General features: G+C 41.3%; 205 protein-coding genes and 1 tRNA gene (2 of these 206 running past the window's edge). 97 read left to right on the top strand and 109 right to left on the bottom strand.

Annotated features, from left to right (window positions below; genetic code table 11):
• Positions 1 to 1,009, bottom strand: the beginning of a protein-coding gene (locus PY091_RS07120) for a SusC/RagA family TonB-linked outer membrane protein (protein ID WP_275649017.1). 2,021 nt of this gene lie to the left of the window's left edge; only the first 1,009 of its 3,030 coding nucleotides appear in the window; its start codon is at positions 1,007 to 1,009; its stop codon lies off the left edge, out of view.
• Between the two features lie 766 nt (positions 1,010 to 1,775).
• Between PY091_RS07120 and PY091_RS07125 the strand changes: the two genes are divergently transcribed.
• The 6 genes from PY091_RS07125 to PY091_RS18705 all read left to right on the top strand — a co-directional run bounded on the left by PY091_RS07125 (position 1,776) and on the right by PY091_RS18705 (position 8,240).
• Positions 1,776 to 2,027, top strand: coding sequence for a helix-turn-helix domain-containing protein (locus tag PY091_RS07125; protein WP_275649018.1), 252 nt, complete (start codon positions 1,776 to 1,778; stop codon positions 2,025 to 2,027).
• Between the two features lie 221 nt (positions 2,028 to 2,248).
• A complete protein-coding gene (locus PY091_RS07130; RefSeq protein ID WP_275649019.1) occupies positions 2,249 to 2,965 on the top strand; it encodes a hypothetical protein in 717 nt (238 codons plus the stop codon).
• A gap of 2 nt (positions 2,966 to 2,967) precedes the next feature.
• Entirely contained in the window at positions 2,968 to 4,470 is a 1,503-nt protein-coding gene (locus tag PY091_RS07135; protein WP_275649020.1) for a hypothetical protein, read from the top strand.
• 802 nt (positions 4,471 to 5,272) lie between these two features.
• The gene (locus tag PY091_RS07140) at positions 5,273 to 6,568 is read left to right on the top strand and encodes a reverse transcriptase domain-containing protein (RefSeq protein WP_275649021.1); all 1,296 of its coding nucleotides are present in this window, start codon (positions 5,273 to 5,275) and stop codon (positions 6,566 to 6,568) included.
• A 287-nt stretch (positions 6,569 to 6,855) separates the two neighbouring features.
• Positions 6,856 to 7,116 carry a helicase HerA-like domain-containing protein gene (locus PY091_RS07145; RefSeq protein WP_275649022.1) on the top strand — a complete coding sequence of 87 codons (261 nt, stop codon included), beginning with the start codon at positions 6,856 to 6,858 and terminating at the stop codon, positions 7,114 to 7,116.
• An 893-nt stretch (positions 7,117 to 8,009) separates the two neighbouring features.
• Positions 8,010 to 8,240 (top strand): DUF6088 family protein, encoded by a 231-nt coding sequence (locus PY091_RS18705; protein WP_417956809.1) that lies wholly within the window; start codon positions 8,010 to 8,012, stop codon positions 8,238 to 8,240.
• A gap of 79 nt (positions 8,241 to 8,319) precedes the next feature.
• Here PY091_RS18705 and PY091_RS07150 read toward each other — a convergent pair whose 3' ends face one another.
• Positions 8,320 to 9,531 carry a site-specific integrase gene (locus tag PY091_RS07150; RefSeq protein ID WP_275649023.1) on the bottom strand — a complete coding sequence of 404 codons (1,212 nt, stop codon included), beginning with the start codon at positions 9,529 to 9,531 and terminating at the stop codon, positions 8,320 to 8,322.
• 321 nt (positions 9,532 to 9,852) lie between these two features.
• Between PY091_RS07150 and PY091_RS07155 the strand changes: the two genes are divergently transcribed.
• The 7 genes from PY091_RS07155 to PY091_RS07185 all read left to right on the top strand — a co-directional run bounded on the left by PY091_RS07155 (position 9,853) and on the right by PY091_RS07185 (position 16,306).
• The gene (locus PY091_RS07155; RefSeq protein WP_275649024.1) at positions 9,853 to 10,647 is read left to right on the top strand and encodes an N-formylglutamate amidohydrolase; all 795 of its coding nucleotides are present in this window, start codon (positions 9,853 to 9,855) and stop codon (positions 10,645 to 10,647) included.
• Positions 10,644 to 12,023: a formimidoylglutamate deiminase gene (gene hutF, locus PY091_RS07160; protein WP_275649025.1), complete on the top strand. Its 1,380-nt coding sequence runs from the start codon at positions 10,644 to 10,646 to the stop codon at positions 12,021 to 12,023. Before PY091_RS07155 ends, hutF begins: the two co-directional genes overlap by 4 nt.
• 80 nt (positions 12,024 to 12,103) lie before the next feature.
• Positions 12,104 to 13,195, top strand: coding sequence for a sensor histidine kinase (locus PY091_RS07165; RefSeq protein ID WP_275649026.1), 1,092 nt, complete (start codon positions 12,104 to 12,106; stop codon positions 13,193 to 13,195).
• Between the two features lie 5 nt (positions 13,196 to 13,200).
• Positions 13,201 to 14,526 (top strand): sigma-54-dependent transcriptional regulator, encoded by a 1,326-nt coding sequence (locus tag PY091_RS07170; RefSeq protein ID WP_275649027.1) that lies wholly within the window; start codon positions 13,201 to 13,203, stop codon positions 14,524 to 14,526.
• 205 nt (positions 14,527 to 14,731) lie between these two features.
• Positions 14,732 to 15,148, top strand: coding sequence for a GreA/GreB family elongation factor (locus PY091_RS07175; protein WP_275649028.1), 417 nt, complete (start codon positions 14,732 to 14,734; stop codon positions 15,146 to 15,148).
• Between the two features lie 43 nt (positions 15,149 to 15,191).
• Positions 15,192 to 15,551: a hypothetical protein gene (locus tag PY091_RS07180; protein WP_275649029.1), complete on the top strand. Its 360-nt coding sequence runs from the start codon at positions 15,192 to 15,194 to the stop codon at positions 15,549 to 15,551.
• A 143-nt stretch (positions 15,552 to 15,694) separates the two neighbouring features.
• Complete coding sequence (locus PY091_RS07185) at positions 15,695 to 16,306, top strand: MCP four helix bundle domain-containing protein (protein WP_275649030.1); 612 nt, start codon at positions 15,695 to 15,697, stop codon at positions 16,304 to 16,306.
• 5 nt (positions 16,307 to 16,311) lie between these two features.
• Here PY091_RS07185 and PY091_RS07190 read toward each other — a convergent pair whose 3' ends face one another.
• The 3 genes from PY091_RS07190 to PY091_RS07200 are packed head-to-tail and all read right to left on the bottom strand — an operon-like array spanning position 16,312 to position 19,477.
• Positions 16,312 to 16,755: a 3-oxoacyl-ACP synthase gene (locus PY091_RS07190; RefSeq protein ID WP_275649031.1), complete on the bottom strand. Its 444-nt coding sequence runs from the start codon at positions 16,753 to 16,755 to the stop codon at positions 16,312 to 16,314.
• An 8-nt stretch (positions 16,756 to 16,763) separates the two neighbouring features.
• On the bottom strand, positions 16,764 to 18,116 hold the full coding sequence (locus tag PY091_RS07195) for a sensor histidine kinase (protein ID WP_275649032.1): 1,353 nt from the start codon (positions 18,114 to 18,116) through the stop codon (positions 16,764 to 16,766).
• Positions 18,116 to 19,477, bottom strand: a complete 1,362-nt coding sequence (locus PY091_RS07200; RefSeq protein WP_275649033.1) for a sigma-54-dependent transcriptional regulator — start codon at positions 19,475 to 19,477, stop codon at positions 18,116 to 18,118. Before PY091_RS07200 ends, PY091_RS07195 begins: the two co-directional genes overlap by 1 nt.
• Before the next feature lie 202 nt (positions 19,478 to 19,679).
• Here PY091_RS07200 and PY091_RS07205 point away from each other — a divergent pair, with 202 nt between their 5' ends.
• The 10 genes from PY091_RS07205 to PY091_RS07250 all read left to right on the top strand — a co-directional run bounded on the left by PY091_RS07205 (position 19,680) and on the right by PY091_RS07250 (position 37,467).
• Entirely contained in the window at positions 19,680 to 21,014 is a 1,335-nt protein-coding gene (locus PY091_RS07205; protein ID WP_275649034.1) for a TolC family protein, read from the top strand.
• Positions 21,015 to 21,022: 8 nt separating this feature from the next.
• Positions 21,023 to 22,273: an efflux RND transporter periplasmic adaptor subunit gene (locus PY091_RS07210; RefSeq protein ID WP_275649035.1), complete on the top strand. Its 1,251-nt coding sequence runs from the start codon at positions 21,023 to 21,025 to the stop codon at positions 22,271 to 22,273.
• 64 nt (positions 22,274 to 22,337) lie between these two features.
• Entirely contained in the window at positions 22,338 to 23,033 is a 696-nt protein-coding gene (locus PY091_RS07215) for an ABC transporter ATP-binding protein (protein WP_127136420.1), read from the top strand.
• A 41-nt stretch (positions 23,034 to 23,074) separates the two neighbouring features.
• Positions 23,075 to 25,492, top strand: coding sequence for an ABC transporter permease (locus PY091_RS07220; RefSeq protein WP_275649036.1), 2,418 nt, complete (start codon positions 23,075 to 23,077; stop codon positions 25,490 to 25,492).
• A 21-nt stretch (positions 25,493 to 25,513) separates the two neighbouring features.
• Positions 25,514 to 27,913: an ABC transporter permease gene (locus tag PY091_RS07225; RefSeq protein WP_275649037.1), complete on the top strand. Its 2,400-nt coding sequence runs from the start codon at positions 25,514 to 25,516 to the stop codon at positions 27,911 to 27,913.
• Between the two features lie 49 nt (positions 27,914 to 27,962).
• Positions 27,963 to 30,398, top strand: a complete 2,436-nt coding sequence (locus PY091_RS07230) for an ABC transporter permease (RefSeq protein WP_275649038.1) — start codon at positions 27,963 to 27,965, stop codon at positions 30,396 to 30,398.
• 10 nt (positions 30,399 to 30,408) lie between these two features.
• Positions 30,409 to 32,811, top strand: a complete 2,403-nt coding sequence (locus PY091_RS07235) for an ABC transporter permease (RefSeq protein WP_275649039.1) — start codon at positions 30,409 to 30,411, stop codon at positions 32,809 to 32,811.
• 32 nt (positions 32,812 to 32,843) lie between these two features.
• A complete protein-coding gene (locus tag PY091_RS07240) occupies positions 32,844 to 35,255 on the top strand; it encodes an ABC transporter permease (protein ID WP_275649040.1) in 2,412 nt (803 codons plus the stop codon).
• Between the two features lie 10 nt (positions 35,256 to 35,265).
• Positions 35,266 to 36,780: a serine hydrolase gene (locus PY091_RS07245; protein ID WP_275649041.1), complete on the top strand. Its 1,515-nt coding sequence runs from the start codon at positions 35,266 to 35,268 to the stop codon at positions 36,778 to 36,780.
• Positions 36,781 to 36,804: 24 nt separating this feature from the next.
• The gene (locus PY091_RS07250; RefSeq protein WP_275649042.1) at positions 36,805 to 37,467 is read left to right on the top strand and encodes an ABC transporter ATP-binding protein; all 663 of its coding nucleotides are present in this window, start codon (positions 36,805 to 36,807) and stop codon (positions 37,465 to 37,467) included.
• Here the strand turns inward: PY091_RS07250 and PY091_RS07255 are convergent.
• The 7 genes from PY091_RS07255 to pdxA all read right to left on the bottom strand — a co-directional run bounded on the left by PY091_RS07255 (position 37,464) and on the right by pdxA (position 43,665).
• A complete protein-coding gene (locus tag PY091_RS07255) occupies positions 37,464 to 38,582 on the bottom strand; it encodes an NAD(P)/FAD-dependent oxidoreductase (RefSeq protein WP_275649043.1) in 1,119 nt (372 codons plus the stop codon). The two genes, PY091_RS07250 and PY091_RS07255, sit on opposite strands and share 4 nt — an antisense overlap.
• Positions 38,583 to 38,617: 35 nt before the next feature.
• Positions 38,618 to 39,976, bottom strand: a complete 1,359-nt coding sequence (gene accC, locus PY091_RS07260; protein ID WP_275649044.1) for an acetyl-CoA carboxylase biotin carboxylase subunit — start codon at positions 39,974 to 39,976, stop codon at positions 38,618 to 38,620.
• 86 nt (positions 39,977 to 40,062) lie between these two features.
• The gene (gene accB / locus PY091_RS07265; protein WP_275649045.1) at positions 40,063 to 40,563 is read right to left on the bottom strand and encodes an acetyl-CoA carboxylase biotin carboxyl carrier protein; all 501 of its coding nucleotides are present in this window, start codon (positions 40,561 to 40,563) and stop codon (positions 40,063 to 40,065) included.
• Between the two features lie 26 nt (positions 40,564 to 40,589).
• Positions 40,590 to 41,585, bottom strand: a complete 996-nt coding sequence (locus PY091_RS07270) for a beta-ketoacyl-ACP synthase III (RefSeq protein WP_275649046.1) — start codon at positions 41,583 to 41,585, stop codon at positions 40,590 to 40,592.
• Positions 41,586 to 41,760: 175 nt separating this feature from the next.
• On the bottom strand, positions 41,761 to 41,961 hold the full coding sequence (gene rpmF / locus PY091_RS07275; protein WP_100816683.1) for a 50S ribosomal protein L32: 201 nt from the start codon (positions 41,959 to 41,961) through the stop codon (positions 41,761 to 41,763).
• Between the two features lie 7 nt (positions 41,962 to 41,968).
• Positions 41,969 to 42,502 carry a YceD family protein gene (locus tag PY091_RS07280; RefSeq protein ID WP_275649047.1) on the bottom strand — a complete coding sequence of 178 codons (534 nt, stop codon included), beginning with the start codon at positions 42,500 to 42,502 and terminating at the stop codon, positions 41,969 to 41,971.
• 110 nt (positions 42,503 to 42,612) lie between these two features.
• Positions 42,613 to 43,665 (bottom strand): 4-hydroxythreonine-4-phosphate dehydrogenase PdxA, encoded by a 1,053-nt coding sequence (gene pdxA / locus PY091_RS07285; RefSeq protein WP_275649048.1) that lies wholly within the window; start codon positions 43,663 to 43,665, stop codon positions 42,613 to 42,615.
• 58 nt (positions 43,666 to 43,723) lie between these two features.
• On the opposite strand from pdxA, the gene PY091_RS07290 reads away from it, so the two are divergent.
• Positions 43,724 to 44,314: a riboflavin synthase gene (locus tag PY091_RS07290; protein ID WP_275649049.1), complete on the top strand. Its 591-nt coding sequence runs from the start codon at positions 43,724 to 43,726 to the stop codon at positions 44,312 to 44,314.
• Positions 44,315 to 44,317: 3 nt separating this feature from the next.
• Here PY091_RS07290 and PY091_RS07295 read toward each other — a convergent pair whose 3' ends face one another.
• A complete protein-coding gene (locus tag PY091_RS07295; RefSeq protein WP_275649050.1) occupies positions 44,318 to 46,126 on the bottom strand; it encodes a sodium:solute symporter family protein in 1,809 nt (602 codons plus the stop codon).
• Positions 46,127 to 46,195: 69 nt separating this feature from the next.
• Between PY091_RS07295 and PY091_RS07300 the strand changes: the two genes are divergently transcribed.
• Positions 46,196 to 46,951: a sulfite exporter TauE/SafE family protein gene (locus tag PY091_RS07300; protein ID WP_275649051.1), complete on the top strand. Its 756-nt coding sequence runs from the start codon at positions 46,196 to 46,198 to the stop codon at positions 46,949 to 46,951.
• Between the two features lie 68 nt (positions 46,952 to 47,019).
• Here the strand turns inward: PY091_RS07300 and PY091_RS07305 are convergent, their stop codons facing one another.
• From PY091_RS07305 to PY091_RS07320, 4 genes are all read right to left on the bottom strand, one after another.
• Positions 47,020 to 49,635, bottom strand: coding sequence for a M14 family metallopeptidase (locus tag PY091_RS07305; RefSeq protein ID WP_275649052.1), 2,616 nt, complete (start codon positions 49,633 to 49,635; stop codon positions 47,020 to 47,022).
• A gap of 136 nt (positions 49,636 to 49,771) precedes the next feature.
• Positions 49,772 to 50,179: an alternative ribosome rescue aminoacyl-tRNA hydrolase ArfB gene (gene arfB, locus PY091_RS07310; RefSeq protein WP_275649053.1), complete on the bottom strand. Its 408-nt coding sequence runs from the start codon at positions 50,177 to 50,179 to the stop codon at positions 49,772 to 49,774.
• Positions 50,157 to 51,152: a sulfate/molybdate ABC transporter ATP-binding protein gene (locus tag PY091_RS07315; RefSeq protein WP_275649054.1), complete on the bottom strand. Its 996-nt coding sequence runs from the start codon at positions 51,150 to 51,152 to the stop codon at positions 50,157 to 50,159. Before PY091_RS07315 ends, arfB begins: the two co-directional genes overlap by 23 nt.
• A 41-nt stretch (positions 51,153 to 51,193) precedes the next feature.
• On the bottom strand, positions 51,194 to 53,350 hold the full coding sequence (locus tag PY091_RS07320) for a prolyl oligopeptidase family serine peptidase (protein WP_275649055.1): 2,157 nt from the start codon (positions 53,348 to 53,350) through the stop codon (positions 51,194 to 51,196).
• A 278-nt stretch (positions 53,351 to 53,628) separates the two neighbouring features.
• Between PY091_RS07320 and PY091_RS07325 the strand changes: the two genes are divergently transcribed.
• The gene (locus PY091_RS07325; RefSeq protein WP_275649056.1) at positions 53,629 to 54,879 is read left to right on the top strand and encodes a S8 family serine peptidase; all 1,251 of its coding nucleotides are present in this window, start codon (positions 53,629 to 53,631) and stop codon (positions 54,877 to 54,879) included.
• Positions 54,880 to 54,934: 55 nt separating this feature from the next.
• Here the strand turns inward: PY091_RS07325 and PY091_RS07330 are convergent, their stop codons facing one another.
• The 4 genes from PY091_RS07330 to PY091_RS07345 form a co-directional block, all read right to left on the bottom strand.
• The gene (locus tag PY091_RS07330) at positions 54,935 to 55,948 is read right to left on the bottom strand and encodes an aspartate-semialdehyde dehydrogenase (RefSeq protein ID WP_275649057.1); all 1,014 of its coding nucleotides are present in this window, start codon (positions 55,946 to 55,948) and stop codon (positions 54,935 to 54,937) included.
• 187 nt (positions 55,949 to 56,135) lie between these two features.
• The gene (gene mscL, locus PY091_RS07335; protein WP_275649058.1) at positions 56,136 to 56,543 is read right to left on the bottom strand and encodes a large-conductance mechanosensitive channel protein MscL; all 408 of its coding nucleotides are present in this window, start codon (positions 56,541 to 56,543) and stop codon (positions 56,136 to 56,138) included.
• Between the two features lie 74 nt (positions 56,544 to 56,617).
• On the bottom strand, positions 56,618 to 57,727 hold the full coding sequence (gene alr / locus PY091_RS07340; protein WP_275649059.1) for an alanine racemase: 1,110 nt from the start codon (positions 57,725 to 57,727) through the stop codon (positions 56,618 to 56,620).
• Positions 57,720 to 58,364 carry a thymidine kinase gene (locus tag PY091_RS07345; protein WP_275649060.1) on the bottom strand — a complete coding sequence of 215 codons (645 nt, stop codon included), beginning with the start codon at positions 58,362 to 58,364 and terminating at the stop codon, positions 57,720 to 57,722. The genes alr and PY091_RS07345 overlap by 8 nt, the downstream gene beginning before the upstream one ends.
• Positions 58,365 to 58,520: 156 nt before the next feature.
• Between PY091_RS07345 and PY091_RS07350 the strand changes: the two genes are divergently transcribed.
• Genes PY091_RS07350 through PY091_RS07365 form a run of 4 tightly spaced genes read left to right on the top strand, consistent with a single transcriptional unit; the run spans position 58,521 to position 62,130 of the window.
• On the top strand, positions 58,521 to 59,210 hold the full coding sequence (locus PY091_RS07350; RefSeq protein WP_275649061.1) for a hypothetical protein: 690 nt from the start codon (positions 58,521 to 58,523) through the stop codon (positions 59,208 to 59,210).
• 48 nt (positions 59,211 to 59,258) lie between these two features.
• The gene (gene rsmI / locus PY091_RS07355; RefSeq protein WP_275649062.1) at positions 59,259 to 59,930 is read left to right on the top strand and encodes a 16S rRNA (cytidine(1402)-2'-O)-methyltransferase; all 672 of its coding nucleotides are present in this window, start codon (positions 59,259 to 59,261) and stop codon (positions 59,928 to 59,930) included.
• 30 nt (positions 59,931 to 59,960) lie between these two features.
• Positions 59,961 to 60,995: a succinylglutamate desuccinylase/aspartoacylase family protein gene (locus tag PY091_RS07360; protein ID WP_275649063.1), complete on the top strand. Its 1,035-nt coding sequence runs from the start codon at positions 59,961 to 59,963 to the stop codon at positions 60,993 to 60,995.
• A 4-nt stretch (positions 60,996 to 60,999) separates the two neighbouring features.
• Entirely contained in the window at positions 61,000 to 62,130 is a 1,131-nt protein-coding gene (locus PY091_RS07365) for a DUF819 family protein (protein ID WP_275649064.1), read from the top strand.
• On the opposite strand, the gene PY091_RS07370 is transcribed toward PY091_RS07365, so the two are convergent.
• Positions 62,131 to 62,733, bottom strand: a complete 603-nt coding sequence (locus PY091_RS07370) for a carboxymuconolactone decarboxylase family protein (RefSeq protein WP_275649065.1) — start codon at positions 62,731 to 62,733, stop codon at positions 62,131 to 62,133.
• Between the two features lie 55 nt (positions 62,734 to 62,788).
• Here PY091_RS07370 and PY091_RS07375 point away from each other — a divergent pair, with 55 nt between their 5' ends.
• From PY091_RS07375 to PY091_RS07390, 4 genes are all read left to right on the top strand, one after another.
• Entirely contained in the window at positions 62,789 to 63,211 is a 423-nt protein-coding gene (locus PY091_RS07375; RefSeq protein ID WP_275649066.1) for an OsmC family protein, read from the top strand.
• 96 nt (positions 63,212 to 63,307) lie between these two features.
• The gene (locus PY091_RS07380; protein ID WP_275649067.1) at positions 63,308 to 63,982 is read left to right on the top strand and encodes a lysoplasmalogenase; all 675 of its coding nucleotides are present in this window, start codon (positions 63,308 to 63,310) and stop codon (positions 63,980 to 63,982) included.
• 8 nt (positions 63,983 to 63,990) lie between these two features.
• On the top strand, positions 63,991 to 65,679 hold the full coding sequence (recJ, locus tag PY091_RS07385; RefSeq protein WP_275649068.1) for a single-stranded-DNA-specific exonuclease RecJ: 1,689 nt from the start codon (positions 63,991 to 63,993) through the stop codon (positions 65,677 to 65,679).
• Between the two features lie 6 nt (positions 65,680 to 65,685).
• Positions 65,686 to 66,945 carry an MFS transporter gene (locus PY091_RS07390; protein ID WP_275649069.1) on the top strand — a complete coding sequence of 420 codons (1,260 nt, stop codon included), beginning with the start codon at positions 65,686 to 65,688 and terminating at the stop codon, positions 66,943 to 66,945.
• Here PY091_RS07390 and PY091_RS07395 read toward each other — a convergent pair.
• The 4 genes from PY091_RS07395 to PY091_RS07410 form a co-directional block, all read right to left on the bottom strand.
• Complete coding sequence (locus PY091_RS07395) at positions 66,942 to 67,709, bottom strand: UDP-2,3-diacylglucosamine diphosphatase (protein ID WP_275649070.1); 768 nt, start codon at positions 67,707 to 67,709, stop codon at positions 66,942 to 66,944. The genes PY091_RS07390 and PY091_RS07395 overlap by 4 nt on opposite strands.
• A gap of 231 nt (positions 67,710 to 67,940) precedes the next feature.
• Positions 67,941 to 68,708 (bottom strand): enoyl-CoA hydratase/isomerase family protein, encoded by a 768-nt coding sequence (locus PY091_RS07400; protein WP_275649071.1) that lies wholly within the window; start codon positions 68,706 to 68,708, stop codon positions 67,941 to 67,943.
• A 34-nt stretch (positions 68,709 to 68,742) separates the two neighbouring features.
• Positions 68,743 to 70,077: an MATE family efflux transporter gene (locus PY091_RS07405; RefSeq protein WP_275649072.1), complete on the bottom strand. Its 1,335-nt coding sequence runs from the start codon at positions 70,075 to 70,077 to the stop codon at positions 68,743 to 68,745.
• Between the two features lie 12 nt (positions 70,078 to 70,089).
• Complete coding sequence (locus PY091_RS07410) at positions 70,090 to 70,590, bottom strand: GNAT family N-acetyltransferase (RefSeq protein WP_275649073.1); 501 nt, start codon at positions 70,588 to 70,590, stop codon at positions 70,090 to 70,092.
• 53 nt (positions 70,591 to 70,643) lie between these two features.
• On the opposite strand from PY091_RS07410, the gene PY091_RS07415 reads away from it, so the two are divergent.
• The 3 genes from PY091_RS07415 to PY091_RS07425 all read left to right on the top strand — a co-directional run bounded on the left by PY091_RS07415 (position 70,644) and on the right by PY091_RS07425 (position 71,868).
• Complete coding sequence (locus PY091_RS07415; protein WP_275649074.1) at positions 70,644 to 71,441, top strand: universal stress protein; 798 nt, start codon at positions 70,644 to 70,646, stop codon at positions 71,439 to 71,441.
• Between the two features lie 57 nt (positions 71,442 to 71,498).
• A tRNA-Ala gene (locus tag PY091_RS07420) sits at positions 71,499 to 71,572 on the top strand.
• Between the two features lie 41 nt (positions 71,573 to 71,613).
• Positions 71,614 to 71,868, top strand: coding sequence for a GIY-YIG nuclease family protein (locus PY091_RS07425; protein WP_275649075.1), 255 nt, complete (start codon positions 71,614 to 71,616; stop codon positions 71,866 to 71,868).
• Positions 71,869 to 71,977: 109 nt separating this feature from the next.
• Here PY091_RS07425 and PY091_RS07430 read toward each other — a convergent pair whose 3' ends face one another.
• Together PY091_RS07430 and PY091_RS07435 are read right to left on the bottom strand one after the other, a co-directional pair.
• Positions 71,978 to 72,292: a hypothetical protein gene (locus PY091_RS07430; protein WP_275649076.1), complete on the bottom strand. Its 315-nt coding sequence runs from the start codon at positions 72,290 to 72,292 to the stop codon at positions 71,978 to 71,980.
• Between the two features lie 259 nt (positions 72,293 to 72,551).
• Positions 72,552 to 73,409, bottom strand: a complete 858-nt coding sequence (locus tag PY091_RS07435) for an RluA family pseudouridine synthase (protein ID WP_275649436.1) — start codon at positions 73,407 to 73,409, stop codon at positions 72,552 to 72,554.
• A 138-nt stretch (positions 73,410 to 73,547) separates the two neighbouring features.
• Between PY091_RS07435 and PY091_RS07440 the strand changes: the two genes are divergently transcribed.
• Complete coding sequence (locus tag PY091_RS07440) at positions 73,548 to 73,730, top strand: hypothetical protein (protein WP_275649077.1); 183 nt, start codon at positions 73,548 to 73,550, stop codon at positions 73,728 to 73,730.
• 138 nt (positions 73,731 to 73,868) lie between these two features.
• Positions 73,869 to 74,579, top strand: a complete 711-nt coding sequence (locus tag PY091_RS07445) for an SDR family oxidoreductase (protein WP_275649078.1) — start codon at positions 73,869 to 73,871, stop codon at positions 74,577 to 74,579.
• On the opposite strand, the gene PY091_RS07450 is transcribed toward PY091_RS07445, so the two are convergent.
• From PY091_RS07450 to PY091_RS07465, 4 genes are all read right to left on the bottom strand, one after another.
• On the bottom strand, positions 74,580 to 77,312 hold the full coding sequence (locus PY091_RS07450) for a PD-(D/E)XK nuclease family protein (protein WP_275649079.1): 2,733 nt from the start codon (positions 77,310 to 77,312) through the stop codon (positions 74,580 to 74,582).
• Positions 77,313 to 77,374: 62 nt separating this feature from the next.
• Positions 77,375 to 78,733 (bottom strand): OmpA family protein, encoded by a 1,359-nt coding sequence (locus tag PY091_RS07455; protein WP_275649080.1) that lies wholly within the window; start codon positions 78,731 to 78,733, stop codon positions 77,375 to 77,377.
• Positions 78,734 to 78,856: 123 nt separating this feature from the next.
• Positions 78,857 to 80,050 (bottom strand): glycine C-acetyltransferase, encoded by a 1,194-nt coding sequence (kbl, locus tag PY091_RS07460; protein WP_275649081.1) that lies wholly within the window; start codon positions 80,048 to 80,050, stop codon positions 78,857 to 78,859.
• 14 nt (positions 80,051 to 80,064) lie between these two features.
• On the bottom strand, positions 80,065 to 83,190 hold the full coding sequence (locus PY091_RS07465; protein ID WP_275649082.1) for a UvrD-helicase domain-containing protein: 3,126 nt from the start codon (positions 83,188 to 83,190) through the stop codon (positions 80,065 to 80,067).
• Positions 83,191 to 83,310: 120 nt separating this feature from the next.
• Between PY091_RS07465 and PY091_RS07470 the strand changes: the two genes are divergently transcribed.
• Positions 83,311 to 83,919: a superoxide dismutase gene (locus PY091_RS07470; RefSeq protein ID WP_275649083.1), complete on the top strand. Its 609-nt coding sequence runs from the start codon at positions 83,311 to 83,313 to the stop codon at positions 83,917 to 83,919.
• Positions 83,920 to 84,582: 663 nt separating this feature from the next.
• On the opposite strand, the gene PY091_RS07475 is transcribed toward PY091_RS07470, so the two are convergent.
• From PY091_RS07475 to purN, 4 genes are all read right to left on the bottom strand, one after another.
• Positions 84,583 to 86,481: an amidophosphoribosyltransferase gene (locus tag PY091_RS07475; protein WP_275649084.1), complete on the bottom strand. Its 1,899-nt coding sequence runs from the start codon at positions 86,479 to 86,481 to the stop codon at positions 84,583 to 84,585.
• A 43-nt stretch (positions 86,482 to 86,524) separates the two neighbouring features.
• On the bottom strand, positions 86,525 to 87,451 hold the full coding sequence (locus tag PY091_RS07480) for a PfkB family carbohydrate kinase (RefSeq protein WP_275649085.1): 927 nt from the start codon (positions 87,449 to 87,451) through the stop codon (positions 86,525 to 86,527).
• Positions 87,452 to 87,527: 76 nt separating this feature from the next.
• A complete protein-coding gene (locus PY091_RS07485) occupies positions 87,528 to 88,163 on the bottom strand; it encodes a ribonuclease H family protein (protein WP_275649086.1) in 636 nt (211 codons plus the stop codon).
• On the bottom strand, positions 88,163 to 88,726 hold the full coding sequence (gene purN, locus PY091_RS07490) for a phosphoribosylglycinamide formyltransferase (RefSeq protein WP_275649087.1): 564 nt from the start codon (positions 88,724 to 88,726) through the stop codon (positions 88,163 to 88,165). Before purN ends, PY091_RS07485 begins: the two co-directional genes overlap by 1 nt.
• Before the next feature lie 162 nt (positions 88,727 to 88,888).
• Between purN and PY091_RS07495 the strand changes: the two genes are divergently transcribed.
• From PY091_RS07495 to PY091_RS07530, 8 genes are all read left to right on the top strand, one after another.
• Positions 88,889 to 89,122, top strand: coding sequence for an acyl carrier protein (locus tag PY091_RS07495; protein ID WP_009778413.1), 234 nt, complete (start codon positions 88,889 to 88,891; stop codon positions 89,120 to 89,122).
• Between the two features lie 101 nt (positions 89,123 to 89,223).
• On the top strand, positions 89,224 to 90,474 hold the full coding sequence (gene fabF / locus PY091_RS07500) for a beta-ketoacyl-ACP synthase II (RefSeq protein WP_275649088.1): 1,251 nt from the start codon (positions 89,224 to 89,226) through the stop codon (positions 90,472 to 90,474).
• Between the two features lie 9 nt (positions 90,475 to 90,483).
• Complete coding sequence (rnc, locus tag PY091_RS07505; RefSeq protein WP_275649089.1) at positions 90,484 to 91,221, top strand: ribonuclease III; 738 nt, start codon at positions 90,484 to 90,486, stop codon at positions 91,219 to 91,221.
• Between the two features lie 105 nt (positions 91,222 to 91,326).
• On the top strand, positions 91,327 to 91,797 hold the full coding sequence (locus tag PY091_RS07510) for an IPExxxVDY family protein (protein ID WP_275649090.1): 471 nt from the start codon (positions 91,327 to 91,329) through the stop codon (positions 91,795 to 91,797).
• 2 nt (positions 91,798 to 91,799) lie between these two features.
• Positions 91,800 to 93,242: a pyruvate kinase gene (pyk, locus tag PY091_RS07515; RefSeq protein ID WP_275649091.1), complete on the top strand. Its 1,443-nt coding sequence runs from the start codon at positions 91,800 to 91,802 to the stop codon at positions 93,240 to 93,242.
• 161 nt (positions 93,243 to 93,403) lie between these two features.
• On the top strand, positions 93,404 to 94,252 hold the full coding sequence (locus tag PY091_RS07520; protein WP_275649092.1) for a helix-turn-helix domain-containing protein: 849 nt from the start codon (positions 93,404 to 93,406) through the stop codon (positions 94,250 to 94,252).
• A 92-nt stretch (positions 94,253 to 94,344) separates the two neighbouring features.
• Positions 94,345 to 94,503: a hypothetical protein gene (locus PY091_RS07525; protein ID WP_275649093.1), complete on the top strand. Its 159-nt coding sequence runs from the start codon at positions 94,345 to 94,347 to the stop codon at positions 94,501 to 94,503.
• Positions 94,504 to 94,534: 31 nt separating this feature from the next.
• Positions 94,535 to 95,083: a carboxymuconolactone decarboxylase family protein gene (locus tag PY091_RS07530; protein WP_275649094.1), complete on the top strand. Its 549-nt coding sequence runs from the start codon at positions 94,535 to 94,537 to the stop codon at positions 95,081 to 95,083.
• A 49-nt stretch (positions 95,084 to 95,132) separates the two neighbouring features.
• Here the strand turns inward: PY091_RS07530 and PY091_RS07535 are convergent, their stop codons facing one another.
• Positions 95,133 to 95,711 (bottom strand): TetR/AcrR family transcriptional regulator, encoded by a 579-nt coding sequence (locus PY091_RS07535; RefSeq protein WP_275649095.1) that lies wholly within the window; start codon positions 95,709 to 95,711, stop codon positions 95,133 to 95,135.
• A gap of 247 nt (positions 95,712 to 95,958) precedes the next feature.
• On the opposite strand from PY091_RS07535, the gene PY091_RS07540 reads away from it, so the two are divergent.
• Entirely contained in the window at positions 95,959 to 98,739 is a 2,781-nt protein-coding gene (locus PY091_RS07540) for a M16 family metallopeptidase (protein ID WP_275649096.1), read from the top strand.
• 34 nt (positions 98,740 to 98,773) lie between these two features.
• Here the strand turns inward: PY091_RS07540 and dinB are convergent, their stop codons facing one another.
• The gene (dinB, locus tag PY091_RS07545; protein WP_275649097.1) at positions 98,774 to 99,874 is read right to left on the bottom strand and encodes a DNA polymerase IV; all 1,101 of its coding nucleotides are present in this window, start codon (positions 99,872 to 99,874) and stop codon (positions 98,774 to 98,776) included.
• Positions 99,875 to 99,901: 27 nt separating this feature from the next.
• On the opposite strand from dinB, the gene PY091_RS07550 reads away from it, so the two are divergent.
• Complete coding sequence (locus tag PY091_RS07550) at positions 99,902 to 100,375, top strand: CYTH domain-containing protein (protein ID WP_275649098.1); 474 nt, start codon at positions 99,902 to 99,904, stop codon at positions 100,373 to 100,375.
• Positions 100,369 to 101,034, top strand: a complete 666-nt coding sequence (locus PY091_RS07555) for a lysoplasmalogenase (RefSeq protein WP_275649099.1) — start codon at positions 100,369 to 100,371, stop codon at positions 101,032 to 101,034. The genes PY091_RS07550 and PY091_RS07555 overlap by 7 nt, the downstream gene beginning before the upstream one ends.
• A 10-nt stretch (positions 101,035 to 101,044) precedes the next feature.
• Here the strand turns inward: PY091_RS07555 and PY091_RS07560 are convergent, their stop codons facing one another.
• The 22 genes from PY091_RS07560 to PY091_RS07665 all read right to left on the bottom strand — a co-directional run bounded on the left by PY091_RS07560 (position 101,045) and on the right by PY091_RS07665 (position 125,760).
• Entirely contained in the window at positions 101,045 to 102,340 is a 1,296-nt protein-coding gene (locus PY091_RS07560; protein WP_275649100.1) for a Zn-dependent hydrolase, read from the bottom strand.
• A gap of 53 nt (positions 102,341 to 102,393) precedes the next feature.
• Positions 102,394 to 103,533 carry an AEC family transporter gene (locus tag PY091_RS07565; RefSeq protein WP_275649101.1) on the bottom strand — a complete coding sequence of 380 codons (1,140 nt, stop codon included), beginning with the start codon at positions 103,531 to 103,533 and terminating at the stop codon, positions 102,394 to 102,396.
• Complete coding sequence (locus tag PY091_RS07570) at positions 103,533 to 104,732, bottom strand: pyridoxal phosphate-dependent aminotransferase (RefSeq protein WP_275649102.1); 1,200 nt, start codon at positions 104,730 to 104,732, stop codon at positions 103,533 to 103,535. Before PY091_RS07570 ends, PY091_RS07565 begins: the two co-directional genes overlap by 1 nt.
• Positions 104,733 to 104,872: 140 nt before the next feature.
• Positions 104,873 to 105,478 (bottom strand): TetR/AcrR family transcriptional regulator, encoded by a 606-nt coding sequence (locus PY091_RS07575; RefSeq protein ID WP_275649103.1) that lies wholly within the window; start codon positions 105,476 to 105,478, stop codon positions 104,873 to 104,875.
• A 4-nt stretch (positions 105,479 to 105,482) separates the two neighbouring features.
• The gene (locus PY091_RS07580) at positions 105,483 to 106,883 is read right to left on the bottom strand and encodes an efflux transporter outer membrane subunit (protein WP_275649104.1); all 1,401 of its coding nucleotides are present in this window, start codon (positions 106,881 to 106,883) and stop codon (positions 105,483 to 105,485) included.
• A 31-nt stretch (positions 106,884 to 106,914) separates the two neighbouring features.
• A complete protein-coding gene (locus tag PY091_RS07585; protein ID WP_275649105.1) occupies positions 106,915 to 110,061 on the bottom strand; it encodes an efflux RND transporter permease subunit in 3,147 nt (1,048 codons plus the stop codon).
• A gap of 32 nt (positions 110,062 to 110,093) precedes the next feature.
• The gene (locus tag PY091_RS07590) at positions 110,094 to 111,170 is read right to left on the bottom strand and encodes an efflux RND transporter periplasmic adaptor subunit (RefSeq protein ID WP_275649106.1); all 1,077 of its coding nucleotides are present in this window, start codon (positions 111,168 to 111,170) and stop codon (positions 110,094 to 110,096) included.
• A gap of 40 nt (positions 111,171 to 111,210) precedes the next feature.
• A complete protein-coding gene (locus PY091_RS07595; RefSeq protein WP_275649107.1) occupies positions 111,211 to 111,690 on the bottom strand; it encodes a GbsR/MarR family transcriptional regulator in 480 nt (159 codons plus the stop codon).
• A gap of 95 nt (positions 111,691 to 111,785) precedes the next feature.
• Positions 111,786 to 112,184, bottom strand: a complete 399-nt coding sequence (locus tag PY091_RS07600) for a hypothetical protein (protein WP_275649108.1) — start codon at positions 112,182 to 112,184, stop codon at positions 111,786 to 111,788.
• 11 nt (positions 112,185 to 112,195) lie between these two features.
• Positions 112,196 to 113,215: a phenylalanine--tRNA ligase subunit alpha gene (gene pheS, locus PY091_RS07605; protein WP_275649109.1), complete on the bottom strand. Its 1,020-nt coding sequence runs from the start codon at positions 113,213 to 113,215 to the stop codon at positions 112,196 to 112,198.
• Positions 113,208 to 113,900 (bottom strand): hypothetical protein, encoded by a 693-nt coding sequence (locus PY091_RS07610; protein WP_275649110.1) that lies wholly within the window; start codon positions 113,898 to 113,900, stop codon positions 113,208 to 113,210. Before PY091_RS07610 ends, pheS begins: the two co-directional genes overlap by 8 nt.
• A 109-nt stretch (positions 113,901 to 114,009) precedes the next feature.
• Entirely contained in the window at positions 114,010 to 114,636 is a 627-nt protein-coding gene (locus tag PY091_RS07615) for a carbonic anhydrase family protein (protein ID WP_275649111.1), read from the bottom strand.
• 9 nt (positions 114,637 to 114,645) lie between these two features.
• Positions 114,646 to 116,226, bottom strand: coding sequence for a SulP family inorganic anion transporter (locus PY091_RS07620; RefSeq protein ID WP_275649112.1), 1,581 nt, complete (start codon positions 116,224 to 116,226; stop codon positions 114,646 to 114,648).
• A gap of 83 nt (positions 116,227 to 116,309) precedes the next feature.
• Positions 116,310 to 116,618: a hypothetical protein gene (locus PY091_RS07625; RefSeq protein WP_275649113.1), complete on the bottom strand. Its 309-nt coding sequence runs from the start codon at positions 116,616 to 116,618 to the stop codon at positions 116,310 to 116,312.
• A 57-nt stretch (positions 116,619 to 116,675) separates the two neighbouring features.
• Positions 116,676 to 117,434: an SH3 domain-containing protein gene (locus PY091_RS07630; protein ID WP_313790375.1), complete on the bottom strand. Its 759-nt coding sequence runs from the start codon at positions 117,432 to 117,434 to the stop codon at positions 116,676 to 116,678.
• A 2-nt stretch (positions 117,435 to 117,436) separates the two neighbouring features.
• Positions 117,437 to 119,227: a BatD family protein gene (locus tag PY091_RS07635; RefSeq protein ID WP_275649115.1), complete on the bottom strand. Its 1,791-nt coding sequence runs from the start codon at positions 119,225 to 119,227 to the stop codon at positions 117,437 to 117,439.
• Positions 119,227 to 120,132: a tetratricopeptide repeat protein gene (locus tag PY091_RS07640; protein WP_275649116.1), complete on the bottom strand. Its 906-nt coding sequence runs from the start codon at positions 120,130 to 120,132 to the stop codon at positions 119,227 to 119,229. Before PY091_RS07640 ends, PY091_RS07635 begins: the two co-directional genes overlap by 1 nt.
• Positions 120,113 to 121,159, bottom strand: coding sequence for a VWA domain-containing protein (locus PY091_RS07645; protein WP_275649117.1), 1,047 nt, complete (start codon positions 121,157 to 121,159; stop codon positions 120,113 to 120,115). Before PY091_RS07645 ends, PY091_RS07640 begins: the two co-directional genes overlap by 20 nt.
• 3 nt (positions 121,160 to 121,162) lie before the next feature.
• Entirely contained in the window at positions 121,163 to 122,161 is a 999-nt protein-coding gene (locus PY091_RS07650) for a vWA domain-containing protein (RefSeq protein WP_275649118.1), read from the bottom strand.
• Complete coding sequence (locus PY091_RS07655; protein WP_313790376.1) at positions 122,162 to 123,823, bottom strand: BatD family protein; 1,662 nt, start codon at positions 123,821 to 123,823, stop codon at positions 122,162 to 122,164. It lies immediately after the preceding gene.
• On the bottom strand, positions 123,823 to 124,689 hold the full coding sequence (locus PY091_RS07660) for a DUF58 domain-containing protein (RefSeq protein WP_275649119.1): 867 nt from the start codon (positions 124,687 to 124,689) through the stop codon (positions 123,823 to 123,825). The genes PY091_RS07655 and PY091_RS07660 overlap by 1 nt, the downstream gene beginning before the upstream one ends.
• Before the next feature lie 69 nt (positions 124,690 to 124,758).
• Entirely contained in the window at positions 124,759 to 125,760 is a 1,002-nt protein-coding gene (locus PY091_RS07665; RefSeq protein ID WP_127136332.1) for an AAA family ATPase, read from the bottom strand.
• A 159-nt stretch (positions 125,761 to 125,919) separates the two neighbouring features.
• Here PY091_RS07665 and PY091_RS07670 point away from each other — a divergent pair, with 159 nt between their 5' ends.
• Genes PY091_RS07670 through PY091_RS07680 form a run of 3 tightly spaced genes read left to right on the top strand, consistent with a single transcriptional unit; the run spans position 125,920 to position 128,694 of the window.
• Positions 125,920 to 126,792: an aldo/keto reductase gene (locus tag PY091_RS07670; protein ID WP_275649120.1), complete on the top strand. Its 873-nt coding sequence runs from the start codon at positions 125,920 to 125,922 to the stop codon at positions 126,790 to 126,792.
• A 13-nt stretch (positions 126,793 to 126,805) separates the two neighbouring features.
• Positions 126,806 to 127,561, top strand: a complete 756-nt coding sequence (locus tag PY091_RS07675) for an SDR family NAD(P)-dependent oxidoreductase (protein ID WP_275649121.1) — start codon at positions 126,806 to 126,808, stop codon at positions 127,559 to 127,561.
• The gene (locus tag PY091_RS07680; RefSeq protein ID WP_275649122.1) at positions 127,558 to 128,694 is read left to right on the top strand and encodes an ATP-binding protein; all 1,137 of its coding nucleotides are present in this window, start codon (positions 127,558 to 127,560) and stop codon (positions 128,692 to 128,694) included. The genes PY091_RS07675 and PY091_RS07680 overlap by 4 nt, the downstream gene beginning before the upstream one ends.
• Here PY091_RS07680 and PY091_RS07685 read toward each other — a convergent pair.
• Entirely contained in the window at positions 128,691 to 130,610 is a 1,920-nt protein-coding gene (locus tag PY091_RS07685) for an amylosucrase (RefSeq protein ID WP_275649123.1), read from the bottom strand. The two genes, PY091_RS07680 and PY091_RS07685, sit on opposite strands and share 4 nt — an antisense overlap.
• A complete protein-coding gene (locus tag PY091_RS07690) occupies positions 130,611 to 131,555 on the bottom strand; it encodes a carbohydrate kinase family protein (RefSeq protein ID WP_275649124.1) in 945 nt (314 codons plus the stop codon).
• 152 nt (positions 131,556 to 131,707) lie between these two features.
• Here PY091_RS07690 and PY091_RS07695 point away from each other — a divergent pair, with 152 nt between their 5' ends.
• Entirely contained in the window at positions 131,708 to 132,433 is a 726-nt protein-coding gene (locus PY091_RS07695) for a metallophosphoesterase family protein (RefSeq protein ID WP_275649125.1), read from the top strand.
• 44 nt (positions 132,434 to 132,477) lie between these two features.
• Entirely contained in the window at positions 132,478 to 133,473 is a 996-nt protein-coding gene (locus PY091_RS07700; protein ID WP_275649126.1) for an acyl-ACP desaturase, read from the top strand.
• A 27-nt stretch (positions 133,474 to 133,500) separates the two neighbouring features.
• On the opposite strand, the gene PY091_RS07705 is transcribed toward PY091_RS07700, so the two are convergent.
• The 6 genes from PY091_RS07705 to PY091_RS07730 all read right to left on the bottom strand — a co-directional run bounded on the left by PY091_RS07705 (position 133,501) and on the right by PY091_RS07730 (position 138,313).
• The gene (locus PY091_RS07705) at positions 133,501 to 134,067 is read right to left on the bottom strand and encodes a hypothetical protein (protein ID WP_275649127.1); all 567 of its coding nucleotides are present in this window, start codon (positions 134,065 to 134,067) and stop codon (positions 133,501 to 133,503) included.
• A gap of 364 nt (positions 134,068 to 134,431) precedes the next feature.
• Positions 134,432 to 135,985 (bottom strand): L-piperidine-6-carboxylate dehydrogenase, encoded by a 1,554-nt coding sequence (gene amaB, locus PY091_RS07710; RefSeq protein ID WP_275649128.1) that lies wholly within the window; start codon positions 135,983 to 135,985, stop codon positions 134,432 to 134,434.
• A gap of 70 nt (positions 135,986 to 136,055) precedes the next feature.
• Positions 136,056 to 136,430 (bottom strand): DUF1304 domain-containing protein, encoded by a 375-nt coding sequence (locus PY091_RS07715; RefSeq protein ID WP_275649129.1) that lies wholly within the window; start codon positions 136,428 to 136,430, stop codon positions 136,056 to 136,058.
• The gene (locus PY091_RS07720) at positions 136,427 to 136,969 is read right to left on the bottom strand and encodes a 3-hydroxyanthranilate 3,4-dioxygenase (protein WP_275649130.1); all 543 of its coding nucleotides are present in this window, start codon (positions 136,967 to 136,969) and stop codon (positions 136,427 to 136,429) included. Before PY091_RS07720 ends, PY091_RS07715 begins: the two co-directional genes overlap by 4 nt.
• Positions 136,970 to 137,081: 112 nt before the next feature.
• A complete protein-coding gene (locus PY091_RS07725) occupies positions 137,082 to 137,594 on the bottom strand; it encodes a CAP domain-containing protein (RefSeq protein WP_275649131.1) in 513 nt (170 codons plus the stop codon).
• Between the two features lie 188 nt (positions 137,595 to 137,782).
• Positions 137,783 to 138,313 (bottom strand): CvpA family protein, encoded by a 531-nt coding sequence (locus PY091_RS07730; protein ID WP_275649132.1) that lies wholly within the window; start codon positions 138,311 to 138,313, stop codon positions 137,783 to 137,785.
• Positions 138,314 to 138,373: 60 nt separating this feature from the next.
• Between PY091_RS07730 and PY091_RS07735 the strand changes: the two genes are divergently transcribed.
• Genes PY091_RS07735 through PY091_RS07745 form a run of 3 tightly spaced genes read left to right on the top strand, consistent with a single transcriptional unit; the run spans position 138,374 to position 140,711 of the window.
• A complete protein-coding gene (locus tag PY091_RS07735) occupies positions 138,374 to 138,730 on the top strand; it encodes a hypothetical protein (protein ID WP_275649133.1) in 357 nt (118 codons plus the stop codon).
• On the top strand, positions 138,731 to 139,039 hold the full coding sequence (locus PY091_RS07740; RefSeq protein ID WP_275649134.1) for an antibiotic biosynthesis monooxygenase family protein: 309 nt from the start codon (positions 138,731 to 138,733) through the stop codon (positions 139,037 to 139,039).
• A 4-nt stretch (positions 139,040 to 139,043) separates the two neighbouring features.
• Complete coding sequence (locus tag PY091_RS07745) at positions 139,044 to 140,711, top strand: glycerol-3-phosphate dehydrogenase/oxidase (protein ID WP_275649135.1); 1,668 nt, start codon at positions 139,044 to 139,046, stop codon at positions 140,709 to 140,711.
• On the opposite strand, the gene PY091_RS07750 is transcribed toward PY091_RS07745, so the two are convergent.
• On the bottom strand, positions 140,708 to 141,709 hold the full coding sequence (locus tag PY091_RS07750; RefSeq protein WP_275649136.1) for an NAD(P)H-dependent glycerol-3-phosphate dehydrogenase: 1,002 nt from the start codon (positions 141,707 to 141,709) through the stop codon (positions 140,708 to 140,710). The two genes, PY091_RS07745 and PY091_RS07750, sit on opposite strands and share 4 nt — an antisense overlap.
• Positions 141,710 to 141,833: 124 nt before the next feature.
• Here PY091_RS07750 and PY091_RS07755 point away from each other — a divergent pair, with 124 nt between their 5' ends.
• Positions 141,834 to 142,754 carry a nicotinic acid mononucleotide adenyltransferase gene (locus PY091_RS07755; protein WP_275649137.1) on the top strand — a complete coding sequence of 307 codons (921 nt, stop codon included), beginning with the start codon at positions 141,834 to 141,836 and terminating at the stop codon, positions 142,752 to 142,754.
• A 95-nt stretch (positions 142,755 to 142,849) separates the two neighbouring features.
• Here PY091_RS07755 and PY091_RS07760 read toward each other — a convergent pair whose 3' ends face one another.
• The gene (locus PY091_RS07760; protein WP_275649138.1) at positions 142,850 to 143,692 is read right to left on the bottom strand and encodes an AraC family transcriptional regulator; all 843 of its coding nucleotides are present in this window, start codon (positions 143,690 to 143,692) and stop codon (positions 142,850 to 142,852) included.
• Positions 143,693 to 143,830: 138 nt separating this feature from the next.
• Between PY091_RS07760 and PY091_RS07765 the strand changes: the two genes are divergently transcribed.
• Both PY091_RS07765 and PY091_RS07770 read left to right on the top strand, forming a co-directional pair.
• Positions 143,831 to 144,796: a phytanoyl-CoA dioxygenase family protein gene (locus PY091_RS07765; protein ID WP_275649139.1), complete on the top strand. Its 966-nt coding sequence runs from the start codon at positions 143,831 to 143,833 to the stop codon at positions 144,794 to 144,796.
• An 82-nt stretch (positions 144,797 to 144,878) separates the two neighbouring features.
• Positions 144,879 to 146,402, top strand: a complete 1,524-nt coding sequence (locus tag PY091_RS07770; RefSeq protein WP_275649140.1) for a SulP family inorganic anion transporter — start codon at positions 144,879 to 144,881, stop codon at positions 146,400 to 146,402.
• A 9-nt stretch (positions 146,403 to 146,411) separates the two neighbouring features.
• On the opposite strand, the gene PY091_RS07775 is transcribed toward PY091_RS07770, so the two are convergent.
• The 7 genes from PY091_RS07775 to PY091_RS07805 all read right to left on the bottom strand — a co-directional run bounded on the left by PY091_RS07775 (position 146,412) and on the right by PY091_RS07805 (position 151,693).
• A complete protein-coding gene (locus PY091_RS07775; protein WP_275649141.1) occupies positions 146,412 to 147,008 on the bottom strand; it encodes a DinB family protein in 597 nt (198 codons plus the stop codon).
• A 2-nt stretch (positions 147,009 to 147,010) separates the two neighbouring features.
• A complete protein-coding gene (locus tag PY091_RS07780) occupies positions 147,011 to 147,853 on the bottom strand; it encodes an META domain-containing protein (protein ID WP_275649142.1) in 843 nt (280 codons plus the stop codon).
• On the bottom strand, positions 147,850 to 148,269 hold the full coding sequence (locus PY091_RS07785) for an META domain-containing protein (protein ID WP_275649143.1): 420 nt from the start codon (positions 148,267 to 148,269) through the stop codon (positions 147,850 to 147,852). Before PY091_RS07785 ends, PY091_RS07780 begins: the two co-directional genes overlap by 4 nt.
• Positions 148,270 to 148,366: 97 nt before the next feature.
• Positions 148,367 to 149,074 (bottom strand): membrane or secreted protein, encoded by a 708-nt coding sequence (locus tag PY091_RS07790; RefSeq protein WP_275649144.1) that lies wholly within the window; start codon positions 149,072 to 149,074, stop codon positions 148,367 to 148,369.
• A gap of 82 nt (positions 149,075 to 149,156) precedes the next feature.
• A complete protein-coding gene (locus tag PY091_RS07795) occupies positions 149,157 to 149,636 on the bottom strand; it encodes a c-type cytochrome (protein ID WP_275649145.1) in 480 nt (159 codons plus the stop codon).
• Between the two features lie 116 nt (positions 149,637 to 149,752).
• Positions 149,753 to 150,712, bottom strand: coding sequence for a YheT family hydrolase (locus PY091_RS07800; RefSeq protein WP_275649146.1), 960 nt, complete (start codon positions 150,710 to 150,712; stop codon positions 149,753 to 149,755).
• Between the two features lie 6 nt (positions 150,713 to 150,718).
• Entirely contained in the window at positions 150,719 to 151,693 is a 975-nt protein-coding gene (locus PY091_RS07805) for an NAD(P)H-dependent flavin oxidoreductase (protein ID WP_275649147.1), read from the bottom strand.
• A 117-nt stretch (positions 151,694 to 151,810) separates the two neighbouring features.
• On the opposite strand from PY091_RS07805, the gene PY091_RS07810 reads away from it, so the two are divergent.
• A complete protein-coding gene (locus tag PY091_RS07810) occupies positions 151,811 to 152,293 on the top strand; it encodes an acyl-CoA thioesterase (RefSeq protein WP_275649148.1) in 483 nt (160 codons plus the stop codon).
• 38 nt (positions 152,294 to 152,331) lie between these two features.
• Here PY091_RS07810 and PY091_RS07815 read toward each other — a convergent pair whose 3' ends face one another.
• From PY091_RS07815 to PY091_RS07830, 4 genes are all read right to left on the bottom strand, one after another.
• Positions 152,332 to 152,949 (bottom strand): SMI1/KNR4 family protein, encoded by a 618-nt coding sequence (locus tag PY091_RS07815; RefSeq protein WP_275649149.1) that lies wholly within the window; start codon positions 152,947 to 152,949, stop codon positions 152,332 to 152,334.
• A 33-nt stretch (positions 152,950 to 152,982) separates the two neighbouring features.
• Positions 152,983 to 153,351: a hypothetical protein gene (locus PY091_RS07820; RefSeq protein ID WP_275649150.1), complete on the bottom strand. Its 369-nt coding sequence runs from the start codon at positions 153,349 to 153,351 to the stop codon at positions 152,983 to 152,985.
• A gap of 111 nt (positions 153,352 to 153,462) precedes the next feature.
• A complete protein-coding gene (locus tag PY091_RS07825) occupies positions 153,463 to 154,353 on the bottom strand; it encodes a DMT family transporter (protein WP_275649151.1) in 891 nt (296 codons plus the stop codon).
• Entirely contained in the window at positions 154,353 to 154,703 is a 351-nt protein-coding gene (locus PY091_RS07830) for an arsenate reductase family protein (RefSeq protein WP_275649152.1), read from the bottom strand. Before PY091_RS07830 ends, PY091_RS07825 begins: the two co-directional genes overlap by 1 nt.
• Positions 154,704 to 154,879: 176 nt before the next feature.
• On the opposite strand from PY091_RS07830, the gene PY091_RS07835 reads away from it, so the two are divergent.
• The gene (locus PY091_RS07835) at positions 154,880 to 155,344 is read left to right on the top strand and encodes a DinB family protein (RefSeq protein WP_275649153.1); all 465 of its coding nucleotides are present in this window, start codon (positions 154,880 to 154,882) and stop codon (positions 155,342 to 155,344) included.
• Positions 155,345 to 155,462: 118 nt separating this feature from the next.
• Positions 155,463 to 156,014 carry a conjugal transfer protein TraO gene (locus tag PY091_RS07840; RefSeq protein ID WP_275649154.1) on the top strand — a complete coding sequence of 184 codons (552 nt, stop codon included), beginning with the start codon at positions 155,463 to 155,465 and terminating at the stop codon, positions 156,012 to 156,014.
• Between the two features lie 9 nt (positions 156,015 to 156,023).
• Here the strand turns inward: PY091_RS07840 and PY091_RS07845 are convergent, their stop codons facing one another.
• Entirely contained in the window at positions 156,024 to 156,764 is a 741-nt protein-coding gene (locus tag PY091_RS07845) for a DUF3298 and DUF4163 domain-containing protein (RefSeq protein ID WP_275649155.1), read from the bottom strand.
• Between the two features lie 74 nt (positions 156,765 to 156,838).
• On the opposite strand from PY091_RS07845, the gene PY091_RS07850 reads away from it, so the two are divergent.
• From PY091_RS07850 to PY091_RS07865, 4 genes are all read left to right on the top strand, one after another.
• On the top strand, positions 156,839 to 157,993 hold the full coding sequence (locus PY091_RS07850) for a cystathionine gamma-synthase (protein WP_275649156.1): 1,155 nt from the start codon (positions 156,839 to 156,841) through the stop codon (positions 157,991 to 157,993).
• 130 nt (positions 157,994 to 158,123) lie between these two features.
• Positions 158,124 to 159,467, top strand: coding sequence for an NADP-specific glutamate dehydrogenase (gene gdhA, locus PY091_RS07855; RefSeq protein ID WP_275649157.1), 1,344 nt, complete (start codon positions 158,124 to 158,126; stop codon positions 159,465 to 159,467).
• A 90-nt stretch (positions 159,468 to 159,557) separates the two neighbouring features.
• A complete protein-coding gene (recO, locus tag PY091_RS07860) occupies positions 159,558 to 160,277 on the top strand; it encodes a DNA repair protein RecO (RefSeq protein WP_275649158.1) in 720 nt (239 codons plus the stop codon).
• Between the two features lies 1 nt (position 160,278).
• Positions 160,279 to 162,699, top strand: coding sequence for a TonB-dependent receptor (locus PY091_RS07865; RefSeq protein ID WP_275649159.1), 2,421 nt, complete (start codon positions 160,279 to 160,281; stop codon positions 162,697 to 162,699).
• 53 nt (positions 162,700 to 162,752) lie between these two features.
• Here the strand turns inward: PY091_RS07865 and PY091_RS07870 are convergent, their stop codons facing one another.
• The gene (locus tag PY091_RS07870) at positions 162,753 to 163,055 is read right to left on the bottom strand and encodes a hypothetical protein (protein ID WP_275649160.1); all 303 of its coding nucleotides are present in this window, start codon (positions 163,053 to 163,055) and stop codon (positions 162,753 to 162,755) included.
• A gap of 180 nt (positions 163,056 to 163,235) precedes the next feature.
• Here PY091_RS07870 and ileS point away from each other — a divergent pair, with 180 nt between their 5' ends.
• From ileS to PY091_RS07890, 4 genes are all read left to right on the top strand, one after another.
• Positions 163,236 to 166,637: an isoleucine--tRNA ligase gene (gene ileS / locus PY091_RS07875; RefSeq protein WP_275649161.1), complete on the top strand. Its 3,402-nt coding sequence runs from the start codon at positions 163,236 to 163,238 to the stop codon at positions 166,635 to 166,637.
• Positions 166,638 to 166,641: 4 nt separating this feature from the next.
• Positions 166,642 to 167,025 carry a TraR/DksA family transcriptional regulator gene (locus PY091_RS07880; RefSeq protein WP_275649162.1) on the top strand — a complete coding sequence of 128 codons (384 nt, stop codon included), beginning with the start codon at positions 166,642 to 166,644 and terminating at the stop codon, positions 167,023 to 167,025.
• Positions 167,026 to 167,087: 62 nt separating this feature from the next.
• Entirely contained in the window at positions 167,088 to 167,675 is a 588-nt protein-coding gene (locus tag PY091_RS07885; protein WP_275649163.1) for a DUF4097 family beta strand repeat-containing protein, read from the top strand.
• A 33-nt stretch (positions 167,676 to 167,708) separates the two neighbouring features.
• Positions 167,709 to 168,347, top strand: a complete 639-nt coding sequence (locus PY091_RS07890) for a lipoprotein signal peptidase (RefSeq protein WP_275649164.1) — start codon at positions 167,709 to 167,711, stop codon at positions 168,345 to 168,347.
• Here PY091_RS07890 and PY091_RS07895 read toward each other — a convergent pair.
• Positions 168,335 to 168,898 carry a 5-formyltetrahydrofolate cyclo-ligase gene (locus tag PY091_RS07895; RefSeq protein ID WP_275649165.1) on the bottom strand — a complete coding sequence of 188 codons (564 nt, stop codon included), beginning with the start codon at positions 168,896 to 168,898 and terminating at the stop codon, positions 168,335 to 168,337. The two genes, PY091_RS07890 and PY091_RS07895, sit on opposite strands and share 13 nt — an antisense overlap.
• A gap of 480 nt (positions 168,899 to 169,378) precedes the next feature.
• Here PY091_RS07895 and uvrC point away from each other — a divergent pair, with 480 nt between their 5' ends.
• The 8 genes from uvrC (at position 169,379) to PY091_RS07935 (ending at position 181,967) form a co-directional block, all read left to right on the top strand.
• Entirely contained in the window at positions 169,379 to 171,172 is a 1,794-nt protein-coding gene (gene uvrC, locus PY091_RS07900) for an excinuclease ABC subunit UvrC (protein ID WP_275649166.1), read from the top strand.
• A gap of 3 nt (positions 171,173 to 171,175) precedes the next feature.
• Positions 171,176 to 173,443 carry a patatin-like phospholipase family protein gene (locus PY091_RS07905; RefSeq protein WP_275649167.1) on the top strand — a complete coding sequence of 756 codons (2,268 nt, stop codon included), beginning with the start codon at positions 171,176 to 171,178 and terminating at the stop codon, positions 173,441 to 173,443.
• Positions 173,444 to 173,778: 335 nt separating this feature from the next.
• Complete coding sequence (locus PY091_RS07910; protein ID WP_275649168.1) at positions 173,779 to 174,561, top strand: DUF3108 domain-containing protein; 783 nt, start codon at positions 173,779 to 173,781, stop codon at positions 174,559 to 174,561.
• Between the two features lie 10 nt (positions 174,562 to 174,571).
• On the top strand, positions 174,572 to 175,546 hold the full coding sequence (locus PY091_RS07915) for a tryptophan 2,3-dioxygenase family protein (protein WP_275649169.1): 975 nt from the start codon (positions 174,572 to 174,574) through the stop codon (positions 175,544 to 175,546).
• A 7-nt stretch (positions 175,547 to 175,553) separates the two neighbouring features.
• Complete coding sequence (locus PY091_RS07920) at positions 175,554 to 176,831, top strand: peptidoglycan DD-metalloendopeptidase family protein (protein WP_275649170.1); 1,278 nt, start codon at positions 175,554 to 175,556, stop codon at positions 176,829 to 176,831.
• Entirely contained in the window at positions 176,831 to 178,468 is a 1,638-nt protein-coding gene (pgi, locus tag PY091_RS07925) for a glucose-6-phosphate isomerase (RefSeq protein ID WP_275649171.1), read from the top strand. The genes PY091_RS07920 and pgi overlap by 1 nt, the downstream gene beginning before the upstream one ends.
• Before the next feature lie 171 nt (positions 178,469 to 178,639).
• Entirely contained in the window at positions 178,640 to 181,435 is a 2,796-nt protein-coding gene (locus tag PY091_RS07930) for a TonB-dependent receptor (RefSeq protein WP_275649172.1), read from the top strand.
• A gap of 94 nt (positions 181,436 to 181,529) precedes the next feature.
• On the top strand, positions 181,530 to 181,967 hold the full coding sequence (locus PY091_RS07935) for a hypothetical protein (protein WP_275649173.1): 438 nt from the start codon (positions 181,530 to 181,532) through the stop codon (positions 181,965 to 181,967).
• 318 nt (positions 181,968 to 182,285) lie between these two features.
• Here the strand turns inward: PY091_RS07935 and PY091_RS07940 are convergent, their stop codons facing one another.
• Positions 182,286 to 182,816 (bottom strand): lipid-binding SYLF domain-containing protein, encoded by a 531-nt coding sequence (locus tag PY091_RS07940; protein WP_275649174.1) that lies wholly within the window; start codon positions 182,814 to 182,816, stop codon positions 182,286 to 182,288.
• Between the two features lie 235 nt (positions 182,817 to 183,051).
• Here PY091_RS07940 and katG point away from each other — a divergent pair, with 235 nt between their 5' ends.
• The 3 genes from katG (at position 183,052) to PY091_RS07955 (ending at position 186,619) form a co-directional block, all read left to right on the top strand.
• The gene (katG, locus tag PY091_RS07945; RefSeq protein ID WP_417956865.1) at positions 183,052 to 185,271 is read left to right on the top strand and encodes a catalase/peroxidase HPI; all 2,220 of its coding nucleotides are present in this window, start codon (positions 183,052 to 183,054) and stop codon (positions 185,269 to 185,271) included.
• Positions 185,272 to 185,365: 94 nt separating this feature from the next.
• Positions 185,366 to 185,842 (top strand): ankyrin repeat domain-containing protein, encoded by a 477-nt coding sequence (locus PY091_RS07950; RefSeq protein WP_275649175.1) that lies wholly within the window; start codon positions 185,366 to 185,368, stop codon positions 185,840 to 185,842.
• Complete coding sequence (locus PY091_RS07955; RefSeq protein WP_275649176.1) at positions 185,843 to 186,619, top strand: nitrilase family protein; 777 nt, start codon at positions 185,843 to 185,845, stop codon at positions 186,617 to 186,619. It begins immediately after the preceding gene.
• Here PY091_RS07955 and PY091_RS07960 read toward each other — a convergent pair.
• Entirely contained in the window at positions 186,603 to 188,222 is a 1,620-nt protein-coding gene (locus PY091_RS07960; protein ID WP_275649177.1) for an Ig-like domain-containing protein, read from the bottom strand. The genes PY091_RS07955 and PY091_RS07960 overlap by 17 nt on opposite strands.
• A gap of 65 nt (positions 188,223 to 188,287) precedes the next feature.
• Complete coding sequence (locus tag PY091_RS07965; RefSeq protein WP_275649178.1) at positions 188,288 to 188,983, bottom strand: ComF family protein; 696 nt, start codon at positions 188,981 to 188,983, stop codon at positions 188,288 to 188,290.
• Positions 188,984 to 189,031: 48 nt separating this feature from the next.
• On the opposite strand from PY091_RS07965, the gene PY091_RS07970 reads away from it, so the two are divergent.
• Positions 189,032 to 189,928 (top strand): coiled-coil domain-containing protein, encoded by an 897-nt coding sequence (locus PY091_RS07970; RefSeq protein WP_275649179.1) that lies wholly within the window; start codon positions 189,032 to 189,034, stop codon positions 189,926 to 189,928.
• Between the two features lie 36 nt (positions 189,929 to 189,964).
• Positions 189,965 to 191,506: a glycine--tRNA ligase gene (locus PY091_RS07975; RefSeq protein ID WP_275649180.1), complete on the top strand. Its 1,542-nt coding sequence runs from the start codon at positions 189,965 to 189,967 to the stop codon at positions 191,504 to 191,506.
• Positions 191,507 to 191,610: 104 nt separating this feature from the next.
• On the opposite strand, the gene PY091_RS07980 is transcribed toward PY091_RS07975, so the two are convergent.
• The 11 genes from PY091_RS07980 to PY091_RS08030 all read right to left on the bottom strand — a co-directional run bounded on the left by PY091_RS07980 (position 191,611) and on the right by PY091_RS08030 (position 202,612).
• On the bottom strand, positions 191,611 to 193,278 hold the full coding sequence (locus tag PY091_RS07980; protein ID WP_275649181.1) for a formate--tetrahydrofolate ligase: 1,668 nt from the start codon (positions 193,276 to 193,278) through the stop codon (positions 191,611 to 191,613).
• A 101-nt stretch (positions 193,279 to 193,379) separates the two neighbouring features.
• A complete protein-coding gene (locus PY091_RS07985) occupies positions 193,380 to 193,892 on the bottom strand; it encodes a DUF3124 domain-containing protein (protein WP_275649182.1) in 513 nt (170 codons plus the stop codon).
• A 69-nt stretch (positions 193,893 to 193,961) separates the two neighbouring features.
• Positions 193,962 to 194,603: an SdpI family protein gene (locus PY091_RS07990; RefSeq protein WP_275649183.1), complete on the bottom strand. Its 642-nt coding sequence runs from the start codon at positions 194,601 to 194,603 to the stop codon at positions 193,962 to 193,964.
• 2 nt (positions 194,604 to 194,605) lie between these two features.
• Positions 194,606 to 194,860: an autorepressor SdpR family transcription factor gene (locus tag PY091_RS07995; RefSeq protein ID WP_127018811.1), complete on the bottom strand. Its 255-nt coding sequence runs from the start codon at positions 194,858 to 194,860 to the stop codon at positions 194,606 to 194,608.
• 149 nt (positions 194,861 to 195,009) lie between these two features.
• Positions 195,010 to 196,485 carry a M28 family peptidase gene (locus tag PY091_RS08000; RefSeq protein WP_275649184.1) on the bottom strand — a complete coding sequence of 492 codons (1,476 nt, stop codon included), beginning with the start codon at positions 196,483 to 196,485 and terminating at the stop codon, positions 195,010 to 195,012.
• 70 nt (positions 196,486 to 196,555) lie between these two features.
• Entirely contained in the window at positions 196,556 to 197,545 is a 990-nt protein-coding gene (locus PY091_RS08005) for a metallophosphoesterase family protein (RefSeq protein ID WP_275649185.1), read from the bottom strand.
• A gap of 3 nt (positions 197,546 to 197,548) precedes the next feature.
• Complete coding sequence (locus tag PY091_RS08010) at positions 197,549 to 198,976, bottom strand: amidohydrolase (protein WP_275649186.1); 1,428 nt, start codon at positions 198,974 to 198,976, stop codon at positions 197,549 to 197,551.
• 116 nt (positions 198,977 to 199,092) lie between these two features.
• Entirely contained in the window at positions 199,093 to 199,575 is a 483-nt protein-coding gene (locus PY091_RS08015; RefSeq protein ID WP_275649187.1) for a GyrI-like domain-containing protein, read from the bottom strand.
• A gap of 15 nt (positions 199,576 to 199,590) precedes the next feature.
• Positions 199,591 to 199,929 (bottom strand): iron chaperone, encoded by a 339-nt coding sequence (locus PY091_RS08020; RefSeq protein WP_275649188.1) that lies wholly within the window; start codon positions 199,927 to 199,929, stop codon positions 199,591 to 199,593.
• A gap of 50 nt (positions 199,930 to 199,979) precedes the next feature.
• Positions 199,980 to 202,052 (bottom strand): TonB-dependent receptor family protein, encoded by a 2,073-nt coding sequence (locus PY091_RS08025; RefSeq protein WP_275649189.1) that lies wholly within the window; start codon positions 202,050 to 202,052, stop codon positions 199,980 to 199,982.
• Complete coding sequence (locus PY091_RS08030) at positions 202,049 to 202,612, bottom strand: cysteine hydrolase family protein (protein ID WP_275649190.1); 564 nt, start codon at positions 202,610 to 202,612, stop codon at positions 202,049 to 202,051. Before PY091_RS08030 ends, PY091_RS08025 begins: the two co-directional genes overlap by 4 nt.
• A gap of 135 nt (positions 202,613 to 202,747) precedes the next feature.
• Between PY091_RS08030 and PY091_RS08035 the strand changes: the two genes are divergently transcribed.
• Positions 202,748 to 203,512 (top strand): exodeoxyribonuclease III, encoded by a 765-nt coding sequence (locus tag PY091_RS08035; RefSeq protein WP_275649191.1) that lies wholly within the window; start codon positions 202,748 to 202,750, stop codon positions 203,510 to 203,512.
• A 60-nt stretch (positions 203,513 to 203,572) separates the two neighbouring features.
• Positions 203,573 to 204,613 (top strand): NADP(H)-dependent aldo-keto reductase, encoded by a 1,041-nt coding sequence (locus tag PY091_RS08040; RefSeq protein WP_275649192.1) that lies wholly within the window; start codon positions 203,573 to 203,575, stop codon positions 204,611 to 204,613.
• On the opposite strand, the gene PY091_RS08045 is transcribed toward PY091_RS08040, so the two are convergent.
• The 6 genes from PY091_RS08045 to panC form a co-directional block, all read right to left on the bottom strand.
• The gene (locus tag PY091_RS08045; RefSeq protein WP_275649193.1) at positions 204,614 to 206,770 is read right to left on the bottom strand and encodes an outer membrane protein assembly factor BamB family protein; all 2,157 of its coding nucleotides are present in this window, start codon (positions 206,768 to 206,770) and stop codon (positions 204,614 to 204,616) included.
• 187 nt (positions 206,771 to 206,957) lie between these two features.
• Positions 206,958 to 208,316, bottom strand: coding sequence for a DNA repair protein RadA (gene radA / locus PY091_RS08050; protein ID WP_275649194.1), 1,359 nt, complete (start codon positions 208,314 to 208,316; stop codon positions 206,958 to 206,960).
• 124 nt (positions 208,317 to 208,440) lie between these two features.
• On the bottom strand, positions 208,441 to 209,583 hold the full coding sequence (locus PY091_RS08055) for an alpha/beta hydrolase (RefSeq protein ID WP_275649195.1): 1,143 nt from the start codon (positions 209,581 to 209,583) through the stop codon (positions 208,441 to 208,443).
• Positions 209,584 to 209,608: 25 nt separating this feature from the next.
• Entirely contained in the window at positions 209,609 to 210,574 is a 966-nt protein-coding gene (locus PY091_RS08060) for a lysylphosphatidylglycerol synthase transmembrane domain-containing protein (protein WP_275649196.1), read from the bottom strand.
• 3 nt (positions 210,575 to 210,577) lie between these two features.
• Entirely contained in the window at positions 210,578 to 210,928 is a 351-nt protein-coding gene (gene panD / locus PY091_RS08065) for an aspartate 1-decarboxylase (RefSeq protein WP_119606997.1), read from the bottom strand.
• Positions 210,929 to 210,940: 12 nt separating this feature from the next.
• Positions 210,941 to 211,789, bottom strand: a complete 849-nt coding sequence (panC, locus tag PY091_RS08070; protein ID WP_275649197.1) for a pantoate--beta-alanine ligase — start codon at positions 211,787 to 211,789, stop codon at positions 210,941 to 210,943.
• A 102-nt stretch (positions 211,790 to 211,891) separates the two neighbouring features.
• Here panC and PY091_RS08075 point away from each other — a divergent pair, with 102 nt between their 5' ends.
• From PY091_RS08075 to PY091_RS08100, 6 genes are all read left to right on the top strand, one after another.
• Entirely contained in the window at positions 211,892 to 212,701 is an 810-nt protein-coding gene (locus PY091_RS08075; RefSeq protein WP_275649198.1) for a glycogen/starch synthase, read from the top strand.
• A gap of 5 nt (positions 212,702 to 212,706) precedes the next feature.
• Complete coding sequence (locus tag PY091_RS08080) at positions 212,707 to 214,512, top strand: DUF4270 domain-containing protein (RefSeq protein ID WP_275649199.1); 1,806 nt, start codon at positions 212,707 to 212,709, stop codon at positions 214,510 to 214,512.
• Positions 214,513 to 214,641: 129 nt separating this feature from the next.
• Positions 214,642 to 216,489: a glutamine--fructose-6-phosphate transaminase (isomerizing) gene (glmS, locus tag PY091_RS08085; protein WP_275649200.1), complete on the top strand. Its 1,848-nt coding sequence runs from the start codon at positions 214,642 to 214,644 to the stop codon at positions 216,487 to 216,489.
• Positions 216,490 to 216,697: 208 nt separating this feature from the next.
• Positions 216,698 to 219,457, top strand: coding sequence for a TonB-dependent receptor (locus PY091_RS08090; protein ID WP_275649201.1), 2,760 nt, complete (start codon positions 216,698 to 216,700; stop codon positions 219,455 to 219,457).
• Positions 219,458 to 219,619: 162 nt separating this feature from the next.
• Positions 219,620 to 221,128 (top strand): F0F1 ATP synthase subunit beta, encoded by a 1,509-nt coding sequence (gene atpD / locus PY091_RS08095; RefSeq protein WP_207028196.1) that lies wholly within the window; start codon positions 219,620 to 219,622, stop codon positions 221,126 to 221,128.
• Between the two features lie 85 nt (positions 221,129 to 221,213).
• Positions 221,214 to 221,492, top strand: coding sequence for a F0F1 ATP synthase subunit delta/epsilon (locus PY091_RS08100; RefSeq protein ID WP_275649202.1), 279 nt, complete (start codon positions 221,214 to 221,216; stop codon positions 221,490 to 221,492).
• 48 nt (positions 221,493 to 221,540) lie between these two features.
• On the opposite strand, the gene PY091_RS08105 is transcribed toward PY091_RS08100, so the two are convergent.
• Both PY091_RS08105 and PY091_RS08110 read right to left on the bottom strand, forming a co-directional pair.
• Positions 221,541 to 222,071 (bottom strand): GNAT family N-acetyltransferase, encoded by a 531-nt coding sequence (locus PY091_RS08105; protein ID WP_275649203.1) that lies wholly within the window; start codon positions 222,069 to 222,071, stop codon positions 221,541 to 221,543.
• On the bottom strand, positions 222,072 to 223,868 hold the full coding sequence (locus PY091_RS08110; RefSeq protein ID WP_275649204.1) for a M61 family metallopeptidase: 1,797 nt from the start codon (positions 223,866 to 223,868) through the stop codon (positions 222,072 to 222,074).
• 166 nt (positions 223,869 to 224,034) lie between these two features.
• Between PY091_RS08110 and PY091_RS08115 the strand changes: the two genes are divergently transcribed.
• Positions 224,035 to 224,421, top strand: coding sequence for a putative signal transducing protein (locus PY091_RS08115; protein ID WP_275649205.1), 387 nt, complete (start codon positions 224,035 to 224,037; stop codon positions 224,419 to 224,421).
• Between the two features lie 21 nt (positions 224,422 to 224,442).
• Here the strand turns inward: PY091_RS08115 and PY091_RS08120 are convergent, their stop codons facing one another.
• Together PY091_RS08120 and PY091_RS08125 are read right to left on the bottom strand one after the other, a co-directional pair.
• Positions 224,443 to 225,915, bottom strand: a complete 1,473-nt coding sequence (locus PY091_RS08120; RefSeq protein ID WP_275649206.1) for an ArnT family glycosyltransferase — start codon at positions 225,913 to 225,915, stop codon at positions 224,443 to 224,445.
• 61 nt (positions 225,916 to 225,976) lie between these two features.
• A complete protein-coding gene (locus tag PY091_RS08125; protein ID WP_275649207.1) occupies positions 225,977 to 227,473 on the bottom strand; it encodes an aminotransferase-like domain-containing protein in 1,497 nt (498 codons plus the stop codon).
• A 95-nt stretch (positions 227,474 to 227,568) separates the two neighbouring features.
• Between PY091_RS08125 and PY091_RS08130 the strand changes: the two genes are divergently transcribed.
• Complete coding sequence (locus PY091_RS08130; protein WP_275649208.1) at positions 227,569 to 229,401, top strand: TonB-dependent receptor plug domain-containing protein; 1,833 nt, start codon at positions 227,569 to 227,571, stop codon at positions 229,399 to 229,401.
• Positions 229,402 to 229,499: 98 nt separating this feature from the next.
• Entirely contained in the window at positions 229,500 to 230,369 is an 870-nt protein-coding gene (locus PY091_RS08135) for a cupin-like domain-containing protein (protein ID WP_275649209.1), read from the top strand.
• 2 nt (positions 230,370 to 230,371) lie between these two features.
• On the opposite strand, the gene PY091_RS08140 is transcribed toward PY091_RS08135, so the two are convergent.
• Positions 230,372 to 230,686, bottom strand: partial view of a regulatory protein RecX gene (locus PY091_RS08140; protein WP_275649210.1) — the 3' portion only. The gene runs 159 nt beyond the window's last position; the window shows 315 of its 474 coding nt (coding positions 160-474); its start codon lies off the right edge, out of view; it ends in the stop codon at positions 230,372 to 230,374.

Genomic DNA, 230,686 nt, shown 5'->3' on the forward strand with positions numbered 1-230,686 from the left:
ATTCCTCTTGCCAATCCGTATAACGATTGTTGTCCCATACCGTAATATCCGGCCAAAAACCGTCAAGGGCGGGATTTTCCAATAGCGGGGTAAGCCCATCATTGTCAATGCCTTCCCTACGGATTTCCAAATATTGTTGGCTGTTCATCAAGTCCAAGAAATTGGAAACCCCGCTCAGCGTAGTACTCAAATGGGCATCAAAGCGGGTTTTACCTGCCTTTCCTTTTTTGGTGGTGATCAATACCACTCCATTTGCTCCGCGGGAGCCATAAATGGCGGTGGCATCGGCATCCTTCAATACTTCAATGCTTTCGATGTCATTGGGATTGATGGCGTTGAGGGGACTGATGTCCCCGATGATTTCAGTGGAGACACGAGGGGCCGCCAAAGACTGGGAACCATAGGGTACCCCATCCACAATGTAGAGGGGGTCGGTAACTCCGTTAAGGAAGTTTCGGCCACGGACCTCTACAGAGAAACTACCTCCAGGGACTCCTGTGTTCTGCACAATGTTGACGCCCGATAGATGTCCCTGCATGGCTGCCAAAGGATTGGCCACAGGTTGCTTCTCCATGATTTCTGATTTGATGGTGGCGATACTTCCTGTCCGTTCCTTTTCGGAAACCGTGTAATAGCCTGCATTAAGGACCACTTCGCCCAACTGAGTGACATCCTCTTCCATTTGGACATTGATGGTATTTCTTCCATCGATGGGGATTTTCAAGGTTTTAAGGCCTACTATGGAAAAGACCAATAGGTCATTAGAGCTTGCTTGAATATTATAGGTGCCGTCCAAGTCGGAAATGGTTCCTTGGTCGGTAGATTCCACTACAATATTGACCCCGCCCAAAGGCAGCCCTTCCCTATCGGTAACAGTGCCCGAGATGGTGGTCTGTGGTGGATGAATTGTTTTGCCCGCCACCAGTTTTTGGGGGAGTAGAGGAGATAATAGGATATATAAGAACAGGAACAGGTATGTCCTGCCTAAGCGTTTTGGTGATTTCTTCATTATGTTGAGTTCGTTTGATTAAAGAGTTCGTTAGTATTACATTACCCACAGGACATTTGCTTATCTGCCCATAGGTTTTTAGCCACACTGCCCGAAAAGTCATGATAAAGCTGTAACTTCCCTAAGGGCATTAAGTTTCGAACATAGGCCACCCTGTCCAAGCAGTAATGGTGCCTGGAAATAGGATTCCTAAATGAATAAGACTATGAAAATGTATTTGGGCCGGATACCCTAAAATGGATGTAGTAAACTATGGGACAAAAGATATCGTAAACCGGAAAAATGTCGCGTATATCCCATAGTTATAGTCTTAGGGTTAGACGGGATTCTTTGGCTTTTTCTTAAAGAGAATCTCAAATAGGGTCAGGCCCGCTCCAGAACTGGAACCGACCGATGATGAATTCACTACTAAAAAAACAAGCCTTTTGTTTCCCATAACCCATTGGTTGGGCGATGCCCCGAAAGGACCAAAGAAACCAAACGCTATGAAAAAGTTGGGCGTGAAACTCAACTTATCGCTTTTGAGGTACTGGTATACCCGTGTACGATAAGCCAGCTCACGCCCGGGTCGTGAGCAAACTGCTTATTGTCTCGTACACATAAAAATTACCAGTTTTCAAAAGCGAGACTCAAAGCGAATGCTTCAAATATGTTCTAAACGAAGAATCGCAAATGTATGTATTCAAATTCAAATATAAACATTTTCTCAGAAACGGTAACCTATACGTTACCAAAATATTTCTTTTTAACCAAGAATTTTAATCCTATGGATTTAAACGATTTTATAGAGGAGAAAAGAAAGTTGGGAGAAAACGTTATTAAGCTGAGAGAAAGGATGAAAAGTTCTGAGTATAAAAACAGGTCTATTTCTCAACAAGAACTAAGCGATAAAGGTGGTTATTTTTCAAAAAAGACCCTTGGGGAAATTGAAAGAGGAGATGGAAATCCAACATTAGAAACTATTCTTGCCTTAGCATATGTATTAGAAGTTCATCCAAAAGAATTATTTGATTTCTAATGCTTTTATCGCTTCATTTAGCTTCAATTTATACCATTCCTGATATAGTTGTTCTGGAAATTTCTTACATTTAGTTCCTATACTCCCCCCATAGATTTATTGAATTTTAAGAAAACTATGCTTTGCATTTAATTGCAAAAGTTGTGCATAGCTAACCAAATTGGCGGTATATCCTAAATAAAGTTGGGTATATAAGCTAGTTGGGCACAATTTAAAACGACATGAATAATTCTAATGAACTTAATAGCAATAAATCAGATTTAATAGCATCAATTGCTAAATCTGCAGTTGGAGCAGTTCCATTTGCCGGATCTCTTCTATCAGAATTAGTCAGTTCAGTAATTCCGAATCAAAGGATTGACAGGCTAACTAAGTACGTGAAAATTTTAGAACAGAAATTGTCCCAAATACCTGCACAAGATATAGAGGAATTAAAATCAAAGGAAGAATTTATTGACCTTGTCGAGGAGAGTTTTGTTCAGGCTTCTCGGTCCATTTCAGATGAAAGAAGAGGCTATATCGCTTCCATTTTGGCAAATGGGATAACGAATGATTCAATTGATTTGGAAGATTCAAAGTTTCTTCTCAAGTTATTGCAAGAACTAAATGATGTAGAAATTATTTGGCTTAGATTCTTCCAAGTACCGACAATAGGTGGAGATGAGGAGTTTAGAAAGAAGCATGAAAACGTATTATCAGCAATTCGAGCATATGTAGGCTCAGACAAAGAAACCCTTCAAAAAGTTGCAGTTCAAAGTAATTATAAAAAGCATCTTGAGAGACTTGGGTTAATTAAGAATCATATTCGCTTAGATAATGAAACAAATATGCCCAAGTTCGACAAGATTTCAGGACAGCCAGAAATTTCCTATTCTGACACAACACAACTTGGAACAATGCTTCTTGAACAAATAGGCATGAAAGAAGAAAAATTGTAAGAATGGCCACTATAGCTTCCATATGGGCAATTGCTGAACCGCTTCTTTTTCTATTTCAATTATTTGTTGGACTAAGATTTAAGTACCACACAAAAGTCTCAGAACGACAATTTGACGCCCTTTCAAAAGAAGCGTTTAAGGAGCTGCAAATACATTTAACTCACTTTGGTGCAAATGATTCTATAATAGCAGCGGAAGAGATGTACTGTAGACATCTTAAAAACGATATCAAACAACGTGACGGAAAGTTTGTCTTCCTTGAAGGGGAACTTCATTTAAAACTGCTGAAAAAGTTTCATTTGCCAAGCAAAAACAAGGTTGACGGTTTTTTAATAAAATCCTTCTTTTTTATCCATGGATATAGCCACACCTTCAATTACCTGCTTTTTGTGGATCGAGTAAAAAGAAGGTTTGGTGTTAAAAACACCATTCTTCATTATTTGTCTATTCCTAATTGGAGAAAAATGAAATTTGGTGAACTGTCACGAGCGGTTTCGGAAGTAAAAAAGATTACTGATAAACATTGGAATGACAGGTATCTAATCCCTAAAAACCAAGATATATCTGAATCTAAGCCTTCTATAGCAAGGGCAATAGACAAAGTGCTTGCTAACGGAGTAATTTCAGAGAAATCCGTTTTCAACCTCGCTTCAAGTGAAAAGTTAGTTTTTGTGCATAAGTATGCGGAAGGGTGGGATTTTTACAATAGGTACATCGAAGATCTAAATGCAGCAAAGGCGGTTGTAAAAAAATGGAAAGAATCAAAAGCTCAGAATGCCAATACTAAACTTAAAAAAGCAAAAGACGAACTCAAAAGGGTTGAAAGCAATTGGCTTCAAGCTCCTATTGCCCATTCATTAGAAAAGTACGGGTTTCAGAAGTTATTCAACAGAATGGATGGAGTATATGTGTTGCCCCTTTCTATGATACCGGAAAAATATCATAACCAAATTGATTCATTTTTTAGAGAAATCATCGACTCCGCAAAAGAATATACCAATACCTCTATTCAAAATGGAAATCCTTATATAACTGAGGAGAACCGAAATCTAAAATATCTGATACTGAATCATGTAATTCCTGTCAATGAAATACTGATTCTTTCTGAGGAACGAACGATTGAAATTTCATCACCTGCGCTATCACGAATGCTTTTTACCAGCTATCTATCAAAAGATGAAACAAACGTTTCCAACATGTATATCAATGATGTTGTAAGAAACGTTGATTTTCTATCACTGTTAGGCACTACAAAGTCAGATAATCTAATCAGACAACATTTTGAGGATTTGAAGAGAATACTTTGGGAACTATATAACATAGACATACTGAAGCCAGTAATGCTTTCAATGCTTGACGACAACAAATTAGATGTGGTTATTGAAAGACTTCAAGCTGTAAACAATGAATTCGACAGATTAAGTCGGTTCGTAAAGAGAAGACTTACAGAACTAAACGAATTTTATTCTGATCTGAATAAGGAATTAAATGAAATAAAAAAATAACTGTGCCCAACATAGATGCTATAAGCAACAGCGCCCTGCGGGACGCTACTGCTCATAGCCAGGGCCGTCAGACTGTCTCAAAACCCCCATTTTTGAGTTTCCTACACGGGTAGGGACCTTTAAAAAATTCTAAATACGGCAATCTCATGGGTTCAAAATGAGTTTTGAGACAGACTGCCGTTATGTGTCATTTGAGAATTGACACTTTGTCACAGTGTTAAATAACACTCTAAACGGCATAATTTTTGCTAAAAGATTCATAGCTTGGACCTTAGGTTCCCATTCGAATCGATGGTCAGGATTGCCCAAGGACTACTTAGGCAAATGAGACTTCAGATTTATCTGAGCTTGTTTATACTTCTAAGTGGAACTGTGCAGTTCCCGTTTGATGCCATTGTATATAGCAGTACAATAATCGTGGATATAGTGGCAGCAAGCTCTTTTGAGAGTAGGGAGTGCAGGCACTCCGTCGAATTCCGCAAAAAACTTGCAAAAGTCGTCAAAAAACTTAAATTGCAATGAAATGTGTAGATACGTGAATTTAGAACACGGCGAATCTCGACCAGCTAAAAGTTCAGTCGATGCCGCCCAGAATTTAGAACTTGGATTGCAAGTCCAAGTCGCGGTTGACCTTAGGTTCCCATTCGAATCGATGGTCAGGATTGCCCAAGGACTACTTAGGCAAATGAGACTTCAGATTTATCTGAGCTTGTTTATACTTCTAAGTGGAACTGCTCCCTTAACTGTAAAGTACTGCTATAATCAATATTGATTTCCACGACCTTTGCATAACAAGTAATGGATGTCAAGTGCAAGTTTATTAGAAAAAATCTCTTCCGAAAAATCATTAATCAAAGCTTGGAGAAAGCTTGATAAATCCAATCCTGATTCTCACGGAATTTCCGGCGTAACGATAGAACAGTTCAAAAAAAATTACGAAGAACGTATCGCGTCTTTAAGTCAGGAATTATTAGGTGGAAATTTTCAATTTTCACCTACTCGGGCAGTTGCAATTTTAAAGAAAAAAGATAAATACAGACCTCTTCAAATACCTGAAATTAAAGATAGAATTGTTCTAAAATCTATAGCCTTAGAATTAGAAACTCATTTCAAAAAGAAGCTTTCCAAAAGTAAAGGTGTTAGTTTTGCTTATCAGAAAGGGCTTGGAGTAAAAGATGCTATAAAGAAAATGGGATTGCTGTACAATAACGGAAATCCGATAATTCTTGAAGCTGATATAAAGAACTTTTTCGGTAAGGTCGATAAAAACACTTTATTAACCAAAGATATTTTTCCAAATCTGCCTGACACGTCACTAAATGAGTTAATATCAGAAGGATTAAGCCAGCCATTAAATGGGGTTTCATCATTGACTGAATCAGAGGCAAAAGCTTTTGAAAATATAAATAGTGGAATTCCACAAGGTAATGCACTGTCTCCATTACTTTCAAATATTTTCCTGTCTCCCTTTGACATATACTTAAAGCAAAATAATTTCCAACTTATTAGATATGCAGATGATTTTGTAGTGCTGTGTAAAAACGAAAAACAGGCACTGGATTGTTTTAATAAAGCTTCTACCTTTTTAAAAAAAGAACTTGGACTAGAATTATACGAGCTCTCATCGGAGAAATCTGCCATAATTGACCCCAAAAAAGACCGTTTTGTTTTTCTGTCTGTCGAATTCGATGGCAACGCTTTTTTTCCAAGCGCTGAGAGCTTTGAGAAATTGAAGAATAAATTGAGAAGTGTATGCGCATTACCGAAAAACCGTATTAACCTTCTTGAATTGTTGACTAAAGTTAAAAATCGAGTTGAAGGATGGGTTTCTGCATTCTATTATACAGATATGGATAGATATGTCGAGGAGTTGGATTATTTTGTGGATAGGCAAGTTCTTCTGGGGGCTAGAAAATTTGAATGGAGAATGACATCAGAATCGAAAGGTGAATTACCCGAAAAATATAGAAATGGCAAGAGGTTTAAAGATTGTCTTTCTAGAGAACAAAGGGCAGGTAGCGGAATTCCATTGGCCGTAGACATCTTGAAAAGAATGAGAGACAAGGAAGAAAAAAAATTGAAGAAAAACGCCACATAACAACGGTAACCGTTGCACAAGTCCCTGAGCAGCGGAAAAGAAACCTGTTTTAGCCCTTTTTGGGGGCTTTTTTATTTTCCCATCAACATTGAAGATTAGGTTTTAGGTCTTTTTCAGGAGCTCCAAAGAGCAAAACAAGGGCGCTTTTCAGCAGAATGGACAAAGTAAGTTGCCCCGCCACACTTTACATCCGTTTCTCTTCGAATTTCAGGTACATTTTCAGGTTGTATGCGATTGTCTACAATATATGGACTTGCAAAAGGATTAGAAGTTCATCCGCTACACAAATGCCAAGAGATATTCCTAAAGGTACTTTAAGTCAAATGGGAGCTTTTATAGCTCATAGTCTAATTAATTTTAACGACAAAGAAGCAATAGGTAGTGCTTGTAGTACAGTTAATAAAAATACATTGGACTTCTTACCTATTCTTGGAGAAGGAGAAGCAGTTGTAACTGGTGTTGATTTTCCGATGCCAATTATTATGAAATTTGAAAAACCAATTGAGCAACCGAATTCAGGTACGCCAAAATTGAATATAATCGAATAATTAAAATGCCAACGCTTAAAGCCGTACACATTTGCAATACGCATCCGCAAACAAAATGCCAAAATTGCAAAAAAGTATGTCTTTGTCAATGTAGCCTTCCCTAAAAATGGAGCTGCCCAAGAATTATGTCAAATTGACTTCGCAAACTCTAATAGAGTAGGGTCATTTTTCAATTTTTCCATATCATCTGAAATTTTGCTATCCAATACCTTTGTAGGTACCCCGATCTTTAGGACAAGAGTTGTAAAAATACCTGAAAATGAATTTTAACTATAATTTTTGCTTTAGAAATGTCTAAAAGTGTCTAGTTTGTAGCAGAAGCTGGTTTATCAATGTAGTTGATCAACTCGTCCCAAGTAAATGAGTATACTTCTCTTGTTGACAATTTTTTATATGTTCAGATAAATCCAGTTTTAGTATTTTTTCGAGGAATTCACCAATTTTTGGGGATAGACTCGAATTTTAACTAAGAAAATTATTATGAATGAATGAAAAACTTTTATAGAGTGGAATTATATGGTTTTGATACATTAAAATCTCATACGGTGTCTTTCCCTTGAATGTTCCATGGGGTCTGTAAAAGTTATAACCCCTATTGTTTTGCAGCCTTACCTTTAATGCTTTGTGATCACCAATTTCAACAGATAGAGCATCAACGCAAAATTCATATTTAGAAATGTCTAATAAAATGTCTAAAAATGTCTAGGTAATAGGGTTAGACATTTTTCATATTTTTCCATGGGGCTCGATTTTTCCTTGCTTCCTAAATTGCAAAAAACGAAAATCAAATCAATCAATTCTGTAATGCGGTTAAAATTGTTTTTGTAGTGTTTTTAAGTATCGTTGTAATGAAAAAGAACCACGTTACATTACAAAAGATATGAAATAAATAGATGGCGAGTATAGAAGAACAAATACTAGCTCAAATTAAAAATAATGAAGAGGGCACAATATTCCTTACAGAAGATTTTGCCCAAATAGCAATTGCCAATGAACTACGTGTAGCTTTATATCGTTTGGTAAAAAGGGGTGTTTTGTGTAGGTTGGCCAGTGGTATCTATGTAAAACCTATATGGAATTTGACTAAGTGCCTTGTACCCTGGCCAACTGAACCCAAAGAATGATATACCCCGTAGTTATTCCTTCACCCATTCTTTTGTTTCGAAAAAACACTTTGGAAAATATTCAGGATATTCAAATACTTTATAATAGAATTTCAACTGCCTTATCAACCAATGATGTATCCAGTTCTTTCAAATAGGCCTGAGTAATTGCCATGTTTTGATGCCCCAATGATTCGCTGATTACATCCGTTGCAACTCCTTTTTGCTTAAGGCAATTGGCAAAACTGTGGCGTGCCACATAACTGGTCACGGATTTTTCAATTTCGGCCAATTCCGCGATAGCCTTTAAATCCTTGTTATAGTTTTTGAGCACTTTGGTCTTGCGGTTTTCAATCTGGTTCGGGGTAAGCTCGTCATGGAGCAAAATGGGAAAGACATATTTTGTGCCCAATGAATTTTTACGATAATAATCCAAGATTTCCTGAACCGGAGGGAGGATTTTAATGGTAAAGTTCCCCTTGGTCTTAGAGCGGGTATAATAAATGTTCCCACCTTTGATGTCCTTCCATTTCAATTTCATCATATCGGCAAAGTTCATTCCACGAGTATAAAAGCTAAAAACAAAATAGTTCTTGCTGTTCAGAAGCTCTGGATTTTCTGAAAGGTCAACATTGATTATTTGTTTTACCTCTTCAAAGGTAAGGGCCCTTTTGGCGCTCCTTCCTTTCAATCTGGATACTTTGTATGCACGAAAGGGATAAAGGGATTCCTTTACGATGTTTCTTCTGATGGCATGGTTGTACAACGCCCTTATGGAGCGCATCCTCACGCCAATACCGCCATCTGTGCCACCTCGTGAACGCAGATAGGCCTCATATTTTTCAAGAAAGGCCGGGGTAATGTCCGTAAAAGAAAGGTCTTTGTCAAACTTTAAATATCTCTGGACGGATTTACTGGTATCGTTGTGGAAACGGGCATTGCCCATTCTACCAGCTAGCTTCAACTCCTCCACTATTTCATCCCAAAAGTCAAAAACGTTTCTTCTGACTGGATTGAATGCCAGCCTAAAATTATGTTCAAATTCCCTCAAAGAGAAATCGTCTTTCTCCATTTCCAACTCTGCAATCACTTTTAAGGCCCTGTCCCGAAATTTTAACAATAACCGATTGTCCTGAATAAAATTGCTGTGGTTTTTATTGAAGGAACCGGTACGTTCATCCCACTCTTTTGGAAAGGCATTGTAAATGGTCTTGAAGTATTTAGATCGCCTATCTTTGGTCACACGAAGGCATACCGGATAACTTCCATCGGAAAGCTGTTTTTTTCTTAAAACCGTTCGTACATTAATCATTTTCAGCGGTGTTTTGGGTACAACATAGGTACAACAAATGGTCATTTAAAGGTAGTATTGATGCATCTAAATGAAAAGAAAAAATTCATAAAACATTGAAAATCAATACATAAGAAACCAAATGAAAATTTATGACAGCTAATAAAAGCTGCTCATAATCAGGGGGTCCCTGGTTCGAGCCCAGGTGGGACCACATAAAACCCTTTCAAGTCACTGATTTGGAAGGGTTTTTTTATACCTAGAATTACTTCCCGATTAAATCTTAGGAAAAAACTATTACTTGTAAGTTTGTAGGGATTGAATCCCGAAATCAATAACTGTATGAAGCTTTTTACAATTACGGAACCTAAGGTGGCGAAAGTTCCTATCATTATCAGTTCTCCGCATTCCGGCACTTATTTTCCAGAAATGATTGCCGATAAGTTTCGCCCAGAAATGATTGAGAAGCCAGACGACACGGATTGGTTTATTGACAAATTGTACGACTTTGCTCCAGATTTGGGCATTACCATGATCACAGCCAATTACAGCCGTTGGGTCATCGATTTAAATCGCGACCCGGACAGCAAACCATTGTATGATGATGGGAGGGTGATTACTGGGTTGACCCCAACGACCAATTTTAATGGAGAAGCCCTGTATCAAGGTGAAGCTCTAGACTCCGGGGACATTGATTTAAGAATTGAAAACTACTATAGACCCTATCATGATAAGATCATGGAATTGCTGGATCAAACAAAACAACAATTTGGAAAAGCATTATTGTTCGACGCGCATTCCATCAGAAAAGTGGTGCCAGGCATCCAAAAAGAACCATTTCCAGATTTGATTTTAGGCGATAATGATGGCGCAACGGCATCGGAAGCCCTTATAAACTCGGCTTTAAACGTGCTAAAAACATCGGGTAAAACAGTTGAGCATAATCACCCTTTTAAAGGCGGATACATTACCAGGTCGTTCGGAAAGCCTTCCGAAAATATTCATGCATTACAGCTCGAGATGGCCAAAACCAATTACATGGACGATTCCGAAACAAAATACCACTATGAGAGGGCCGAGGTAACGAGGGAGAATTTAAAAGAGATATTTAAAGAGTTGATAAATGTTTTAAAATGAACAGTAAATTTAAATTCCGAGGAATACTCACTGCCAATGGATGGCTGGAGAATGCAATAGTTGAGATAGATAAATCGGGACAGTTGGTTTCCATTGAACAAGACCAGTCTGTTTCTGCTGAGATTATTGATGGTTATGCGCTACCGGGGTTTCAAAATGCTCACTCTCACGCTTTTCAGTATGCGATGGCGGGTTTGGCCGAGCTGCACGAAGGCACGGGAACACCTGATGATTTTTGGAGCTGGCGAAACACCATGTACAATCTGGCACTAACGGTATCTCCTCAACATTTGGAAGACATTGCGACTATGTTATATGCGGAAATGGCAAGGCATGGATATACGGCGGTGGCAGAGTTTCACTATCTACATCACGATGTTGATGGCAATCCCTATAATAATTTGGCCGAGCATGGTGAACGATTGATTGCAGCAGCAAGCAGGGCGGGAATTCATATCACTTTAGTGCCCATGTTCTATCAACAAGGAGGGTTTGGCCTCCCTGCAGAAAGCAAACAGAGACGGTTCATTTCCCCAACGGTGGAAGATTATTATCAATTGTTGGAAAGTACGGCCCAAGCTACAAAGCAGTACAATAATGCAAATTATGGCATGGGAATTCACTCCCTGAGAGCTGTAAAAGAGGAAGATATCCTTTCCGTCTGCAAGGATTTTAAAAATGACATTCCTTTTCATATTCATATTTCTGAACAAAAAAAGGAAGTAGAAGATTGCTTGGCATTTTATGGGAAAAGACCCGTGGAATGGCTTCTCGATAATTGTCAAATATCCGAGAGCTTCCACTTGGTGCATGCAACGCATTTAAGTGAAGATGAGATCAAGGGAATAGCCCAAACCAAGGCGAATGTTGTCTTGTGTCCTTCCACCGAAGGAAATTTGGGTGATGGTATTTTCGCTTTTGAATCCTTTAAAAATCAGAATGGAAATTGGAGTATCGGGACCGATAGCCATGTTGGGCTCAACCCTTTTGAAGAACTTCGAATTTTGGATTACGGCCAACGACTCACAACGCACAAGCGCAATACTTTTTACAAACCTTTAAAAGGGAATAGTGGGTTCAATGCGATTGAAATGGCATGGAAAACCGGCAAAAAAGCCATGGGGGAGCATCGTGATGATTTTTTCGAAGTTGGTCAACCTTTCGATGCCGTGGTCATGGATGCAAAAGTACCCTTGTTGTCCAATACGGCCACCGAACATTTGTGCAACACCTTTGTGTATTCCAGCGATGCTTCAAATATTCTGGGAACCATGGTGCAAGGCAAATGGGTTTCCCAAAGAGGAAGACACAAAGATTATGACCATATTTATGGAAACTTCCAAAAGACAATGAAGGACCTTGGTTGCAGGATGTAATAATCCTGACCGAAGCAACTCCTTTCACTTGGTAATCACGTAATCGCAAGAATTCACTAATTTGCTAAAAAGGAGAAAAAATGCTCACCGCCGAACAAAAACTCAAGGAACGTATCAAGGAACTTACCTGTTTATATGAGGTAACGTCCCTAATTGTCAATTGCGACTATGATGATATGGAAACCGCATTGCTCGGCATTGTACAATGTTTGGAGCGTGCTTGGCAGTTCGATGAGGAGACCTATGTGGTACTGTCCACCCCAGACTACTTTATAAAGACCGAGGAGAAAGGAGAGGCCTATGTTTTTTTGGAATCGGCCATTACCGTGTTTAATAAGCCGCGGGGTGAGATAAAAATCGGATATCCTTCGCCAAAATATCAACTCAAGGATTTTTTGGAGGAGGAACAACAATTGTTGGACAATGTTTGTCTTAAAGTAGGCAACTTGTTGGAGCGTAAGGAGATAAAAGAAAAAGAGGAGCATATCCGCCGGCAAGTGGAGCAATCCGATAGGCTCCGAATCCTGGGAGAGATTACTGCGGGAATCGCTCACGAGCTGAATACTCCGTTGGCCAACATTCTTGGTTTTACAGAGCTGCTGAAGGAACACATAAGTGATGATCCCCAAGCCCTAAAGGATTTGGACAAGATAATTACCAACACCATATTTTCCCGTGAAGTGGTCAAAAAACTGATGTTCTTTGCCTGCGAAATGCCTGAAACCCGGGAGGTCATCAATGTGGTTGAGGTGATAGAGGAAGCCATTAATATGTTGCGCACCACCTTGCGACAAAACGATGTTTCTTGTGCATTTGAACATTCCGAGAACACCATTGAGCTTCGTATCGATAAAATCCAGTTGACCCAAGTGGTGTTCAACCTAATTGTAAATGCCATTTATTTTGCACCGCCCAAAAGTACTATTTCGGTTTCCCTTAGGACTGAAAAGGAAAATGTCATTCTAAAAATTGCCGATCAGGGCCCTGGAATTCCAGAGGAGTCCATACCCCATATTTTCGACCCATTTTTTACCACTAAACCTGTTGGTGAAGGGTCAGGGTTGGGACTTAGTGTGGTGCATGGCATTGTACAGAGTCACCAAGGAAGCATCGAGGTTACCCCAAATACGCCAACAGGCACTATCTTTACATTGCAATTTCCTAAAATATAGGCGCTTTGTTAAAAAAGGAGAACATACTGCTCGTTGATGATGACATCGATATTCTTGAGCTACTGCAGCGACATTTAAAGTCGATGGATTACCATACCTATAAAGCGGTTTCTGTAAAGGAGGCCTTATATATTTTAAAAGATACAGAAATAGACCTGTTGGTGACGGACATCAATATGCCAGAGATAGATGGCCTTGAGTTGGTAAAATATGTGGCCGAACATTACCCTAATATGCCCAAACTAGTTGTTACCGGATTTCCCTCTGTCGAAGATGCATCCAGTGTGATCAAACATGGGGCTACGGATTATTTGACCAAACCTTTTACCAAAGTTGAGCTGGAGGTAGCTGTAAAAAAGGCACTGGCCAGCAATCAAGTCAAAGACACCTTTAAAACACCGCCAGTAAAACCGGTTGCCACTAACGGTTATGCCGATATGATCGGAAACTCCGAAGCGTTTCAAAAGGTAACGGAGATTATAGACCGAGTTAAGGATAACCGTGCCACCGTTTTGGTGCGAGGGGAAAGTGGAACGGGAAAAGAACTGGTAGCAAGGGCCATCCATTATTCCGGCAAATTTGCACGGGCGCCTTTTATTGCTGTTAACTGTGGCGCCATCCCGGAAAACCTATTGGAGGCCGAACTTTTTGGATATACCAAAGGTGCTTTTACAGGCGCAAACGAAAATCGTGATGGATTTTTCCAAGCTGCGGACAAGGGCACTATTTTTTTAGATGAAATAGGAAATGCCACGCTAGCAGTACAAAACAGGTTGTTACGAGTGCTCCAAGAAAAGGAAGTCACGAAAATTGGTTCTCAAAAGGCAGAAAAATTGGATGTTCGGGTCATAGCTGCAACGAATAGCGACTTAGGTGAACTTATTCAAAAGAACTCCTTTAGAGAAGACCTTTTCTATCGTCTTTCCGTGGTAACCATAGAGGTCCCTCCCTTAAGGGAGCGCAATTTGGACATCCCCTTGTTGGTGGACAAGTTCATGCAGAAATATGGAATTGAGTACAAAGATCGTTTTGTTCGGATTGCGGAAGATGCACTCGAAGTTTTGAAGCGATATTCCTGGCCCGGCAATATCCGGGAACTGGAAAACATGGTACAGCGCGCCGTAATTATGTGTGATGGAACTATTAGATTGGAACATCTTCCCGATGAATTAAAGTACAAAATCGACTTCCCTAAAAAAGGATTTAAAACACTTCAGGAAAAAGAAAAAGAGTACATCCAGGAAGTACTCTTATCTACCCAAGGGAACAAAACCAAAGCAGCTGAAATTTTGGGAATCAACCGTAAAACCCTTCGCGAAAAACTAAAATAACTTCTGGGGCGTTTTGCCCCGACCGGGTAAAATTTACCCAACTTCATTTTTATTTTCTAAAATCGAAATTAGTTATAGTGTACTGAAAAACAGCATGATACGGGTTTTTTGTTCCTGGTGCTTAACTAAATGGCATAGGTATTGCCTTTTTATGGACAAAATGCCGGGATGCCATTTATGGTTTCCCCTCCGTTAAGAACTGGAAATGAAATACGGAAGCCTAATTATGGAAAAAAAGGATTATCTAACGTTGAAACGCATACTGAACTTCCATAGATATTATGAGGATTATGCCCATAAGGATGCTTTGGAACAGTTGGGTGAAAGAATCCATCAGGCATTGGTGGAGGACGAGATGGATATGCCCGATGATGTGGTTCGGTTAAACTCCAAGGTATCCGTGGAATTTGCTCAAGGCGCACTTCAAACATTTCAATTGGTTCCATCAACACGTGGGGATTTTCCAAAGAATATGATTTCGGTTGTAAGTACCCTTGGCGCTAGTTTAATAGGCCTTGCGGTCGGTGATAACATCAAGCTTGGATTTCCATCGGACGTACAATCTTTTAGAATTATAGGCGTGGAACATTCGCACCAATTATCATCCAGTTTTGATCTATAAAAAGAAGCATGAAAATTAATTGTAAACCCTAATATATATAGTTATGAGATTAATAGTTTTAGCAATTCTGTTCGTGGTAGCTACCACAAATATCAATGCGCAAAGCACGACCCCACAGAACATAAAAGTCGGTGATGTCATGGAAATCGGTAAACCGGACACCCCTCAATTTAAGCACATCGATTTCCCTAGGGCCAATTTTATTATTAAAAAAGGAGGCATTGCCAACTATAAAAGAGTTGTGGGCCGCAAGGTTGTGGTTACCGATATCCAAGAAAAGAAAGATGGAACGGTTGTGGTAAAAATCAAAAAAACCGACGGTAAAAGATTCTTCAATAGCCACCCTGTGGTAAAGGCGGATTTAAAAAATGCACTTGAGTCTGGCGAGTTAAGTGTACTGTAGTTGATTGATGATTTCCGCTCAGCTTACGGCATTAGGTTTGCTCAATTAGAATGGTTAGCTAATGGCTGGGCGGATTTGTTTCCCTCTAAAATTTTTAATATCATCGAGTTATATTTAAGACTGTTCATGTAAAACTCAAAAGGATGTCAAGAAAAAGAACGATAAAGCAACGAATTAATGCAGGTTTTGTGCTTGCGGCAGCATTTTTATTGGTTCTAGCATCCAATCGATTGAACAACCGAAATTTTAGTGCCGTGGAGCATGGGGTAGACTCGGTTTTTGAAGACCGTTTAGTGGTTCAAGAATATATCTATAGGTTGAACAACCTTTTTCATAAAAAGGAATTGTTCTTGGCCAAAAACATATCGAATCAGGAAAATATACCCCAATACCCGGAGATAAAAACTATACTGGCAGATTTTGAAAAAACCGACCTTACACGTGAAGAATCCCAATTTTTAACAAGTTTAAAGGACAATTATACACGACTTAAAACCTTGGAAGGACAACGTATGAACAGCGAAGCTTCCGGAAAAGAAATCGTTTCCGTATTGGGCAATATCAGCAGGGATTTGGATGAGCTTGCAGAAGTTCAACTTTCCGAAGGAAGACAAATGACCCAACGCTCCAAAAGGTCTTTGGGAATGAATCAAATGTTGTCCAGAATAGAAATTGTTTTTCTGATCATTATTGGGATACTTTTCCTTGTCATCGTTTTTCATCGAGACAAATCAAAGGTGGAACTTGTGGAATAGAAAGCCTATTCCAGTTCCAAAACAGAATGCTCTTTTCCATTAAAAATGTAGTGTTCTCCCTTTTCTTTGCCAAGTAACAATCTCGCTATCGGGGCATTGACAGAAATACAATGGACAATGGCACCGTTAAGGTTGAATGTTCCCGCGGAGATCGCAATAAAATAATCGGCCATACTGGTTTTGACCAAGCAACCTAAGCGAACTTTATTGGCACGTTCATCTATATTAATTTTGTTGAGAATGCTTCTGGTGGCATCGAGTTCCTGTAATTGTTGACCCAACTTTTCCTGTTCCAATTGTACCATGGCCCTGCCGGTCTCGTGTTTGTCGCCTGCAGAACTTTTGGTTTCTGAACCCAGTGATTCTTGGAGTTCATCACTTTGTTTTTTAAGACGGGCCGTTTTATCGTTTACATATGCCCAACAAAATTCCATTAATGCTTGTTTCATAATCGATCTTAGGCAAAAGTGAGCCGAAAAACGGTTTCAGTATTGGGCAGGGAACGTACTTGTATGGTTCCCCCATGTAGTTGCATCACCCGTTTGGATAGACTTAGGCCAATTCCGGTACCTTCACTTTTCGTGGTAAAAAAGGGCACAAAAATTTCATCCATAACCTCGGGCGGAATCCCTGGTCCGTTATCCCTAATATCAATAAACTTAGAGCCATTTTCGTCAATTCCTGCCTGAATTAGGACCTTGCCCCCATTGATGGACTCTACGGATTGCAAGGCATTTTTGGCCAGGTTGATCAATACTTGCGAAATCTGTTTCTCATCTATGTAGAATTCCAGCTCCTCTGGCCTACAAATGGTAGAGAACTCACTCTCTCCCTCAATGAGCCTTGAGGACATGAGCACATCTATTTTTTCTAGAAGCTCCTTTCCTTTCACCAAGCTTTTATTGGGTTCTGGCACGTGCAACAGACTTCGGTACGATTGCACAAAATCCATAAGGTCACCACCTTGCTCTTTGATGACCTCAAGTCCTTTTAGGGTGTTTTTTATCTGGCTTTCCTCCAGTTCCTCCATTGGGGTGATTTTGTCCCCTTTGCGGTAATATTTAATAATGGAATCCGAAATGGAGGCGATGGGGGTAATGGTGTTCATAATCTCATGGGTCAGCACACGGATAAGCCTCACCCAAGATTCAGTTTCTTTTTCGTCCAACTCTTTATGGATATCCTGTACCACCACCAATTGCAACGACTGACCATCCAGTGTCAGCGGTGTAGATTTGATGGCCAACTGTGTTTGTTCGCGCTCGTTGGACAATTGGAACAACTTTCGTTCAAAAGGTTTAAAGTTCTTGAACAGAATGTAAAGTTCCTCATCTACCTGCCTTAACTGTTTAATATGATTAAGGGGTGTGTAGTCGAGTAACTGTTCCAAGGTTGGGTTCGCAAAAAGAATATGGCCTTTCTCGTTATAGGTCATTATGCCGATGCTCGCCTGTTTTAATATTTCCTGATAATATTGCTCCCTGATCTGTAGTTGAAGATGGACCTCTTGTATAAGACCGTTGACCCTGTTAAGACTCCTGTTTAGTTCTTTGAACGATTCAATGGTGACACCTTCTGGAAAACGGAGTGTAAAATCTTCATTTTTGATGGCATCAAAAAAATAGGAGATCTTTCTATTGGTTCGGTTGATATAGGTAATCAGTGAAAATACCTGTGCTACCAAAACCATGATACAGAGCCCCAATGTAAAAAACCACTTATTGGACACCGAAAATGCCAAAACAACCGAGGTCAGCGTTATAAAAATAACTCTGATTATCAGCTGGATGTAAAAATTTCTACTGGCCATCAATTGTTCTTTTTCAACTTATTGTAAAGTGTTTGGCGGGATATGCCCAATTGTTCTGCTGCGGCACTGTAGTTTCCTTCGTTCTGTTCCAAGGCCCTATTGATCATCTGTTGTTCCATTTCGTTCAGGGTCATGGGTTCGCTGTCGAAGGATTGCATGGGCTTTGCGTGCAATAGAAAGTCCGAGGGTTTAAGCACATTGCCATCGGAGAGGATCACTGCCCTTTCCATGGTGTGCTGTAACTCCCTAATGTTTCCGGGCCAAGGATATTCCATCAATTTTTCCTGGGCTGTTTGATTGATGCGAAGTCCCGATTTATCATATTTATGAGCGAACTTTTTGAGGAAAAAATCAGCTAGGACCAAAATATCATCATCGCGCTCCCTCAGTGGGGGCACCTCTATATGGATCGTGTTGATACGATACAACAAATCTTCCCGGAACAGACCATCAGCGACCATTTGCTCCAAATTACAATTGGTGGCACAGATCAACCGAATGTCCACACCAATGGGTTTATTGGAGCCTACCCGAACCACCGTTTTGTTTTGGATGGACGATAACAACTTGGCCTGCATTTGTAACGAAAGGTTGCCGATTTCATCCAGGAACAAACTGCCTTGGTGTGCGGCCTCAAACTTACCTGCACGGTCTTCTTTGGCATCGGTAAAAGAGCCTTTGGTATGCCCGAACAGTTCACTTTCGAATAGGTTTTCAGCAATGGATCCCATATCCACACCTATAAAAACTTCATTTTTTCGGTTAGAGAGCCGGTGCAGTTCACGTGCGATCAACTCTTTTCCCGTACCATTTTCACCGGTGATCAAAACGTTGACATCGGTCTTGGCTACCTTGGCCACGAGGTTCAATACAGAGGTCAGTGCTTTGGATTGCCCAATAATATAATTCCGACCCTCATTGATGACCTGCTTTAAATTGTTCTCCTTTTTCTTGAGGTTGTGTATTTCCTGTTTGGATTTTCTAAGCTCGTATGCGGATTTTACAGTGGTCATCAACCGCTCGTTGTTCCAAGGCTTTAATACAAAGTCAGACGCCCCTTGTTTCAGTGCCCTTACGGCCAAGTCCACGGCGCCGTAGGCTGTCATCATAATCACGGAGGTATTGGGGGACCTTTTTTTGATCTCATTGAGCCAATACAATCCTTCGTTACCGGTATTTACCCCGGCGGAAAAGTTCATGTCCAGGAGAACAATATCGATGTCCTCCAGATTTGGAAAAGAAGAAATCTGATTAGGATTGAACAAGGTCTGGACGCTTTTGTACTCAAATTGCAAAAGAATTTCCAAAGCACTCAAAACGCTCTTGTTATCATCAACCACTAAAATTTTGGCATCGACCATCCTGCTAACTGTTCAATTGATACCTAAAACTACTAATTGCACTTAAATGATTTGTACAAGTGTAAAATAATTGGACGTTTTTTGTATAAATATTTTACACTAGAATTAAGGTTATTGTACGTTTAATGGTGTAACTAACTGATAGTCAATATTAAAATATTTTGGCACAAGAATAGAAAGTAGTTTGGCACAGGATAAAACTATGAATCTAAAAATATACATAACTACCTTATTAGTATTGAGTTCCTTCGTTGGGATTTCCCAAGAGGTTTGGACACTCGAGGAGTGTGTGGATTATGCCATTGAGCACAACCTTCAAGTAAAAAACACATCATATAACAATGAGTCCAGCAGGGAATCATATCGTCAATCTATAAGAGACCTTTTGCCATCCGTTAACGGGTCAACCGATTATACGATCAGATACGGTAGGTCCGCTGACCCTCAGACCAACGATTATGTGAACACGGAATTCTTTAGTAACAACTATTCCCTCAATGCCAGCTTGGATGTGTTCCGTGGTTTTCAAAAACTGAACACCATTAGGGCCTCCAAATTTATCTACAAGGCAACCCAAGAGGATATATTACAGCAAAAGTTTTTATTGGCCTTTAGGGTGATGAGTGCCTTTTACGACATTAAGTTTTATGAAGGATTGGTGGACAACACTTTGGAGCAATTGGAAATTTCGCAGGCAAATTATGATTTGGTCGAAAAGCAAGTGGAACTGGGGCTTATGGCCGGCGCCGATCTTTACGAGGCCGAATCCAATTTGTTGGGTGACAAGTTCTTGTTGACCCAGAACCGAAACCAATTGGCCAACGCCAAATTGGTGCTTTTACAAGAAATGAATTTAACAGATGTGGCAGACATCAAGATACAAGAAGCCTTGGAAGCGGCTTCCGTGAATGAAGGGATTACCTTGGATACTCTTTATCAAAAAGCAAGGGGATTTGTGCCCTTGGTGAAATCACAAGAGTACCGGGTAACCGCCGCTAAAAAGCAGTTACAGGCCACAAGGGGAGGTTTGTTGCCATCTTTGGCCCTGTTTGCAGGTTACGGAACCAGTTATTTTGAGACCAATGTAGATGAGAATGGGAAAGTTATACCTTTTAGGACCCAGTTCAACGATAACCAATCCAAATTTGTGGGCGCCCAATTGAATATCCCCATAAGCAACGGATGGGCAAATCATTCAAGGGTAAAGCAACAAAAGATTGCATACATGCAGGCAAAAAACAATCTGGAGATTCAGGAGCAGGAACTTTTTCAGTTGTTGCAACAGTTGGTCCAGGACAATCAGGCGTTAATTGCGGAATATGAACAGAGTACAAAACAGGTGGAATCGCAGCAGTTGGCCTTTACCATTGCTCAAAAGCGGTACGAAAAAGGATTGATCAATGCTTTGGAGCTGTTTCAGGCCAAGAACCTTTATGGAGTAGCACAGAACCAGAATTTACAGGTAGGATTAAGGTTAAAAGTCAATCAGAGTACCATAGACTTTTATAGTGGACTGCCCATTTTTAATATCAACTAAAACATACCATGGATATACAATTAGAAAAAAAGAAAGGACTTAAACTCAAACACTACGGCTATATCGCACTGGGCATATTGCTTTTGTTTGTGGGCTATAAATTGATTTTTGCCAGTTCCATGTCCACATTTAGAACGGAAAAGGAACGTTTGTCCATTGCCTCGGTGACCGATGGCAAGTTTGATGACTACATTACCATAAATGGTAATGTTGCTCCGATTGCAACCATTTATATGGATGCCTACGAAGGCGGTCGTGTGGCCGAAAAACTGATTGAAGAAGGTTCCATGGTTAAAAAGGGGGACATTATCCTTAAGTTGGAAAACATGGCCCTTTACGAGCAGATTTTGGCCAGTGAAAGCAACTTGGCACTTAAGCAGAACGACTTGCGTTCCACAAAACTTACTTTTGATTCCAGACAGGTGGAAGGCAGAAAATCCTTGGCCACCGCACAGTACGATGTACAGCGCTTAAAGCGTGCTTATGAACAGAACCAAGAGCTTTTCCAAGAAGAATTGATATCCAAGGAAACCTACTTAAAATCCAAGGAAGATTATCAATTGGCAGAAAAGCAATTGGAAATTGTGAAGCTACAGACCGAACAGGATGATGAGCTCAGGGAAACTTCGTTAAAAGGATTGGACACCGATTTGGAACGCATGCAAAAAACATTGTCCATGGTCTATGAACGATTGGACCACCTAAATGTTAGAGCTCCCGCGGATGGCCAATTAGGATTTTTGGATGCAGAAATCGGTCAGAATATTTCACAAGGGCAACGTATTGGACAGATTAATGTACTTACCGATTTTAAAATTGAGGCCGATATCGACGAGCATTATATCGATAGGGTGAAACGCGATCTTTCCGCCACTTTGGAACGGAACGGAAACGAGTACAGCTTGCGTTTGCGCAAGGTCTACCCTGAGGTAAGGAACGGAAGGTTCCGTGTAGACCTCGTTTTTGTGGATGAAAAACCGGAGACCATTCGTGCAGGACAGAGCTACAACATCCGATTGCAATTGGGCGAATCCAACGATGCGCTTTTGTTGCCCAAGGGAGGCTTCTTCCAGAGTACGGGGGGTCAATGGGTATTCGTGGTAAGTCCGGATGGCAACGAGGCCATAAAACGCAATGTGCGATTGGGCAAACAGAATTCAAGATATTATGAGGTCCTTGAAGGGCTTCAACCCGGAGATCAAGTGATTACCAGTAACTATGATAGTTTTGGCGATGCGGAACGGATCGTATTAAAATAGTCCGTAGAAATGTAACATCAATCAAAATAGAAGAGTCTTTTTATAAAAAAACAACCATCAAAAAATGATACAGATAACAGATCTTAAAAAGAGTTTCCGAACAGAAGAGGTGGAGACCTTGGCGTTGAACGGAGTAAACCTAAAAGTGGAAGAAGGCGAATTTGTCGCGATTATGGGTCCATCTGGATGTGGAAAATCCACCTTGTTGAACATTATCGGAATGCTTGACAACCCAACCGAGGGCAGCTATAATTTTGCAGGGCATGAAGTGGGCGGATTAAAAGAAAGCCAAAGAACCCAACTTAGAAAAGGAAACCTCGGGTTTGTATTCCAAAGTTTCAACCTGATAGATGAGCTCACGGTTTTTGAAAACGTGGAACTTCCTTTGATCTACCTTAAAATGAACAAGGCCGAGCGCAGGGAAAAAGTGCAAAAAGTCTTGGAGCGCATGAAGATCGCGCACAGGGAAAAACACTTTCCGCAGCAATTATCCGGTGGTCAGCAACAAAGGGTGGCTATTGCTCGGGCCGTGGTCACCAATCCAAAATTGATCTTGGCGGATGAGCCAACGGGTAACTTGGACTCCAAAAATGGTATCGAGGTAATGAACCTGTTGACGGAACTTAACCAAGAAGGCACAACCATTGTTATGGTAACGCACTCCGATCGTGATTCACACTATGCCCACAGGGTCATTAATTTATTTGACGGTCAAATTGTGACCGAAAGCCAGAATAAGCCAATGAAAAGCATGGTATAGGAGTTTAATTCATCAATCAAAAAAACAATCAAATCAATCACATGTTCAAAAACCACCTAAATATCGCTTGGAGGACAATCAAAAAAGACAAGCTCTTCACCATTATAAAAGTAGGGGGGTTTGCCGTGGGTATTGCCGCTTGCCTTTTAATTGCCCTATTTATTCGTAACGAGGTTAGCTACGATCAGCATTATGCCCAGAAGAATCAAATTTATAGAGTGGTTTTTCAGGGGGTGCTCCAGGGAGAGGTAATGAAGAGCACGCATTTTCAATTACCATTTGCCGAGGCGCTGCAATCTGATTTTCCAGAAATAGCGAAGGCGGGAAAGGTCAATACGATTGAAATTTTTGGAGCGGGCAAAAGAGGTTTTCGAATCAGCGGGGCACAAGAGAATACCTTTGAGGAGAACTTTATTCTAGCAGACCAAGAGGCTTTTGATATTTTGGAAATCAACTTGGAGCAAGGAGATGCATCAACGGCTTTGACCAATCCCAAGAGCATTGTGATTTCCCAATCCAAGGCAGAGAAATATTTTCCCAACGGAAATGCCTTGCAACGGACTATATTTTTGGACAACGATACCTCCAATCCCTACACGGTAACGGGTGTGATGAAAGATGTACCAAAAAACTCACATCTGGATTTTGATTTTATGCTTCCTGTAGAGGATACCAATGGGAGCTGGACCAATCAAAACTACTTTACCTATGTGTTGGTCAATCCCAATACCAACATTCAGGAATTGGAACAAAAAATGACTTCGATTGTTGAAAAATACATCATCCCGGCACAGATAAAACGTGGTCGCTCCGAAGCTTTTCTGGATGTTTTGAGAACAGCTGAATACAAACTGCAACCTGTTACAGACATTTATCTAAAGTCCGATCTTAAAATGCAGGACGGACTTAAACATGGTGATGTCAAGTTTGTGTGGCTATTTGCCGCCATTGCGGTTTTTGTTTTGGTTCTGGCCATAATCAACTTTATCAATCTTTCCACGGCTAAATCTGCCAACAGGGCCAAAGAGGTAGGTTTAAGAAAAACAATTGGGGCTTTTAGGAACAACTTGGTCAATCAATTTCTTACGGAGTCTGTGCTTTTCAGTATTATTTCTTTTGTAATGGGAGTATTGCTCGCATGGGTTTTGCTTCCAACTTTTAATGGTATTGCAGCCAAAAGTATGGTGCTACCCTGGTCCGAATGGTGGTTTGCTCCTTTATTGTTTGTCTCTGCGTTGGTCATAGGTGTTTTGGCTGGCCTGTACCCTGCATTTTATTTATCCGCATTTAGACCAGCAAGTGTTTTAAAGGGCAAATTGAGTGTTGGTAGCAAGAGTGGAAAGTTAAGGAGTGGTTTGGTGGTTTTCCAGTTTACCACGTCAGTAATCTTAATTATAGGAACGCTTATTATTTACCGACAGATGGATTTTATCGTCAGCAAAGAATTGGGGTACGATAAAGAACAGGTATTTGTACTTGAAGGCACCAAAATTCTTGGTGAAAAGATGGAATCCTTTAAAGAGCAACTATCATCATTGTCACAGGTAAAGAGCGTAACATCCACTAATTATTTGCCTATTGAGGGCGCCAGTAGAAATGGAAATACCTTTATGGTAGAAGGCCAGGACGATGGTGGGCGGGGAATTCCGGCCCAAATTTGGAAAGTGGATTACGATTATATCGAAACCTTGGGCATTCAGTTGGATAAGGGAAGAAGTTTCTCCAAGGAATTTGCTTACGACTCTGTCAACTCCATTGTCATCAACACCAAAATGGCTTCGGAATTGGGCTTAAAAGACCCAATTGGAAAGAAGCTGGATAACAACAGTCAGGTTTTCATCATTATCGGAGTTATCGAAGACTTCCATTTTAAATCCTTGAAAGAGGACATCTCCGCTCTATCGTTGGTTATAGGCAAAGATGTTGGGGCCGTTTCCGTAAAATTGGAAAAAGGAAATCCAACCGAAGCCTTGGCTTCCATAGAAAAAGTTTGGAATAGAAACATACCCAATCAAGCGCTCAACTATACCTTTTTGGAACAAAGGTTTACCCAGATGCACGCGGATGTGCAGCGCATGGGCAAAATATTCAACAGTTTTGCGCTTTTTGCCATTCTTGTGGCCTGCTTGGGATTATTTGCACTCTCTGCCTTTATGGTGGAGCAGCGAAGAAAGGAAATAAGCATTCGAAGGGTTTTGGGTGCTCCTTTCAAGAACATCTATCAATTACTTACCATCGATTTTTTAAAACTGATAGTCATCTCTATTTGCATCGCAATTCCAATTGGTTGGTATTTAATGAATCGATGGCTGGAAGATTTTGCACACCGTATTACCATAGGTTGGGAAACGTTTTTAACCGCTGGGCTTATAGCGCTTGGCATTGCGGTTCTTACTATCAGTTATCACTCTATTGGGGCAGCATTGTTACAACCAACCAAAGGCTTACGTTCCGAATAAATCAATCAAAAACCATCGATCATGTTAAAAAATTATCTAAAAATAGCCTGGAGGAACCTCACAAAGAACAAGGGGTATACCATCATAAATGTTGGTGGATTGGCTTTGGGAATGGCCGTTACCTTGATTATTGGCCTTTGGATCAATGATGAGCTGAGCCACAACAACTATTTTACCCATAAAGATAAAATTGCCCAAGTCTTTCAATCGCAAAGTACAAATGGACAAACCTTTACTGGAAATGCCATTCCGAGACCACTGGAAGTTGCCATGCGGGAAGATTATATGGATAATTTTAAGTATGTGGTAATGTCTTCGTGGACCACGCCCCAATATTTAAAATATGGAGAGACCAGTCTTTCTCGTAATGGGGAGTTTATGCAGCGAGATGCTCCCAACATGCTCGATCTTAAAATAATAAAAGGAGAAAAGGACGGTCTTCGGGAAATCAATTCCATAATGTTATCCGAGTCCACTGCCACAGCCCTTTTTGGCGACGAAGACCCCATAGGCAAAACCGTTGAGGCGAACAGCCAGTACAATATGATGGTAACTGCCGTATACGAGGACATTCCCTTTAACACTTCTTTTCATGACACCGAGTATCTCATGCCTTGGGAGAAATATGTTTCCATTTGGGAATGGGTACAACGCTCCGCAGATTATTGGGACAACAACTCTTTTCAAATGTTTGTGCAGATTGCCGATAACACTACAATGGAGTCCGTGAGCGAAAAGATTAAAAAGGTCAAACAAATAAATGACCCCGAATTGGTAGAGTATAATCCGGAAATGTTCCTTTTGCCCATGGAAGATTGGTATTTACGTTCCCGATTCGAGAATGGAAAACAATCTGGTGGTCGCATCAAATATGTTTGGCTGTTCGGGATCATAGGTGTATTTGTTTTGTTGTTGGCCTGTATCAATTTTATGAACCTTAGTACTGCCCGTTCGGAAAAAAGGGCCAAAGAGGTAGGGATCAGAAAATCCATTGGGTCGCAACGTGGCCAACTCATCAACCAATTTTTGGGAGAATCGTTTTTGGTGGTCCTATTCGCTTTTGTCATTGCCGTTTTTATAGTGGTTTTGTCCCTAAATGGATTTAATGAATTGGCCAGAAAAGAAATGGAGTTTCCATGGACCTCACCGGGATTCTGGATATCCTCTTTGCTATTTATATTATTCACCGCACTTTTAGCTGGTAGTTACCCGGCCTTATACCTGTCCTCTTTCCGACCAGTGGATGTATTGAAAGGAACCTTTAAAACAGGCAAACACTCCGGTCTTCCCCGAAAAATATTGGTGGTGGTACAGTTTACCGTTTCGGTCGCCTTTATTATTGGAACGGTTATCGTAATGCAACAGATCAACTATGCCAAAAACCGACCAGTGGGATACGATAAGGAGGGATTGGTCCAGATTCCGACCATGAGCCAAGATTTCACTGGAAAGTTTCAATTGATGCGGGAAGAGTTTATCAATTCCGGCGCCATTACCGAAATGTCCACTTCCAGTGCACCGACCACAAGAATTTGGTCCAACCGAAGTGGTTTTAATTGGGAAGGAAAGCCAGAAGGATTCCAAGAAGACTTGGCCTGGACAGAGGTGTCGCCTGAATACGCAAAAAGCCTTGGGCTTAAAATTGTTGCAGGGAGGGATTTTTCCAGAGATTTTGCCTCGGATTCAACAGGAGTACTGCTCAATGAGACTGCCGTAAAATATATGGGACTAGAAAATCCAGTGGGCAAGTTCATCACAGATTCGGATGTGGAGGACCCCTTTGAGCCAATGAAAATCATTGGGGTGGTCGAGGACATGATTGCACAATCTCCATACGAACCGGTAAAACAGGGCATGTATGTATTCGACCGAGATGAAAATGGATCTTTTTACAACTTAAGATTGAACCCTAACCAAAGTGCCAATCAAAATTTGGCCATAATTGAAAGAGTGTTCAAGGAGCATTTTCCCAAGATTCCATTTCAGTATGATTTTGTGGATGAGGAGTATGGAGAAAAGTTTGCGTCGGAAGAACGTATAGGCCGACTCTCTGGCATATTCACCACATTGGCCATTCTGATCAGTTGTTTGGGTCTTTTTGGATTAACATCCTTTGTCGCAGAACAACGCACCAAGGAAATTGGAGTACGAAAAGTACTCGGGGCATCCATATTCAATGTTTGGAATATGTTGTCCAAGGACTTTTTAAAGCTAGTGGTCATTTCATGTTTTATAGCCGTGCCCATAGCGTATTATGTAATGAACGGATGGTTACAAGAGTACCCATACCGTGTGATCTTGAAATGGTGGATTTTCGCGCTTGCAGTCCTTGGGGCATTGGCCGTCACCATTCTTACAGTTAGTTTTCAGGCGATTAGGGCTGCTAAATCCAATCCTGCCCGAAGCTTGAGAACAGAGTAAAAACGAATTTGTGCCGAAGAGGTTTTGGCACCATCAAAAAACGAGAATCATGTTTAAGAACAATATTAAAATTGCATGGAGGAGCCTTAAAAAGCAGCCATTCTTCACTTTCCTCAACATATTTGGATTAGCTATAGGAATGGCTGGTGGGCTTTTGCTCGGTCTCTATATTTACGATGACTTGAGCCACGACAAAATGTTCGTGGATGCAGACAGGATCTATAGGGTCAATGCCGATATGAAATTTGGTGGGGCCGCCGAAAGTATGTCCGAAGTGTCCGCGCCAATGGCACAGGCCTTGTTGAATGATATTCCAGAGGTGGAAATGGTGACACGATTCCGGAACATAGGAAGCATTTTCATTCGTTCGCAAGATGTAACAGACAATGTACGGGAGAACCATATAGCTTATGCGGATTCAACTTTTTTTAAAATGTTCGGGGTTGAACTGTTATATGGTGATGAGCGAACAGCATTGGTAGAACCCAACACCATGGTAATGACCCGAACGGCCGCCGAAAAACATTTTCCCATAGACCAAGCTGTAGGTAAAACTTTAATGATCGACGATCAACAAGTTTACAGGGTCACTGGAGTTATGGAAGACCTTCCCAAAAACTCTATTTTTAATGAAAAACCTCTCTTTTTATCCATGGCCGGCTATGAAGATGCGCAACAGGCCGAGTGGGGAAACCACAATTATTATACGTTTGTAAAACTGGTACCAGGGGCCACTGGTTCTGATATTCAGGATGAGATGCAGGCCATGGTGGGCAAATATCTAATACCATATGCGCAACGATTTTTTCCGGGGATCACGGAGCAGCAATTCTTGGATTCCGGAAACTATATGCACTATTCTACCATTCCATTGACAGAAATACACTTGTATTCAAAAAGGAGCCCGGAGTTTAGTACCGTAAGTGATATTAAGAATGTTTACATTCTTGGAGCCATAGCTCTTATATTGTTGGTGCTGGCAAGTGTAAACTTTATGAACCTGTCCACTGCCCATTCGCTAAAACGATCAAAAGAAGTTGGAATCCGCAAAACTTTGGGTTCTCAACGCAGTGGGTTGATCGGTCAGTTTTTAACGGAATCGGGGATCATTGCTTTGTTTTCATTGGTTTTTGCCATTATAATTGCCAGTATAGCCATGCCATTTTATAATGATCTTGCTGGCAAGGAACTCTCCATTCCTTTTAGCAATCCGTTCTTTTGGTTGATTTTGTTTGTAGCCGCCTTGTTTCTTGGTCTGTTTTCTGGAAGCTACCCTGCCTTTTTTATGTCGCGTTTTGTGGCCGCCAAGGTTTTAAAGGGTCAGGGAGATCAATCCATAGGTGGAGGAAGGGTAAGAAATGTACTGGTAATACTTCAATTCAGCATTTCGGTATTCTTGATCATGGGTACCCTTACCGTTTTTCAACAATTAAGGTTTATCCAAGGAAAAGATCTTGGGTACGGAAAAAACCAAGTGCTGATCATTGGAGGGATAAATGCCCTTGAAGGTAAAAAAGAGTCCTTTAAAGATGCTGTATTGAGAATAAGTCAAGTCAACAGCGCAACATTGAGCAGCTATCTGCCTACACCATCATCACGTAGTAGCGGCACATATTTATTGGCAGAAGACCGTAGTCAAGATAAATCCATCAATATGCAACAGTGGGCTGTGGACGAAGACTACCTTTCCACTATTGGTCTTACTATGGTTTCGGGCAGGGCTTTCGATACAGATCGATTTGCCACCGATTCTTCAGCGGTTATTTTAAATGAAAAAGCAGTGGCCATTCTTGGAAAAACACCGGAAAATGTCATTGGAACTCGATTTGTTGGTCACTTAGACCAAGAAGACAGCTTTTTTACGGTTATCGGTGTCTTGAAAAACTTCCATTTTGAGACGTTAAGGGATGAGGTAGGGGCATTGGCACTCTTTTACGGAGGAGAGTATGCCAGTAACTTGGCCATTAAGCTAAACGGGGGCGATGTCTCCAGAACTGTGGCCGAAGTAGAAAATATTTGGCGCGAAATGGCACCTACTCAACCCTTCGAACACTATTTTATGGACGACTCCTTTAATTCGAGTTACGAGGCTGAACAACGATTGGGAGAGATTTTTATGATCTTCACCATGTTGTCCATTGTCATAGCTTGCCTGGGCCTTCTTGGCTTAGCTACCTTCAATGCTCAGAAGAGAGTCAAAGAAATTGGGGTGCGAAAAGTATTGGGTGCTGGCGTTGGTCAGATTGTCTATAGATTATCCGTGGACTTTTTAAAACTGGTTGGCCTAGCTGTGATCATTGCCCTGCCATTGGGCTGGTACGCTATGGACCGATGGTTACAGGATTTCTCCTATCGAATAGATATTCCGTGGTGGATCTTTGCCTTATCCGCCCTGTTGGCCGTAGGTGTCGCAATAATTACGGTGAGTTATCAAAGTATCAAAGCCGCGATTGTAAATCCTGTAAAAAGCCTACGAACAGAATAAACGATAAGCCATGATGAACTTTTTAAAATTGGCATTTCGAAGATTGTTCCGAAAAGGGGAACATTCCCTCACCAGAATTGTATCCTTAACGGCCGGATTGGCTTTTGGGATTTTGCTTCTGTCCGAAGTACTGTACTATTCTAGTTACGATAGTTTTTATCCGGAGGCCGACAGGGTTTATCTGGTTCATGAAAACTTTAATATGGACAAATCTTCCAATGAGCTGGAGAGTTATCCCAGGGTCAGTGGGGCCATTGCTCCAGGACTTAAAGCAGAGGTGCCGGGCATTGAGGCAGCTACCCGTCTCAACTCTTTGGGAGATCATATGATCTATACCGATGACTTCAACAGTTATGATGCGAAGGTTTCATTGGCCGATGAACATTTATTCGATGTTCTTCCAGTCCCCATGATCAGCGGAAACCCCGAAGAAGTTTTAAAAAGCCCCATGACCTGTATGGTATCTCAAGAAATTGCTGAAAACATAGGGGGCAACGTTATAGGAAAGGTCATCGGCATCAAGGCATATCCAGGTAAAAAACTCACCATTGCAGGCGTATTCGAAACCTTGCCCGAGAATACCAATTATGAATACGATGTGTTGATATCCATGGTATCCACTGATCAGTTTACATGGGACGGCACCGAAAATTGGATGGGAAACGATAGGTATTATTCTTGTGTAAAATTAAGCCCAGGGGTAACTCCGTCAGATTTGGCTCCTGCCGTTCGTGCCATGCAAGTAAAGCATCAGGACATCGAAAAACTGGAAGAAGAAAATCAAGGAGTCGTACTTCAGTATTCGTTCATGCCCATCAAACAAATAAAAGTGGACAATGTAAGGGACATGGTTCTGATTTTGTCAACTATAGCCCTATCGGTCTTGTTTGTTTCATTGATGAACTACATTTTGTTGACCATGGGCACCTTGATTGCCCGTGCAAAGAGTTCTGCCATTCATAAAACCTGTGGAGCGGACACCAAAAATCTTCAACGAATGATTCTTTCGGAGACCGTAGTGGTTTTTGCAATATCAATTGTAGGGGCACTTTTATTGATATGGGGATTAAAACCATTGGCAGAGGCCCAATGGGGGCATGACCTAACCTCAGTTTTAAACCCGTACGTGATTGTACCCCTAGTTTTGTTGATACTTTTTCTTGTGTTTGTTACAAGTTATTTTCCTGGGCGATTCTTTTCGCGAATCCCCGTGGCCACTGCTTTTAGGAGCTATCAACAGAAAAAAAGCAAATGGAAATTGGTTCTTTTGTCTTTTCAGTTTGTAGGGGCCACTTTTATACTTACCGTTTTGGTATTTGTAACGCTTCAGTATAACAATATGAAGAATGCCGATCATGGATATTCAGCCGAAGGGGTGTATTATGTATCCGTTGAGGGAATGGACGGCAATAGAATAGGAATGGTGTTGAACGAGCTTCGGGAGATGCCGGGAATTGAAAAAGTAGGTCTAGGGCACAACGACCCCATAAGTGGTGCTTCGGGAAACAATGTGCGCTCACAAGATGGAAAAAGGGAGTTGTTCAATGTTGCTGATTTTTATAAAGTGGACAGTAATTATTTATCCATTTTGGGAATCCATGTGGACGAGGGAGAAAGTTTTTCTAGCAAACAAGTGGTTGCCAATGATATGCTTATCAGCAAAAGAGGGGCTGAGTTGCTCAAACTGAACAATCGATGGACCGATGGTGTGGTAGGAAAACAGATCACTGTTTCCGAACATGGGAGCACAACCATCCGTGGTGTGTTTCCGGACTTTGTGATTCAATCGATCTCCAATCCTGATTTGAGACCCTCCGTATTTTTTTATCAACCCGAGGAAAAGTTTGAAGAGCTCAAAATCCAATACCCTTCCGAACAATTCAATATTATGATAAAGGCGCGTGATGGGGCTCAAGAAGGCATCATGGACAGGATAAGGGAGGTGGTCAATTTGGGTTTCCCTCATGAGGATGCCGTGGTCCAGAGCCTTAAGACGGAACAATTGAATGCCTATCAAGGACAAAAGGGTTTCCGGAACGCAATGATCATTGGTAACGCCATTATTTTGCTGGTAACCATTATCGGTTTGCTTGGTTATACGTTCAACGAATCAACACGTCGTAGAAAGGAACTGGCCATTAGAAGAATCAGTGGAGCCACACTATCGGACATATTAAAATCATTCATCTCTGATTTGGAATACGTGGCAATTCCGGCAGTATTGTTGGGGCTATTGGGTGCATGGGTTACATTGGACAAATGGATGCAGAACTTTGCCTTTAAAATGAATTTGCACTGGGGCATTTTTGCGATATGTAGTCTATTCATATTGTTGATGATAGCCATAATTGCGACCATAAACTATACCCGAACCGCAAACCGCAATCCCGTGGATGCACTAAGACAAGAATAACAAGAAATACATCAATCAAAAAACAACTAACTATGCTCAAAAACTATCTAAAAATTGCATGGCGGAACCTAATCAAGAACAAGGTTTTTAGTATTGCCAACATTGTTGGGCTTACCTGTGCTTTTGCAGTGGCCATTTTATTATCTATGACGGCTTTGTTCGAACTATCTTTTGATCAATTCCATGAGAATAAGGATAGTGCGTACCAACTTTATCTTACCAACCAAACCCCAAGGGGAACGGAGTCAAGCACTTCCAGTCCTGTGCCTTTGGCAGGGGCCCTAAAAGAAGAAGTGCCTGGAATAAAAAGAACAACGCGAACCTTGAGCGAGGATGCTTTGGTATCCTATAAAGAGAAGGATTTTAGTTTGGATGGCGAATATGTGGATCCGGACTTCTTTAATATTTTCACATTTCCCGTGATTGCTGGCAACTCTGAAAACCCTTTTTCTTCAAAAAGTTCTGTTTCCATTACCCAGGAAACGGCCTTAAAAATATTTGGAACTACAGATGTGGTCGGTGAGGTTATTCAGATCAGAACCGGAGCTGTGGAACATCCCTTTACAATTGCATCCATATTGGAAAATATACCCTCTAACAGTAGTATGGATTTTGATATTGCCATACCATTTGAAAATCATCCGGAATACGCGAACAACATGGACCGGTGGGATTCACAATTTCATTTGGTCTACCTTGAGTTGGAAGATGGTGTAACCCCAGAGCAATTTGAAAAAAACACTCGGGAGTTCACAAGTATCCACTACAAAGGCAGTATCGAAAATGCCATAAGGGATGGGGCGGTTGCCAATGCCGATGGATTGTACAAACAATTCCATTTACAGCCAATAGCCGATATACATTTCACCTCTTTTGCCACCGGTACGGCCGAAGTTAAGCGTACTTTTCCATACATGATTTTAGGAATTGCCTTTGTTATTTTGTTTATCGTGTGCGCCAATTTCATAAATATGAATATTGCCTTAAACGAAAAGCGCTTAAAAGAAATAGGAATGCGCAAGACACTTGGGGCCGTTAAACAACAATTGTTCTTTCAATTTTGGATGGAGAGCCTTTTGGTTTTTATGATTTCAATCTTTTTAGGATTGGTTTTGGGAAACCTATTGTTGGAACCGTTTAAATCTCTTTTCAATACAAGGGCGACTCTAGATTATGTTACCCAACCTGGAATCTTGCTCATTTTTGCACTTTCCATTTTTTGTATCACACTGATTGCCGGTGGATATCCAGCACTTTTAATGAGTAGATTGGGAACTCTACGTGCTTTGAAAGGAAAGTTGGATTTAGGAAAAAATCGCTTGAGAAATAGTTTGATTGTACTGCAATTTGCCATAGCCATTTTGCTTATAAGTGGCACCTTGGTGCTCCACGGTCAAATAGAGTTTATGCGCAATAAAGATCTGGGATATAATAAAGAGCAGGTCATTTCCATACCCTTGAACGGAAAAAAAGATAGTTATCGTGCCATAGAATTGTTGAGAGACGAGCTCAAGAGCAACACCCAGATACTAAACATTTCTGGAGCGGACAACAATTTGGGATTGGGCAGGGACGGAAGCGCCATGAGCAGCATGATGGGGTTCGATTACCAAGGAAGGGGAGTAGTCACTAATGCCATAACAGTGGACTATGACTATGCAAAAACTCTAGATTTGGAACTGGTTGCGGGTAGAATGTTCAGTAGAGATTTTGCCGCAGATAGTTTAAGTTTGGTCATAAATGAGACCATGGCCAAGCAGTTGGGCCAAGACGACCCGCTTTCTGTTCGTATTCCTATGGATGAATCTATTACTTATTCTGTTGTTGGAGTGGTTAAAGATTATAATTTTCAGGACATAAGCAAACAAGTAAGCCCATTGACCCTCTTTATGAATCAGGACTGGGACTTGTATTATGCCTATGTGAAAATTGCCCCCGAAAATATTGCAGAATCTTTTGATGCCGTTGAAAGGGCTTGGAAAAAAATTGAGCCTCAGGCCGAATTTTTGGGTTCCTTTTTGGATGAGAATGTAGACCGCACCTTTAAAAGGGAAAAAACAATGGCCACCATTATTACAAGTGGCAGTATCTTGGGAATCCTTTTGAGCTGCATAGGATTATTTGCCATTTCCATGTTGGTAGTGGCCCAGCGAACCAAGGAGATAGGGGTTAGAAAGGTAATTGGGGCGAGTGTTGCTTCCGTAGCGCTGCTTCTTACCAAGGATTTCTTAAAACTGGTGGGGCTTGCTTTTATTATTGCAACACCCATTTCGTGGTATTTTTTAAATGACTGGTTACAGAACTATGCCTCTCATGTTAGTCTGAGTCCTTGGTTCTTTTTAGGGGCAGGGCTTACGGCTACTTTTATAGCTTTTCTTACCGTAGGCTCCCGGACGGTCAGGGCTGCATCCGCCAATCCTGTAAAAAGTTTGAGGAACGAATAACCACTTAAAAATGAACTATTTAATTAAGTTTAGAAATAATCTGTTCATTCTGTTATTGTTGTCTTTGATGTTCAATGCCGTGATTATCGGACAAGAGACATCGGAAGAAAATCTGAAAATCAGGATAGATGATTTTATAAGTCAAAGTGTGGACAATGGATATTCTGGGAGCATACTTGTTGCCAAGCAAGGAGATGTCATTTTATCCAAAGGCTATGGTTGGGCGGATCGGGCCAAAAAGATTCCCAACGGACCATCTACAATATTCAATATTGGTTCGGTCACCAAACAATTCACTGCAATCGCCATTTTAAAACTTCAGGAAGAGGGAAAACTCCATGTACAGGACAAGGTTTCAAAATATTTTCCCGAAGTACCATTCGATAAAAGTGAAATCACCATACATCAACTGCTGACTCATACATCCGGAATATCGCCGCAAACAGGTGGCTTTAGGTACGATGAGGCCAGTAGGGAAACTTTTTTGAATGATTTTTTCCAGTCTGAATTGATGTATGGGCCCGGCACAAAACACACCTATGCGAATGCAAACTATATTTTATTGACCGCCATTATAGAAATGGTTTCCGAAAAAGATTATGAGTCCTTTTTAAAAGAGAACTTTTGGGAGCCTTTGCAAATGGAGCATACAGGTTATAAAGGCATCAGTGTCAATAGTGAGCAGTTTGCCCACGGATACTACTTCCATTATACCTCAGGAGAATGGAGGGATTGGGGAACAACACAGGAACATCTCCCGTATAATAAAAACCACTGGTACAGTATTGGGAAGGGAGATATCTATTCCACAGTGGAAGATTTGTACAAGTGGCACATTGCACTAGAAGAAAATTCAGTATTGCTCCCCGAATCAAAACAGTTGATGGAAAATGCATTTACCCCAGAAAATGAAGATGAAACATCTTTCTATGGTTATGGTTGGGCCATATTCAATTCAAAAAGCAATAAAAAAATTGTGGCACATAATGGAAGTAACGGGATATTCTTTGCAGATTTTCTAAGGTTTGTAGAAGATGATATGGTAGTAATAGCACTATCAAATATTATTTTAAACCAACAATCGGAAAGTGTGGCGTGGGAGCTTGCCAAGATGGCTATGGACCCAGCATACCGACCCGAGGCCATTCCAAAAAACAAGTATGAACTGGTTTTTGACTTTATCAGGTCCAATAACCCGGAGAAGGTAAATGAGTTGCCTCAATTTCTAGAAGACGCAAAAGGAAGCCCTTTGACCGATAAGGCACTGTTGAACCGGATTGGTTTTAAGCAAGTGTCGGAAAACAAGAATATCGAATGGGGCATAGCGCTCCTAAAGTTGAACACGGAGATGTTCACAGATGATGGAAACCTGTGGGACTCTCTTGGCGAAGGGTACTATTTAATAAATGACAGGGACAATGCGATAAAAAGTTTTGAAAAAGCCCTTGAATTAAAGCCTGGTACCAATTGTTATTGGTGCGAAAACGCCTCAAAACGATTGGAAAGTCTGAAGGAATCAGAATAAAGAACACACTATAAATAAAAAAATATGCTACTACAACTCAATAATATATTCAAATGGGTCAACTCGGGAGGCCAGCGATTCTTTTTACTAAAGGATATAAACCTCGAAGTCGAGGAAGGTGAGTTCATATCTGTAATGGGACCTTCCGGTTCCGGCAAATCCACTTTGCTCAATGTCATCGGCATGTTGGATACTTTCGATGAGGGGGAGTACAATTTTTTAGACGAATCAGTACACTCCTTAAAGGAAAAACACCGGGCCAATCTTTACAAACAATATATTGGGTTTGTGTTCCAATCCTATCATCTGCTCGACGAACTTACAGTGAAGGAAAATCTGGAAATGCCCTTGATTTATAAAAAAATCAAAGGATCTGAACGAAAGGCTATGGTGGCAGATATGTTGGACAGGTTCAATATTGTTGGAAAAAAGGATCTGTTTCCCTCCCAGCTTAGTGGAGGCCAGCAGCAATTGGTAGGAGTGGCCAGAGCATTGATCGCCAATCCAAAACTAATTTTGGCGGATGAGCCTACAGGCAACTTGAATTCCAAACAAGGGGAGGAGATAATGGAACTCTTTAAACAACTAAATGAAGAAGGTGTCACCATTATTCAAGTAACACATTCCGAGAAAAATGCTGAGTATGGTTCCAGAATCATAAATTTATTGGACGGCAGAATGGTCTAATCGGCCAAATCTGCCAGTTCTTGCCCAACAAGGCTGCCCAAAGCAACGCCCATGCCGCCCAAGCGAACACCGCAGAAGACGGAATTTGAAACTTGCTTAATGATCGGCGATTTTTGATTGCCCACACCCATGATGCCACTCCATCTACGTTCAATTTTTACGGGTTGATTTGGCAGGATCATTTCTTGCAGCAATGTCTCTAATTTGTCTTGAATTATGCGGGTTTCTCCAAATTCTGTTGTTTCCTCGGTCGAAAAATCAAGGTTCCTTCCACCACCGAACAGGATTCTGTCATCAATGTTTCTGAAATAATAATATCCTTCATCAAAATGGAATGTACCCTTGATGTGCAAATTTTTGATGGGTTCCGTTACAATGACCTGTGCCCTCGCCGGCTTAACACTTTCTGAATCGATCATGCGGGAAGCAAAACCGTTTGTTGCTACAAGGACTCTTTTGGAATTAAATTCAAAGTTCTCTGTTAAAACGGTGGCTCCATTGTTAGATTCCACTACATCTTTAACCGTTACCCCATTGATGATGGGAATGTTCAGTGACAGGCATTTATTGATCAAAGAACGCATCATTTTTCCCGTATCCAGTTGTCCTTCCAACTTGTGGGTGATGTATTTTTCCCGAACATTGCGAAACTGAAAATGATTGTCGCTTTCCACAAAAACAGGTTGGCCAAAAATTGGTTTCAATAAATCGTTGAGGTAGGTAATGGATTCTAAGCACGTATCGTACAACTCTGGCTTTTCCAAGGGGAAAAGTTCATGGCTACCATGTAACTCAAAGCCGATGGCCTTATCTCCCAATAGTTGACGCATTCGCTGAATACCATCCCAGCGTTTCTGCACCAAACTTACCACTTCTTCCTCTGTATGATGCTTTAAGTCCGATAAAATCTCGGAAACGCTCCCAAAACAGGCAAAACCTGCATTTTTAGTACTGGCCCCTTGTGGCAAACTGCCTTTTTCAAGTATCAAGATATTGCAATTGGGGTGTTTTTCTTTAAGGCTGATGGCACAGTTAATGCCAACAATACCACTGCCCACAATGGTATAGTCTACATTGGAGAACCAGGTCTTATTTTCCCAATAGCTTAGTTGCATAAAAAGAAAGCCCCGAAAATTCGGGGCTGTATTTATTAGTGATGTTCGTTATATTTTGGATCCATTTTAAAATCCTCCATGAATTTGGTGGTGTAATTACCGGCCAAATAATCGGGATGGTCCATCAATTGGCGATGGAATGGAATGGTAGTTTTCACTCCTTCAATCACGAATTCATCCAAGGCTCTTCTCATTTTGTTGATGGCTTCTTCCCTTGTTTGCGCTGTTGTGATCAACTTGGCGATCATAGAATCGTAGTTCGGCGGAATCATATAACCACTGTATACGTGTGTGTCCAATCTAACGCCGTGTCCACCTGGGGTATGCAAGGTGGTGATTTTCCCCGGAGATGGCCTAAAGTCGTTATAAGGATCCTCCGCGTTGATTCTACACTCAATGGAGTGCAGTTTTGGAAAATAGTTTTTACCGGAAATAGGGACACCGCCGGCCACCAAGATTTGCTCGCGAATCAAGTCATAATCCACTACTTGTTCGGTGATGGGGTGCTCTACCTGTATACGGGTATTCATTTCCATAAAATAGAAGTTACGGTGTTTGTCCACCAAAAACTCGATGGTTCCCGCTCCTTCATATTTAATGTATTCCGCGGCCTTAACAGCTGCTTTCCCCATATCCTCACGGAGTTTGTCCGTCATAAAAGGGGAAGGGGTCTCCTCAGTAAGTTTTTGGTGCCTACGTTGTACGGAACAATCCCTTTCTGATAAGTGACAGGCTTTACCGTATTGGTCGCCCACAATTTGTATTTCGATATGTCGAGGTTCTTCAATCAGCTTTTCCATGTACATTCCACCATTTCCGAAAGCAGCAGTAGCTTCATTAACGGCGCTGTTGAAGTTTTTCTCCATTTCTTCTTCCGACCAAATGGCACGCATCCCTTTACCACCACCACCGGCGGTAGCTTTGATCATTACGGGATAACCCATTTTTTTGGCCTCTTTTCTGGCATGGTCCACGTCTTTCAATAGACCTTCCGAACCTGGCACTGTTGGTACACCGGCTTTTTTCATGGTTTCCTTGGCGGTGGCCTTATCCCCCATTTTTTCGATCTGTTCACCGGAAGCCCCGATAAATTTGATATCGTGCTCGGCACAGATCTTGGAGAATTTTGCGTTTTCGGAAAGGAATCCATAACCAGGGTGAATGGCATCGGCATTGGTGATTTCCGCAGCAGCAATAATATTAGGAATCTTTAGGTAAGATTCACTACTCGGTGCAGGGCCAATACATACTGCTTCATCCGCAAAACGGACATGCAGACTTTCTTCGTCGGCCTTGGAGTAAACAGCTACGGTTTTAATGCCCATTTCCTTGCAGGTTCTTATGATCCTCAAGGCTATCTCACCCCTATTTGCAATCAATACTTTTTTAAACATAGAACACAATCTTAAATTAGGAATTCTAAATCTTAAATGGTTCAGGAGAAATTTTGATTACTCCAAAACATATCATTTAAAATTCACTACGACGGATCTACCAAGAACAAAGGTTGATCAAACTCAACTGGTGAGGAATCATCAACCAATATCTTAACAATCTTTCCAGAAACCTCCGATTCAATATCGTTGAAGAGTTTCATTGCCTCGATCACGCAAAGAACATCTCCTTTTCCAATGGAGCTGCCAACCTCAACAAATGGTGGTTTATCCGGAGAAGGTTTTCTATAAAATGTTCCTATGATAGGAGATTTGATGGTAATATATTTTGAATCTTCATCTGCTTTTTTGGAATCAGATGGAGCGGGGGCAGCGGCTTCCTGTGATGCTGGCGCTGCTGGTGCGGCAGCTGCAGCGGCAGGAGCTTGTGCCATTGGTATTTGTTGAACAATTGTTGTCTCGGGCGTGCTGGAGCTGGTGCTTCCAGTTCGAATGGTGATTTTAATATCCTCCATTTCCAACTTCACCTCGCTGGCACCTGATTTGGCGACAAACTTGATTAAACTTTGAATTTCCTTAATGTCCATGGAATATAATTTAGTTAGTTGTGTGATTAAGAATTATAGGCCCATTTTAAATAAATGGCACCCCATGTAAAACCACCTCCAAAGGCGGCGAAAATTATATTGTCTCCCTTTTTCAACTGCTTTTCGTAATCCCATAGCAGTAAGGGTAATGTTGCGGAAGTGGTATTTCCGTATCTATCAATGTTGACCAGTACTTTTTCTGCATCAAGGCCCATACGGTTTGCAGTGGCATCAATAATACGTTTGTTGGCCTGATGCGGTGCTAACCATTGCACATCATCCTTTGTCAAATTGTTGCGCTCCATGATCAATGCGGAAACATCGGCCATATTGGATACGGCAAATTTAAATACGGATTTTCCATCCTGAAAAACATAATGCTGTTTGTTCTTGACGGTCTCTTCGGATGCTGGTAAAATGGAACCGCCTGCATCGATTTTCAGAAATTGTCTGCCAATACCATCGGAACGAAGATATTCGTCTTGTAATCCAAGACCTTCTTCGTTGGGTTCAAACAGTACCGCTCCTGCACCATCTCCAAAAATTATGCATGTGGTCCTATCTGTATAGTCGATTATGGATGACATTTTATCGGCCCCTATGACCAATACTTTTTTATATCTGCCGGATTCTATGTAGCTGGCCGCTGTGGACATACCGTACAAAAAGCTAGAACAAGCTGCTTGTAAATCGTATGCAAATGCGTTTACCGCACCAATTTCAGAAGCTACATATGCAGCTGTTGAAGCGACGGGCATATCGGGGGTAGCTGTAGCGACAAGGATAAAATCTATTTCAGAAGCCTCGATGCCTCTTTTTTGAAGCAAATCTTCCGCGGCTTTGATGGCCATGAAAGATGTTCCAGCGTTCTCTTCTTTTAAGATTCTTCGTTCCTTGATTCCTGTTCGTGTGGTGATCCATTCATCGTTGGTATCTACCATGGTTTCCAATACTTTATTGGAAAGTACAAATTCAGGAACGTAACCTCCTACAGCTGTTATTGCTGCCGTTGTTTTTTTCATTTTTAGCCTCTCTTTATTGTCAAAAAGATTGAAATTTGACCCAAAAGCGGTGAAAATTAGTCATTTTATATGACTTTATGGTCAAAATTGAGTCGATTTTGGGTGTTAACGTGGGCCCATAAAAAAACTCCCGTTAAAATTGAACGGGAGTTGCTTTATTTTAAGGGATTTGCGTTTATGCCGCAGTTTCCTCTTCGGTTTTGTCTATCAATACCTGACCTCTGTAGTACAATTTGCCTTCGTGCCAGTGTGCTCTGTGGAACAAGTGCATCTCACCTGTAGTTGAGTCCTTGGCAATTGTTGGCGCAACTGCTTTGTAGTGGGTTCTTCTTTTATCCCTTCTGGTTTTTGATATTTTTCTTTTAGGATGTGCCATTATAAACCTATTTATCCGTTAGTAACTTTTTTAAATCGTCCCATCTGGGATCTGTTTCTTCTGATGACTTTGTATTTTCTTTTGGCTGAAGCTCTTCGAGCTTGTCCAAGATATCCGATTGTAGCGTTCCATCTTCCACGCCGGGATGAACCCTTTTCTGTGGAACGGCCAGTACCAACATTTCGTATATGTACTGTGCAATATTAAATTGATGCTCTCCATGCGGGATGATCAGTATCTCATCGTCCTCATCGTTGTACTCCTCACCAAATTTGATGACAAGTTTTAAGTTCGAATCGATATGCTGGTCGAATGGTTCGCCAGTCAGATCACAATCCACATTTACGCTTCCCTCGGCTTCAATCTGAAGTTCCATCATGGTGCTCATTTTTTCCAAAACGGCATTTACATGAACGGAAGCTCCGTTAAATTCTTGGTAGTCAAAAGATTCAAAGAACGTTTCATCAATATCGTACACAAATTTATGTTTTCCCAACTTCAGACCTGAAAAAGGGATAAAATACTCTTTCAGCTTCATCATTTCTACACTTAAGGTTTGTGTACCAGCCTTTAAAGGCGGGTGCAAAGATACTACTAATTTACAAAACTGCAATTCTTGTTACAACAAATATCCAAATTGAGGCAAACTTTTTAGTTACCTCTCTTGATTTTTTGTTTTTGCAGCGGGTTTTTTGTGAGTTCCTGATACTCACATCTATTTCTAAACACTTGTATTGCAGTGAATACGGCTTCTTTAAACGAACTTTCATCAGCCTTGCCTTTTCCTGCGATTTCATAGGCGGTTCCATGGTCGGGGGAGGTTCTTACTTTATCCAGCCCAGCGGTATAGTTGACGCCTTTACCAAAGGAAAGTGTTTTAAATGGAATAAGTCCTTGGTCATGGTATGCGGCCAATATGGCATCAAAATTATGATGGCTGTTGGAGCCAAAGAAACTGTCTGCCGAGTAAGGGCCGTATACCAAAGTACCTTTATTGAATAGTTCTTTGATCGTTGGTTTTAGGATTTTATCATCCTCTTCACCAATGGTGCCATTATCTCCGCTATGGGGGTTTATGCCCAATAAAGCAATTTTGGGACGGCGAATGTTAAAATCCATTTTTAGGGAATTCTCCATGGTTAACACCTTATTGCGAATAAGCTTTGGCGTAATGGCCTTGGCCACATCTTTTACCGCAATATGATCGGTAAGCAACCCCACACGCAACCCATCGGTTACCATAAACATTAGGCTCTCACCCTTTAGTTCCTGTGCCAAGAAATCGGTATGGCCGGGAAACTTAAAATCTTCGGATTGAATATTGTTTTTATTGATGGGAGCCGTGACCAGTACATCTATCTTATCTTCTTTTAAGGCGTTTACGGCCGCTTTTAAAGATCTTATGGCAAAATCACCGCCCTCTTTGGTGGCCTGGCCGTACTCAATATTGGGGACTTCTTTCCATACATTAACAATGTTGATCTTACCGTCCAAAGCCTGATCGGCCTCCCTTACGCCATTGAATTTAATATCCAATCCCAAATCTTTGATCTGCTGCGACATGGTTTTGTTAGATGCAAATATGACGGGAGTGCAAAAGTCCAACATTCTTGCATCTTCAAAAGTTTTGAGCGCTACCTCGCACCCAATACCGTTTATATCCCCGATGGAGATCCCTAATCTTATTTTTTCTTCTTCCTTCATAAAATGAATGCCGTTATGGCTACTTTTGCACTACAAAACTAGTCAATTAATAAGACACATGTTCACAGGGATCATAGAGACTTTAGGGAAAGTTGAAAAGCTGGAAAAAGACGGGGGAAATCTTCATATTTCCGTTTCGTCCGGAATTACTTCGGAATTAAAGATAGACCAAAGTGTATCGCACAATGGTGTATGCTTGACCGTTGTTTCGATTGATGGGGACAACTATACCGTTACTGCGATCGAAGAAACATTGAACAAAACCAACCTTGGTGAATTAAAGTTGGGCGATGTTGTAAATCTAGAGCGTGCCATGTTGCTGGGGGCCCGATTGGATGGACATATAGTTCAGGGACATGTGGACCAAACTGCTAATTGTACCTCCGTTGATCAAAAAGACGGAAGCTGGGTGTATACCTTTGAATATGACCCCGAGCTCAATAACATAACTATTGAGAAAGGTTCCATCACTGTGGATGGCGTTAGTTTAACCGTAGTGGATTCTCAAAAAAATAGATTTAGTGTGGCCATTATCCCCTACACACATGAGCACACCCGTTTCCATACATACAAGGTTGGTGACACGGTTAATTTGGAGTTCGATGTAGTCGGAAAATATGTTTCCAGATTATTGGAATTAAGGGATTAAGCCTTACAATACATTTTTCATTCCACGCCACAATCTTAAAAGAACAAAAGCGGATAGGGCTACGATCAAGGTGAGAATGCCTGCTAATTGATATTCCCCGTAGATCCAATAACCCGTGGCAAACATAATGGAGTAAATCAACACAACACCGGCAAGCATTGCCTTAATTCCAGATGGTACGCTCCATTTTTCATTGGTCTTAACGATTTCCACATTATCCGCTTCGGCTTCATCCACAATTTTGGACCAACCCGGGCCTCCCGGCTGTATCTTTAAATAGAAGCTTCGAAGCACTTCCTTACTTTCAGGTTGGGTAACAAAGGTCGCTGTTAACCATATAATAGTGGTCACGATCATTATGAATGGTAAATCGGCCCATTCTGGAAAAATTCCTGTTTCCGGCGCGAACAAGTATGCGCGCAAGGGTGTAGTTTCCAAAAGCACGGCCAAAATCCCGGAGGAAAACATCGCGGTTATTTCACTCCAAGCATTGATTCTCCACCAGAACCATCTTAAAATAAATATAAGGCCTGTTCCGGCCCCGAAGGACAATAACAAATTGAAAACCCCCATGGCGTTTTGTAGGGCCAAGGCCAAAAATGCACTCAATACCATTAATAATACCGTGGAAACCCTTCCGACATTTACCATTTGCTTTTCTGTTGCCTTTGGATTTATCTGTTGTTTGTAAAAGTCGTACACGATGTAGGAAGAGCCCCAATTCAATTGGGTGGATATTGTTGACATGTATGCCGCGACAAGCGAGGCCAAAACAACCCCCAAAAGACCGGTTGGCAATTTGGTCATCATGGCGGAATAAGCCAAATCGTGACCCAATTTATCTTCGGTTACATTTGGAAAAGCTTCGTGGATACTGGCAATGTCCGGATATACCACCAGAGAGGCCAAGGCCACCAAAATCCAAGGCCAAGGTCTAAGTGCATAATGCATAATATTGAAGAAGAAAGTGGCTCCTATGGCATGGTTCTCATTTTTTGCGGCCAACATACGCTGGGCGATATAGCCTCCACCCCCAGGTTCCCCACCTGGGTACCAAGAACTCCACCATTGCACTGCCAAGGGTATGATCAATGCGGTAATCAAAGCTTTTTTGTCATCAAAATCCGGCAGTATGCTTAATTTATCTTTTACGTTTTCATTTTCCAAAACGGCCTGTAACCCTCCAACTTCAGGTAGGTTTACCAAATAAATAGCAGCTCCGATGGCTCCCGCCATGGCCATAAAAAAGAGGAAGAAATCACTGTACACTACCCCTTTGAATCCACCAAGTGCACTAAAAACTACGGTAATCAAGCCGGCGCTCACAACGGTGACCCAAGGGTCCAAGCCTAACATAACGCCACCAATTTTTATGGCGGCCAAGGTTACGGAGGCCATGGTGATCACATTGAACAACACTCCCAAATAAACAGCCCTGAACTTTCTTAAAAAGCTTGCTGCTTTTCCCCCATATCTTAATTCATAAAACTCCAAATCGGTTTTTACATTGGACTTTCTCCAAAGCTTTGCATAGACAAAAACTGTCAACATTCCCGTAAGCAAAAAACACCACCATCCCCAGTTTCCAGATACCCCATTAGATCTTACCAAATCGGTAACCAAATTGGGAGTGTCGGTAGAAAATGTTGTGGCTACCATGGATAATCCCAAAAGCCACCAAGGCATGCTGCGACCAGATAAAAAATACTCGGTTGAACTTTGTCCGGATTTTTTGGAAACATAAATTCCAATAAAAAGGACAAGGGCAAAGAACCCAAATATGATGAGGTAATCTAAAAGTTCTAGTTTCATTTGTTTAGTTTGGCTGGAGTTAAAGATAGTTTTTTTGGGTTACTTTTGTGAACCTTCTAAAATCTCCTCATGTTTCTTTCCACTTTCACTGATATTTCTGTCGCTGCATGGACCATGGCCGCTACCGCCGCTTTTTTAATGGGGGTTTCCAAAGCTGGGTTGAAAGGAATGTCCATTTTTAATGTGACCTTGATGGCCTTGGCATTTGGCTCTCGCGCTTCCACTGGGTTGTTTATTCCATTACTAATCGTTGGTGATATTTTTGCGGTCGTTTATTATAATCGACATACCCAATGGAAGTACATCATCAAATTTATTCCATGGATGATCTTGGGTATTTTGGTTGGTGTGGTGATCGGAAAGGACCTTCCCGAAAGAGAATTTAAGTGGGGAATGGTCGTGGTCATATTTATTAGTCTGGGAATGCTGGTCTGGTGGGACCGAAGAAAATCCAAAAAGGTACCCACGCACTGGTTGTTTTCCGGGTCAATGGGAATTTTGGCAGGGATTTGTACCATGATCGGTAATTTGGCGGGTGCGTTTACCAATATTTTCTTTTTGGCCATGCGTTTGCCCAAAAATGAATTTGTTGGGACTGCGGCTTGGCTGTTCTTTATCACCAACTTGTTTAAATTACCATTCCATGTTTTTGTCTGGAAAACCATTTCTGTAGAGAGCCTTTTGATCAACTTGCGTTTATTGCCAGCAATTGGGGCTGGGTTGATTTTGGGCGTTTTTTTGGTTAGGAAAATCAACGAGAAAAATTACAAGCGCTTTATATTGATTGTGACCGCGATTGGTGCGGTTGCGATTCTTTTTAGGTAGTGTACATATTCCAATAAAAAAGCCCGCCAATTTTGGCGGGCTTTCTTTACACTAATATATTCTAAACACTATTCCGAAGCTCCTTCGTAAATCGCGTTAAAGATTAATTTATAAGTTCCACGTGGCTGTGCCCTAAACTGTGGACGGAACGCAAACAAGATTGCCGAACCTTTTCCGTATTTAGCCTTTACCATCGCAGGTTTTTTAGCAATATAGCGGTCTTCGCCCATGGCCCATCCGCTCATTAAAAGATCTTTTGCGGCGTATGTGGCAATTACTTCCACTTCGGGTGCTGGTGCATCTTTGATATCCTCTTTTCCTCCTTCTCCGGATTTTCTTTGTTTATCAATTATGAAGGCCCTACTTCTGTTAAAGGAAACGGCAACGGTATCCTTCATTCCAAATGCAAGGTGATGGGATGTGTCCACACCGGCCTTGATCAAAGATCCAGGGATAAAGAAGTCCTTGCTGTCCGCTCCTTCCACAGCATCGCGCAACGGCAATCCGAATTGCTCGATTACGTAATCACTGGCTTCATCAAAAGCAATAAGAGTTCCCCCGGCATCAACATAGTCGCTCAATGCCATAGAACCTTTAAGTCCGATTCCTCCAGTAAATTTTTCAGGCATGCTCAAATTGCTGTGTCCATGTAAAATGGAACTTGGTCTTTGTGAAGGAATAATAATGGCATCGTACTTGGACAAATCCTTGGTTTTGATGTCGGCATCGTGCAAGGTATCCATGTCAAACTCATATTCGTCCATTACAAATCGGGTCCACCCTTCATCCATATTGGCTACCCAAGACTTGTACAGTCCTACTTTTGGCAAATGGATTTTTTTCAACTGTACTTCTGGTTTGGCGGATAACCCCGTGAATTCAAGACCATACTCGTCGGCCAAAGACTCCATCATTTCCTTATCTCCGGAAACAATGAAAGATCCAGCGGGCAAGGTTACTTTACCTGCCTTGAATTCGGCCATGCTCTTGTAAGCGGTTCCACCTGCTTTTAGAATTTTATTGGTAGCTGCTACTGAAGCATTGGTGTTCGCACTAAGTGCATAACCAAAGGAACCGTTTCTGTTTACTTCTCCCTCATAGTATTTTACAAGTCCCGATACTTTCTCGGTAGGAGCTTTGAAGGACTCTGCGATTTTATCCACATCGATTCCCATTTGCATTGGCAATGTCCACCCTGCCAAATCGTATGGGGTGTCTGGAGGACCACCTGGGTATTGGAAACGTGTAGGATAGTTTTGCTTTTCCATAAGGTCCATAAGGTAAGGTCTAAAAGCCTGGGCCGTATAGATCACATAAGAACCTTCTTCATATTCTTTTCCGTTCACGGTAAAATCTTTGGTAGCTCTTTCAATCTCGATACCTCCTTGCAATAGAACATTGATTAGGTTAACAGCTTCAAAAGAATCCCACTGCTCTTTGCTGATGATATAAGCGAACAAGTCTTCGGATGTCCCCTTTTCAACAGCGGATTTTCCCATTTTGTATATGTTGTACAAGTAGTTGCTCTTACGGTCCGCTGCTAGGTCCAAAGTGGCCCAAGTAGCTGTTAGCATATAATCCACAGCATCCCTAAAATGAGATTCACCGCCTTTCCATGGATCTGGGTACATAATGTCCGTGCCATCTGTTGGTGTAGTTCCCGCCACCAGTTTAGGCAGTTTTTCTGGATCGTAGAACCTTGGGGTCGGAGTTGTATGTCCTGTTTCAGTTAAAATACCGATCATGTTGTGATAGTAAGGCACGGTTCTTCCACCACCGTTCCAGAACATGGTGTAAAAGTTATCTGCAATGGCGCCGGGCATATTTTCAAGAGAAAAACGTTTGGACATGGCAGAACCAACTTCACTTACTCCTGCGGTAATAGCAGGGTGAATTTTTGGGTTCACCGGGTCTGCATATGGTGGAATGGAAATTTTGGTCCATGCAGGGGAAGACTGGTGATGATTGTACACAATCTGTGGGTACCACTCGTTGTACAAAATTTTGGTAACATTATAAGTTTCCGGCATAATGTTCATGAACCAGTCCCTGTTGTTATCGTGTCCCATGTAGTAATGGTAAAGAATCGGAGGGCGAGAAGTCTCATAGGGAGTCCCCATGTTCTTGCGATACCAATCCACAACAATGTCCAAGCCATCAGGGTTCATAACTGGCATAAGAAGGGTAATCACATTTTCCCTGATTTTTTGCATTTCAGCAGTTTCGGAAGTAGCCAATGTATAGGCCAATTCAGAGGTCATTTGTCCGTGTGCAAGTTCAGTGGAGTGCATACCACCATCCACCCAAACAATGGCCTTACCTTCTTGAGAAAGTTTCATGGCCTCATCATCATCAACCTGCACCCTGGCAAGTTTGGTGCTGATGTCTTTCCACTTGTCCAATTGGGCAAGGTTTTCTTCGGTAGAAATGAACATTAGGTACATTTTACGACCCAATACTGTTTCTCCGATCTCAATTTTTTTCACTCTATTGGAGGCCGCGTCCAATTTGGAAAGGTAATCTTCAATTTGTGAGTAGTCGGCCAATTTGTAATCGTCTCCTACCCTAAATCCATATACGTCCTTGGGGGAGGGGACAGTTTGTGCCACGGCGAGCGCAGCGCAAGACAAAGACATCACTGCGGAGAGCAGCAATGTTTTGAGGTTTGCAGTTTTAGAAATCATTTTTTTGAATTAGTTATAATTTGACTGAAAATTAAGCAATTGAAGCGAGGATATTAAATCCATGGGATGGGAATTGTCGTGAATGTTGCTTTTTTTGACGGGTCGATAATCTAAAAGGAAGAAAATCGATAAATTCTTATCGGCCCAGGTCTGGTTTTTTGCGCGATGCTTTTTTTTCGGCCGTAATCTTTTTCGATTTTAGTCGCTTTTCCTTCGACGATTTTGTGGGTCGGGTCGGCCTCCGCTTTTTTGGGACCAACAGTGCATTTTTCAAGATTTCGAAAAACCGTTTTACCACTAGGTCCTTATTTCTATGTTGGCTACGCGCTTCATCGCAATGCAGAACCAAGGCTCCATCATTGGTCAATCGGGATTGAAGTTTGAGTAGAATTCTTTGTTTTTCCCTATCTGAAAGACCAGCCGATTCCTGGATATTGAAAGTGAGCTCAACTTTGGATGAAACTTTGTTCACATGCTGACCGCCGGCACCACTGCTTCGCATAGCTTTGAATTGAAGCTCCCTATGTATCTGTTTTTTGTCCAACTTGAAGTCTCTTGTTGATGGTATTCAAAGATACATTAAGAAAAATGGTTGTTCCTTTTTCCTGTTTTTTGTCGGAATTGAAAAAAATCATTGTTCCATCTTCGGCAATCCCTTCGTTTAGATGATGGCTTCCTTTAAAAAAAGAGTGTTTTACTTCAACTCTGAGACCTGACGAATCAGAAAATTTGAATTCGTGGGGATAGACCAAAACTGACCTTTCGATTTCGGAATAAGATTTTAACAGTTTCATGGGGACGTCATTAACCTGACCGAAAAGGGAAGCCGTGTAATAATTCGGAGGGTTATTATAGAGTTCTTGGGTGTTCTGATTCGCGATCACACTTCCTTCTTCCAAAATCAATGTGCGTTCTGCAAAAGGAAGCACATCGCTGGGATCGTGACTTGCGGTGAGAACGGTGATTCCCTGTTTTTTCAGGTATAAAAATAAATTCCTGCGAAGGGAGTTGCGTTTAAAATTGTCGATGTGGCCAAAGGGTTCGTCCAACAGTAAAATTTCCGGTTCTTGAGCCAGAACTCTAGCTAGTGCCACACGTTGTTGTTGTCCACCACTGAGGTATTTCACCTTGGTTTGTGCATAGGGCTTCATCTCTATCAACTCCAGTAGTTCGTTGATTCGACTCTCATGTGTTTCCCGTTCGAACACGGATAAATACTGACCTATGTTTTCTTCCACGGTAATGAACGGCATCAAATCAAAATCCTGCGCCAAATATTTCATATAAGGCTCACCGGGGACCAAATTAAAATTGGGTCCAAGAGCTTCCGTGTCGCCCCAAAAAACGGAACCTTCCTCTACATGGAGCAAGCCGTAGATAATTTTGAGCAATGTACTTTTTCCAGAACCACTTTCACCCATTAGGGCCACATGCTCACCGGGAGCAACCGTAAAAGAAACGTTTCTTAAAATGGTTTGGTTATGGTAACCGAAAGAATCAACTTGAACTTTTAGCATAGAAAGTAAGGGCTGCCAAAAATGGGCAGCCCTTTATATTGTTAATCTTTAAACTCCTTCAACACGGCTTGGTTGGGCAATTCGTCATAACCCATATTGAAAAAGGTAAACCCAAAAATATCGGCATATTGTTCAATAGTCTTGCTTACTGGAGTACCTGCACCATGTCCTGCATTGGTCTCGATTCGGATAAGTGTGGGTTGGTCCCCTGCTTGTTTTTCTTGTAACTCCGCAGCAAACTTAAAGCTGTGCGCAGGAACCACACGGTCGTCGTGATCACCGGTGGTAACCAATGTGGCGGGATATTCCGTGCCTTCTTTTACATTGTGTACCGGGGAGTACCCTTTAATGTAATTGAACATTTCCTCACTGTCCTCGGAAGTTCCATAGTCGTAGGCCCATCCTGCTCCCGCGGTGAATGTGTGGTAGCGAAGCATGTCCATTACGCCCACGGCAGGCAATGCAACTTGCATAAGGTCGGGACGCTGGGTCATAGTGGCACCGACCAACAAGCCTCCATTGGAGCCACCACGGATGGCCAAATATTCTTTAGAGGTGTAATTGTTGTCGATCAGGTATTCGGCAGCTGCGATAAAGTCATCGAACACATTCTGTTTGTTGAGCTTTGTTCCCGCTATGTGCCATTTTTTACCGTATTCACCACCTCCTCTAAGGTTGGGAACGGCATATACGCCACCTTGCTCCATCCAAACGGCATTTACGATGCTAAAAGATGGGGTTAAGCTTACATTAAAACCTCCGTAACCATAAAGGATGGTCGGGTTTTTCCCGTTCAGTTCCGTTCCTTTTTTATAGGTGATGATCATGGGTACTTTTGTCCCGTCTTTTGAATTATAGAAGACCTGCTTGGATTCATAATCATCGGGATTAAAATCGATTTGAGGCTTCCAATATTGCTCATACTCACCTGTTTCCACATTGTATTTGTACAAAGATCCGGGCGTATTGTAATTGGTGAAGGAAAAGTAGAATTCTTTGTCCTCTTTTTTGCCGCCAAATCCTCCTGCGCTTCCTACACCTGGCAGCTCTACTTCACGGACCAAATTCCCATCATAATCGTATTGCAGTACTTTGGAAATGGCATCCACCATATATTCTGTAAAGAAATATCCTCCACCGGTTCCTGCGGTCAATACATTTTCAGTTTCAGGAATAAGGTCTTCCCAATTTTCGGGAGATGGACTGGACGCATCCACGACCACTACTTTTTTGTTGGGAGCCTCGCGATTGGTTACCAAAAATAGTTTGGAACCCTCGTTGTCGATAACATAGGTGTCAGAATCGGTATCGTCCAAAATTGTGATCAGTTCTGGATTGTCTTGAGAAAGGTCCATCATGAACAATTTGTTGCCCGAAGTTGAAATCGATGCTGTTATGAATAAATAGTTTTCATCTTCGGAAACATATCCACCAACGTATCTATGCTTTTCTTCCGGAGTGCCTCCAAAAACGATTTTATCTTCGGATTGAGGAGTGCCCAATTTGTGAAAGTAAAGTTTGTGCTGGTCCGTCTTTGCAGAAAGTTCGCTTCCTTCGGGTTTATCATAGCTGGAATAGTAGAATCCGTCATTTCCTTTCCAAGAAATGCCACTGAATTTAATATCCACCAAGGTGTCTTCCACGATTTCCTTGGATTCGGCATCGATTATGATACCTTTTCTCCAGTCGCTCCCTCCTTCGGAAATTAGATAAGCGGCTTTAGACCCGTCTTTGGTAAAACTAAGCCCCATTAGGGAAGTGGTGCCGTCCTCGGAAAAAGTGTTGGGATCCAAAAACACCTCTTCTTCTCCTCCTTCTTTTTTGCGATAAACCACATATTGGTTTTGTAAGCCGTTGTTTTTGTAGTAATAAGTATAGTTGCCCTCTTTGAACGGAGAGCCAACTTTTTCGTAATTCCAGAGTTTTTCCAATCGGTTTTTTAGATCCTCGCGAAAAGGAATCTTGTCCAAATACCCAAAAGTAGTGGCGTTTTGTGTTTTAACCCAAGCCTCGGTCTCCTCGCTTCTGTCGTCCTCCAACCATCTGTAGGGGTCGGGCACATCTGTTCCAAAATAATTATCTACGGTGTCAACTTTTTTGGTAGTGGGGTAGTTCACGGTTATGGGTTCTCTTGTTTTAGATTCTTCTTTGCAGGCCGCCACCAAAATCAAAGCAGCCAGCAGACTTATTTTTTTCATGTTTTCTTGGATTGATTCGGATAAAAGTACCATAAAACAGAAGAAATCAATGATTGTGATATCGGCTTTAACTAAATTTTTGAAAATGCCTGTCTTGGATTAAAAAAGAGACGTTGTGAAAAATTGCTTGAGCGCCTTTTTAAATCGGGTTTTTGGGATATAAATAGAGTATTAACCCATCGATAAGTTAAGGAAGTGTTAATAAAATATTATTAAATAACATTTATTTATGACGAAAATTACTACATTCAACCAGATTAATTAAAACTAACAATATTATGAAAAAACCTCTTTTAAAAAGTATGGCCATTGTAGCCAGTACTGGGTTGATTTTGTTCTCTTGTTCCGATGAGGGCAAAACAGAAATGGAAAACCTTGAAAACTCAATTACAGAACCTGAAATTGAAGAGTCTGTAATTTTTAATCAGGGCAGCTATGTAATTGATGGGTCTTACATTATAGTATTCGACCAAAAAGTTACAGGTGATGTTGGTGCTAAATTTGGTGCTGATTATAAATCTGCAAAAGGTGCTGTTAAGGAATTGGCAAGAGAAGTCTTAGGTGGAATACAAATGAAGGGAGAAGTTATTGAGCATGTTTACAGTAAAACTATGACGGGTGTCTCTGCAAGAATCAGTGCGGAAGATGCTGCAAAACTTGCTGGAGACAATCGCATAGCATACATAGAAAAAGACCAAATGTTCACCTTGGCACCCCCTCCTGGAAAAGGTCCAGGTGGCGGTGGCGGTGGTGGAGGTTCCACGGCACAAGAAACCCCTTGGGGAATCGCCAGGGTAAATGGGGGAGCCACCTATACCGGAAATAATGTAGCATGGATCATAGATTCAGGGATTGAGTCTACCCATGAAGATTTGAATGTGGATGTTAGTAGAGGTTACAATGCCTTTACCAACGGGCCCGATTCTGATCTTTCTGTGGATAAAAACGGACATGGTACCCACGTTGCAGGAACCGTTGCAGCAATTGATAACGAACTTGGTGTTATTGGAGTGGCAGCTGGTGCTACCGTAATCCCTGTAAAAGTGTTGGATCGTCGAGGTAGTGGGTCGTATTCCGGTGTTATTGCCGGTATCGATTTCGTTGCTGCCAATGCTTCCAATGGAGATGTGGCCAACATGAGTTTGGGCGGTGGATTCTCACAAGCCGTTAATGATGCCGTAATCAATGCTTCTTCCACTGTAAAGTTTGCTATTGCTGCGGGTAACGAAGGCTCGGATGCCAATGGTTCGTCACCGGCTTCTGCTAATGGAAACAACATTTATACTATTTCTGCAATGTCGGAAGGCGATGTTTGGGCTTCGTTCTCCAATTACGGAAACCCTCCAGTTGATTATTGTGAGCCCGGTGTAGCGATTAAATCTACATGGCCTGGAGGTTATAACACTATTAGTGGAACTTCTATGGCGTCTCCACACGCTTGTGGTCTATTGCTCTTGGGCAATATAGGTAACGGCGGAACTGTTAGTGGTGACCCTGATGGAAATGCAGATACCATAGGTATAAACTAACCTTATCACTATAAAAAGAAAAGGGGCCATTTGGCCCCTTTTTTATCTAAATCCCTTAAGAAACTGCTTCAGAAGTATTCGAAACCAATTTGTTTTCTACCAAATATTCTGCAATTTGAACGGCGTTGGTAGCGGCTCCTTTTCTTAGGTTGTCCGCCACGATCCACATATTTAATGTGTTTGGCTGTGTTTCATCCCTACGGATTCTTCCAACAAACACATCGTCCTTGCCATTGGCAAAAGCTGGCATAGGGTAGGTATTGGTATCTGGATTGTCCTGTACCACAATTCCGGGAGTTTCACTAAGGAGTTGTCTTACTTCGGCCAGATCAAAATCATTGTGAAACTCTACATTCACCGATTCCGAATGTCCACCAGCAGTAGGAATTCTAACTGCAGTTGCGGTTACGGAAAATGTACGGTCGTCCAATATTTTTTGAGGCTCACGGGCCAACTTCATTTCTTCTTTGGTATATCCGTTTTCCAAGAATACATCGCAGTGTGGCAATGCATTTCGGTTGATAGGGTAAGGATAGGCCATTTCCCCTTCAATGCCTGCAGCTTCGTTCTCCATTTGTTGAACGGCTTTAACACCGGTTCCAGAAACGGATTGGTAGGTTGAAACCACTACACGTTTCATCTGATATTTTTTGTGCAAGGGGTCCAAGGCCAATACCATTTGAATGGTAGAGCAGTTGGGGTTGGCTATAATTTTATCATCGACCGTCAATTCTTTTGCGTTGATTTCTGGAACCACCAATTTTTTGGACGGGTCCATACGCCATGCGGAGGAGTTATCGATTACCGTAGTGCCCACCTCGGCAAATTTTGGGGCCCACTCCAAGGAAGTATCGCCACCAGCTGAAAAAATAGCGATATCCGGCTGTGCGGTTACGGCATCATCCAAACCAATTACCGTGTATTCTGTGTTTTTGTAGGAGAGTTTTTTACCCACGGAACGCTCCGAGGCAACCAACAACAATTCTGAAATTGGGAAGTTGCGTTCTTCCAACACTTTCAACATAACTTCGCCTACCATTCCGGTGGCTCCAACAACTGCTACTTTCATTATAAAATAATTTCTTGTCGCAAAGGTACTTCAGTCAACGAGTTAAACAAGCTTTTTTACTATCAATCAATAAAAAATAACAAAATGTTATAAATAAAACAACCATCAACATGTTAGCGAAACACATTGATGGTTTTTATTGATTATTGTGATGTAGCGGTAGCACTAATTATAGTGCCTACGATTTTTATTTTTTCAATAAATCACGAATCTCTGCTAGCAGCTCTTCCTGGGTAGGACCCTTTGGAGCTTCTGGTGCAGGCTCTTCTTTTTTCTTGAGCTTGTTAACTCCTTTTACAATAAGGAACATAACAAAGGCCACAATAATAAAGTCGATTACATTGGTAAGGAAAGATCCGTACAAAACAGCTATTTCCCCAACAATTTCTCCGGCATCGTTCGGTGTTCCCTCTGTAATCACGTACTTTAAATCGTTGAAGTCCGATTTGAACAAAAGTCCAATCAAGGGGGAAACAATACCTCCGGTAAACGAAGAAACCACTTCTTTAAAAGCGGCACCCATGACGAAACCTACGGCGATATCCACCAGGTTACCTTTCATGGCAAACTCTTTAAATTCTTTTAAAAATCCCATTTTATAGTTGAGTATTGGTTAATCAGAGACAAATTAAGCAAAAAAGCGGTTTGCTCACTTATTTAATGTTGAAATCATTTGTTTTTGACCTCTCTTTTTACACGCTGTGAAATGGCTGTGAGGATTTCATAGGAAATGGTGTTAGCGGTGGCCGCTAAATTTTCTGCTGATTTTTGAGGGCCAAATACGATAGCTTCATCGCCTTCAGTACATTCGATATCGGTAACATCCACCATGATCATATCCATACAAACATTGCCCAGAATCGGTGCTTTTTTATTGTTGATGGTCACAAATCCTTTGCCCTTTCCATATTGTCTTCCTATGCCATCGGCATGTCCGATGGGCAGCGTAGCACTTTTTATGGGCTTGTTGGATTTAAAAGCACGATTATATCCGATGGACTCGTTCGCATCGATTAGATGGATTTGTGAAATAATGGTCTTCAGGGTGGCAACGGGTTGTAATTGGGCATCTATTTCTGCTTGGTTCCCATAACCATAAAGTCCTATTCCGCTCCTCACCATTTCAAATTGAGCTTCTGGGTAGTTGATGATACCAGAAGTGTTCAACATGTGACGCATGGTAGTATGACCCAACTTTTCCATGAGTGTACTGCTCAAATTTTGGAAGGAGTTTATTTGATTTAGGCTAAAATTCCGCTCGTTTTTATCTTCGGATGCCGCCAAATGAGAAAAACAGGAAACAATTTTAATGCCATTGGTTTTCTTGGCTTCTTTGGCAATAAAATCCACATCGGTGTCATCAAAGCCCAAACGGTTCAAACCTGTATTGAACTTAATATGGATAGGATAGTCCTTTTGATTTTTGGCATTTGCCGTTTCAATAAATTGGTTCAGGATATTTCTGGAGTATAAACTGGGTTCCAAATGGTTCTCGATCAAATCATCAAAATTGGAAGCCAATGGATGTAACACCAAAATAGGAAGACCTACACCTACTTTTCTTAACAAAACTCCTTCACTTACATAGGCGACAGCTAAATAATCTGCACCCATTTGCTCGAGTTTTTGGGCAATGGCAATCATGTCGCTGCCATAGGCAAATGCCTTTACCACACCTAAAAACTTTGTTTTTGGTTTTACCTTGGACCTTAAGTAGTTGTAATTGTGTTCCAAGGCTGTTAGGTCCAGAATCAATGTTGTTTCCCCGACCTTATCCATTGGGTTTTTCTTTTTTGGAGGACACTTCTTCGGATTCTACATCCATATCCTTGATCTTTTCTCGTAACATGGCCTTGTAAAAAGCAGCTCTACTCAATGGTTCGTATTCTTCGGTTTCACCGAGCAATACCAAATTGTCGTTGAGTGATTTTCTAAAACTGTAATTGGCCAAATTTCCTGTTCTGGTGCAAACCGCATGTACCTTGGTCACATATTCCGCCGTGGCCATAAGTGCGGGCATGGGACCAAAAGGGTTGCCTTTAAAATCCATGTCCAAACCTGCCACAACAACCCGGACGCCCCTATTGGCCAGATCGTTGCATACCGTTACGATCTCATCATCAAAAAATTGCGCTTCGTCAATACCGATTACATCACAATCATCTGCCAGCAATCTAATATTTGCTGCTGCAGGAACCGGTGTGGACCTAATTTCATTGGAATCGTGGGAGACCACCATTTCTTCATGGTAGCGGGTATCCACAATGGGCTTGAATATTTCCACCTTTTGCTTGGCAAACTGGGCACGCTTTAGCCTTCGGATAAGCTCTTCGGTCTTTCCGGAAAACATGGAGCCGCAAATCACCTCAATCCATCCAAACTGTTCTTTAGGGTTGACTGTGTTTTCGAGAAACATACCGTATTTTTGAAAGAAATTGTTTGTTTTCCCGTTATATGGGAACAAGCACAAAGCTACTAAAAAATTGCACCCCTGTTTTCAATAAGATTTTAACCTTTTGTTTGATGGGGTATTCGTAAAATGATTATATTTTTATAGTAAAGAAGAAAAGCTATGATACGGAAATTGAGGGAAGAGTTGATAAAGTTGTCTACGGAAATTATAACTGCACGTGAGGATACCGATCTTGCTGCGCTTTATGAAAAGTCCAAAGAGATTTATGAGAAATTGGCCGTATTAAAGTTCATAGACGAAAAATTGAGCGATGTTGAGGTCGATGTTTCCCAAAACCTCATTGCTTCAAGATTCGAGAAAATGGCCAATGCCGTACTTAGCGGAAATTTGGCAGTACCGGAAAGCAATCCCCACCAAGAGGATATTATGACACCGGGAATGGATACCATAAAGGATATGGTTTCCGAAATGCCGAGCAACGCCGATTTGGAAAGAGTATTTGCGGAATTTGTGGCCAAACCCGATTTTATGAAGAATGACAAAGAAATTTTGGCCCCAAAGGAAGAAAAAAATACCCCTGCGCAAGCGAGTAAGCCCAAATCCTTGAACGATAGGTTGGCCAAAGATTTTCAGGTTGGACTTAATGATAAGCTTGCTTTTGTAAAGCATTTGTTCAACGATAGTATGGAGGACTACACTCGTGTGCTGTCCCAGCTCACTACCATAGACTCGGAAGAACGCTCTGTTGCCTTTATTAAGAACATGGTAAAACCTGAGTACAATAACTGGGAGGGCAAGGAAGAGTACGAAGTACGTTTTATGGCCCTTATCCAGCGAAGATTCGCATAAATCCATTTTTACAATTTTAATTTAACCGTAAGGCCGTAACTTTGGTTTATGGGAAAACTATATCTGGTTCCGACACCGATAGGAAATTTGGAGGACATGACTCTTCGAGCCATCAAGGTGCTCAAGGAAGTGGATGTAGTATTGGCAGAGGATACACGGACAAGTGGCAAATTGCTCAAGCATTTTGAAATTGACACCCCTTTACAGAGTCACCACATGCACAACGAGCACAAACAGGTGGAGGGACTGGTGCAAAAATTGAAAGACGGAAATACTTTTGCACTAATTTCCGATGCTGGAACCCCAGCCATTTCCGACCCAGGATTTTTATTGACCCGGGCCTGTGTGGAAAACGATATTGAAGTGGAGTGTTTGCCGGGAGCTACAGCTTTTGTTCCTGCTTTGGTGAACAGCGGACTGCCCAACGACAGATTTGTTTTTGAGGGCTTTTTGCCGGTAAAAAAAGGCCGCCAGACACGACTTTTGGAACTTGCCGAAGAAACCCGGACCATGGTTTTTTACGAATCTCCCCATAAACTGCTCAAGACCTTGGCAAATTTCGCCGAGTATTTTGGGGAGGACCGACCTGTTTCAGTATCCAGGGAACTGACCAAATTATACGAAGAGACCATTCGTGGAACCGTAACGGAAGTATTGGAACACTTCAACAACAAGGCACCCAAAGGAGAATTTGTGATTGTGGTCGGCGGGAAGAAATAAAGACTATATTTAGTTTTAAATTCTTTTCATATGAAGGCCTCTGTTTTCTGCTGCCTGCTCTTTTTTAGCACATTGCTTTCTGGACAATCCAAAGAGATTCCAGTTGTGAATCAAATTATTTTGGATGATTATGAAACAGGGATACTCCATAAGGTCTGGCTTGCTTTAGGAGAGGACGGGTTTAATCAACCCATAAAAATCCCGGTGATCATTGCAAAGGGAAACGATAATGGCAAAGTACTTGGGCTTACAGCGGCCATTCATGGCAACGAGCTCAATGGAATAAGGATTGTGCAACAAGTGATGAATTCCCTAAATGTATCAGAGTTAATAGGGACTGTAATCGCCATACCAGGATTAAACCCCCTTGCCATTGCCAGCAATCAGCGAGAGTTTTTAGACCTTCAAGATTTGAATCGATTATTTCCGGGAAAGGAAAACGGAAATCGCTCACAACAAATGGCATTTCAAATTGCCGAAAAGGTGATACCCCTTTTCGACTATCATGTGGATTTGCACACAGCCAGTTTTGGTAGGGTCAACAGTTTGTACGGTCGGGGGAACATGGAAGACGAGGTGCTGGCAAACATGCTTCGTGCACTAGAACCGGATATCATCGTTTCCAATAAGGGCAAGGCCAGTTTTGGGGAAGCAAGTGGTTTAACCATGCGTGCCTTTGCCATTGGTAAAGGTGTTAAGAGCATTACCGTGGAGTTTGGAGATCCCCAAGTGTATCAAGAAGAAATGATTAATCGCGGTATTGTTGGAATTGGGAACCTTTTAAAATGGCTTCAATTTATACCCGGTGCAATAGATTTGGCCGAACCTCAAAATGTTTGCTCCAAATCCTATTGGCTTTTCACCAAAAAGGGAGGGTATTTGGAAGTTTTTGTAGAGTTAAAGGAAAAGGTGGTCAAAGGTCAATCCATTGGGGTGCTCCGAGATTCCTTCGGCCAAATCGTTGAGGAGTATGTTGCTCCGGAAGATGGTATTGTTATAGGAAAAAGTACCAATCCGGTAAATATTTCAGGAGGTCGCATTATTCATCTGGGAATATTGGAGTAGGTATATGGAATGGACTCCTTGGCTTATTACTTGTTTCACTGTGGTCTGTGTGTACTTTTTGGACCGCTGGGAACAGAAATGGGTAAAATCTATTTTTGATTGGGTTCCAGCCATATTGTTTTCTTACATATTCCCTGCCATCATAAGCTATATCTTCGGGTTTGATTTTTCCCAATCCTATATTCATGCATTAAGCAGGGACTTTTTTATTCCATTGACCATAGTGGCCGTAATGGCGAGTTTGTCGCTGCACCAACTTAAATCGATAGGATACAAACCAATCGTGGTTTTTTTGGCGGGGTCATTTTTTATTGCCCTTTTTCCAGTGGTTTTTATCACTTTTTTTGATGGCACCGAGCTGGTATCGGATACTTTATCGTCGAATGGATATTGGATGGGAATCCCACCAATTGTGGGCAGTTGGATTGGGGGTAGTACCAGTCAGTTGGTCTTGAAGGAACTGGTCAATTGCCCTGAAAATATTTTTCTTTCCGTATTGATCATGGACAACATTTTGGTCAATATTTGGACAATTCTCATGTTTCAGACCATAAAAAGGAGCAATCTCCTGAATAAATCTTTGAGGATTTCCGATCAAGAGATTCCGGAACGGATCATTACCCAAAAGGGTAAATTGCTATCACCATGGGTAACCTTGATAGCTATGCTCCTTATAGTATTTATCGCAGAATCATTATTGGATGCTTTTGTGGTAAAAGTGGTGGTCCTGTCATTCGTCGGCTTGGCTTTTGGAAATTTTATTCCAAGATGGAACTTTCGATTTACCCTAAAGCTTGGAGGTATTTTGATTTTGGTGGTCATGTCGATTTTGGGACTAAAATTACAGTTTGACATGTTTGGTTTTGATGCCGGATTTTTTGGTTTTTTGTTGATATGGCTGGGTGGCCATTTTGTTTTTATGCTTCTTATTGCCAAGCTTTTGAACGTAAACATGGCGTGGGTGCCCATTGCGAGTATGGCCAATGTAGGGGGTATTGCCACAGCACCCGCTGTTACTGCTGCCTATCGCGGAAGTTGGATGCCCCACGCTATAATCCTTGCCATTTTAAGTATGGCCACAGGCACGTTTTGGGGCATGTTGACCATTTATTTGTTGGAAAGATTAATGTTATGATCAATATCGGGAGCCGTCATGCTTTCCCTTTTCCCAACCAACTTCACCCAGATATTTCTCTGCACTTTCCACAGCCCCATCTTCAATATGGGTCCCCATGGAGTCGTTCCATCGGTTCAAATAACCAAAAAGGGAAATAACACCCATCATTTCTACGATTTCCCCATTGTCCCAATATTTGTGCAACTCTTTTTTAATATCAGAGTTAACGGTATTGGGAACTTGGGAAGCAGCTAAGGCAAAGTCCAGCGCAGCCCTTTCAGCATCGGAAAATGCACTGTGGGTTCTATATTCCCATATGTTGTCCAATTGTTCCTGTTCAGCGCCATACCGTTCAGCGGCCCTAATGGCATGTGCTTGGCAGTATCTGCAGCCAGTGGCGTTGCTGCTTACCCAGGCTATCATTCTTTTTAATGCCGAGGTAACTTTGCCCTCATTGGCCATTACAGCCACGTTAAGGTTAATAAATGCCTTGGATATGGACGGTCTATGTTGCATCGTGAGCACAGAGTTAGGACAAAACCCAAGTGTTTCGTTAAAGAATTCAGCTAGTTCTTTGGTTTCCAGGTCGTGATCGGGGGATAGGGGGTTTACTAAAGCCATGGATGATATTTAATATTGTATTTTTGGACTCTACAAGTAACAAAAATTATACTTCATGACAAATCACGTAACTACCAAATGGCTTGGTGAAATGGCTTTTGAGAGCAATAACCCTTCTGGGCATACCGTAAGAATAGATGCTGGTGAAGAAAGCGGAGGTTCTGGGGCCGGACTTCGGCCAAAAGCCCTAATGTTATCTAGTTTGGCAGGTTGCTCAGGTCTAGATGTTGTGTCGCTTATCAAAAAAATGAAGTTGGAAGTGGAGGATTTTAAAATTGATACCATCGCCAATCTTACCGATGAGCATCCTAAATATTATGATTCCGTTGTAATCCAATATCATTTCACGGGTGCCAACTTAAATGAGGATAAACTGAAGAAAGCCGTAGACCTTTCTGTAGAAAAATATTGTGGTGTAATGGAAATGTTCAGAAAATTTGCCAAATTGGACATTAAGATTTTATATCACCACAAATAGGTGAGTATTTAGGACAATAACCCCTAGTTCCTTTTTTTAGTGGCACAGTTGTCATACAAACGGTGTACTACAACATAATCAACATAAAATTAAAATATGATGTGGTTAAAAAAGAATGGGTTATATGCACTGCTGGCAATATCTGTCGTCCTTGCGATTTTAGGGGTAAGTACAGCAAACTTTATTTTTAAATCGGGTACTGCCGGCATGGGGATACTTGTTATCCTATTGCTTAACACGGGATTAAAAAAGAGTGCAAAGGACACATGGTGGATTCTTGCAGCATTCTTATTCTCTATAATCGGAGATTGGTTCTTGTCCAACATGGACGGGGATAGCCTTATGTTCGTAAAAGGTATTGCGTTGTTCTTTTTGGCCCACGTCGGATATTTGATCTATGCTATATTGAACGGTCGAATAAAAGGGACGTTTACCTCCATTTTATTGGCAGCTTATCTGGCTTTTTTCTTTTTAGTATTGTACCCCACCTTTACCGATGTTCCATTAATGGTAGCGTCTTTGGTGTATCTTCTCATTTCTTGCTTTTCTTTGGGAGCGGCCGTTGGGATGAAAGGCGACCTAACGGCAAAGCGAAGTTTTATTTTGGGCATAGTACTCATTATTTTTTCCGATACCATCATCGCTTTTAAAGAATTCGTGGATTATCATACGTTCGATTTTCTCATCACTCCCACCTACTATCTTGCCCATATTTTTATCACTTTTTCGCTCATCAAAAGATTTGAAAATAAAGTCCCGATAACAAAATAACACCTACTATGCGCTGGACCATTAAACCTAAACCTAATCAAGAAGACATAGATCAACTTTCCAAAGCTTTGGGGGTAGATGATTTGGTAGCCCAATTGTTGATACAACGGGGAATTACGAATTATGAGGAAGCCAAAACATTCTTCCGTCCAGAGTTTAAGCATCTGCACGACCCTTTCCTAATGAAAGACATGTACAAGGCCGTTGAGCGTATTGAACAAGCCATTACCAACCAAGAAAACATATTGGTTTATGGAGATTACGATGTGGATGGTACTACTTCCGTTGCTTTGATGAGTTCCTATTTATTGGAAACTTACCCGAATGTAGCGACCTATATTCCCGATCGCTACTTGGAGGGTTACGGAGTTTCGTTCCAAGGAATCGATTTTGCCGCTGATAACAATGTCAGCCTTATGATTGCCTTGGATTGCGGCATCAAAGCCATTGACCAAATAAAATATGCCAAGGAAAAGGGAATAGATGTAATCGTTTGCGACCACCACCGGCCGGGGAAAGACTTACCGGAAGCAGTGGCGATTTTGGACCCCAAACAAGAGGATTGTGCATACCCATACAAAGAGCTTTGCGGATGTGGAGTTGGTTTTAAACTGATTCAGGCCCTTGCTTCAAAACGAGGTAAAACCATAGATGATTTGATTCTTTATTTGGATTTAGTGGCCACGGCTATTGCGGCTGACATAGTTCCGATTACGGGAGAAAACCGTGTACTTGCTTATTATGGCTTGATGGTCATCAATGAAAATTCAAGAACAGGAATCAAAGCATTGATTGATCAGACTAAGAAAAGAGAACTCACCATCACGGATGTGGTTTTTATTATCGCACCGCGAATCAATGCTGCTGGGCGAATGAAACATGGGCAGCATGCTGTCACATTGCTCACTGAAACCAATTTTGACCAAGCGAAACAATTTGCTGCAGAAATTGAATTGTTCAATACCGAGCGAAGAAGTTTGGATCAAGAAATCACGCAAGAAGCTTTGGTGCAAATCCAAGAAAACCAAGAAGAGGAAAATTTCACCTCGGTGGTCTACAACGAAAATTGGCACAAGGGAGTTATTGGTATTGTGGCATCACGATTAACCGAAACCTACTATCGCCCTACCTTGGTCTTCACCAAAAGCGGGAATAAATTGGCAGCTTCGGCCCGATCCGTAAAAGGGTTTGATATCTACAATGCCCTTGAAGGCTGTTCCGATTGTTTAGAGCAGTTTGGAGGGCACATGTACGCGGCAGGCCTTACGTTGTTGGAAGATCAGTACCAAGCCTTTAAACACCAGTTTGAGAAAGTAGTGTCGGAAACTATCGACCCCAAATTATTGCAGCCCGAAATTTCTGTGGACACCAAAATCTCTATGCATCAGATTACTCCAAAACTAATGCGGATTTTGAAGCAATTTGCACCTTTTGGTCCTGGCAACATGACCCCGGTTTTTATGGCAGAAGGATTAAAGGATACAGGGTATGCCCGAGGTGTTGGCGAGGGTGAAAAACATTTAAAATGTAGTTTGTATCAACCAGGGTCCAATCCCATCGGAGGCATTGGGTTTAATTTAGGGGACAAATTGGATATAGTTAAGGGCATAAAACCTTTCGATGCCGTATTTTCGTTGGACGAAAATGAATGGAACGGAACCGTTAGCCTTCAACTAAAACTAAGAGATATTCGCTAGCTATTTATGGACCCCTACGCAGCACTTCGCTATAAAGAATTCAATATATTTTTATTGGTGCGTTTTGCCATGGTTTTTGCATGGTCCATGCAATTTATTGTGATTGAATGGCAAGTATATTCCTTGACCAAAGACCCGCTTTCGCTAGGTATTATTGGATTGATGGAGGTGATTCCTGCGGTGAGTATGGCCCTTTTTGCCGGACATATTGTTGATCAACGGGAAAAGCGAAACCTTTTGATTACCTGTATTGCGGGGTTCTCCGTGATCAGTCTTGGGTTGTTCTTGCTGAGCTGGCCCGGGCTTGAAGAATCATGGGAGTCCAAAACCATACTTTATTCCATTTATGCTTTGGTGTTTTTAGGTGGTTTTGTACGTTCCTTTTTAGGGCCTACCATATTCTCATTGATTGCTTTGATCGTTCCCAAAAAGATATATCCGAATGCCGCTACGTGGAGCAGTTCCACTTGGCAATTGGCATCGGTTTTGGGTCCAGCGTTGGCAGGATTCTCCATTAGTTGGATTGGAGTCCATTGGAGTATGTGCGTTATTTTCGGTTTCTCTTTGTTCGCCCTGATTTTCCTGTTCCAGATTCCTAGAAAACCCATTATGAACCCAAAAATTGGTGAGCCCGTTTTTCAAAGTTTGAAGGATGGACTCAAATTTGTTTTTGGTAACAAGGCTATTTTTGGAGCCTTGACTTTGGATATGATTGCTGTGCTATTTGGTGGTGCCGTGGCACTTTTGCCCGTGTATGCCCAGGACATTTTACATGTGGGTTCCGAAGGTTTCGGGATTTTACGGGCGGCCCCTGCAGTTGGGGCTTCCATTACCATGTTGGGATCTACAAGATTTCCCTTGCATAAAAATGCGGGTAAAAAATTATTGATGGCAGTGTTCGCCTTCGGCGTATGTATTATCGTGTTTGGATTGTCGGAACTGTTCTGGCTATCCGTAATAGCCTTGTTCTTGAGTGGGGCGGTCGATGGGGTTTCCATGATCATACGCCAGACCATCTTGCAATTGAAAACACCGGATAATATGCGCGGAAGGGTAGCATCAGTGAACTCTATGTTTGTAGGATCGTCCAACGAATTAGGTGCTTTTGAAAGTGGATTGGCAGCCAAATTATTGGGAACGGTAACCGCAGTGGTTTTCGGTGGATGCATGACGCTATTGACAGCGGGTACAACGGCCATTGTTTCGCCGAGCTTCAGACGATTGGACCTTCAAAAAGACATTGATGAACATGAAAAGGAAGATTAATCCTCTAGTTTTTCCAAAATCAATTTTTCTCCATCAAAAACGGCATAGGTAAAATAGGAAATCCAATCTCCTAAATTGGTGTAAGTCGATTTTTCATTGAGTTTGATTTCCATGGGCAGGTGTCGGTGGCCAAAAATAAAATGGTCATAGTGCTGTTGCTCCAACTTGCGCTTGGCATATAAAATCAACCATTCTTTATCTTCTCCTAAAAATGTAGCATCAGCATCTCCGGAAATAACCTTGTTGTTCACGGACAAATGCTGTCCCAAACGTACTCCCAAATCGGGGTGCAACCATTTAAAAAGCCATTTGGCCACGGGATTGGTAAATACCTTTTTCATTCGTTTGAAGCCTTTGTCGTGTGGACCTAATCCATCACCATGACCGATAAAAAACGAAGTGTCGTTGATGAGATACTGCTGAGGTTTGTGGTACACGGGAATATTGAGCTCTTCCTCAAAATAACCGTTCATCCAAAGATCGTGATTGCCCACAAAATAGGTAATGGGAATGCCCATGTCCGATAGTTCGGCCAGCTTTCCAAGAGTTCGCGTAAAACCTTTGGGAACCACTGTTTTGTATTCGAACCAAAAGTCAAAAAGGTCTCCCATTAAAAAAATGGCAGCGGCATCGTCCTTTATGGAATCGAGCCAGGCCACAAATTTTTTCTCACGGGGCAAACTGTCCTTTCGGGTAGGTGCCCCGAGGTGGTTATCGCTCGCGAAATAGACTTTTTTGCCTTTAGGCAGGGCAATGTTCTTCATTTATTTTTTGTAACGTCGATTGCTTCGTATTCTGTTGACCACATATACCACGATTACGAAAAGGGCCAATATGGGGAAAATCAAATCATTCATTTGTAAACTTTTTTAATTCTTCTCTCGTTTTAAACCGTCATGCTGAACTTGATTCAGCATCTCACAACTTATTCTTTTTAATGAGACCCTGAAACTAGTTCAGGGTGACGCGTAATTTTAAAATTAGAGAGCATACAACTATTTTTTAAACTTTTCCAATGCTTTTTTAGTGTTCGGCGACAGTGCCAATCGTCCTGATGCTTCGGCACGTTCCAATAATAGGTCGTCCCAATGCCCGGTTCCTTCCCAAAGGACCTTTTTCATTTCAGCTAAAGCTTCGGGATTATAGGTCGCCAGTTTTTGCAGGTGAATGTCCAGTTCCTGGTCCATTTCGGAAATGGAATCGTACACCTTGGCGTAGAGGCCTTGTTCTTTGGCCCAATACGCGTTTTTCCATTCTGTGGGATATAAAGTGAGCTCGGCGAGAGCAGCTTTCCCCATTTTACGTTCCACTGCGGGAGCGATTACAAACGGCCCAATTCCTATGGAAATCTCGGATAGTTTGATGGCTGCCTGCTCGGTGGCATGAACATAATCGCAGGCTGAGGCCAATCCGACCCCGCCACCGACGGTCTTGCCTTGAACCCGACCAATGATTGGTTTGGGACATTTGCGCATGGCATTGATTACATTGGCGAAGCCGCTGAAAAACTGTTTGCCTTCTTCCAAATTGGAAACGGCAACCAATTCATCAAAAGAAGCTCCTGCACAAAAGGCTCTTTCCCCTTCGGATTTCAAAACAATTACCGAAACCTCATCGTTTGCTCCAAGTTTGTCAAATTCTGTTGCCAATCTTGCCAAAAGTTCGGACACAAAGGAGTTGCTTGCTGGATGACCGAATTCTATCGTGGCAATCCTGTTTTCTATGTGGGTGTATAAACTTCCGTTGGTTCTATCCGTTGTCATTCAAATTGATTATCAGATGTCTTTGAGCACTAAATTAAGGGTTTTGCACCAAGGGCCTGAACTTTCTTCTAAATTTCCAAACCAGGGAGAATCCACGAATCATCATCCAGACCACAAAGGCGATCCAAATGGCATAAAAGCCCAATCCTAAATACATGCCCAAATAAAGACAGGGAATAAACCCTAAAAAAGTTGCGGCCAGGAGCACATTACGCAGATATTTCATTTCGCCCATACCTTTGAAAATCCCATCAAAAATAAAGGCCAAAGTGTTCATGGGCAGTCCAAGAATCACAATATAAAATATGCTGTAAAAGGTGTTGAGTACTATTTCCTCATTTGAAAAGAGATGACCGATAGGCCGGTAAAAAATAAATCCAAAGCACATGAGGGCGAGACTCACCACCATACCATATTTAAAAATGGTCTTGGCCAATTTCCACAGACCATTATAATCAGCAGCTCCCAAAAGTTTACCTCCCATACTGTTACCCGCTGCGGCGTAGCCATCAATGAAAAATGCGGCGAACAACCAAAGGTTAACAGCAATGGTGTGGGCCCCTATAAAGCGGTCGCCCAATGTGGTGGCTTCACGCACGGCCAGCATCAAGGCGGCATTCAGGGCCAGGGTCCTCACAAAAAGGTTGAGACTCATAAAAATGAGTCGTTTGATTTCTTTGTTCAACGGAAAAGTCAATTTCATGCTGATGTCCGTCTTCTTCACCAATAAAATGAGCGCCAATATGGCCATGATGGCCTGGGCAATCAAACTGGCCCATGCAGCACCTTCCAAGTACAATGCGGGAATAAATCCGTCGATGCCATACACCAAAACAAAGTCCAATAGAATATTGAGACCTGCTCCCAGCATGGCGATTACCATAGGGTAGAAGGTATTTTGAAGTCCCCGAAAGATACCAAAGATGGCAAAGGTGAAAAGGGTTAGGGGGAATCCCCAAACCCGGATAGAATAATAGGAAACACAGTATTCCAGGATTTTACCCGATGCATTGAAGAGTGCAAAAATTTCCTCAATCACAAAAATGGTGGTGAGGAGCACCACAAGACTCAAAAGTATGTTGAGGAAAATGGCCTGTGCGGGCATATTTTTCACTTCGTCCAGTCTTCCTGCACCCAAATATTGCGATATAATGGCGGAAATGGAGCTACGTGTTTGGCCAAGCACCCAAATGAGCATGGACAAAAAAGAACCCACTATTCCTGCTGCCGCCAAAGATTCCAATCCGTCGACAGGAATATTCCCCACAATGGCCGTGTCGGTTATAGAAAGGATGGGCTCGGCAATGCCCGATATGGTTGCGGGAATCGCCAATTGGTTGATGCTCTTAAAATTTACCTGTGTGCTCAAATCTGGCGCAAGTTACAGCACTAATTCATAACAATGAAAAGGATGCTCGCTTTGTTTGGGAAAGAAGATGTCACCGAGTTTTTGATATCCTCTTTGTTCGTAAAAACGCTGGTTTCTTTTATTCTGCGAAAAAGTGTCCAACCGAACAGATACAAATCCTTTTTCCCGGGAAAAATTTTCCGCAAAATCCATCATTTCCTGTGCCAGTCCCTTGCCTTGAAGTTCGGGATCAACAGATAGGCGGTGAATGTAAGTGCTGTTTCCGTTTGGGGTAAGCCATTGGATAGGCTTGTACTCTTCGTCCATCAATGTGGATATAACAATAGTGCCCTGAACGGTGTCTTTTTCTTCGATTACAAAAAGCTCGTTACGCTCAATGTCCTGGATGAATGCTTCTTTGGAAGGATAGTGTTCGTTCCATTGAAAAATTCCTTTTTCTTGCATTTTTTTGGCACAGGCTTGGGTTATGGTCAAGATATCGGGGATTTCAGATATCTTTGCGCGTCTTATCATTGATTCGTTTCAATTTAATTGTAAATTTAAGGTTTAATCGTAATCACCAAACCATGAACAATATACTTGTACCCATTGGGACTTCTCCAGATTCTTCTAAAACATTGCAATACGCCGTGGACTTTGCCTCTAATTTTGGGGCGCAGATCTATGTAATGGATGTATTTAATGTAACTACGGCCGTAGGAAGCTTGGCCAATGTAGAAGAAAAGGTGGCCAAGAGCAGCAAGGAACACTTAAAAGAGGTTGTTGAACAAGTTGACACCAAGGGTGTTGAAATAAAAATGGCCACTTACAATGGTGATATTATTGATGGGTTGAACAGCATTAATAAGGAACTTGGGATAGATTTGATCATTATCGCCCCTAAGAGCAACGAGATTCAGGAGGAACTATACTTGGGCAATACATCGGGAAGAATTATTAAACAGACCGAAATTCCAACACTAATTGTTCCCAAGGGAACAGAATTTAAGCCAGCGAAAAAAATATTGACTGCTTTTGGCTCAGGAATTTTAAAGCGCAGCAGCATTTTGAATCCTTTGATCATCATAAAAAACAAGTTTAGGTCGGAAGTAAGCCTATTGTTGGTAAAAAGGCCTGGGTATACTGAGGATGATCTAAAAGTGAATACGGCTTTGATGGATTTAAGCTCACAATTGACCATTACTGAGAACGGAACCACGTATTTAGGGGTAACGGAATACTTTCAAAAGGAACATCCAGATATGTTATGCGTGTTCCGCAGAAAGAGAGGCTTCTTTAAAAAGCTATGGGAAAAGAACACGATTCAGAAGTCGGAGTTCTTCGTTAAGATACCGGTATTGGTACTCAGCGTTAAAAAAGATTAAGGAAGCAGCGCAATTTTTGATACTTTCGGAAAAAAGTATTTCCTTTGCGCTCTCTTTGGGGGATTAGCTCAGTTGGCTAGAGCGCTTGCCTGGCAGGCAAGAGGCCACCGGTTCGAATCCGGTATTCTCCACAAAAAATGTAAAAGCACCTCTTAATTGAGGTGCTTTTTTTATGGAGTATTTTGTCTACATTATTTATAGTGAATCTTTGGACCGTTATTACGTGGGCCACAGTCAAGATTTGGACGACAGGATGAGTCGGCACAAAGGTAGGCGGTCCAAATACACCAAAAATGCTGATGATTGGAAGGTAAAGTATACTGAGAGCTTTTCAACAAGAAGCAAAGCCATGACCAGGGAAAGGGAAATCAAGAAAAAGAAAAGTAGGAGGTATATTGAGTTTCTAATTTCTGAAAGGAAAGGCTAGAGCGTTCCGAATGCATTCGGAAAGGCCACCGGTTCGAATCCGGTATTCTCCACCAAAAATGTAAAAGCACCTCAATTAACAGGTGCTTTTTTTTGTGATGCTTATTTGCTTATTCTTTTCCTTTACCAATAAACAGTTTCGAAATCTGCTTATAATTGGTTAGCATAATTAAACCAATCAAGACATTTAGTCCAGAAATAATCCACCAATTATAGTCCAGTTGTTGATCTAGCATTGCCCCGTCAATCTCATCAAGGCCGTATGGGGAAACTTGTTTTTTAAAGGCTAAATAACAGAAATTTAGAAATTGGGCAATGTTGTCCACAATCATTAAAAGCCCCAGAATAATTAAACCAAGATTGAAAAGTCCTTTAGCATTCAGGTCTTTGGTTTCTATATGTTCACTATCAAACCCTTTTTCCAATCTAAAAAGTTTTATCAGTCTGTCTGTTTGAAATAGTAATAGATACGCTATTAGGACGGTTACCAATAAAGAGACCAAGCTTATAACAAGGCTAGCGGAATTAAACCCCCATGAAACTGAAAAGCTTGGGATGAACTGAAAGAGCATATCAATAAAACAATACACGCCAAAAATTTTGATGATTACTCGGAAAAGGTCGGTTTTGGTCATATTTCAGATTTATTTATAGGATAAGTTGTTTAGATGGCACATGTCCAATTTAGCTAAAAATCTTCCCAAACTTCTCAGGAAGCTCATCCGTAAGGTGAATGATTTCGTTGGTAAACGGATGTGTAAACTCTAAGGAATAGGCATGTAGGTACAACCCTTTTCCTTTTAAAAATAAGCCCTCCATGGCGTAATCTTTATCGCCCAGTATAGGATGCCCCAAAAGGAACAGATGCTTTCGCAATTGATGTCTTCTGCCCGTTTTGGGACTTAATTCCACAAGGTTCAATGTCCCAAAACGTTCTGAAGGAACGGATTGCATTACTTTGTAATCGGAACGTGACGGTTTGCCATCTATTTCTGAGGTTATGGTTCCTCTTGGTTCCATATTTCCAATGGTAACTGCATAATAGGTTTTGCTAACTAGTTTGTCTTCAAATAGTTTGTTTAAAGCGCGAATACTATTGTGGGTTTTGCCCACCAAAAGAATTCCTGTGGTGGCATAATCCAAGCGGTGGACGGGTTGTGGTATAGCAACATCAGAAAGTTTGCTCGGTTCAAGGTTTTGTGGCAAAGCGTTGGCGATGGTCTTGAACTTGTTGCCGCTCACCTCAATCCCTGCAGGCTTATGGATGGCGGCCAAATATTCATCTTCAAACAACACCTTGAGGGGAAATATGAGTTGTTTTTTAGGTGTAGGATCTTCTGGAATGGTCAAAATAATATGTTCGCAACCAGAAATGATGGTGGCCGTGGTAGCAATAATTCCATTTACAGAAATGTACTTTTTTTTGAGGGCTTTTTTAAGGGCTGATTTGGTAGGAACAGCATTAAAAACGCCAACGCCATATTCTTGTAATCGCTTAGGAGTTATGTTTGCTGGGACGATATGGGTTTCGTTGTGGATAATCAAAGTTTTATTTTACTGCTAGATATTTTAAAAAGCCATATTGCTAAAATCATTGTACTGGAATAAATAGATAAAACGGTTTTTATTTTCCAGACTTTAATCTTTGATTTTAGAAATCTTAATATTAACCAGAAAATCATGATGGCTGGAAAAGAGAAAAGCAAACCAAAAAGAATCATCAAAAAAATCAAAGCGACTAAATCATTAGAGAATAAATTATTTTCAAAAAGTAGGATACAAACCAAAGGAGAGCAAAAAATGGAAAAGATCCATACGAAAAATGTGTATTTCATTTTTGATTACATTAAGGGTAATCCCTAGCAGGATAAATTTACCACATTTTCCAAGCAAGGCATATGGTAAAGTATAAGTCTGTATACAAACATTAACCATCCTTTAGGATTGAATTTTTGTATTTGACACCTGCTTTTTTGAACTTTACTTCAAAACAAAATCAACATGAAATTAGAAGGAAAAGTAGCATACATCACAGGAGGAACCAAGGGTATCGGATATGGTATTGCCAAAAGCTTGTTAGAGCAGGGTATGAAGGTGGCCATTAGCGGGCGCAGTCAGGAAAGTGCCGATGCAGCAGTTAAAGGTTTAAATAATCCAGATAACGTATTGGGATTGGTATCCGATGTGTCCAAATTGGAAGACGAGAAAAAGGCAGTAGCCACCATTCTGGACAAATGGGGACATTTGGATGTGGTTATGGCGAATGCAGGAGTTGGTCATTTTGCCCCAATCGATGAATTGGAAGATGAAAAATGGCATCAAATGATCGATACGAACCTGAACGGGGTGTATCACACACTAAAAGCATCAGTGGATGCCCTTAAAAAATCGGAAGGGTATTACATGACCTTGGCCAGTTTGGCAGGCACCAATTTCTTTGCAACGGCAGCAGGTTACAATGCCACTAAGTTTGGTGTGGTTGGATTCACGCAGGCCGCAATGTTGGACTTGAGAAAGTACAATATAAAGGTAACCACTATTATGCCAGGTTCTGTTGCCAGTCATTTTAATGACCACGAACCATCGGATAAAGATGCTTGGAAGATACAACCTGAGGACATTGGAAAGCTTGTTGTGGATTTATTGACGATGCACCCACGTACCCTGCCCAGTAAAATTGAAGTGCGTCCTACACGTCCCGATTTAAAATAATCAATCTACTTTTTCAGTAAGGGGAACTGCTACATTGCAGATTTCACTTATCAATTGGAACAGATAATTTTCAAAGGTTGCAAGGGTATCCGAATGTATTCGGGTATCCTTGTCCTCTGAAAATGGGAACAGGCCTTTACCTAAATGCTTAAATGAAATGATTCCCGCCTGTAGGTCGCTAACTCCATGTTTTTTGGAGTACAGATAAGCGTAGCACAGCAATTGAAAAGCTTTGCTCTTATCGTAATCAGAAGTGAGGGCTTCCCAATCCGTTATTTTCACGTTTTTGGCCTCAACCTTACCTGTTTTGTAGTCAATGATGCGTACGGTACCATCAAATAGGTCCACACGATCTAAAGTACCTTTGAGTTTGATAGGAAATTCTAACCCAGGCACGGTAATCAATTCTTCGTAGCGTTCCTCGAGCGCCAATATTTTTATTTCGTGACGCTTAAGCTGTTTGATTTCATCGTCCAAAAAGTTATGCAGGTATTTTAGGATCACGTTGTACACCAACAGAAACTTTCCTTTGGAAATATCAACCCCGGATAGGTTCTTGGTAAAATGTTGTTGAACCACTTCTGGCACCTCTTTTTTAAGGGTTTTAATGTGTTCTTGGGTTAGGATCTGGTCGATTAACGGGGTGTAAAGTTGCTCCAAACTATCATGAATGATGGTCCCGAAGGTATTGGCCGCAATATTTTCCTCTACTTCCTCCAAATCATTGATCTTAAGAATATTTCTCGTGTAAAAATCAATAGGATTTTTAATGTAGTTGGTCAGTGATGTCGGCGAGAATCCATTTTGTGCAAATGCCCATAGATCTTCCATAAACTGTGAATCCTTTTCAATTTGGAGTAGTGGTTTTGAATCAATGGAAATGTTGGGCGTTGCAATGGTATGCGTAATCTGTGGTTTTAAGTTTTTATCCGTCAATAATTGGGTGATCAAACGACTCTTTTCTCCACCTTCCAGTACATCGGGTTCTGTGTTGTAGGTAATGTAAATGTTCTTTGCTCGTTGAATCAATCTGTAAAAGTGATAGACGTAGATGGCATCTTTTTCTTTGTAAGTAGGTAGCCCATAGTCTCGTTTTACATCAAAAGGGATAAAGGAGTTGTTGGATTTTCCGGACGGAAGAATGCCTTCGTTTACTGAGGTAATGATAACGGTCTCAAAATCCAGGTTTCTACTTTCCAGCATCCCCATGATTTGAAATCCAGTCAATGGCTGACCAATAAAATCCAAAGTTTCCATATTGGCCAATTGTTTGAATAAATTTTTGATGGATTTGAGCTCGCCCATAAAATCTACCTTGTCTAAATACTGCTTCAATTGATTGAAAAGCGCATAAAACCGATATAAATATTCCAATTCGAGCGCGTTTTTTTCTTCCTGATAGATTGTTTTTAAATGATCGATCAAAAATAGGCAGTTGCTGATCCACCCTGTTGCCGATAAGGTCTTGTTCGGAAAAATGATGGACAATAATTCGTTGGCTTCGGGATATTTTTGGAGCCTCTCTGTATCGATGTACAGTATATTGCCCTCTTTAATATCTGTGGATAAACGCTGCGCAAAGTTTCCTTGGTTTTCGGAGGATAGCTTAATAGTATAAGGATTGGCGATAAATTCCAAAACCCGTTTAAAAAACCAACCGCGATCTGAAACATGGAGATGTAGTTCCAAGAAGTTCACAAAAAAAGAATACAGTACTGTTTTGTTCAAGGGCATTCCCATAGTGATATTCACTTCTGGGATAGTACTTGGAACAGCATTGAGCATTGGGTTGAGCAAAGTTTCGTCTGCCAAAACCAATGCTGTTTTACTAAGGTCGATTTCTTCCTTCTCACCCATCTCTTGCAATAGTTGGCCCACATATTTAGTTTGTGATATGCTTTTGGGAACTCCTGTAATTGTGATATTCTTGTTTTGAAGAAAGTTGTCCTGTGGCTCTATGGTGTGTCCATGTTTATAATAAGGCCAATTATATTGATAATCCCTTATAAACAAGCCGGCATCATGTATGGGGTCTTTCAAAAAATAGGAGTCGATATCCCAATAGATGTGTGCATTCCCTTGTTCCAGATAATGCTGGATAATGGAGGATTCGGCAGCGTTCAATGCATTAAAGCCAATAAAAACGATGGGTTCGGTACTGGTTTTTTGTTTTGCTCCAGATTGAATCGCTTTTACGGCCTCACGTTGAATCAATCCTTGATAACCTCTTTTTTGTTGCAGTAAAGCAGCATAGAAATTGTTGTATATAATTTCCAGATTCTTCCATAGCTGTAAATAATTCTCGACCAGCTCCGATTTTTCTTTGCTGGCGGACCAGTGGTTGATTTCCTTGATGGCGGATAGATAATTTAGAATATCTTCTGCAGGGATGAGGTAACCATCAATTTCGTTGAAGTCCTGCAACAATGTCTGTCCCCAATTGATGAAGGAAGCAAAATCATCGGAATCTTCAATTTGGGATTCTTTATAGACCTTAAAAAGGAGCAGTAACAAATCAATGTTGGAAGCTAAATTGAGATCGGAAAGCTCTCCGATAAACTCCTGTATGGAAACAACTTCCGGACTGAATATGTTTTTCTCCAGCCTATTGGCAATATGTTTTTTTAAGAAGGTTCCCGATCTTTTACTGGGGAGCACAAAAGTACATTTGGAAATGTCCAATTCTTTGTTGTGGAGATCATCCAGTACATATGCTAGGAAGGTATTATGCATGGATTAAAAATAAAAAAGGCCCCGCATTTGCGGAGCCTTTTTCTAGAAAACTTTGTTTCTAATTATTTTACCAAGTTGATTTCAACTCTTCTGTTCTGTGCTCTACCAGCTCTTGTGTTGTTAGTGGCGATTGGCTTAGCCTCACCGTAACCGATAGCAGTCAACCTGTCAGAAGCGATACCTTTGTCGATCAAGAAATCTCTAACAGAGTTAGCTCTTTTCTCAGAAAGCTCTTGGTTCAATTTTTCGCTACCTACGCTGTCAGTGTGACCTTCTACAGTAAACTTAGCGTTAGGATACTCGTTCAAGATTTGGATGATGTCAACCATTACAGAAGTAGATTCTGCTTTGATAGAAGACTTACCAGTGTCGAACAAGATAGTTCTAGCGTAATCGTTCAATTGTTTCTGAACTTCTTCAGTTACTTCAGGACAACCGTTGTTTGCAACAGTACCAGCGATTTCTGGACATTGATCGTCTTTGTCAAGTACACCGTCACCATCAGTATCAGGCCATGGGCATCCTTTGTTCTCAGCAGGACCTGCTTCGTTTGGACACTCATCGTCTTTATCGGCAATACCATCACCGTCTGCATCAGGACAACCAGCTAGAGCAGGAAGACCTGGAGTGCTTGGACATGCATCATCTTTATCAGCAACACCGTCACCGTCAGAATCAGGACATCCGTTCATTTCTTTAGAACCAGCTACGTTAGGACAAGCGTCTTTAGCATCTTCGATACCGTCACCGTCAGAATCAGGACATCCGTTGAAAGCTTCAAGACCAGCTACTTCTGGACAAGCATCGTCTTTGTCGTAGATACCGTCACCATCTGTATCAGTTCCACCAAATTTGATGCTGATACCAGCAGAATGTTGGAAGTGAGAGATCAAGTAATCTTCGAAAGCGTGCTTGTATTGAGTTTGTACAGTGAAACCAAGGTTGTCGGAAAACCAGAAGTTAAGACCAACACCACCATTTACAGTACCAGCTCCGATTTCATCAACCCAAGTATAACCACCACCTACTTCTACGAAAGGATCTACAGTAGTGTTTTTAAGGATGTTGTACTTAATAGTACCATCGATAGCATAGTGAGAAAGATCGTCAACTTCGAAATCACCGATTTTCTCGATTCTGTTCAAAGATCCTCTTGCACCTACAGAGAAACCATCACCAATGTATTTGGAAACGGATACGTAAGATACAGAAGGCAAAATGTTCCAGTGATCGGAAACATTAAAATACTCATCGAACAAAGTTGTGCTAGAGTAAGGATTGTCACTATCGTTAGTAGGATAAGCGTCTATTGCATTCACCCCAATGCTAACTTGCCAGGGATTATTTTCGTCTTGCGCTTGTATGCTGTTGATCCCTACAAATACAAGAGCAACAACCAATAATTTGCTAAGATGTTTCATGCTCAAAATTTTAAGTTTAAGTGTTTATCAGCAGCAAATGTAAGTTGTTAAGACTTATTAACAAAATCTAAATTTCTTTTTTTTTGACTCATTTGCCAGAAGAATTGCTGCATTTCATCGAATTTAGATGACCTTTAACGACTTTCCTACCTTTATAAAGGCATTGATCGCTTTGTCCAAGTGTTCTTTTTCATGGGCAGCTGATAGCTGTACACGAATCCTTGCTTTGTCCTTGGGAACTACGGGGTAAAAGAATCCGATAACATAGATTCCCTCTTCCAACAGCATATCTGCCATGTTTTGAGAGAGCTTTGCATCGTATAGCATTACTGGAACAATCGCGGAATCACCATCGATTATATCAAAGCCTGCCTCTTTCATTCCTTTTTTAAAGTACTCTGTATTCCTTTGGAGCTTATCCCTTAAAGAGGTGTCGGTATCCAACATATCAAACACCTTTATCGAAGCACCTACAATGGCAGGGGCAAGGGAATTGGAGAACAGATAGGGCCTGGATCGCTGACGAAGTATTTCAATGATCTCTTTTTTGCCCGTGGTATATCCGCCCATGGCACCTCCCAAGGCTTTACCCAATGTACCTGTTATTATATCGATTCGGTCCATAACCCCCTTTTCCTCCAAGGTACCTCGACCTGTTTCGCCAATAAAACCTGCTGCATGGCACTCGTCTATCATAACCATGGCATCGTATTTATCGGCTAGGTCACAAATTTTGTCCAAAGGAGCTACAAGGCCGTCCATGGAGAAAACGCCATCCGTGACTATGATCTTAAAACGTGCTCCATCGGCAATACTTTGTTTCAAGTTTTCTTCGAGATCGGTCATATCATTATTGGCATACCTGTAACGCTTGGCCTTGCACAAACGAACCCCATCTATAATGGAAGCATGGTTCAAGGAATCCGATATAATGGCATCCTCTGCGGTAAGCAAGGGTTCAAAGACCCCTCCGTTGGCATCAAAAGCGGCGGCATATAATATGGTATCCTCCGTTCCATAGAAATCTGCGATTTTCTGTTCCAGTTCTTTATGGATATCCTGGGTCCCACATATAAATCTAACCGAGGACATTCCAAAGCCATGGGTATCCATGGTGTCTTTGGCAGCTTGGATTACATCAGGGTGGGAAGAAAGCCCCAAGTAATTGTTTGCACAAAAATTGATGACTTCCTCTCCCGTAGAGATCTTTATAACGGCCCCTTGTGGCGAGGTAATGATCCGTTCTTTTTTAAATAGGCCTGCTTCTTCAATATCTTGCAACTCTTTGGCCAAATGTTCTTTTATTTTTCCGTACATAATCTTAATTAGCTTTATACAAAAATAGGGTCTATTTCTTGGTCAATATAAACAATAATGGATTGTTTGATTTTAAAATCCATATCTCTCAAAATATCTGCGTAATTGGCAATCTGTTCCTTGTGCTTTGGCGACGGTTTCCCAGTTTTGTAATCTATGATGGTGGCCTCGTTTCCGGAGATCACAATTCTATCTGGACGAAGGGAACGACCATCCGTTGTCAAGATCTCCCTTTCATTTAAAACCTCAAGGTCGTCCATGTACAGGTCTTTTAGTTTGGGATGGTTCACCACGGCCATTATTTTTTGTTTGATGTCGCCTGCCGCTGCTTGTGGAAAATGGCCTTCGATTTCCAAGCGTTCCAAAATTGCATCAACATCGGTCACCGTTTCAACCTCGCTAAGTGCATAATGGATCACATTTCCCATTTCAATGGCCTCCATGCGCTCATCGTCCCACAAACGACCTGACTTTGTTGATATCTTAAAACCGGTATCATCTTTAGGTCGGGTAACATAACGGATATGATTTTCGAAAGACTCCAAGGGAACTACCGCTGATTCTTTTGATGGAAATGTTCCGATAGCATAAACACCACTTTCATTTTCAGAAATCCCTTTTTGTTGCACGTACCATTGGAAAAGGTCGGAGTAGGATGTGGCGTTTTCAATTGAAGCTACATCTTTCTTGGGAGTTTCTGAAAGTACAAAGAGCCCTTTTACGGGACGGGTAAGTGCTACGTAGAGTACGTTCATGGAATCCAACAAGGTTTTTTGTTCTTCGGCCATATATTTCTGTTGGGCCACCTCGTTGTATTCCATCATATCCTTATTGTTATTGATCAAAAACTCGTGTAGCCCCAACGTCTCATCACTGGTAGTGGCGGGCACCCAAGTTTTCTTTTTCTTTCGCTTGTCGTCCAAAATGGCATTGGCAAAAGGGAAGATCACAAAGGGGAACTCCAGTCCCTTTGCTTTGTGAATGGTCATAATTTTTACTGCATCCACACCATCGGGAGCAGCAATGGAAAGGGACTCTTTTTTTACTTCCCAATAATTAAGGAAGGCATACACACTGGGTCCTTCCCTTTTTTCAAAATCGAGCACTTCGTCCATTAAGAATGATATATGTGCTACAGAACCTTCGTACAGTTCAAATTGTACTATTGCGGTTTCCAGTATGGTCAATACCGGTTCACTTTTTAAATCTTTTATGATGAAGTTGTATTCAGAGGCCAAGAATGATTCAATATCCACTAAGTGTTTACTGATGAAGTGGTGCTTGCCTTTTTCGTTAGGGCATAGATACATTAATATATGGTATGCCGCTTCACGGTCTTTTGCGTTCTCGAAGATTCGGAGCATCGACACCAAAAAAATGACCTTTTCATTTTTTGCAAGCAAAAGAGCATCCGAAGAAATGATGGGGATGTTCTGCTGTGCCAAAAAATCCGCCAGCAGCATTCCTTTTTTGTTATCGCGCACCAACACGCAGATATCGGAATAGGGATGATTTTTCGAAACTATGTGCTGGATGGACTTTAAGGTTTCTTCGCAATAGACCTCATCTTTGTCCGCTACATCAGCATCCAGAAAGGATATTTGAACAAAGCCTCCGGGCTTGTTGTTTGTTTTTTGATGGGAATCGTTTAAAAAAAGATCTCGATAATCCTGATTGCCGAGCACGGGTGCAGTTTCCGTGAAAAAACCATTGTTAAAGTTGACGATTTCATCAGAACTCCGCCAGTTGGTGTCCAGCGAATAGGTATTCTGCTCCACGGCAAATGGGTGAGACCTTCCATTGATCAGGTTAAGGAATTGTTCGGCACGCCCCCCCCGCCAACGATAAATGGCCTGCTTTACGTCCCCAACCAAAAACAGGGAGCCGCGTTCGTGCCTTTCGTCCTCGCTTTCCAGGGCATTACCAATAAGGGGGACCAAGTTTTCCCATTGCATTTTGGAGGTATCCTGGAACTCATCAATAAAATAATGACGGTATTTTTCGCCCATCCGTTCGTAAATAAAAGGTACAGGTTGATTTTTGATTTCTTTGGACAGAATCGCGTTCAGTGAGGAAATGGGAATAATGTCCCTGTCCAGTTCAATGTTTTTGATCTCTTTGGCGATTTCGTTCAAGACTGTCATCGGCACTATGTTGCCATATATATTTTGGAGATAGCTGTGCCGATACACTAATTGTTTTATGGAGAGATAGTTTTCCAAAATGGTCATGGCCAGTTGTGTCACATCCCGTTTGTCGCTCGCTTTGAGCAACTTTCCTTCTGCTAGATTTGGCTCTAAGGTTTTACTGGTATAAAGATTCTTTGGGCTGAACTCCCCATCGATCATTTTTTTAAAATGATTTGGCAAGGTTTTTCTGGGAAAATCGGTGAACTCAAACCCTTGAACTTGTATTTCCTGAAGCACAGTTTGAGCCTTTTGCACGACTGTTTCTTCAATTGCCTTGCTTTCTGATGCTATCCGCTTTTGGATGTCCTGAAAATCTCCGATGGACTTATCACGCAAGGGAGTTATATGCGCTGAATGATTTTCTTGGAACAGTAATGTGCCAATTTCGATCAGGTCGTATGTGATGTTCCAACTTTTAGCCTCATCGATTTTTTCAAGGGAAAAGGCGATAAGGACCTCGGTAAGCTTTTCATCATTGCCTGCTCTTTCCAGTAATCGTCCCACCGCTTCTTCCAACAAAAGATCCAGATTTAGTTCCACTTCAAAATTTTGGGAGAGGTGAAGATCGCGGGCAAAAGTTTTTATGATTTTATGATTGAACTTGTCAATCGTTGAAATTTCAAAAAAGGAATAGTTGTGAAGTATCCGCTTTAACATAAGTTGTGAGCGCTCCCGCAATTGTGCTTCGGTGAGGGAGAGTTCATCACAAAGTGATCGGAACAGATCTTTCTGCTTTTCAGGAACCTTATCTTGGCCAAAGGCGAACAAGTTGTCCAATATCCTGGTCTTCATTTCATCAACCGCCTTATTGGTAAATGTGATGGCCAAAATCTGACGGAATTTTATCGTAGAACTATGGGAGAGCAGTAGGGTAAGGTAGGCTTTGGCAAGGGCATAGGTCTTGCCAGAACCTGCAGATGCACTATATATTTTAAAATTAGACCCTTCCAAGGATGTTTTTCCTGCAAAATAAGGATTCCTTGCCTGATGTTAACATGGTTTTAGCGGAATATAAATGTTAAAATCCGTATTTTTACACAAATCGATTAATAACCTAAAAAAAGAAAAAATATGGCTTTTGAATTACCTAAATTACCGTATGCGTACGATGCATTGGAACCTCATATAGATGCTAGGACCATGGAAATACACCATACCAAGCACCACAACGGCTACACAACAAAATTGAACGGAGCCATTGAAGGAACTGATTTGGAAGGAAAGTCCATCGACGAAATTCTTTCCGGTCTGGATATGTCCAACGCTGCCGTTAGAAACAATGGTGGAGGATTCTTTAACCACTGCCTGTTTTGGGAAGTAATGTCTCCAAACGGTGGAGGAACTCCTTCCGGTGAGTTGGCTACTGCTATTGATGATGCTTTTGGATCTTTTGATGCGTTCAAGGAAAAATTCGCTTCAGCTGCGGCGACGCAGTTCGGTTCCGGATGGGCCTGGTTGTGTGTTCACAAAGGTGGAAAAGTTGACATTTGTTCAACTCCGAACCAAGATAACCCGATTATGCCGGGAGTTGGTTGTGGTGGATATCCAATTTTGGGCTTGGATGTATGGGAACATGCATACTATTTGAATTACCAAAACAAGCGCCCGGATTACATTTCTGCATTCTTTAATGTGATCAATTGGGACAAAGTTTCCGAAAATTACGCTGCTAGTAAATAAAAACTAGTTGGCCAAAACATATGAAAGCCGTGCACACTGTGCACGGCTTTTTTGTTTTTGTTTTTTCTAAAATAGAAAAGGGCGAGGAAGCCCTCACCCTTTTCGTCCCAAATCTTACCATAAACTTAACCTACTTATGCTATGGCGAGACTAAAATACTGGTATTGTGTAAAATAACAAAGGGTTTTAAAAAATATTTTGCGTTTTAAAAGAAAATGAAAACGTGCAGTTCATCGATAAAATGGATAAAACCTTGGTAGTCAAACATAAAGAAGCCGGAGCATGCTCCGGCTTCTTTCCCCAAATCTTACCATGAACTTAACCTACTTATGCTATGGTTCTCCAAATGTAAGGCAAGCTGGTTTTTGAAAAACAAGTTTTCGGATGAAAGCCCCCAAAATTGGTTGAAGTGTTTAAATGGTCCAATGAATTGATAAATGTCAAGAAATCCTTGCTCTGCGGTCTTTTCGAGAAAAGTGTGGAAAATAAAAAAGGTGGAATAGCTTCCACCTTTTTTGCCCCAAATCTTACCATGAACTTAACCTACTTATGCTATGGCAGATACTAAAGTAGGATTGCGGGTTACTGTTTGTATAAAAACCCGCTGTTCTGCTAGTTTCATCGATAAAGTGCACATATTGCGCCCTTTTTCTATATGGTTGATTAATAAGCTCTTTCGTTCTTGCCCTCAAAAAAGTTGACAAATGCCTTGTTCACCACTCTGTTGCCACCTGGTGTGGGATAGTTTCCGGTAAAATACCAGTCGCCCAAATTTTTAGGGCAAGCACTGTGCAGCCCTTCAATGGATTGGTAAATAATTTCAACTTCCGCTTTTATTCCTTCCGGGCTCAATATCTCACCTATCTTCTTGGAAATTTGTTTCGCGGAGAATGGAGCATAGAATTCCTTCACATAGTTAACGGCATCCCTGTTGGCTGGATCTGTTTGAGTCCGGCACTTTTCATAGATTTCCTTGATCAAATGGGTGGTCCCGTGATCTTCATGAAGTGCTAGGGCGGCCTTGAACGCAACAAAGTCCTCAAGTTTGGCCATATCGATACCGTAACAATCGGGGTATCGTATTTGCGGTGCAGAGGAAACCACCACTATCTTTTTAGGTGATAATCGGTCCAAGATCTTAAGGATACTTCGTTTCAAGGTGGTGCCGCGTACAATACTGTCATCAATGATTACCAAGTTATCGGTGGGTTTTACCGAACCGTACGAAATATCATAAACGTGTGTTACTAAATCATCACGGCTGCTATCCTGGGTAATAAAGGTTCTTAGTTTTGCATCCTTGATGGCCACTTTTTCTATCCTTGGGCGAATATTCAATATTTTATGAAGCTCTTCTGCCTTCATATTGGGTCCAAGGGCCAAAATTTGTTCCTCCTTTTTCTTGTTGAGGTAATTCTGGGCCTCTTTCACCATTCCAAAGAACGATGTTTCCGCAGTGTTTGGAATGTAAGAGAAAACAGTATTCTCCAAATCGTTGTCAATCGATTTTAATATTTCAGGGAATACCAGTTTCCCCAATTTTTTTCGTTCCTGATAAATTTCCTTGTCACTGCCTCGAGAGAAATAAATACGCTCAAAAGAACAGGCTTTGCGTTCTGTAGGCTCCAGTATTTTTTTCAAGGCCATGGAACCGCTCTTTTTAATGATTACGGCATGTCCAGGGTCCAACTCGTGAACATCATCAAAATTCACATTGAAAACTGTTTGGATCACGGGTCGTTCGGATGCTACAACCACCACTTCATCATCCTGGTAATAGTATGCGGGTCGAATTCCTGCAGGGTCTCGCATTACAAAGGCATCTCCGTGTCCGATAAGTCCGCTCATGGCATAGCCGCCATCCCAGTTTTTGGAGGCTTTTCTCAAAATCTTGGCGACGTTCAAACGTTCGGCGATCAAAGCGGAGGCTTCCCTTTTGGTATACCCTTCTTTTTTGATCTGTTTGTAGAGCTTGGCAACGGCATCATCCAAAAAGTGACCGATTTTTTCCATCACCGTTACTGTGTCCGCTTTTTCTTTGGGGTGCTGTCCCAGTTCTACCAAGTTGCTGAAGAGTTCATCAACATTGGTCATGTTAAAGTTACCGGCAACAATCAGGTTACGGTGCATCCAGTTGTTCTGTCTTAAAAATGGGTGAACGCTCTCGATACTGTTTTTTCCAAATGTTCCGTAGCGAACGTGTCCCATCAAAAGTTCTCCGATATAAGGGATGTTCTTTTTTTGCCAGTCCACATCGTCCTCGTGTTCCGGATGTTCGGTTAAGGCCGTATTGATGCGGTTGTTGATCTGGGCAAAAATATCTTGGATGGGCTGCTGTTGGGCAGACCGTACACGGCTCATGTAACGCTCACCGGGCTGCATATCCATTTTAATACTGGCAAAACCAGCACCATCCTGTCCACGATTATGCTGTTTCTCCATCATCAGGTACATCTTGTTTACACCGTAAAAAGCGGTACCGTACTTTTCTTTGTAGTACTCCAGGGGTTTAAGCAAACGGATCAACGATATTCCGCATTCGTGCTTAATGGGATCACTCATAACAAACCAAATAAAAAAGCCCCGAAAATCTCAGGGCAAACATTTATGTTAATTCAATATTGAACTGCGTCAATTCTTTAAACTGTACCAAGCGGGACTCGACCTCGCTCTTTTTTAAATCCACCATCCGCTCGGTTCCGAAACGTTCCACACAGAACGAAGCTAAATTAGATCCGTGTATAATGGCGTTTTTCATGCTTTCAAAAGAAATGTTACCGGTTTCCGTTAAATATCCTGCAAAGCCTCCGGCAAAGGTATCCCCTGCACCGGTAGGGTCAAAAACTTCCTCCAACGGAAGGGCCGGGGCAAAGAATATATTGTCCTTATGGAACAAAAGGGCACCGTGCTCCCCTTTTTTGATCACGACATATTTAGGTCCCATTTCCTGAATTTTGGCCGCAGCCTTTACCAGTGAATATTCGCTGGTCATTTGCCTGGCCTCTTCATCGTTAATGGTAATGACATCGATTTTGGAAATCACCGCCATCAATTCATCCCACGTATTGTCCATCCAAAAATTCATGGTATCCAAAACTATAAGTTTTGGTCGTTTTTCCATCTGATTAATTACACTCAGTTGAATATTGGGGTGGAGGTTGCCGAGCATAACAATATCGGCATTTGTATAATCGTTGGGTACAACAGGATTGAAATCGGCCAAGGTATTCAGTTCGGTGGCCAATGTATCCCTGGAATTGAGATCGTTATGGTACTTTCCTTCCCAAAAGAAGGTTTTTCCTCCTACAACGACTTCGACACCGGAAAGATCAATATCCTTGTTTTGTAGAATATCCATATAAGATTGTGGAAAATCATCTCCCACTACGGATACAATTGCAGAGTCTATTTTAAATTGTGAAGCTGCCAAACCAATAAAGGTGCCGGCGCCCCCCAATATTTTTCCAGTTTTCCCGAACGGTGTTTCAATGGCATCGAAAGCCATGGTTCCCACGATCAGTAATTTGCCCATTCCCTAATTTTTGCTGCAAATATACGGCATGGATGTTCCAATTATCAAAAAATGGGTGCTTTGTTCGTGAAACGGATTATTTTCTCCCAAAATCGGCAGGAATTTCACCCCAGGCTTTGGTCTCCCACTTTACAATAGGTGTGTTGAACCTATTCTTTTTTAGCCATTCCTCAGCTCGGGCTATAAGTTCAAAAAGTTGCGCATTTTTTGCGGTCTTGTTCAATTTGGTGCCACACTTTTTCTTCCGCACCCACCCAATGGCGATTCTGGAATCGGAATACAGGATACGGTCACTCTTATGTTGTTTTAAAAAGGCCAATCCATGGACCAATGCCAGAAACTCGCCCACATTGCTGGTCCCCTGCTCAAAAGGGCCTTGATGGAAAAGTACTTTTTTACTCTTGGTATCCACTCCGCGGTATTCCATTTTTCCAGGGTTGCCGCTGGATGCTGCATCCACTGCAATGGAATTATAATTGGGGTCCCCGATTTTAAGTCGTTCTTCCGGAGTCAGCTCACTCTTGCCTTTTGATTTTCCCTTAAAATCCAAATAATTGCCATTGTAAGCTTTTTTCGCTTCCTCAAAAGTGGCGAAGGATTTGTATTGTGCCCCTTTTACACCATCAATTTGAGCTTTGCAATCTGCCCATGTCTCGAATATTCCTGGGTGTTTTCCCTTCCAAACCACATAAAACTTTTTTTTCTTGGCCATTAGGAGAGTAGTTTTTCTATCACTTTCGGAAAGTGTTCATATTCCAGTTGATGTACTTTCTCGGCAATGGAATTTGCGTCGTCCGAAGGAATAACTTTGGTTTTAGCTTGAAAAATGATGGCACCTTCATCATAATTTTCGTTTACATAATGTATGGTAATGCCCGTTTCGGTCTCGTTGTTTTCCTTAACAGCTTGGTGCACTCTTTCCCCATACATGCCCTTTCCACCATATTTTGGCAGTAAGGCAGGGTGAATGTTGATGATTTTATCGGGAAACGATTGGATCAGGTTGGAAGGGATTTTCCATAAAAAGCCCGCGAGTACGATTAAATCTGTCTGTATTCCTTCAAGAAACTGAACCACGGTGTCGGAATCTTTAAAAGCAATTTTATTGAAATAAAAAGCGGGCACTCCCAAACGATCGCATCGTTCCAAAACTTTGGCGGAACTCTTATTGGTCAACACTGCTGCCACTTCCACTTGTGGTTTCTCGCGAAAAAATGAAATAATATTTTCTGCATTCGAACCACTGCCCGATGCGAAGATTACAATTCGTTTCATTCGTTAGGAATTGATGTGATTTTGGACTAAATTACGTCGGCTAAAGTAATGTACAGCATTTTAAGATGTTTTATTTAAAGCACATTTTATCGACAAATAGTGTATTTAATCCAAAGTTTTATATTTTTGCCAACGATTTAAATTTTTAAAACCACAATAATTATGTCAGACATTGCATCAAGAGTAAAGGCTATCATCGTTGATAAACTGGGTGTAGATGAGAATGAAGTTGTAGCGGAAGCTAGCTTTACCAACGACTTAGGAGCGGATTCCTTGGACACTGTTGAACTTATCATGGAGTTTGAGAAAGAATTTGATATCCAAATACCAGATGACCAAGCAGAGAATATTGCCACTGTTGGTCAGGCCATTAGCTACATCGAAGAAGCTAAGTAATTAAATGATATATCGCTAAAGATTTTAAATTATCCATGTGGTGGTTATCACATGGATAATTTTTTTTATAATTTAGGTCTAAAGGGTAAAAAAATAGTTCAATGCAGTTAAAGCGAGTTGTGGTTACCGGAATGGGAGCGTTGACCCCCATAGGTAACAATTTAGAAGCTTATTGGGAAGGACTAAGAACCGGTAAGAGCGGTTCTGCCCCCATAACTTATTTCGATACCGAAAAATTCAAGACTAAGTTTGCTTGCGAGCTCAAAGGGTACGACCCATCCGATTATTTTGATCGGAAAGAAGCAAGAAAGCTGGACAGGTTTGCCCAGTACGCCCTGGTTTCTTCAGATGAAGCCATTGCGGACTCCGGGATTGACTTGGACGTTGTGGACAAGTTTAGGGTCGGTGTTGTATGGGGAGCAGGAATAGGTGGGCTGGAAACTTTCCAAAACGAGGTGATCAACTATGCCAATGGCGATGGTACTCCACGTTTTAATCCATTCTTTATTCCTAAAATGATAGCTGATATAGCACCAGGAAATATCTCCATTAAACATGGATTCATGGGGCCTAACTATACTACGGTCTCTGCCTGTGCCTCTTCCGCCAATGCCATGATCGATGCACTCAATTATATTCGATTGGGACATTGTGATGTTATTGTAACCGGAGGAAGTGAAGCAGCAGTGACCATTGCAGGTATGGGAGGTTTCAATGCCATGCATGCACTTTCAACCAGAAACGAAAGCCCAGAAACTGCTTCCAGGCCATTCGACGCCACACGCGACGGATTTGTCTTGGGAGAAGGGGGTGGAGCACTAATTCTGGAGGAATACGAACATGCCAAAGCTAGGGGAGCAAAAATATACGCCGAAGTATTGGGCGGAGGTCTTTCCAGTGATGCTTACCATATGACTGCACCACACCCAGAAGGAATAGGAGTGGTTAAAGTAATGGAAAACTGTTTGCAAAATGCCGGACTTAAGCCGGAAGATGTTGATGCAATCAATACGCACGGAACCTCCACACCACTCGGTGATGTAGCTGAGCTCAAAGCTATTTCCAAAGTATTTGGAGACCATGCCAAGGACATCAACATCAACTCTACCAAGTCCATGACCGGTCACTTGTTGGGAGCTGCGGGAGCCATTGAAGCCATCGCATCCATTTTGGCCATGGAACATAATTTGGTTCCACCGACCATTAACCACAGCGTTGTGGACGAACAGATTGATCCTTCACTGAACCTAACCCTTAACAAGGCGCAAGAACGCGATGTTAAGGTTGCCATGAGCAACACATTTGGTTTTGGAGGACATAACGCGTGTGTATTATTCAAAAAATTAGGGTAGTTTTGTAGCATGAAACTTACTTCCAAAATATTCAATTCCCATCCGAGCACGGATGGGGATTTTTTTTTGGGAATCAAAAAAATACTTGGTTTCAAGCCCAAAAACATCGAAATCTATAAAACGGCCTTCCTGCATCGTTCCATGAACAAAAAGGACGAAAAGGGAAACCCATTAAATTACGAAAGATTAGAATTTTTGGGAGACTCCATGTTGGGAACCATTATCTCCAAATACCTTTACAACGAAGTGCCCGAAGGCGATGAAGGTTACCTAACAAAAATGCGTTCCAAAGTAGTGAGCCGCAAGCACCTGAACGAATTGGGCAAGGACCTTGGACTGTTGAAGTATGTGGAGAGCCGCATACCCAAGGCACATTTTGGTGAGAATATACACGGTAACGTTTTTGAAGCACTTGTTGGTGCCATTTATCTGGATAGGGGATATAATTATTGCGAAAAGTTTATCGATGATCGCGTAATAGAACCCTATGTGGACATAGAGCAGTTGGAAGGCAAGGTGATTAGTTACAAGAGTCTTGTGATCGAATGGTGTCAAAAGGAAAAGAAGCCATTCAACTATAACGTGTACGAGGATACCGGTAACGATGAGCTTAAACATTTCGCCGTAAAACTTACCATTGGGGACAGGATGTTGGCAAAAGCAAGGGCGACCTCCAAGAAAAAAGCAGAGGAAAAGGCATCCAAAAGGGCCTATTTTGCATTGCAGAGCCGGATAGAAAATCAGTAACTTTAAATAATGGTAAATTCAAACGTTTTCGCTTGATTTATAAGTGTATTGTTTTGTATAAACTAGGCATTCAAAAGGATTAAGCCTATATTTACCGTTCGTGTTATGGGCATGTTGACTACACACAAGATATCGGCAGACTTATATGACGATAGTTTTTCTCTCATCGCCATACACAGTGATTTGGAGGATTATGCCATTACATATGCCATAAATTCCAACTGTGGATTGTATTTAAAAAGGATGAAAAAGGACCTGTGCCTTAACAAGGACATGTCTTTTTCCGTGTTCGACTGGGATGATGAGATGAACGATGTATACTGGACACTGATATCCAACAAATGTGAAGTTGAAGAAGTAGTGCCTTCCGATGGATTGTTCGGGAACAACATATCCAGAAGAACCGATCACTTGGTGAAGGAGAGGAAAGAGGTGGATTATTTTTTGAAGGTGGACGCAGCCGATGAAACTTTGATAATTCAAAAAATTAAATCCATCAATAAAATATCCAAGGTAATCACAGCATATCCATTGGACACAGAGAATTTAAAATCAAAAAGAAATTTAATCTTTTAACAATGCCAACTAGAAAGAAGACTAAAATTGTAGCAACCCTAGGTCCAGCCACTAGTAAGAAGGAAACCTTAAGGGAAATGATCCTGGCCGGTGTCGATGTATTCCGAATCAACTTTTCGCACGCTGCCTACGAAGATGTGGCCGAGCGTATTAAAATGATAAGGGAACTAAATGATGAGTTGGAGACCAACACTGCCATACTTGCCGACTTACAAGGACCTAAACTTAGAGTGGGTGTAATGGGCGGAGAGGCCGTGGTGGCACCCGGAGACGAAGTGACCTTTGCCACTGGGGAGCCTTTTGAAGGTACGGCATCAAGGGTATATATGAACTACCAAAACTTTCCTAAGGACGTTAAACCGGGAGAGCGAATCCTATTGGATGATGGTAAATTGATTTTCGAAGCAAAATCCACCAACGGAAAGGACGAAGTGGTAGCGACAGTAATTCAGGGAGGACCCCTAAAGTCCAAAAAAGGAGTAAACCTTCCCAACACGGATATTTCCTTGCCGGCACTAACCAAAAAGGATATCAAGGACGCCATTTTTGCCATTGGGCAACAAGTGGATTGGATGGCACTCTCTTTTGTGCGACATAGCCAGGATATCATAGACCTTCAGGAACTTATTCAAAAACATTCGGAGCATAAAATCCCGATTATAGCTAAAATAGAAAAACCTGAGGCCGTAGAAAATATTGACAAGATCGTTACACAATGCGATGGCCTAATGGTAGCTCGTGGGGATCTGGGTGTAGAAGTACCTGCGCAAGAGGTACCATTGATCCAGAAAAAGTTGGTTCTAAGTGCCAAAAAAGGTAGAATCCCTGTGATTATTGCCACCCAGATGATGGAAACCATGATCACGAGCTTGACACCTACCAGGGCAGAAGTGAACGATGTTGCCAACTCTGTTATGGATGGTGCCGATGCCGTAATGTTATCTGGCGAAACATCCGTAGGGAACTACCCGGTGCAAGTAATCGAGAAAATGGCCAGTATTGTCTCTAGTGTGGAAGGTTCTAGTTTGATCAAGGTGCCACAAACACCTCCACATATTAGGACCAAAAGGTATATCACCAAATCCATTTGTTACCATGCCGCGCTAATGGCGAACGAAATCCAGGCAAGGGCCATTTCAACATTGACGAACAGTGGATATACCGCATTCCAGATTTCTGCATGGAGACCGGCAGCACATATTTTGGTTTTCACATCCAATAAGCGAATATTGACCCAGCTTAACTTACTTTGGGGAGTTAAGGCCTTTTATTATGATAAGTTTGTATCTACCGATCAAACCATTGAAGATGTAAACCAAATTGCCTGTGAAAAAGGCTTTTTGGATGTTGGGGATATGCTCGTGAGTTTGGCAGCTATGCCTATAAAAGAAAAAGGAATGGTGAACACCTTGCGTGTAACCGAGATAGAAAGCTGTAATTTTTAACAGCAGTAAACCATAAACAGAAAAAGGCGTGCATTCTTAAAATGCACGCCTTTTTTTATTCGCAAAAACAGCATTCTCTTGTTTTGGCAGTGTCCAACTGATTCTATGTAAGTAAGTTCAATTTGGAAGGACTAATTGTTCAGTAACAGAACAAACAATCCATGCTACACCAATACACCGATTCCAGATTAGGGGCCATTTTAGGGTTTACGGACGATATCAAAAATGACCAAGAACGATTTTCCATTACCGCTAAGACCATTAAATTTTTATGGAACAGGAACAATTCACCCCTAACCATCCAAATAGATGGGATGGACTTGGACCTGTTGCCCGACCAGATAATAACGGTTACCTACCTACAGCACATCTCCTATTCGGAAACCCAATTGCCGCTCACAGCTATATTGTTCAACAGGGAGTTCTATTGTATAGCCGATCACGACAGCGAGGTTTCATGTAACGGAATTCTGTTTTTTGGAACGCAGGATATTCCCATAATAACGGTGCCCAAGGATCAACTTAAAAAGTTCAATCTATTGCACGATATGTTCATTGAAGAGTTTTCTACTCCGGACAACATACAGGGCGATATGTTGCAAATGCTTTTAAAAAGAATGATTATCATGAGTACCCGATTGGCAAAGGACCAACTTATTGTAAAAACACTTGGTAACGACCAAATAGATACGATTCGCAGGTTCAATTTTTTGGTCGACATACATTTTAGGACAAAGAGGAAAGTGAGCGATTATGCCGAATTATTGTTCAAGTCGCCCAAAACGCTTTCTAACCTGTTCTCCATCTACAACCAAAAGTCCCCACAGCAGATCATTCTGGAACGTATTGCACTCGAGGCAAAGCGATTGATTAATTTTACCGACAAGCAAAATCAGGAAATTGCTTTTGAACTTGGCTTTAACGACCCGGCGCATTTTAGCCGTTTTTTCAAAAAAATGACCCAAATGACACCTTCGGAATACCGTGAAAACCTGCTTTTGGTAGCCTAAGGGAAAATTGGTCAAGCCGTCGGGAAATCCTTCCTAACACCCACCCTTCTTTTCGGAGCATCTTTGCCCTGTAATCAAAAAACAGATATAAGATGAAATCCACAGAAAAATCCATTTTCAATCTCATTGAGATTTTTAGAACTCCACAGAAAACAGAGGCACAAACCGTAAAGGTTTCCGAACACTGTGAGCAAAAGTACCATCACGATTTTTATTGTGATGCGGAGCAACCATTTGTACAAAACTATTAATCAATAATAATTCATTTTAAAATTTATAATCATGAGCACGATCAATGTACCTAAAAGAGAAGAAGTAAGTTCAGCCAACCAGGCTATTTTTGACAATTTGGAAAAAGCCGTTGGCTTTGTCCCCAACTTGTTTGCGACCTATGCCCACTCGGAAAATGCCTTGGGCAATTATTTAGGACTTTCCAATGCTAAAACATCATTAAAGGCCAAGGAGAAGGAAGTAGTGAACTTGGCCGTAAGCCAGGTGAACAATTGTATTTATTGTTTGTCCGCACATACCGCTATCGGAAAAATGAACGGCTTTACAGACGAGCAAATTTTGGAATTAAGGGGAGGTACCGCTTCTTTTGATCAAAAATTGGATGCCCTGGCTCGATTGGCCAAAAACATTACAGAAAATAGAGGAGCAACAGATGCCCATATTTTGGATGAATTCTTTGCGGCCGGTTGGACCAAGGAGAATTTAATAGATACCATAGTTTTGGTGGGAGATAAAACCATTTCAAACTACGTTCATAGCACAACAAAAGTACCTGTGGATTTTCCAGTAGCACAACCTTTGGAAACAGAGATCGCGTAAGGAAATCGTTATTCTATGTTAAAGCCCCTTCGAACTGAAGGGGCTTTTTTTATGTAAGTTCGGCATCGGCAAAAAGGGACGGAGCTATGCTCTTGGCCATAAATATGGGCCAATCGTTTTTAAAAAGATGACTTTCCATTACTGCGCTTTCATACAAAAGATAAAGGCCTCCCGATATTTTCTCCGTTTCGGCACGGGAAAGATTGGAAATGTTATCACCGACCACTTCACCCAAAAACAGCAGCAATTCCTTTTTTTGCTGTTGAATTACTTTTAGAATTTTAGTTTGATCAGGAGAAAGTTCACCAAGTGTTTTAATGCTCCAGCAGCCTTGAAAATTTTCCTCGAGGTATAGGTCCCTGAGCAAGTCGAAAATAGCCAACAACTGGTTTCTCCCCGATTGTCTTTGAGCAACATAGTTTTTAAGCCTTTCCATAAAATCAGTATGGCGCTGATTCAGATAAGCCACACAAATATCCTCTTTGGATTTAAAATGGCTGTACAGCGTAGCTTTTGCTATATCGCACTTGTTTATGATTTCGTTGACCCCAGTTGAATTATATCCCTGAGAATAGAAAAGTTCTCCAGCTGAGGATATAATATGCTCGTGCAATTCATTTCGTTGCATAAAATGTGAAAGAATATAGTTAATGGTGGTCGATGGTACTACAAATTAATAAAGAAATATTGGGTCGGGCAATTAAACTGATACCGGTGTGAGGGTAAAATCAACTTTTTTAGGTCATGGAAAGGTATTCCCCATTGGGAAAGAAATCCTTTTCTTAAGCTAACTGTTTAAAATAGCGTTTGTTGCAAACAATTTCCTATATTGTAATATTCAATATTATCAATCAAATAATTAAAACACTACCTAAATGAAAAAGTTACTTCTGGCCTGTATTATGGCCATTTTGTCCTTTACCATTGGATATGGGCAAGGATTTCAGTTTAAAGCGGACGATATTGACATCGCTTACAAAAAATACACTTTAAAAAACGGCTTGACTTTATTGGTCCACGAAGATCATAAAGCTCCCATTGCGGCAGTCAATGTTTGGTACCATGTGGGTTCTAAGAACGAAAAACCTGGAAAAAGTGGTTTTGCCCACTTGTTTGAGCACCTAATGTTCAATGGTAGCGAAAACTACAACACAGATTATTTTCAGGCACTGGAAAGTATTGGGGGTACAGATCTCAATGGAACCACGAACAACGATCGTACCAATTACTTCCAAAATGTACCGGTTTCCGCTTTGGATCAAGTACTGTTTTTGGAGTCTGATAGAATGGGACACCTGCTGGGAGCCATTGACCAAGAAAAGTTGGATGAACAGCGAGGTGTTGTTCAGAATGAGAAAAGACAAGGGGAGAATCAGCCCTATGGCATGCAATGGGATTATTTAACCAAAGCCATGTACCCTAAAGGCCACCCCTATTCTTGGACCGTAATCGGTGAAATGGAGGACTTGAACGCCGCCTCTTTGGAAGATGTACAGGATTGGTTCAAATCCTACTACGGAACCGCAAATGCGGTACTTGCCGTCGCTGGTGACGTGGATGCCGAAGAAGTACACCAAAAAGTAATCAAATATTTTGGAGATATCCCATCTGGGCCGACGGTGGAGAGACAGGAAGTCAATATCCCGAACAAGGTGACCGATTCCCGTCAGGAGTATCAGGACCGTGTTCCGGAAACTCGAGTTTTGTTTGCTTGGAACTCTCCTCCTTTTGGAGCAAGGGAAGACCTTCATTTTGATTTGATTTCTGCAATTTTGACCAGCGGTAAAAACTCAAGGTTATATCAAAAGTTCATCTATCAAGATCAATCAGCCAGTGCGGCGGTATCTTTTCAGTCTTCCAGCGAAATCGCCAGTGAATTTATCACCTGGTTGAATGTAAAACAAGGCGAGGACGCAGCAAAACTGGAAAGGGAACTTGAAGCTGAAATCGAAAGATTTATCAAGGAAGGTCCTACCGAAGAAGAACTGAAAAGGGTAAAAGCCAACTACTTTGCCAACTTTATTAAAGGTTTGGAACGCATCGGTGGCTTTGGCGGGGTGTCGGATATTCTTGCCTCTAACCAAACATACCATGGAGATGCATCTTACTACAAGACCCAATTAAAATTTGTGGAAGAAGCCACCGCCGAGGACCTGAAAAATACAGCTGAGAAATGGTTGACCAAAGGAAAGCACATTTTGATCTGTAGGCCATTCCCTGAATATGAAATTGTTGAATCTACAGTAGACAGAAGCAAACTACCGGAACTTGGTGCACCAAAAAGTTCTAAATTCCCCGAATTGGAACGCACCCAATTGTCCAATGGTCTCGAGGTGGTACTGGCGAAAAGGACAGGAGTGCCGACCGTAATTATCAACCTTGTGGCCGATGCAGGATACAAAACAGATTATCTGTCCTCTCCGGGAACTGCAAATTTGGCCATGAATTTAATGGATGAGGGAACCAAGGATAAAAATTCCCTCGAAATCAACGAACAGCTTCAGCTATTGGGAGCGTCTTTGAGCACTTTTTCAAGTCAAGATGAATCCAATGTATATATGAGCACCCTAAAACCAAGTTTGGATGCCAGTTTGGATTTGTTCATGGATGTATTGCTCAACCCGGTGTTCCCGGAGAAGGAATTCGAGCGTTTACAAAAAGAACAGATCAACAATATAAAGCGGGAAAAGTCACAACCCATTACCATGGCCTTAAGGGTAATGAACAAGTACCTTTATGGAGAAGACCATCCGTATAGCAGTCCATATACTGGGACAGGGTACGAGGAAACGGTTTCTAAGTTGACAAGGGAAGATGTTGTTGATTTTTACGATACCTGGTTTAAACCAAATAATTCCACTTTGATCGTTACCGGGGATGTGGAGATGAGCGAGTTGAAATCCAAGTTGGAGAAAACCTTGGGCAAATGGAAAAAAGGAGATGTGCCGACAATTGCATTTAAGGAGCCGAAAACCAATACCAAAAACACACTTTATTTAATGAACCGTCCGGAATCCCAACAGTCTGTGATACTGGCAGGGCACTTGACCGAAAAGTACGGTGATGTTTCGGAAATTGCATTGGAGCAAATGGTGAACATTCTTGGAGGTGATTTCACGTCAAGAATCAATATGAACCTTAGGGAGGACAAACATTGGTCCTATGGAGCCGGGGGTTTTGTAATGGGATCCAAGGAAGAACGCCCCTTTATTGTTTATGCACCGGTACAAACGGATAAAACAGCAGAATCGGTAACAGAGATCAGAAAGGAAATCTCCGAATTTACCTCAACAAAACCTGCAACTAGTGAAGAATTGGAAAAAGTTAAAACCAATCAGGTACTAAAGTTACCGGGACAATGGGAGACCAATAGCTCGGTCAACAGTTCGGTAAGGAATTTGATCCGTTACAACTTGCCCGACGATTACTATCAAAAATACGATCAGAATGTTAGGAACCTCTCTTTGGATGATATCAAAAAAGTGAGCAACCAAGTGGTTCAGCCAGATAAGGTAAATTGGTTCATGGTCGGGGATAGAGCCGAGATCATCAATAAATTGGACGAACTTGGTTTTGACAACATCATAGAGATCGATGCTGATGGGAACCCCAAGAAACCAGCGGTTAAACCAATGGAAACGGATATAAAAAATTAATGAGTAAGAGCCTCCCAACAGGGAGGCTTTTCTTTTAAAAATCAAATTTGAGTTGTACCAATACGGATTCCTTTTCAGGTTCTTCCTTTTCTTTTTCCGTATTGAGGTTGGCCAATGAAATACCGAGCAATCTCACTGAATTTTCCAAAGTGGATTGGTATAAAAGTTCTTTGGCGGCCTCCAAAATCAAATCCTTGCTCGCAATAAAGTAGGGTAGGGTTTTGCTTCGAGTCTGGAGCGTAAAGTCGCTATACTTTATTTTTAAAGTGATTGTTTTACCTGCAATTTTTGATTTTTGAAGTCTTCTTTCAAGCTCTGTTGCAATGTTTTCCAGTTTTTCGAGCATAAATATTTCACTGCTCAAGTTTTCAAAGAATGTACGTTCGGCACCTACCGATTTAGGTATGCGATGTGGCTTTACACTGCTCAAATGTTTTCCTCTCACCACATTGTAATAATGACTGCCACTTTTGCCAAAATGTTGGTCAAGGAACTCCAACGATTTTTCTTTGAGGTCCTTTCCGGTAAAAATTCCCAAACGATACATCTTTTCCGCGGTTACTTTACCTACCCCGTAAAATTTTCTGATATCCAGATTTTCCAAAAATATAATTACCTCTTCCGGATTTACGGTTTTTTGCCCGTTTGGTTTATTGTAATCACTGGCAACCTTGGCTATAAACTTGTTTATTGAGATTCCCGCCGAGGCGGTCAGGCCAGTTTTCTCGAGAATTTTTTGACGTATTTCCTTTGCGATCAATGTGGCAGAAGGGTTCCCTTTTTTGTTTTCCGTTACATCCAAATAGGCTTCATCCAAGGACAAGGGTTCCACAAGCTCGGTGTATTCAAAAAAAATACTCCGGATTTGTAGGGAAACCTCTTTATATCTCTCAAACCGGGGCTTTACAAAAATAAGATCGGGGCAATTTCTACGGGCAATACTGCCAGCCATGGCACTCCGCACCCCGAATTTACGTGCCTCATAACTTGCGGCTGAGACTACACCGCGTTTGGAACCTCCACCGACCGCTATGGGCTTGCCCTTCAATTCAGGGTTGTCATGTTGTTCCACGGATGCATAAAAGGCATCCATGTCCACATGAATGATTTTTCTTAAGGGGAAATCGAAGTCCATTTTCAAATTTAGGGTATATTTAGTTTGATGGAACATTTGGAAATAGAACGAAAGTTTTTGGTCAGGTCTGAGGAGTTTAAACAAAAAGCCACTTCCCAGACCCGTATAGTTCAAGGATTCTTGAATACGGACCCTGAGAGAACCGTGAGGGTCAGAATTAAGGGAGATAAAGGTTTTTTAACGGTTAAAGGGGCCAGTAACGAATCCGGTACCACGCGATTTGAGTGGGAAACAGAGATCAGTGCTTCGGAAGCGACTAATTTAATTGATCTCTGTGAGGCTGGGATTTTGGAAAAGATTCGGTTTGAAGTGCCTTTTGAGAACCACCTGTTTGAAGTAGATGAGTTTCTGGGTGAAAACAAGGGCCTAGTATTGGCAGAAGTGGAACTTAAGCACGAAGAGGAACGTTTTGAAAAACCGGATTGGTTGGGTGAGGAAGTAACCGGTCAAGTACGTTATTATAATTCACAGTTGAGTATAAAACCATTTAAGAAATGGTAGCCAAATCCGAAAGGGCAAGGTTGGTCCTCAATATGTTGATATTCTTGTCTGCATCCATGGCGATTTATTTTGAATTGTATGGAGACAGGCATCTATATATGTTCTTAAAACCATTGACGACAATCTTGGTGATTACTTTATTGTTCGTTGTTCCCCAAAAGCGCTACACTCCATTGGTCAGAACAGTGGTCTTAGGTTTAGTTTTCTGCTTATTAGGGGACATACTTTTGCTTTTTGAAGATTATTTTTTGTTGGGTCTTGTATCATTTTTATTGGCCCATATCCTATTCTCGGTTGCATTTATCAGGTATAAAGGGTTTTACAAGAACTGGATATCCTTTCTGGTGCTTTTTGGAATTGCCGGAGTATTGTTTTTTTGGTTAAAACCTGGATTAGGGGATTTGCTGTTACCCGTTTCAGTTTATGTGCTGATCATAACATTTATGGCATGGCAAGGAGTTGGTCTGTACCTACGTGATAGAAATAACGCACATGCTTGGATGGCCATGGCTGTATTGTTCTTTATGTTTTCGGATACACTATTGGCAATTACCAAATTCAAGACTCCCTTTTACCTTTCTGGCCCTTTGATCTTAGCTACGTATTGGATCAGTATTGCGTTTATTGCCAATGCAACTAGGAGTATAAACTTGTCGTAGATCCGATAACTCAATCCAACTTCTTGTCCAAGGACAAAACGGAATGCAATAATACATTGGCTCCATTCGCCATATCTTCTGCTGAGGTAAATTCTTTGGGTGAATGACTAATTCCTCCCTTACTTGGCACGAAGATCATACCTACCGGGGCAAATCGTGAAATATCCTGTGAGTCATGACCCGCACCACTTGGCATGTACTGATATGTGAGTCCTAAGGCTTGAGCTGATGACTCTATTTGCTTTTGGATGCCAGCATCAGTCAATGCTGGTTCGGAGGTAGTATCCAATGGCAAGAATTCTACGGATACATTGGAGTTTTTAGCGATTTCTTCTGTTTTTTGTTTGATTGCCAGATAAACATTTTGAATGACCTCCGAAGAAAGGTCACGAATTTCCAAGCTTGCTGTCACTTTTCCAGGTATTACATTTGGGGCTCCAGGTTCGGCGGTTATACGCCCCACGGTGCCTACTTGACTTCCTTCAAAACTATTTGTGATTTCATTGACGGCGACAACAAACTTTGAAGCTGCCAGCAGCGCATCTTGCCTTGAATTCATAGGAGTGGTGCCCGCATGGTTGGCGAATCCCGTAAAAACAACATCCCACCATTTAAGCCCAACAATTCCTTCGACTACTCCTATGTCCAGATTTTCTTTTTCAAGCTTGCCACCTTGTTCTATATGAAGTTCCAAGAACGCGGCCAGGCTTCCCGGTTCCCGTTTGGCTTTGATAAGGTTTGTGGTATCCCCACCGATTCTCATAATACCCTCTCCCATAGAATATCCGGTGGAATTGACTACCCCAAGTGCTGTTTTTCCCAAGTTTCCTGCCATGGCCCTGCTTCCCATTACACCGCCTTCTTCATTCGGGAAAATGATCACTTCAAGAGGATGGGAGGTTTCAATATTGTTTTCGTTTAGGGTTTCTATAACTTCCAAAGCGGCCATAGAACCTACACACCCATCATAGTTGCCTCCATTTGGCACTCTATCAATATGGGAACCAAAAGCAATGGGTTTTTTGGATTTGTCCGTGCCCTGCCTTGTTCCGATAATGTTTCCTGCGGGATCGATCTTAACCTCCATAGCAAATCCTTGCAGGGTTTGTATTACCCATTGCCGGGCTTCGATATCAGCATCACTAAAAGCTACCCGTTCCGTTTCACCATTTTCTTGCTTTCCAAATTCGGCAAGTTGGTAAATTCTATCTTCAAGTCTGTCTTGGTTGATTTTGATCGTAAGGTCCTGGGCTGAGATATTTCCCAAGTATAAAATGAAGGCAATAAAAAAGAAAAGTTGTTTCATGGTTCCCTAGTTTTTTGAAATATAGGGATTTAGAAACAACTTTTCTTAGTTATTTATGCTGCTTTTTCGGTAGCGGCCGATTTAATCTCATGGTCTATCAATTTTTGGCCAGACCACTTTTTTTTATTCACACCACTCAACAATGGTATTGTAAACCCAACGGCCAACAAGATCATTGCCATTAAAAAGATATTGACCGGGTTCACAAAAAAGGAACCGCTGTTCAATGTGGCCAAAATCAGCATCGTGGATAATGGGAAGGACAATGCTAAAATGGCTACACCAAAGTCACTGCTAAATGTTTTCTTCTTTGCTTTTTTATCCATCTCCATACTGTCCACAGCGGCAATGTGAGCATAGGGCCAAAAGCTGCAAGCACTCAAACCAAAGGCCAAGGTCAATAATATTTCATTTTTGGCCTCTATACCGCTAATGGTCACGAAAAGCCCGGAAATGAGCAATACCAGTCCTGCACGGGTACTCAACAGGGAAAAAATCTGAAAGAATTGTTTCCTTTTGATTTTTACCGCCAATCCTATAAAAAGTAGGACCAAAGGGGTCATGATCAGACTTAACTTTTCCAAGGTCTCGCTCATAAAAAATGGTAGCGAGTCCATACTTAAACCAAAAGCTAGTAAAGCGAGTGCAGCGGCAATAAAAACATTGACCGGCTCTGAAATCATGGCTTTGATCAACGGTTTTAATTTGGCACTCCCGTTGCGCTTTTCATTGGTCTGTAAACTATAATGCCAGTTCATGGCCACCAAATACAAAAAGAAAAGTACGAACACTTTGTTTCCCAAATCGGACATGGCCGCCTTGGCAAGGTATTCATCACCTAAAAATTCCAAAATAAATGGAAATGACGATAACCCTGGCGCCAATGAAGGCACCAATAATTTTGCAGTCCTATATTCCGAAGTTCCTTTGCCTATGCCCATAAGGGGCAAAATAAGAGGCATGGCAAAAAACAAAAGAAGGTTAAGTCCAAGGGCCAGTATAGGCAATATTAATAGATGCAATTCTACCTTAATGCCGAGCAACGCGATAAATATGGTTGCTGGCAACGCTAGGTTAAGAATTACCTTTTTTATTCCAGTAATCTCTTCTTTGGACTTGAACTTTACTTTAAGTAAAACCCCAATGAAGATGAAAAAAAGAAATACGATGGTCTTTTGTATGCCTACATCCACTATACCAACACTTTATTGAGTGCGGCGGTAAATGTTTTCATTTCGTCCATGGTTCCCATACTAACTCGGCACCAGTTTTGGTCCATAAATTGGAAAGCACGAACCCCCACCTTTAACTCTGTCATTTGCTCTAAGAATGCTCTACCCTCCATTTCAATTGGGAAAATGATAAAACTTGTGGAAGAGGGAACATATGAGGTTATGCCCAATTTTTCCAAGCTTTGGTACACATAGTCCCTACATTCTGCATTCAGGGTACGTGATTTTTCAATGAACTCGGCATCATCCATTGCTGCCATTGCTGCATATACAGAAGGCAATGTGATTCCCATACCACCTCTGGTTATTTTTTGAAGTCTGCCCAATGTTTCTTCCAATGCTACAATATAACCAACTCTTAAACCGGCCATACCGTGTATTTTGGAAAATGTTCTTGCGATGATCACATCTTTTCCTTCATTGATAAGGGAAACCATACTTTTTTTGGCGCCTTCATCCAAGAACCATAAATAGGCTTCATCCACGAATACGGGTACTTTTTCCGAAACACGGGAACAGAAATCCACTAATTCTTCGTGGTCCGTCATAGAACCTGTCGGGTTGTTGGGGTTACAGATATAAACCAACTTTGTTTCATCGTCAATGGCGTCTTCCATTGCCTTTAGGTCGTGTGACCAATCATCTTTTAGTGGAACAGGTTTCCAAGTAGCGCCTACAGATTCTGCAACTCTAATTAACGACATATAGGCAGGGTCTGCAGAAACCACATTTCCACCGTTCATAAAGAAAACCATGGCTGTTTTTTCCAATAAATCGGAGGAGCCTGGTCCCATCATAATATTTTTGCTCTCAACACCTTCAAAATCGGCAATCTTATCTACTAGCTGAAAAAGTTCTTTCCATGCATATCTATTTCCTCCCGATGCTGAATTTTTAAAGGCTTCCAATGCCATTGGAGAAGGACCGTATGGGTTCTCGTTTGCATTTAGTTTGGCCGCCAATTCAGGGAGGGCTGCTTCAGGTTTAGGTAAATATTCCTTAAAGAAGGGGCTGTAAACGGCATTGCCTTCGGCATCCAAGGTTAATGGAGCTTTAGGTGTTTCGGCCAATCCTATGTAGGGCAAAGCCATTGCACCACCGGCAGTGAGCACACTTTTTCTTATCCAATCGCGTCTGTTGATGTTAGTTGTAGTTCCCATTGGTTTTTAGTTTTTATGAAGAATTTAAAAATACGCGATCAATTCCCTAAAAACAACACTAAAAACGTAAAAATCAAGGGTTTAAAGAAGAATATATTAAAATTGAGGTAGTTTCTTTAAAAAATTGTTAGTTAAAGGGACTACTGTAAGGGGCTTTTTTGAAGATATGACAACGTAAGGATGCCCCTTAGATTATTGATAATGATGTGTTCCAATAATTCATGAATGCTATAATCATCAAATAAATTGGGCTTGGAATAAACGATTTCTTCCATTCTGGACAAAAAGAGCACACAGACCAACTCTACATTAACATTTTTGCGCACCTGTCCCAACTTTTGGGCTTTTAGCAGTAGTGGGCAAACCATATTCCAAACAATATCTTCTTTTAATTGGGAATATTGCTGATAAGCTTTGGGGTAGTATTTATTGAGTCCGTGTAAAAATGAAGGGTTGATTTCCTGAAAGGTCATCAACCCTTGCTTATAAATATATATAACAGTGGTAAGAGGCTGCTCTTCATTGGGATTTTCGAGGATATATTTATTGATGTCCGCAAGGATTTTGTCAAAATAATAGGTTAAACTTTCCCGCACCAATACTTCCTTGCTGCCAAAATACCTGTAGAGTGTTTTTTTGGAAATTCCCAGATTTGAGGCCAATTCGTCCATGGAGAACCTTTTACTTCCGAATTTGGTAAAGTTCTCTATGGCATAGACCAAAATATCCTTCCTATCCTCTACCATTGTTTTATTTCCAGCCACCTCCTAATGCCCTGTACAATTCCACGATGGAGTTTAATTGTGCATATCGGGTATCCACATAGTTGAGTTCAGAGTTCAATGCATTTTGACGAGCCGTTAGCACTTCCAAATAATTGGCCAAACCATTGTTCAGCAATTCTTCGGAATAGTCTTCTGCCTTTGAATAAGCGTCTAGTTCTTTGGAGCGAGCTTCCAATTTTTGGGTCTCTGCTTCGTAGGTATAAAGTGCATCGCTAACTTCTCTTCCAGCTGTAAGTAAGGCCTGTTTGTAAGTCAATAAAGCTTGTTCTTGCTGAGCTTTTGCCACTTCCATTTGTGTTCGGAGCCGCCTGCCATTAAATATGGGCTGTGTTAACGACCCCACCAAATTGGAGAATAGGGAACTGGCGTCTAGCCAATTGTCAAACTCCAGACTTTGAAAGCCTCCAGATGCCGACAAACTCAATGATGGATACATACTGCTTTTGGCTACATTGGTCAATTCAAATGCATTGATAAGCCCATATTCTGCCTGCATTAAATCAGGTCTATTGGCCAACAATAAATAAGGCACACCGGTGCTCAACTCTGTTTCAATGGATTGATTGTCCAAACTACCTCTTTGAATCTTTTGTGGAGCTTCGCCCAACAAAATACTAAAGGCATTTTCCAATAATTTGATATTGTTCTCAAGGTCGATCACAATAATTTCCGTGGTATGCATTTGGGCCTCCGTTTGCTTTACGGCAACTTCTGTGACCTGTCCCGCTTCCTTTAGGGCAATGGTGGTTTCCAAACTAGTTTTCCTAGATTCCAATGTTTTACGGGCAACTTCCAATTGCTTGTCCAAGGCCATCAATTGATAGTAAGTGCTGGCCAAACTGGCGATCAAATTGGTTTTAACAGCTTGGTGAGCCGAAACACTCTGTAGATAAGAAGCACTAAAGGCTCTCTTATTGCTCCTTATTTTTCCCCAAACATCTGCCTCCCAAGAAAGAGCACCGGATAGTTCATATTGTTCCAATGCACTGGTAAAAAAGCTACCGAACTGACTGTTCCGTGAGTTTTTGGTCCTTGTGAAACTAGCTGTACCGGAGAGTGTAGGATAATACCCGGCTTTCCCTTGTTTTACATATGCTTCTGCGGCCACAACATTCTGCAGTGCAATTCGTATGTCGAGGTTGTTCGCCAATGCATTGTCGATATATTGCTTTAGCTGGTCATCGTTAAAAAGGTCTCTCCAAGATACGTCTGCCATGGAAACACTGTCCTGTGGTAGATTATCGGTACGGTAGAGATTTTCTGTCTCTATTTCTGGTCTTGAGTAATTTTTGGCCACAAAGCATGATTGCAATAATAGTGGTGCTGTAAATACCAAGAGCAGTTTATATGTTGATTTTATTTTCATGAATGATATACTTTGTTTGATCAAAGAATAATTAAGCTTTGTTGGTATGTTGAATTTCTTCCGGTTTTCCGGTAAATCTTTCTTGCAATGCTTGGAAAACCACAAAAAGTACTGGGATAATGAACACACCCAAAATAGTACCCACAAGCATACCTCCAACGGCACTTACACCAATGGAGCGGTTTCCGATAGCCCCAATACCAGATGAAAGTGCTAATGGCAATAGACCAAAAATGAAGGCGAAAGATGTCATCAAAATAGGACGTAACCTTGCACGTGCACCATCGGCAGCAGCATCGAAAAGAGATAACCCTGCTTTACGTCTTTGTAGGGCAAATTCCACGATCAAGATTGCGTTTTTCGCCAATAGACCGATCAACATGATCAGGGCAATTTGGAAGTAGATGTTGTTTTCCAGTCCTGCGATGTTGATGAACAATATGGCTCCCGCGATACCGAAGGGCAGCGATAACAAAATCGAAAGTGGCAAAATGTAACTTTCGTACTGTGCGCTCAACAAGAAATAAACAAACACCAAACTCAATATAAAGATGATGATGGTTTGCGAACCTGCGTTACTTTCTTCCCGTGTCAGCCCTGAATAATCGTAGGTATATGAAGTAGGAAGTACTTGCGCCGCAACCTCTTCTATTGCCGTTATGGCATCACCTGTGGAGTATCCCGGATTTGGAACCCCTGTGATACTTACCGCACTCAAAAGGTTGAAACGGGATACCACCTCAGGGCCGTAAATCTTGTTGAGGTCCACAAATTGACTTACTGCAACGGACTCGCCATCTGCATTTCTCACAAATATGTGGTTCAGGGATTTTTCATTGGCACGATCTTCGGGCTTGGCTTGGATCATTACACGATACTGTTTACCAAACTTGTTGAAATCTGTTGCGTAGATTCCTCCAAAATACCCTTGCAGCGCATTGAATATATCAGTTGCCGATAATCCGGCCATTTTCACTTTTTCCATATCGATATCCAAATCGTACTGAGGGAAACCAGGGTCGAACTGGGAGATCGCATATTGAATTTCAGGACGGGCATTAAGTGCTCCCAAAAACTGATTCTTAATATCGTTTATGGAATTCCAATCTTCACCTGTTTTACTTTGTAGCTGTACTTCAAAACCTGAACTGGTACCAAAACCTTGAATACTGGGAGGTGTAAAGTAGATGATCTGTGCATCGTTAAAGCCAGCAGTTGTGGCATATAATTTCTGCATAGTGGCATTTACGGACAATGAATCCGCATCCCTCTCGCTCCAATCCTTCAACTTCATAATGGAGAAGGCATAGGAACCTGCACTTACACGGTTGAGCAAACTGAAACCAGCCACACTCATCCTAGCATCGATTATATCCATGGATTCGTAGATGGAATCCAGCTTCATAATGGTCTCCTCAGTTTTTTCGATAGTGGTCCCAGGGGGCATGCTCACGTTGGCAAAGATCATTCCACGGTCTTCATCGGGAACAAACCCGGATGGAGTGGACTTGAACAAAAAGGCTGCCAATGCACCAAAGGTCAATAGAAGAATGAGGGTAATCCATTTTCTTTTTACCAAGGTGCCAATGGTATTGGTATATTTATTCGTCATGGCCGTAAAGCCAACGTTAAAGGCTTTAAAAAATCTTGCCAATAAATTGGTCTTTTTGCCTTTTTCGTGGTCATGCGGCTTCAGGAAAAGTGCTGCCAAAGCAGGACTCAACGTTAGGGCGTTAATGGCCGAAATTAAAATGGCAACGGCCAATGTAATACCAAATTGCTGGTAGAACACCCCAGAAGATCCTTGTATAAAGGATACGGGAATAAACACCGCCGACATTACCAAGGTAATGGAGATGATGGCCCCTGAAATTTCACTCATTGCATTTTTGGTAGCCGTTTTAGCGGATTCTGCACCTTCTTCCAACTTCGCATGGACCGCTTCAACTACCACGATCGCATCATCCACCACAATACCAATGGCCAAGATCATGGCGAAAAGTGTTAACATGTTTATGGAATATCCGAAGAGCTGAAGGAAAAAGAACGTACCCACAATGGCAACAGGCACGGCAATGGCCGGAATCAATGTTGACCTGAAATCCTGCAGGAACAGGAACACTACGATGAATACCAAGATAAAGGCCTCGATCAAAGTTTGTACCACATGATCAATGGAGGCATCCAGGAAATCTTTGGAGTTGAAAGGAATCACATAATCAAAACCTTTGGGGAATTCTGCCTTTGATTCCTCCAAAATGGTTTCAATTTGGTCGATAATCTCCTTGGAGTTCGAACCGGATGTCTGGTACACACCGACAGCAACACCGGGATTACCCATACCTGAGTTTTTCCTCACGTAACTTTGAGCTCCCAATTCAATGTCCGCGACATCTTTTAAACGAAGAAAGCCACCATCATCTGTTGTTCTAAGAATGATGTTTTCGTATTCGGCCACTTCGGAAAGTCGACCTTTGTACTTCATTACATACTCAAAAATACCATCGGCGTTTTCGCCAATTTTACCAGTTGCGGCTTCGGTATTTTGTTCGCGCAATGCAGCTTGGATATCGGCGGGCACCAAATTATAGGCGGCCATTTTATCCGGAGAGATCCAGATACGCATCGAGTAATCCTTTGCACCAAATACATTTACGTTACCAACCCCTTTAATTCGCTGTAGTTGCGGTACCAGGTTGATCTTGGCATAGTTCTCTACAAATGTGGCATCGTAATCCTCATTTTTTGAGAAAATTGAAAAGAACAGCAAAGCACTGTTTTGTGCTTTTTGTGTGGTCACCCCGGTATTGATTACCTCTTGGGGCAATAGACTGTTTGCTCTTGCCACACGGTTTTGTACGTTGACCGCTGCGATATCGGGGTCGACCCCCAATTCAAAAAATACGCTGATGTTGGCTGCACCATCGTTACTGGCAGAGGAGGTCATGTAGGTCATTCCCTCCACGCCATTTATTTGCTCTTCTAATGGGATTACCACACTTTTAAGTACGGTCTCTGCGTTGGCACCAGTATAGTTTGCCGTTACCTGAACCGTAGGAGGGGCAATCTCCGGATATTGTTCTACGGGCAATGTACTTAATCCCAGTATACCCAAAATCACGATGATAACGGATATTACTGTGGATAGTACAGGACGATCTATAAATTTTTGGAACATATATAATTTGTTCTAAGTATGATTGATTGCAATTATTTTTTCACGGGATTGATGGCTTGACCATCTTTTAATTTGGACACCCCTTCGGTAACGATGGTACTTCCTTCTTCCAAGCCCTCATCAACGATAAATTCCTTATCGGTTTGAGCCACAATTTTTAAAGGTACGGAGACCACGGTGTTATCTTGGTTGAGTACGTACACCATTTTGGTTCCTTGACGGTCAATGGTTGCAAATTGTGGGATTACAAAGGTGTCCTTGAAAGTGGATGGGATTTTAATGGTACCTGTGCTACCAGAGCTCAATAACATTTTTGGGTTGTCAAAATCTGCCCTTAAGGTCACACTTCCCGTGGTTGGGTTAATGATGTTGTTTACCATGGCGATTTTTCCTTTTTCTGGAAATGTTTCGCCATTGATCATAACCAATTCCACTTCTGGGGTATTTTCGGCAGTTGCCATTGAGCCATTGTCGATCATCCCGCTTTTCATTTCCAGCAACTCCTTTTCTGTCATGGAAAAATACGCGCGGATGCCACTTATATCGGAAACTACGGTTAATGGTTGGGCCATGGTACTGCTCACCAAAGCACCCACTTTATATGGAATTGCACCAATATACCCGTTTACAGGACTGGTAATATTGGAGTAACCAATATTGGCGGCAATACTGCTGTAGTTGCTCTTGGCTTGTTCCAGTTGTGCTTTTGCAGTTTCCAATTGAACCTCGCTTACAATGTTTTTCTCTACAAGGGGAGCAAGTTTGTTTACTTCCACTTGAGCCACGTTTACGGCCGCTTTGGCTGCTTCGGCATCTTGGGAAAGCGTTTGAGTTTCCAGTTTAAACAACTGTTGGCCTTTTTTAACTTGTTGGCCTTCTTCTACATAAATTTTTTGGACAAAGCCGGAAACCTTGGGCCAAACCTCAACATTTTGCACTCCCTCAATGTTGGTGGAATACGAATTGTATATGGAGATGTCCTGTTTTTTCAAGGTTGTTACTTGTAATGAAGGAGCTTGAGGTGCTGCAGCTTGCTGCTGGTTCTTCCCTCCACAGGATATAAACAAAAGTGTACCTGCTGACACTAAGATTGATGCGATTGTTTTCATGTACGAACTTACTTTGTTACGTTTTTGGTTGTTGGAGTGATTACTCATTTAAAATTGATTCTAACTTCTTGACTGATTTTTTTAGAATTTTTTCTGTTTCGTTGACATAATCCAGATATACTTGGGTCCTAATTTGACCTTCTTCGTACTTTTTTGGACTATGCTCTTTATGGTATCCCATTACCAGTGTGATAATATGTTTTTCAGTTTCCACCTTTTTAAGGTTTTCCTGAAGTTTTGAGAGAAAGAATGTTTTCTTTTTTGCAGTAGTAAAATAGCGTTTGCGATCGCCGTGTTTGGTAAAGTAGGTCACTATACCCATATTCACCAATAGGTTTAAAGATGTGGAAATGGAACTTTTACTAGCTCCCATTCGTTCCAAGCAGCCCTCAAAAGTCAACCCGTCCTTATCGGTTAAGATCAATACTGCATAGATTCGGGCCGCCAAAGGAGGTAGGTTGTGCTCTTCTTCCAAGTGCAGACCCAATGTTTCAATTATTTCTTCCTTCGATTTTTCCATAAGATGGATTTTGAAGGTGCAAATGTATAATTGGTTCGGAACAAAACGAACTAAAAGAACCTAAATGTTTGTTAAAAGAAATTTTGGCCTTTACATCAGTCTTTGGAAAGTATTCCTTCCTTATCTACAATCGGAATATTGATAAGGTCACTCTCTTTAATAGCGTGTTTGGGAAATAGAAACCTTTTTTCGAACAGTTTATTTTCTGCAAAAAAAGTAACGAAGAATTCATTGTTCAGCGCCAATACCTCTTCTTGTATGAATTCAATCTTTTTAAAAGATTTTGGCTCTAGAATACCAATACCGTGTCTCATCGTCGAGGTTTTTTTATCTCCGTCAAAACCTTTGGAGACCACAATGGTCATTTCTATGGTATCCGTTCTGTTATTAATGAGGTAAGCATTCCATTCTTTGGAAAGAAATTCTTCGTTCCATTCGCGAATGATCGCAACATGAACATCCTTGGCTACGGGAATTTCAATATCCTTTTTCATAAAATAGGTTACTACAGTGCGCTTTTGAACTGCTCTAAGAAACGAACATCATTTTCGCTCAATAAACGGATATCAGAAATTTGGTGGAGTAAAAGTGCAATACGGTCTATGCCCATACCAAAAGCAAATCCTGAATAAACTTCAGGGTCAATTCCGCAATTCTTCAATACATTGGGGTCTACCATTCCACAGCCCATAATTTCCAACCAACCGGTTCCTTTGGTCATTCGGTAATCTGTCTCTGTTTCCAATCCCCAGTATACGTCGACTTCTGCGCTGGGCTCTGTAAAAGGGAAGTAGGATGGACGCAATCTAATTTTTGACTTTCCGAACATCTCTGAGGTAAAATATTGTAAAGTCTGCTTTAAATCCGCGAACGACACATTTTTGTCCACATACAAGCCTTCCACTTGATGGAAAAAGCAATGAGAACGGGCGGAAATGGCCTCATTTCTATATACCCTTCCCGGTGAAATGGTCCTGATGGGTGGTTTGTTGGCTTCCATATACCGGACCTGAACCGATGAAGTATGGGTCCGTAAAAGAATATCCGGATCTGTCTGGATGAAAAAGGTATCCTGCATATCCCTTGCTGGGTGATACTCGGGAAGGTTCAATGCTGTAAAATTATGCCAGTCATCTTCTACCTCTGGACCCTCGGACACATTAAAACCAATCCTTGAGAAAATATCAATGATCTGATTTTTTACAATAGAAATAGGGTGTCTAGCCCCGATTTCTACGGGTTCGCCAGGACGGGTAAGATCACCATACTTGCCAGCAGTTTCTGCTTGGTTTTCCAGAGCTTCCTTAAGTTCGTTGACTTTATCCGTTGCAGCACTCTTTAACTGATTGACAACCTTGCCAAAATCTTTCTTTTGCTCGTTGGGCACGTTTTTAAACTCGGCAAAGAAATTATTCAAAAGCCCTTTTTTTCCTAAATACTTGATTCGGAATGCTTCAATTTCTTCTAATGAGGTCGAAGTGAATTTTTCTACTTCGGCGATATGTTCCTTTATGGTATCAATCATGATTGCTTGCGCTATTGGCGGACAAATTTAGCAAATTGTCCTTGAATATATAGGCAATTAAAAAATGTACTGCGATTCCTCCCAATAAATGCCACAACCAATGCGTGCCCATGGGAAAGAAATCTTGATGAAGATCGATACTTCTAAAGAAAATGGCAATCCCAAAAATACAGAAGGCCGTGATGATTAGGTGCATATTTGCACCCTTGGTTTTGACCAGATACCAAATAAGGGGAATTAGCATGGTAGCTGCAGTGATCACATAACCTAAGGAGATTCTCAGGCCTTCAGGAATGGGAAGTACCCTAAGAAAAATTGAAGCTCCAAGTAAAACTACAATCCAAGAAATACGCTGCCACCAAGTAGTTACAAGTTTAACAATAAAGTAAACGACCAATGCTGCACAAAGCAGCATAATGGGCATCCAATCCAAACGAAGCCAAAACTCATGACTACGTGTGGCATGGTAGATAGTACCGCCCACATAGCTGACGCCTATTATCGGGAGCACCCAGGACAAAAACCGATGATGTTCTGGGTTTCGATACACTTTTGTGCCCCAGTATATAATAAGTGCCAAAAAAATCAGGTTGCTCAATGTATTAAAAGGCTCCACCGGAAATCTGCCTTCCACGGTTTCCAAATAAATGGGGCCGGAATCATGGGGGAATTTTAGTAAAAGCATGCTCTTTTTATAAAATGGAGTAATCAAATCAGGAACTACATTGGATTCAAAAGTAAATCAAAAAGCCGATGGTTTTCCATCGGCTTTAAATAGGTTTGCTACTTATAACTTAAAGAAAAGTAACTTTTCCGTCTGAGATATCGTACATAGCACCAACTATGGTGATTTCTCCTTTTTCTTCCATTTCTTTTAAGATCACACTTTGGGTTCTTATGTTTTCCAATGCCATTTCTACATTTTTCATGGAGACTGCATCTACAAAATCAAGGTTTTGCGAATTTCTAAGAGATTCATCTTTTGGTTCCTTTACGGCATAGACGGCAGGTTCAATCTTATTGATCAGAGCCGTTAGGTTGCCCATGCGCGCATGGTCGCAGGCACCTTTTACCGCTCCGCAGCTGGTATGTCCCAACACCACAATAGCTTTGGTTCCTGCCAATTTGCAGCCAAACTCCATACTTCCCAAGATGTCTTGGTTAATAAAGTTACCTGCAATCCTTACACTAAATATATCACCAAGACCTTGGTCGAACACCAACTCGGCAGACACCCTTGAATCTATACAACTCAATATAGTAGCAAAGGGAAACTGTCCATCTTTGGTATCGTTTACCTGCTCCAATAGGTTTCTGTTGGCTTTAAGATTTTGCTGAAAACGCTCATTGCCTTCCTTCAAAAACTGAATGGCTTTTTGGGGCGACATAGTCGCCTGTGTTTCTTTTGTATGTGCTTTCATTTTTATTTGTTAAGCTGTTTTTTTAGGTCTTAGATTAAAGAACTCAATGTAACTTTCAGGATTTTCGACTTCCCCTCTTTCGGAGATGATCTTAATATTAATGTTCCTGTTTTTGGCCTTACTGGAAAAATCTTCAAGAATTTCAACGATATCATTATCGAGATATCGAGTCTTTCTAACATCTAAAGTTAGATAAGAATCTTCAGGAAGACTATCCAATTCCTTTAAAATAGCTCCTTTATTAAAAAAGGTCACCTCTTCTGCAAGGGTCATTTTTATCTTATGGGATCCATTATCCTCTTCAATATGCAAGAAATGGGAGTTTTGATAACTTTTGATCAGTACAACTACGATACCTACCAAAAGACCTAGACTAATTCCAACCAATAAATCGGTAAATACGATACCGACCACGGTTACAACAAAGGGTACAAATTGTTTCCAACCTGATTGGTACATGGTTTTGAACAGGCTTGGTTTAGCAAGTTTATAACCTACAACAAACAATATCGCAGCCAGAACGGATAAAGGTATCATGTTCAATAGAGTAGGGATAAGAATCACCGACCCTAAAAGGAAGAATCCATGAATTATAGCTGCAGCCTTGGTCTTTCCTCCCGATTGTATATTCGCGGAACTACGGACAATTACCTGTGTTACCGGAAGACCTCCTATAAGACCGGACATGGTATTTCCGATACCTTGTGCAATGAGTTCTCGATTTGTGGGGGTTGTCCGTTTTTCCGGATCTAGTTTATCCGTTGCCTCTACGCACAGTAAAGTTTCCAAACTAGCGACCAATGCAATGGTAAAAGCGGTAATCCACACTTCTGTATTGGTGATGGCGCCAAAATTTGGGAAACTAAAAAAGCCCAAAAAGGATTCAAGACTGTCCGGAACTGGTACCTTGACCAAATGTTCGGAAGAAATGCCCCATGTTTTATCTCCCTGTGTAATGGAATAGTAGATTATACCGATTACCACGGCAACCAAAGGCCCTTGGACAAGTTCGAATATTTTTGATTTTTTGGTCAATACTTGACTCCAAAGAACTAGTATGGCCAAGCCGATAATGGCTATAACGGTCGCTCCTGGACTGATGAAATTTACAGTATTCAGAATTTCACTAAAGGTGTTTTCTCCATCCACCTGAAAAAAGGCCCAATCTCCTTCTGGGTCGGCATCGTACCCAAAAAAGTGTGGGATTTGTTTTAAGATGATGATAATTCCAATACCGGTAAGCATCCCCTTGATTACTGAGGAAGGAAAATAGTAAGCAATAATACCAGCTTTGAGAAATCCGAATACGAGCTGTATGATTCCGCCCAGAACTACGGCCACTAAAAAATTTTGATAGCCTCCCAAAGTGCCTATAGCTGTGAGGACTATGGCTGCAAGTCCAGCCGCTGGACCACTAACGCCAATGTGGGAGCCACTTAGTGCCCCAACAACAATACCGCCGATAATACCTGCTATGAGTCCCGAGAATAAGGGGGCTCCACTTGCCAGTGCAATTCCTAAACATAGGGGGAGTGCCACGAAAAAGACCACAATACTGGCAGGTAAATCTTTTTTGATATGCTTGAACATAATGATATGTAAGTTTGTTCTTCTATTTGGTTAGGTGATTCATAGAAGAAGGTTAAAAATTAGATTTAGAAAAGAATTGGAGTTTATGCCAAATTTCTGGGAGGAGGATCCAAGATTTCTATGGTGCAATCCGAGAATGAAAATATGTATCCCATATTGTCCAAAGGATGTTCCCGTAATATTGGTAGAATCTCTGACTCCGTTACATATTTTAAGTAGGAATCGGTTTCATCAAATTTCTTGATGGTAATTATGTTGCTTGTTTCTTCCTCTTCGGCAGCTCCCATTACCATGGTTTTCCCTAATTCCTCATCTAAAAAGGGAATAACCGGGGATGCTGATATAGCGACTATCAGCAGAATGGCGATCAATGGGAACATGAGTGTTTTCAAAACATCATCAATTTTATCTAAAATAAGGAATTCTATGTAAGAAGTAGGGTTTTTTGGCTAAAAGTCCTTTATTCGCTTAATATTTTCTGCCTGTAACCATCCTGTTTGGCCATCAGCTATGCGAATTCTTTTCCAGTCATCCAGCTCGTCTAGAATATTTACTTTGGTCCCTTCATGAATTGTAAATGCTGCACTACTGTTGGTGTTGGGCTCAGAATTTACGTTTACCTCTTTGGCAAAAACAATGGCTGGGTCATCGTTCTTGTTTTGTTGTTGGTTAAGGTAGGCCATTAATATGCACACAACAGCAAAGCCAAGTGAAAGCATACTGGAAATAAATGCGGCCCTTTTTTGATTGGCCGAACCAAGTAAATAATAGGCCATATAGGCCAAAACAAAAAGGAAGACCAAAGCAACGGCCAAGTATGCCCATTGATTACAATCGAACATGCCAACGGCCGACCTGTATATTTTGGATATTTCTGTGGTTGGAACCTCCTCAATGGCATCCAGTCTCATATTCTGGGCGAACCGTAAATTGTTCTTGATCTCTTCATTGTTCGGATCTAAGAGCAATGCTTTCTCGTAGTAGTAAATACTGGGTCCAATGGAATTGAGCTTGTAATAACAATTCCCCATGTTAAAGTACAGCGAGGAGGAGTGCTCACCATGCTCTAAGATTTGCTCATAATTTTCTATGGCTGAAGAGTACTCTCCATTATTGTACAGTTCGGTGGCTTCATTAAAAAGGGCTTCATTTTGGGCAAAACCAAAGCTAAAGCTCAGAAAAAACACCAGATATGCTATCCTTTTCATCCTCATAACTGTTTGTCCAAATTAGAAATTACTTCGCTGGCCTTTTCATAATCCTGCTGCATCTGTACATTGGAAAACGGACTGTAGCGCGCCATTTCACAACTGGTCAATAGGCTAATGAACCCATCAATATACTCTTTTTGAACATGTTTCTCTGAAAGTATATTTGTGATCTTATCCTTGCTGAACTCTGTTGTTTCTATGTGCAATTTAGCTTTTAGATAATTGTGCAATCCTTTTTCCAAGGCTACATAGAAAGCTTCTTTGTTGCCCAATTCCTTTTTGGCGGTTGACAGATATTTTTTAGCGAGTTTGTTCGCCTTTTTTATTTTGTTGCCGACAACATCACTTGCGATGGCCTCTCTTTTCTTGAACGTGAAAATGGCTATCGGAATCAGCAATAATGGTGCAAACAATAGAATAAAAAATAGTTTGGAACCAAAAAAGCATTTTACCTCAATAGGCTCAAGATTGGGATTTATATTGATAAAATGAAATTGTTCGCCTGTGGGAACAACGGCTTGTTTATTGGCCGAAACCCCCGATGCATCAACCGATGTACTGGTGGGGCCTTCCATAACCTCAATGTTTATTTCTTCCGAATTGATGGTTTCGTATTTCTCCGTGTCCGGATTAAAAAAGCTAAAAGAAATACTGGGTATTGGGTATTTTCCTCGGAAAGAAGGCACAATGGTATAATTGTTCGAAACCTTCCCCTCCATTCCGGAACTATAGGTGTTTATGGCCTCTTCATACTCGGGGTCGTATACTTCCAATGAACTTGGCAGTTCCGGTTCGGGAAGTTGAAACAACTTTAGATTCCCCTTACCTGAAACCTCTACTTTTGCCTGTAGTGATTCCGAAGCATTCAATTGTGTTTTACTTGTGGTAACGGAAAAATCAAAATCACCTACGGCACCACTGAAGTTTGCTGGTTTCCCCGCTTCCGGTAATGGTTTTACAGTAATGGTGCGCTTGCCGGCAGAAACTGTTTTGCTGGTCTGTGTATAGATTCTACCCCCGAAAAAATCCCTTTGATTGGTGGGTACATCTACAAAAATTTCAAGAGAGAGCGGTTCAATGTCCAGTTTGCCCGATTTTTGTGGGTAGAGCACAACTCTTTTTAGGACAACGTATCGATAGGGTTTGCCCTGATAGGTGCCGTTTTGCGCGGTATGTTTTGTTACGGGAATGTCTTGGCTCCAAAAATTATTGTAAGTCGGATTATCCAATGGGCGATAGTTGGTCACGCTGATATTCGGGCTCACATATAGCTTGTAAATTACGGTAACGGCTTCGTTGAGATATGGATTTCCTTTGGAAACTTCTGCGACCAGATGTAGATTTTCGTCGGCTACATCGTCAACGGTTTTTTGTGCGTTCGGTTTATCTACCGCTGCGGTTACCTCTACCTTTTTAGGGGTTGTTTTATAGGTTTTGCCATCTATTTCAATGGTGGCTTGGTTAATGGTAAAGCTTCCCCTTGCCGTTGGTACTAAAATATAAGTGTAGGTTTTGGAAAAGCTACGCTTGCCATTTATCCAAGAAGAACTTATGGACTGCGATGGTCCCATCACCACTTTGAAGTTTTCAAATTGTGGCGGCTTAAAATTGTCGCCATCCTTGTTCATGGTGAAATCCACTCTAAGGCGCTCGTTTATCCCCAGCTCCTCTTTGCTGAGATTCATGGTAAACGTAACACCATCTTGAGTTTCCTCCTGGGCACGGGTGTGCCAACCTATTAGGAGGAACAATCCCAATATGAACGATATGTTTGACTTGAGAACTTTCATTACCAGTCCTTCTCGTTTTTAATTTTCTTTCCTCGAACTTTACGGGCCTCCATTTTCTCCTGTACTTTTTTCTCTTCGTTCTGCATGGCCTCTAACAAATTCTGAATCTGCTGTTCGGAAAGTTGATTGGGTCTTGGCTGTTGTTTTTTGTCATCAGGTTGGTCACCTTCATTGGGCTTTTTTTCTTGCTCTTTCTTTTTATCTCCATCGCCCTCTTGGTTTTCCTCGGGCTTATCTTCTCCATTTTCTCCTTGATCACCCTTATCCTTGTTTTCGTCTTCTTTTTGTTCCCCGTCTTCTTTCTTTTCGTTGTCTCCGCCTTCGTTGTTCTGGTCTTGGTTTTTATCCTTGTTCTCGTTTTCTTGGTCTTTTTTGTCCTCGTTGTCCTTGTTTTGGTCGTTCTTTTGTTCGTCTTGTTCTTTCTCTAACATTTTTTTGGCTAAAGCAAGGTTGTAACGGGTTTCGTCGTCGTTCGGGTTACTGCGCAAAGCCTGTTTGTATGCTTCCACAGCTTTCTTGTATTCTTTGTTTTTCATGAATACGTTGCCCATATTATGAAATGCCTTATGTTTTTCTCCTTTGTTCTCAGCGGCTTCTCCTGCTTCTTTATAACGCCCAAAAGCTTCTCCAAAGCTTTCCCTGTTGTAATAGGCGTTTCCTAAATTAAATCTAGCAACGGCATTTTTGTCGCTCTTGGATATGGCCTTTCTGTAATCGGCCTCAGCGGTAATAAAATCGTTGGATGTAAGCTGTTCATTGGCCTCGTAAGTAAGATTGGTGGAGGCTTGCAAGGCTTTTTCAGCGGCTCTTTCCGCTTTTTCCGTAATGTCGTCCTGTGCTTGGACCGCGCCAAAACAAAGCAATAGTCCAAACATCAACTTCATCTTATTCATCATCGTGCTCATTAAAAAGATTCAGTTTTTTCAACCATTGTGTTTTTCTATCCAAAACGAAGATGTCCAAAAATAAAAATAAAAAGCCAGCGGCCAGGAACCATTGAAACTGGTCCTTGTATTCTGCAAATTGTTTGGCTTCAAATTCTGTTTTGTCCATTCGGTTTAGTTCCTCTTTGATGTATTCCACCGCATTTTCGGTGTTGGAACCATCAATATAATCTCCATTGCCCCTGTCGGCAATCTGTGTCAATACATTTTCGTTCAATTTGGTGATCACCACCTCACCTTGGTTATCTTTTTTTAGGCTTTCCACAATTCCGTTACGTTTGATGGGAATTGGAGCTCCTTTTGCTTTACCTACTCCAATAGTGTAAACCCGGATTCCATTTTGTGTGGCTTTTTCTACCGCGTTTATGGTAGAGTTTTCGGAGTGATCTTCCCCGTCGGAAACAATAAAAAGAACCCTGTTTGTCTGTTGGGAATCGTCGTAATAGGTGCTTGCCAGATCAATGGCGGCATTAATTGCGGTTCCTTGTGATGATAGCATATCGGTGTTCATGCTTTGCAGGAACATTTTTGCCGCACCGTAATCCGTAGTAATGGGCAATTGTGGATAGGCTTGTCCTGCATAGGCGATAATCCCAATTCGGTCACTGGCCAATTGGTTGATGATTTCCGAAACTATACGTTTGGATTTTTCCAGACGGTTTGGGGCAATATCTTCTGCCAGCATACTTTTGGAAACATCTATGGCGAACACAATATCAACACCTTCCCTCTTAACGGTCTCTAGTTTGGTTCCAATTTTGGGGTTTACCAATCCCAATATGAGAAAGGCGAGCCCTCCCAGAAGAAATACCATTTTAAGTGTTGATTTAAAGCTGGATTTATTCGGGGCCAAACGTTTGAGCAGTTTGGTGTCGGCAAAACGCTTTTGTGTTTTCTTCTTCCAGATTTGAAGAAAAAAGAACGCCAGGGCCATAACTGGGATTATGGCCAAGAGGTAGAAATATATTTTTTCGTCAAACTGAATCATCCTCTAAATAAAACTTTTAAAGATGGAATTACGCAAAGCCCATTCCAACAACAGTAATATTCCTGCCAAGAAAATCAATGGCCTGAACTTTTCTTCGTATTTGTAATATTTGAATTCCTCTATTTCTGTTTTTTCCAACTTGTTGATTTCGTCATAAATAGCCTCCAAGGACTCGTTGTCGGTGGCACGGAAGTACTTACCTCCGGTCACTTCTGCAATTTCTTCCAGCAATTCCTCATCAATTTGTACCTGTCGCATCCCATATCTGAAAGAACCATCCCTGTTATAGGTTATGGGTGTTAAGGCATTGCCGTTTGTTCCCAGACCAATGGTATAGGTCTTGATTCCAAATTCAACCGCTAGATCTGCTGCGGTCCTAGGTTCAATAAAGCCAGAATTATTGACACCGTCCGTTAAAAGAATGATAACTTTACTAATGGCCTTGCTTTCTTTAAGGCGATTTACCGATGTGGCCAGCCCCATTCCAATGGCGGTACCATCCTCTAGTTCACCGTAGGTTACTTCTTCCAAAGCGTTCAATACAATGGTTTTGTCGCTTGTGATAGGTGTTTTTGTATAACTTTCACCTGCATAGCCCACCAATCCGATACGGTCGTTCGGACGCCCTTCGATAAAATTGGCGGCCACCTCTTTTAAAGCAGTAAGCCGGTTCGGTTTTAGGTCGCGGGCCAACATACTGGATGATACATCAATGGCCATTACAATATCAATACCCTGGGTAGTTTTTGTCCGAGTAGAAATATCCTCGGTCTGTGGTCTTGCCAATGCCGTAATAATGGCTGCCAGGGCCATTAACCGGATTCCGAACAGTACGGGTTTTAATTTAGACGCCCAGCTCCTTACCGTAAAGCCCTTGATACTCGATATCCGAAGTGATGCCATTTCATTTTTCCGTTTGAAAAAATACCATAGCAAAGCCACTGGCAATAACAATAAAAGCCAGAAAAACTCAGGATTTGCAAATTCTATATTCTCAAACATTTAAACTTGTGTTTTTACGTCCAGACTTCCCAAAATTCGGTCCACGATCCGTTCTGCATACTCATCATCCTCTTCCCAGGTAATTACTACCTGTTGAATGAATCCCTTACCTCCAAAAGTGAGAATGTTGTATTTGGCCCTTTTGGAATCCCCATTGGGTCTTTCCAAAGTACCGGAACCAAAGGTTTTCATTCCCTTTACACCTGACTGTGTTTCAAACTCTTCTTGTTTGGTAATGATATTTTTTAGGCCCAACTGTTCAAAATTGATCAAGGTAGAATTGATTACCGCATCAAATTGGGGCTCTTCTTCCTGTTCTTTAAAAGTGATGGAACTGGTGCTCACAGAAAAAATACCAACATAACTTCCATAGGAAAATGCCTGAAGCTCCTTGATCAGCTCTTCAGTCTCTTTTGGAAGTTTTAGCTCTTGTCTTACTAAAACTTCGGGAGTTTCCAACTGTATGGGAGGGAATCCGTACGAACTTGCCACCCATTCACCTTCCAGAAGATCTTTTGTGGGGTAACCAAAAACAGTATCTCTTACTTTTTTGGCACCGAAATAAAGGGTTGATCCAACTCCGGCCGCTAAAATTATTCCTGCAAATATGGCTGCGGCCCAGTAAATTCGCTTTCGTTGTTTTTTCTTGGCAAGTTCTTCCAAGTACTCTTCATTCAATAATAAATCTTCCTCGGTCGGTTCGGGGAGTCCTTCGTGAGTTTTGGTGACGATTTCCTCCACTAATTTTCTGTCCTGTTCAGCAATAGTTGAAGCAGGTTTGTTCTTGGCGAATTTTACGAGGTCCGCCGTTTGCAAGATCTTTCTAAACTGTTGGATCGTGTCGTCTTCTAGTTTAAGTTCACCTGCATCCCGTAACATTTCCAATTTGGTAATGAGCTCGGAGGTGGTACTTTCCATTGCAGATACATGGACGTCCTCTTCCAGGTACGAACGAACAATGTCCGTTAGCTCCGAATAGTATTGTTTATATTCGTCTTGAATCAGGTATCTGGAATTTTCCAGTTTTTTTAGTTCTATCAACGCCCGGTCGTAAGGAGGCAACAATGCCACTTTTTCTTCTTCGGTCAGTGGTTTTTTGCGTAAAAAGAACCAATAGACCAATCCACCGACCACAATAAGGCCTAAAAGGATGTATAGTGCGGTAAGCCACATATCGGCCGTGCTTCGCTCTACCTCTATTAGGGGTTTGATGTCGTACATCTTTTGTTTGGTGGTGTCCACAACCACATCGGCTACCTTCACTTGAAAGGAATCTGTGAAAAAAGGCTGTTCGTTGATGGCGATTCGCTGAGGTGGAATAGTATATGCGCCACTATCAAACTGAGTAAGGGAATATATTTTTTGAAGAATGATCTTATTGTCATTTTTCAGGGTGTCGGCCATTATGGCTTCCACGGTTTCCAAAGGGGAAAATGTTTGTCCCTCTGGAAAGAAAACAACATCGGTAGAGTCTGTTTCCACCGTTATCTTATACGTAATCTGTTCCCCGATTTTGATGGCCAAGGTATCCACTTCTGCATCCACCTTGGGTCCAGTTTGAGAGAAACTGATCGCAGGTAAAAGCATTAGCAGCAATAATGAGCTCCATATGGATAGAACCCTTTTTGCATGCATTGATTTATGTCCACCTTCCATTCGCATTATCCTCTTCGTTTAAAATAGCCCAACAGCTTTTTCACATAACTTTCATCCGCCCGGCAATTGATTACACCGCATCCCGACTTATTAAAGGAATTGGTAAAATAGGCGACTTTGTCTTTATAATGTTGTCCGTAAGCCACTCGCACTTGTTTGGATTGGGTGTTCACCAGTTGTATCTCCCCTGTTTCGGCATCTTGCATTTGCACCATTCCAAGGTTTGGGATGGTTTCTTCTCGCTCATCATAAACCCGAATACCAGTAACATCGTGTTTGTTTCCTACAATCCGAAGCGTGTTGTCGTAATCGTCTGCGATAAAATCCGAAAGCACAAAAACAATGGCTTTTTTCTTCATCACATTGGTCAAGAACTTTAGGGCCTCGGCAATGTTTGTTTCACTACTTTTTGGATGAAATTCCAACAACTCCCTAATGATTCTGAGTACGTGGCTTTTTCCTTTTTTAGGAGGGATATAAAGTTCTACTTCGTCGGAAAATAAAATCACACCTACCTTATCGTTGTTCTGAAGCGCAGAAAAGGCGAGTGTAGCAGAGATTTCGGTGACAATTTCTTTTTTGAACTGGTTGGAGGTACCAAAAAGTTCGGACCCACTCACGTCCACCATTAGCATCATGGTAAGTTCACGCTCTTCTTCAAAAACCTTGACATAGGGTTCGTTGTAGCGCGCTGTGACGTTCCAGTCGATGCTCCTTACGTCATCACCAAACTGATACTGGCGAACTTCACTGAACGTCATCCCCCGACCTTTGAACGTAGAGTGGTATTCCCCACCAAAAATATGGTCGGAAAGACGTCGGGTCTTAATTTCAATTTTACGTACTTTCTTTAGTAGTTCCTTTGTATCCATTTGGTTCAAAAAAAATAGGTTTTCGGGTTGGTTAAAGTATTGCTACTTATTCCGATAAACATTGAACCGCTAAGGCACTTCTACCTCGTTTACAATCTTATTGATGATTTCTTCGGAAGTAATATTTTCTGCCTCGGCCTCGTAGGTGATTCCGATTCTGTGGCGAAGTACGTCATGTACCACGGCCCTTACGTCTTCGGGAACCACGTAACCTCTTCGTTTGATGAACGCATAACACTTGGATGCATTGGCCAAGTTGATACTACCCCTAGGAGAGGCACCAAAACTGATCAGTGGCTTTAAGCTTTCCAAGTTGTATTTTTCAGGGTATCGCGTTGCGAAGATGAGGTCAAGAATATATTTTTCTATTTTTTCATCCATATAAACCTCACGAACAGTTTCTTGGGCCCTTAAAATTTGTTCCAGTGAAACTACGGGCTTGATTGGCTCTGTAGCACCTTTCAAATTTTGGCGGATAATAAGTTGCTCTTCGTTAAGTTTGGGATAATCGATTACCGTTTTCAGCATAAATCGGTCCACCTGTGCTTCAGGAAGTGGGTAAGTACCTTCTTGTTCCACAGGGTTCTGTGTGGCCATTACCAAAAACGGTTTATCTAGTATAAAAGTCTCATCACCAATGGTCACCTGCTTTTCCTGCATGGCCTCCAAAAGTGCGGATTGAACTTTTGCCGGAGCCCTGTTGATCTCATCTGCCAAAACAAAGTTGGCGAAGATGGGCCCTTTTTTAATTGAGAAATCGTTCTCTTTGATATTGTAGATCAGCGTACCGATAACGTCTGCGGGCAAAAGATCTGGAGTAAACTGAATTCTACTGAAACTTCCTTTTACAGCTTTTGCCAATGTGTTGATGGCCAAAGTTTTTGCAAGTCCGGGAACACCTTCGAGCAGAATATGCCCTTTTCCCAATAGACCGATCAATAGACGTTCTACCATGTGGGTCTGCCCTACAATAGCTTTGTTCATTTCAACCGTTAAAAGGTCAATAAAAGCGCTTTCTTGGGCGATTTTCTCATTCACAGCACTAATATCAATAGTAGTGTTTTCTTCCATTATATACTTTTATTGTTTGGTGTTAAGGTCGGGGTTTTTACTAAGGTGTGCAAAATGAAAATTTATTTAAAACCTGCCTGTTAATTAATGGTTAAAAAAAACGCTAAACCCCTAGTTTTATGAAGGATTTAAGGGTTTAATTTTATACTTTCAGCACATATGGAACAGACAACGAAATTTTCCCGTATTATATCGGGAGCAATGACTTGGGGGAGTTGGGGAAAAAAACTTTCCAAAAAGGAAATGGTTGAATTGATGCAACATAGCATCGAATGTGGCCTGACCACTTTTGACCATGCCGACATTTACGGAAGTTATTCCACAGAGGGCGATTTTGGAGCAGCCTTTGGTGAAAGTGGAATCAAACGGGAAGATATCCAGTTGATCTCCAAATGTGGGATTCAATTGACCCGCGGGAGAAATAACAAGATCAACCACTACCAATACGACAAAGAGTATATTATTTGGTCAGCGGAAGAATCCTTAAAAAAGTTGAAGACAGATTATCTGGATTTCTTTTTAATGCACCGCCCAAGTCCCCTAATGCAACCGGATGAAATGGCAGAAGCTGCCCAACATTTACTACAAAGCGGGAAAATCAAGCAATTTGGAGTGTCCAATTTTACGACTTCCCAAGTGGCCGTGCTCAACAATGTAATTCCTGTTGAAGGAAACCAGGTCGAATTTTCTTTGACGCATCATGATCCTATGTACGATGGAACTTTTGATGATTGCATCGCCAACAAAAGAATGGCAATGGCCTGGAGTCCGTTGGGGAATTTTTTTAGGGAAACCGACGATCAGGTTGAACGGATCAAAGAAGTTATGCCTACCCTTATGGAGAAATACAATGCAACCGAAAGCCAGTTGCTCTTGGCATGGATATTAAAGCACCCTGCCAAAGTACACCCGGTGATCGGAACCACCAACAAAGAAAGAATTGAACAATCGGCCGCGGCCGCAAAAATAGATTTAGAACTTCAGGATTGGTTCACCCTTTTGGTGGCCGGTCAAGGTCATGATGTTCCGTAAGAAAGCATAAATAATGAAAAAAACAGCACTAATTACTGGAGCTACAAGTGGAATTGGAAAGGCTACTGCCGAACTTTTTGCAAAGCAAGGCTTTAATTTGATTCTCTGTGGTCGCAGACAGGAACGCTTAAAACAACTCCAAAATGAGCTGGGCAGGGACACCGCTATTTTCACGCTGAACTTTGATGTGAGAAATCGAGAAGATGTATTTGCAGCGATAGAAAGTTTGCCCAAGGAATTTTCAGAGATTGATATTTTGGTCAACAACGCGGGGAATGCCCACGGTCTGGATCCAATTGATAAGGGCAGCCCAGATGATTGGGATGCCATGTTGGATATCAATGTTAAAGGATTGCTTTACATATCCAAGGCCATTATTCCAAAAATGACGGAACGTAAATCAGGCCATATCATAAATATTGGTTCCACTGCTGGCAAGGAGGTTTACCCCAATGGGAATGTGTATTGTGCCAGCAAGCATGCCGTGGATGCTATCAACCAGGGTATGCGAATAGATTTAAATGCCTATGGCATTCGAGTGGGGGCCGTTAATCCAGGCTTGGTGGAAACCGAGTTCAGTGATGTCCGCTTTAAAGGGGACTCCGAAAGGGCGTCAAATGTGTACAAAGGATTTCAACCCTTAAAACCAGAGGATATTGCGGACATTATTCTGTTTGTTGTTACTCGGCCTTATCACGTTAACATTGCTGACCTTGTAGTAATGCCCACCGCACAGGCCAGCAGCACAATTGTGAATAAGCAACTATGATTAATAAACGCCTACTCGTAAAAAACTTATTGGCCCACAACGACGAGAATAGTTTTTACGACAAAAAGCGTTTTATATCCATTGGAGAGAAGGAAGGCAAGGCCAAATTTTTAAAGCATGTCTGTGCCTTGGCCAACAGCAATCCCAAAAATAATTCCTTTATTGTGATCGGGGTGGAGGACGAGGACAATACCATTGTTGGCGTTGATTTTTTTGATGACAGCAAAATCCAGAATCTTGTGAACGCTTATCTGGACAATCCCCCTTTGATTTCATACGAAAACATTCCCTTTCCCCATTTGCCAGAAGGCAAGGTGGTCGGGTTGGTCACCATAAGATCCAACGGTAAGGTATGTGCCCTACGTAAAAATATATGGAAGTACTACGGAGGGGCAGTTTTCTTCCGTGAAGGAAGCATCAGCCTGCCCAAAGCTTTTGATATTGAGTTAAAGGACATCAATTCCGAAAAAGTGGCTACTATTGAGCAGCATGCTAGGAACAATATTGAATATACGCTGGATGCCGTCATCAATTTTTTTAATACCAGACACCCTGATCTAACCAGTGATTACAAAGTTTTCAAGGAGCAGTTTGTTGTCTGTTGGGCTGGAAATAAAAAGAAGATAAAAGGGAAAGTCTATTACTCCAGAGTTGATATTGAACTGATCAACGAACAGGTAAAACTGTTCTATTCAGCCTTGGATGAAATCACTATTGACTACGATGACGATTCCTTCAAAACATTGGAATATGTGCAGTTGGGGTTGGGCTCCCAGCAAAAATATTATCCCTTAGAGGAAATGACGATCACATTTTCGGACAATGGCAAGTACACCATTAACAGCAAGCTCATTTTTGAACCGCCACAGTTTGATAAAAAAACGCTGTACCATGTGTACAACACCAATAATGCGCTGCTTAAAAAACTGGAAAACCATATTCCACTGACCGATGCCGAGCACACGGATATCACCCATTTACCCGCTACTTATCTTATTTGCTACTTAAATGGCTTTGAAGAGGCGAAGGACAAAATGGACAATTCCAGAGCACTACTGAAAGCCTATGACACCCATGTATATCAATCTTTGAAGGAGTCGCAACGGATTTTAAGAAAGGTGAGGTACGCCTAGGATTTCATGAGCCAGAGCATCTGGTAGGGCATGATTTCTAAAAGGGCACTATTAAGTTCCACTTTTTCACCAGATACCAAATCCATTGGTTCCCCTTTACTGAAATATCCGAGTTTTTTGATCCAACTGCTATCGATTACCTGAGCATTTTCATCAAAATTACAGATGATCAACAACCCTTTCTGATCTTGGACCCTTTCAAAAGAAAGGATGTGGTCGTTCCCTGTGTAGCAGAGTTCAAGATTGTTGTGGTCGGCAAAAATCGTGTTTCCTTTTCTTAATTTGATGAGCTTTTTTAGCGCATGGAATATTGTGGATTGAGGCGAATCTTGATTATCTAAAGTGGAAATGGTTTCCCAATCCTGCAAGGGTCGGTTCACCCATCGGCTATCCCCTTTTTTGGATACATCATTTTGGAAAGAATAGTCGTTCAGTGTTCCGATTTCATCTCCAGCGTAAATCAGGGGAATACCTCCAAAAGCCAGTATGATGCCGTGGAGCATAATTATTTTTCGCACCGACTCTTCCAATAGGTCATCATCTTTGGTTTTGAGGGCTTTTTCAAGACCCAACAAGGATGCTGCACTACCCGTAATCCGACCATCACCTGTTTTTGGATTGTACATAAAAAGCATACCCATGGCTGGCGACCAGTCCAATCGTTGGCAATAATAGTCCAACAAAAATTTTCGGTGCATTTCTGGGTTCCAGCCCAATTCTTGGATGAGGTGGTTTTCGTAGCCCAAACCAATATCATCGTGACAGCGGATGTAATTGACCCAAGTGCAATCTTTTGGTTTTTGAGGTACATGCATCAGACTCTTGTACAGCAATTGTGTCTTTTTTGTAGCGATGGAGTTCCATAAAAGTGCCATTAAAGATGCATTGTAGGCGACTTCGCATTCGTTGCCCTTTTTTTCTTCTTCCCCAAAATATTTTATGATGTCCGTTGGGGCCACAATGGCTTCCGCTAAAAGTATGGAGCCCGGGGCCACTACTTGTAGACACATTCGGAACAAGGAGATAAGGTTGTGGGCTTCGGGCAGGTTTTGGGAAATGGTCCCGATTTTTTTCCAAAGGAAAGCCAGGGCGTCAAAACGGACGACATCCACACCCATATCGGTTAGCTTTACCAAATTGGTGAACATCTCCAAGAATACCTCGGGATTTGTATAGTTGAGGTCCCATTGGTAGCTATTGAAAACCGTCATTACCCACTTGTCCATTTCAGGGATATGGGTAAAATTGCCCGGTGAGGTTTCCGGGAAAACCTCGGGCAGGGTTTTTTCAAATTCGGCTGGAATAGTGAAATCTTCGTAGGTGTAGTAGTAACCCTGGTATTTTTTATCCCCTTTTTTGGCTTTTTTGGCCCAAGAATATTCGTTGGAGGTATGATTGACCACAAAATCGAGCATTAAATAGATGCCATTTTTGCGAAATGCTTTGGTCAACTCCAGTAAATCTTTTTTTGAGCCATATTTTTTGTCCACTTCCAGGTAATTGTTCACGGCATAGCCACCATCGCTTTCTCCTTTGGGTCGAGTGGTGATGGGCATTAGGTGTAAAAAGTTGACCCCAAGTTCTTTGAAATAGGGTATTTTCCCTTGCAGTCCTTTCAGGTCCTTGTTGAAATGCTCCACATAAAGTTGCATTCCCATCAGTTTTTCGGATTGGTGCCAATTACCTGATTCTAATCGTTCCAAATCTTGCATTCTTAATGCTTCGGGTCTTTCCAGAAACAATTTGGGAAGAAGTTTCAGTAATTTTTGGAAATGTTTTTTGTGTTGTTCTTCATTGTAAAGGGAAAAGAATTGTTTTTGGATCAAGGTAAGGTTGGTGGCCAATCGTTGATCAAAAAGTTCTTGAGGGCTTTTTCCCTTATGTGGGAGCAGTCTATGTAATGTGGCCTGGTTCATCTATTTTTTGAGCTGTTCTTTAGTGGGCAAGGCCACAATTGCGCCATAATTGGTAGTTGTAATGGCGCCTGCTTTATTGGCAAGACCAACCATTTTTTCGACCAGTGAAAAATCTTCGAAAACAGGATCAAAATTTCCCAAATCGGAAATTTGGTACAACAGGCATCCAATAAAAGCATCACCAGCTCCCGTGGTATCCAAAGGCGAAACTTTTACACTTGGAATTACCTTTTTAGTTCCGTTCATACTCAGTAAGGTTCCGTCTTTGCCCAGTGTAACCGTTATAATCTTGGTCCCGACCTTGTGCAGTATATCACAGGCTTCATGGAGGTCTTCTTTGCCAGAAATGAGCTGAGCTTCTTCCAGACTGAACTTGCACAAATGTGATTTCTCCACAAAGGGCATACATTTTTTTATAAAGGACTCTTCATCGTGCTTCCAAAGGTCTGACCTAAAATTTGGATCAAAACAGATGAACATGTCCTTGGTAAGACCATCAAAAAGATATTTGGCATAGGTTTTTTCCAAGGGTCCGCCCAAAAGGGCTGTTGCTGCCCCAAGGTGAAGTATATTTCCTGGAAGACTTTTGCGAAGATCGGGATCGTAAGACAGTTCCCGGTCAGCTCCACGACTGAATACAAAATCGCGCTCACCATCTTCGGATAGGGAAACAAACGCGAGTGTTGTAAAAGTGTCCGACAGTTGTGTCAACGAGATATCGACACTTTCGTTCTTGAGGGTTTCCAATAAAAATTTACCGAAAGGGTCCTTTCCTACACATCCAATAAAAATAGCGTTTCCACCAAGTTTGGATATCGCACAGGCGACATTGGCAGGCGCGCCTCCCGCTTTTTTTGTAAACTCGTTCGCTTTGGACAGGTCGCTTCCTTGTCTTTCGGCAACAAAATCTATCAACACTTCCCCAATGCAGTAAACTTTTTTCATAATTATTTCGGAATATTCTAAGGTACATAGAATTTGTCTCCACGACCAAAAAACAGTTAGGTTTATTTGGATTCTAGGTTAAATGCGTGATAAAGCTGCCATGTTTTTTCATAGCCCAATCATTTGTGTGTAATATTGTCAAAAACTTTTCTATGCGAACACTTGTAGTGGGCGACATTCATTCTGGGGTAAGGGCATTGGAACAACTAATTACCAAGGCCAAAGTGTCCCAGAGCGATCATATTATTTTTTTGGGAGATTATGTTGATGCTTGGAGTACCGCAGTGGAGACCATTGATTTTTTAATACAGCTCCAGGATGAGTTAAACTGTACTTTTATCCGTGGCAACCACGATGAGCTATGTAGGGAATGGCTAATGCACCAAAAGGAAAATCCGCAATGGTTGGCTCATGGCGGTACGGCCACTCGGGATTCATACCTAAAGGCAAGCCGTGATACATGGGAGGCTCATCTGAGGTTTTATGAGGAACTCAAAAATTATTATTTGGCAGAGGATAACCGACTTTTTTTACATGCCGGTTACACCAACCTCAAAGGAATCGATTTCGAATATTTTGAGCAATCCTTTTATTGGGATCGAACTTTATGGGAATTGGCCACGGCCCTTGATCCTGAACTGACACCTTCCGATTCCAAGTTTCCAAAAAGGCTCACCCATTATAAAGAAGTGTTCATTGGCCATACACCATTGTCCAAGAATAGTTTTGTTCAGCCACAAAAGCGGGCGAATGTATGGAACGTGGATACAGGTGCCGCATTTAAGGGAGGATTGACCATGTTGGACGTGGAATCTAAGGAATATTGGCAAAGCGATCCTGTTCATACATTTTATCCCGGTGAAAAAGGGAGGAATTAGAGATAAAATCATTAAATTATAGAGACAAGAATAAAACCCCGAATATGTCGATTAAAAATATAAGATTGGAAGTAATGCAGGCGATAGAACCCAAAGTGGAAGGGTTTATGGATGAATTCCTGATTCCAACAGAAAAAATATGGCAACCCACTGATTTTTTACCGGATTCGCAAAGCGATACTTTTTTTGATGAAGTAGAACAAATACGTGGAGAAGCGAAAGAACTTGGTTATGATTTTTGGGTTACACTCGTGGCGGACACTATTACCGAAGAAGCCCTACCGACCTACGAATCTTGGTTGATGGATGTTGAAGGTATAGATCAGCACAACGGTAAGGACAATGGTTGGAGCAAATGGGTCCGTGCATGGACCGCAGAGGAGAACAGGCATGGTGATGTCCTAAACAAATATTTATATCTATCTGGTCGTGTGAACATGCGAGAAATAGAGATTACCACACAACATTTGATTTCTGATGGTTTTGACATTGGTACCGATAGAGATCCATATAAAAACTTTGTTTACACCACCTTCCAGGAGCTGGCAACGAACATCTCCCATAAGCGTGTGGGCAAAATGGCAAGAAAGAAAGGAAATGGTCTTTTGGCAAAGATGTGTACTATTATAGCAGGGGACGAAATGAGGCATCATTTGGCGTACCGTGAGTTTGTAAAGACGATAATGGGCCAAGACCCTGATGGTATGGTACTGGCATTCGCAGATATGATGAAGAAAAAAATTGTGATGCCCGCCCATTTTTTAAGGGAATCCGGAGGAAGTATTGGAGAGGCCTTTGAACAATTTTCCAATTGTGCCCAACGATTAGGTGTTTATACGGCTCAAGACTACATAGAGATTCTTAAAAAATTGAATGATTATTGGGACATTGGAAACCTAAGAGGGTTGTCTGACCAAGCAGAGAAGGCTAGGGTTTATCTCATGAAGCTTCCGGAGAGATTGCAACGGATATCCGAACGTATGCAATTTTCGCAACAGCAATATACTTTTAAATGGGTAGAGGCCAACGGAATGCTGTAGAAAGACTGGTCGGTCCATGAGGGATGGTCAATATTTGCCCGCTCTATGTTTTTCTTGCCATTCAAACAATTGTGCCCAATGTCCCTCATGGGCCATTTTAGCCTGCATGGGCCAAGATGCCGGGTCGTGAATGCGATAGCGTTTTCCTCCGGAATCGAGTACTTCTTGGCATTTATCGGCAGAGGTTTCGGCGAGTTCTTTCCAAGTTTTAATTCCGAAATCATGGAATAGCCCTTCGATTTTTGGCCCAATGCCTTCCACCAATTTAAGGTCGTTTTCCTTAATGGTTTTACCAAAGGTAACTTTTGCCTGTTTTGGGTCAAATATATAAGGTGAGGGTTTCGTTGAAATATCGGGGCGTTTCTCTAGATTGAGTTGTTGGGTTTTGCTGGTATACCCTTCCAATCGTTTTTTACAATTCTCCAATTCCGATTTTAACTTGGAATTTTCAATTTCCAGACTATTCAATTCAATGGATTCATCGACGATAGTAGGCGTGTCGGATTTTCCAAAAAAATACCCAAGAATACCTGCAACAATCCCTGTCGTTGCCAAAATGATCCAATACCAGATAGTAGAGCTAGCCCAATCCATTTTAGAGTGAATAAAATGCCATCGGAAATGGCTCCTTTAAAATATTAAAAATTTCTTAAAATCTTGAATAAAACCTTCAGAAATTGAGTGATTTAGAGGTATTTGAACTTTTGTAGGAAAAATCAAAAGCAGAAAATAAATCAAAAGGCACCAATCATACATTATTTGAGACCACTGGTAAGATACCTCTTAATTTCTTGATCAAATATTTGGAAATTTGAGACTCAATATTAGGTGAAGAACCCTGTTTCTCCCGACAAAGATCCGGCATTGAAATGGGGTTTTAAAGTTAAGTTTGAGTTAGTTAAGTTGGTTTTAAAGACTGCCCATTTGAGGTTTAACCCAAATGGGCGGCTTTTCTTTTTTATAGATCGAACTTAATTCCTTGGGCAAGTGGAAGTTCTGTAGTGTAGTTTATGGTGTTGGTCTGTCTTCTCATATAAACTTTCCAAGCATCCGAACCACTTTCTCGTCCACCTCCTGTTTCTTTTTCACCACCAAAGGCTCCACCGATCTCTGCTCCAGAGGTGCCAATATTTACATTGGCAATTCCACAATCAGAACCTTCAACAGAGAGGAAACGTTCGGCCTCGCGCAGATTGTTCGTCATTATGGCGGAGGACAAGCCTTGTCTTACCCCGTTTTGCATATCCAGCGCATTTTGTAGATCGCCCTTATATTTTAGTAGATAAAGTACAGGACCAAAGGTCTCGTGCTGAACTATTTCAAAATGATTTTCGGCTTCTGCAATGGCCGGCTTTACGTAGCATCCACTTTCGTATCCTTCACCTTCGAGTACGCCTCCCTCGACCAAAACCTTTCCACCTTCTGCCTTTACTTTTTCAAGGGCGCTCAAATAATTTTTCACTGCATCCTTGTCGATCAGGGGTCCAACGTGGTTGTTTTCATCCAATGGGTTGCCGATACGTATTTGTTTATAGGCATCCACAATGGCATTTTTAACCTTATCGTACACGTCTTCGTGGACAATTAGTCGTCTAGTGGAAGTACAACGTTGTCCACAGGTTCCAACAGCCCCAAAAACGGCACCGATTACAGTGTTTTTGATGTTTGCATCCGGTGTTACTATGATAGCATTGTTGCCACCAAGCTCCAATAAGGACTTACCTAGTCGTTCTGCTACCGTTTTTGCGACAATTTTCCCCATTCGGGTAGAGCCGGTCGCCGATATCAATGGTACACGTTCATCTTTTGTCATAAGTTCGCCCACGGTATAGTTTCCGGTTATCAAACACGAAATACCTTCGGGAACACCATTTTTAGCGAATACGCGTGCAGCAATGTTCTGGCATGCTACCGACGTCATTGGTGTTTTTTCCGATCCTTTCCAAATACAGGCATCTCCACAAACCCAAGCTAAGGCCGTATTCCAAGACCAAACGGCCACAGGGAAGTTAAATGCGGATATAATGCCCACAACGCCAAGGGGATGGTATTGTTCGTACATTCTATGTCCCGGTCTTTCACTGTGCATAGTTAAACCGTGTAATTGCCTGGACAGACCCACGGCAAAATCACAGATATCGATCATTTCCTGTACTTCCCCCAATCCTTCTTGGTAACTTTTACCCATTTCATAGGATACCAATTTGCCCAATGGTTCTTTCAGCCTTCTCAGTTCATCATTAAACTGTCGGACTACTTCACCTCTCTGAGGTGCTGGCAAGGTCCGCCATTTTTTAAAACCTTCCTGGGCTGTACTGATCACTTTTTCGTAATCCTCTTTGGTGGTCGCTTTTACTTTACCTATTAGCTGACCATCAACAGGAGAGTAAGATTCAATTATATCTCCGTTAGAAAACCAATCCGCACCTGTCGAAGTACCATTGTTTATTTCGTTAAGCCCCAATTCTTTTAGGGCTTCTTCTATTCCAAAAGCAGTTGCTGTTTTTGACATTTATAACTTTTTACTTGTGAATTGTTATATTTCTACAATATTACAAATAATCTTCAAGAGGATGAACGGTTTACAGGAATTGATGTATTGCAAGTAGAACTATTCCCAACAATGCGGGAAGTGCCTGAACCGTAAATATTTTTTTTGACGCGGTTAATGCTCCATAAATACCCGCAACTGATACACAGCCCAAAAAGAAGAATGCAACATAAACTTGCCAAACAGGGTCTTCGATCATGAGCGACCAAATAAGTCCTGCGGACAAAAATCCATTGTACAATCCTTGGTTTGCTGCCAGTGTTTTTGTTGGTTCGAACAAATGTTCGGGCAAGGAGCGAAATACCTTTTTAGCTTTGGTGGTCCATGCGAACATCTCCAGCCATAAAAAATACAGATGGAGGATTGCCACAACCCCTATTACGATTTTTGCAAAGAGGAGTATCATTCTTCTTTTGCAACAAAACGTTCATCAACCGGCATAACAGTGCCACAATTTTTGCAGGTTCGAAGCTCTTCCGAACCGTAAAAGTGCTTAAAATGCCCCAAGAAATCATTTTCGATATCGTGGAGTTTAAAGTAAACCTCGTACAATTTATGATTGCAGTTGTCGCAGAACCAAAGCAACCCGTCCTCTGCATCGAGATGTGCACGTTTCCGTTCTATGACCAATCCAATGGAACCTTCCTGTCTAGCAGGTGAATGTGGGACCTTGGCAGGATGGAGGTACATATCGCCAGGACCCAGTTTCATGGTTTTTTTCTCACCTTCCTCTTGGATGTGGACTTCTATGTTCCCCTCCAATTGATAGAAAAGTTCTTCGGTTTCGTTATAATGATAGTCCTTACGTGCATTCGGACCGGCAACGATCATAACAATATAATCTCCGGACTCTTTGTAAAGGTTTTTATTCCCTACCGGGGGTTTTAGCGTATCTCTGTTTTCCTCAATCCATTTATTAAGATTAAAAGGTGCTTTTGTAGCCATGCTTTAAGATTTTACGAAAGGTAAAAAAAACCTTGCTGGCAACATAGTATTTCATGAAAAAGGCCTGCTGTTCGACAGACCTTTTAATTAAATTATTCCTATTGTAATTGGATTATTCCACCTTAATGAATATTTGGGTGAAGTAAGGCCTCCCATCTTTATCCAATTGAACACTTAGGGTGGTGTGGCTAAAATCTCCTTCCATCGCTTCTCTATGTGAAGTACTATTGATCCATGCATCAATGGTGAACTCTGCCGATGTATAATATCGGGCCACGTTTTCAGATATGAGCAATGCATTCATTTCATCAGCAATTTTAGCTGCACGATTTTCAAAATTGTCATGGCTAAGCTTGTTTTTGGAGATCATGTAATCGTTATGCTCCTCGGCATATTTATATGCAGAAGTGCTCTTTACTAGAGTGTTAAGGCCTAGTGATGACCGATGCTCATTGACCAGGAGCAAAAGGTCCTCTTCCATTTTAATCGGGTCAACCGTGATTTTTTCATTGCCGGTGTTGGCTTCTGTGTAGAGTTGATCCAGTTCTTCCGAAGATGATTTGCTGCAGCTTGCAAACAGCAATAGAAAGACCATGACCAGCGTAACGCCAGAGTATTTTTTCATTTTTCGGGGTGTTTTCTGGGAGTGTTCTAAGTTCCCAAGTGTTCTCTTTTGCTAAAATAAAGGACACTATTTTCTTTCAATCATAATTTCCATGTCAGGTTGAATTATTACGTTGAAATACAGGAAACTGCGTTCAAGGGAATTAATTTGAAAAGTCGTTGTTCCGTTTAACGATAAAACTGAACCGTTTATATGACCTCGTTTTGGGTCTCGATGCTATCTTCTGGTGTAGTTTGTTCGTCATCAAAAACATAGGAGAACACCAAGTCTCCGATTTCCTTGATGGGTTCGTAAAAAATGGATTGTGCTTTGGTTTCCTCATTGATGAGACCTAGGGGCGATGCAAGTTTTTCAAAGAAAATTAGGAAAGCACCCAAGATCACGGCAACTTTTAGTGCTCCAAATATACCGCCAGCGATTTTGTTCAATAGTCCGAGCATGGCAAAATCGGCAATCTTGGTCAGGAATTTTCCTGCCAAGTTCACTACTATGATTATAGCAAAAAACGTAATCAAGAATGCTGCAATTTTGATGTATTGGTCACTCCAATCAAACTGTTCGGCAAGATATTCCCCTGTGATATACGAAAAATGGATGGCACCGTATATTCCGGCAATCAATGCAATCAAAGAGGCCAATTCTACAAAAAGGCCATTTTTTAAGCCTTTGTAAAGGCCCCAGACCAAAAGAATACCGATAATAATATCCAAAAAGCTCATACAAGGGTTTTAACAAATATAGAATATTGATTTGTACCTTTGGTACTCATAGCAAAACACATGTCCAGAGACGAACAATTAAAGGAAAGATGGGACTTTTTGGTGGAGAAACTATCCGCACAATTTTCGGATGGCGACCCATTGGAATTGGATGGTATTGTTTATTTAGTTGGAGTACAGGAGCTAGGAAGTTTTCACCGAAGGTTCAAAAAAGATGAAAAGGTCAACCTAATGCATATTGCCATTTGTAGATTATTGGAACCCTATGGGTACTACGATTTTGATTTTTTCGATGATGATGGATGGCCACATTACAAAATAAAGGAACAACTTCCCCCATTAAAGGCCGGTGAACAGACCGTATTGATGAAAGAGGCCGTGGTCAATTATTTCTTGGAAAAAGAATACATTACTTAAATGCAGACTGCCAAACCATACTATGCCGTAATTTTTACAAGCCTAAGAACCGATGGAGACCAGGGGTATGCTAAAATGGCGGAAGAAATGGAAACCTTGGCCAGAAAACAAGCTGGATTTTTGGATATTGAAAGTGCGAGAGAAGGGGTAGGCATCACGGTCAGTTATTGGGAAAGCTTGGAAGCCATTGCCAACTGGAAAGCCCATATGGACCATCGCCAAGCCCAGAAAAATGGAATAAAAACCTGGTATTCCTGGTACAAGGTCAGGATTTGCAGGGTAGAACGCGAATACGAATTCAATACATAGAAACATGAGCGAGAACATTGCTTTTTCCAACGTAGACAGAAAGAACAAACTGCAAAAAACAGTCAAGGACAGGTACGACCTTGTGATTATAGGTGGGGGAATTACCGGTGCTGGAATTGCGTTGGATGCTTCTTCTCGCGGCATGAAGGTATTGTTGTTGGAAAAAGGAGATTTTGCTTCGGGTACCAGTAGCAAATCCACCAAATTGATACACGGAGGACTCCGTTATTTAAAACAGTTCGATTTTTGGTTGGTGAAAGAAGTAGGTTCCGAAAGGGCCATTGTACATAAATTGGCCCCGCATTTGGTGCTTCCAGAAAAAATGTTGCTTCCGCTTATCGAAGGCGGGTCATATGGAAAATGGCTGACGTCCATCGGACTAAAAGTGTACGATATTTTGGCACAGGTTTCCGGGGATGACAAAAGACAGATGTTGGAGAAAAAAGAGGCGATGAAACTGGAGCCCCTCTTGCCCAAAAAGATTTTGAACGGTGCTGGCTATTATGCAGAATACCGAACCGATGATGCCCGGTTGACCATGGAAAATCTAAAAACCAGTTTAAAATTTGGCACGGAGATATTCAACTATACCAAGGTTACCGATTTTATTTATGAGGATGAAAAAGTAGCTGGGGTAAAGTTTACCGACGAGGTACTTGGGGACGAGTACAGTGTTTTATCAAAATATGTAATCAATGCCGCAGGGCCTTGGGTGGACGAACTTAGGAGCGTGAACCAGTCCAAAAAAGGCAAGCGATTGCATTTGACCAAGGGAGTACATTTGGTATTTCCAAAGGAAAAACTTCCCGTGAAGCAATCCGTGTATTTTGATATTCCTGATGGGCGGATGATGTTCGCCATACCCCGTGGCAAAGTCACCTACATTGGCACAACAGATACCAATTACAATTCTGATAAGGACCATGTGACTACCGAACTTGCCGATGCCATTTATCTGATTTCGGCAGTCAACAATATGTTCCCGGACATTGAATTGGAACTGGATGATATTGTTTCCTCTTGGGCCGGACTACGCCCATTGATTCACGAAGAGGGGAAATCAGCTTCAGAACTATCACGAAAAGATGAAATCTTCACTTCAGATACTGGATTGGTCAGCATAGCGGGAGGAAAACTTACGGGATACCGAAAAATGGCTGAACGTGTGGTAAACCGAATCGTTAAGAAAATGGAGGAGGACCACGATGTAAAATTGGAGCATTGTACCACGGATAAAATTCCACTTTCTGGTAACGATTTTAAAAAGTTCAAGCATGTCAAAAAATACATTGCTCAAATCCAAGAACAGCTTCAGGCAGATGGATTTGCCAAATATGATGCGTGGTATTTAGTGACCACCTACGGTAAACAAACCGAATCCATTTTGGAACTTTATGCCAAAATAAAAGGTGACAAACCCAAAGAAAGAATGATCAGGGCAGAAGCTCAATTCGCCATTAGCCACGAAATGGCCTTGAATCCACTGGACTTTTTTATCAGAAGAACAGGCCGATTGTATTTTGATATCGACAGTGTTCGAAAGTACAAAGCTGCTGTTTTTGAAGAGTTCCAGAATGCATACAACTATTCCACGGAAGAAATGGAGGCCTTTTCAACTGAATCGGATGACCAATTAAAGGAGCATTCTGATTTTTCTTTGGAGCGGGATTAATCCAACTTCTCCGTCAACTTTTCAAACACCTTTTTCGGGTTCTTGTTTTTATAAAGCACTTGGTACACGGCATTGATAATGGGTGTTTTGGACTTCTTCTGCAACTTCTCCATCAAGTCATGTGCACTTTGGGTCGCATAATAGCCTTCGGCTACCATGTTCATCTCCATCATCGCACTTTTAACAGTGTAGCCCTTACCAATCATATTCCCGAACATACGGTTTCTACTAAAAACGGAATAGCCCGTTACCAATAAGTCGCCTAAATATGCTGAGGCGTTTATGTTGCGCTTCATTTTGTAGACACGGTCAATAAAACGCTTCATCTCACGGATGGCGTTGCTCATCAGTACACTCTGGAAGTTGTCCCCGTAACCAAGTCCGTGGGCAATACCCGCAGCGATAGCATAAATGTTTTTTAGCATGGCGGCATATTCCGTACCGATAATATCGTCGGAAATTTTGGTGCGTATGTAGTCGCTCTTTAAATGTTTGGCCACCATTTTGGCCTTATCAGCATCGGCACAGGCGATGGTAAGGTAAGATAATCGCTCCAAGGCTACTTCCTCGGCATGGCAAGGTCCAGTGATTACACCAATATTCTCAAAAGGGATTTCGTATTTCTCGTTGAAATGTTCTCCAACAATACGTCCGCTTTCGGGAACAATTCCTTTAATGGCGGAAAAAATGATTTTATCCTTCAAAGAAACCGTCAAATTCTGCAATTCCTTATCTAAAAATGCAGATGGAATGGCGAAAATGAGCACATCGGAAGCTTCGACCACTTCATTAATGTCATGGCTCATCACCAATTGGTCCACGTCAAACTCTACAGAACTCAAATAGTTAGGGTTGTGCCATTCTTTTTTAATGTGACGAATCGCGGAATCGCTCCGCATATACCAGTTCACCTGGTCCAAATTTTCGGTCAACATCTTCACTATGGCGGTTCCCCAACTTCCACCTCCAAAAACTCCAAACGTAAGCTTGTCTTTCATGCATCCAAATTAGTGTGTAAAGCTAAAAAATAAATTCATCAGCTTATTATAGTATGATTATCAAATAGTTAAAAAGTTTGGCATAGTGCTTGGTTTACGTAAAGGGAACTTTAAAACCTCGATTATGAAAAATAGAAAACTACTCTTTGGAATTTTGTTCATTGGTCTATTGGCCAGTTCTTGTTACACCGAGGTTATTGTGGAAGATGATTTGATTACAGAACCACCGATCAATACCGCCTTGGTTTTGGAATCGCACGACCTATGGTATGTGGATATCAACGAAACTCGCGGAAATGGCGAAGTTCCTTTTTTACAACGAGCATTTACCATTTCGTTCGATAGGGGAATTGTATATGCCAACAACAACCTCTCCGGCCTTGGCAAAACAGGTAATGGGTTGGGTATTGATGTGGGTGCATATGCCACCTATAGCGGTCAAGTGGAAATAGACCATGATGTTGACGGACTTTGGTTATTGGAAGTTATCGCTTTGGACTATAATTCGTTGGAAATCTACGACCCTCGTTCGGATACTTCCTATATATTGGAGGGCTTTCAAAGAAACAACTTTGATTACGACTTCGTGTTTTACGATAACATCCACTACTTCTTGCAGGAATACCAAGTTTGGGAGAAAACCTATACCAGTGAGGTTGGTGCCCTAAACGAATTTGATGAAGAAAACTATTTGCAATTTTCTGGTGATGGAGGCGGGTATTTCAGGTCTTCTGTGGATGCGCAGGGTATTCCACTGTCCAACTTGCAGTGGGATTATGAAGGAGATTATGAAGTGTATGATGTGGCAAACGATGAAACCCTCAAAACTTTAACGCTGGATTATGATTTCTTGGGCAATGATTATTTTGAATTGTACGTTATCAATGATAGTACTATAGAGTTGTACCATGTATCCAGCGGAACGGTTTATGAGTTTACAGGAAGAGGATACATTCAATATTTAAAATCAGGCGAGGGAACAGGTAAAAAACGTTCAAAGACCAACAACCCTGTAATGGACGTTACCCGTCAGCGAGATATGTAAGGAAGAACTCTATTGTTCGACCATACAAACAGTTTTTTTGGTTGGTTATTTAGTTAAGAATCGCCCCGGGCAGTTAAGCTCGGGGCGGTCCTTTTTTAAAGGTTTCTGTTTTTGTAATCCGATGGATTTTCTCCACTTATCTTTTTGAATGTCCTATTAAAATAGGACAAGCTTTCAAACCCACATTCATAACAAGTTTCGCCAATGTTCCTGCCCGTTAACAATAAACGTTTGGCCTGAGTGATGCGATACTGGTTCAAGAAATTGGTAAACGTACTGCCCGTGTTCTTTTTGAAATACCTGCAAAAAGCCTCTTTCCCCAAATTGATGGATGCTGCAATATCCTCCAAGGCAATTTTTCTTGAATAGTGTTCATCAATATATGAGTACACTTTTTGCAAACGTTCCTGTTGTTTGTTGGCCTTGTCATTTATAATTGGGTTCTGGTGTAATAGGGTGTAATCATTGCTCTTTGCTAAAAGCTTGAGCAACTGTAAAATTTTAAGAAATTGTTCAAACCGGCTCATTCCTTGCAATTGCTTCATAATGGCACCCACGGTTTCTTTGGTTTCACCATAAAAAGCGATGCCGTGCTGTGACCTGTCCAATAGCTCGTACACGTCTTCCAATTCCTCGATTTCAGTGAAGACCTTCTCTTTAAACGAGGCACTGATGTGCAAAACTTCCTTGTGATATTCCGTTTTAATACCATGGTCAAAATTCAAATGGGGAATATTGGAACCTATCAAAACGAGGTCACTCCCTTTAAAATTGGAGATATGTCTCCCTACATGACGCTTACCGTTCGCACCCTCGATATAGACCAGTTCAAACTCCGGATGAAAATGCCAAAAAAAGAGGTCGTTCAACTTGGGATTGTGCAATAAATGGAAGGAACTCTTATCGTTGGGTTGTATGTTTTCAAGTTGAATTTTCATTGTATTGCTTAATTATTTATAAAAATAATCATTAAAAGTCAATATAATTCAAATATTGGTCAATGTTAGGGTGGAAACCGCTGAACAGCTCCCATAGTTTTGGGGTATAGATTATTAAGCTAAAAAAACAGAAATACAATGCAGCAAAAAGTAGAAATGGCTAACAAGGCCCACGAAGCAATTCCTGGAAATCCATCCACGGCCACAAGCAGTAAAACAAAACTTAATGATAGATCTAATGGCAAACCACTACGCGTGCTGTCCGAAGAGGACTGGGCGTTCTGGATTGAAAATGGATATATCGTAATCAAAAATGCCGTTCCAAAGGAACAAGCCAAAGCAACTGCCGATTTTTTATGGGAGTTTGATGAAAAAGACCCGAACGATCCAGAGACTTGGTACATGCCACCCCGTGCAGAAATGAAAATGAAAGAACTCACGGGAACAGGAATGGTAGAAGTATATAACAATCAACATTTATGGAACAACAGACAAACACAAAAAGTATACGAAGCCTTTGTGGACATTTGGGGAACGGAAAAGTTATGGGTAACGATAGACCGGGCCAACTTGAATATGCCGCAACGTCCGGGAGAGAACAATAAAGGGTTCATTCATTGGGACTACGATCCGGAGACAAAACCTCAAAATGTACAGGGTGTACTCGCCCTTGCGGATCAAACCGATGAGAACATGGGCGGATTCCAATGTATACCTTGGCTATACAGAAATTATGATACTTGGAAACTGACCCAACCCGAAGACCGCGACCATTTTCAACCCGATGTAACTGGACTGGAAGACAAAATCGTAAAAGTAAAGCTGGAAGCCGGCGACCTTTTGATTTTTAACAGCACCCAGCCTCACGGAATCCGACCCAATAAATCTGGTGATAAGGTTCGCATAGCGCAATACATTTCCATGATGCCCGCCGAAGAGGACAATGAGGAAATGAGACAATGGCGTATCAATTCATGGAAAAATAGGGTAGCTCCAGAAGGCTATGCTTTTCCTGGAGACCCAAGAAATTGGGAACAGACCAAATATGATACCGCCAAATTAAGTCCGCTCGGAGAAAAGTTATTGGGGCTTACTAACTGGTAGATTATCAAATCCTTAAAAATTTCCGTGCGATTAGGGTTATGCATTTAATAATGCTACTTTTGCGCGCTTCAAGAAAGAAGCCATGAAAAAGTATCTCAACCTTTTTGATTTTTCGCAAAAAGTAAACTATCGCACAGAAATTTTATCGGGCTTAACCGTTGCGCTTGCCCTGGTGCCCGAAGCCATAGCATTTGCCTTTATCGCAGGTCTTTCTCCATTGACCGGTTTGTATGCGGCATTTGTAATGGGGCTGGTCACTTCCATTCTGGGAGGTAGACCGGGAATGATCTCTGGAGCTACTGGAGCTGTGGCGGTTGTCATCGTTACTTTGGCGCAGCAATATGGGGTGGAATATGTTTTTGCTACAGTTATTCTTGCAGGAATTTTGCAAATGTTGGCTGGTGTACTACGTCTCGGAAAATTGATGCGTTTGGTGCCCCATCCCGTTATTTTCGGATTTGTGAACGGATTGGCGGTGATCATATTCATGTCGCAGATGAGCCAGTTCAAAACGGTAGATGGTGAATGGTTGAGTGGGAGTACACTATATATTTTCTTGGGATTGGTACTGTTGACCATGGTGGTGATTTGGGGTCTTCCTAAATTGACCAAAGTGATTCCTGCATCTTTGGCCGCTATTCTTTTGGTGTTCGGAATCGTGTTTTTCTTTGGTTTGGACACACGGACCATTGGGGACATCGCTTCGATTCAAGGAACATTTCCTCCTTTTCATATTCCCGATCTTCCTTTTACATGGGAAACTTTGCAGATTATATTTCCGTTTGCCGCAATTATGGCGGGAGTTGGTCTTATAGAAAGTTTGTTGACCTTGAACATTGTGGATGAGATTACCGAAACACGGGGTCGTGGTAATAAAGAGGCCGTTGCCCAAGGAACGGCGAACATTCTATCCGGATTTTTCTCAGGGATGGGTGGTTGTGCCATGATCGGGCAGAGTTTGATCAATACCTCCAACGGTGCAAGGGCAAGACTTTCTGGAATTTTTGCCGCTTTAATGTTGTTGGTGTTTATTATGTTCGGTTCCAGCTTAATTGAGAAAGTACCCATGGCGGCACTTACAGGATTGATGATCATGGTGGCTTTGGGAACCTTTGAATGGGCTAGTTTGAAGACCTTCCGTAGAATGCCAAAATCCGATGTATTGGTGATGGTATTGGTGACCTTGGTGACCGTCTTCCTTCACAATTTAGCCTTGGCGGTATTAGTTGGAGTCATTATTTCCGCATTGGTATTTGCTTGGGACAACGCAAAACGTATCCGTGCGAGAAAAAGCATTGATGATGAAGGCGTAAAGCATTACGAGATCTATGGTCCTTTATTCTTTGGAAGTACCACACTATTTGCCGAAAAGTTTGATGTATTGAATGATCCCGAAGAAGTGGTGATTGACTTTGCAGAAAGTAGGTTAGTGGATATGTCCGCCATTGAGGCCGTGAACAAGATTACGGAGCGTTACCGAAAAGTGGGCAAAAAAGTACACTTGAAGCATTTAAGCCGAGACTGTAGACGATTATTGGCCAATGCCGACGATATTATCGAAGTGAACGTTTTGGAAGACCCAACCTATAAGGTTGTGGTGGATTAAGATTGGATGTTATTCTTTGGTTTTTCCCAAGAAAACATTCACATTGGGGTTTTGTGGATTACCACTGGCACGTCGCATCAAAACTATCTGGCCCGTATGGTGGATGCAATCCGAAATCATTCCATTGATCATGTTCCAATAGGGAAACTTTGAGGTGTTATCTCCTTGTTCAAACACAATGTTCAGTTGTTCGATTATTTCTTGGTCTTTCCCCACTACCAAATCACTCGCTTGTTTTAAATTGTTCAAGGTCATTTTGCGTAATTCATCAAACGAATAGTCAGGTGCATTATCTGGTCGGACTATGTGTTCCCCTTTGTTGGTCATCAAAATGGATTGCGATAAGCTATAAATATGGTTTATCGTTTGTATTGTTGTACGTCCTCCTTCCGAAGGTTGATACGATAAATCCTTATCGGTAAGTCCTTCGGTTGCCCAATAATAACGAAAACCTAATCCGTCAATCATTCTGGAAACAATGTTTCCCGAGGCATAGTTGGAGGGATAATCAGGTATTTCTTTATAGGGTAATTCCATTTTTTGTGCTTGAATTTGGTGATTGGTCATCAAAATGAAAATGAAGGAAAAGAAGATTAGTTTTTTCATTATCAGTCTATTTTTTTGAACACCAATAAATTCTCTTCCGATCCATTAGAGAGAAACAGTCTGTTATTTTCTACTTTGTAGGTTGTACCCGCTTGTAGCGCAGTCAAGAATTCGGTTTCTTTGTCCATGCTGGGGCAAGCCATTCGGGTAGATGCAATTTGTGTAAAACGAAGGACATCTTGTTCATAAAAAAGACTTCCCGTCATTCTATTACATCCAGAAAAACCGGAAAAACGATTGTCGTTGATATTGATTTCCATATTGGGCAAGTCCCTTCCGTCAAAATCTTCTTTGGAGACAGGTGTGCCTTTCATTTCTTCCAACACCCAAATATCGTGCAGCCTGTAATCGGTAATGTAAGATCCGCAGCCTTCATAGACTGTGGTTTCATCTCCGCCCGTACTTTTGTAGGAGACTGTTACGGTATAGGGAAATACCTCACCCGACATGGCATTGGTACATTCTTTATGCGAAATGATCACGTCCATTAGCGTGGCTTCGGTCTGTATGCGGTACATGCTAATATTACCGTCCTGCGCTTTGATGGCTTTGGAGGGCGGGGTGGTAATGGTATCTTCCATGGTCTGGAGTTCAACTTTGTCGCCATAAATCTTAAGTCCCCAGAAAGGTTCTGTACCTGTGGCTTTAAAGTAACTGCCGTCTATTTTCATGGCAATGGGCTCCATTTCGCGCTTTTTTTCTTCAGTTTGAAGGGTATCTGGGGTTACTTCTTCCGAAACTTCAGAAGCTTGGGTAGCTTCAGGTTCGGTTGGTTGTTCTTTCTTTTTTTCAAGACAGCCGGAAAATAGTAATACGGCACAGCTTAAGAGGAGTAAATTTTTCATGGGTTTACTTTTTTGAATCGCATCATAGGTATATCTCCTACCAAAAGGTTGAGTTTTCCATCCTCAAAGGAGTAGCCGTCTATTTTTTTCATCATTTGTAAAAATTGGCGTTCGCTGCCACCACAGAACATCATTGTTGTTGGGCCCGGGTCTCCAAAAACAATGGAGTTTTCAGCCAATTCGTAATCTGCGGAGTAACCATTGCAGCTATCGGTACCCGACACTTTTTCGGATTCTTTGTCGAAACTGATCTGCGGTTTTTTTTCGGGAAAAAGTCCTTCAAAGGCTATGCGGGGCCCTGAGATGTACTCCAGTTCCCAAGTAGGGCCATAAAGTGCATCTGCACTCGATTTTGCTCCACCACAAGATTCCGCCAATACAATTGCGGAAAAAAGCAGGATGAATGAGGTTTTCATTTATTCAGAAATTAATGGTTAATGTGTCAGTAAAATACTAAAAAATGGATGATTTCCTCAAACCTTGGGGTGGTTAAATTGCTAAATAGTATAGGCTTTATTGAGGTCTTTTGCTCCAGACCTCGTATATGGGACTTCCTTTACTGCTCAATCCTGAGTGGTGCCAATCGCCATCCTTCAATTCATAATTAAATTCCAGACTTGCTCCCACTCTGGAATCGTCCCTGGAAAAGAAACCGATATTTTCGGTGTATTTGCCATCAATCGTTGTGTAGGTTCCGCCACCAGTTCCCATAAATTCCTTGGTTTCGGTATTAAAGGCAATCCATTGAAAGCGTGTTCCCGATAATATTTTCATGGTCTTTCGTGGTCCAGAGGTATCGCGTTTAACGATTTCGCCATCACGCTTTCTTCCTGATATCAACCAAGCACCAAAAAGGTCGCCAGGTGTTCCATTATCTACCTTGTTCCATATTAAATGCCCGAGTTCAAGATTGTCCCCGTTCAGAACAAATGCTTCAGATTTTGTGTTTCCCACTATCTCGGAATCCTTGGTGAAATATTCATAGGTAAAATCTAGCATATCTTTATTGATGGAGTAACTTCCTCCTTTTGTTCCCAGAAACTTTCCCGTTCCTTTTTCAAAAATTGCTTCCGAAAAATAATTGGGAGTCATAATAAGTATATGTTCGACCTGATAGCCTTCGTCACTTGATTCAGTAGTTTCCCAAGCACCTTCAATATGTTGTGAGTTTACCATATTCAGGCAGAAACAATAGAGCAGTAATAATGTGATGTGTTTCATGGACTTAAGTTTCCGTATAAGATAAAAAAAAGCTGCTGTTTTATCACAAAACAGCAGCTTTTCAATATATAGGGTTGGTTTGTTAGAGTGTTCTCAGGTATTCTGCGACATCTCTTGCTTCATCTTCCGTCAAATTTTGGTTGAGCATGATGGCATTATTGTACTCTTTCAACAATGCTTTAGCAATCGGGTCCTCTTTCAACATTCCATCAGGATTTAAGATCATGTTCATTACCCACTCTGGGCTTCTTCTTTCATAAACTCCTTTTAAGGCAGGTCCGATCATACGTTGATCGATCATGTGGCAGGCTACACAGATTGCATCAAATTTTGCTTTTCCGCGGGCAGCCATTTCATCATTGATTTCATCAGGGAATTCCAAGTTGCTGATGGGTCCAACTCCTTTATTGTCCAAATCAACGGGAACTTCTTGTTTGGCCTGTCCTTTTGTATCTTCAGTTTTGGTACGGCTTACTTCAAAACTATCTTTCTTTTCTTCTTTTTTTCCGCCGCAACTTGCTATCAAGGCACCTAGGGCGAAGATCATTACAATTTTTTTCATTCCGATTCTATTGAAGTTTGTTTGAGTAATCTAAGCCACTAAGATAGGTAATTAGCGACTAATAATCCGAGCGTTTTTTGTTTTGTCCCTCACAAGATGGTACAAGTGGAGAAGTTTTACAGGGAATCAAAAAAACTTAGGGCTCTTTTTTCGGTATAGGTGATGTTGTTCTTTCCCCAAAATCCAACATGTCCCCCATATTCCGGTGTTTCCAAAAATAAATCTGGGTTGTGGTCGGTTTCTTTGAACGGATAACATTCTGGACCAAGAAAGGAATCGTCCTTGGCATTAATAATTAGACTGGGAACCTTGATATTAGGGAGAAATTGTAATGAACTGGACTTTTTATAGTAATCAAGGGCATCTTTAAATCCATGAGCCTTACTGGTATAAATGTCATCAAAATCCTTGAGGGTCTTTATCTGTTTTATATCGGCATCGCTAATTTTATCCGGGAACATTTGTTGCTTCTGCTTTAATTTATCCAGCAAATTCCCTTTGAACCGGATGGCATAAAGAATATTTTTTGGACTGAGCAATTGTTTGCAGGAGTCGTGTAGATTGCACGGTACCGATACGGCCACGGCACCTTTAAGCTCTTTAGGCACATTGTTTCCTTCCCCCAAATATTTGAGTAGCAGATTTCCTCCCAAACTAAAACCTTTTAAATAGATCTCGGAGTATTGTCTTGTGGAGCATATATGATCTAAAACTTCGATCAAATCTTCCGTTGCACCGGAATGGTAGGAACGATACATCTTGTTGGGCTCACCACTGCAGCCACGATAATTCACTGAACAGGCATCATATCCGTTTTGGTTTAGAATTTTGGCGCTCCCTGTAATATAGGGGCGTTGCGCATCCCCCTCGAGTCCGTGTAAAAGGACGACCAATTTTTTAGAGGGGCCTTGGGCCCTGCTCCAGTCCAAGTCCAAAAAGTCGCCATCCGATAGGACAATCCTTTCACGGTTTTGTACCACACCGTTTACCGAACGTACAATACCGGAATAAATCGTGGCAAAGTGACCGTTCCTAAATAGAAGTGGTGGTGTGTAATTGGAACTGACCTTCGGCATTATGTATTATTTAGGGAACGTTTTTAAAAGGTCAGCCTGTTCTTCGACCGATGTTTTAAATTCATCTTTCAGGTTGTTGACCAAGTCGGATACCGGAAGTACATTGTCAATGGTAGTTACTCCTTGCCCCGCGGACCAAATGGTTTTCCAGGCTTTGGCTTCGGTATCCAGTTCCTTTCCAAAATCAATTTTTGTATCCTTTTTCAAATCCTCTTCCGTTATACCTGCGGCCTTTAGGCTTGCGGCCAAAAAGTTTGCGTGCACCCCGGATATGGCTGCGGTGTAAACCACATCACTGGCACCTGCATCAATGATCATTTTGCGATATTCTTCAGTGGCCTTGCTTTCTTCGGTATTTATAAAGCGTGTGCCCATATATGCAAGGTCGGCTCCCATTTGTAATGCGGAAGCTACATCCCTGCCCGTACTTATACATCCTGATAAAAGGATGGTCTTGTTAAAGAATTTTTTCACTTCGGCAATCAAGCTCATGGGGTTGATGGTTCCTCCGTGCCCACCAGCACCGGCCGATACCAATATAAGACCATCTACGCCAGCTTCGGCGGCTTTTTCTGCATGACGCTTTTTGATGATATCGTGAAATACAAGACCGCCATAACTGTGTATGGCATTCACCACTTGGCTCACGGCACCCAACGAAGTGATGACCAAGGGCACTTTATGTTTCATACAAAGTTTTACGTCTGCTTCCAATCTTGGGTTGGTCGGATGAACTACAAGATTTACACCAAAGGGAGCGGCTTTTTTTCCGGTTTCCTTTTCAAATGCCTGTAATTCCGACTTTATTTGAATCAACCATTCCTCAAAACCTTCGCTGGTTCGTTGATTTAATGCGGGAAATGTGCCCACAATACCATTTTTGCAACATTCCACTACCAATTTTGGTCCCGATATCAGGAACATTGGAGCAGCAATTACCGGTAATGATAGATTTTTGATGAATTCAGCTTTTTGGCTCATAGGGTCAATGTTAAACTATGTTTAAAAATAGGAACAATTCTTCTTCCGAATTGGAATCAGTTACCAAAACTATGGTATTTTTACAATTATTATGCATGCATAACAAAATAACCTTCTATGTTTTTTAAAGAATTTGAGATTAGATGGAGCGACACTGACGCTAATCGACACTTGGCCAATTCGGCCTATATCAATTTTATGAGTCATACCCGTATGGCCTATTTAGGACTACTTGGCTTTAACCAAAAAAGTATGGCTGCCCATAATATTGGCCCGGTGGTTTTCTATGAGCATGTATATTATTTTAAAGAAGCTTTTCCGGGTATGCCGGTGAGGGTTTCCTTGGAGTTTGTGGGAATGAGCAAGGACGGGACATTTTTTGAATTTAGGCACAATTTTTACGATCATAAAGGCAAGAACTTTGCTCGTTGTGAGATGATGGGAGCTTGGATCGATCTAAAAGAAAGAAAATTGAAAGGTTTGCCAGATGAATTTCTTCAGGCATTTGAATCCATGGAAAAGACTGAAGATTTTAAGGTTTTGACCAAGGAGGATACCCGTAAGCATGTTCAAGTGCCAAAGGATATCGATATTCTTTAGGTTTTTTCGAAAGCCGAGCTATATCAGGGTAATCGCAGTCAATTTTGGTCGATAATAGTATCGAGCCATTTTTCGTACCAGTCCAAAAAGTTTTTTTCTTTGGAAAAAGAGGGTAGAGCATCTCCTCCGCGGTCCATGTTTACGACCTTGCCTTTGTGGGGTCCGTTCAAAACAAGAGCGTGAATCAAGGAGCATCCCTGTGAACCTAGAGGCATTAAACCTCCATAAAGTTTTCCGTTCAGTTCGTCGAATTCTTCATCTGAAATATCTTCATCGTTTTCCATAATATCGATGAGCTCGGTCCATTGGTCCTCTGTGATGCCAGGATATAAAACACATGGGTATTTTAAATATTTCTCTACATCCGCATAAATCAAATCATCAATACTTTGTCCAAGGGGATAAATTCCGTAAGACGGTCCTGCACCGGAATGCCTAAAAGATGCCCCGCCATTACCAACATTTAGTACAAACGCCTTGTAACATTCTGGTAGTTGAATTTGAAATGCTTTTTCAAAAGCTTCCACGTTTTCAATGGTCAATGGAGGGAATATTTCGTATTTGTGGTATCCCGCGCCAAAAACTTGGTAGTTGATATCTTTTTCTTTTGCCAATTTCAGTTTATGCTGGATTCGGAGTATTTGATCTTTGAACATTACAATTAGAATTATAGTGTTTATAAGGAGCTGCTAATTGGTTGAGGGGTCTTTTTGCCTCACCTTTTTCCGAAATTGATTTTTGACACTTATGTTATAAATAAAAAATAGGGTGAAGCATAGCATCAGGGTTGAAGAGGCTATATCGTAGGCGGACATTTGCGGTTCGTTCAATCTAAATAAAAATCCGACAGCACCTTCCGCTTCTAGTGGGGTGTTGATTTGTTTAACTAGCCAACTTTTAGGAACAATGGAAATAATCCCTTTGTTCAGTTCAATTATTGCGTAAAAGCCGACAAGATGAAGTAAGGGGTTTATTTTAAAAGCTTTGAAAAGTAGCTTGAATGCAGCTAGATATAGGGCAAAAACACAAATTCCAACAAGCACTCCGATTAAAACCATATTGAACCTCTAGAGAAACAGATTCATTAAAAATAATCGTGATACATTGTTTTAAAGCATCAAAATTGATGAATGCCGTATTTGAATTGATGTAGGCCCTAATACGATTGGCTATCGTTTTTTTACTTTTTTACTGGCTAGATATACCCCAACCAAAACAAATGTCATTGCAGCCACTTTGACCAAGGTCAATTCATCTTTTCCCGTAAACAAAGCAAAAAGGATACCTACCAAAGGTTGCATATAAACAAAAGCCCCAACAGAAGAGGCCTTAAGCTGTGTGAGGGCGAAAACATTGAACAGATATGTTAAAAATGTTGTTCCAATAACCACGAATGCTACGGAAGCATAGGCCCAAATGGGCATAGCCGACCACTCAATCTCCAAAACTTCGGGAAGGGTTATGGGCAAGTTGATAAGGAAGGCAATGGTGAACAACCACTTCATTAAAGTGAAGGGATGATACTTTTCAATCAGTTTTTTTACAACAACCAAATAAGCACCATAAGAGGTCGCATTCACTATGAACAGAAAATTCCCGAGAGGAATGTTAGGGGCGTCTTGGCGTAGCTCTGCACCAAAAAGTATGAGTCCTACGGCCCCCACGAATCCTAGGAATACCCCCAAGCCCTTGTTTATGGTTATTCTCTCTTTTAGGAACAAGGCAGAGATCACTACCACGATTATTGGGGTAATGGTAACAAGAACGGCACTGTTTATGGGTGTAGAGAGTTGTAAACCTTTAAAAAAGGACAACATATTAATGGACATGCCCAAAATGGCACAGATCAATATACGACCCCAGTCCCGTTTTTCTAAGCGTTCTTTTGGGCCTAAAAAGGAAATGGACCAAAAAAGAATGGCGGCTCCGGCGACCCTTAAAAAGATAAATCCAAACGGTTTTACATGCCCGGGCATAACCCCTTTTGCCACGGTATGATTAATGCCATAGATGACCGTAGCGCCAATGGCGGCGAGGATTGCTAAGGTTCTTTTGCTCATTAATGAAGGGCCTGCTTGGCAGCTTCGACCGTTTTTTTGGAATTGCCAACAAAAATCTGATCATCCATCAAGATTACTGGCCTTTTTAAAAAAGTATAATGCTCCAGGATCAGGTTTTTATAATCAGTTTCGGAAAGCTCTTTTTCATGAAGGCCCCTTTGTCGAAACAACATTGCCCTTCTACTAAAAAGTGATTCGTAACTTCCACTTAGATCCGCCATTTTGTCCAATTGCTCCGGTGTTATAGGTTCTGACTTTATTTCTTGAAGCTCCACACCGTCCAGTGGTTCCAATTCTTTAAGTATGCGTTTACAGGTTGAGCAACTGCCCAAATAGTATATTTTTTTCATGAGTATAGTGTTGGATGGGCAAAGGAAACCAAAAATCCATCAAAATGCCTAATGCACAAGTAAATTCAACAGCTTTTTGATCAGGTGTGTGTTTTGTTGATGGAATAAAGAGGTCTCCAACAAAGTTATTTCAGATTTTAGGGCTAGTTTTACATCGCTACACAAATCGCCATTTTATGGAAAAGACTTTCGACATACTTCTCAAGAACAGGAAAATACTTCACGATTTTTTGCAGAACACACCAAAAGAAGACCTGTTCCGGATTCCTGAGGGCTTCAACAATAATATTTGGTGGAACATTGCACATGTTGTGGTAACCCCTCAATTATTGATGTATAAATTGAGCGGTCTCGATTTTACCATAGAGGAAGAGTTGGTTGACAAGTACAAAAAGGGAACCTTTCCAGAAGGCGAACCTAGCGAAAAGGAGATGGAGAAGATATCGGCGTACCTTTTTAGTACGGTCAAGCATATTCAGCTCGATTATGAACATGGTAGGTTCAAGAATTTTCAGGAATACATGACCACTCCAAAAATAGGGTTGAACAGTCCCGAAGATGCCCTATCCTTCAATGTTTTTCATGAAGGACTTCACCTAGGGGCCATTCTAGCTTTGAAAAAGGCGTTGGCGAGAGCATAATTTTTTTGGTCAGGGCTAAAATCCCCTTTTTTCATCAAAATATTGACTAGGAAGTATAACTCCATGAAAATCAGTTATATTTGATTGCCAGAAGTTAAGAACCCAAATCTTAGTCAAAATGAAACACTACCATTTATGCTTTGGGGTACTGCTGGTACTCCTCATTTTCCCTAACCAAAAAGTATCTGCACAACGAGGCAACCTTTCCTTGGGTTTGGTGCCGACATACAAAACTGACGGTTACGGTTTACAGTTGAACGCAAACCATTATCATAGTACCACGGACTTTATACAAGTATCCTTGGCTGCTACCTCTTCAAAAGAAAAACCTGATGCTGGTGTAGAATTTCCATATGAGGATTATTTGCTTGGAATTGGATATTTTACAACAATTCTGACCTCTCCTTCACGTGGTGTTTTCTTTTATTTTGGAGGGGGACCATCAGTTGGGTATAAGTATATAAATGATGGAGACACCTACTTTCCCTTTGATGCCCTAGAGGCTGAAAGCAGTTTTATTTATGGAGGGTATGCATCTTTTGAGATGGATTTTTTTATTTCAGATCGCTTTTCTCTGATTATTCCCATCAATGGGTATTATCATTTTAATAGTGATTTAAATGATTCCACATTATTACTTGGGGCAGGGCTCAGGTATTACTTAAAATAGAATTGACACTTACATCTTTACCTTTCTTTTCAAGTATAGGTTGATTTCATTATAAGGTAATATCAGCTCTATGGGACCGTCAGCATAAGAGGCCACTTCATATTGATTATAGATCAACTTTAGCCCATCGCTGGTGTAACCTATATTGTTGGGTAGGTGAAAAGAATCCCCATTGAACATAAAACCGGTTGCATTGATGTTCGCGTCTTGTGGAATTTTTTCTTGAATTCGGAATTTGGTTTCTGCAAAATCCTCAAACCCGTCTACATCATCAAAAAGTTGCCAATTTTCCAGTTCAACGCCCTGTCTTTTATCAAAATTCAGGTAAGAAGTGGAAGCATATCCGTGGGCACCACCTGTAAATGAATATGAGTTAAGCTTTATTGTGATTATATTTTCATCTTCATAGATCACGTCACCATCAATCTCTGCCTCCCATTGGACTTCGTCGGCGAATTTGGTCTTTACTTCTTTGAAACTATCAGTAAAGGACTGAAGAGCTTCATCCGCAGTATCGATGTTGGTGTCGTCCGAAAAAGATAGAATACTGATGATTTCTTCTCGCAGTGCACTATTAATAGCTTCGGAAATCGGGGTATTGTCCAACGCAGTTATTATGTTGATGTCTATCCTAGGGCAGTCTTCACAAACTTCACCTTGTAACTGAACGGGTTCAAAAGTAAGCTTGCTCTCACTTTCGCAGCTGGCCAATACACTTAATGCCAAAAGAGCGGCAAAGAATTTATTCATGGATCGAGGTTTTGGGTCTTCAAAAATAATACTTCGGAAAGATAACGATACATTTGCACGAACATAGTTTTGACATGGGCAAAAAAGAGTTAAAATTCAACAGTAAAACTATTCACGGAGGACAGAAACCAGATGCTGCCTATGGCGCAGTAATGCCCCCCATATACCAAACATCCACCTATGCACAGTCATCACCGGGTGGGCACAAAGGGTTCGAATATTCCAGAGGTGCCAACCCTACAAGAACTGCCTTGGAGAATGCTTTGGCCAGTTTGGAAAATGGTGGTTATGGGTTGGCTTTTGGTAGCGGAATGGCCGCTATAGATGCCGTGATGAAACTTCTGGTACCTGGAGATGAGGTAATCTGTACCAGTGATCTTTACGGTGGCAGCTACCGCTTATTCAAGGGGGTGTATGAGAAGTATGGAATCAAGTTTCGGTTTTCACCAATGGAAGACATGAAGGAGCTTGAATCCCATGTCAACAGCAAAACAAAATTGGTGTGGGTGGAAACACCGACCAACCCTATGATGAACATTGTTGATATTAAGGCAGTATCAAAGATCACAAAGACCCATAATGTTTTATTGGCAGTGGACAATACATTTGCGACCCCTTACTTGCAACGGCCCTTGGATTTAGGAGCTGATATTGTGATGCATTCGGCAACAAAGTACTTGGCCGGACATAGCGATGTTATTGTTGGGGCTTTGGTCGTAAAGGATCACAGTTTGGCCGAGCAACTATATTTTATTCAAAAATCCAGTGGTGGCATTTGTGGGCCCATGGACAGCTACTTGACTTTGCGGGGTATTAAAACACTACATGTTAGAATGCAACGGCATTGCGAAAATGGGCAGATCATTGCAAAATATTTGGAGAATCATCCCAAAATTGATAAAGTATATTGGCCAGGCTTTGAAAATCATCCCTATCACAAAGTGGCCAAGGCCCAAATGAAGAGTTTTGGAGGTATGATTTCTTTCGTGCCCAAAGGTGGAAGTTATGATAATGCGATACAATTTGTAGAGCGTTTAAAAATATTTACCCTTGCAGAATCGTTAGGAGGTGTCGAAAGTCTGGTAGGTCATCCGGCAAGTATGTCACACGGAAGTATTCCAAAAGATGAGCGTGAGAAAAATAGGATTGTGGATGCACTGATCAGGCTAAGCGTGGGCATAGAGGACGTAGAAGATTTGATGGACGACCTGGAACAAGCACTTAACTAAAATATTTTGAAAAATTTATAAAAAATAAATATTCAAATTATTGAAATAATATAATTTTGCCGTCAAATTGGTGATTCAATAAAAATAACCCATATCCCAGGGCTGTGGGATAACTAATAATAATCCGTATATGGAAGCAAAAGTAAAAGCGTTTATGGACGAGGTCATTGCCAGAAACGGCCATGAACCAGAATTTATACAAGCGGTACAAGAGGTAGCCGAAACCGTTATACCTTATATCGTACAACATGATATTTACCATGGCAAGAACATCCTATTAAGGATGGTTGAGCCAGAGCGATTAATTTCTTTCCGTGTTGCCTGGGTGGATGATGATGGAGAGATTCATGTAAACCGTGGTTATCGTATTCAAATGAATTCCGCTATTGGACCCTACAAAGGAGGACTTCGTTTTCACCCGACCGTAAATGCCAGTGTATTGAAATTCCTTGCTTTTGAGCAAGTTTTCAAGAACAGTTTAACTACACTGCCTATGGGCGGCGGTAAAGGAGGGTCGGACTTCGACCCAAAAGGAAAATCCGATGATGAGATCATGCGCTTCTGTCATTCATTTATGACAGAACTTTGTCGCCACATTGGACCAAACACCGACGTTCCTGCTGGAGATATTGGTGTGGGTGCCCGTGAAATTGGTTTCTTGTTTGGAATGTACAAGAAAATACGAAACGAGTTTACCGGTGTATTGACAGGTAAAGGACTTTCTTGGGGAGGATCTTTGATCCGTCCGGAAGCAACAGGTTATGGAACCGTTTATTTTGCCGATAGTATGCTTAAAACCAAAGGTGAATCCTTTGAGGGTAAGAATGTGGTGATTTCAGGTTCTGGAAACGTGGCCCAATATGCCGCTGAAAAAGTATTGCAATTAGGAGGCAAGGTATTGACCTTATCCGATTCTGGAGGTTTCATCCACGATAAAGATGGAATTGATGAAGAGAAATTGGCCTATGTAATGGACTTGAAAAACAACAAGCGCGGAAGAATTTCCGAATATGCCGATAAATATCCATCCGCAGAATTCCACAAGGGTGAAACTCCTTGGAAAGTAGCTTGTGATATTGCATTGCCATGTGCTACTCAGAACGAGTTGCATGGAGATGATGCCGAGGCTTTGATCAAAAATGGTTGTATTGCCGTGGCCGAAGGTGCAAACATGCCTTCTACACCAGAAGCGATCCATGCTTTCCATGAAGCGAAAATTTTGTTTGCTCCAGGAAAAGCGTCCAATGCCGGAGGTGTTGCCACTTCAGGTTTGGAAATGTCACAGAACTCGTTGCGTATAAGTTGGACACGTGAGGAAGTGGACGATCGTTTAAAGGGGATTATGTCCGGAATCCATGATGCCTGTATTCAATATGGTAAAGACGACGACGGATATTGCAACTATGTAAAAGGAGCTAATATTGCTGGCTTTGTAAAGGTTGCTGACGCAATGTTGGCCCAAGGGGTAATATAAATACAAACCATCTAGAATGGTTTTTGGTTGGCAGTTACCAGAAGTAGTGGTTACATTTACACTTCTGGTAACTGCTTTTTTATTCGACCCATGCAAATAACAACCAAGGCCATTGTGCTATCTTCTATAAAGTACGGGGATACAAGTCTTATTGTAAGGGCCTTTACCCAATCGGATGGGGTTAAGTCATATTTGTTAAAGGGTGTCCTAGCCGCTAAGAAAGCGAAAATAAGACCAGCGTATTTTCTTCCGTTAATGCAGCTAGAGATTGTGGCCAACCACAAGAATAAAGGAACTTTGGAGAATATTCGCGATGTTAAGGTGTCCATTCCTTACCAAACATTGCACACCGATGTTATAAAGAACAGCGTAGTACTATTTCTTGCGGAAATGCTGGGCAATAGCATTCAAGAACAAGAGCAGGATGAAAGTTTGTTCAATTATTTGGAGTATGCCCTGCATTGGATGGATGTCCATCAACTTTCTCCCAATTTTCACATTCTATTTCTGCTCAATTTGACAAAGTATTTGGGCTTTTACCCAGACACCTCATACCAAAACTCGCCATTTTTCGACCTCATGGAAGGAAGCTTCTGTAAATCACCCTCCCTCAACCCCTTGATCCAAGAGGAAAATCTGGAGAATTTTAAAAAATTTTTAGGCACGAATTTTGAGGCATTAGAGACAATCCAACTAACTAAGTCTAACAGGCGAGAACTCTTAAAAACTATGATCCATTATTATCGGTTGCATGTACATGGATTCCGAGAACCAAAGTCGCTCGCAGTATTAAATGCAGTATTTACTTAAAATGCAAAGCCTAAAACCAACTTTAACCCTAATTCTTTTTTTTGTATCGCTTACTTTCTATGCCCAAGAGGTAACTGTTTTGGATGCAGATACGGGAATCCCCGTGGACAACATCGCTATTTTTAATAAAGATCAATCAAAGTCGACTCTGACCGATGCTGCAGGAAGAACCGAACTCGATATTTTTTCGGAGAATGAAAAAATTACGTTCAAACATATAAGTTATGAACCCTATACGACCACCAAGGCCCAGATTGAACGACGGGGAAACCGGGTGTACCTCCATTTAAAAACAGAAGAATTGCAAGAAGTGGTAATGTCCGTTTCCAAATGGGAGCAACAGAAAAAACATATACCACAAAAAATAGAAACTTTTGATGCACGGAACATCGCCTTTTCCAACCCCCAGACTTCGGCAGACCTTTTGCAGAACAGTGGAAAAGTATTTGTTCAAAAAAGTCAACTGGGCGGGGGCAGTCCTATGATCAGGGGTTTTGCAACCAATCGTATTTTGTTGTCCGTTGATGGTGTCCGCATGAACAATGCTATTTTTAGGGGAGGAAATCTTCAGAATGTAATTTCAATCGACCCCTTCACAATCAAAAAAACGGAAGTAACCTTTGGTCCAGGGTCTGTAATTTATGGTAGCGATGCCATTGGGGGCGTTATGAACTTTTACACACAAAAACCACATTTTTCATATGCGGACAGTTTGGCCTTCTCGGGAAATGTGAATTATAGATATGCTTCTGCCAATAATGAGAACACGGCACATCTGGATTTTAATTTTGGAAAACAAAAATGGGCTTCCTATACCAGTTTTACCTATAATAGTTTCGATGATCTTAAAATGGGTGAGCACGGTCCAGATTCGTATCTGCGGCCCAACTATGTGATCCAACGGGACGGTTCCGATGTAATCGTAGCCAACGATGATCCTAAAAAACAAATCAGCTCCGGTTATAATCAGGTCAATTTCCTCCAAAAGTTCACCTATAAACCTAATAATGTCTGGAACTATGATTTGGGCCTTTACTATTCGGAGACCTCCAATTATCCAAGATATGATAGACTGATAAGACCGAGCAGGGATGGTGAGGGACTGCGTTCGGCGGAATGGTATTATGGACCACAAAAATGGTTCATGGGCAATTTCCAAGTCACCAAAAAAGGAAAGAATAAATTCTACGATGGGGTAAAATTGACAACTGCATATCAATTTTTTGAAGAAAGTAGGCATGACCGGGGTTTCCAGGATGTTGAACTCTTTTCAACCCGTGAAAAAGTGGATGCATTGTCCGTAAACCTGGATTTTGAGAACAAAAAAATAGGGGCGCTAAACCTGTATTATGGAACCGAGTATGTGTTCAATAAAGTGAATTCCGAAGGGAGTATGCGAAACATTGAAACGGATCAAGAAGAGCAAACGGCATCCAGGTATCCAGATGGGGCCACATGGCAAACCCTTGCCGGATATATAAATGGAGAGTATCAAGTTAAACCAAACCTTACCCTGTTGTCCGGTATTAGATATAGTCAGGTGTGGGTAGATGCTACATTCGATACCACATTTTATCCCTTTCCTTTTGATGAAGCCGATATAATGACCGGGGCCCTTACGGGTAGTTTGGGACTTAGCTGGTTTCCTAGATCGGACCTTCAGGTTACCTTGAACGGGTCCACAGGTTTCCGAGCTCCCAATATTGATGATATCGGGAAAATTTTCGATTCTGAACCTGGTTCCGTAGTAGTGCCCAACCCTGATTTGGAGCCCGAATATGCCTATAACGGTGAGTTGGGAATCAGGAAAAATTTTAATGATGTGCTGGTCTTAAAAGGAGCTACCTATTATACCTATTTGGTAGATGCCCTAGTTCGAAGGGATTTTTCCTTTGGAGGACAAACGGAGATTGAATACAATGGGGAGCCAAGCAATGTTCAGGCAATACAGAATGCCGCAAAGGCCTATGTGTACGGTTTTGAATTTGGATTGGAGGCCTATTTTAGCGACCACCTTTCTTTTACTTCAAACCTTACGTTAACAGAAGGAGTTGAAGAGGACGATGATGGCACCGATAGTCCTTCCAGGCACGCAGCGCCAACATTTGGCGATATGCACTTGGTTTGGGAGAATCAAAAGTTGAAAGCTGATATGTTCCTTAATTACAATGGGGAAGTAAGTAACGATGACTTGGCATTATCTGAGCAGAGCAAAACTTTTATGTATGCCAGTGATTCCAATGGAAATCCGTATTCCCCATCTTGGTATACCTTAAATTTTAGATCGCAATATCAGATTACAAATGCCCTAAAGGCAACAGTAAGTCTGGAAAATATGACCAATCAGCGTTACCGCATGTACTCATCGGGAATCGCGGCCCCTGGCACCAATTTGGTTTTGGGATTGGGGTATGTATTTTAAGAGCAAAGGCCCGGATTGTCCCGGGCCTTTGTTTGTATCGACAGAAGAATTACCTACATACTATCAATGGCCTTTTTGGCGCTTTCTTTCATTTCTTCACCGGCTTCTTTAAGGTCCTCACCTGCTTTTTTAATGCTATCCAAAGCCTTTTCACCCATTTCCTTGGCATCTTCACCGGCCTTTTCAAGGGCTTTGGCAGCATCATCTGCTGCATCTTTTAGGTCTTCGCCAGCTTCTTCAAGGGATTTTGCAGCCTCCTCTGTAGCATCTTTTGCTTTGTCCTTTGTGTCTCTGCAAGAGGTCAATGCAGTAACCGAAAATAAAAGAGCGATTGCGGCAATCAGTACTTTTTTCATATCAATAATGGTTTAGTGTTATAGATGATTGAAGATAGGTAAATTAACGTAAATTGGGTATAAGTTGGTTATCATATTTAGGTTAAGGGAATTATGTAAATTCTAATGTCCCAATGAAGCCTATAATTCCATCGAAATTTATAATTTTGCAAACTTGAATTCTAGTAGAAGAAGCAGTATATGAAGTTTGCGGAGTATAAGGGATTGGATTTACCAAAAGTATCTGAAGACATTCTTGACTTTTGGAAGGACAAAAAGATTTTTGAAAAGAGCGTTTCCACTCGGGAAGGCAAGGAGAGCTACGTGTTTTACGAAGGTCCTCCATCTGCAAACGGAATGCCTGGGATTCACCACGTGATGGCGCGTACCATTAAGGATATCTTCCCAAGGTATAAAACCATGAAAGGTTTCCAAGTAAAAAGAAAGGCCGGATGGGATACCCACGGACTTCCTGTGGAAATAGGTGTGGAGAAGGAATTGGGCATCACCAAAGAGGATATCGGAAAAAAAATATCGGTTGAGGAGTACAACGCAGCCTGTAAAAAAGCGGTAATGCGCTACACGGATGTTTGGAACGAAATGACCGAAAAGGTTGGGTACTGGGTGGATATGGACGACCCATATATTACTTATAAGCCTAAGTACATGGAATCGGTTTGGTGGTTGCTCAAGCAGATTTATAACAAAGGACTCATTTATAAAGGATACACCATACAGCCTTATTCGCCAAAGGCTGGTACCGGATTAAGTTCACATGAGCTGAATCAGCCGGGTACGTACCAAGATGTCACCGATACTACGGTAACCGCACAGTTCAAGGCCAAAGCGGAATCACTTCCAGATTTCTTAAAGAACGTGGACGGGGATATTCACTTTTTGGCTTGGACGACCACTCCTTGGACACTGCCATCAAACACAGCTTTGACCGTAGGACCAAAGATTGAATATGTACTTGTAAAATCGTACAACCAATACACGTTTGAGCCCATCAATGTCGTGGTCGCCAAAAACCTGGTTGGATACAATTTTTCCGGAAAGTTCTCCAAAGTCGAGACAGAGGAAGAATTGAAGTCATTCCAAGAAGGCGATAAAAAGATACCTTATCTGGTAGGTCAATCCTTTGTAGGTAAAGATTTGGTCGGCATACAGTATGAGCAATTGATAGACTACGTGCAGCCTTACCAAAATCCAGAGAATGCTTTCAGAATTATTGCAGGTGATTTTGTTACCACTGAAGATGGAACAGGGATTGTACATACTGCACCCACCTTTGGTGCGGACGATGCTTTGGTGGCAAAACAAGCTACACCAGAGGTTCCTCCCATGTTGGTTTTGGACGAAAACGACAACCCAGTTCCGTTGGTAGATCTTCAAGGGAAGTTTAGACCAGAATTGAAAGAGTTTGGCGGTAAGTACGTGAAGAACGAATATTATGATGAGGGCGAAGCACCCGAAAAGTCGGTCGATGTAGAAATAGCCATCAAACTAAAAATAGAGAACAAGGCCTTTAAGGTCGAGAAATATGTGCACAGCTACCCTAACTGCTGGCGTACGGACAAACCCATTTTGTACTATCCCTTGAACTCTTGGTTTATTAAGGTAACCGATGTCAAGGATCGTATGTTCGAGTTGAACCAGACCATCAACTGGAAGCCAAAATCCACTGGAGAGGGGCGATTCGGAAATTGGTTGGCCAACGCCAACGATTGGAACCTGTCCCGATCACGTTATTGGGGTATTCCATTGCCCATTTGGCGTACCGAAGATGGTAAGGAAGAGTTGATCATTGGTTCTGTGGAAGAACTGAAGTCAGAAATGTCCAAAGCCGTTGAGGCAGGAATACTGGACAAGGACGTTTTTGAGGATTTTGTTGTAGGAGATATGAGCGAGGAGAACTACGACAAAATCGACTTGCACAAGAATATCGTGGACGGCATTACCTTGGTTTCATCATCAGGACAGCCTATGAAACGTGAGGCAGACCTTATCGACGTTTGGTTCGATAGTGGTTCCATGCCCTACGCGCAATGGCACTATCCGTTTGAGAACAAGGAATTGATTGATGATGGCGTTGCATTTCCTGCCAACTTTATCGCTGAAGGCGTGGACCAAACTCGTGGATGGTTCTATACCCTTCACGCCATAGGAACCATGGTGTTTGATAGCATCGCCTATAAAAATGTGGTTTCCAACGGACTTGTTCTGGACAAGGAAGGCAAAAAAATGTCCAAACGATTGGGCAATGCAGTAGATCCATTTGAGGTATTGCCGGAACATGGCCCCGATGCCACACGTTGGTATATGATTTCCAATGCCAATCCTTGGGATAACCTAAAGTTTGATATAGAAGGAGTTATCGAGGTAAAAAGAAAGTTCTTCGGTACATTGTACAATACCTACTCCTTTATGGCACTGTATGCCAATATTGATGAGTTTGATTACTCGGAGGCCGACATTCCTTTGAAAGAAAGACCCGAGATCGATCAGTGGATTTTATCTGAACTTCATACGTTGATTAAAAATGTGGACGAAGCTTATGGAGATTACGAAGCTACCCGCGCTGCAAGAATGATTTCCGATTATGTTCAGGAAAACTTGAGTAACTGGTATGTACGTTTAAGCAGAAGACGTTTCTGGAAAGGCGATTACCAAAAGGATAAGATTTCCGCATACCAAACACTTTATACCTGTTTGTCTACAGTGGCCAAATTGTCCGCACCGATTGCTCCGTTCTTCATGGATCAATTGTACAGGGATTTGGATGCTACCACCAACAAGGAAGGTTTTGAAAGTGTTCACTTGGCCGAATTCCCTGTTTTTGATGCCAGTATGGTCAACAAGGATTTGGAGCGCAAGATGCAGTTGGCACAGAAAATTTCTTCTTTGGTGCTATCCATTCGTCAGAAGGAAAAAATTAAGGTGCGTCAACCACTGCAAAAGATTATGATTCCAGTATTGGATAATCAGCAGAAAAACGATATCGATGCCGTTTCCGATTTGGTTAAATCCGAAGTAAACGTGAAGGAAATCGAGATGTTGGACGATGCTTCGGGAGTATTGGTAAAGCAAATAAAACCCAACTTCAAGGTTTTAGGCCCGAAATTTGGTAAGGATATGAAAGCCATTGCTGCTGAAGTGTCCAAATTAGGTCAGGACGACATACAAAAAATTGAAAGAGAGGGCGAATTATTGCTACAGTTGGAAAATAAAACCGTTAATTTACAGTTAACCGATGTAGAGATAAGTTCCCAAGATATTGAAGGATGGTTGGTTGCAAGTGCAGGACCTTTAACGGTAGCATTGGATGTAACTATCGATGAAACCTTGAAAAAAGAGGGAATAGCGAGAGAATTGGTCAATCGAATCCAGAACCTTAGAAAAGAATCCGGATTTGAAGTTACCGATAAGATCGATATTAAAATATTGAAAGATGGTTTGGTGGAAAATGCGGTTTCCAGTAACGAAGATTACATTAAAACCGAAACCTTGACCGCTGAGCTCAACTTTGAAGAAAAGCTTGATGAAGGTGTAGCAATAGCCTTTGATGAAGTGAACACAAAATTGTTTATTCAAAAACATTAAGAAAATGGCAGAAGATTCAAAAGTAAGATACTCCGATGCGGACCTTGCAGAATTCAGAACCTTAATCGAGGAAAAAATAGAGAAAGCCAAAAAGCACCTGGAACTATTGAAGAGTTCCTATATGAACGACGGTAACAATGGTACCGATGATACTTCCCCTACGTTCAAGGCTTTTGAGGAGGGTTCCGAAACCATGAGTAAAGAAGCGAATACCCAATTGGCGATTCGCCAAGAAAAGTTTATCCGCGACCTTAAAAACGCTTTGTTAAGGATCGAGAACAAGACCTACGGGATTTGCAGAGTGACCGGTAAGCTTATAAATAAGGAACGTTTAAAGCTTGTTCCCCATGCTACCTTGAGCATAGAGGCGAAGAACATGCAGAAATAAAATAAACGCCTACGGGCGTTTTTTTCTTTATGAGGGCGGCGTTGATTTTGTTGGTGTTTTTTATGTTCGCGAGCGTTCACGGACAAAAATTGGTCAGAAAGGCTTTTATCGGACCAAGAACAGAAACTATTCAAATAGATGCCCAATATTGTTACCAAATTAAATTGAACACTTCATCGTCTGATGAGGTTTTAGTATCTGCCAGCATGGAGGGCGAGTATGCCAAGGATTTATTGATTTCCATTGAGCAAAGTGGGACCACGGCCAAGATAAGTGCGGACTTTCAGCCATTGTTTATTAATCCCAACGATAAACTAAGTGCACATAAGGTAGTTTCGATAGCTCTGGAGATAAGTGTTCCGGAATATAAGAGTGTAAATGTGTTCGGGACGAATACCAACCTGTACGCTACTGGAATCTATGATGAATTGAACGTGACCCTGTCCGATGGTCGATGTACCTTGGAAAAGGTCTCTGAATCAGCGGAAGTAATGACCCAAACCGGAGATATTACCTTGATTGCCGACAGCGGTGAGATTGAAGCGGAAAGTACTTATGGAAAGGTGCAAAAGGATATAATCCCATCAGGTTACAATCAATTTGTATTGAAGACGATAGAGGGAGACATCTACCTTACCAAAACAAAATAATATCCATATTTTTGCAATCCTTTTAGTAACGGAATGAATTTAAAGAAATCCCTAATCATCATTATTGTGATCCTATTGATCGACCAGATCAGTAAGATCTATATCAAGACAAGTTTTATTCTTGGAGAGGCCCACGAAGTATCCAGTTGGTTCAAAATATTGTTTATCGAAAACGAGGGTGCAGCTTGGGGAACCAAATTGAGCGATATTCTGCCGATTTCCGAATCGGTAGGAAAATTGATCCTGACCATTTTCAGGATTTTTGCCGTTTTTGGTATTGGATATTGGTTGTGGGATATTATAAAAAAACAATCTCCACGTACATTGATCTTGGCAGTTAGCTTGATTTTTGCAGGAGCTGTCGGTAATATTATCGACTCCGTTTTCTATGGGATTATTTTTGATCATAGCAATGGCCAAGTTGCCACATTGTTTGCCAACGAACCATACGGGAGCCTTTTTCATGGTAAAGTAGTTGACATGCTATATTTTCCAATGGTGGATACCACATGGCCAGACTGGGTTCCGTCTTTGGGTGGTAAGCGTTTCCGCTTTTTTGAACCTGTCTTCAACATTGCCGATACTGCGATAAGTACAGGGGTTGGAATTTTGATCGTTTTCAATAAAAAGGCTTTTCCGAAAAAGGAGGAAGCCGATAATCAGAATTCATAAATTTTTTCGGGAGTAACGCAAAAATCCAGTTTCACGTCATTTTCATTGACATCGGAGATAAGTTCCGGATCGGCAGTAAAGAAGGATAGGCCGATTTTAACTGTCTCTTTTCTGCACTTATGTAAAAAGGCGTCATAAAACCCTTTGCCATACCCTACACGGTTACCTTTTTCGTCAAAGGCCAATAGAGGTACAAAGACCACATCTATTTTATTTTCCGGAATTTCTAGACCATCAACTGGTTCGGGAACTCCCCACGGACTTTTTTTAAAGGGTGTGCTATCGGTAAGCAAATAGTTTTCCATTAAATGGTCGTCGATTACTTTGGGAACCACAACGTTCTTATCCTTGCCTTGCAACAAAGTGATCAGTGGAAGGGTATCCACTTCGTTTTTTTCTTCGATACTTAAAAAGGTGTGGTAATAAAAAAAATCCCATATCGGGATTTGGAGTAAACTATTGGCTAAAACCAAACTTAAATCCGAGGCATTTGTAGGAGAAATTTCCGCTCTCAGATTTTTATATTTTTTTCTTAGTTCACGTTTCAACATTAAATGTTGAAGATTTTGGGGTTGTTTTGGGGCAATGGAATACTACTCTCCTTTAGTTGCAACGGAGAAAAAGATTTTGAAGAAAAGCATCAAAATCAAATACATTCCCAAAACGATCACATAGTTTTCCATCAGGATTGTTTTTATATGGTTAAATGTAAGTAAAACAATTGAAAAACATACCATGAAATGCGCTTTTTATCGATGAAATGCACAATTTTTAGCAACTGTTTAACAATTTAGACTAAATCTCGACTATGAAATTGGAGGTTTTCCGCAGTTTAATTGCAGGTAAACCATAGTTTTATGTTTATGATAAAATTCATGTAAAATTCTGACTGTCTGTTTCTTTTGAGGCTAGGTGAGTTGAAATTGGGGAAATATCAAGGCGGAACAGGAATTGGTCAAGTTTAACAGCCAACAACGCAATTAAAGCCTAAATTTGTTGTAAAGTCGAAAAGTTCATTTTTCAAAGTCCCTATGTCCGAATCGGTATCCCTAAAAGTTCAATTGAGTTCACTTCCCAATAACCCGGGCGTATATCAATTTTATGATGCCGACGGTAAAATTCTGTATGTGGGAAAGGCCAAGAACCTCAAGAAAAGGGTTTCGTCTTATTTCAATAAAAAGCAGGAGTACGGAAAAACCCGGGTGCTGGTCAAGAAGATCCATTCCATCAAACATATCGTTGTTCCGACCGAGTCGGACGCACTTCTGTTGGAAAACAATCTGATCAAAAAATTACTGCCCAGATATAACGTCTTGCTCAAGGACGACAAATCCTATCCATGGATCTGTATTAAAAATGAAAGGTTTCCCAGGGTATTTTCCACTAGAAAATTGATTAAAGATGGTTCAGAATACTTTGGTCCATATACCAGCATGAAAACTGTGAGGACCTTATTGGAGCTGATAAAAAGTCTTTACCCGTTAAGGATATGCAATTACGATTTGTCGGAAGAAAAAATCGAGGCAGGGAAGTATAAGGTCTGTTTGGATTATCATTTGGGCAATTGTTTGGGGCCTTGTGAAGGGTTTCAGACCGAGAAGGAATATCACGGACAGATAGAGGACATCAGACAGATCATAAAGGGGAATTTAAAAGACTCGATCCAAGCCTTTAAGCGTCAAATGAATGATTTTGCGGAAGCCATGGAATTTGAAAAGGCACAAAAGATCAAAGATAAAATTGATGTGTTGGAAAACTATCAAGCCAAATCCACTGTGGTCAACCCTAAGATCAATAATGTGGATGTATTTTCCATTGTTTCTGACGAGACACATGGCTATGTTAACTTTTTACAGATTTCACATGGAGCGATTATCAGATCACATACATTGGAAATAAAGAAGAAACTGGAAGAGTCGGATGAAGAATTGTTACAATTGGGGATTACGGAGATACGTCAAAGATTTGATTCCAGATCAAGGGAAGTGTATTTGCCTTTTCCTGTAACGGTGGATGATAATTTAAAAGTGACGTTGCCCAAATTGGGGGATAAACGCAGGATTTTGGATCTCTCCGAAAGAAATGCCAGGTTTTATAGACAGGATAGGTTAAAGCAAATTAAGATCACCGACCCTGACCGCCATACAAAAAGGATAATGGCGCAAATGAAAACCGATCTGCGGCTCTCCCAAGAGCCCAGGCATATTGAGTGTTTTGATAACTCCAATATCCAAGGAAGCGACCCGGTGGCTGCCTGTGTGGTATTTAAGGACGGAAAGCCTTCTAAAAAGGACTATCGCCATTTTAATATAAAAACTGTGGAGGGACCGGATGATTTTGCCAGCATGGAGGAGGTTGTGTTCAGAAGGTACAAGAGATTGCTCAATGAAGAGGAACCTTTGCCACAACTTATTGTAATTGATGGGGGCAAGGGACAATTATCTTCGGCATTAAAGAGCTTGGAGGTTTTGGGATTGCGAGGAAAAATTGCCATTATTGGTATAGCAAAACGTTTGGAGGAAATTTACTTTCCAGAAGATCCAGTGCCATTGTATCTTGACAAAAGATCGGAAACCTTGAAAATAATCCAACAACTAAGGAACGAGGCACACCGTTTTGGAATTACCCACCACAGGAACAAAAGAAGCAAGGGTGCAATCGGTTCCGAACTGGTTAACATAGAAGGTATCGGTGAGAAAACCGCCGAACAGTTATTGAAAAGCTTTAAATCGGTAAAGCGAGTCAAAGAAGCATCCTTGGAAAATTTAACGGCCTCCGTTGGAATTTCAAAGGCCAAGAAGATTTATAAAACCTTTCATAAGTAAGCAATGCCAAAAACATCATCGATCATATTACTATTAATTGCTTTACTTGGGTTGACTGTTACGGCTCAGGAAGAGTCCTTAAACAAGCCCCCAAAAGTCGGTTTGGTGCTGAGTGGCGGCGGTGCAAAAGGGTTGGCCCATATTGGGGCTTTAAAAGTGATAGAGGAGGCGGGAATCAAGGTCGATTATATAGGCGGTACCAGTATGGGGGCGATCGTAGGAGCACTTTATGCCTCGGGATATTCTGCGCAACAATTGGATTCCATTTTTAGGACCACCGATTTTACGGACCTTATTCAGGATAATGTACCCAGAAGTGCCAAAAACTTTTATGAAAAAGATGATTCTGAACGGTATGCCCTCACCTTACCGTTTGAGAATTTTAAGATATCGTTTCCACAAGCTATTTCAGGTGGGCAGAATATCTACAATTTGTTGGTACAATTGCTCTTTCATGTAAAAGATGTGCAAGATTTTAGAAAATTGCCCACACCTTTTTTGTGTATGGCGACCAATGTGGAGACAGGAGAGGCCATATTATTGGATAAAGGCTACCTGCCGGAGGCCATAGTGGCCAGTGGTACATTTCCATCACTTTTTGAGCCGGCCGAGATTGATGAACAGGTTTTGATAGATGGAGGTGTAGTGAACAATTACCCAATTGATCAAGTAAGGGAAATGGGGGCAGATATCATTATCGGAGTAGATGTTCAGCATGATCTGGCAACACGGGAATCGCTTTCGTCGGCTACCGAGATACTTTTGCAAATCAATAATTATCGGACCGTAAACGATATGAAGCGAAAGTCCAAGGAAACGGACATTTATATAAGACCGGATATAGATGAATTCTCGGTAATCGCTTTTGATAAAGGAAGTCAGATTGTAAAAAGTGGAGAGGTCGCGGCCCAAAACAATATCGACCAGTTGAAGGAACTTGCCCTTGTGCAGAAGAACCATCCAAAGCCAAGAAAAATAATTAAAGCGGTGGATAGTTTGACCATCAATAGAATGATAATTGAAGGTAACGACCAATACACCAGAGGCTACATAAAAGGAAAATTAAGGTTCAATCTGGCTGAGAAAATTTCCTTTGATGACCTAAGGCAGGGAATGAGCAATCTATCTGCAACAGGAAATTTTAAGGCCATTCGCTATGATTTGGTCTCCAATGGGCTTGGAACCGATCTTGTCCTCAAGCTCAAGGAAAATCCCACTAAAATGTTCATTAAAATGTCGGCACATTATGATGATCTATATAAAAGTGCTGCCATGATCAACCTCACAAAAAAGAATTTTTTGATGAAGGATGATGTAGCTTCCTTCGATTTTATATTGGGAGATCATATCCGTTACAATATGCAGTACTATTTGGACAAAGGGTATTATTGGAGTTTTGGAATAAATTCAAAATTGACAAATTTTGATGCAGACACGGACTTCTCTTTGATTCAGGGCAATTTTAACGTGCCCAGCGATCCCAATATCCAAAGAATCAATATAGATGTAACCGACCTCACCAATCAGATTTATCTACAAACGGTCCTTCAGGAAGAATTTGCATTTACTATTGGAGCTGAGCATAAATTCTTAAACTATAGCACCCGTACATTAAATAGGTTGGACGAAAACAATGAGATCAACTTGTCAACGTCCAACCAAAGGACCACCTTTGAGAATTCAAACTATTTTAGTGCTTACTCACAGATACGACTTGACACTTATGATGACAAGTACTTTCCAACAAAAGGACTGTTCTTTGATGGGGATTTCCATTTTTACGTATTGTCCTCGGATTTTAACGAGAACTTTAGCCAGTTTGCCATAGGTAAGGCAAAGTTGGGTGGAACCATTTCGTTATTGCCAAATTTGAGCTTGCAATTGGAATCGGAAGGCGGAGTTAAATTGGGTACTTCTCAAGTGACCTCGTTCGACTTTGTTCTCGGTGGTTTCGGAAACGACTTTATCAACAACTTTGTGCCTTTCTTCGGGTACGATTTTTTTAGTTTGCCAGGCAATAGTTTTGTTAAGGGCTCGGGACGTTTGGATTATCGTTTTGCGCCAAAACACCATGCCCTGTTTTCCGCTAACTTTGCCAATATTGCGGACGACCTTTTTAGAACTGGAGATTGGTTCCAGGAGCCCACTTTTTCAGGGTATGGCGTGGGTTACGGATTTGAATCCTTTTTGGGTCCGATTCAGTTATATTATTCATGGTCCCCTGAGATAAATGACGGCAACTTTTTTGTAAGTCTTGGGTATTGGTTCTAATGTAAATCATCATGTGGTAAAGGCCGATTCTCTTAATTATTTGTCAAAAAAACAGGTAAAACCAATCAATATCATAGGTGTTTAGTTAAAGTCCGTTAAAAAGGCATTTTCCCACAAAACCTTACCGTATCTTTGACCCACATAAGGGGTGGTTCCCTTATAACTTTAAGTATTGGTTTTTCATAATTTAAAGTTTGGTTGGTTATTTAGGAAAAGCCCAGTCTCGAGACTGGGCTTTTTTTTGTTATACTATTTTGGAATAAGTTTTGTTTAAGTATATGTGAACAGCATGACCCCTAAAGTGATTTTACTATTTTTATAACAATTAATTGCATATGAAAAAGATAATAACCGCTTTACTATTGCTATTTATGGCAATACCGGTGATGGGCCAAAGTTCACGTCCTGCATTTAAACCAGGGGAATGGCTAAAATTCAGGATACATTATGGATTTCTCAATGCTAGTTACGCAACCTTGCACTTAACATCCGAAACTTTGGGAAATACGCCCGTATACCATGTGGTCGGTAGAGGTAAGACAACAGGTTTTGCCAGCATATTCTTTAAAGTGGACGACACCTACGAAAGTTACTTCGGGAAGGAACATGGAAGGCCCTATAAGTTTGTAAGAAAAATAGATGAAGGGGGATACACCAAGGATATTGAAATCGAATTTGATTATAAAGAGGACAAAGCTCTTCTCATAGATAACAAGAATGGCACCAAACAAGATATTGCCATCCATGACGAAATTCAGGATTTAATCTCTGCATCCTACTATTTAAGGAGTAATTATAACCTGGACGAGTTTAAAATTGGTGACTCCATTGACCTGGATATGTTATTTGATGACGATGGTGTATTTAAGTTCCAATTAAAATATTTAGGAAAAGAAATCATCAGGACCAAGTTTGGAAAGGTGGAATGTCTTAAATTTAGACCCTTGGTACAGTCCGGACGAGTTTTCAAGGAAAAGGAAAGTCTTACGCTTTGGGTTTCAAACGATTGGAATAAAATTCCTATTAGGGTCAAGGCAGATTTGGCCGTAGGGTCGTTAAAAGCGGATCTAGATGGTTACAACGGACTCAAAAACCAGTTTAAAATAATAATGAATTAGATTGGCATTAATGGATAAGGATGCAAAAATCGCTTCCCAAATCAATAAGCTAGAGGAAAAATACAAAAACTCCGGCCAAGACCTTAGCTCTTATTTGGACGGGCTACTTTACGAAAGATATCTTACTTATTGGGATTATATTCACTTGGATACACTGCTCAGTCTTCAAGTGCCACGTACACATTTTCCGGACGAGGAAATATTTATCATGTACCATCAGATAACCGAGCTGTACTTTAAGCTTATCCTCCATGAGCAAAAACAAATTGTTGAGGACAAGTCTCAGGATGTAACCTTCTTTATAGAAAAGGTAAGGAGAATCAACAGTTATTTCAAGGCGCTTATATCTTCCTTTAGCATTATGATCAAAGGAATGGAGCGGGAGCAGTTTCTGCGTTATCGAATGGCACTCCTTCCTGCAAGTGGATTTCAATCTGTCCAGTATCGTATGATCGAATTTTATGCCGCTCCACTGGAAAATATGGTGCATCCATCGGTACGGGATTCATTCTCATCAAAAAACAGCATAGAAGAACTGTTCGAAGAAGTTTATTGGAAAAAAGGGGCCACAGATGTGGCAACCGGGGAAAAAACATTGACTTTAAAACAGTTCGAAGTTAGGTATACGCCAAGGTTACTTCGAATAGCCAATCAGGTGAAAGACAGTACGGTATATCATAAATATTTACAATTACCAGACGCATCTCGATGCAATGAAGAGTTGATTTCGGCGTTAAAAGAGTTAGATTTGAACGCGAATGTAAATTGGCCCTTGATGCATATGGGGTCGGCACACAGATATTTGGCAAAGGAAGGCAAGGATGTTGCGGCAACTGGGGGCACCAATTGGAAAGAGTATTTACCGCCCAGTTTCCAGAAAATAATTTTTTTCCCAACTTTGCATACCAAAGAGGAGTTGGATACATGGGGCAAACAATGGGTAGACCATGTTTTTAATCCCAAAAGTAAAGAACACAAGGAATAGAAGAACGATGCAGAAAATTATTGGGGCAATTTTGACACTGATCGTATTGGTGTCGTGCAAGGAGACTAAAGAACCATTAGATGAAGTGGCAACGGTAGAGACTATCGTAAAACCGCCGGTATTACACTATGGTTTTAATCTTGAAAATTATAATGTGGTACACGATACCGTTCGTCGTGGAGACAGTTTTGGAGAGCTAATGCTCAAGAACAAAGTGGATTATCCAAAAATTGCAGCCATTTCAGAAAAATTCAGGGACACTTTTGATGTTCGAAAAATTCAGGTGGGCAAACCCTATGTCATTTTAAAATCCAAAGATACTTCTGAAGTTGCAGAGGTTTTTATCTACCAGAATGACAAAATCAATTATACGGTAGTTGATCTTCGCGATTCAACCAAAGCTTACAAGAGCAAGAAAAAGGTGAAATTGGTAGAACGTGAGATAGGCGGGGTGATCGATCATAGCTTGTCAATGTCCATTGATACCTTGGGAGTGGATTACAACCTAACTTTTGCCCTTTCGGATATTTATGCATGGACCATCGATTTTGGCCGATTGGACAAAGGAGATAAGTTCAAGGTCGTTTTTGAGGAACGTTACATCAACGATAGCATTTATGCAGGTATAGGTGCGGTAAAGGCAGCCTACTTTGAACATAAGGGAAAAACCATTTACGCTTTCCCGTACATTTCGGACGCGACCAATAACATTTTGGAGTATTTTGATCAAGAGGCCAATAATCTTAGGAGTACTTTTTTAAGGGCGCCTGTTAAATTCAAATATCGGTTGTCTTCCCGTTACAATCTAAAAAGAAGGATAGCCTATTACGGTTATAAAGTAAGACCACATAAAGGAACTGATTTTGCCGCACCCATAGGAACACCTATTGTTGCCACGGCAGATGGCACGGTGACCGAATCCACCCGCAGAGGAGGCAATGGGAAATACGTGAAGATCAAACACAACGGAACATACAGCACACAATACCTTCATATGAAAGCGCAAAACGTGAGGCGAGGTGATTTTGTGCGTCAGGGAGATGTAATAGGTTGGATCGGGATGACAGGAAATACAGGAGGGCCACACGTTTGTTACCGCTTCTGGAAGAATGGTAGACAGGTGGACCCGTTTAAGGAAGAACTTCCTGCCGCTGAACCCATAGCAGATTCCTTGCGTACAGATTATTTGGCATACATTCAACCGTTGCGCGATCAATTGGATTGTATCGAACTTGCTGATCCGACCCCACAACTCGAAGAAACTCTTATAACTTATAACCAGTAATGGCATTACCCACAATCAACCCTACAACTACTGAAGTTTGGAAAAAACTTCAGCAACATTACCTAGCTACAAAGGACACCCATTTAAGAGAGCTCTTTGATACAGATGTTAATCGAGGAAAAACCCTTTCCATTAAATGGAACGATTTTTTGGTGGACTTTTCAAAAAACAGGATTACCGGGGACACCTTAAACTTGTTGTTGGAACTTGCAGAAGAAGTTGGGCTCAAGGATGCCATTAAAAGTTACTTTGAAGGCGAGCTCATCAATCAAACTGAAGGCAGGGCTGTATTGCACACTGCTTTGAGAGCTAAAAAAGATGACAAGGTTTTGGTGGACGGAGTCAATATCGTTGATGAGGTATTTGAGGTAAAGGAAAAAATCAAAACCTTTTCGGAAGCTGTTATTTCTGGAGAAAGAAAAGGATATACAGGCAAAGCGTTTACCGATATCGTAAACATCGGAATCGGCGGGTCGGATTTGGGCCCGGTAATGGTGACCGAGGCCTTGAAATTTTATCAAAATGAACTGAAAACCCATTTTGTAAGCAACGTAGATGGTGATCATGTGCGTGAGGTAATCAAAGATTTGAATCCTGAAACCACCCTTTTTGTTATAGTTTCCAAATCGTTCACCACTCAGGAAACTTTGTCGAATGCCCTGACCATTAAAAAATGGTTTCTTCAAACCGCATCCGAAAAAGATGTGGCCGACCATTTTGTAGCTGTTTCCACCAACTTGGAAAAGATTGCTGAATTCGGTATAGCAGATGAAAATGTTTTTCCTATGTGGGATTGGGTCGGCGGAAGGTTCTCCCTTTGGAGTGCTGTTGGTTTATCCATAGCATTGTCCGTCGGTTACGAGAATTTCGAGGCACTTTTAAACGGAGCCAATGAAATGGATACCCATTTCAGGCAAACCCCGTTTGAAGAGAACATACCGGTGTTATTGGGACTCATCAGTGTTTGGTACAATAATTTTTATAATGCAGAGACCGAAGCTATAATTCCGTACACACAATACCTCCACCGTTTTTCGGCATACTTGCAACAAGGCATTATGGAGAGTAATGGAAAAAGCATGGACAGAGCCGGTAACAGGGTTGGTCATGAAACCGGCACTATTATCTGGGGTGAACCAGGTACGAATTCCCAACACGCGTTTTTTCAATTGATCCATCAAGGAACAAAGTTGATACCGACCGATTTTATCGGATATAAAAAGTCATTGCACGGTGAGGTCGACCATCACAATAAATTAATGGCCAATTATTTTGCTCAGACCGAAGCATTGATGAATGGTAAAACTGCAGAAGAGGTTAGAACTGAACTGGAATCCCAAGGATTGGCTGCAGAAGAGCTGGAAAAACTACTTCCTTTTAAGATTTTCGAAGGGAACAAACCTACCAATACCATATTAATAGAAAAATTGACTCCCAAAAGCTTAGGAGCCCTAATTGCGCTATATGAGCATAAAATCTTTGTGCAAGGCGTTGTTTGGAACATTTTCAGCTATGATCAATGGGGTGTTGAGCTAGGCAAGCAATTAGCGAAAAATATTTTGTCCGATATCGAGAATTCAGAAATTGGCAAACACGACAGTTCCACATTGAACCTTTTACATTTTTTTAAGGAGTAAATTATCATCTGCTCAATTCGCGATAAAAACTCTAAACAATTGTTTCTCAGATAACTTGTTTTGTTAATTTAGTGTTAACTATATTTGCTTGATTTTAACTTTGGCTTAATCGCAGAGTGTCAAAAATGAATCACTTTTGCAGGGCTAATTAAACACTTAAACACTGATTAAATGAAAAGAATCTACTTGGCTATTGCGGCTATTTTTGTTTCCGCGATGGCGTTTGCACAAGGAACTCTTACTGGTACGGTTACCGATGGAGACATGGGCGGACCACTACCGGGCGCAACTGTAATGGTTAAAGGAACCACTACAGGAACATCTACCGATTTTGATGGGAACTTTACTTTGGAGGTTGAGCAAAGTTCAGGGACTTTGGTAGTAACTTACATTGGATTTCTAAGACAAGAAGTCGCTTTCTCCTCCACAGGAAACATGGGTACAATTGTACTTATGCCAGATGCCGAGCAACTTGGAGAAGTTGTTGTAACAGGAGTAATGGATATCGCAAAAGACAGGGAGACTCCTGTTGCCGTGTCCACTATAAAGGCATCCGAAATTGTAGAAAAACTCGGTTCTCAGGAATTTCCTGAAATATTGAGGTCTACTCCTTCTATCTATGTAACAAAACAAGGTGGTGGTTTTGGTGATGCCAGAATCAACGTTCGTGGTTTTGATCAAAGGAACACTGCGGTAATGATAAACGGTGTACCTGTAAACGATATGGAAAACGGATGGGTATACTGGAGTAACTGGGCAGGACTTTCCGATGTAACTTCAGCAATGCAGGTACAAAGAGGTCTTGGTTCTTCCAAGTTGGCCATCTCTTCTGTAGGTGGTACCATTAACGTAATCACTAAGGCTGCCGATCTTCAAGAGGGTGGTACTGTTGCTGCCTCGGTAGGTAACAACGATTACTTGAAAACAACAATGGGCTACAACACAGGTCTTATGGAAAATGGACTTTCTGTAAGTGCAATGTTTGGCCGTACTGCTGGTGATGGTTATGTTCAAGGAACTCCGTTCGAAGCATACAACTACTTTGTAGCTATTGGGTACAGACCTAACGATAAGCATGATTTCCAGTTTATGGTAACTGGTGCTCCTCAGCAACACTTCCAAAGAGGATATGCTGAATCTATCTCTAACTACATCAGATACGGAAACAACGGCATAGACCCTAACATTCGTTACAACTCTGACTACGGTTATAGAAATGGAAAAGAAGATACATTCTCTGGAAACTTTTACCACAAGCCTAAGGCAATGGTTAACTGGGATTGGAAAATCTCTGATAAATCTACCTTGTCTTCTGTAGTGTACGCTTCACTTGGTCGTGGTGGTTCTATTGGATCTATCGGTCAAATCAATGATTCCAGATCTTTTTCCAGCCAATTTAAAGATGCAAACGGTCACATCCGTTTTGATGACATCGTTGCATGGAACAGAGGTGCTGATGTACCAGCATTTGGTGTGCCAAGAGAAGGTTATACAGGTGGAGGAGATCCAGCTTACCAAGGACTTTTCATAAATGGTAATAACAGTTCTTATGGATTTGAGAATGACAGAGATCACGTTGATGGACCAGAAAATGGTATTTCTCAGCGTTCTTCCATGAACTCTCACAACTGGTACGGTACCATTATCAACTTCCATAACGATGTAAATGAAAACTGGTCGTTTGACCTGGGTATTGATGCTAGATCTTATAAAGGTATCCACTACAGAAGATTGGTTGATCTTTTAGGAGCTGATGCTTACGTAGGAAATGATAATATCAACAACACCTACAACTTTACAACAAACACTTATGCGCCAACTATCGGAAACATTTGGAATGTATTCAAAAATGTTGATGATGAAACCAAAATTGATTACTACAATGATGGTAAAGTACAATGGTTGGGTGCTTTTGGACAAGTTGAGTACAAAACAGAGAAAGTTTCTGCATTCTTGCAAGGAGGTATCTCTAACCAAGGATTCAAAAGAATCGACTACTTCAATTATTTGGATTCAGATCCAGAGCAAGAAACTGATTGGGTGAACATCGTTGGTGGAAACATTAAAGGTGGTATTAACTACAATATTGATGAGAAGCACAATGTGTTCGCCAATGCTGGATACTATTTAAAGCAGCCTATTTTCGATGCTATCTTCTTGAACTTTGTAAACGATATCAACGATAACTACCAAAATGAGAAAATTCTTGGTTTGGAAGTTGGATATGGGTTTAGAAGTCAAGCGTTTAGCGCCAATGTTAACTTGTACAGAACTTCATGGTCAGATAGATTCCTTTCAGAAGGTGTAAACATTACCGATCCTCAAGGAAACCTATTGTTCCAAGGAACTGCCAATTACGATGGAATTGAGCAAGTACACATGGGTGTGGAAGTTGACTTTACAGCTCGTCCTACATCATTCTTGACCTTCAACGGTATGTTGTCTGTAGGTGATTGGACATACAATGGAAACCCAACAGCGGACGTATTTGATGATGGTCAGAACCTAGTAGGTCAGTCAAGAATTATCTTGGATGGCGTAAAAGTGGATGATGCCGCACAAACTACATGGAGATTGGGAGCTACAGTTGAGCCAGTGGAAAACTTGTTCTTCGATGCTAGCTGGTACCATGCTGCTGACCTTTATGCTCAATTCGATGTTCCTTCTTTCCAAGATGAGAACAGCGATGGACAGCCTGATGGTGGTGATTTCCAATTGAAATTGCCTGCGTATGACTTGTTCGATGCTGGAGTTTCTTACCGCGTAAACGTTGGGAAACAAAAATTGAAGTACCTAAACTTGAGATTGAACGTGAACAACGTTTTCAATGAAGTTTATATTTCTGAATCTACTTCCAACAGAGAAGCACAAGCTGGAGACGAAACTTGGAACGGTGTTAACGTAAGAAACAACGTATTCTGGGGCTTCGGTAGAACTTGGAACGTTGGACTACGTTACAGATTCTAATCCACCTTTTTAATAATATTAAAAGCCCTTCGCTTTGGCGAGGGGCTTTTTTTATGTTTAAAATTCCGTATTTTTAAACCTTAAACTATACCTAATGGAAATCATCAAGAACCTACACTCTTATTTGGCCTACGTGGTTTTGGCCGTTTTAGTAATTGCCGTTGTCAATGCCATAGCGGGTTGGATGGGCAAAAAGGACTTTACACTCCACAAAGACCTTCGTATAAGCTTATTTGCCCTTATTTTGAGCCACATACAGCTCTTGGTGGGACTAATTCTATACTTTGTATCAGGTAATGGATTCAAGGCCATTCAAACCTTGGGTATGGGTGGATTAAATGCCCCGGCAAGACTTTTGGCTGTAGAGCATCCATTCATCAACATTATTGCCTTGGTTTTGATTACGATTGGGTGGTCACGTCATAAAAAATTGATGGAAAGCGAACGCAAGTTCAAGACCATCTCCATTTTTTATGGACTAGGTCTTTTGTTGATTTTAAGCCGTATACCATGGACACAATGGTTCGTATAACAAATCACCTTTTCATTTGACAACACAGATACCGTTTTGTCATTTTGAGCGCAGTCGAAAGGTGGATAGAACGTCTGCATGATATTCGATGTGACAGATGACTTGAAATCCTTGGACCTACCTCTAATAAATTGATAATGAACCATTAACTAATTTGAAGGTGGTGGTATGCCATTCGCATTTCGGCTAACGTAAAGGGAAAACCAACCTATACTTTTAGTGAGTCGATCATTTTTACCGATTCTGATGAAGTGGGTTCAACAAATTCACCCTAAAACGCCCCCGAGGATTTTACCCCAGGGGTATGGGATTAAATTTTTAAAATGCTTTATAACTAAATCGTTGTCCACCTACCGAGGCATCAGCCATAAGGCCAGCTTTAGGTAAGGCAAAAACCGCAACGCCATCTTTGTATTTGGCGTTAAAAGCTATACCCGATTTTAAAGCGACAGCAGAGGTTTCAGCTGCAAACTGGAACTTTTCGGTTTTAAATCGCTGTAAATCCACATCCGTTTCAAAGAAAATAACTTCAATAATGGCCTGTCCACCGGCCTGCAATCCAATATTCAATTTTTTAAGGTCGGCCAAACCCACAGCATTACCGTTTTCATAAACAACACCGTTCCCCGATGCACCGCCGATAATAAAACCACCTTTGCCCACATTTGGAAAAATAACATACCCTGCAGATTCGTCAAAGAAGCGCTCCAAGCCAGGACTTGTCTCTAATAAAGTGGTCTTTGCCTTTTGGGCATCAGCCATAATTTTCTTATCTTTTTTACTCTGTGCAAAAGCACTTGTTCCCAGTAATAATACTGTAATCACTAGGAAGGATTTTATCGTTTTCATACTAATTATTTTTTGTGTTCACTCAAAGTTAGAAAACGTAGTCGCTGATATTGGGATAGGCTTTCCCAATAATTGTTAAGAAAAGCATATGAGTTAAGATTTCTCTATATCGAATCAATTTTCAATAGAGAACAACTATGTTTTAATAGTATTTTAATATCAAACCTCTATGATGGAGAGGCTCATTTTCGTAACTTTAGTAATCTGAAAATCTATTTAAAACAACTATAATATCATGAGTAAAGAAATGGCAAACGGGGCAGATGCAAGTCAATGCCCATTTTTAAGTGATGTAGCCGGTGGAGGCACACAAAATGAGGATTGGTGGCCCAACCGACTGAAGTTGGAACTATTGAGCCAGCATTCAGAAAAATCAAATCCATTAGGAAAGGATTTCAACTATGCGGAAGAGTTTAAGAAGTTGGATTATGAAGCCCTTAAACAGGATTTGTTGAATGTGATGACGGATTCGCAAGATTGGTGGCCAGCAGATTTTGGTAGTTATGCAGGTTTGTTCATTCGTATGGCATGGCACAGTGCAGGAACCTATCGTGTCCAAGATGGCCGTGGTGGTGGTGGACGCGGACAGCAACGTTTTGCTCCTCTTAACTCATGGCCGGATAATGTGAGTTTGGATAAAGCCCGTCGTTTGTTGTGGCCCATCAAACAAAAGTACGGTCAAAAAATATCTTGGGCAGACCTTATGATTTTGGCAGGTAATGTAGCCTTGGAATCAACAGGATTTAAAACCTTTGGTTTTGCTGGAGGTCGTGAAGATGTTTGGGAACCGGACCAGGATGTATATTGGGGTAACGAAACCGAATGGTTGGCAACAAGTGATGCGCCAAACAGCCGTTATCAGCATAATAAAGAAGAACGTGAAATCGAAAATCCATTGGCGGCAGTACAAATGGGATTGATATACGTAAACCCAGAAGGCCCAGATGGTAACCCTGACCCGGTAGCTGCAGCACATGACATTCGCGAAACATTTGAGCGTATGGCCATGAACGATGAAGAAACTGTAGCATTGATTGCTGGAGGTCATACCATCGGAAAAACACATGGTAATGGTGATGGTGAAAAAGTAATGATGGATGCAGATCCAGAAGCAGCAGATTTGGCATCACAAGGCTTTGGATGGGAAAATAAAAATGGCACGGGAAAAGGGTCGGATGCCTTTACTTCTGGTTTGGAAGTAATCTGGACATCTACCCCAGTGAAATGGAGCAACGATTTCTTTAAATTCTTGTTCGAATTCGATTGGGAATTGACCAAGTCTCCAGCAGGAGCACACCAATGGGTAGCTGCCAACGCTGAGGCCATTATTCCAGATCCGTTTGGAGGACCTAACAGAAAACCAACTATGTTGACTACGGACCTTTCTTTGCGTTTTGATCCTGCCTACGAGAAAATTTCACGCAAGTTCTATGAGAATCCTGATGCTTTCGCGGACGCTTATGCCCGTGCGTGGTATAAGTTGACTCACCGTGATATGGGACCTGTTTCTCGTTATTTGGGACCAGAAGTACCAAAAGAAGAATTGATCTGGCAAGATCCAATTCCAGCAGTGGATTATACCTTGGTTGATGCTTCAGATGTAAAAGCGTTGAAAGCAAAAGTATTGGAGTCTGGAGTTTCCGTTTCTGATTTGGTGTACACTGCTTGGTCATCCGCAGCAACTTTCCGCGGAGGTGACAAGCGTGGTGGTGCCAACGGTGCACGAATTAACTTGGAACCGATGAAAAGTTGGGAAGTAAACAAAGGAACCGACAAAACCATAGCTGTTCTTGAAGGAATAAAGGATGAATTCAATAGCAATGCCAGTGGAGGTAAGAAAATTTCCTTGGCCGATATGATTGTTTTGGCGGGTAGTGCAGCAGTTGAAAAGGCAGCGAGCGATGCTGGTGTGCCAACTGAAGTTCCATTTACACCTGGCCGTAACGATGCGACTCAAGAACAAACTGAAATAGATTCAGTTGAGTATCTGAATACACCTTACGATGGTTTCAGAAACTATGTGGTTAAGGGAATAAAAGTGCCTGCAGAACATTTATTGGTGGATAAAGCACAATTATTGACGCTAACCACTCCTGAAATGACCGCTTTGGTAGGCGGTTTGCGTGTACTTGGCGCCAACTTTGATGGTTCAAGACATGGTGTATTTACCGATAACATCGGTGTATTGAGCAACGATTTCTTTGTGAACTTGCTCGACATGTCTACCGAATGGAAGGCAGCCAATGAAGAAAAAACACTTTACGAAGGTGTTGACCGTAAGACAGGCGATTTTAAATGGTCTGGAACAAGAGTGGATCTTGTTTTTGGTTCCAACTCTATCTTACGTGCCCTAGCAGAAGTATATGCCGAGGCTGGCTCAGAAGCAAAATTTGTAAAAGATTTTGTTGCTGCTTGGACCAAAGTAATGAACCTAGATCGTTTCGATCTAGCTTAATCAAATCCTTGTAATAAAAGGAAAAGAAAATTAATCATAAAGGCTGCCATGACTTATAGGGTTATGGCAGTTTTTTTATAACTTTCACATAGCTATGAACAACAAAGAAGAACTCTTTAATCACATACGGAACGGTAACTCAAAAGCAGTTGGTTCCCTATTGGACAACAATCCCGATTTTTTGGAAGCTAAGGACCAAAGAGGTTCAACGCCCTTATTGTTGGCAGCCTATTATGGCCATGAGGAAATGGTCCAATATTTATTGGATAAGGGAGCTCAAGTGGATGCCTTGGACGGATCAGGAAATACAGCCCTCATGGGAGTGTGTTTCAAGGGATACACGACCATAGCCCAAAAATTAATAGATGCAGGGGCCAATGTCAGTCAAAAAAATGCCATGGGCGCTACCTGTCTTATATATGCAGTAACCTTTAATAGAAAGGATATTGCCGAATTACTTTTGAAACATGGAGCAGACAGTACTGTAAAAGATGCCAGAGGCAAAACCGCCATGGACCTTGTTCTGGAACAAGGAAATAGTGAATTGGAGGAACTTTTAAAAAAATATTAGATGCCCACTACCTTGAACATTGCTTTGATTCAAACAGATTTATACTGGGAAGACCCGGAAACTAACCGAAAAATGTTTGAAGATAAAATGGCAAGTGTTCCCGATGATGTGGATTTGGTCGTTCTCCCAGAAATGTTCACGACTGGTTTTACCATGCGGCCTGATAAAATTCCACTTTCTGAGAGCCAAGAAACCCTTGAATGGATGAAGAAAATTTCCAAGCAACATAACAAGGCGTTGATTGGGAGTATCATTTTTCAAGAGGATGAAAAGCATTATAACCGTTTGTTTTTTACTACACCGGATGGTAATCTTGAATCGTATGATAAAAAGCACACTTTTACACTAGCTGGTGAGGACGAGGTTTATGAGGCAGGCAACAAAAAGCTCATATTTGATTTCAAGGGATTCAAAATCTGCCCGTTGATATGTTATGATCTTCGATTTCCTGTTTGGGCCAGAAATGCAGAAGATTATGATGTACTGATCTATGTTGCCAATTGGCCCAAGAAGAGAATCAATGCATGGGATACTTTATTAAAGGCCAGGGCAATCGAGAACATGTCCTATTGCGTAGGAGTTAACAGGATAGGTATGGATGGTCTGAATTATGAATACCCGGGACATTCCGCTGTATATGATGTTTTAGGGGAGCCATTGGTTTTCTCCAAGGACAATGAAATTCTATATGCTACATTGAATAAAGAGCACATTAATGTTACACGGAAGAAACTAAAATTTCTGGAAGACCGGGATACCTTTAGTTTGAAAGGATAAATGTCTCTTCCATATCCCAGTTGGCCCGAACGTCTATAACTCCGGGATAATAACTCACTCTTTCCGGTTGTATCTTTTCAAGATAATTTCCGGTATCCAATTTGCCATTGCCATTTTCATCCAAAACAACTCTGATCACGTACTTGCCCGGATTCAAATGGTTGAACTCGAAGATTTGGGGTTCAGAAGCTAGAATCTCTCTTTGGACCTCTCCTTTTTCGTTGGTCAGTTGCATAATCACTGGATATGTAACATCACCACTAAGGTTTACTCTTAAGTTGCCATAATCGGCATAACTTCCCGTTGATAAATTATAGGCCAATGTATCGTTTTGTATTCCAAAGAAATCAGTGATGGCACCCGGTAAAAATGAAAACGAATATTTTTGGTTGGGCTCCTTCTTAAAACCAAAATCAACCTTGTTGTTCAAAGTATCCAGTGTGTATGTGTAAGCTGTGGGAATGGAGTCGCTGACATTCAACGAAATATAACTGGTATCCAATGTAACAATCGGAGTGTTCGCCAGTACACTAAAAGTATCTTCAAAATTTAATTTTCCACTAACGGATGTGGACAGTTTTAAAGAATCCATGGGCAAGTCCCGCATTTTAACCGTAAAAGTGTCCAAGGTCTGGACTCTATCATTTCTCACGGTAAAAATTATGGAATCCTGTTCGGCAGGTGTCATCCAATAATTTAGGGTGTCTTTGTTCCTTTCTTTGAGCAATGTTGTTTTTACAGAATCTGGAAGGGTAGTCAGGGTTTCGATGATCATTTCTTCATGATTGCCCTGATAACCGAACATAATTCTGTTTTTAGCTACCAAACTGGGAACCGAAGGTTTGTAATTCATCTCCTCCCTGAACAGGTTCAATAGATAAATGGAATCTGTTGGTAAGGTGATGGTATCTTCTATAAAACCAATTTTGTCTTGACCTTGGTCGAACATATTGTTCTTGTTCACATCTTTCAATCCAAAGAGGGCGTAAGTTCCTCCTTTAAGATTCTTTAACTCAAAAAGAGGTAGACTATCTCCGGTATTTGTAATGTATAATGGTGGCTCCTTATAAATGGTGGAATCTGTATAAGTGCTGTCCACAGCATAAAGCATCACACTTATAAATTCATCGGCTTTACGGTTTACCGCATCTTTTACAGCGCCTGTTAAGGTTAGTGAATCGAGATAATCGCCTGTTGAGAAAACATAACTCAAGAAACTGTTTGGGTTACTTTCGTTATTGTCCACAATACTCTGCCCAAAATTGATGGTATAGGTTGTATTCTCCCTCAGTGTATCTTTTATTATAAGCTCAATATATTTGCTTGGCCCGCCCATGGGAGTAATTTCGGCAGGGTTTTTAAATGGAGGTGAAACCACTAACTGGTTCTGTACATCCTCCAACTTTATAAGCTCATCAAAATAAAGGCGTATTTTTTTTGCGTCGAAGTTAGTAGTGAAGTTTTCCGGCTCACTTCGAATTAATTTTGGAGGTATAGTGTCTTTTGGGCCACCACTCGGGGAACCTCTTTTGGCGCACTGCCAAAGGGCAAGTACCATAAATGAGATAAAAAGTAGACCCAATAATTTTTTTAAGTATACCATGCCTTAAATCAATGTGGGACAAAGAAACAACTAATTTAAAAAACGGGGCAATGCATTAATAAAATTTAACCCTCTGGAACCACGGCCATACTCAACACAAAAATCTCAATTTCAGTAGCACGTAGAATGGTTTGTGCACAAGACTCGATTGTTGCACCGGTAGTTATAACATCATCGACCAGCAGTATGCGCTTAAATTTATTATCTAAGGATGTATTTAGCTCAAAGGCATCTTTGGAACTTTCCCATCTACTTTGTCTTCCTTTTTTGGTTTGTGTTTTAATGTTTTTGGTTTTTATCAACCAGTCATCGCAATAGTTGGCACCCAAATTTTCAGCTATGGTCTTGGCGAATTCGGCAACCTGGTTGTATCCTCTTGTCTTTAGTTTTTTGGGATGCAGTGGAACGGGAATTACGGCATCAATATTTTTTAGTTGCCCATTTTCCTTTAAAAGGGAGCCATACCAATTACCAAAAAATTGCCCGATTTGTTCTTGATTTTTGTATTTAAGCCAGTGCAATAAATTTTTTACAATCCCATTTTTTGTAAAATAAACGAAAGAAGCTGCCTTTTTTATCGGAATTCTCCCATAAAATATACGGTCCACTGCATTTTCTTCCAGATAGTTATGATCGGTGAGTGGCACATCATGTCGACAAACGGCACACAAAGTGTGTTCTCCACTAAATAATTGGGCATTACATCCAAAACATACCCTTGGCAATAGGATGTTGTTAATCTCGTTTATTATCTTAGCCAACCTTTTTGGTGTCAAATCTTTTACATTTTAGAGTAGTCTGTCAACCCCATGAACTCCCAAGATAACAATTTCAACTACAAAATTATCTTTGCCGCTATGGCAGCGGTTATTGTGGGGATTCTTATTGCCTTTTACTATAGTTATGCCCAGTCCAAAAACCAAATGATCTATTTGGAGGAGGAAAAGTCACTTTTGGTAAAAGATTTAACGTTGATGAGGGCTGAGGTTGATAGATTATCCGGATTGAACGAGGTGAACGAAATTGAGCTGCAAACGTCTCGTTTTAGAGTGCAGCAATTGTTGGATTCCGTAGGAAGATTAAATTTCAGCATTACCAAGTTAAAAGAAACCAGAAAGGAACTTCGTAAGTTGGAACTTCGGTTTGACAGCCTGAAGCTCAAGAACAATTTTTTACGTTACAACAATAGCCTTTTGGCCGCTAAGTACGACGAAACCATTAAACAATTGGAAGAACTAAGGGGCAGGGCCAATAACATGGAACGTACAGAGTCGCTACTAAGAGAGACCAACAAAGAACTAACAAGGGAGCTCCGCATTAAAAGTTATCTAAAACTGCAGGATGCAGAGGGCAGTGGGTTTAGATTAAGGGCAGGCAGACCCATTAAAACCAACAAAGCGTCGGTAATCGAAAAGTTAAGAGGGTGTGTAACCATTCTTAGCGATCCGAATTCCGATGGGGATATCAAGGTACTCTACTTACAATTCTTGGACCCAAATATGGCCGTAATCGAAGACAATGCGAATACTATTTCTGTAAGTGGCAACACCTATAGTAAAAAGGTGGAAATTGTGTACACCGGAAAAGAAATAAGTGTATGCGATGCGATTACAGTTCCGGAAGGCTCGTTGCCGGAAGGAATTTATACCTTAAATGTGTTCGAAGACGAAAGATTGTTGGCTTCTACTGAATTTCAGCTGAAATAGCATACTACTTTTTGGGTAAAATTCTATTTTTGCCCAATGGCAAATCAGGAAGACATTTTTAAGAAGGTTATCTCCCACGCAAAGGAGTACGGTTATGTATTTCAATCCAGTGAGATCTATGATGGACTCAGTGCAGTTTACGACTACGGTCAGAACGGTGCGGAGTTAAAAAAGAACATTCGCGAATATTGGTGGAAGGCCATGGTACAGCTCAATGAAAATATTGTGGGTATCGATGCCGCCATATTTATGCATCCCACCACATGGAAAGCTTCTGGCCACGTGGATGCCTTCAACGATCCTTTGATCGATAACAAGGATTCCAAAAAAAGGTACCGCGCCGATGTTCTAATCGAGGACTATGTTGCCAAAATTGAGGCTAAAATCGATAAGGAAGTGGCCAAAGCGGCCAAGCGCTTCGGTGACAGTTTTGATAAGGAACAATTTCTTGCCACGAATAATAGGGTACTAGGTTATCAAGAGAAAGCCGATTCAATTCTTAAAAGAATGGGTCAGTCTTTGGAAAAAGAAGATTTGGCCGATGTAAAAGCATTGATCGAGGAATTGGAAATTGCCTGTCCACTTTCTGGTTCAAAAAACTGGACCGATGTTAAACAGTTCAATTTGATGTTCGGAACCAAATTGGGTGCCTCTGCTGATAGTGCTATGGACCTATACCTTCGTCCAGAGACAGCACAAGGTATATTTGTCAACTTTTTGAACGTTCAAAAAACCGGAAGAATGAAAATTCCGTTTGGTATTGCCCAAACAGGAAAAGCCTTCCGAAACGAGATTGTAGCCCGTCAGTTTATTTTCCGTATGAGGGAATTTGAACAGATGGAAATGCAATTCTTTATAAAACCAGGTACCCAAATGGAGTGGTACGAGGCTTGGAAAGAAAAACGAATGAAGTGGCACCTTTCTTTGGGAATGGGAGAAGATAATTATCGTTTCCACGACCATGAAAAATTGGCCCACTATGCCGATGCTGCCGCCGATATCGAATTTAAGTTTCCATTCGGATTCAAGGAATTGGAAGGAATCCATTCCCGTACTGATTTTGATTTGGGCAAGCATGAAGAATATTCTGGCAAAAAACTGCAATACTTCGACCATGAAGAAAACAAGAGCTACACTCCATATGTACTGGAAACATCCATAGGATTGGACCGTATGTTCTTGGCCGTGTTCTCCAACTCCTTACAAGAGGAGGAATTGGAAAATGGCTCAACCAGGACAGTACTTAAGATTCCAGCGGTGTTGGCACCGAATAAGGTAGCCGTTCTACCTTTGTTAAAGCGCGACGGACTACCCGAAGTGGCCCAGAAATTGGTGGATGAACTGAAATGGGATTTTAACGTGGATTACGATGAGAAAGATGCCGTAGGTCGTCGTTACCGTCGTCAAGATGCTGCGGGGACACCTTTCTGTGTTACGGTGGATCATCAAACCTTGGAAGACGACACGGTGACCATTCGCCACAGGGATACTATGGATCAAAAGCGTGTGAAACTTTCAGAGGTGAAGGATATCATCTCCAAAGAAGTGGATATGCGTTACTGGTTACAGAAAATCTAAGCTGACAATTTTATAAAAGGAGTCAGGTCGAGCACAGTCGAGACCAATTCTTAGTGATAATCTCTCGACTTTGCTCGAGATGACATACATGCAATCTTGATTGTTTAAAACAAGCCTGTAATTTCCCCATCATCGTTGATGTCGATTCCTTCGGATGCTGGATGAGCCGGCAAACCGGGCATTCGCATGATATTACCCGTAATCGGAATCAAGAAACCCGCGCCAACGGCAATTTCAATTTCTCGCACTGTGATGATAAAATCCTTGGGCCTGCCCAAAAGTTTTGGATTGTCCGACAGGGATTTTTGTGTTTTTGCAATACAAACGGGCAAATGCTCTAAACCAAGGTCAGCGATTTTTCTTAGGTCGGCTTTGGCCTTCGTAGTATAATCCACATATTCTGCTCCGTAAATTTCGGTGGCAATGGTGGCTATTTTATCTTTTACGCTGGTTTCCCAATCGTAAAGAGGCTTAAAAGATGAAGCTTTGGATTCAACAATTTCTATAACGGCTTTTGCCAACTCTTCTGCCCCTGCACCTCCTTTGGCCCAAACGTTGGCCACAGCAACTCGAATTCCCTTGGATGCTGCAAATTTTTGAATCACATCAATTTCTTCATCGGTGTCCGAAACAAATCTGTTTATAGCAATTACTGGTACCATCTTAAACTTGCCAATGTTCTCTAAGTGCTTTTCCAAGTTAGGGAGCCCTTTACTTAATGCTTCTACATCGGGCTCGGTCAACGATTTTAAATCGGCCCCACCATGGTATTTTAATGCACGTATGGTTGTTGTGAGTACTACTGCCTTTGGTTTTAGCCCTGCACTTTGGCATTTAATATCAAAGAATTTTTCTGCACCCAGATCAAATCCAAAACCTGCTTCGGTAACGGTGTAATCGGAATGCGACATACCCATTAAGGTTGCAATTACGGAGTTGGTACCTTGGGCAATGTTTGCGAAAGGTCCACCATGGATTATAGCAGGATTGCCCTCGATGGTCTGAACCAGATTGGGTTTTATGGCATCTTTAAGAAGAGCGGCCATAGCACCTTCAGCTTTTAGATCTTTGGCATAAATGGGGTTTTTATCATAGGTGTAGCCTACAAAAATATTTCCCAATCGTTTTTTGAGGTCGCTCAAGCTTTCTGCCAAACATAAAATGGCCATAATCTCGGAAGCCGCGGTAATATCAAAACCGGTTTCCCTTGGTATTCCAGAAGTTGTTCCTCCCAGACCTACAATGATATGGCGAAGAGAACGATCGTTCATGTCCATAACCCGTTTCCACCCAATAGTTCTAGGATCTAGCTGAACGGAATTCGTCTTGCTTTGAATGTTATTATCGATAATGGCAGCCAAGAGATTATGCGCCTTTTCAATAGCGGCAAAATCACCCGTAAAGTGAAGGTTGATGTCTTCCATGGGCAATACCTGGGAAAACCCACCACCTGTGGCACCGCCCTTTATGCCAAAAACAGGTCCCAAAGATGGTTCACGTAAGACTACGGTCGTTTTTTTTCCCAAGCGGTTCAGTCCCTCGGAAAGTCCTATGGACATGGTAGTTTTTCCTTCACCGGCAGGGGTAGGGGAAATTGCAGAAACCAAAATAAGGTTGCTTTCTTGGGCTTTTTCTCGATTTATGGCTGTTAATGGAAGCTTTGCCTTGTATTTTCCGAACATTTCAATGTTCTCGGGGTCGATTCCAAATTTTTCTGCAATATTGGATATGTGTTTTAAAGTAACACCTTTGGCAATCTGTAAATCGGTCATAGTTAAATTTTATGCGGTTTGCAGCTTTCAAAGCAGCAATATTTGAAATACAAGATACTATAATCGGGTGAGTTAAACTATGACAATTGTAGGGTTGGGAATTACTCCACTCGTTTTCCTTCCGTAGTGAAAGAAAGGCCTTGTTGCCCAGAAGTTGAAATCATAACACCCTCAAAATAGGGCTCGTGCATATTAGGTTCAATACTCCAATGAAATAGAAAATTGGCCCCTGTCCCTCCTTCCTGGTCTTTTTCATCGATTACGATTTCCACCGTTTCCATAGGTTTAATATGGATTGGAAAATCAAAATAGGTACGGATAGCATTACCGTGGGTATCAAAATATTCCGCTTTGGTAAGGTAAATGGTATCCTTTAGGTTGGTATTCCGCATACTAATGGTACTGGTCAGGTTATGTGTGCGATGTTCGGTCTCGCTGTAAATTTCGGAGTATACGGATAGATAGGAAACACCGTTTAGCAGTGAATCGGTTTTGGAAATGGAGGCCCTTCGTTGGTTCCAATTCACAGGGTCGACCGAACTCACCTTTTGAGGTGGTTTTTCGTTGCAGGAAATAATGATAAATACCAAAACAAGGGGCAATAACTTCCTCATAATCCAATTTTGCTAGCTGTTAACTAAGATAAGGATTCTGCAATACTTGTGCAGATACCTTCCTATAAATTAATCTTTCAGCTTTTTGAACAACAAATAGGAATAAATCACAGGCACCAAAACCATGATTGCGATGCAACTCATATAAATGATGATATTTATCTTTTCATTGAAAATTAAGCTGCTCAGGATAATGAGAAGGCCTCCTGCAAACCAAATTTTACCACCCAATTTGTGGGTCTCTTTCCAAACGCTTTCATTTTCCAAGGTCCAAGGGGTTCGTATACCGATAAAATAGTTGGCTTTAATGGTCTTGAAATAATTTCCAAAAATGATGAATAGCACTCCAGTTAACAACAAGATGTAATTTGGATTAGCAATGGATTGATTTTTTGCAATGTAAATAAAAAACAATGCCAAAACGGACATAAAAGTTGTAATGACCAACTTTAAGGAATCGTACTTTTTGCCCATTTTTTGAATCTGCTTTTTGGGGTCTATGTGGGGAACCACCAAGAGAATTACATAGATCAGCAAAGGCAGCAAAATGGGAATAAGGACGAGCTCGGACTTATCTCCGTAGCGGTCTATTTCACCCTTGATGTTATAATGCAAAGGCACTTCTTGCGGGAGTTGGTTCCATATGTAGGCCAAGTACAAAAACGGAAGCAAAACAATGCCGATGATCGGAAGTTCTTTTTTTAGGTTCATAATTATTTTTTTAAGGTTAGTATCCAATTGAGCAAATCTTCTAAAATAGTGGTGTTGAGGGAGTACTCTACAAACTGCCCTTTTTTTTCGCTGGTGACCAAATCAGCTTGCCGTAGAATGTCTAAATGATGTGAAATACTTGGCTTCGAAATATTGAACCGTTCGGCAATCTCTCCAGCATTCATGTCCTTTTCTTTGAGCAATTCGACAATCTGCCTACGGGTTTCATCATTCAGGGCCTTGAAAAGCGAATTCATTTAAATTAGTTATTTAGATAAATATCTAAATAATGAATGAAATATGCAAATGTTTGTTGTACAATGCTTTAAGATTGAATGGAAAAAAAGGCCATGCTGAACTTATTTCAGCATAAAACAATTATACTCTGAAATGAATTTAATAGGTGCTATTTCATTCCATACAATGCCTTGCCTGCTTCTTCATATTTGTCACCTGCATTCCAAAATAATTTGTCCGGGGTATTGGCAATCAAACGGCCAGAGTAAACATAACCTTGGTAGAATTTTAGAAGGTAGTCATAATCCAGACTGTCCGCTTCGTCATCGGCTTGGTGATAGTATTTCATGATTTCCTCATCAAAACTATCAAAGCCGGTGGAGTATGTTGGAGCTGGTATACCTTTTTTTGCAAAGCTCACATTATCACTACGATCAAACAGTCCTTGTTCGGGTGCCGGGTCGCCAATAGCTTTTAGGCCAAATGCGCCCGCACCTTCTACAATCAATGCTTCCGCCGAAGTACGCTCCAAACCAATTATAGTGGCCAAGGAAGTATCGTTGTAACCACCACCATCGGTGTTAAAGCAATACGAAACCTCATGTAAGGGAATTAGAGGGTTATCAGCGTAGTACTTGCTTCCCAACAATCCTTTTTCTTCAGCAGTGAACCAAATAAAAAGTGCTGATCGTTTTGTAGGGTACTGGCTGAGGTTTTCCAACATGGATAGCACGGCAGTAACTCCTATATTGTTATCACGGGCCCCATTGTAAATGGAATCACCTTCTGCATTGGGCTGACCAATGCCCACATGATCATAATGTGCCGAATAGATAACATATTCGTTTTTAAGCTCTGGGTCTGAACCTTCCAATACTCCAACTACATTTTGTGTATCGAGATATTTTTTGGATTGTCCATCAGATTTGACGCTAAAAAGCATTACCTCACCTTTTTTGAAATCGGGATTGTATTTGTGCGTGTTTACCCAAGTATGAAAGAAAGTGGACTCGTCCGTTGCGTTGGATTCTTCTCTTATTTTGGTTCCTGCACTTACGAAGTGCTTTACCCTGGTCCAGAAACTTTCATCAAAATCTACAAGTTCTATTAATCCTTGCGCTCCATTTTCCTGTGCCAGTTGCATTTTTTTAGATCGGTTGCGAAACATTCCATTGGGGCTTGGATCTTCACTAGATCCAGCTAGTACCACAACGGTCTTCCCGGAAACATCAGCATCTTTAAAATCCTCTTCGGATCCATAGCCTAAAAATACAGCGTTTCCAGAATGGTCTATTGCTGGCATTTTAAAATTGGCCGTCAACGGATATTCCATATTCTTTAGGGAAAGTTCCACATAACTGGGCGGCTTGGATTGTTGCAGTTGAAACTTTTGATAGTAAGAACCGTTTTCCGAAACCGGTTTTGCCCCATATTTTTGAAGTTGACTAGCCAAATAACTTGCAGCAATCTTGTTGCCTTTGGTTCCAGCCTCGCGACCCTCCAATAAGTCATCGGATAAAAATCTAATATGACTTTCAATGGTATTTTTATCTACGGTTCCCGAGGCCTTTTCTTTATCCGATTGGGCATAAAAAAAGACGACGGACATGGAAAAGGCAAAACAGAGGGCGAGGGATTTTTTCATAAAAATCTAATATGTAGTTAGTTGTATGGTTGGCGAAAACTAAGTTAACATTTTTTAAGAATATGAAAATCTACTTTTTACCTGGAACCACTCCTTGTTCGGTTAAAATACCTTCCATTTTTAAATGGGTTATTACTGGTTTTTTTGCCATCCGAACCAAACTTACATGATCAAAGGCCATGGAATCCTTGGGATTTTGACTCCCGCCTGTTGTTCCCAAGATAGTGTAGCTATGTCCTTTTCGTATTTGGTTTGAAAATGAATGGAAATGACCGTTGATAACAGTGTAATCGCGATCGGCCAGAACATCTTCCAAAGGACCGAGTCCTTTTTCGTCTTCACGCATCCAAAGAGGCTTGTGCATAAGAACAAAGGTCCATTTAACATCCGTGTTATTTTCAAGAACCTTTGTAAAGTAATCCAATTGTTCCTTGCTCATACCACCAATGCTCCTTTCGGGCATATTATAATATTCGGACTCTTCGTATTTGCCTTCTATTTCTCCGCTGATGATTTTTAATGCCTTTGCCCTAGCTGTATAGATTTCCATCATTCTTTCCTCTTCATAATCTTCTGAATCCATCATTAAAAACAATACATCTTCATATATGAAATGATAGTAACGAGGTCCAAATCGGTTTTTCCAGAACTCTCGCATTACAGGATTTGTTAGGTCGTGGTTGCCACCCAAATGAAAGAAAGGCATGTTTAGCTTGGCAGTACGTTCCTCAAAAGAATCCCATTCTTTTTTAAGTTGTAGGGTATCTTCGGTACCTCCATCGATCAAATCTCCGACACTGAGCACAAATGTGGGGTCCAGCATATTCAATTGTTCGACTGCTGTTGCATAGACCCCTTCTCTTTCTCCACCGTTTAGATCGGAAATAATTCCGAAAGTAAAATCATCTTCAGTAGTTTCAAAGGTTTCGCTGGTCCATGGTTTTGGTCCCGAATCAACAACATGCTGAAACTTTACAGGTGCTTTTTCAACGGGTTGTTCAGTTTGTTTGCACCCTATAATACCTAATAGGGCGAATACTATAATTAAGGAAGTCCTCATAATTTAGTTTTTTCTGTAATCCAACGCGGGCTCCCTATCTCCCAATAATGCCTCATATTTAAAATCGGGTCCTCTGCGTTTATCGAAATCGGCTTTTACAGCCTCCAATAGTTTGGGATTTTTGAACAGATCCATGGCAGAAAGGGCTATGGTCTTGGCTGCTACCATCATTCCTTTAAAACCAATGTCCGTACCACCGGCGGCCACGGCCTGCCAGCTATGGGCGGGGGTGCCTGGTACCCAAGTTGCCGTATTTACAGCAGCAGTCGGAGTGTTCCAGCTTACATCCCCAGTATCGGCAGAAGCTTTACCATAGGTAAATTCCATAGGTTGAATCTCTCCTGCGCTTTCAATAGGCTTTGGTGCTCCCAAAGTTTTTTGAATTTCCTTGGCAAATTCAAGATCTTCTGCAGTATAGTCCACACCTCCTACCAAGGTCATATTATCGTGCATTATTTTAGAGAGTGGTTCGTTTGGTAATTTCTCATAAGTACCTCCGATAATTTCATAGGTCATTTCCGTTTCTGTGCCTATCGCGGCACCCTCGGCAGCTTTTACTACACGGTCCCATACGGCTTTTACTTCCAATCTATTGGAATGGCGGATCACATAATAGACTTCAGCTTCTTTGGGAACAATGTTTGGTGCATCGCCACCTTTGGTAATCACATAGTGGATACGAGTAGGCTCTGTGGTGTGCTCACGAAGCATGTTGACCAAATCGTTCATCCCTTCGACACCATCCAAGGCAGAACGGCCCAGTTCTGGCGCCATTGCAGCATGCGATGACTGACCTGTAAATCGGAATTTACCTGAAATTGTAGCTAAATTGGTACTGGGGTTAGATGCGTTTCTATCCCCTGCGTGCCATGAAACTACGGCATCCACATCATCAAAAAGCCCTGCACGGACCATATAAACCTTTCCTGACCCTCCTTCTTCAGCAGGTGTTCCGTAAAAACGGATAGTACCCGATTTTCCGGATTCTTTCAGGTAATTTTTGGCGGCAATGGCAGCTGCCATGGACCCTGTGCCGAATAAATGGTGACCACAGGCTTGTCCCGGGGCATCAACAACTCTTGGTTTTCTGAAAGGAACTGCATCTTGTGACATACCTGGTAACGCGTCAAATTCACCAAGAACCCCAATAACCGGGCTGCCTGAACCATAGGTCGCTGTGAAAGCTGTTGGAATTCCTGCTACACCTTTTTCAATGGTAAAGCCTTCTTTCTCCAATTCACTTTGAAGAAGCGCTGAACTATTTTCTTCTAAATAACCTAATTCGGGATTGGTCCAAAGTTCTTTGGCGATTTCCTTATAGTGGTCTTTTTTGGCATCTAGATCGGCAATGATTTTTTTCTTGTCCTTTTGAGCAAAGGCGATTGTTGAAATCAGTAAGAATACGAAACTGAGTGCAAGGGGTTTTTTCATTATTGAAGTTAGTTTTGGTTGGTTATAAGCAATATGTTCAAATATAACACTTATACCCAAGAAGATATGCCATAGTGATGAACACTAAAGTAATATTACCAAATAAAAAAAATGGCTTACTTTTTCTTGATGGGTATCCAAAACTCTTCCTCGGATTCCGGATGTTCGCCTTTGTATTTATCCCCCATTAAGGAAAAATAGGGTCTATTGTCCATTTCGTATTGCGAATTTGGGAGCCATTCACCATAAATATATCTGAAAGCGACCATTACTTTGCTGGGTTTTCCTTTGTAGTGAAACACGGCATAAAGACCTTCTGAAACGGTCAGGATTTCCATGCCCTCCGGTATTTGTTCTACTTTGGATACAGCAATGGCAGCCCATTTTTCAAATTTGCGTGTTGGGTCAAAATTTTGAAAAAACGTAGTGGTAGGATAAATTTCTACAGCGTAGCTATCCTTGTTGATTGCATAATCTATTTCTTTTTTTCGCGGAGAAAAACTCCGCCAAAGTTCAAAAGTGTTGTTTTTGGCAAAGGAAGTGATTGATTTTTTGCTGACCAATAGGTTAGAGGGCAAGGTCTGTATTCTGGGAATCATCAGGCTTTATTTATACTAGGCATTTTCTTTGACTCTAAACTTAACTATTTCTTCAATAAGGTCGAGGGGTATGGGGTGGTCCAAGGGAAATTGTACCGATCCTTTTCCTTGTTTGTATATAGAAAGCTCTTTTTTAAATGCTTCGTGTCCAGAAGGTGTCGCATAAAACCCGATATGATTTTTATATCCTGCAAAGTAAACCAAAGGTTTTCCGTTGGATTTGTAACCGGGCATACCATAGGCCATTTGTTCTACAGCATTTGGCGCAGCTTTCTTGATAATGACCCTTATTTTTTGAAGGTGTTGCTGAACAGTATCAGGAAATTTTAAAATATAGAAGTCTATTTCATTCATGTTCAGCGATTTTACAGTTTAAAAATAGACCTTTAAATCATGAAAAATTATTAGAAAACATAATTTAATTGTATCCCTCCAAAATAATTTCGTCCATTACCGGGGTAATAATATCTAGGCTGGGCGCCCCCAAATCCAACGGCGTTGATCAATACGGATTGGGCATAATTGCTATCAAAAACATTATTGATGCCCACATTTAGTCCCAGACTTATTTGTGATGAAACTGATGTTCGATATCCTAACTTGGCATGGAACACATTAAAGGAATCACTGCTTATGGAATTGGCATCCGTCATGGGGATCTCACCCACAAATTGATGGGCCAAGTTCAATTGCAGTCCATTGGAATGCCTAAAATCGATTCCCGAGCTTAATCGATGTTTGGGAACACCTGTTAGTGGGTTGCCAGAGTAATCGTTGTCCTCATCTATAAACTCCACAAAGCTGTGGTCGTTGAGGGTATAACTTAGATAGGGTGAAAACGTGATGGATTGGGATAGTTTGTCCCGATATTGCAGGTCGATTTCCAAGCCTTGATGCCTCGTTTTCCCTGCATTTCTGCCAATATATTGGTCTTCCCCTACCCGCTGTGCCACCAAAAGTTTCTTTACATTCATACGGTATAGGGTGAAGTTTGCAGACAATTTTTTCTTGAACAACATCCATTCGGTGCCCAACTCATAATTTATTCCGGTTTCCTGGGCAATGTCTGGATTGATGATGCCATCTGGAGTTAGTGTTTCCTCCAAACTGGGATTGGAAAAGCCCCTACTGATGTTAGCATAGATCCGACCTTGTTGCCATTGATAGTTTACCCCAAGGTCTGGAAGCAAAATCGCATCAAAATCACGTTTGGCCGAGGCATTGGCACCACCCTCGTTGAACAGGTCCCTAAAATCATAATGGGTCTTGTTGAGGTTAAGCCCAATTTGGGTAGAAAGGCTTGCCGAAATGGGAAAGGTCAGCGTTCCAAAAAGATTGAACTGTCGACGGAACTCGGTGTTATCGCTCAATTCAATACCTTTCAAGCTTCCATTATTGTTGTTTTCTTCGTAGAGGTTCTCAAAAGTGCCCCAATGGTATTCGTCCCTGTAGAATTCTGTGCCAAAGGTAAAATCGGCTTTGCCCCATTGACCTGCAAATCGACTTCTAAAACCATACCCATTGGTAAATTCATCTAAAATGTTGAAGGGTCTAGGCTCGTAGTGGTCCAAATAAGTGTAGAAAACACTGGTGGTATTCTCCAGATTTTCGAAAAATTGATAGGTGTACGACAGGCCCGTCAAGATATATTTATTTGCCTCGTAGCCCTGTGCTGCCAACCAGTTTGATGCTGCTCGGGTAGGATCTTCCTCGAAATCCGTTTGATTGATGGAGCTTGGTATCTGGGCGATATAATCGATATAGTTTAGCAGAAAGGAAATGCTACTTTTTTGTCCAGTTCTGAATTGTGTGTTCAGAAGTAATCCATCGCGCTGGAATTGATTGTTCTGTCGGAAACCATCGGTTTCCAAGTGATTGTAGCTCAAACTCAAATTAAAACCATCTTCGGAATGGGAAAAAGTTAGGTTGTCCTTGAACATGTTGTACGAACCCATGCTAAAGGAATTGACAAGCTGTGTCCTGTTCTGAACCGAAGCTTTGGTTTTCAATAAGATGGCTCCTCCAAGATTGGCGCCATAGGCGCTGGCTTTTGGGCCTTTAATAATCTCTACCGCACCCAAATTTTCAAAATCGTATGCCTCCATAGTGGAGGCGCCCGTACCATTGGTGATAGGGATGCCATTAAAATACATCCTAAGCTTATTGGTGCCATAGGGCGTTCTGGCCCCTATTCCCCTAACAGTAATCCTATTGGTGTTGATGGCTCCAGAAAGGATATAAACACCCGAAATTTGATTAAATGCCGAAGGGATGTCCGTAGGATTGAACCGTTCAAAAGTCTTCCCGGCAATTTTTGAAGAAGGTGTAATGCCCGTGGCAATTTTGGGTATTGCTTCTTGGGTCAGCACCACTTCATCCAATTGCGTAATGGAATCTTTTTGGGCTTTCTGCGCCAATATTGGAAGTATTGTAAAAAATATAAAAAGTAGGGGGAGTCCTTTTTCTTTTAGATTCATTCAAGCGATTTATCAAGTTCTTCCAGTAATGTATTTGTGTCCAACACTGTGGCAAATTCATCCTTTAAGTTGGCCAATTCTGCATGAAATATAACATCTGCAGGGTAATTATTGTCGTCATATCCCATTTTATCGAAAGCTGCAGTGGCGTCAGAGACCAAAACAACATTGAAACCAAGGTTGGAGGCCATCCGTACCGAGGTAGAAATACAGTGCTCAATCGTAAGGCCAGCAATCACAAGATCCGTGATATTTTGTGCTCTCAGGCTCACTTCCAAATTTGTTCCGATAAAGGCGCTGTTCACGTTCTTTTCGAAAATGGTTTCATTGATCAAGGGTTGAACCAAAGGATGAAAATCGTTTCCCATCTTATTGGGATATAGGGGGGAATCAATATTACTGGAATTGTGTTTTACATGGAAAATAGGCAATTGTTTCTCCCTGAAAAACTGCAGTAGTCTCCCACAATTCTCTTCTGCTTTAGGATTGTTCCTTTCTGTACCATAAAAAGCCGTTTCCTGAAGACCGATTTGGACATCGATCAGAACAAGTGCAGTCATAGAGGATGAATTTTGAGTTAAAATTAAGGGAAATCAACATAAAACGGGCCGCAATTCTTTTCGCTGATGTATGCATTGAGAAATTCAATTTTAGGGAGACGTATACAATGGCTATTTTTGAACAAATTTGAGCACATGAAAATCGCATCATATAATGTAAATGGAATTCGCGCTGCAATGAACAAAGGTTTTGTGGATTGGCTGCAGTCGGTTTCACCGGATATCATTTGTTTACAAGAAACCAAGGCCATGGAAGAACAAGTGGATACCCAGCTATTTGAAGAGGCAGGTTATCCTTACCATTATTGGTTCAGCGCCCAGAAAAAGGGATATAGTGGGGTGGCATTATTGTGCAAAAATGAGCCGGATCATGTTGAGTTTGGCACCGGAATCGATTATATGGACCACGAGGGTAGAAATATCCGTGCCGATTTTGGAGATATTTCGGTAATGAGCATGTATTTGCCTTCTGGGACCAATATGGACAGGTTGGACTTTAAACTGACCTACATGGCCGATTTTCAAAAGTATTCCGAAGAACTTAGAAAGGAACGCCCCAACTTAATTGTTTGTGGGGATTACAATATCTGTCATGAAGCCATAGACATCCATGATCCTGTACGTAATAAGAACGTTTCAGGATTTTTGCCCGTAGAGCGCGAATGGATCGGGAATTTTATGAAAAGTGGGTTTATTGATAGTTTCCGCCATTTTAATAAAGAGCCCGATAATTACACCTGGTGGAGTTACCGAGCCAATGCGAGGGCCAACAATAAAGGTTGGCGTTTGGATTACGGTATGGTGGCCGAACCCTTGGAAGATAGATTAAAACGTTCGGTGATTTTATCCGAAGCAAAACACAGTGATCATTGCCCCATTTTGTTGGAGGTTGAACAATAACACAAGATCAAAGGATGATGGTATTGTTTATGTACCTTCGACTTTCCTAAATCATAAAAGATGAAATACACCAGAATTCCACATACCGATATTCGCATATCCAAGATTTGTTTGGGCACCATGACATGGGGCCGCCAGAACAATGAAGATGAAGCCCATGAGCAAATGGACTATGCCTTGGATCAAGGTGTCAACTTTTTTGATACGGCAGAGTTATATCCAGTCCCCGCAAAGAAGGAACTTTATGCGGTTACAGAAGAACTTATCGGAAACTGGTTCAAGAAAACCGGAAATCGTGATAAAGTAGTATTGGCCTCCAAAATAGCAGGGCCAGGACATGCCGCAAAACATATCCGAAGTAGCGGATTTAGTAAAGAATCCATTATCAGTGCAGTTGATGGGAGTTTAAAACGATTACAGACGGATTATATTGATCTTTACCAACTCCATTGGCCCGAACGAAACACCAATTATTTCGGACAGCGTGGATACAACGCCCATGCCGTGGATGTTTGGGAGGATAATATTCATCAGGTTTTGGAAACGCTACGCGATTTGATTGCCGAAGGTAAGATTCGTCACGTAGGACTGTCCAACGAAACGCCCTGGGGTACCATGCGCTATTTGGAAGAAAGCAAGGTGCACCAGTCTTTACCGCGAATGTTGACCATTCAAAACCCTTACAGTCTTTTGAATCGACTTTTTGAAGTGGGACTTTCGGAAATTTCCATGAGGGAACAGATAGGGCTTTTGGCATATTCACCCTTGGGATTTGGAGTGTTGAGCGGAAAATACCTTACCGAAATTCCCCCAAGAAAAGCTAGGGTGACCTTGTTTCCAAATTACAGCAGGTACAGTGGGGATACGGCGACTCAAGCCACCATAAAGTATGCAGAATTGGCAAAAGAACATGGTTTGAGCATGGCACAAATGGCCTTGGCCTTTGTAAACACTCGACCATTTTTGACCAGTAATATCATAGGAGCGACCAGTATGGAGCAGTTAAAGGAAAACATCGGAAGTATTGATGTAGAACTGTCCGATGAGGTTTTGGAGGGCATTGAGGAAATCCACAAAGCCATTCCTAACCCAGCACCTTAACTATTCAAGCGCATAGGCGCGGTATTCGTCACCAGAGGCGGTTCCCATTTTTCCTCCACCACAGGAAATCACAACATATTGTTTGCCATCGACTTGGTAAGTGATTGGTGTGGCATACCCTCCTGCGGGGAGTTGGCCTTCCCAAAGTTGCTTACCGGTCTTCATGTTAAAGGCACGTATTTTTTCATCCTTGGTAGCGGCTATAAAAAGAACACCACCTTTGGTGACAACGGGCCCTCCATAATTTTCCAACCCCGATACTGGAACATTGGGCTCCTGTAAACTTTTTTCATGCCCCAATGGAACAGTCCATAAATATTCTCCCGAATTGAGGTCTATGGCATTTAAAGTTCCCCATGGTGGTTTTACCACAGGATAACCCCGGTCATCTTTAAACCTTGCAAAGCTTGAGATGGAATAGGGCACATCGATTTTTGTTTTCTCTACTCTATGATCTTTTGCCTCTTCGATATCCATTAAAAAGTCGGTAATGGCATTGGTTTCTTCTTCGGAAAGATTCGGCATGCCCGGCATGGCGCCACGACCTTTTTGGATGATACTTGATATGGAGTCGGATTCCAATCGCAATTTCACATTCTGAAGTTCAGGGATTCCGTTTAAGCCTTGCAAATCCCCTCCATGGCATCGGGCACAGTGGATTTGTGCCAAACTTTGTCCCATACTGGAACCTTCGCCATTGCCTCCAATTTCTTTCATTTTAATGATCCAAGCCATCTCGTTGGCATTTACGTACATTACGCCATCCCTAGGGTCGAGTGCTGCCCCGCCCCATTCTGCACCACCATCGGCACCTGGAAATAAAATGACTCCAGTGGTATCCATTGGGATAAATTGACCTTGCGATGTAATGGATTTGAATTTTTCTAGCACGGTGGGAGCATTATCGGTTTCGTTGCCTGGAACCAAATCATCAACAAAAGCGGTCCGGTCCGGGGCATACAAATCTTCCTCCGTCAAAATCTGACGTGCAAAAGGCGCGGGTTTTAAGGGTAGGGGTTGGGTTTCAAACGCTTTTTCCCCAAGTAGTTTTGAACTTGGATATGCTTTTTCCTCGATGGGAAATAAAGGCTCTCCTGTAATTCGATTAAACACAAAAACATGACCACTTTTGGTCACTTGTGCCACGGCTGGAATCGTTTCTCCGTTCCTGACAATGTCCACTAAGTTGGGCGGTGCGGGCAGATCTCTGTCCCAAATATCGTGGTGCACCATTTGAAAATGCCAAATACGTTCCCCTGTATTCGCATTTAACGCCAACAGGGAATTGGCAAAAAGGTTGGACCCTTCGCGGTCGCCCCCGTACCAATCAAACGCTGCTGAACCCGTTGGGATGTAAACAATGCCTTGTTCGTTGTCCAATGCCATTCCGGGCCAGCTGTTGGCTCCCCCAACTTTATTATATGCCTCAGCGGGCCAGGTATCGTAACCAAACTCTCCAGGTTGTGGAATGGTATGGAAGGTCCATAAAATTTCGCCCGTGAGCACATTGTAGGCGCGAATGTGCCCTGGTGACGAACCGGGACCTTCACCAACTCGGGTACCTTGGATTAATATGTTTTTAAAAACTGCCCCGGGGGTATTGGATACTACGGATAATTTACTTGGGTCCCTACCCAAACCATCCCGAAGGTCTATACTGCCGTTATTGCCAAAATCACTTATGGGCTGGCCCGTTTTAAGATTTATGGCATATAGTTTTGGTCCGGATGAGAAAAAAATGCGACTGGGTTCGGCACCGTCAGATTTCCAATAATTCAATCCTCGGTTGAGTCCCAAGCCGGATTCATCTTTTGTTTTTGGTGAAAATTTCCAGATTTCCTCCCCTGTTTTCGCATTGATGGCGAACAGCTCTATGGCTGCATTTACACCATAAAGTACATTTTCAACCATTAAAGGGCTTGTCTGTATCTGTGTGGTTCTTCCTTCTTGCAGGCCTCCACTTTTATAGCTCCAAGCTAGTTTTAATTGGGAAACATTCGTGGTGTCAATTTGATCTTGGTTTGAGTAGTGTGTGCGTTCTGGGTCTCCTAAATAATGTTCCCAAGTACTGAAATAAGCCTTGTCGGCATTATTGGGATTTGGGTTGGTACAGGAAATTAGAATGGATAGGGGTATTAGGAGAAAAAATCGTTTCATGTGCAGTTTGAATGTTTTTTAATTGAATATTAGCAATCAATCATGATGCTTTGTCTCTTCGAGCGCAGTCGAGAAGTTATTGGAACCAACGACTTAAAAATGAAGTCTCGACTGCGCTCGACCTGACAACCTGTTGTTTATGGGCAATCAGAATTTTAAATATAGAAAGAAACAGTTAAAAACAGATTTATCCGAAGAGATGGGCAACCACATCTTCAATCTTGGAGACCTTTTGAATCTGAATTCCAGACTGTTTTAGCCCAATCTTATTGTTTTTGGATACGAAGATTTTGGAGAAGCCCAGTTTTTCCGCTTCCAGAATGCGTTGGTCCACACGTTGCACAGGTCTAATTTCTCCTGCAAGTCCAACTTCTGCGGCAAAACAGATGCCTTTTTCAATGGCAATGTCCGAATTACTGGATAGGATGGCGGCCATAACGGCCAAATCAATGGCAGGGTCATCAACGGAAATTCCGCCTGTGATGTTGAGGAAAACATCCTTTGCACCCAATTTAAAACCTGCCCGTTTTTCCAAAACTGCCAGTAGCATGTTCAATCTTTTGGCGTTAAATCCTGTGGCAGAACGTTGAGGTGTTCCGTAAACAGCTGTGCTTACCAAAGCCTGAATTTCGATGAGTAAGGGGCGCATGCCTTCCACTGTGGCAGCGATGGCTGTGCCGCTGAGGTCTTCGTCGTTTTTGGAAATCAACACCTCCGAAGGATTATTTACTTCGCGTAATCCGCTTCCCTGCATTTCATAAATGCCCAGTTCTGCGGTTGAACCAAAACGGTTTTTAAGGGAACGGAGAATACGGTATACATAATTGCGGTCGCCTTCAAACTGTAGGACAGTGTCTACCATATGCTCCAAAATCTTGGGGCCTGCAATGGTGCCATCTTTTGTGATGTGTCCCACTAAAATAACCGGTGTGTGGCTTTCTTTGGCAAATTTGATGAGTTCCGCGGTGCATTCGCGAATTTGGGAAATACTCCCGGCGGCAGATTCAATATAATCCGTGTGTAGGGTCTGAATGGAATCGATGACAACCAAATCGGGCTCGATGGTCGAAACTTGCTGAAAAATATTCTGTGTTTTGGTCTCGGTAAGGATGTAACAGTTTTCGCTATTGGGTTGAATGCGGTCGGCACGCATTTTTATCTGCCGTTGACTTTCCTCTCCCGATACATAAAGTATTTTGTAGGGTAGTTTGAGTGCAATCTGAAGTAGCAAAGTACTTTTTCCGATACCGGGTTCGCCTCCTAACAAAGTCAATGACCCTGGAACGAGCCCACCACCTAAAACGCGATTGAATTCTTGGTCGAGGGAGTCCAGACGGAGTTCCTTTTCCTGTGTGATTTCCGAAACTCGAAGGGGTTTGTTTGCCTGTTTAGCAACCTTATCGGCTTTCCAACTTTTTTTATCCTCTTTTTGGACTACTTCTTCCACAATGGTATTCCATTCCTTGCAAGAGGAACATTGCCCTACCCACTTGGGAAATTGAGCTCCACAGTTTTGACAAAAAAATGCTGTTTTGGTCTTGGCCATTCAAATTAAATGAGGGGCCTAAAGATATGGAATTAGATGGTGGATTGGATATATGGATGGTTGGATAGTTGGATTTTTGGAGAGGAAATCATCTAACAATCCAATAATCTAGGAATCCATGCTACTAGTATCCGAAGTCTGCTTTAAGTGCATCAATTTTTTCGAGGGCCATATCTTTGGTCAAAAAGTCGATTTCTTCCAATTGGAAAGCTTTTTCGAAGGTTTTGAACGCTTTTTTGGGCTCTCCGATGAACTCATAATGTTCTGCTTCAAAATAGAAGCCCATCATGGTTTCAGGAAATTCTTTTTTGCAAAGTTCGGCCAGTGGTTTTAAGGATTCATAATCCTCTTTTTTTAGACAGGCCGCATAAATGGCCATAATATCGTTGAGCTCAACGGGCTTTTCAAAACCGAACAGGTCTTCTATGGTTTGGTACCTATTCTCCAAATAATTGAAGACTGGTTCTTCCGAAGTTAAAATATCAGACTTGTATTCTGCTGGTGTAATGGGTCTATAAATACTAAAGACATTGTCAAAAGCTTTGCTTATTCCATAGGCGGCGATAGATGTATGGTCGGCTCCGTCATACTCATCAAAAAAGTAATGTAGGGACTCTTTGGTGATGGAACTTATGCTATGGTTCATTTGAAGGATGCGTTGTCTATCGTCCGTGGGTTGTTTTTCCAAGATCAAATTGTAGAAGATGGTCTGATCCAGTTCGGACAAGCGAGCTGGGACCCGGCTTTCCATTTCGGTTGCCAAAACGGGCGAAATGCTTATGTAAGAGTTGAAAAATGAGCGATCTTTAAACAAGAAATAGTTGCCAAAATTGGCCGTGATATCGTAGCCCACGAACATTTTAAAAGGAGCAATGTTGTAGCTGGTGGCTAAATACGGAATGATTTCGGTGCCCAAAAATTCGTAGAACATTTTACCTTTTTCGGTGGGTAGGCCCGATATATCTTCGTAGTCGCAATCTTCCCAACGAAGATCATTTTGTAATTGATGAATACCGACTACAATGGCTTCGGGCATACGGTCAAGCTTACTTTGAAATTTTACATTGGCTACAACTAGGTCGAACAAATAATCTGCATCCAATACCACGATCAAGGGATATGCTTTTTCTTCGGTATAGTCTTCCGGGAAATAGTAGGAGACGTCCCGTCTTTCCTGTAGTTTGAAGGATTCAAAAATCTCCTTTTTTACTTGAGCATTGGTAGTCAAGCAAATGAAGCCTATCAGTAGAAATAGACATTTTTTCATTGGTTAAGATTTAGGCGGCTGGGGCTTACCGATTTCTATTCAATAACGGTAATATGAGGAAGGATATTGCACCAAAAACAACGACCATTAAAGTTTGTGCGATCCACATGATCCACCCAAATGCATCTCCGGAAACCGAGCTGATGCCATAAATACTTAGAGCTGCGCTAACAGCGATAGGGTACAGGCCTATTCCGCCATTGGTTGTGGACATGGCAAAGGCGCCAGCAACAAAAGCCACCAATAATTCACCAAGGGAAAGAGGAATGGTTTCTTCGACCGTGTATTTTATCACCCAGAACATACCAAAATAGGCGGCCCAGATGAATAATGTGTGGAGAATAAAGGGCCATTTGTTTTTCATTTTAAAAACACTGAGCACCCCATCTTGGAGCCCGTTTAGAAACCCTTTCAGTTTTAAAAAAAATGGGGATTTGGATTTACGAATAATGTAAGACCCCAAAAACAAACCAACGATACCAACGAATAATATTCCAATGGCCCCAATAATGTTTACCCCTCGCTCTTCCAAGAAGCCGAGGATAAAATCAGTTTGAAGCACTAGAGTAATCAAAATTATGATCAAAAGCATTAAAAGGTCGATTACCCTCTCGGTCACAATGGTTCCAAATCCTTTTTCAAAAGGAACTTTTTCGTAAGTGGTAAGTGCGGTCGCCCTTAATATTTCGCCCGAGCGGGGAATACCCAAATTGGCAAAATAGGATATTAATACAATAAATATGGTGTTCACGGTTTTTGGGCGATACCCCATGGGTTCCAAAAGATATTTCCAGCGAACGGCTCGTGAAATATGGCTCAATATGCCAATGATTATGGAAATGGTCACCCAAAATGGGCTCGCATTGGAAATGTAATGTATGATCTGTTCCCTTTCTTCCGGAGTGGTGGAGTTATAGGAGTACCAAACCAAAAATAGCCCAAAGGCGATGGGTACAAATAACTTAAGGAATTTTTTCAGGGATTTGCCCAAAATTTACTTGAGTAAATTGGTTTCCTCGTTAGGGAATACCAATGCTGGATTAAATGTTTTTGCCTCTTCGATATCCATCCAAGCATAGGTGATCAGGATCAATACGTCTCCAACGGCCACTTTTCTTGCGGCAGCACCGTTTAGGGTCAGTTCTCCAGAACCCCTAGGGCCTGGAATGGCATAAGTTTCCAATCGTTCACCGTTATTGTTGTTCACTATCTGAACTTTTTCGCCCCTAATAATGTTGGCGGCATCCATTAGATCTTCGTCTATGGTAATACTCCCAATATAGTTAAGGTCTGCCCCGGTAACTTTTACTCGGTGAATTTTAGATTTTACGACTTCTACTTGCATGGTGCAAAATTATCAATTCAATCTTAGATTATCAATTAGGCGAACACCGTCAGCGTAAACGGCAATAAACGCCCTATATTTTTGGTTGTCTTGAATTTTTAAAGCGGGCGTAAGTGTATTTTCGTCTGCAATTTCAAAATATTCAAGATCGAACAAGGGGTGCTGTTCAAATTCTGTTTGCACCCAATCCGCTATATATGTAGCACTTTCCGTGCCAAATTTGGATTTCGCTGACTGTAGGGTTTTGTAGATAAAATCTGCCTTTTCACGTGTGTCTTTGGAGAGTCTCTCGTTTCTTGAACTCATCGCCAATCCGTGAGCTTCCCTTTCTATTGGGCAGCCGATAATGGTATAGGGCAATTTTTTGTTTTCGGCCATTTTTCGGATAATCTGCAACTGCTGAAAATCCTTCTCGCCAAAATAGGCCTTGTCCGGGGCCACCGTTCTGAGCAAAAGCTCTACAATGGTACCAACACCGTCAAAATGTCCGGATCTAAATTCGCCTTCCATCACTTTGTCCAAGCCATCGAATTCATAACTCTCGGAAGCTACATTGCCTTCATATATTTCATCGACAGTGGGAGCAAATACAACTATATTGTCCGAAACCTGTTCCAATAGGTCGATATCTTTTTCGAAAGTACGTGGATATTTTTCAAGATCATCTTTTTTGTCAAATTGGGTGGGGTTGACAAAAATGCTGACCACTACCGAATCATTTTCCGAAAGTGCTTTTTTTACCAAGGAGATATGACCTGCATGAAGAGCGCCCATAGTAGGTACAAGACCAATGGTTCGGTCTTTTTTACGCTCCTCCATAGTGAACGTGTTTATGTCATTTTTACGGTCGAATATCTTCATATACAGGTACAAAAGGGTGCAAAAATACTATAAATACTGCTAATCAGCATAATTTTTGTACTTTTGCAGCTATGTTTTTCGGATAAACAAAAGAAAGTGTTTATGAATGGTAAAAAGGTATTGTTTGTATCTTCTGAATTAGTTCCCTACCTCCCAGAGAATCCTGTTTCCTTAATGTCGTACGAAGCGCCTAGAATGGTGAACAGTAATGGTGGGCAAATACGGATTTTCATGCCAAGGTATGGAAATATTAACGAAAGGAGGCATCAATTACATGAGGTAATACGTTTATCGGGGATGAACCTGGTGATCAATGACATGGATATGCCGCTGATCATAAAGGTAGCCTCCATACCAAAAGAAAGAATCCAGGTCTATTTTATAGATAACGACGAATATTTTAAGAGAAAAGCAACATTTGCCGATGCGGATGGAAACTTGTTCCCGGATAATGACGAACGCGCTATTTTCTTTGCGAAGGGAGTTGTGGAAACAGTAAAGAAATTGAATTGGTCGCCGGACATCATTCATGTTCACGGATGGATGGCTTCCATGGTTCCACTCTATTTGAGAAAGTACTATGCGGATGAACCCTTGTTTGCAGAAAGTAGAATAGTTACATCTGTTTACGGTAAGGATTTTGAAGGTGAGCTTGATAGTGCCATGATAGATAAAATTGCTTTCGATGGTATTGATAAAGAGGAAATTTCAGCGTTGACAAACCCTGAGTATAATAATTTGTTAAAGGTTGCCGTAGATCATTCCGATGCCGTTATTTTAGCCGCGGAGGATTTGTCAGATGATCTAAAGGCTCATATTGACAATCTTACCGTACCGGTATTGCCTTACGTTTCGCTTCAAGAAGCGGAAGAGGCATACACAAATTTCTATAATACAGAGGTTTTAAAATAGATTGAATGAGATTTTCCAATGTTTTCAAAGTTTCAGCCCTTGTTGGAACTTTGTTTTTACTGCTTGCCTCTTGTGAAGAAGAATTGGACACCTTGGGAGAAGGTGTTATTGCAGGAGAGCCCTTCACCACAGGCAAGGCGGAGTACGATGTTTTTGCCTATAACAGAGGGATAACCGCTGTTCAGACAAACAGGCTTCCTCTATACCAATTGGGGACTTATAACGACCCCATTTATGGTCAAAGAAAGGCAAGTATTATTTCTCAACTTTCACTGGCAACTACTTCCCCGATTTTTGGCGACCTTAGTCAGGCGAGCGAAGATGATGCCGACAACGACCAGGAAAACGAAACAGTAAAAGAGGTAATTCTTTACATTCCTTTTCAAACAGCTCCATCACCTGATGCAGATGGAGATGGTATTCCAGATGCGTTGGAGAGTGGTGGTGATGCCGAAGACCCGAATTCCGATTGGGACGGTGATGGTGTAACCGACAATCAAGAACGTGTGTTAGGGTCAAACCCATATGATGCGGATGAGGATGGTACAGGTGATGATTTTGTACCGAACATTTACCCCAACAGGTTCGATTTGGACAGTATTTATGGAGATAGGAACCAAACTTTTGACTTGGTGGTTTCAAGATCTAATTATTTTCTCCGGGATTTGGATCCCAATTCCAATTTTGAAGAGGCACAAGAGTATTACTCCAATCAGGATTTTTCCAGTTTTATTGGAGAGGAATTAACTATCGAAGGTCAGAACACAGTTGTGATCGATGATATGGAAATGCTCGTTTATGAGGAGGACGACCCGGATACAGAAGATGTTGATGAGTCTCAAACCGTAGTGGACACAAGAGTGGCACCGGGAATAAGAATTCCATTGAACCCAGATTTTTTTCAAGAGAATATTTTGGATAAGGAGGGGCAACCAGAATTGTTGAGTCAATCCAATTTTAAAAATTTCCTTAGAGGAATCCATTTGTCCGGTACAGATTTGGACGAGCTCATGTTTTTGCTTGATTTGACAGAGGCAAATATTACCATCACTTATGAATATGATGACTTTGATCCAGAAACGGAGGAAACCATAACCGCCGAGAGCGATTTTGTCCTTAGTTTCCTAGCTGGAAGCGCACAATCCGGATTTACGGGAAATGCCGTCAATATTTTTGAAAATGAAATCATGCCAGTGGATTTGGAAAGTGGTGAGAATGCTTCCAGAATTTATGTTAAAGGAGGTGGTACCCTTACCGAAGTTAGATTGTTCGATGAAATTCAGAACGGAGGTGCTAACATCATAAATCAGATAAAGCAGAACAACTGGGTAATCAATGAAGCCAATCTCGTTTTTTATGTAGATCGTGACGCTTTGACTCAGGCGGGTTCAACTGTGGAGCCACCGAGATTGTATTTGTACAATGCCGAAACAAATATGCCTTTATACGATATTTCCAACGAAGATATTACTGCAAATTCAGGACCGAACTCCCTTAGATATTATCCTAGTCATGATGCTTTGTTAGAAAAAGAAAATGGCATGGGACTTAAATATACAATTCGTATTACGGAGCATATCAATAATATAATTGTAAGGGATTCCACCAATGCTCAATTAGGTTTGACTTTGACACCCAATATTAACCTTGCAGTGGTACAGGAGGCCGTGGATACGGATATGCAGGGTGTGGATTATCCAATTGGTGCAACAATGAGTCCTTTGGGTACCATACTATATGGCAGCAATGTTGCGCCAGGAGAAGAAGCTAAGAAACTCAAGCTAGAGATCTATTATACGGAAGCCAATTAAAACTAAGGTTAGGTTAGTCGTGGTTTTTTGAACGTTTATCGTTTAAATGATTCATAACTATGCGTTTTACCGTATACACTTTATATTTGGCAACCACCCCCAAACGATAGTTAACTAAAGGAAAATCTTATGTGTGGAATAGTTGGTTATATTGGTCATAGAGAGGCCTATCCTGTAATCATTAAAGGTCTTCAAAGGCTTGAGTACAGAGGGTACGATAGTGCAGGTGTTACCCTTTTCGATGGTGAGAACATTCATCTTGCCAAAACAAAAGGAAAAGTTGAAGATTTAAAAACTAAGGCAGAGTCTTCAATCCCTACTGGAGGAAAACTTGGTCTTGGTCATACACGTTGGGCAACCCATGGTGTGCCGAACGATGTGAATTCCCATCCACATTATTCCAATTCTGGAGATTTGGTAATTATCCATAATGGAATCATAGAAAATTATGAATCCATTAAGCAGGCACTTATTAAAAGAGGATACACCTTTGAATCTGATACAGATACCGAAGTACTTGTAAATCTTATTGAGGAAGTTAAGAATAAAGAAGGGGTAAAGCTTGGAAAAGCTGTTCAGATAGCATTGAATCAAGTTGTAGGGGCTTATGCCATTGCGGTGTTTGACAAAAACAAACCTGACGAGATCGTAGTTGCAAAACTAGGAAGTCCTTTGGCCATTGGTATTGGTGAAAACGAATATTTTATAGCCTCCGATGCATCGCCATTTATTGAGTTTACCAACAATGCGGTATACCTAGAAGATGAGGAAATGGCCATTGTAAGGATAGGCAAGGAAATCAAACTCCGCAAAATCAAGGATGATGCGATTGCCTACCCAAATATTTTGGAGCTTCAACTTAATTTGGAAGAAATAGAAAAAGGTGGGTACGATCATTTTATGCTCAAGGAAATTTACGAGCAACCTAAGGCGATCATGGATACCTACAGAGGACGTTTATTGGCTGACAAGGGCATCATCAAGATGGCAGGAATCGATCAAAACCTTGAAAAATTCCTTAATGCCAATAGAATAATAATTGTTGCTTGTGGAACCTCCTGGCACGCAGGACTAGTTGCGGAATATATCTTTGAAGATATGGCCAGAATACCTGTGGAAGTCGAATACGCTTCGGAATTCCGGTACAGAAATCCCGTCATTACAGAGAATGATGTTTTAATAGCAATTTCTCAATCAGGGGAAACTGCGGATACCTTGGCCGCTATTAAGTTGGCAAAAGAAAAAGGTGCATTTGTGTTCGGAGTTTGTAATGTGGTGGGCTCATCAATTGCCAGAGAAACTCATGCAGGGGCGTATACCCACGCCGGTCCCGAAATTGGAGTTGCATCAACCAAGGCCTTTACGACTCAAATAACTGTTTTGACCCTTATTGCCCTAAAATTGGCACAGGAAAAAGGAACATTGTCTCAATCCAAGTATCACGAATATTTGGCAGAATTGGAGGCAGTGCCCGCAAAAGTGGAAAAGGCATTGTTGTCAAACCCACTGGTAGAGGAAATTTCAAATACCTATAAAGATTCGGCAAATTGCCTTTATTTAGGGAGAGGCTATAATTTTCCTGTAGCATTGGAAGGAGCATTAAAGTTGAAGGAAATCAGTTATATCCATGCGGAAGGATATCCAGCTGCTGAAATGAAGCACGGTCCTATTGCATTGATAGACGAGCAAATGCCCGTTGTAGTAATTGCAACCAAAAAGGGCCATTACGAAAAAGTTGTAAGTAATATCCAGGAAATAAAATCCAGAAAAGGAAAGATTATAGCTGTGGTTACGGAAGGAGATGAAACGGTCAAAGAACTGGCCGATCATGTCGTCGAAGTTCCGGATACTTCCGAAAGTTTATCTCCACTGCTGACTACTATACCGCTACAATTGCTATCATATCATATTGCTGTAATGAGAGGCTGTAATGTAGATCAACCTCGAAATTTAGCTAAGTCCGTAACAGTGGAATAAAATCCCGGACATAAATAATAAAGATAAAAAGGCGCTGATTTCAGCGCCTTTTTTGTTGAAAACTTATATTTGAATACTTTTTTTTGCTAAAAAAGTATTATGCATGCATAATTTTTTTCAATTTTGTATAATTGAAATAAAAAAAAATGTATCTTCCCGACTGATACTTAACATGCACAAAAACTAAATTAACTCTAATCCATAGCAAATGAAAAAACTTATGTTTGTTTCCCTAATGCTACTGGGTTTGGCAACTTACGGCCAGACTACGGTAGAGGGAAAGGTAGTTGATGAAAACAATGAGCCGATACCTGGGGCCAATGTGGTCTTGGTAGGCAAAGCTGAAGGAACCACTACGGACTTTGATGGAAATTTTACTTTTAATACTGATGAAGAACCCCCTTTTCAGCTTCAATTTTCCAGTATAGGTTATTCGGATTTTACTACAACCGTAACATCAAACAACCAAACTCTTACAATTACGCTTTCTGAAGCAAATACCATGTTGGATGAGATCGTAATCTCGGCGTCCAGAACACCGGAACGTATTTTTGAATCCCCGGTTTCAGTGGAAAGGTTTGGACTCAAGGAAATCAAGAACACAACGGCCGAATCATTTTATGGAGGGCTTCAAAATTTAAAAGGTGTAGATATCAACACCAACAGTTTAACCTTTCAATCCATCAATACCAGAGGTTTTGCAACTTTTGCAAACAACAGGTTCTTGCAATTGGTAGATGGTATGGACAACACAGCACCAGGTCTTAACTTTGTATTGGGTAACCTAGTGGGGATGTCTGAATTAGATGTACAGAGTGTCGAAATTCTTCCAGGAGCATCGTCTGCTTTGTATGGGGCAGGTGCATTTAACGGTATTTTGTTCATGACCAGTAAAAATCCTTTTGATTTTCAAGGGATTAGTGCTTATGCAAAAGGTGGTGTAACAACACAAGATGCTGCAGGAAGTAATTTTTATAAAGATTTTGGTGTACGTGCCGCCCATGCCTTTAGCGATAAAGTAGCTGTTAAAGCAAACTTGTCGGTATTGACAGGTGAGGATTGGCATGCCAACAGCCGAATGGATTTGAACAATCCAGGTGCTGACCGTTCCAACCCGGCTTATGATGGACTTAACGTTTATGGGGACGAAGTGTCCACAGTGTTGGATTTTGATGCTGCAGCAGGTTTCCCTACTGGTACCGTAGGTTCCGCCGTGATTTCCAGAACCGGTTATGATGAAGCTGACTTGGCCAATTATAATGCAGAAAGTGTCAAGGCCGATTTTGCTGTGCATATTAGACCTTTTGCCGATGACTTGGAAGTCATCCTTAATAGTAGGATCGGTAGAGGTACTACTATTTATCAAGGAGCTAACCGTTACGCGGTGGCTGGGTTCACCATGCAGCAACATAGATTGGAAATCAAAAACGACAACTTCTTTGTTAGGGGCTATATAGTTTCAGAGAATTCAGGTGATGCTTATGATACCCGTTTTGCGGCAATCAATGTAAACAGAGCTTGGAAATCTGACGTTCAGTGGTTTACCGACTATGCTTCAGCTTATATCCCGACTTATCTAGGCGGAATCCAAGGAGCGGGACTAAGTCCTGAACAAGCGTCTACACAAGCACACATTGCGGGTAGACAAGCTGCAGACCAAGGTAGGTTGCTCCCCGGAACAGCTGCCTTTGAACGTACATTCAATAGTGTAATAAATGATGGGGACCTAACGACTGGAGCAAAATTCATCGATAAAACCAAATTCCGTCATGTAAACGGAAACTATAATATTGCACATTTGATAGATGATTGGGCGGATATCCAAATTGGTGGGTCTTTCAGGGAATACGAATTGAATTCCAATGGAACTATTTTTACGGATATTGATGGCCCTATCAAATACAATGAATATGGCGCTTACTTGCAGATTCAGAAAAAGTTCTTTGATGATCGTTTAAAATTTACAGGCTCTGCACGATATGATAAAAATGAGTTTTTTGATGGATTTGTTTCACCACGGGTATCGTTTGCCTATACCTTGGGAGAAGAAAGAAATCATAACCTTAGGGTTTCCGTGCAACAAGGTTTCAGAAACCCGACTACTCAGGACTTATTTATTGGATTGAACGCAGGCCGTGCTATTTTGGTTGGTTCTGCACCGGATAACTTAGATCGCGATGTAAGAACATTCGATATCAGTGAAGCAGGACAAAACTTAACAGGACAATCTACCGTACAAATAGTGGGAAGAGCAGCGTATGAGAATGCTTATTCTACCAGTTCGTTGCAAGCGGGAGCTCCAGAAGCTGTTAACACCCCATTGGCGCAACCTGAAGAAATTACGGCCTATGAAGCAGGTTACAGGGCACAAGTGGGTAGGTTCACCATTGATTTGAGCGGATACTACAATAGCTACACTAATTTCTTGGCCAACACAACTACAGCCGTGCCTTTTTATGGAGAGGCAGGAGACGGAGGACTTTCCTTATTGGCGCTTCAAAATGGTGATTATCAAGTGTATCAAACCTACACCAATTCAGATGCAGAGATCAACTCCTATGGAGGTACTGTTGGAGTGGATACCAAAATCGGAAACTTTGATTTAGGAGTGAACTATACCTTTGCCGAGTTGGACATCGATGAAGGTAGATACCCAGACTTGAGAACAAACTTTAACACTCCAAAGCACAAGGTGAAAGCCTCTTTTGGAAATGCCTCCCTATTTAAAAACTTTGGTTTTAATGTAAACTACAGATGGAGCGATAGCTATTTCTGGGAAGCTTCATTCGCGGATGGCGAAATTCCGGCTTATTCCGTTTTGGATGCACAGATCAACTATTCAGTGCCATCAATTAAATCAGTGTTTAAGCTTGGTGGTTCTAACCTTATGGGGGACGAATACTTTACTGCGATCGGTACTGGATATATAGGTTCCATCTACTATTTGTCTTGGAGCATAAACCCTTAAACAACAGTAATCAAACAAAACTTAAGGCGTTGGGTATCCCAACGCCTTTTTTATTGAAAAAAAAGCTGAAATCGGTTTCTGAATAAAAATGTAAAAGCATATCTTTGCAGCCGAAAAAATAGCGGTTATTTTCCGCGTATTCAATTATAAATAAACATACTAATGTCTAAAGTAACAGGTAAGGTTGCCCAAATTATAGGCCCGGTCATTGATGTTGAGTTTGAATCTGGGGTAGAGATCCCAAGAATTTATGACTCCCTTGAAATTGCAAAAGCAGATGGCTCAAGATTGGTTTTGGAAGTACAATCACACATTGGTGAGAATACCGTAAGAACCATTTCTATGGACTCAACCGATGGATTGAGCAGAGGTGTAGAGGTAGTAGCTACTGGAAATCCAATTCAAATGCCAATCGGTGAGGATGTTTACGGACGTCTTTTCAATGTGATCGGTGATGCTATCGATGGTTTGGAGGAACTGCCTAAAACTGGAGACAATGGACTTCCAATACACAGGGAAGCGCCAAAATTCGAAGACCTTTCCACGTCCACTGAGGTACTTTTCACAGGTATCAAAGTAATCGACCTTATCGAGCCTTATGCAAAAGGTGGTAAGATTGGATTGTTCGGTGGTGCTGGGGTAGGTAAAACCGTATTAATCCAAGAGTTGATCAACAACATTGCAAAAGGTCACGGTGGTTTGTCCGTGTTCGCAGGTGTTGGAGAGCGTACTCGTGAAGGAAACGATTTGCTTCGTGAGATGTTGGAGTCCGGTATTATAAAATACGGGGACGATTTCTTGCACTCCATGGAAGAAGGAGGATGGGATTTGTCCAAAGTAGATAAAAAAGCAATGAAGGAATCCAAGGCTACCTTCGTGTTCGGTCAGATGAACGAACCACCAGGAGCACGTGCTCGTGTGGCATTGTCTGGATTGACCATTGCTGAATATTTCCGTGATGGATCAGGAGAAGGACAAGGTAAAGACGTACTTTTCTTCGTAGATAACATTTTCCGTTTCACCCAAGCAGGTTCTGAGGTATCCGCACTTTTAGGTCGTATGCCATCTGCGGTAGGTTACCAACCAACATTGGCAACAGAAATGGGTGCCATGCAGGAAAGGATTACATCAACAAAAAGAGGTTCCATTACATCTGTACAGGCGGTTTACGTTCCTGCGGATGACTTGACTGACCCTGCACCAGCGACAACATTTGCTCACTTGGATGCAACAACCGTACTTTCACGTAAAATAGCCGAGTTGGGTATTTATCCTGCTGTGGATCCATTGGATTCAACTTCTAGGATTTTGACTCCTGAGATTTTGGGTAAAGAACACTACGATTGTGCACAGCGTGTAAAAGAGTTATTACAACGTTATAAAGAACTTCAGGATATTATTGCCATCTTGGGTATGGAAGAACTTTCTGAAGAAGATAAGTTAGCAGTAGGTAGAGCTAGACGTGTACAACGTTTCTTATCTCAGCCTTTCCACGTAGCGGAGCAGTTTACAGGTATTCCTGGAGTATTGGTTGATATTAAAGAGACCATCAAAGGATTTAACATGATCATGGACGGTGAGCTAGATCACCTACCAGAATCTGCTTTCAACCTTAAAGGTACCATCGAGGAAGCTATCGAGGCAGGAGAGAAAATGTTGGCGGAAGCATAGTGTCATTCCTGCGAAAGCGGGAATCCATTATTAATTAAGTCAAAACAAATAGATTCCCGTTTACACGGGAATGACAAGAGAAAATATGTATTTAGAAATAGTATCACCCGAAGCTACTTTATTCTCAGGAGACGTAACCTCGGTTACCGTGCCAGGAGTAAATGGAGAGTTCCAGATGTTGGAGAACCACGCACCTATCGTGTCCCTATTACAAGCTGGAAACGTAAAAGTGAAAGGTAACATCACCATTGATGAGGATTTTGCCGACAAGTTTTCCAAAGGAAACAATGGAGAGACCGTTTTGGCAATTACAAGTGGTACAGTGGAGATGAAAGATAATAAAGTAATCGTCCTAGCCGATTAAAATAAATGAATTCATTCACAAAAAAGCCGCTCCATTGGAGCGGCTTTTTTATTTCAGCATAATCACGTGCCATTCCTTATCATCTGAATGGTATATGGCTAGGGTTTTAAACCCAATGGCCGCATGAGCTGCCAATGACCTTGGATTTTTACCATCCACTTCGGTGATAATAGTATCAAAACCTATAGGCAATTTCTCTTTCATGGTTTGATACAGCTTTCGGAAAATGCCTTGTCCTCGATGGGTTTTCGCCACACAAATTTGTCCCATGGCTATATAATTGACCTTGCCTTTAAGAGCTTTATCTATTTCATGGAACATAGGGCGAAGCACTTCTATATCCTCTGCAAATTTTGGATGCATGCACAGGGCATAACCCACAACTTGACTTTCATCCACGGCAATAATGTGTCCACACACCTCATTCATGGCTTGGAGCACATCCATGGTGTGTTCCACGGTCACAAAACCTTCTTTTGTGCTTTCTTCTTGACTTATGTTTTTAGGTAAATTACGCTGCTGCAGGTCCAGAATTTGTTCCAGTTCCTGTAAAGTGTTCGCTTGCTTGTAAACAACCATTTATTCCACTTTAAGCCATTTTTTTCGCTGTTCGAGCATCTTTTTTGATGGTTGTTGCTCTTTGTCTTCCATCAAACTAAACATGTAATCCGGACTTGGGGTCAAAACCATTTCCGTTGTTTTCTCAATTCCATATCTCTTGAATTTCACCTGTAAAGGTTCTCCGATACTGAATTGATTGAGATAATCATCAAAAGATTGGTCCTCAGCAAAAGCTTTGTCGTTTATACTTAAAATCACATCCCCATTGTCTAGACCAGCCTTATAAGCAGGACTGTCCATTTTCGTGTTTCTCAGAATCATGTAACCTGATTTATCAGCACTCATGGAAACATATGCCCCAAAATAGGGCATAGCTTTAGGTTGCTCCAAAACAACCCCCACCGATTCCATAAGGGTGCGGTAGTCAGGCATATTGCTTTTGTAGATATAGCTGTTAAAGAAATCATCACCGAACGTGTCCCCTGCATATTCTTTTAATGCATCATGAAGATTTTGAATGGTATACGGAATTTCGGTAGCTCCATATTTCTTCCATACGAGCTTCATAAAATCATCTAGGTTCAATCCTTTTTCCCGTAGGGACAAATCCAACGCAAGACCCAACACACTTCCGTAGGAATAGTAAGAGATGAACATGTTTTCTCGGTTAACAGGGTCCACAGAGGTGGCCGCATCCACAAAGGGTGCCTGAAAGCTCATTTCAATGGGGTTGAAGAATTGTCTAGCTGGAGAGTTCCAAACGTAGTTAAAGGTTCCTACCAACCCTTCGACGTAATCTTTCGGAGAGGAAAGTCCGGCTCTGCATAAAATCAATCCGGTGTAGTAGCTTGTAAAGCCTTCAGCAAACCAAAGTGACCCGCTCATGTTGGCTGCTTCAAAATCAAAAGGCTCCAATGTTTTCGGTCGGATGCGCTCCACGTTCCAAGCGTGAAAGAATTCGTGCGATACTGTTCCGATGTTACGCTCCATACCTCCATTGGCCAAGCTTCGGGTGCTTGTCAATATGGTAGAGTTGCGGTGCTCCATGCCGTCGCCAGAGGCATTTGGAATGTAGCAGGCCAAGAACGTATAGTTGCCATAATCAAAATCGGGCAGTTCGTCATAGACTTCCTTTTCTGCCAGCACTACTTTTTTTACTTTTTCAAAATATTCATCGGCTTCCGCTTCGGTACCATTATGGTGGAGTGCAAGATTGATGGTTTTACCATCCAACTCAAAAGAGCGAAGCATAAAATTGCTGATTTCCGTAGGACTGTCCATAAAATAATAGAGGTTCGGAGCTGAATAGGTGTTGCCCGAGACCAAAGGAAGTTGCGTAGCCACTTTCCAATCCAAATCTTCGCGAACGTCAAAAGTCACTTCAATTTTACGCTCGCTCAACTCAGGAGCGAACATAAAAGTCGCAGGAATATTCAGGTGTGTATGTGTTTCGTCCACTTGGGAGTAGGTTCCCCCGCCCCGATTGGCGAACAAAATATATTTAATGTTGATAGTTCCATCGTGTCCACTTACCTCCCAAGCATAGGGGTTGGGTCTGGTAACCGTCAAAGCTTTTCCCTTACTGTCCGTAGCTTCAAAGCCATAAACGTTTTTGGCGAATTCGTGTAGCGCATAACGTCCTGGAGAGGTTCTGCTCATGCGAAACTCAACTTTGCTCGAGCTTAGATTTGGAAAAGTAGCTTCAACAATCGCTTCGTGATGAACGGCATTATCAAAGGAGATTTGATATATATTGGTCTGAGCAGTTATAAATAACCCTGTGAACAGTGCTAAAAAGGAAAAGATAAATTTCATTTTTGAAATAGGTTTAAGAACGACTAAGATACTGTTTAATCACCGTAAGTGCTAGATTTGTGGGATGGAGAAATTTTTCGGTAGTTGTTTGAAAATATCGACTATTTTAACAAGAAATTGAGCGATTACGATTTTGTTTGCAAACCCTCAAAAAATATTTGGAAGGATGAAAACTGAATTTTACACTTTAGGAAGCTTTGAGTTCCCAGCGGATGCCGTGGTTATTAAAGGCAAATTGGAGGCAGAGGGCATTCCAGTTTTTTTAAGGGATGAAGCTACCATCAATTCAGATCCTTTAATCAGTGCAGCTTTGGGCGGAGTTAAGCTACAAGTGTATTCAAGCGATAGGGAAAGGGCCAAGGAAATTTTTGATGAAGTCCGAAACTACGCCACCGATGATTTTGGAAATCCCGTTGTCTGCCCTAATTGCAAGGCCACAAAATCCGAAATTTATTACTCTAGAAGTAATGTCTTCTATAAGCTGTTTCCGTTCTTTGAGCCCAGAAAGTACCAATGCATACAGTGCAATTTCATTACCAGACCCGCCCAATGAAATTATCTGTTGCCGGAATCATTATAGGCGTTGGTAAATAAGACCTCTTCCTACGGTAGCTTCCAATTTGTAGTGCTTATCGAGATATGCATCAATGTAGGTGTTGTAATCTTCTAGTTTTTTATCAAAGATTTCTTTCCCTTTTCTGGCCACTAATGTTTTGGGTTGAATTACCTCCATAATATATTTGAGTTCTTCAATACCTGTTCTTCTTGGATTGTGCATATCCGGAAATAATTCATCACGTGTAATGTTGCTAGGGTGTGTAGCCGCTTTGGTCGGGGGTGCTTCTCCCAGAACCCAATATCCGATATGGTATTCAGTAAAAAAGATGTTTTGGGTATCTAGGCCATTTTTCACGATATATTTTGGCACATCAATTCCTTCACCATTATAAAACGATCCCTTTTTTATTTTGTTGGAAACAATGTTCACGTACTCCAGGTAAGACTCCATTGGTACTAGCAAGAGTAAAGCTATGATGAGCGGTTTATATGATTTTTTCAGTTTGGGGAGTTTGCCAAGGGCAACACCTGCTGGAATTAAAACAAATGGGTAAAGTTGAATCAGGTAATGTCCATTTACCTTTCCAGTTTGCATAAAAGAAAGCAGAATTCCAATAATAACAACGGTTAGTAATTGTGATTCCCTGGATTTAAAATCTATGATTTTGTAAATAAAACCTGTGATCAGAAGCCCAAGCACAATGAATACAAAGGGCAATGTTTTTACGGGAGAGTGGTACTTGCCCCCAGTATAGGCCAAGGGGGCCTCAAAAATCGACTCCCACCAAACATTTAGGTTATCCTGGAGATAATAGGGCAATGCTGTAAGGGCAACGGTAAGGGCGATACCGATTCCCATAAAGAACAAATTCCCAATGCTTTTGGATAACTTTTCCTTGGCAAATCCCTCGGACAAAAAATAGATGCCCAAGGTCAAAACGGGATATGCCATATTCAACTTGGACATAATGGAAAGACCAAACAAAAGTCCCGCCAACAAAAACCATTGCCATTGTCTTTTGTAAATCAAAAAATAGATGCCTGCCACAAAAAATAGAGTGCAAATGTGTTCGGACATTACTCCTTGTAGGCTCCCAAACAAGCTTTGGAAAAACACACAAAAGATGGCAATCCATAATGCAATTTTTTTACCGGTTATTTTTTTAGTGATTCCATAGGTGAACAAACTTGTTAAGGCCACCATTACCGCTCCAAAAAACCGAATAGCAAAAAAGCTTTTTCCAAATAGTTTTATGATGATGGCGAAATACAAAAAAGTAATTGGCGGTTTAAGGTCCCAAAGTTGTGTATAGGGTAAATGTCCGTTCGCCCAGGATTGCCCCATAAGGATAAAAGTGCTTTCATCACGATCTACATAATCCCTAAAAAAGAAAGGGAAACGGATGAAAACTGACACCACGACCAAAACAAAGAGGACCATTTTCCAGTCCAGATCTTCATACCTTAAAGAACGTAATTTTTTAAGCACGATGGTATTCAGCTTTTTGATCGTTTATTATCATCTGTGCAATATAGATAAATTTGAATGGTTAAACAGCTACCAACTGTAAGTACGCTTGTTTTAGCTTTTCAATTACGAGTTTAAGTTCTTCCTCGTTTAAGTTCCCGTAACCAAAACGTATGGCACAGGTGTTTTTATCTTGATAAAGAATGGTTTTTGGCAGGAACAGATCCAATTTTTCAGCTTCTTGAGCTAGCTTTACCAAAGACATGGGTTTTTTAAACCGCAACCACATGGCAAGCCCTCCAGAGGGTATTTGCCAGTCAAGTATCTTGTCAAAATGTTCTTTTAAAAGAGTGTCTAAAGCATCCCTGCGTTGTTTGTAGGTTACAATATTTTTTTTCTTGAGCCGGTATATTTCACCTTCGGATATCAGTTCAGAAAGCATTTGTTCCTGTATGAGGTCTCCTTGGGTATCCAATAATTGTAAGTAATTATGGGCTTCGGAAATTACCTGTTCTGGCGCAATGACAAACCCAGTATGAAAACTTGGAAATAAAGACTGCCCCAGTTTACCCAAGTAAATAATGTTCCCATTAGCATCTGCACTGGCCATGGGCAACATGGAAGAGCCTTCAAACTGAAAATCATGGTCAAAATCGTCCTCGATTATGGCAAAACCATTCGTTTTGGCCAATTCCAACAATTGCAGTCTTCTTTTGGTGCTTAATGTTGTGGTTGTTGGATAGTCCCTGTTGGAGCAAACATAAATACAACGAATTTGCTCGTCTATAAAATGCTTTTTTATGTAAGCAATATCCAATCCCTCATCATCTACTGGTACCGTTTTTATTCTTGCCCCTGCTTGTTGAAATATCATATTGGCCACGTAATTGCTTAGTTGTCCAACCAGCACCAAATCACCTGGATTAATTAATACCTGCGAAACAATATACAGGCTCATTTCCGTACTGCGGGTATTCATTAAATGGGTTGGTTTTATATGGAAACCCCTGGTGACATTTAGGTAGTTACAAAGTTGGGTGCTAAAAACAGAAGGAGCCAAAGCACTGGTTCTATTCCATTTGTTGATCAATGGCTTTCGTTTCATTGCAGCACTATACCATCTAGAAAATTGGTGAACGGGATGTAATCTTAAATCGGGCTTACCATCATTTATAGAATATTTGGCAGTGGACTCTTCTTTGGTAGATGCTAGATTAAAGGATTGTTGGAACGGGAATCCAGGAATTTTTGGATACTGGTAAACTTGATTGATATGCTGTGTGGTTGCTTTGATTTTTACTTTGGAGTCTTCTGGAACTACCACAAAAGTTCCTTTATTGGGTATGATGTTTACCCAACCTTGCGAGGCCAATTCATCATAGATGGCCACAGCTGTATTGCGATGCACGTTCAGTAATTTACTTAAAGCGCGTGTTCCGGGCAACTTGCAGCCTTTTTCCAAATAACCACGCTGAATGGCATTCATGATTTGCTGTGCCACTTGCACGTAAGCAGGTTGCACAATAGACCTGTCTATCGAGACTAGTTGGACCAATACATCAAAAACCGGACTATTCATTGTTTTAAAACTGGACTAGTTTAATCGTCCGGAAAGTTAGGACTTTTGCATCATATAATTAATTGATTTAAAAACACACCTTAAAGGTTTGAACAATGAAGAAATCAATTCTATTTTCTGCGATTTTACTGGTCGGTGCTTTTCAGGTAAAAGCGCAACAGGACGATACGCCTGTATTGGTAGATTCGTTAAGCGAAGTAGTGGTAACCGCAAACCGAATCAACCTTCCTTTCAAGGAAAATTCAAGAACCATTAATATCATTACTTCCAATGATATTAAAAAAAGTGCTGCTGTGAATGTGGCAGATCTGTTACAACAAGTTGCTGGTGTAGATATAAGAAGACGAGGTACCGGTGGTAGCCAAGCTGATCTGTATATAAGAGGTGGTGGTTTTGACCAAACCTTATTATTGATAGATGGTGTTAAAATGGACGATGCGCAAACGGGACACCACACCATGAACGCAGCTTTGCCACTGGAAGTGATAGAAAGAATAGAAATTATAAAAGGTCCGGCAGCGCGGGTTTTTGGACAAAATGCATTTGCTGGCGCTATTAATATCATCACCAAGAAGGATTTGGATAATTCGGTTTCCTTAAATGTAGAAGCGGGTTCCTTTGGGCAATTAAACGGAAGTGTAACTGCTGGTGTTGATAAGGAAAACTCGACTCATATAATCCATGTCGGAAGGATGACATCCGAAGGATATAGAAATAACTCTGATTACGATAATGGGAACTACTATTTAAAGAGTGTTTTCAATAAAAATGCACAGCCGATACAAATGACGGCTACTTTCTTGGAGCGCAATTTTGGAGCGGAGAATTTTTATACCACCAATCCAACATTCAATGAGTACGAAGAAACCCAAAACAGTCTTTTGGCGTTTTCTACCACCTTTAAGAACAACAAACTAAAAATACAGCCAAGAATCTATTGGAAACGTAATCAAGACTTGTTTCTATTGAGACGAAATGATCCTGGTTTTTATAGGAACATGCATATTTCCAACAAGATTGGCGTAGAAACCAATGCCTCTTATGCCTCTAAATTGGGAATTACAGGATTTGGGGTAGAGCTTTCTCAAATCTATCTAAGAAGCAATAACCTAGGTAGCCGAAGCCGTTTCATGTCCAATGTGTTTTTAGAACATCGTTTTAGTATAGCGGACAACAAATTGGATATTACCCCAGGTGTGGCGCTGACTTACTTTTCAGACTTTAAGTTGAGAGCATTCCCTGGATTGGATATTGGGTATAACCTGACCAATACTTTTAAAGTATATGGTAATATTGGCTATACCTACCGCATACCGACTTATACGGATTTGTACTATAACGACCCAGTTACCAGTGGTAACACAGATTTGGAACCAGAAGAAGCTTTTGCGCAGGAATTGGGCTTAAAGTATACTACTCCTGAATTTAATGCCAGCGTTGCTGTTTTTAATAGGGATGCAGACAATCTAATCGATTTTATTAGAAACGATGTTTCTGAAGATGTATTTACGGCTACAAACATTACAGAAGTAAATACCAAAGGTTTGGAGTTGGATGCTGCTTATAATTTTAAGTTCAAAGGCTTTACGCAAACCTTAAGTGTAGGCTATGCGTTTTTGGATGACAATATTTTAGACCAAAACGAAGAATTGTCCCGTTACTCTTTAAATACATTGAAACATCAATATACTACGCGCTTAAGTACCCAATTGTTTAAAAATGTACGTCAGAATATTATTTATAAGTATGCAGAACGTACTACGGGACAAACATATAATGTTTGGGATGCATCATTGGCCATTAAAGTAAAAAAGGCTGAGTTTACCATTACTGCAAATAATATTTTCGATGCAGATTACATAGAGTCTGGCTTTATACCTATGCCGCCGAGTAATGTATTATTTGGTTTGCGATATAGTTTTAAATAGAATGAAAACGGAGTAGCCACTGGGAAAGGCAAATTGGTGCCCAAATAGTAGTTTTCAAAACGTTTTATTAATTTAGCTGTTTCAAATTCCTTGAAATTTTGAAACTGAATCTTGAACAGATACCTCGGGAGAAAACCCTGACCAAACAGGCATTTATCCATAAATATTTCAAGCCCCAAAAGCCCGTAGTCATTGAGCGCTTTATTGAGGATTGGCCAGCCTATTCCAAATGGGACCTGGATTACATGAAAGAAATTGCAGGGGACAAGGAAGTGCCACTTTACGATGATCGACCGGTAAAGCATGATGAAGGCTTCAATGAACCGCATGCCAAAATGAAGATGGCCGACTATGTCGAGCTCTTAAAAAGCGGTCCTACCAAATACCGGATTTTCCTTTGGAACATTTTAAAGGAAGTTCCCGAACTGCAAAAGGATTTTTCATACCCGGATTTTGGTCTTCGCTTAATGAAGGGGCTTCCCATGCTCTTTTTTGGCGGACAGGATTCGCACACCTTTATGCACTACGACATTGATTTGGCCAATATTTTCCATTTTCATTTTGAGGGTAAAAAACAATGTATTCTGTTTTCGCAGGATGAGACCAAGTTCTTGTATAAAATTCCGCATTCGCTGATAACAAGAGAGGATATTGATTTTGCAGACCCTGATTTGGAAAAATGGCCCGCCCTTTCAAAAGCCAAAGGGCACATTACCCATTTGGAACATGGAAATGTGCTTTATATTCCAGAAGGTTATTGGCATCACATGAAGTACATCACACCTGGGTTTTCCATGAGTTTACGAGCGATTGCCCGTAAACCTAAAAATCTTGGAAAAGCAGTTTACAACATTTTTGTGATGCGGCATTTTGATAACCTGATGCGTAGACTGAAAGGCCAAGAATGGATTGATTGGAAAAATGAAAAGGCTGTGGAACGGACACAGAGACTATGGCCACAGGATTGATGTTATTTAATTAGTTGGTTCACTTTTTCATATACCAAATGACTCTCCCAACCGCGGTAGAGCAAATAGTCCGCTAATTTTTTCTTTCTTTTTAAATTATTGGTCTCCTTTATTTGATCCAGCCGTTTTCTGGCAAGCTCATCTAATGTTTCCAAGTATGCCTCCTCCGGTATTTCGGAAAGTGCACTTTTGATATTGAAAGCAGATATATCCCTAAATTTTAATTCTCTCACAATACGGTTCGATCCCCACTTTTTTATGTTGAACTTTCCTCTTGCAAATGCTTTTGCAAACCGTTCCTCGTTAAGATAATTTTC

The organism is Flagellimonas okinawensis (assembly GCF_029194005.1).
GTDB lineage: Bacteria > Bacteroidota > Bacteroidia > Flavobacteriales > Flavobacteriaceae > Flagellimonas > Flagellimonas okinawensis.

Bases quoted from the DNA above. Each gene is read 5' to 3' on its own strand.
- PY091_RS07125 (WP_275649018.1), top strand. From the start codon at position 1,776: ATGGATTTAAACGATTTTATAGAGGAGAAAAGAAAGTTGGGAGAAAAC.
- PY091_RS07130 (WP_275649019.1), top strand. From the start codon at position 2,249: ATGAATAATTCTAATGAACTTAATAGCAATAAATCAGATTTAATAGCA.
- PY091_RS07135 (WP_275649020.1), top strand. From the start codon at position 2,968: ATGGCCACTATAGCTTCCATATGGGCAATTGCTGAACCGCTTCTTTTT.
- PY091_RS07140 (WP_275649021.1), top strand. From the start codon at position 5,273: ATGTCAAGTGCAAGTTTATTAGAAAAAATCTCTTCCGAAAAATCATTA.
- PY091_RS07145 (WP_275649022.1), top strand. From the start codon at position 6,856: ATGCCAAGAGATATTCCTAAAGGTACTTTAAGTCAAATGGGAGCTTTT.
- PY091_RS18705 (WP_417956809.1), top strand. From the start codon at position 8,010: ATGGCGAGTATAGAAGAACAAATACTAGCTCAAATTAAAAATAATGAA.
- PY091_RS07150 (WP_275649023.1), bottom strand. From the start codon at position 9,531: ATGATTAATGTACGAACGGTTTTAAGAAAAAAACAGCTTTCCGATGGA.
- PY091_RS07155 (WP_275649024.1), top strand. From the start codon at position 9,853: ATGAAGCTTTTTACAATTACGGAACCTAAGGTGGCGAAAGTTCCTATC.
- hutF (WP_275649025.1), top strand. From the start codon at position 10,644: ATGAACAGTAAATTTAAATTCCGAGGAATACTCACTGCCAATGGATGG.
- PY091_RS07165 (WP_275649026.1), top strand. From the start codon at position 12,104: ATGCTCACCGCCGAACAAAAACTCAAGGAACGTATCAAGGAACTTACC.
- PY091_RS07175 (WP_275649028.1), top strand. From the start codon at position 14,732: ATGAAATACGGAAGCCTAATTATGGAAAAAAAGGATTATCTAACGTTG.
- PY091_RS07180 (WP_275649029.1), top strand. From the start codon at position 15,192: ATGAGATTAATAGTTTTAGCAATTCTGTTCGTGGTAGCTACCACAAAT.
- PY091_RS07185 (WP_275649030.1), top strand. From the start codon at position 15,695: ATGTCAAGAAAAAGAACGATAAAGCAACGAATTAATGCAGGTTTTGTG.
- PY091_RS07190 (WP_275649031.1), bottom strand. From the start codon at position 16,755: ATGAAACAAGCATTAATGGAATTTTGTTGGGCATATGTAAACGATAAA.
- PY091_RS07195 (WP_275649032.1), bottom strand. From the start codon at position 18,116: ATGGCCAGTAGAAATTTTTACATCCAGCTGATAATCAGAGTTATTTTT.
- PY091_RS07200 (WP_275649033.1), bottom strand. From the start codon at position 19,477: ATGGTCGATGCCAAAATTTTAGTGGTTGATGATAACAAGAGCGTTTTG.
- PY091_RS07205 (WP_275649034.1), top strand. From the start codon at position 19,680: ATGAATCTAAAAATATACATAACTACCTTATTAGTATTGAGTTCCTTC.
- PY091_RS07210 (WP_275649035.1), top strand. From the start codon at position 21,023: ATGGATATACAATTAGAAAAAAAGAAAGGACTTAAACTCAAACACTAC.
- PY091_RS07215 (WP_127136420.1), top strand. From the start codon at position 22,338: ATGATACAGATAACAGATCTTAAAAAGAGTTTCCGAACAGAAGAGGTG.
- PY091_RS07220 (WP_275649036.1), top strand. From the start codon at position 23,075: ATGTTCAAAAACCACCTAAATATCGCTTGGAGGACAATCAAAAAAGAC.
- PY091_RS07225 (WP_275649037.1), top strand. From the start codon at position 25,514: ATGTTAAAAAATTATCTAAAAATAGCCTGGAGGAACCTCACAAAGAAC.
- PY091_RS07230 (WP_275649038.1), top strand. From the start codon at position 27,963: ATGTTTAAGAACAATATTAAAATTGCATGGAGGAGCCTTAAAAAGCAG.
- PY091_RS07235 (WP_275649039.1), top strand. From the start codon at position 30,409: ATGATGAACTTTTTAAAATTGGCATTTCGAAGATTGTTCCGAAAAGGG.
- PY091_RS07240 (WP_275649040.1), top strand. From the start codon at position 32,844: ATGCTCAAAAACTATCTAAAAATTGCATGGCGGAACCTAATCAAGAAC.
- PY091_RS07245 (WP_275649041.1), top strand. From the start codon at position 35,266: ATGAACTATTTAATTAAGTTTAGAAATAATCTGTTCATTCTGTTATTG.
- PY091_RS07250 (WP_275649042.1), top strand. From the start codon at position 36,805: ATGCTACTACAACTCAATAATATATTCAAATGGGTCAACTCGGGAGGC.
- PY091_RS07255 (WP_275649043.1), bottom strand. From the start codon at position 38,582: ATGCAACTAAGCTATTGGGAAAATAAGACCTGGTTCTCCAATGTAGAC.
- accC (WP_275649044.1), bottom strand. From the start codon at position 39,976: ATGTTTAAAAAAGTATTGATTGCAAATAGGGGTGAGATAGCCTTGAGG.
- accB (WP_275649045.1), bottom strand. From the start codon at position 40,563: ATGGACATTAAGGAAATTCAAAGTTTAATCAAGTTTGTCGCCAAATCA.
- PY091_RS07270 (WP_275649046.1), bottom strand. From the start codon at position 41,585: ATGAAAAAAACAACGGCAGCAATAACAGCTGTAGGAGGTTACGTTCCT.
- rpmF (WP_100816683.1), bottom strand. From the start codon at position 41,961: ATGGCACATCCTAAAAGAAAAATATCAAAAACCAGAAGGGATAAAAGA.
- PY091_RS07280 (WP_275649047.1), bottom strand. From the start codon at position 42,502: ATGATGAAGCTGAAAGAGTATTTTATCCCTTTTTCAGGTCTGAAGTTG.
- pdxA (WP_275649048.1), bottom strand. From the start codon at position 43,665: ATGAAGGAAGAAGAAAAAATAAGATTAGGGATCTCCATCGGGGATATA.
- PY091_RS07290 (WP_275649049.1), top strand. From the start codon at position 43,724: ATGTTCACAGGGATCATAGAGACTTTAGGGAAAGTTGAAAAGCTGGAA.
- PY091_RS07295 (WP_275649050.1), bottom strand. From the start codon at position 46,126: ATGAAACTAGAACTTTTAGATTACCTCATCATATTTGGGTTCTTTGCC.
- PY091_RS07300 (WP_275649051.1), top strand. From the start codon at position 46,196: ATGTTTCTTTCCACTTTCACTGATATTTCTGTCGCTGCATGGACCATG.
- PY091_RS07305 (WP_275649052.1), bottom strand. From the start codon at position 49,635: ATGATTTCTAAAACTGCAAACCTCAAAACATTGCTGCTCTCCGCAGTG.
- PY091_RS07315 (WP_275649054.1), bottom strand. From the start codon at position 51,152: ATGCTAAAAGTTCAAGTTGATTCTTTCGGTTACCATAACCAAACCATT.
- PY091_RS07320 (WP_275649055.1), bottom strand. From the start codon at position 53,350: ATGAAAAAAATAAGTCTGCTGGCTGCTTTGATTTTGGTGGCGGCCTGC.
- PY091_RS07325 (WP_275649056.1), top strand. From the start codon at position 53,629: ATGAAAAAACCTCTTTTAAAAAGTATGGCCATTGTAGCCAGTACTGGG.
- PY091_RS07330 (WP_275649057.1), bottom strand. From the start codon at position 55,948: ATGAAAGTAGCAGTTGTTGGAGCCACCGGAATGGTAGGCGAAGTTATG.
- mscL (WP_275649058.1), bottom strand. From the start codon at position 56,543: ATGGGATTTTTAAAAGAATTTAAAGAGTTTGCCATGAAAGGTAACCTG.
- alr (WP_275649059.1), bottom strand. From the start codon at position 57,727: ATGGATAAGGTCGGGGAAACAACATTGATTCTGGACCTAACAGCCTTG.
- PY091_RS07345 (WP_275649060.1), bottom strand. From the start codon at position 58,364: ATGTTTCTCGAAAACACAGTCAACCCTAAAGAACAGTTTGGATGGATT.
- PY091_RS07350 (WP_275649061.1), top strand. From the start codon at position 58,521: ATGATACGGAAATTGAGGGAAGAGTTGATAAAGTTGTCTACGGAAATT.
- rsmI (WP_275649062.1), top strand. From the start codon at position 59,259: ATGGGAAAACTATATCTGGTTCCGACACCGATAGGAAATTTGGAGGAC.
- PY091_RS07360 (WP_275649063.1), top strand. From the start codon at position 59,961: ATGAAGGCCTCTGTTTTCTGCTGCCTGCTCTTTTTTAGCACATTGCTT.
- PY091_RS07365 (WP_275649064.1), top strand. From the start codon at position 61,000: ATGGAATGGACTCCTTGGCTTATTACTTGTTTCACTGTGGTCTGTGTG.
- PY091_RS07370 (WP_275649065.1), bottom strand. From the start codon at position 62,733: ATGGCTTTAGTAAACCCCCTATCCCCCGATCACGACCTGGAAACCAAA.
- PY091_RS07375 (WP_275649066.1), top strand. From the start codon at position 62,789: ATGACAAATCACGTAACTACCAAATGGCTTGGTGAAATGGCTTTTGAG.
- PY091_RS07380 (WP_275649067.1), top strand. From the start codon at position 63,308: ATGATGTGGTTAAAAAAGAATGGGTTATATGCACTGCTGGCAATATCT.
- recJ (WP_275649068.1), top strand. From the start codon at position 63,991: ATGCGCTGGACCATTAAACCTAAACCTAATCAAGAAGACATAGATCAA.
- PY091_RS07390 (WP_275649069.1), top strand. From the start codon at position 65,686: ATGGACCCCTACGCAGCACTTCGCTATAAAGAATTCAATATATTTTTA.
- PY091_RS07395 (WP_275649070.1), bottom strand. From the start codon at position 67,709: ATGAAGAACATTGCCCTGCCTAAAGGCAAAAAAGTCTATTTCGCGAGC.
- PY091_RS07400 (WP_275649071.1), bottom strand. From the start codon at position 68,708: ATGACAACGGATAGAACCAACGGAAGTTTATACACCCACATAGAAAAC.
- PY091_RS07410 (WP_275649073.1), bottom strand. From the start codon at position 70,590: ATGATAAGACGCGCAAAGATATCTGAAATCCCCGATATCTTGACCATA.
- PY091_RS07415 (WP_275649074.1), top strand. From the start codon at position 70,644: ATGAACAATATACTTGTACCCATTGGGACTTCTCCAGATTCTTCTAAA.
- PY091_RS07425 (WP_275649075.1), top strand. From the start codon at position 71,614: ATGGAGTATTTTGTCTACATTATTTATAGTGAATCTTTGGACCGTTAT.
- PY091_RS07440 (WP_275649077.1), top strand. From the start codon at position 73,548: ATGATGGCTGGAAAAGAGAAAAGCAAACCAAAAAGAATCATCAAAAAA.
- PY091_RS07445 (WP_275649078.1), top strand. From the start codon at position 73,869: ATGAAATTAGAAGGAAAAGTAGCATACATCACAGGAGGAACCAAGGGT.
- PY091_RS07450 (WP_275649079.1), bottom strand. From the start codon at position 77,312: ATGCATAATACCTTCCTAGCATATGTACTGGATGATCTCCACAACAAA.
- PY091_RS07455 (WP_275649080.1), bottom strand. From the start codon at position 78,733: ATGAAACATCTTAGCAAATTATTGGTTGTTGCTCTTGTATTTGTAGGG.
- kbl (WP_275649081.1), bottom strand. From the start codon at position 80,050: ATGTACGGAAAAATAAAAGAACATTTGGCCAAAGAGTTGCAAGATATT.
- PY091_RS07470 (WP_275649083.1), top strand. From the start codon at position 83,311: ATGGCTTTTGAATTACCTAAATTACCGTATGCGTACGATGCATTGGAA.
- PY091_RS07475 (WP_275649084.1), bottom strand. From the start codon at position 86,481: ATGAGTGATCCCATTAAGCACGAATGCGGAATATCGTTGATCCGTTTG.
- PY091_RS07480 (WP_275649085.1), bottom strand. From the start codon at position 87,451: ATGGGCAAATTACTGATCGTGGGAACCATGGCTTTCGATGCCATTGAA.
- PY091_RS07485 (WP_275649086.1), bottom strand. From the start codon at position 88,163: ATGGCCAAGAAAAAAAAGTTTTATGTGGTTTGGAAGGGAAAACACCCA.
- purN (WP_275649087.1), bottom strand. From the start codon at position 88,726: ATGAAACGAATTGTAATCTTCGCATCGGGCAGTGGTTCGAATGCAGAA.
- PY091_RS07495 (WP_009778413.1), top strand. From the start codon at position 88,889: ATGTCAGACATTGCATCAAGAGTAAAGGCTATCATCGTTGATAAACTG.
- fabF (WP_275649088.1), top strand. From the start codon at position 89,224: ATGCAGTTAAAGCGAGTTGTGGTTACCGGAATGGGAGCGTTGACCCCC.
- rnc (WP_275649089.1), top strand. From the start codon at position 90,484: ATGAAACTTACTTCCAAAATATTCAATTCCCATCCGAGCACGGATGGG.
- PY091_RS07510 (WP_275649090.1), top strand. From the start codon at position 91,327: ATGGGCATGTTGACTACACACAAGATATCGGCAGACTTATATGACGAT.
- pyk (WP_275649091.1), top strand. From the start codon at position 91,800: ATGCCAACTAGAAAGAAGACTAAAATTGTAGCAACCCTAGGTCCAGCC.
- PY091_RS07520 (WP_275649092.1), top strand. From the start codon at position 93,404: ATGCTACACCAATACACCGATTCCAGATTAGGGGCCATTTTAGGGTTT.
- PY091_RS07525 (WP_275649093.1), top strand. From the start codon at position 94,345: ATGAAATCCACAGAAAAATCCATTTTCAATCTCATTGAGATTTTTAGA.
- PY091_RS07530 (WP_275649094.1), top strand. From the start codon at position 94,535: ATGAGCACGATCAATGTACCTAAAAGAGAAGAAGTAAGTTCAGCCAAC.
- PY091_RS07535 (WP_275649095.1), bottom strand. From the start codon at position 95,711: ATGCAACGAAATGAATTGCACGAGCATATTATATCCTCAGCTGGAGAA.
- PY091_RS07540 (WP_275649096.1), top strand. From the start codon at position 95,959: ATGAAAAAGTTACTTCTGGCCTGTATTATGGCCATTTTGTCCTTTACC.
- dinB (WP_275649097.1), bottom strand. From the start codon at position 99,874: ATGGACTTCGATTTCCCCTTAAGAAAAATCATTCATGTGGACATGGAT.
- PY091_RS07550 (WP_275649098.1), top strand. From the start codon at position 99,902: ATGGAACATTTGGAAATAGAACGAAAGTTTTTGGTCAGGTCTGAGGAG.
- PY091_RS07555 (WP_275649099.1), top strand. From the start codon at position 100,369: ATGGTAGCCAAATCCGAAAGGGCAAGGTTGGTCCTCAATATGTTGATA.
- PY091_RS07560 (WP_275649100.1), bottom strand. From the start codon at position 102,340: ATGAAACAACTTTTCTTTTTTATTGCCTTCATTTTATACTTGGGAAAT.
- PY091_RS07570 (WP_275649102.1), bottom strand. From the start codon at position 104,732: ATGGGAACTACAACTAACATCAACAGACGCGATTGGATAAGAAAAAGT.
- PY091_RS07575 (WP_275649103.1), bottom strand. From the start codon at position 105,478: ATGGTAGAGGATAGGAAGGATATTTTGGTCTATGCCATAGAGAACTTT.
- PY091_RS07580 (WP_275649104.1), bottom strand. From the start codon at position 106,883: ATGAAAATAAAATCAACATATAAACTGCTCTTGGTATTTACAGCACCA.
- PY091_RS07585 (WP_275649105.1), bottom strand. From the start codon at position 110,061: ATGTTCCAAAAATTTATAGATCGTCCTGTACTATCCACAGTAATATCC.
- PY091_RS07590 (WP_275649106.1), bottom strand. From the start codon at position 111,170: ATGAAAACAATCGCATCAATCTTAGTGTCAGCAGGTACACTTTTGTTT.
- PY091_RS07595 (WP_275649107.1), bottom strand. From the start codon at position 111,690: ATGGAAAAATCGAAGGAAGAAATAATTGAAACATTGGGTCTGCACTTG.
- PY091_RS07600 (WP_275649108.1), bottom strand. From the start codon at position 112,184: ATGAAAAAGGATATTGAAATTCCCGTAGCCAAGGATGTTCATGTTGCG.
- pheS (WP_275649109.1), bottom strand. From the start codon at position 113,215: ATGATTGATACCATAAAGGAACATATCGCCGAAGTAGAAAAATTCACT.
- PY091_RS07610 (WP_275649110.1), bottom strand. From the start codon at position 113,900: ATGCTTTTACTAAAATTCCCCCATGATTCCGGCCCCATTTATTTGGAA.
- PY091_RS07615 (WP_275649111.1), bottom strand. From the start codon at position 114,636: ATGAAAGCACATACAAAAGAAACACAGGCGACTATGTCGCCCCAAAAA.
- PY091_RS07620 (WP_275649112.1), bottom strand. From the start codon at position 116,226: ATGTTCAAGCATATCAAAAAAGATTTACCTGCCAGTATTGTGGTCTTT.
- PY091_RS07630 (WP_313790375.1), bottom strand. From the start codon at position 117,434: ATGAAAAGGATAGCATATCTGGTGTTTTTTCTGAGCTTTAGCTTTGGT.
- PY091_RS07635 (WP_275649115.1), bottom strand. From the start codon at position 119,227: ATGAAAGTTCTCAAGTCAAACATATCGTTCATATTGGGATTGTTCCTC.
- PY091_RS07640 (WP_275649116.1), bottom strand. From the start codon at position 120,132: ATGAGCACGATGATGAATAAGATGAAGTTGATGTTTGGACTATTGCTT.
- PY091_RS07645 (WP_275649117.1), bottom strand. From the start codon at position 121,159: ATGATTCAGTTTGACGAAAAAATATATTTCTACCTCTTGGCCATAATC.
- PY091_RS07650 (WP_275649118.1), bottom strand. From the start codon at position 122,161: ATGTTTGAGAATATAGAATTTGCAAATCCTGAGTTTTTCTGGCTTTTA.
- PY091_RS07655 (WP_313790376.1), bottom strand. From the start codon at position 123,823: ATGCGAATGGAAGGTGGACATAAATCAATGCATGCAAAAAGGGTTCTA.
- PY091_RS07660 (WP_275649119.1), bottom strand. From the start codon at position 124,689: ATGGATACAAAGGAACTACTAAAGAAAGTACGTAAAATTGAAATTAAG.
- PY091_RS07665 (WP_127136332.1), bottom strand. From the start codon at position 125,760: ATGGAAGAAAACACTACTATTGATATTAGTGCTGTGAATGAGAAAATC.
- PY091_RS07670 (WP_275649120.1), top strand. From the start codon at position 125,920: ATGGAACAGACAACGAAATTTTCCCGTATTATATCGGGAGCAATGACT.
- PY091_RS07675 (WP_275649121.1), top strand. From the start codon at position 126,806: ATGAAAAAAACAGCACTAATTACTGGAGCTACAAGTGGAATTGGAAAG.
- PY091_RS07680 (WP_275649122.1), top strand. From the start codon at position 127,558: ATGATTAATAAACGCCTACTCGTAAAAAACTTATTGGCCCACAACGAC.
- PY091_RS07685 (WP_275649123.1), bottom strand. From the start codon at position 130,610: ATGAACCAGGCCACATTACATAGACTGCTCCCACATAAGGGAAAAAGC.
- PY091_RS07690 (WP_275649124.1), bottom strand. From the start codon at position 131,555: ATGAAAAAAGTTTACTGCATTGGGGAAGTGTTGATAGATTTTGTTGCC.
- PY091_RS07695 (WP_275649125.1), top strand. From the start codon at position 131,708: ATGCGAACACTTGTAGTGGGCGACATTCATTCTGGGGTAAGGGCATTG.
- PY091_RS07700 (WP_275649126.1), top strand. From the start codon at position 132,478: ATGTCGATTAAAAATATAAGATTGGAAGTAATGCAGGCGATAGAACCC.
- PY091_RS07705 (WP_275649127.1), bottom strand. From the start codon at position 134,067: ATGGATTGGGCTAGCTCTACTATCTGGTATTGGATCATTTTGGCAACG.
- amaB (WP_275649128.1), bottom strand. From the start codon at position 135,985: ATGTCAAAAACAGCAACTGCTTTTGGAATAGAAGAAGCCCTAAAAGAA.
- PY091_RS07715 (WP_275649129.1), bottom strand. From the start codon at position 136,430: ATGATACTCCTCTTTGCAAAAATCGTAATAGGGGTTGTGGCAATCCTC.
- PY091_RS07720 (WP_275649130.1), bottom strand. From the start codon at position 136,969: ATGGCTACAAAAGCACCTTTTAATCTTAATAAATGGATTGAGGAAAAC.
- PY091_RS07725 (WP_275649131.1), bottom strand. From the start codon at position 137,594: ATGAAAAAATACTCTGGCGTTACGCTGGTCATGGTCTTTCTATTGCTG.
- PY091_RS07730 (WP_275649132.1), bottom strand. From the start codon at position 138,313: ATGAGCTTTTTGGATATTATTATCGGTATTCTTTTGGTCTGGGGCCTT.
- PY091_RS07735 (WP_275649133.1), top strand. From the start codon at position 138,374: ATGTCCAGAGACGAACAATTAAAGGAAAGATGGGACTTTTTGGTGGAG.
- PY091_RS07740 (WP_275649134.1), top strand. From the start codon at position 138,731: ATGCAGACTGCCAAACCATACTATGCCGTAATTTTTACAAGCCTAAGA.
- PY091_RS07745 (WP_275649135.1), top strand. From the start codon at position 139,044: ATGAGCGAGAACATTGCTTTTTCCAACGTAGACAGAAAGAACAAACTG.
- PY091_RS07750 (WP_275649136.1), bottom strand. From the start codon at position 141,709: ATGAAAGACAAGCTTACGTTTGGAGTTTTTGGAGGTGGAAGTTGGGGA.
- PY091_RS07755 (WP_275649137.1), top strand. From the start codon at position 141,834: ATGAAAAATAGAAAACTACTCTTTGGAATTTTGTTCATTGGTCTATTG.
- PY091_RS07760 (WP_275649138.1), bottom strand. From the start codon at position 143,692: ATGAAAATTCAACTTGAAAACATACAACCCAACGATAAGAGTTCCTTC.
- PY091_RS07765 (WP_275649139.1), top strand. From the start codon at position 143,831: ATGCAGCAAAAAGTAGAAATGGCTAACAAGGCCCACGAAGCAATTCCT.
- PY091_RS07770 (WP_275649140.1), top strand. From the start codon at position 144,879: ATGAAAAAGTATCTCAACCTTTTTGATTTTTCGCAAAAAGTAAACTAT.
- PY091_RS07775 (WP_275649141.1), bottom strand. From the start codon at position 147,008: ATGAAAAAACTAATCTTCTTTTCCTTCATTTTCATTTTGATGACCAAT.
- PY091_RS07780 (WP_275649142.1), bottom strand. From the start codon at position 147,853: ATGAAAAATTTACTCCTCTTAAGCTGTGCCGTATTACTATTTTCCGGC.
- PY091_RS07785 (WP_275649143.1), bottom strand. From the start codon at position 148,269: ATGAAAACCTCATTCATCCTGCTTTTTTCCGCAATTGTATTGGCGGAA.
- PY091_RS07790 (WP_275649144.1), bottom strand. From the start codon at position 149,074: ATGAAACACATCACATTATTACTGCTCTATTGTTTCTGCCTGAATATG.
- PY091_RS07795 (WP_275649145.1), bottom strand. From the start codon at position 149,636: ATGAAAAAAATTGTAATGATCTTCGCCCTAGGTGCCTTGATAGCAAGT.
- PY091_RS07800 (WP_275649146.1), bottom strand. From the start codon at position 150,712: ATGCCGAAGGTCAGTTCCAATTACACACCACCACTTCTATTTAGGAAC.
- PY091_RS07805 (WP_275649147.1), bottom strand. From the start codon at position 151,693: ATGAGCCAAAAAGCTGAATTCATCAAAAATCTATCATTACCGGTAATT.
- PY091_RS07810 (WP_275649148.1), top strand. From the start codon at position 151,811: ATGTTTTTTAAAGAATTTGAGATTAGATGGAGCGACACTGACGCTAAT.
- PY091_RS07815 (WP_275649149.1), bottom strand. From the start codon at position 152,949: ATGTTCAAAGATCAAATACTCCGAATCCAGCATAAACTGAAATTGGCA.
- PY091_RS07820 (WP_275649150.1), bottom strand. From the start codon at position 153,351: ATGGTTTTAATCGGAGTGCTTGTTGGAATTTGTGTTTTTGCCCTATAT.
- PY091_RS07825 (WP_275649151.1), bottom strand. From the start codon at position 154,353: ATGAGCAAAAGAACCTTAGCAATCCTCGCCGCCATTGGCGCTACGGTC.
- PY091_RS07830 (WP_275649152.1), bottom strand. From the start codon at position 154,703: ATGAAAAAAATATACTATTTGGGCAGTTGCTCAACCTGTAAACGCATA.
- PY091_RS07835 (WP_275649153.1), top strand. From the start codon at position 154,880: ATGGAAAAGACTTTCGACATACTTCTCAAGAACAGGAAAATACTTCAC.
- PY091_RS07840 (WP_275649154.1), top strand. From the start codon at position 155,463: ATGAAACACTACCATTTATGCTTTGGGGTACTGCTGGTACTCCTCATT.
- PY091_RS07845 (WP_275649155.1), bottom strand. From the start codon at position 156,764: ATGAATAAATTCTTTGCCGCTCTTTTGGCATTAAGTGTATTGGCCAGC.
- PY091_RS07850 (WP_275649156.1), top strand. From the start codon at position 156,839: ATGGGCAAAAAAGAGTTAAAATTCAACAGTAAAACTATTCACGGAGGA.
- gdhA (WP_275649157.1), top strand. From the start codon at position 158,124: ATGGAAGCAAAAGTAAAAGCGTTTATGGACGAGGTCATTGCCAGAAAC.
- recO (WP_275649158.1), top strand. From the start codon at position 159,558: ATGCAAATAACAACCAAGGCCATTGTGCTATCTTCTATAAAGTACGGG.
- PY091_RS07865 (WP_275649159.1), top strand. From the start codon at position 160,279: ATGCAAAGCCTAAAACCAACTTTAACCCTAATTCTTTTTTTTGTATCG.
- PY091_RS07870 (WP_275649160.1), bottom strand. From the start codon at position 163,055: ATGAAAAAAGTACTGATTGCCGCAATCGCTCTTTTATTTTCGGTTACT.
- ileS (WP_275649161.1), top strand. From the start codon at position 163,236: ATGAAGTTTGCGGAGTATAAGGGATTGGATTTACCAAAAGTATCTGAA.
- PY091_RS07880 (WP_275649162.1), top strand. From the start codon at position 166,642: ATGGCAGAAGATTCAAAAGTAAGATACTCCGATGCGGACCTTGCAGAA.
- PY091_RS07885 (WP_275649163.1), top strand. From the start codon at position 167,088: ATGTTCGCGAGCGTTCACGGACAAAAATTGGTCAGAAAGGCTTTTATC.
- PY091_RS07890 (WP_275649164.1), top strand. From the start codon at position 167,709: ATGAATTTAAAGAAATCCCTAATCATCATTATTGTGATCCTATTGATC.
- PY091_RS07895 (WP_275649165.1), bottom strand. From the start codon at position 168,898: ATGTTGAAACGTGAACTAAGAAAAAAATATAAAAATCTGAGAGCGGAA.
- uvrC (WP_275649166.1), top strand. From the start codon at position 169,379: ATGTCCGAATCGGTATCCCTAAAAGTTCAATTGAGTTCACTTCCCAAT.
- PY091_RS07905 (WP_275649167.1), top strand. From the start codon at position 171,176: ATGCCAAAAACATCATCGATCATATTACTATTAATTGCTTTACTTGGG.
- PY091_RS07910 (WP_275649168.1), top strand. From the start codon at position 173,779: ATGAAAAAGATAATAACCGCTTTACTATTGCTATTTATGGCAATACCG.
- PY091_RS07915 (WP_275649169.1), top strand. From the start codon at position 174,572: ATGGATAAGGATGCAAAAATCGCTTCCCAAATCAATAAGCTAGAGGAA.
- PY091_RS07920 (WP_275649170.1), top strand. From the start codon at position 175,554: ATGCAGAAAATTATTGGGGCAATTTTGACACTGATCGTATTGGTGTCG.
- pgi (WP_275649171.1), top strand. From the start codon at position 176,831: ATGGCATTACCCACAATCAACCCTACAACTACTGAAGTTTGGAAAAAA.
- PY091_RS07930 (WP_275649172.1), top strand. From the start codon at position 178,640: ATGAAAAGAATCTACTTGGCTATTGCGGCTATTTTTGTTTCCGCGATG.
- PY091_RS07935 (WP_275649173.1), top strand. From the start codon at position 181,530: ATGGAAATCATCAAGAACCTACACTCTTATTTGGCCTACGTGGTTTTG.
- PY091_RS07940 (WP_275649174.1), bottom strand. From the start codon at position 182,816: ATGAAAACGATAAAATCCTTCCTAGTGATTACAGTATTATTACTGGGA.
- katG (WP_417956865.1), top strand. From the start codon at position 183,052: ATGAGTAAAGAAATGGCAAACGGGGCAGATGCAAGTCAATGCCCATTT.
- PY091_RS07950 (WP_275649175.1), top strand. From the start codon at position 185,366: ATGAACAACAAAGAAGAACTCTTTAATCACATACGGAACGGTAACTCA.
- PY091_RS07955 (WP_275649176.1), top strand. From the start codon at position 185,843: ATGCCCACTACCTTGAACATTGCTTTGATTCAAACAGATTTATACTGG.
- PY091_RS07960 (WP_275649177.1), bottom strand. From the start codon at position 188,222: ATGGTATACTTAAAAAAATTATTGGGTCTACTTTTTATCTCATTTATG.
- PY091_RS07970 (WP_275649179.1), top strand. From the start codon at position 189,032: ATGAACTCCCAAGATAACAATTTCAACTACAAAATTATCTTTGCCGCT.
- PY091_RS07975 (WP_275649180.1), top strand. From the start codon at position 189,965: ATGGCAAATCAGGAAGACATTTTTAAGAAGGTTATCTCCCACGCAAAG.
- PY091_RS07980 (WP_275649181.1), bottom strand. From the start codon at position 193,278: ATGACCGATTTACAGATTGCCAAAGGTGTTACTTTAAAACACATATCC.
- PY091_RS07985 (WP_275649182.1), bottom strand. From the start codon at position 193,892: ATGAGGAAGTTATTGCCCCTTGTTTTGGTATTTATCATTATTTCCTGC.
- PY091_RS07990 (WP_275649183.1), bottom strand. From the start codon at position 194,603: ATGAACCTAAAAAAAGAACTTCCGATCATCGGCATTGTTTTGCTTCCG.
- PY091_RS07995 (WP_127018811.1), bottom strand. From the start codon at position 194,860: ATGAATTCGCTTTTCAAGGCCCTGAATGATGAAACCCGTAGGCAGATT.
- PY091_RS08000 (WP_275649184.1), bottom strand. From the start codon at position 196,485: ATGAAAAAATCCCTCGCCCTCTGTTTTGCCTTTTCCATGTCCGTCGTC.
- PY091_RS08005 (WP_275649185.1), bottom strand. From the start codon at position 197,545: ATGAGGACTTCCTTAATTATAGTATTCGCCCTATTAGGTATTATAGGG.
- PY091_RS08010 (WP_275649186.1), bottom strand. From the start codon at position 198,976: ATGAAAAAACCCCTTGCACTCAGTTTCGTATTCTTACTGATTTCAACA.
- PY091_RS08015 (WP_275649187.1), bottom strand. From the start codon at position 199,575: ATGATTCCCAGAATACAGACCTTGCCCTCTAACCTATTGGTCAGCAAA.
- PY091_RS08020 (WP_275649188.1), bottom strand. From the start codon at position 199,929: ATGAATGAAATAGACTTCTATATTTTAAAATTTCCTGATACTGTTCAG.
- PY091_RS08025 (WP_275649189.1), bottom strand. From the start codon at position 202,052: ATGAATCTAAAAGAAAAAGGACTCCCCCTACTTTTTATATTTTTTACA.
- PY091_RS08030 (WP_275649190.1), bottom strand. From the start codon at position 202,612: ATGACTGCACTTGTTCTGATCGATGTCCAAATCGGTCTTCAGGAAACG.
- PY091_RS08035 (WP_275649191.1), top strand. From the start codon at position 202,748: ATGAAAATCGCATCATATAATGTAAATGGAATTCGCGCTGCAATGAAC.
- PY091_RS08040 (WP_275649192.1), top strand. From the start codon at position 203,573: ATGAAATACACCAGAATTCCACATACCGATATTCGCATATCCAAGATT.
- PY091_RS08045 (WP_275649193.1), bottom strand. From the start codon at position 206,770: ATGAAACGATTTTTTCTCCTAATACCCCTATCCATTCTAATTTCCTGT.
- radA (WP_275649194.1), bottom strand. From the start codon at position 208,316: ATGGCCAAGACCAAAACAGCATTTTTTTGTCAAAACTGTGGAGCTCAA.
- PY091_RS08055 (WP_275649195.1), bottom strand. From the start codon at position 209,583: ATGAAAAAATGTCTATTTCTACTGATAGGCTTCATTTGCTTGACTACC.
- panD (WP_119606997.1), bottom strand. From the start codon at position 210,928: ATGCAAGTAGAAGTCGTAAAATCTAAAATTCACCGAGTAAAAGTTACC.
- panC (WP_275649197.1), bottom strand. From the start codon at position 211,789: ATGAAGATATTCGACCGTAAAAATGACATAAACACGTTCACTATGGAG.
- PY091_RS08075 (WP_275649198.1), top strand. From the start codon at position 211,892: ATGAATGGTAAAAAGGTATTGTTTGTATCTTCTGAATTAGTTCCCTAC.
- PY091_RS08080 (WP_275649199.1), top strand. From the start codon at position 212,707: ATGAGATTTTCCAATGTTTTCAAAGTTTCAGCCCTTGTTGGAACTTTG.
- glmS (WP_275649200.1), top strand. From the start codon at position 214,642: ATGTGTGGAATAGTTGGTTATATTGGTCATAGAGAGGCCTATCCTGTA.
- PY091_RS08090 (WP_275649201.1), top strand. From the start codon at position 216,698: ATGAAAAAACTTATGTTTGTTTCCCTAATGCTACTGGGTTTGGCAACT.
- atpD (WP_207028196.1), top strand. From the start codon at position 219,620: ATGTCTAAAGTAACAGGTAAGGTTGCCCAAATTATAGGCCCGGTCATT.
- PY091_RS08100 (WP_275649202.1), top strand. From the start codon at position 221,214: ATGTATTTAGAAATAGTATCACCCGAAGCTACTTTATTCTCAGGAGAC.
- PY091_RS08105 (WP_275649203.1), bottom strand. From the start codon at position 222,071: ATGGTTGTTTACAAGCAAGCGAACACTTTACAGGAACTGGAACAAATT.
- PY091_RS08110 (WP_275649204.1), bottom strand. From the start codon at position 223,868: ATGAAATTTATCTTTTCCTTTTTAGCACTGTTCACAGGGTTATTTATA.
- PY091_RS08115 (WP_275649205.1), top strand. From the start codon at position 224,035: ATGAAAACTGAATTTTACACTTTAGGAAGCTTTGAGTTCCCAGCGGAT.
- PY091_RS08125 (WP_275649207.1), bottom strand. From the start codon at position 227,473: ATGAATAGTCCGGTTTTTGATGTATTGGTCCAACTAGTCTCGATAGAC.
- PY091_RS08130 (WP_275649208.1), top strand. From the start codon at position 227,569: ATGAAGAAATCAATTCTATTTTCTGCGATTTTACTGGTCGGTGCTTTT.